Origin of the sequence: Labrenzia sp. THAF35 (assembly GCF_009363595.1) — a bacterium.
GTDB classification, from domain to species: Bacteria; Pseudomonadota; Alphaproteobacteria; order Rhizobiales; family Stappiaceae; genus Roseibium; species Roseibium algicola.
In genome coordinates, this window is record NZ_CP045380.1 from 3,189,079 (window position 1) to 3,417,412 (window position 228,334).

Consider the following 228,334-nt stretch of genomic DNA (forward strand, 5'->3'; position numbering starts at 1 on the left):
AAAAAGGATCGGCTGCACGCTTATGGAATAGAGATAGGCCAAAAGCGGTGGCCCAACGGTGTAGGCAAAGCAAACGAGGATTGCGTCCGCACTTTGCGGTTTGCCGAAGTACCTGCCTGGCATGTGAACGACGGTCAGGAGACTGGCGATAGCCAAACCTGCCAGTACCCAGAACAATGGCAGCGACCCGGCTATGCTGAAAGCGATGTTGATGAGAAACGTCGGATCAGGATAAGCAATCCAGAAGCCTTCTTCGGCCACCGACCTTGCTCGCATCGCCAGGATGATCAACCAAGGTAAAAAGGCAAGCCCGCTCGCTGCCATTGCAAGGCAGACAAGAACCGCATTGGTGAGACTGATGCGGCCGGATTTCAAAATGCCGGTCAATGCCAGGATGCCGCAGACCACACCAACGGATGCGAAGCCCAGAAGGGCGTAGATGTGACTGTAGAGGAACAGGGCTCCAGCCACTCCAAGCGCCACCAGCCGCCAGGCCGATGGCCTTTCAAGGTTTTTCAGAACCAGAAGCAGAAAGGCGAGCCCGCATGTTGCCAGCAGGGCATACATGCGGGCTTCTGTCGAATACCAGATGTGGAACGGTGAGACGGTCAGGAGAGCGGCAGCAAGCAGGCCAGTGGTGTTTCCGGCCAGCGTCTTGCCAGTCAGAAAGATTAGCCAGACGGCAAGAACGCCCAACAGCACGGATGGCAAGCGCAATGCTGTTTCACTGTCACCTGCCAAGGGCATCGTCAGCCAGAGCAAAATATTATGCAGTGGCGGATAATTGTCAGCTGCAACGGCGGTCAACAGCTCCGCGATGGTTCCCTTGGACTGGCTCCAGCTGACGGCTTCATCGTACCAAAGGCTCGTCCTGTCCAGGTTCTGAAAGCGTAGCAAGGCCGCCACTGCCAAAATGAGTGCCAAAATCAGGCGGTTGGCGCTGTTGCCATTTAAGAAGGGTTGGTTGGTGTTTGGCACGAATTCAGGTTTCCAGGTTGTCTGGCCGGAACGCTAGCCAATCCTTTTCGCGGAGGGAAGGACGGTTTGGTTTTGAAGATGACAATCACAATTTATCGATAAATTGTTGATGTTGGTGGTTTTTGAGTCTAGTGTTTGTGAAGATGTGCTCCACAAGGTGTTCGAAGAATGCACCTCGAGCAGCATCCCGACGGGTAATCCCCGCTTCCTAGAGGAGAAAATCATGCTGCAATCTCGTTCCCTGACACGTGCCGGAATCCATCTGGCTGCTGCCGCCGCATTTGGCCTTGCGGGTTTCACCGCTGCTTCCGCTGAAACCAAGTGGGACATGCCGACACCTTATGGTGACAGCAACTTTCACACACAGAACATTGCTGCCTTCGCTGAAGAAGTGAAGGAAAAGACTGACGGCTCGCTGGTCATTCAGATCCACTCTGCGGGATCGCTGTTCAAGCATCCGGAAATCAAGAACTCGGTCCGCAAGGGGCTTGCCCCGATCGGCGAAATTCTGGTGTCCCGCCTTTCCAACGAAGATGCGGTCTTCGGGGTGGATTCCGTTCCTTTCCTGGCTCCGTCCTATGATCAGGCTTGGAAGCTTTACCAGGCGTCGAAGCCTGCACTGGAAGAAAAGCTCGGCGAGCAGGGACTGCAGCTGCTGTATGCCGTGCCGTGGCCGCCCCAGGGTATCTACGCCAAGAAGGAAATCGCCAAGGGTGATGATCTCAAGGGTTTGAAATTCCGTGCCTACAACACAGCGACTGAACGCCTGGCCCAGCTGGCTGGCGCCGTGCCGACGCAGGTTGAAGTGCCGGATATTCCGACCGCCTTTTCCACCGGTCGTGTCGAAGCCATGATCACGTCACCGTCCACCGGTGCGAATTCCAAGGCATGGGACTTCCTGAGCCACTATCATGACACCCAGGCCTGGCTGCCGAAAAACATGGTGTTCGTCAACAAGGGTGCTTTCGACGCCCTGAGCGACGACGAAAAGGCAGCTGTCCTTGAAGCCGCCGATGTTGCTGAGAAGCGCGGCTGGGAAGCTTCCAAGGTAGAAACCAAGACGCAGACCCAGGTTCTGGTCGACAACGGCATCACTGTCGTTCAGCCGAGCAGCGAGCTTATCCAGGATCTCGCAGCAATCGGCGAGACGATGGCTGCCGAATGGCAAGAGGAAGCCGGTGAAACCGGCCAAGCCGTTCTCGAAGCCTATAAAAACTAAACAGCTAAAGAAGCGCCGGACCTAACAAGTCCGGCGTTTTTTTAATATCAGCTGCACATCCGGTAGGGGAAGCCGATGCGAAAGGCTTTGAATACGCTTTATAAAGCGTCAACGGCTATGGCTGCGTGTTGTCTCGTTGTCATTGCCAGTCTCGTTGTTCTTCAGGTGTTTGGACGCATATTCGACTGGTCTCGAACGGTTTTTGGTCTTGAGCCACTCGGGCTGCAGGTTCCTTCACTTGCTGAAATTGCAGGTTTTCTGCTGGTAGGGGCATCCTTTCTTGCCCTATCCGGGACGCTGCGCAACGGTGATCACATCAGGGTCGCGATCCTGCTGCAGTCCGTGCCCAAAGCTGGGGCGCGTATCCTGAATGTCTGGGCGGTTGCGGTCGCTCTTGCGCTGGCGGCATTCTTTACATGGAACGCCGGACAGCTTGCGCTCGACAGCTTCAAATTCAACGAAACCTCCTACGGCGTCATTCCGATCCCGCTCGTCTTTCCACAGTCGGTGATGACTTTCGGGCTGCTGGTGTTCTCAATCGCTTTGCTGGACGACCTGATCATGGCGCTCACTGGCAAGGAGCCGAGTTTTGAATCGGTCGTGAAGGCCGATCCGATAGAGGGGAAAGAATAATGGATCTCTCCCTTGTCGCCCTCCTGCTCGGCATTGGAATGCTGGCCGCGCTTGCAACCGGTATCTGGGTAGCCGTTGCGCTGTTTGCCGTCGCGCTTGCCGCAATGATGGTTCTTGTGTCCGCGCCTGCCGGACCCGTTCTGGCAACGACGGTTTGGGGGGCATCGAACTCCTGGGATCTGACGGCGCTGCCCATGTTCATCTGGATGGGTGAAATCCTGTTCCGATCTCGTCTGTCGGAGGACATGTTCGCCGGTCTTTCTCCCTGGATGCGCAATCTGCCGGGCCGGCTGCTGCATGTGAACATTCTCGGGTGCGGTATCTTTGCCGCCGTGTCGGGTTCTTCAGCCGCTACCACCGCCACCATCGGTCGTATGTCTCTGCCCGAACTGAAGCAGCGCGGGTATGACGAACGCATGGCGATCGGCACACTGGCAGGGTCGGGTACACTGGGCCTGCTCATTCCGCCATCGATCATCCTGATTGTTTATGGCGCTGCGACCGAGCAGTCGATTGCCCGGTTGTTCATGGCAGGCGTTCTGCCAGGGGCAATGCTTTGCCTCCTGTTCATGGGCTATGTCGCGATCTGGGCACTGCTGAACAAGGAGAAGATGCCTGCGAAGGAGGAAGTCATTCCCTTCATCGAGCGACTTCTTGCAACGCGCAGGCTGTTTCCGGTGATCGGTCTGATCGTGGGTGTGATCGGCTCGATCTATGCGGGTCTTGCTTCGCCCACAGAGGCGGCGGCCATCGGCGTCATGCTGGCCTTGCTTCTGTCCTGGGTAAGCGGAACGTTGAACCGCAAGAGCTTCGCTGAAGCGTTGATGGGCGCAACGCGGACATCCTGCATGATCGCGTTCATTCTGGCCGGCGCAGCATTCCTGACCGTTGCCATGGGGTACACCGGCATCCCGCGTGAGTTGGCTGCATGGATCGGCTCGCTGAACCTGTCACCCTATGCGCTCCTGATTGCCCTGACGCTGTTCTTCGTGGTGCTCGGGTGTTTTCTGGATGGCATTTCGGTGGTGGTTCTGACGACCTCCGTGATCCTTCCTATGGTGGAGCAGGCTGGCCTCGATCTCATCTGGTTCGGTATTTACCTGGTGCTGGTTGTCGAAATGAGCCAGATCACGCCACCTGTCGGGTTCAATCTGTTCGTGCTGCAAGGCATGACCGGGTACAACATCTTCAAGGTTGCCCGCATGGCCTTGCCGTTCTTCCTGTTGATGATCCTGGCAATCGTCTTGATTGTGGCCTTTCCGGGCTTGGCTCTTTGGTTGCCGCAGACGATGTTGAGCAACTAGTGCATTTCTTCCCGTGAACGAACAGGGGCGGATGTACGCACACCTTTGATACGATCAGAAAAGGGCCTTCGACCGGTTTCGGTTGGAGGCCTGCTGAAAAACCAAAATGTGCCGGAGATCAGATGTGACGGATAATCCCGACTCCAGAAGCGATGCCCCCATCGGGCCTGTTGTCTCTGCAGCGCATCTTGCCTCCGGTGCAATGCCTGCGCTTTCGGAGATCGAATTCGCGGTGACCATGATGGTCAATGCCTATCACCGATGGATGGTACGCTGTATGGCGGCCAGCGGGTCGCAGGGACTTGGACCTCTGGATGTGCTTGTGCTTCATTCGGTCAATCACCGTGGCCGAGCCAAGACACTGTCAGACATCTGTCTTGTGCTGAACATCGAAGACACTCACACGGTTACCTATGCGCTGAAGAAGCTTGAAAAGGCTGGCCTCATTTCATCTGGCCGTCGGGGCAAGGAAAAGACCGCCGAAATCACGAAATCAGGCGAAACTGCCTGCCTTGAGTACCGGCGTCTGCGCGAGGCTCTCCTGGTCAAGCCAATGAAAGCGCTGGGCCTCGACGAAAACGAACTCTCCAAACTTGCCGCTACATTGCGACTGGTGTCCGGCAACTACGATCAGGCCGCTCGCGCCGCTGCAGCCATGTGATATCGCACACAGGGGAATGTTCGTGTTCATTTGTTGAATATTCCAAAATTTCTTGTAGTGTCGAATTATGAAAGATCAGGAAGCAGTCTCTGCGTTGGGCGCCTTGGCACAGGAAGATCGGCTGGCGGCGTTTCGGTTGCTGATGACGGTCGGGCCAGATGGCTTGCCGTCCGGCTCGGTTGCCGAGCGACTGGACATACAGCCAACCAGGATGTCGTTTCATCTGACCACGTTGGAACGGGCCGGGCTGCTGACGACCCGCCGGGAGGGCAGGCATATTCTTTATGCTGTCGACTATGACCGCATGCGGAACCTTCTGGGTTTTCTGATGGAAGACTGCTGCGGCAACGATCCCGCTGTCTGCTGTTTTCCGGCAGCAGATTTTAAGAAACCTTCGGGACTTTGACAGGACGATACCTCACATGAGCATGACGATTTATCACAACCCGAAATGCGGCACGTCCCGCAACACGCTGGAAATGATCCGTAAATCCGGCGTTGAGCCGCAGGTTATCGAATATCTGAAAACGCCGCCGAGCCGCGAAGAACTCGTTGACCTGATCAAGCGCACCGGTCTTCCGGTGCGGGACATCCTTCGCCAGAAGGGAACGCCCTATGATGAATTGGGTCTTGGTGAGGACAGGTGGACGGACGACCAACTGATCGATTTCATGATGGAACATCCGATCCTGATCAACAGGCCGATCGTGGTGTCGGAAAAAGGCGTCCGCCTGTGCCGTCCGTCCGAGAAGGTGCTGGACCTGTTGCCAAAGGATATCGGGTCTTTCACCAAGGAAGACGGCGAAGTGGTTTCGTCCGGAGCGCCAGATGCCTGAGCCGAAAAGTTCGCATGCAGACTTGAAGAACGTGACGGCGGCAGACTTTCAGGAAATCGACCGGGAAAAGTTGCAGGTTCCAACGGGGCCGTCGCATCCACCGCGGATATTGCTGCTCTACGGTTCCCTGCGCGAGCGGTCCTACAGCCGCTTCCTCGTGCACGAAGCACAAAGACTGCTGCAGGCTTATGGTGCGGAGACCCGGATCTACGATCCATCAGGTCTGCCGCTTCCCGATGACAGCGGTGCCGATCATCCCAAAGTCACCGAACTGAGAAATCTATGTGCCTGGTCCGAAGGACAGGTCTGGTGCTCTCCCGAACGCCATGGCGCAATGACCGGTGTACTCAAGTCGCAGATTGACTGGATCCCGCTGAGTTTTGGCGCAATCCGGCCGACACAGGGCAAGACACTGGCCTTGATGCAGGTTTCGGGAGGTTCGCAGTCTTTCAATGCGGTCAACCAGATGCGTGTCCTCGGCCGCTGGATGCGGATGGTTACCATCCCCAATCAGTCGTCGGTGCCCAAGGCCTACCAGGAATTTGACGACGATGGCCGGATGAAACCATCGGCCCTTTACGACCGGGTGGTCGATGTCATGGAAGAACTCGTCAAGTTCACGCTGCTGGTTCGTGGCCGATCGGACTATCTCGTCGATCGTTACTCCGAACGCAAGGCAGACCGCGAACGGCAGTCGGCCGCTCAGGATGCCGCGGCCGGGGTCAACCTCTGAAAACCTGCAATCGCGGTTTTCAGCCTGCAGTCTGCAAGGGGACCTGTTCAATCTGCGGCGTCGGGTCTTTGCTGTTCCCACCAGTTGCCGGTGGCGGGGCAGCGGGCCTCACGCTCTTGGCAAGTTTGGGGGCAAGGCGAATGCGCGGCGGCACCTGGGCCGACGTCGTTTGTTGCTGCATTCGGGGGAACCAGCGTCTACCGGCTGGGCTGAGTGGAAACACCGGATACGCGGCCTCGTGTTTTGCAACCGTATCAGGCTTGCCGAACAGGAAACCCTGGACGAGATCGCATCCGGCCGCGCTCAGCAGAATGGCCTGTTCCTCGGTTTCGACACCTTCCGCGGTAATCGTAACATCCAGCGAGCGGCCGAGGCCCACGATCGACGTCACGATGGCGTCGGTACTGACATCCTTGCCGAGGTTCTGGATGAAGGCCTTGTCGATCTTGATCTTGTCGAAGGGAAACAGGCTCAGGTAGCTCAGCGATGAGTAGCCGGTTCCGAAATCGTCCATGGCGATAGAAACACCCATGTCGCGGATCTGCTGAAGTGTCTCGATGACGGCGTCCGTGTTCGAAATCAGCAGGCTCTCGGTGATTTCAATTTCAAGCCGCTTGGGGTCTAGACGGGAATTCTGAAGCGCCTGGGCAACGCGTTTCTGGGTTTCGCCGGCAATGAACTGAGCGGGAGAAACATTGACTGCGACCTTGCGCGAGCGGTCCTGCCATAACGCTGCTTCGCGGCAGGCGTGGTTGAGGACCCATGTTCCGATTTCCTCGATAAGGCCCGTGTCTTCTGCAATCGGGATGAAATCGTCCGGCCGGATGATACCCTTGGTGGGATGGTCCCAGCGGATCAGCGCCTCATAGCCTTTCAGTGTTCCGTCTTTCAGCGCATATTGCGGCTGATAGAGCAACTTGAACTGGTTGAACTTGAGCGCTTTGGCGAGTCCTTCTTCCACTTCCTTGCGTTTCTGCGCCTCTGCATCAAGGCTTTGTGTGTACCACGAGAAGGTGGATCGCCCGCTGTGTTTGGCCCGATATAGAGCAAGATCCGCGCAATGAAGCAAACGAGAGGCGCGCCAGGAGCCGTCGGTTGCCCTTGCAAGACCAATGGACAGCGAAATCCTGATGTCCTTGCCGTCGATCGTGCAGGGAGCTTCAGTGGCGGCAATCATGTCCGTTGCAAGTCGGGTCATGCGGGCGGGGTCGGACAAGGATGTCAGCATGACAGCAAATTCATCGCCTGAAAGGCGTGCGACCAGGTGGTTTCCGAAAACCGCCTTCAGGCGTTCCCCCACGATCTGAAGAAAAACGTCGCCGATGCCATGACCATAGGTGTCGTTGATTTCCTTGAACTTGTCGACATCGATCAGCATGACGCCGATATTGGAAGCCTTGGCCTGTGCAAGGCGCAGCGCTTCGGTCAGGCGCGCGTTGAAGACGGCGCGGTTCGGCAAACCGGTCAGCGTGTCGTGATGCGCCAGATACTGAAGGTCTCTGCTGGTCTGGAGCTGGTCATAGAAGCGCAGCCAGAGGAGAATGCCAGCAAACATGAAAGAAGCCAGGCAAAGACCGCCAATCGCGGCACTGATCAACCAGATCAGCGGCGTGAGCCCGTTCAGGATCTCCGACTGGGTCACCAACAGCAAGAGCCCCGGAAAGTCCGGGGAGGCTCCTTCGGGACGGTAGGCAATCAGTGCATTCGCCCCAAACGATCCGTGCCACGACATGTCCGGAATGGCAACGAGCGGGCTGTTGCCGTTCAGAGCGGCCTTGGCCTGCGAGATCGTATTGCTGGTACGAAGCCGCCCTTCACTATGCCAGTGAATTTGCACCGGTGAGGGGCGCTGGAGGCTGGATCCGGTTGGCGCAGGGAAGATCGCGACCGCGTCCAGTACCCTGGATGTGTCCACAGCCTGGCCGGCATTGCGTTGCAATTCGCCAACCAGGTCGTTCGGCTTCCGGCTGTCGGCAGAAGCCTCTTCAGTCAGCCGCAATGCGGACATGTCGGCTGCCGGTTCGGTTTCGATCCGGCTCGCCAATGCCTGCAGGATCGAGTTGAAAGTCTTTTCCTGCGGCAGGAAAGCTTGCTCAAGACCCCGGACGACCAGCCAGTGCGTTAGAAGACGATTGCTCGCGTAGACACCCAGCGCCAGCGTCAGCACCAGCGACATGGAAATGAAAAAAATGACAATGTTGCTTCTTCCCAGGGGGACTGCCATCCGGCGAGGAACCATCTTGCGAACACGAGTCGCGAAAGGCTAAGCGTAATTCCTTTAACCATCATGAATCACAAAGTTGCTCAAACCCAAGGGAAACCCGCGGAAAATGGCGGGGTAGGCCAGGCTGTCCGCAAACTGCGGAGCTGTGTTGCAGTGGTCCATTCGAAGGTCCAAAACATCGGCGCGCGGGAACTCGGTTTTCGCTCGTCCAGGGGCGCGACCAGCTGAAGCACCAATGGGGACAGGCGAGCGTTGATCTGGTCAAATCCGGCCCATGCCGATAAGAGTCTGCAACGCATCGATTCATGCGGTTCACGGCAAGCTTTCCTGCCTGCCTTTTCCCACCGGCCCAGCGGGAGCTGAAGTGTGAGTGTCTGGAGTAGCCTCGGCGCTATTGTAAGTTCGATCGGAACAGGAGGGGCGCAGATCGTCGACCGTCTGGTCCAGCTCGTGCTTGCGCGGCCGGAGGGGACCAACAGTGTCGGCTTCACCGTTGCGATGATTGCGCTGTCGGCCAAGATGGCCAAGGCCGATGGTGTGGTGACCACCGATGAAATTATCGCTTTCCGCGAACTTTTCGATGTACCGCCCAACGAAGAACGCAATGTCGCCCGCCTGTTCAATCTGGCGCAGGAAGACATTGCCGGCTTCGAGGTCTATGCCAAGAAACTGGCGGATCTGTTCCCATACGACCGCAAGACGCTGCTCGACATTCTGGATGGGCTTTTTCACATTGCGAAAGCTGACGGCGTCGTCCACGAAAGCGAAATAGGCTACCTTTCCAGAGTGGCGGAGGTCTTCGGGATCGATGACCGGGAGTTTTCCAGGATACTCGCCAGACATGTGCGCAATGATGGCAACCCCTACGAGGTGCTGGGTTTGGGGCCGGAGGCAAGTGACGGGGAACTCAAGTCCCATTACCGCCGCGAGGTCCAGGAAACGCATCCCGACCGGCTGATCGCAAGAGGCGTTCCGGAGGAGTTCGTCAGGATTGCGAATGATCGTCTTGCGGCGCTGAACGAAGCCTGGGCGAAGATCTGCGCGGAAAGAGGCATATGAGCGTTGCGACTGATACCGGTGTGAAGGCCAGGGTCCATCCGTCTCCCAACCACGGACAGCGGGCGCAGGGAGCCCCTGTGGATATGGTCGTGCTCCATTATACCGGCATGCCGACCGGCGAAGAAGCCTTGCAGCGCCTGTGTGATCATCGTTCGGAAGTCTCCGCCCACTATGTCGTCAACGAGGATGGCAGCATCCTGCAATGCGTGCCGGAATCCCGCAGGGCCTGGCACGCGGGGCGCAGCTTCTGGAAAGGCGAGACCGATATCAATTCCCGATCGATCGGCGTCGAGATCGTCAATCCAGGGCATGAGCACGGCTATCAACCGTTTCCGGAGCCACAGATCGAAGCCGTTGTCGCGCTTGTTGGCGATATCTGTGCCCGTCACGGGATCCATCCGTGGATGGTCCTGGCGCATTCGGATATTGCTCCTGCCCGGAAGGAGGACCCGGGTGAACTGTTCCCATGGGATCGCCTGTCAGAAGCCGGCATCGGTTTATATGTAAAACCGTTTCCACTCGGGGCGGGTCTGCTGATGCAGGAGGGCGACAGCGGCCAGCCTGTTGAAGCGGTGCAGTCGATGCTCGCACTCTACGGCTACGAGCTGGACATCACCGGGGACTTCGACTTGAAGACACGCCAGGTGGTTGCCGCGTTTCAACGCCATTTCCGACCAGAGAAGGTGGACGGTGTCGTCGATCAATCGACCATCGAAACGTTGCATGCGCTGCTGCGCAAGCTGCCTTCCCTGTCGGCCTGATCGAACGGTCGGTATGGTTTTCTTGTGCGGTTGCGAGTTCGGACCAACGAAATAAACGCGCAGTCAACAAAATTAGTTCCCGCAACGCAGCATTTTTAGGCGGCTCTGCGCCACGAGTGGTCACAGAATTTCTTCTGATGGCCCATCCATTGCCGAATTGCTTGCTAATTTTGGCCACAAACTACAGAAAATGACTAAGAACAGCATTAAATTCCTGTAATTTTATGTAATAATTTGAAATAATTCGTGATGTATTAGCGCCCATTTTCGTCCAATAGCTCCGGCATTTCTCCCGCCTGATTTCAACGCAACGAAAACCAAAAGGGCTGGACTGAATGTTACGGTCATTCAAGACACTTACTGGGGCGCTGTGCCTTTTCGCCTATGCAACCACTCTTGCAGCACCGGCTGCAATGGCTAAAGGTACGGGTTCCGGGTCGGAGCCGATCCTCCATATCATCGACCCGGACAAGAAGAGCGAACCTGCCGAAGCCAAGCCGTCGGTCGGCTCTGGTTCCAAACCGATCCTGCACATCATTGAATCGAGCAAGCAGGAAACGCAGGAAAAACCTGCCAAGAAGACAAGAACTGCAAGCCTGACGCGCAAGGTGTCCCCGAAGCGGACGGCTGTTGTCAGCAACGACAAATACGCCAAGCTCATCCGTAAGGCCGCCGCCAAACATGGTGTGCCGGTCAAGATCGCCAAGGCAGTGGTCCAGGTGGAGAGCAACTTCAATCCGCGTGCACGCGGCAGCGCCGGTGAAGTCGGTCTGATGCAGATCAAGCCGGCAACCGCGCGTGGCATCGGCTACCGCGGGTCGACCAAGGCGCTCTATGACCCCGAAACCAATCTGGAATGGGGCATGAAATACCTTGCCGGCGCGCACAAGAAGGCGGGCGGCGACGTTTGTGGCACCATCTTGCGCTACAATGCCGGTCATTTCGCAAAACGGATGAACCCGGTCAGCAAGCGCTACTGTTCCAAGGTCAAGCAGATCCTGGCCTCCAGCTAAAAGCAGCAGGGCGGTCAGCCGTGGGCAAACTGAAAACCCCGTCGGGATTTCCGGCGGGGTTTTCTGTTTGTGTGCTGAAGGCTGTCAGCTTATGCGAACTTCCTACGGGCGGCTGGAACCGAGGCGGGAACCGGCGTTTCGGCAGGCACATCAGGTGCCGATAGAGGCTGGCCGAGTGCGGTCACCACAGGCACCACACCAGCCCATATATCGGTCCCGAGATCTTCCTTGTCGTCCACCGGTCCGCCTGTGCGGACCTTCGTGCTGACATGGTCGATATCCATGACAAGCACACCGGTTGCCTTGTGTTCCTTCGGCATCATTTCGCGGCATTCATCCCAGCGGCCAGGCAGAAGATGGTCGGTGATAGCGGCCAGGGCCTCGATCTGTTCCTGTTCGCTTTCGACAAGCCTCGCCGTGCCATGCACGATCGCGCAGCGATAGTTCATGGAATGATGGAAAGCGGAACGCGCGACCACCAGACCATCTACTAGTGTCACGGTAAGGCTCGCCGGTACGCCTTCCGCGTTTGACTTGATGATGCGGGTGGTGCTCGCTCCATGAATATAGATGCGGTCGTCGATCCGGGCATATGCCATCGGGATCACCATCGGTCGGTCTTCGTGAATGAAGCCGCAATGGGCGACAAGGCCCGCATCCAGGATGTCGTAGGCAACGGTCCTGTCGTATCCGCCGCGGTTCATCTGGCGGATCTTGGTATAACGGGGCAGATCCGCTGCCTGGCGTTTCTCCAGAGTGGCCATGGTCTCGTCTCCAATTGACTGTTTGTCTTGTGTTGTGCTGTTTGTCCGATAAATTGGCTCCAAAGAAGGTCCGGTTTTTGGAAAATGACAGAACCAGTTTTTCCTGAAGGCATCCTGTCTCTTGAGCGGTCGGCAGACGTGCCATTGGCGGAACAGATCTATCGCGGCTTTCGTGACGCCGTGCGCACAGGCTTGCTGCGGTCGGGAACAAAGTTGCCATCCACGCGGCGGTTGGCGGCGTCGCTCAACGTTGGACGCAACACCGTCAACACGGCTTATGACCTTCTGCAAGCCGAAGGTGTGATCACCGTGCGTACCGGCGCTGCTCCCCGCATTACCGAAGGGCTGGTGCTGGAAGGTGTGCAGGCGCAGCGCAAGGTGGAAGCATCCGGGCTGAAGCTGTCGCAACGAGGCAGGACATTGAGTGCCAACTTGCGCGGCGAGGGGTGGGCCTATCGCCAGGGAGGCTTGCAACCGGGTGCGCCGGCACTTGATCTGTTTCCCTACGAGGAATGGGCAAGATCACTGCGCAGGGCCGCCCGGCTCGAGCGCAGCGCGGATCTCCACTATCAGAATTTTGCCGGTCTTGAGGCGCTCAAGCGGCAGATCGCCCGGCACCTTGCGGCCGAACGCGGGGTTCGGGCTGACCCTCATCGGATTCTCGTCACCAGCTCAACACAGGCCAGTCTGACGATGCTCAGCCAGGTGCTCACTGATCCGGGCGACGACGTCTGGCTGGAAGAACCAGGCTACCTCGGCGCGCGGACGGCCTTTTCCGGGGCAGGTCTGACGATCCGGCCGCTGCCAACCGACGGCGAGGGCGCGGACGCGTCGAAGATGGCCCATCTGGATCAGCCGCCGAAGCTGATCTATGTCACACCGTCCCATCACTATCCCCTTGGAGCACGCATGCCCTTGGCGAGGCGTCTGATGCTTCTTGATGTTGCCCGTACCTGCGGCGCGGTGATCCTGGAAGACGACTATGACAGCGAGTTCCTGTTCGAGGGCAGGCCTGTGGCTGCGCTGCACGGACTGGCGGATGAGGGACAGGTTGTTTACATGGGCACGTTCGCGAAGAGCCTGCTCCCCGGGCTCCGGATTGCCTATTGCGTCGTGCCGGAGGTTCTTGTGGCCCCGCTCACCCAAACCATGCGCAATATCGGCTGTTCTGCCAATGTTCAGGCCCAGGCTGCACTCGCACACTTCATGGATTGCGGGGCCTATCAGAAGCACCTGAAACAGATCCGTCCGGTCTATCTGGAGCGAGGGACGATGCTCGCCGGCGCGTTACGGCAGAGGCTGGGCAATCGTGTGGAAGTTGCGCCTCTTACAGGCAATGTGCAGTTGACGGTCATGTTCCGGGAGCCCGTCAACGATATTGCCCTTGCAGTCGCCATGCAGGACCGCGGCTTTGCCGTTTCACCGCTCAGCAATTGTTATCTAGCCGAAGGAGGGCGGCCGGGGCTTATTGTCGGCTTTGCCGGTGCAAATGCACGGCAGATCGAGGAGGGCGTGGACGCCCTTGCCGGTTTGCTTGGTACTGGACACGCGCATTGACCAGTCTTCCTTCAAAGCCGCATGGTCGGGACGTCCCCATGTACGATCAGCGAGGCTTCTGTTGCGGAGATGACATCATCGACACTCAGGCCGGGGCCCGTTTCTCGCAGGACGAGGCCGTCGTCCGTCGGTTCGATCACGGCCATTTCCGTCACGATCAGGCTGACACGACGGCGAGCTGTCAGGGGAAGTGTGCATTCCTTCAGGATCTTGGGGTGGCCCTTGGCCGTGTGAACCATTGCGACGATCACCTGTTTGGCGCCGGCCACAAGATCCATTGCACCGCCCATGCCCGGAACCATCTTGCCCGGGATCATCCAGTTCGCGAGATAGCCACGTTCGTCCACCTGCAAGCCGCCGAGAACCGTCATGTCCAGATGGCCGCCGCGGATCAGGCCGAAGCTCATGGCGCTGTCGATGGAGGCAGCTCCCGGAACGGCGGTCACGAAACCGCCGCCGGCATCGGTGAGGTCGGGGTCTTCCATCCCTTCCGGCGGGCGGGCACCCAGGCCGATCACACCGTTTTCGGCCTGAAAGAAGACATGCACTTCCTTCGGCAGGTAGTTGGCCACCAGAGACGGCAGGCCGATGCCGAGATTGACCAGCGTACCGGCCTTGATTTCCTGTGCCACGCGCCGGGCGATGATTTCCTTGTCGTCCATCAGGCGGCCCTTTCCAGAAGATGATCGACGAGAATGCCGGGTGTTTTCACGCTATCTGGCGAAATCACACCCACGGGTACGATCGTGTGCGGTTCCGCGATAACGGTCTTGCCCGCCAGAGCCATGGTCGGGTTGAAATTGTGGGCGGTGAGGGAATACTCCAGATTGCCGACGTAGTCCGCCCGGTAGGCGGCCAAAAGGGCAAAATCGCCATGGATGGGAGTTTCCAGAAGATATTCCTTGCCGTCGACGGTGATCTTCTGCTTGCCTTCCTCGACGAGCGTGCCGATGCCGGTCGGGGTCAGGATGCCACCCAGACCGACGCCGGCCGCCCGGATGCGTTCGACCAAGGTTCCCTGCGGAACCAGTTCGACATCAATCTCGCCGGATATCATCTTCTGCTGGGTTTCCGGGTTGAGGCCGATGTGCGAAGCGATCACCCTTGAAACCGAACCTGCGCTGACGAGCTTGCCGATGCCGCGACCCGGCATGGCCGTGTCATTGGCCACAATCGTCAGGTTTCTGGTGCCTTTCGCCACGATGGCGTCAATCAACCGGTGGGGCGAACCCACCCCCATGAAACCTCCCACCAGCAGGGTGGCTCCGTCTGGAATGAGGTCCGCAGCTTCCTGCGTCTTGATCGCGTGTTTCACGAAAACGTCCCCCGGAATGAAATCCTAAGGGGACGTTAGCCGCTGGCGTCGCACAAGAGAAATGAAGTTTGTGCGACGCAGTATTTTTACCGAGACCGTGAAACCCATTACAGGGCTCGATCAAGGCTGGTTACGCTGCCCGCACCTTGCCCAGGAAGTCCTGCATGGCGTGGCGCAGTGTATTGGACTGTTCATGCAATTCGCCGACAGCCGCATTCATGTCCGAGCTCAGGTTTGCCGTTTCGCTGGCAGCGCCACTGACCTCGGAAATGGATCTCGAAACGCTTTCGGTACCCTGTGCGGCTTCGGAGACGCTGCTGGCGATTTCGGTCGTTGCCAGGTTCTGTTCTTCCGCTGCACCGGACATGGCGTGCGTGTTTTCCGAAATCTTCTGGACGAGACCGGCAACAGACTCGGTTGCTTCTGTCGAAGCATCCGCGGCCTGGCGCATTTCCGTGATCTGCCGGTCGATTTCCTCCGTCGCCTTGGATGTCTGTTCCGCGAGTGCCTTGACCTCGGATGCAACAACGGCAAAGCCCTTTCCGGCCTCGCCGGCACGGGCAGCTTCAATGGTCGCGTTGAGGGCGAGCAGGTTGGTCTGTTCGGCAATATCGGTGATCAGCTTCGTAACGTCGCCGATGCGCGAAACCACCTGCTGCACCGTTGCCACGGCTTCGTTGGATCGCCCGACTTCATGTTCCGCTTCCTGGGCGATTTCCGAGGATGATCGCACCTGTTCCGTGATTGCACGGATGGAAGCTGAAAGTTCCTCTGTCGCACTGGCAACGGTATTCACGTTGGTGGTTGCCTGTTCTGCTGCTGCCGAAACGGCCAGGGCCTGGTCCGTGGTGTTGTTGGCAATCGTTGACAGTGATCCGGCGGAACTGGTCAGCGCATCCAGTCGTGTAATCATCCCGTCGCAGATGTTGAGGACAGTTGCTTCGAAGTCGCTGGCAACCTTCTCCATTTCCTCGCGCTTGATGCGTTCGGCGTTGATGCGTTCCGCTTCAGCCTGTTGCTCAAGTTCGCGTGTGCGGATCAGGTTTTCGCGGAAGACGCCGAGCGCGCGGCCGAGAAGACCGATTTCGTCCTTACGGTCGCTGATATCAACCGTCTGAGACGTGTCTCCGGCCGACAGCTTGTCGGTTATGACGGACAGTCTCGATAGCGGCGCTGAAATCGCGATGTGATTGAGGAAGCCGAGGATCATCGCAAGCACGGTGAGGATCAGTGTGCTGGAGAGCGAGACGATCTGGACCGTGTTCAGTGACCTGTTCTGGGCAATAACCGATTTCTGCCGTTCCGCATCAACCGCGTCGGCAAGCTGTCGGCTTTGCTGCTGAACAGCTGTCAAGAGACCCGAGCTTTCCGGTGTCAGGTCAATCGCACGCGCCATGTCGACCGTCTCCGGTGTGCGCATCAGTTCGATCTGGCGTGCGGCAATCTGGCTGTACCAGGTTTCCCAACTTGATTTCAGTTCGGAGAGATGGCTTTGAAACTCAGGCAGGCTCGCGTCGACAAGTGAGCCGACTTCCGAAAACCCTGTCAGAATTTCATCGTTCAGATCCTGGGACCGGGTGAGAAGATCACGGTTGCCGGTGAGCAGAAAGGATTTCACCGACAAAGCCTGCGCTGCGATCTTTTCCGTGAGTTCAGCCGTTTCCACGTTGAGATCCGACAGGTTGTTTGCTGTCTTGACTTCATCCAGAGCCGAATTCGTCTGATAGGCACTCATGCCACCGGCCACTGCGCCGACCAATGCGAGCGTCAGGAACCCTGCGGCGATCTTTTTGCTGACGGATAGATTTTTGAACATGGTATTTCCCGCTTAGGATCCCGTACCCTGACGACGCATCAGTTCGGTCAGGTTGAATTCGACTGTTGCAGCCCCGATGGCTTTCTTGGTTTCGGGGTCAGTGATCGTCATGTTGAGCTGGGCACGCCAGATCTTGCTTCCGTCGTCCCATTCCGGTTCGTCGATGAAAACGGTTTCAGGGCCGTTCGGGAAGGTCTTTTGGAACTTGGCCTCGTCTCCCTGCCAGTAGTCGCTGGTAATCGCACTTTGCCCGACGTTCAGACCGTTCGCGTCCATGACGAAGATTTCTGGGTAGAGGCCGAGGGACCCTGCCTGAACGCGCAGGAGATAGATCGACAAGGGGGCGGACAGGGTTGCGGAAATCAGGGGCTTGTCCGCTGCCTCGCGTTCCTGTCGCCATTGGGTGTCCAGTGCGTCAATGTCTGCCTGTGAAAGTGACCCGCGCAAATTGTTTTGTGCGTTGATCGACAAGGCCACGATCGGGTTGGAAAGCCATTCGGCAACGGCTTCCACAATCTCAGGCTGGATCAACGCTTTCGCATCGGGCGGTGTTTCCGCAGCCTGGGCTGCAGTTGCCAGCATGATCGCAGGCAGGAAGACGCACAGTTGACGCATTTTTAGCTCCATGTTTGTTCCCATTACCTTCCGTCACATGGGTTTCTCATTGCTTAATATTTGGGCAATGACGGGAAAAAGTTTTTATCTTTCGAGGGGGTGGTAAAAATTTATATTGGTATTTTTTACAATAATTGGAAATGTTTTCCTCTTGTGTCGTTCCGGGGTGCCGCAGGCTTTTGGGTGCCTAGCCCGATGGCACCTTGACAGTTTTGCCAGCCTATAGCCCTGCAAGAGCTAGCTTGCGTGAGGATTGTGAAGCGTGCGAACGGGTGAGGCGGGGCGCGAAGTCGCAGCCGCCAGTAGACGGCAGGTTGGCGGAATGACACAGGACCGGGACGCTATCCCGGGAATTCGCGCAGCACGGCATCGACTGTCGCTTGACCTCGCCCGCAAAGCCTCCTAAGTCCCATGCGCCAGTCGGTCGGACAGCCGCTGCCGCAAGTGCCGAAAGGCCGCGGGGGAGGAAAGTCCGGGCTCCATGGAAACACGGTGCCGGGTAACGCCCGGCGAGGGCGACCTTAGGGAAAGTGCCACAGAAAGCAAACCGCCCCGGACAGATCGAGAGATTTTCCCGGGGTAAGGGTGAAAGGGTGGGGTAAGAGCCCACCGCGCAACTGGCAACAGCGGCGGCATGGTAAACCCCACCGGGAGCAAAACCGAATAGGGACAGCGCGAACCGGAGCGATCCGGTTCAGGCCGGTTTCCAGGCCAGTTGTCCGGGTTGGTTGCGATAGGCGTCTGGCAACAGACGTCACAGATGAATGGCTGTCACGTCCGCGTCAGGTCTCGTATCTGGCAGGGCCATACAGAACCCGGCTTACAGGCCGGCTGGCTCTTACCTTCCCTGTTCAGCCCGCTGCATATTGCGGCGTGCTGCCAAGAAATGTTCCGTAAGCTTCTGCGTTCGGGTAGGAGAACTGCTCCGCCAACGGGTTCGTGCGTTTTCGCTTGGCAGCCCCCATATCCGCCAGCAGTTCGTCGAAGTGCCGGAAGTGGAAGGGGGCAGAGCAAAGACCGCCATAGACCTGGGCAGCCGGCCGTTCCCGCCGCCGCCAGTGGAGCATCTGGTCGATGTTGCTGCGCATTTCCCTATCCGTCGGTTGATGGGTCAGTTGCCCGTCGGCATAGCGAACCAGCCAGTTGGCAATCATTTCCGCCGACAACACGGTGCAAAAACTGGAGTTGAAGCCGACAAAGCCCATGTCGGGCAGGTCCGGGTTCACCGACAAACGGTAGACCCTGTATTGCCCGTCGGGCTCTATCAGTTTGTCCCGGTATTCCTTCGCCAGATAGGGAATGCCGAGTTTCCAGCCCACGGCCAGCACAGCCAGATCACAGGGCAGTGCTTCTCCCGTGGACAGGATGACCTGGCCATTCTCATAGCGCGCGAAGGTTCCTCGAACCGGGCGGATGCTGCCCGCTTCAAAACCTTCGAAAAGCCCCGGTGTCACGATCGGCAACGAACAGGAGGCGTCCTTTTCGATCGGGATATCCGGAACCATGTCCCATTTCTTCAACTTGAGCTGAAACTTGAGCAGGGTTTCCAGCCCTCTGAAATTTGCCCAGATCAATGGCTTGAAGGCAGCAGAGACCGCTTTTGCAAGGCCGGTCCGGCCCCAGCCGTTGAACTGCTGTTCCTGGGCGCGCATGTAGAGCAGGCGTTTGAAATTGATGCCGCCGACAAAATAGGGCACGCGCCAGACCGGTTCCCGGTAGACCAGCGTGACCGATTTCGCACCGTTTCTGGCGGCGTTGACCACCAGGTCGGTCGCGGATTTGGAGCCGCCGAGGACGATCACATGTTTGCCCCGCGCCATGCTGCTGTCGGTATAGTCCGAGCTGTGCAGCACCTGGCCGCCGGCGGCCTCGAAGGCTTCTTGCCCAGGGTGGGAAATGACGTTCTTGTCCGAAAACTGGCCGGTGCAGATGGCGACGAAGTCGAAATCTTCGCACCAGGTTCTGCCGGCCGCCTCAAGTGTCAGCGTCCAGCCCGGATTGCCATCCTTGCGGCGATCCATGGACAGGACATTGGTGTTCAGCCGGAACAGGCGGCCGAGTTTGTGTTTTGTCGCATAGGCATGCAAATAGGCATGTACCTGAGGCCCTTTCGGCCATTCAGGATAGTCGTCCGGCATGGGCAGGTCGGTGAAGCGGTAAAGGTCCTTGGGCGACTGGGTCTGCACGTCCGGATAGGACCGCGACAGTTCCCAGACACCACCGAAATCGTGGCTTCGCTCGAAGCCCATCACCCGGTGCCCGCGTTCGTCAAAGGCTTTTGCAGCCGCAAGCCCGCTCACGCCGCCGCCGATTACGGCGACAGTCTTGCGTTTCGTCATTCTCGATGTCCTCTCGCCTCAGGGGGCGCCGGCAGTGTGGTATCTGCCGGCAATCCACCCCGTCACGTCAAAAGCTGGATCTGGCCGTGTTGGCTCAGGCCTGATCGGGAGGCGGCAGAAAGTCGACCTCATGCAAGGCGGAAAGCCGGACCAGTTCAGCCGGATCTGTCACGCCGTTGAGCGCGCCGAAGAGTTCGAAGAGTTTACGGGACGGCGCAACGCCGAAGACACAGGTGGCCGTCTTGCCGGACCTGTTGAAGATGCCGTGGGCTTCACCCATCGGCATGCGGATCGTGTCGCCCGCCTTTGCCTTGTGGGTCTGACCACCCATTTCGACTTCCAGCTCCCCATCCAGCATCACGATCCATTCGTCCTGGGTCGGATGTATGTGAGGTGGGACAAAGGTCTCCGCCGGAATGAGCGCATGCCAGATGAAGGCGTTGCCGCTCAGGAGTTTCGGCGTATAGGTGTGCCCGACCACATTCCAGCTGATATTGTCCAGTCCCGCGTTAGCTGCGGTAATGCCTGCGCCATCTTGCATGATTGTTCCCCTCATCGCTCATTTGGTGCGCTTTGGTCTTTCGACAGGAGAAAGGCTAAGCGCGGCTCGATGGATTTCTTTATCCAGAAAGCGAAATTACTTGGCTGGATGCAGTAAAATGACGCATGGCACACAAGGTGGCGCTTGAAAGGGCCTCGCAGCAGCGGCATGCTTCCACAATGTTGTCTCAGGCAGAAAGCAAAACGCCGCTCGATCGCTTCAAATGCTTCGAAACCACGGATGTGGACGAAGCCAGGGAAATCGTTGCCCGTCACTTCTGCAATCATCGCCTGGGGCGTTTTTCGGCATCCGACAGGTTTGATGCCTGCCAGAACCGGGTGCGTGGGCAGCATCTTTCCCTCAACTACCTGCGGTATGGCGCTGATGTGGCGATCGAGCCAGGAGAACTTGCCGAGTTCTACCTGATCCAGCTTCCAATTGCCGGCACGGCTGAGGTCCGCAATGGTTGTCGTTCCATGGTGTCCACGCCGAAGGTTGCCTCCATTCTCAATCCGGACCGGCACACAGCCATGCGCTGGCATGCCGGCTGCCAGCAGATCCTTCTTCAGATCGAGACCGGTTTCCTGCAGGAAGTTGCAAGCAGAATGGCCGGTGTGAGTGTTGGTCAGGTTCGCTTCGAACCCGAATTCAATCTTCTGTCTCGCGCGGGTGCTGCCTGGCGCCGTCGCTTGCGCGGTGTTCTGGGCGCAGTCGAGGAAGGGCGGGTTTTTCAGGGGGAAGGGAGCCCGGAACAACGCCATCTGGAAGAAGCCCTTGTCGGAGCGCTGCTGGAATTTCAGCCGAACACCGCGTCGCCGCTGCTGGAACGGCGGGAGACCGGCAGGTCACCGGCCATCCTGAAGCGTGCGGTCAGCCTGATCGGCGAGCGTTTTGCCGACGACATCAGTCTTCTGGATATCAGTACCCACGCAGGAACCTCACCCCGGAACCTTCAATTGCAGTTCCGGCAGGAATACGGCTGTACTCCGCTTCAGTACCTTCAGGGCGTCCGGTTGAGTTACGCACGGCACCTGTTGTTGTCGGAGGGGCACAGTCTGCCCGTGGCAGAGGTGGCCTACCGGTCCGGCCACCGGCACCTGGGCCGGTTCTCGGTTGCCTACCGGGAGCGGTTCGGCGAGACACCAGGGGCCACGGGGCGGGCGCTCAGGTTCGGTTGAGACACTCGCCACGAAGGCGGTTTTCTTTCTCCACAAGTCTTTCCAGATAGGCAGAAATTGCCGGTTTTCCGGGCTTCGATGCGGAAAACCTCCGTATTCCTGCGAATCCGATTCTCCAATTGTGTCAAGGCTTCATTAAGCATGTTTGCCTTAAGGTCTCTCGACGGGGTCGTGTGCGATCAAATCGAGCCGGAATCCATGAGATTCCATTGACCGCCCATGATTTCCCATGGTATCCCATAAATACCCAGAATGGGGAGCGCGGGCCCATCTCAGTAGGGTCATGGACATCGATTTAACGGTTCTGAAAGTGCCGTTTTTGCAAATTGCGTGTCCGGGCAAGTTGCCGGCCTTCCTCTCATTTGCGGGTGAACTTGGGATTTGAACGGGTGGGGACCCGTTTCGAGGGGATGAATGGCCGGCTTTGTTTCTCACTTTACCAACCGGCTGGATGCCAAGGGTCGCGTGTCGATCCCGGCGCCCTTCCGTACGGTATTGGCGAGAGATGGATTTGAAGGCCTTTATTGCATTGCTTCTTCACACTGCGCGGCTGTCGACGCGGGCGGAAACGATCTGCTTGCTGAAATCAACAAGCGCTCGGAAGCCTTTGCAAAGCTCTCTCCCGATCATGATGCACTGGCGATCGCCCTGTTCGGTGCCAGTGAAAACCCGAGGATCGATGGGGATGGCCGCATGACCATTTCCGACATGATCCGCGAACACACCGGAATTACCGACCAGGTCACCTTCGTCGGCATGAATTACAAGTTCCAGATCTGGGAACCTGAAAAGTTTCGCGAGTACCGCGCAGAGGCCCAACGGCGTGCGCTCGCGATGCTGTCGGGGCAAAGCTCCGCATCCTCTCAGGGAGAGCCGGTATGATGGCGCTCGGCGACAGAGACGTTGCTCCTGACGCTGGCGGACCCGAGCGCCATGTGCCGGTTCTCCTGAAAGAGGTTCTGGAGTGGCTTGCACCGCAGCCCGGCGAGGTGATTGTCGACGGTACTTTCGGTGCCGGAGGTTATTCCCGCGCAATTCTGGAGCGTGGTGCCCATGTGATCGGTATCGACCGGGATCCGGACGCGATTGCCGGCGGGCAGGAGCTTGTGAAGGCTTCCGAAGGCCGGCTGATGCTCGTGCCGGGTCAATTTGCGGGTCTTGAAACGCATGCCCGCGGTTGCGGTTTCGATGGTGTCGACGGTGTGGTTCTCGATCTCGGCGTTTCTTCCATGCAGCTTGATGAGGCTGATCGCGGCTTTTCATTCCTGCGCGATGGGCCGTTGGACATGCGTATGGAGCAGGCCGGGCCATCGGCTGCGGATGTCGTCAATGAGCTGCCAGTGAAGGATCTGATCCGCGTCATCGGTCTGTTGGGCGAGGAAAAGCGGGCGACGACAGTTGCGCACGCCATCGACAGGGCCCGCAAGGAAAAGCCGTTCACCCGAACCCTGGAGCTGGCGAACCTGATCGAAAAGGTGCTTGGCCGGTCGCCCAAGAAGGCACAGATCCATCCGGCAACGCGAACCTTCCAGGCGCTGCGGATCTATGTGAACGGCGAGTTGCATCAGGCGGCTGAAGCGCTGGGCGCGGCCGAGCGGATTCTGAAGCCGGGCGGACGCCTTGTGCTGGTGAGTTTCCATTCCCTCGAAGACCGTATCGTCAAGCGGTTCTTCCAGGATCGGACCCGGACCCGCGGTGGCGGATCACGACATATGCCGGAGGAAGACGTGCCTCCGGCGACATTCGAATTGTTGACGCGCAAGGCGGTGGAAGCTGCCGACGCTGAAACGGACATCAATCCGCGGGCAAGATCCGCGAAGCTTCGGGCCGGGCGGCGGACCGAAGCTGAGGCGCGAGAGCTGGACATCCATCAGGCGGGTGTCCCACGTCTCGCAGCCTTCCATGGGCTAGGGGGCTAATATGGTTCGAACGCTGAACATCGTGTTCATACTGGCGGTCGTGATCGGCGCGGCGACGGTCTATGACATGAAGCTCGCGGCGACGAAGTCTGCGGAGAAGGTTGCCGATCTGAAGCGGCAGATCGATGAGGAGCGCGACTCCATTCGTCATCTGAAGGCGGAGTGGAGCCTTCTCAACAAGCCGGACCGGCTGCAGTCCCTTGTCGAACGCTATAACGATTATCTTCTTCTTGAACCGCTTGATGTGAAGCAGATCGTGACAACGGAAGATCTCCCGGCGCGTCCTGTGATGCTGGAGCCAATCGGTGGCAGTCAGATGGGCGGCTATGCCGGCTCGTCTGCTGTGATCCAGTGAGGGCGCGGTCATGACGATGGTTAGTGAACCGGCCAGCTTCCTTCAGGTAAGACGGGCTCATCCGCGGGCGACAAGGGACTCCGTCTCCGCCAGCGCGGTCAAATCCCGTGTCTATGTGGCCATGCTTGCCTTTGCCTGCGTCTATGTTGCGATCGCGGGCCGGCTGGTCATGCTGGCGCAAATGGAAGAGGCGCCGTCCCATGCCTGGATTTCGGCGCAGGATTCCGTTGCCGCCTCCCGTCCGGACCTGATCGACAGGAACGGCGAGATCCTTGCTACCGACATCAAGACGGCTTCGCTTTACGCTGAACCGCGCCGCATCATGGATGTGGACGAGGCGGTCGAGGGGTTGATCCGTATCGTGCCGGATCTGAACGAGGGTCTCGTGCGTCGCCGTCTGGAAAGTGGCGCCGGCTTCGTCTGGCTGAAACGTGAAATGACCCCGCAGCAGGCAGAAAGAGTTCACAATCTCGGCCTGCCGGGTATCGGCTTCCTTTCGGAAAACCAGCGTTTCTATCCGGGTGGGCCGACCGCGGGCCATATCGTTGGTTCCGTCAACGTCGACAATCAGGGCCTCGCCGGGATCGAAAAATACATCGATGACTCCTGGTTGAGGGACCTTCAATCGCTTGGCTTTACGTCGGACCGTACGATGGAGCCGGTGAAGCTGTCCGTCGACCTGCGCGTCCAGCATGTCGTGCGCGATGAGCTCGTGAAGGCGATGGAACGCTACAAGGCGATCGCCGCGGCCGGTATCGTTCTGGATGTGAAGACCGGCGAAGTGGTCGCCATGTCCTCTCTGCCGGACTATGACCCGAACGACCGGGCCCAGGCCCTGGAAAAGGACCGCCTGAACCGGGCAACCGGTGGTGTCTTTGAAATGGGATCGGTCTTCAAGACCTTCACCACCGCGATGGCGCTGGATTCGGGGGCTGTTTCGATCAATGACAGCTTCGATGCGACCCGTCCGATCAGGGCAGGCGGCCGCACGATTTCGGATTTCCACGGGAAACACCGCATCCTGTCGGTGCCTGAAATCTTCATCTATTCATCCAACATCGGCACCGCAAAAATGATGCTGGCGACCGGTATTGCGCGCCAGCAGGACTTCCTGAAGCGCCTGCACCTGACTGATCGTCTGCAGACCGAGTTGCCGGAAAATGCAGCGCCGCTGCTGCCGCCGAAATGGAACGAACTAGCGGCGATGACCATCTCGTTCGGGCACGGTATCTCGGTAACGCCGATGCAGACCGCCGTTGCCGCCGCGGCGCTGGTGAATGGTGGTGTCCTGCTTCCGCCAACCTTCCTGCCGAGAAGCCCCGAAGACGTGCAAAAGCTTGGCAAACAAGTCGTTTCTCCGGAAACGAGCCGCATGATGCGTTATCTCTTCAGGCTGAACGTGCTCTCCGGTTCGGGCCGCCGGGCCGATGTCCCGGGCTACACGGTCGGTGGCAAGACGGGCACTGCGGAGAAGATCGAGAACGGTCGATATGTCAACAACAAGCGCCGCAACTCGTTCCTGTCGGCCTTCCCGATGGACGACCCGCGCTACGTGGTTCTGGTCGTTATCGACGAGCCGAAACCGGAACGCGACGGTATTGGTGCGACGGCTGGTCTGAACGCTGCGCCGATGGTTGGCGCAATCGTTCGCCGCTCGGCTCCCATGCTTGGTGTGATGCCGCGGTTCAGCAAAGGGGATGAACCAATCGAGATTTCCTATTAAGGAGACGAGTTGAGCTTTGAAAACCGGCGGGGTCGCAGCCGAAATCCGGTTTTCCGAAAAAGCTCATTAATGACGACGCACAAACCGGATGATCGGGTGAGATGGATCTTGAGTATTTAGCTGCCGGGCTGACCTTGCCCGAAGCGGCAGAGGCCCGGAAAATTACGGGGCTGACGGCTGATAGCCGCAAAGTTCAGCCGGGCTTCTTGTTTGCCGCCTTCAAGGGGGCTTCCGTCGACGGGACAAAATTCGCCCCGGACGCAGCAGCGGCCGGGGCAATTGCCATTCTGTGTGCTGAAGAGGCCGCAGATGCAGTGCGTGCACAGGTGCCGAACACGGTTGCCGTTGTCAGTGCCGCAGAGCCTCGTCAGGTTTTTGCAAGAATGGCGGCCCGTTTCTACGGAGCTCAACCTGACACTATCGTTGCCGTCACCGGAACTGCGGGCAAGACATCCGTTGCTCATTTCGCCCGCCAGATTTTCCAGGCCGCCGGTCACCCAGCGGCAAGTCTTGGTACACTGGGTGTTATCAAGCCGGATGGAGAAAGCTACGGCGGCCTGACAACGCCGGACCCGGTTGCCTTGCACAAGCAGTTGGCAGAGCTGGAAGAAGAAGGTGTTAATCACGCGGCGCTTGAAGCTTCGTCGCACGGTCTCGATCAGTACCGGCTGGACGGTGTTCGGCTGACGGCAGCCGCTTTCACCAATCTTGGCCGCGATCACATGGACTATCATCCGACGATCGAGCATTACCTGAATGCAAAACTTCGCCTGTTCAAAGAGTTGCTTCCGTCAGGCGGCACAGTGGTCTGCGATCCGGGTGAGAAATATGCTGACAAGGTCATGGCGGTCGCGCAGGAGCGAGGATTGCCGCTCTTCACGGTCGGAGAAACTGGCCGGAACCTCACCCTGACCGGCCTGAAGCCGATGGGGGCAGGGCAGGAACTGACGATCCAGAGTGCGCGCGGCGAATACAAGGTGACGCTGCCCCTGATCGGTCGCTTCCAGGTTTCCAACGCACTGATTGCTGCCGGTCTCGCGATTGCCGCTGGCATCGACACGGGAACTGCCTTGCGGGCCCTTGAAAACCTGAAGGGGGCTCCGGGCCGTCTTGAACTTGCCGGCAAGACGCCAGCAGGCGGGCTGGTTTTTGTCGATTACGCCCACAAGCCGGACGCGCTTGATAACGCCCTTGCGGCTTTGAAGCCGTTTGCCCGTGGCAAGCTGTCCGTGATCATCGGCGCCGGTGGCGACAGGGACCCCGGAAAACGCGAGCTGATGGGGGAAGTCGCGGCTCGCAGGGCCGATCTGGTTATCGTCACGGACGACAACCCGCGCTCGGAAGACCCGGCGACCATTCGCAAGGCGGTGTTGGGTGGCGCTCCCGATGCAATGGAGATTGGCGACCGGTATGAAGCGATCGCAGAGGGAGTTCGCCGCCTAAAGGATGGCGATATCCTGTGTGTGGCCGGAAAAGGTCACGAAACGGGCCAGATTGTTGGCGACACAGTGATTCCCTTTTCCGATCACGAAGCCGTAAAGCGCGCCATCAGTCTTGAAGGAAACACATGAGCGACCCGCTTTGGACCCTTGATGCCTTTGTTGAAGCTGCCGGTGGCCGCCTTCAGGGTGATGCTGGCGCTGAAATTACCGGTATATCCATAGACAGCCGGACGCTGGAGCCGGGTGATGCATTCGTCGCGATCACCGGCGACCGTCTGGACGGGCACGATTATGTTGCTGCCGCACTAGAAGCCGGCGCATCGGTGGCGCTGGTTGGCGAGGATCGCTTGTCCGATCTGCCCGAAGATGGCCGCTACGTGGTTGTGGATGATCCGCTTGAAGCCATGCGCAAGCTCGGTGTCGCAGCGCGGTCCCGCAGTAATGCCCGGATTGTCGCGGTTACCGGTTCTGTCGGCAAGACCGGCACGAAGGAAGCGCTACGCCTGACACTGACAGAATCCGGCAAGGTTCATGCCTCGGTTGCCTCCTTCAACAATCATTGGGGCGTACCGCTGACATTGGCACGCATGCCCGCCGACACGGATTTCGGTGTCTTCGAGATCGGCATGAACCATGCGGGCGAAATCTCGCCACTGGTAAAGATGGTGCGCCCGCACGTGGTGATCATCACCACCGTTCAGCCGGTACACCTGGAATTCTTCGACAGCGTCGAGCAGATAGCCAAGGCAAAGGCCGAAATTTTCGACGGACTGGAGCCTGGTGGGATTGCGATCCTGAACAAGGACAATCTGCAATTTGACCTGCTGAAGTTTCTGGCAGCTGCTGCCGGTGTTTCAAAAATCCAAACATTTGGCGAAGACCCCTCGGCAGACAGCCATCTCCAGAAGGCCGTTTCCTATCCGGCCGGATCGAGTGTCGACGCCAGCATTCTGGGCCAGGAAATCACGTACAAGATCGGGGCGTCGGGCAAACACCACGTCAAGAACAGCCTGGCGGTCTTGACCGCGGTCGTGGATCTGGGGGCGGATCTTGCAAAAGCAGGACTGGCACTCGATTCCATGCGCGCACCCAAGGGGCGCGGCGAGGTGACCCGTCTGCCCATGCAGAAGGGCGAGTTCAACCTTATCGACGAGAGCTACAACGCCAATCCCGCATCTATGAAGGCAGCACTTGCCGTGCTGGGTGAGGCGCCTGTCACAAGGCCGGGTCGCCGTATTGCCGTCATTGGAGACATGCGCGAACTGGGGACCGATGCCGACCGTTTGCATGCGGAGTTGCTCCAGCCGATTACCGACGCCGATATCGACGCGGTCTATTGCGCGGGCCCGCACATGCATGCGCTCTGGAAGCTGCTGCCGCATGACCTGCGCGGACACTACTGCGAAGAAGCAAAAGATCTGGAAGACGTGCTTTTGGGCGACGTCCGTTCCGGTGATGTTGTTATGATCAAGGGATCGCTCGGAACCCGGATGGGCCCGCTTGTCGAGGCCTTGAAAAAAGAATATCCGCCTGCGGACGACACCGCAGCGGCGTAAGGGGCATTGGATGTTTTATTTCTTGGGGCAATTCGCGGATCAGATTTCAGCGCTGAACGTGTTCCGTTACATCACTTTCCGAACCGGTGGCGCGATCATGACCGCGCTGTTTTTCGTTTTCCTGTTCGGACCGAAAATCATCGCCAGTCTTCGGATCCGGCAAGGGCATGGGCAGCCGATCCGCGCCGACGGACCTGAAAGCCATCTGCTGACCAAGAAAGGCACGCCCACCATGGGCGGGTTGATGATCCTGTCAGGGGCCCTGGTCGCGGCATTGCTTTGGTCGGATCTTTCCAACCCTTACGTCTGGGTGGTCATCGGCGTCACCCTCGGGTTCGGCGGCATCGGTTTTTATGATGACTACCTGAAGGTCACCAAGTCCTCGCACAAGGGATTTGGCGGCAAGGCCCGGTTGGGCCTGGAGTTCCTGATCGCGGGCGGCGCCGCCTTCGCGGTTACCCTTCTGGATGTGTCCGAATACTCGGAAGCGATCACCTTTCCCTTCATCAAGGATCTGACGCTCAATCTCGGTCTTTTCTTCATTCCCTTCGCGGCCTTCGTGATGGTTGGCGCGGGGAACGCGGTCAACCTGACCGACGGTCTCGATGGTCTGGCAATCGTACCGGTGATGATCGCCTGCGCTTCCTTCGGCCTGATTGCCTATCTTTCCGGTAATGCGGTTTTTGCCAGCTATCTCCAGATCCACCACGTTGCCGGCACAGGCGAACTTGCTGTCATCTGTGGTGCCGTGATTGGCGCGGGTCTCGGCTTCCTGTGGTTCAACGCCCCTCCGGCCGCCATCTTCATGGGTGACACCGGATCACTTGCTCTCGGCGGCATGATCGGCGCGATCGCGGTTGCCACCAAGCACGAGATTGTTCTGGCCATCATTGGAGGCCTCTTCGTGCTCGAAGCCGTGTCGGTCATCGTGCAGGTGTTCTCGTTCAAGCTGACCGGCAAGCGGGTCTTCCGCATGGCGCCGATCCACCATCATTTCGAGATCATGGGCTGGACCGAAAGCCAGGTGGTGATCCGCTTCTGGATCATTTCCGTCGTGCTTGCCCTGCTCGGCCTCGCAACCTTGAAGCTGAGGTAGGCGCATGATCCCGGTCACCACATTCGACGGCAGAAAGGTTGCCCTGTTCGGGCTCGGCGGGTCCGGGCTTGCAACGGCGCGCGCGCTGAAGGCGGGTGGTGCGGATGTGGTCTGTTTCGACGACAACGAAGCCCGGGTCGCACAAGCTGCCGGCGAGGGGCTTGCAACGCAAAACCTTCGGGACCTTGACTGGTCGGACGTTGCCGCACTGGTTCTTGCTCCCGGTGTGCCGCTGACCCATCCGGTGCCGCATTGGTCGGTGGAGCTGGCGCGTGATGCGGGCGTCGAGATTGTCGGCGATGTCGAGCTTTTCTGCCGTGAGCGACGCAAACAATGCCCGTCCGCGCCGCTGATTGCGATTACCGGTACCAATGGCAAGTCGACAACCACCGCCCTGATCGCGCATCTCCTGAAGGCCCTGGGCCGGGACGTGCAACTCGGCGGTAACATCGGGACGCCGGTTCTGGAGCTCGATCCTCCGCAACCCGGTCGGCACTATGTGGTGGAGTGCTCTTCCTACCAGATCGATCTGGCGCCGACCCTGGATGCAACGGTCGGCATTCACATGAACCTGTCGCCGGATCATCTCGATCGTCACGGGTCCATGGAAAACTACGCCGCTATCAAGGAGCGACTTGTCGCCGGTGCCAAGGTCGCGGTTGTGGGAGTTGACGACCGGTTGTCCTCAGCAATTGCCGACAGGCTTGAACTTGCACGCAAGCCCGTGTGCCGGATCGCTGGTGAGAAGGAACTCACCAACGGTATCTACGCTCGCCACGGGCGACTGATCGAGGCGCATGACGGTAGCCAGATCGAAGTGGCGCTGCTTGGCGGGATCGACAGCCTCCGCGGTGACCACAACGGCCAGAATGCGGCGGCAGCCTTCGCGGCTCTGCGTGCGCTGGAAATTCCGGCAGCGCAGATCGCAGAAGTCCTCAAGACCTTCCCGGGACTTCATCACCGCATGGAAGTGGTGGAGAAGAAGGGCCGGGTTCTCTATATCAACGATTCCAAGGCTACCAACGCTGACGCTGCAGCCAGAGCATTGGCAAGTTTCGACCGGATCTACTGGATCGCGGGCGGCCGGGCCAAGGCGGGCGGTATCTCCTCGCTGGACGAATATTTCCCGAAGATCGCCAAGACCTTCCTGATCGGAGAGGCGGCTCAGGATTTCGCCAAGACGCTGGATGGCCGCGTGCCCTTCAAGATCAGCGGAACGCTGACCCAGGCGGTGCAGGACGCCGCTGCCGAGGCGGCAGAGGACGGTGCGGCGGAAATCGCCATACTTTTGTCGCCCGCCTGTGCGAGCTTCGACCAATTCCCGAATTTTGAACTGCGGGGCGCTGCTTTTGTAGATGCGGTGCGTGCCTTGCCCAATTCCGGCAATACCCAGGAGGTCGCCTGATATGGTTTCGCGCGCCGATCGCAGCCGCTTTGCGGAATGGCTCTGGACAGTGGACCACTATCTGCTTGCCGCCTTCAGCCTGCTGATGGTTGGCGGTGTGGTGCTTTCGTTTGCAGCCAGTCCACCGGTTGCTGAACGCATCGGCGTTGAAACCTTCTATTTCGTCAAGCGACAGGCCATGTTCCTGATCCCGGCCCTGACGATCATGCTTGCCGGCTCGCTTATGACGCCGCGCATGGTCCGGCGAGCGGCACTCATCCTGTTCATCGTGTCACTGCTGATGATGGTTGCCACCCTGTTCCTGGGGTTTGAGGCCAAGGGTGCGAGGCGCTGGATCTATATCGCCGGGCTGTCGATACAGCCGTCCGAATTCCTGAAGCCTGCCTTCGTGATCCTGATCGCCTTCCTTCTGTCGGAAAGCGGCCGCCGGCGCGAGGTGCCTGGAGTGCTCTTCGCCTTCGTGCTCTTTGCGGTTTGCGCGGCTCTCCTGATCGCCCAGCCGGACTTCGGTCAGACCATGCTGCTCGGCCTGGTCTGGGCAGGGCTGTTCTTTCTGAACGGGATTTCCTGGCTCATCATCATGGCGCTTGGCGTCATCGGGATCGTCGGTCTGTTTGCCGCGTATGCCTTCCTGCCGCACGTGACCAACCGCGTGGACCGGTTCCTCGACCCGAGCTCCGGTGACACTTTCCAGATCGATACGGCCAAGGATTCCTTTCTTGCAGGTGGGTGGCTGGGCCGTGGTCCGGGGGAGGGCACCGTCAAGCGGATCCTGCCTGACAGCCACACAGACTTCATCTTCGCCGTTGTCGGCGAGGAGTTCGGCGTAATCGCCTGTCTGCTGCTTGTCTCCGTCTTTGCATTCATCGTCTTGAGAGGCCTGCGTCACGCCAGCCGTGATCAGGATGCTTTCAGTCGTCTTGCCACAGCAGGACTGACCGTGCTGTTCGGCCTGCAGGCGACCATCAATCTCGCGGTGAACCTTCACCTCATTCCGTCCAAGGGCATGACCCTGCCTTTCGTTTCCTACGGCGGGTCGTCGCTCTTGTCGTCCGCCATGACCGCTGGTGCCATTCTGGCGCTCACGCGCAGGCGGCCGCAGCCGTCGCGCGGTGATGTCGTCACGGTGAGCCGGCTTTCACCCTCTTCCCTGATGTAAGGCCCCAAGCCGCACTCATGAGCAAAACTGTTTTACTGACGGCCGGCGGAACGGGCGGCCACCTCTTCCCCGCACAGGCGCTGGCCAGCGAGTTGAACCGGCGCGGCTGGATCGTGGAACTTGCAACCGACGAACGGGCCGACAAATACGGCAGCGCTTTTCCCGCTCGCAAGGTTCACATCATCGCCTCGGAGACCATCCGGGGGCGCAATCCTTTCCTGCTGGCGAAGACTGCAGTGAAACTGTTTCTTGGAACGCTGCAGGCACGCAAGGTGATCAAGGCCTTGAAGCCGGATGTCGTGGCCGGGTTTGGTGGTTATCCGACATTTCCGCCGATGTATGCTGCCCGGCTCACGGGCACGCCCTCCATTCTGCACGAAGCAAACGGCGTCATGGGGCGAGCCAACCGCCTGTTGGCGAAGGGCGTGACCGCCATTGCCACAAGCGTGCCGATCGAAGATCTACCGACGGATTTCAAGGCCAAGCTGACTGAAACGGGCAACCCTGTTCGGGACGCCGTCCTCGCGGCTGCGGAGTTGCCCTACTCGGCACCGCTCACTGGGGGAACGTTCAACCTGCTGGTCTTCGGCGGATCCCAGGGCGCGCGCTTCTTTTCCGACCTTTTGCCGCCGGCGCTTGAAAAACTGCCTGCCGACATCCGCGCCCGTTTGCGGATCGTGCAGCAGTGCCGTCCGGAGGACATGGAGCGGGTACAGGCAGTTTACGACAGTCTGGGCGTTCAGGCCGAATGCGCGCCGTTCTTCCAGGACATGCCACAGCGGATTGCCCAGGCGCATCTGGTGATCTGCCGGTCCGGTGCGTCGTCGGTCAGCGAGCTCAGTGTTCTTGGTCGTCCCTCCATCCTGGTACCGTTGCCCGGAGCCATTGATCAGGACCAGGCAGCCAATGCCAAGGTGCTTGAAAAAGCAGGTGGTGCCTGGCCGATCCGTCAGGTCGACCTTTATCCGGAGCGGTTGGCCCAGGAAATCACCCGATTCATGAATGCACCCGAAATGCTGGGCGAAGCAGCGCAAAAGGCGCGCAGCGTCGCCAGGCCTGACGCGGTGAAAAGACTTGCCGACCTTGTCGAGAAGGTCGCAGCAAAACAAGGAGAACGGCCATGAAGATGCCGCAGGATATCGGACCGGTTCATTTTGTCGGCATCGGCGGTATCGGCATGAGCGGGATTGCCGAAGTGCTGAAGACCCTCGGCTACACGGTGCAAGGCTCGGACATGGCGGAAAACGCCAATGTTCAGCGCCTGCGTGACAACGGCATCAAGGTTTCCATTGGCCATGCCGCAGAAAACCTCGGCGATGCCGAGGTGCTGGTCGTGTCTTCCGCCATCAAGAAGGACAACCCTGAACTGGTCGCGGCCCGTGAAAAGCTGATCCCTGTGGTGCGGCGGGCGGAAATGCTGGCCGAGCTGATGCGCTTCAAGCAGGCGATCGCCGTTGGCGGCACACATGGCAAGACCACGACCACATCGATGGTGGCCGCTCTTCTCGATGCCGGCGGTCTGGATCCGACGGTGATCAACGGCGGTATCATCAATGCCTATGGCACCAATGCCCGCATGGGCGAGGGTGACTGGATGGTTGTCGAGGCAGACGAGAGCGACGGCACCTTCGTCAAGTTGCCGGCTGATGTCGCCATCGTCACAAACATCGATCCGGAGCATCTGGATCACTACGGCGATTTCGCTGGCGTACGCGCTGCCTTCCGGCAGTTCGTTGAAAATGTACCCTTCTACGGCTTTGCCGTCATGTGTCTCGACCATCCCGAAGTCCAGACGATGATCGGGACCATCGAAGACCGGCGTGTCGTCACCTATGGCGCCAATCCGCAGGCCGACGTTCGCTACACCGATGTGTCGATGGATGGTGGCAAGTCGATCTTCTCCGTGACCCTTCGTGACCGCCGCAGCGGGCAGGTGATCGAACTGAATGACCTGACGCTGCCGATGCCGGGCCTTCACAACGTTTCGAATGCCACCGCGGCTATCGCGGTTGCCTCGCAGCTGGGTGTCGAGGCGGACGATCTCAGAAAAGGCATTGCGGCCTTCGGCGGCGTCAAGCGGCGCTTCACGCACACCGGTACGGTGGGCGGCGTTCAGATATTCGACGATTACGGCCACCACCCTGTTGAAATCAAGGCCGTGCTCCATGCGGCGCGCGAGTCGACCAAAGGCAAGGTAATCGCGGTGATGCAGCCGCATCGTTATTCGCGCCTGCACAGCCTGTTCGATGATTTCTCGAACTGCTTCAACGATGCGGACGCGGTGATTATCGCTCCTGTCTACGCCGCGGGGGAGCAGCCGATCGAGGGAGCGGCACATACCGATCTCGTCTCGGGCATGAAGACCCGCGGTCACAGGAACGTTCGGTCGATCGAGGGCCCGGAAGAGCTGCCGGCGCTTGTCAAGGAACTGGCCGAGCCGGGCGACTTCGTGGTTTGCCTCGGGGCCGGCAACATTACCCAGTGGGCATACGCGCTGCCGAAACAACTGGAAGAGCTTTAAGGAGGACGTCACATGGCGTTTCCCGATCTGCTGGAGCAGTATCCGGAGCTTGCCGAAGGTATCGGCGGCAAGCTGACGGCCAACCAGCCACTGTCTGCGGTCACGTGGTTCCGCACTGGTGGTCCCGCGCAGTTGATGTTCCAGCCGGCGGATGAAGACGACCTTGCTGCCTTCCTGAAAAAGCTGCCGAAAGATGTTCCGGTGCTGCCGGTAGGGCTGGGTTCCAACCTGCTGATCCGTGACGGCGGCCTGAAGGGCGTTGTCATTCGCCTGAGTGCAAAGGGCTTCGGTTCCATCGAGGAAGTCGGCGGTAACAGGTTGAGGGCAGGGGCGGCCGTGCCGGACAAGCGTCTGGCGGAAGCTGCGGCCAAGGCCGGTCTCGGCGGTTTTGCGTTTTACACAGGTATTCCTGGCGGTCTGGGCGGTGCGCTGCGCATGAATGCGGGCGCTCACGGCACGGAAACCCGCGAGCGCATGGTGGAGCTGACCGCGGTCGACCGGGACGGTAACCGCCATGTTCTGACGAATGAGGACATGGGCTATGCCTATCGCCACTCGGAGGCTTCGAAAGACCTGATCTTTACCTCCGCCGTCTTTGAAGGCGTGCCGCAGGACGAAGCCTCGATCCGGCAGGAAATGGCCGACGTTGTCGCCCACCGTGAACGGGCGCAGCCGATCCGTGAAAAGACCGGCGGATCCACCTTCAAGAACCCGCCCGGTACGTCGGCATGGAAAGAGGTCGACGCGGCAGGCTGCCGTGGCCTGACCGTCGGTGGAGCGCAAATGTCCGAAATGCATTGCAACTTCATGATCAATACCGGAACGGCCACCGGACATGATCTCGAACTGCTTGGGGAAACCGTGCGCGCGCGCGTGCTGGCGCACAGCGGCATCCGCCTGGAGTGGGAGATCAAGCGCCTGGGTGAATTTGGTGCACAGGGGGCTATCGAGCCATTTCTGGGCAAGGAAGGGGAGGCTGCCTGATGGCAAGCAAACATGTCGCTGTTCTGATGGGGGGCTGGGTTAACGAGCGTCCTGTAAGCCTCGCCAGCGGCAAGGGCTGCGCCGATGCGCTGGAAGAAGCCGGCTACCGGGTCACCAGGGTCGACGTTGACCGCAATATTTCCGCTGTTCTCAAAGATTTGAAGCCCGATGTGGTCTTTAACGCTCTTCACGGTCCCTTCGGCGAGGATGGCTGCGTTCAGGGAATATTAGAAGTTCTTAACATCCCGTACACACATTCTGGTGTGCTCGCCTCGAGCCTTGCAATGAACAAGGTGAAGGCAAAAGCGGTGATGAATGCAGCCGGAATTCCGGTCACGGAACACCTTGTTGTCAACCGCCGGGAGATCACCCGCGAGCATCCGATGAAGCCGCCATATGTGCTGAAACCCATCAACGAGGGATCGAGCTTCGGGGTGCTGATTGTCAAGGAAGATCAAGAGTTTCCGCCACAGGAACTGGGTCGGGAGGACTGGCCTTACCCTGACGTTCTGATGTGCGAAAAGTTCATCAGCGGGCGGGAGCTGACCTGTGCCGTCATGGATGATACGGCCCTGGGCGTCATCGACATAGTGCCGTTAGGTCACGGCTTCTACGATTACGACGCAAAATATGCACAAGGCGGTTCAAAACACATTCTTCCTGCAAAAATTTCACCGATTGTTTACCAAACCATAGAGACACTAGCAGTTAAGGCGCATCAGGCTCTGGGTTGCCGCGGTGTTTCCCGCGCCGACTTCCGATTCGATGAAAAGGAAGACGGATCCGGAGAGCTGATTTGCCTAGAAGTGAACACGCAGCCAGGCATGACGCCGACTTCTCTTGTGCCCGAAATGGCGGCCCACAAGGGGATGAGTTTCAAGGACCTGGTCAGCTGGATGGTTGAGGACGCGAGTTGCTGTCGATAAGGCGCAAACATTACCGGGACGCGATGACCCCGCTGGAGGCTGAACTGGCTCCGCGCGGGCGCGGTGTGCCGCGTTTGCACCGCCAGCCGGTGTGGCGTTCGGCCGGGCGCCTGGCAGATCTGCCACGCTGGTCCGGATCTGCTGCTGCGCTGACTTTCTTAACCTTAACAATTGGTTATGGAATAGTCATAGGGGGGCACGGCCGGCTTGTTGCCGACAGTCTCCTGTCCGCTGCTGGTTTCGGCATCGAGGCCGTCAAGCTGTCCGGCCAGCGTGAAATCAACGAGTTCCAGATCCTGGAAGCGCTGGAAATTCACGAAGGTTCCTCGCTCGCCCTGTTCGACGCAAATAGCGCTCGCGAGCGTCTTAACGAGATGGCCTGGGTGAAGAGCGCTTCGGTGATGAAGCTCTATCCGAGCACGCTGCAGATCAACATCGAGGAACGCGTGCCCTATGCGCTGTGGCAGCGCGGCGACATGGTCTCGATCGTAAACGAATCAGGTGACGTGATCACCGACGAGGTGGATGGGCGTTATGCCAATCTGCTGCTTGTCGTGAACCACGGTGCTCAGCGCCGGGCATCCGAGATCAACACCGCGCTGGAGAAGGTTCCGGGCCTGCGTCCGCGCGTGCGCGCGGCGTTCCTGATCAGCGATCGCCGCTGGGACCTGCAGCTTGAGAACGGGATTTCGATCCGCTTGCCCCAAGACAACATCGACGCCGCCTTGGCAGATCTGGTGAAAATGGATGAAGAAAGCGGGCTTCTGTCCCGGGATATCGTTGCCATCGACATGCGTCTGGCAGACCGCGTGACCGTGCGCCTCTCCGACGAGGCTGCCGAACAGCGCAAGGTCATGACGGGCGGCAAGGGCCGCTCAGGCAAAAAGGAGCGTGACACATGAGCCGCTCCGACAACAACCTCTACCTGCCGAAGATGCGGCCGCTGCCGAGCCGTCGTGCCGTCATCATGTCGGTTCTGGACGTGGGCTCCACGAAGGTCTGCTGCCTGATCGCCAAACTGGTGCCGCAGGAAGAAAAGGCAATTCTTTCCAGCCGCTCCCACAAGGTGGAAGTGCTGGGGTACGGTTACCAGCGCTCGCGCGGGATCAAGTCCGGCGTCGTTGTCGACATGGATGCTGCCGAACAGGCCATCCGTCTGGCAGTCGACAGTGCCGAGCGCATGGCCGGCGTGACGGTCGAGTCGCTGATCGCAAACATCAGCTGCGGACGCCTGCAGAGCGAGATCTACAGCGCCAATGTTCCGCTGGCAGGCGACAGCGTGTCTGAAGCCGATATCCAGCGGGTGCTTTCCGCCGGTTCCAGCCACTCGGTGACCGATGGCCGGGCCGTCACACACGCCTTGCCGATCTCCTATTCGCTGGACGGCAGCCGCGGCATCCGCGATCCGCGTGGCATGATGGGCCACAAGCTGGGCGTCGACATGCAGGTCGTGACGGCGGAAGTTCCGCCTGTGCGCAATCTGGAACTGTGCATCAACCGCGGTCACCTTCATGTGGAAACCATGGTGGCGACGCCGTTTGCCAGTGGCCTGTCCACCATCGTGGATGACGAAGCCGAGCTTGGCGTCGCCTGCATCGACATGGGCGGCGGCACGACGACACTGTCGGTCTTCGTCGATGGCCACATGGTGCACCTGGATGCGATTGCCGTTGGCGGCAATCACGTCACCACCGATATCGCCCGCGCTTTCGCAACCCGTCTGCAGGATGCGGAGCGCCTGAAAACCCTTTACGGCTCGCCGCTGGCGTCCAGCTCGGACGATCGTGACATGCTCACGGTGCCGCCGCTGGAAAGCGACAGCGACCTGCCGAACCAGATCCCACGCTCGGCGTTGACCCGGGTTATCCGGCCGCGCGTGGAAGAAATCCTTGAACTCGTGAGGGATCGGCTTACGGCGTCCGGCTTTGCCGGGCGTGTCGGTAAGCAGATCGTTCTGACCGGGGGCGCAAGTCAGCTCACGGGTCTTGGAGAAGTTGCGCGTCACATCCTGGGGCGCAACGTCCGTCTTGGCCGGCCTCTAGGCGTCGCCGGTCTTCCCGAGGCTGCCAAAGGTCCGGCTTTTGCCGCCGCTGTCGGTCTCTTGATTTATCCGCAGGTCGCTCAGATCGAACAGTTCGAACACAAGAACCGGAGATCAGGGTGGGGCGGGCAATCTGGTTACCTGGCCCGCGTGGGCCAATGGATCAGGGAAAGCTTCTGACGACATGAGCCAAGAAGACGACATCCAGGAAGTTGAGCTGCCAGAAATGGCAGAGGAGATTAGGGAAGAAGAGGCTACTCCCGTACCGGGGGCGCCAGTGGGTCGCGAGGATAATATGACCATCAACCTGAAGATGCCCGACATTCAGGAGCTGAAGCCACGCATTACGGTCTTCGGCGTCGGCGGCGCGGGCGGAAACGCCGTCAATAACATGATCACTGCAGGTCTCCAGGGCTGCGACTTCGTCGTTGCCAACACGGATGCCCAGGCACTGGCCATGAACCATTCAGACAGGCTCGTCCAGATGGGCGTGGCCGTGACTGAAGGTCTTGGCGCAGGCTCCCAGCCGGAAGTCGGCTGCGCGGCTGCCGAGGAAGTGATCGACGAAATCAACGATCACCTGTCCGGATCGCACATGGTGTTCATCACCGCCGGCATGGGCGGTGGAACCGGCACCGGTGCCGCACCCGTTATCGCACGGGCGGCACGCGAGCAGGGTATACTGACGGTAGGTGTGGTGACCAAACCGTTCCAGTTCGAAGGCGCTCGCCGTATGCGGATCGCCGATTCCGGTATCGAGGAACTGCAGCGGAGTGTCGACACACTGATCGTCATTCCGAACCAGAACCTGTTCCGGATTGCCAATGCCCAGACCACTTTCGCCGACGCATTCGCGATGGCCGACCAGGTGCTCTACTCGGGTGTTGCCTGCATCACTGACCTGATGGTGAAGGAAGGTCTCATCAACCTCGACTTCGCCGACGTTCGCTCCGTGATGCGCGGCATGGGCAAGGCCATGATGGGCACCGGCGAAGCCAGCGGCGAAAAGCGTGCACAGCAGGCGGCGGAAGCTGCCATTGCCAACCCGCTGCTCGACGAATCCTCGATGAAGGGCGCAAGAGGCCTGCTCATCTCCATTACCGGCGGCAACGACCTGACGCTGTTTGAAGTGGATGAAGCGGCTACCCGCATCCGCGAGGAAGTTGACGCCGACGCCAACATCATTCTGGGCGCGACCTTCGACGAGACGCTGGATGGTCTCATCCGCGTGTCCGTCGTTGCAACCGGCATTGACAGGGAGGAAGGCCTTGCGGCCAACACGTTTCCCGGAACAGCATCTCAGCCTGTAAAGGCGGAAGCTCCGGTCGCAAGCCGGACGCCGGAAATCAACACTCAGCGCCCGGCCGCTCTGGCTGAAAAGGCACATGCCGAAAATGCCGCTGCCAAGGCCGTTGCCAATCTGGAACGGGAACTTGCCATTCCGGATCCGCAGCCGGTCGCCGTTGCAAGCGATCCGGCTGTCGAGATCAAGAAGGTGCAGCCGGCAGCAGGTTCGCTTGCAGCCAAGCCGCAGATGCTCGACATCGAAGACGAAGCCCGGGCACCTGTTGCAGAAGACATGCCGGTCAGCCAGCCTTACATTCCGCCGGTTGCCGCCGAGCATAACCCTGCACCGCGCATGCCGCGGGTGGAGGATTTCCCGCCGATCGCTCAACGTGAAATCCAGGCAAAGCAGCAGACTGCAAATGTAGCCCAGCCTCAGCAGGCCGTTGCCCAGCAGCGTCCTCAGCAGCCTGCTCCGGCACCGAGCTATGAAGAGCACGCTGAAGACGACCGCCGCCCGATGGGGCTGCTGCGTCGCCTTGCAAGCGGCCTTGGCCGCCATCACGAAGAAGATCAGGAACATGACATGGCTGCCGCACCGGTTGCCCGTCCTGCTCCGCAGATGCAGCCGGCCCAGCAGGCCGCCCCGCGTGCGCCCCAGCAACGTCCCGCAACCCATGGCGCTGCAGGCCAGCTGGACAACACCGGGCGGGCAACGCCGAAGCCGGTAACTGCAACAGAAGACGAACAGTTGGAAATTCCGGCGTTTCTTCGCCGTCAGGCCAACTGATTCGAGACCCGATCATCTTCCCTGATCGTTACAGCCCGGAGTTCACGCTCCGGGCTGTTTCCGTAACGGAACAAATTCCCGTTTTAATTCAGTGATTTGAAAGCCTGTGAATCGTTACAAATCGTAATAAAGCTTTATTTCGCCCAATTGGGGTTCGGGACTATGTTCCCAGCCAACGCGGGATCGTTAAAAGTCCGTAACCCTTTAAGGGCAAATAGAGGGCTTGTTTCCGCCGCAAACCGGAAGGGCAGGGTTTTATGACCGCATATGTTGACCGACAGACGACGCTAGCCGATCAGGTGACCCTGAACGGGATTGGCGTTCATTCGGGCAAACCCGCGTCGATCACTCTCGTACCGGCCGAAGCTGGTGTGGGGATTGTGTTCACCCGCACCGACCAGGAAAACTCCACCGAAGTTCCGGCCCTCTGGAACAAGGTATCCGCAACAGCACTTTGCACCGTTCTCGGCGATCCTTCCAGTGAAGGCGTCGCGACCGTTGAACATCTCATGGCAGCTCTTTTCGGCATGGGTGTCGACAACCTGGTCGTGGAAATCGACGGTCCGGAAATGCCGGTCATGGACGGCAGCAGCGTTGCGTTTGTCGAAGCAATCGAGCAAATCGGCCTGAAACGCCTGGACCGGGGACGCCGGTACCTGAAGGTGAAGAAGACCGTTCGTGTCGACAACGGCACGGCATGGTGCGAACTGCACCCCTACAACGGCACCAAGTTCGATATCACCATCGACTTCGACACGCCGCTGATCGGTCGCCAGCAGTTCTCTTCCGACATCACGCCGGACGTGTTCCGTGACGAGCTTTCCCGTGCGCGCACCTTCGGCTACGTGAAGGATGTCGAGCAGCTTTGGAAAATGGGCTTTGCCCTGGGATCGTCGCTGGAAAATTCCGTGGCGATTGCCGAGGACAAGGTTCTCAATCCGGAAGGCACCCGCTGGCCGGACGAGTTTGCACGTCACAAGGCGCTGGACGCGGTTGGCGACCTGGCTCTTGCCGGTCTGCCGATCCTGGGTCTTTACCGCTCCTACAAGGGCGGGCACAAGATGAACCATGCGATCCTGGTCAAGCTGTTTGAAGATCCGAGCGCGTTCGAAATCGTCGAGTCGCCCGCATTCCGCAAGGTCGGCCAGGTCGACAAGGGCGGTATCGCAGCCGCTGCTGCTTTCGGGCCTGACGTCTCCTGATATAATTTTGATCGGCCGCTTTGATGAAGCGGCCGTTTTCTTTTCGGCGGAATTCGGAACCTATTTGGACCGGTTGCCATAAAATTGCTCAAAAAAACCGTCAGATGGCCGATGAGGACGTGACGGGGACCGGTGATTTCCGCTAAACACTCCTGTCGATAAATTTGCAAGGCCGCATGACATGGGCCTTAGGGGCCGGAAAGGTCCGGGAGTATAGGCGTGAACGGAATGGATACTGGTTCTGAAGTGAACAGAGCCAAACACATGAAAACCTTCCTGAGATTGGCCGTTCTGGCTGTACCGCTTGCGCTTGCCGCATGCGGCGGCAAGGACGATCTGGATGAGCTGGCACTCAACGATACGCCGCCGGAAGTTCTGTTCAACGAAGGCCTGTCCCTGCGCGCGCAAGGCAAACTGCGCGATTCGACCCAGAAATTCGAAGAGCTCGACAAGCTCTATCCCTATTCTGAATACTCCAAGAAGTCGCTGGTGAACCTGGCGTTCCTGAACTACTCGCGCGGCAAGTACACGGAAACCGTAACTGCGGCGAAGCGGTTCGTGACGCTCTATCCGGGGGACGAGGATTCAGCCTACATGCTGTATCTCGCCGGTCAGGCCTATTTCCGCCAGATGCCGGACATTACCCGCGACCAGGCCGTGACCCGGAAGGCAGCCGGTGCGTTCAACGAGCTGATCCAGCGCTTCCCGGAATCGGAATATGTGCCGGATGCCGAAAGCAAGCTGCGCATCGTGCATGACCAGCTTGGCGGCAAGGAAATGCAGGTCGGTCGCTTCTACCTGAAAAAGCGCAACTACATCGCGGGGATCAACCGCTTCAAGACGGTTGTCGTCGATTACCAGACCACGCGGCATGTGGAAGAAGCTCTGTTCCGCCTGACCGAAGCCTACTACGCGCTCGGTGTCGTCAACGAAGCGCAGACGGCCGCAGCCGTGCTCGGGCACAACTACCCGGACAGCCAGTGGTACAAGGATGCCTATTCGCTGCTCAACAAGGGTGGGTACGAGCCTTCCGAAGACAGCGGCAGCTGGATCAGCCGCGCCTTCAAGAGCATCTGACGCCTGGTTTAATCCCGAAATGGCTTCAGCCTCGCAAATGAGGTTGAAAAGGCCCAAACAGGCTCTTTCAAGACGCTTCGGTCCTCCTATATGGTGGGCCGAACTTTAAGGAGCATCCCTTCATGCTGGTCGCGCTGTCTATCCGTGACATCGTTCTGATCGACCGTCTTGACCTCGAATTTGCCGCCGGCATGTCGGTTCTCACCGGCGAAACCGGTGCGGGCAAATCCATCCTTCTCGACTCCCTGTCGCTGGCACTCGGCGCGCGTGGTGATGCCGATCTCGTGCGTCATGGCGAGGCGCAAGGGCAGGTGACGGCTGTCTTTGATGTGGCGGCGGATCATCCCGTTCGCATGTTCCTGCGCGAGAACGATGTCGACGATGATGGCGACATCATCCTGCGCCGTATCCAGACCTCCGATGGCCGCACCCGGGCCTTCGTCAACGATCAACCCGTCAGTGCAGGACTGCTGCGCCAGGCGGGCGCGCTGCTGGTGGAAATCCACGGACAGCACGATGACCGCGCCCTGGTTGACCCGGAAAGCCACCGGGCTCTTATTGATGTTTTCGGAGGGCTGACGGCCGAAGCCGAGGCCGTAGCACAGGCCTTTGCCACCTATCGCGCTGCCGACAAGGCGGTGACAGATCACGAGAAACGTATAGAAGCCGCGCGCAACGAAGCTGATTTCCTGCGTGCTGCCGTCGATGAACTGTCGGCCCTCAAGCCGGAAACCGGCGAAGAGGAGCAACTGGCTACCCGGCGAACGGACATGATGGCGGTCGAAAAGATTGCCGGTGATCTGAACGAAGCCTTTGAAACCTTGAACGGCACTGCGTCGCCAATCCCGGAACTGGCCAGCTTGCTGCGACGTCTGGAACGCAAGGCCGACCAGGTGCCCAATCTGCTTGGTCAGCCTGTCCGCACGCTTGCAGAGGCGATGGATCTTCTAGAAGAAACCCGCGGCGGACTGGAAAGCGCATTGCGTGAGACCGAATATGATCCACGCGAACTGGAAGCTGTCGAAGAGCGGTTGTTTGCGCTTCGTGCTGCCTCCCGCAAGTTCTCGGTGCCGGTTGACGAGCTGTCCGCCCTGTGTTCCCGTATGAGCGGCGATCTGGCCGATCTCGATGCCGGTGAAGACAAGTTGGCGGCGCTGGTGAGTGCTGCTGGAAAGGCCCGCGCCGAATACGACAAGAAGGCAGCCAGCCTCTCGGACAAGCGGCGAAAGACAGCCAAGGCACTGGAAAAGGCTGTTGAAATGGAGCTGCCCGACCTAAAGCTGGAGCGGGCAAAATTCATCGTCGAAGTGGAAAGCAATCCGGAAAGCCGCAGCCGTTCGGGCATCGATCAGTTGGAGTTCCATGTCCAGACGAACCCAGGCACGAAGCCGGGGCCGATGATGAAGGTTGCGTCCGGTGGCGAGCTTTCCCGTTTCCTCTTGGCACTGAAGGTGTCTCTCGCCGACAAGGGCTCTGCCCCGACGCTGGTTTTTGACGAGATCGACACAGGTGTGGGCGGTGCAGTGGCCGAGGCCATCGGCCTGCGTCTGGCACGACTTGCCGGCAGCGTTCAGGTTTTGACGGTTACCCATGCCCCGCAGGTGGCAGCTCGCGCTGCAGGGCATTTCCTGATCGCCAAGGAAGCGACCAAGAAGGACCGGGTGGCAACACGCGTTCAGCGTATTGATGAAGACCACCGCAGCGAGGAAATCGCCCGGATGCTTGCCGGCAGTGTTATCACGGAAGAAGCCCGCGCCGCGGCGCGCCGGCTGCTGACGGCTGCGGAATAGGAAATAGGATCCGGCGCGGTGGACAAAAAAAGGGCGGGTTAGCCGAAGCTCCCGCCCTGTGGTGCAGTTTTCAAATGAGAAATGGTCTTACGGCTCCTTGACGAGCGGTGCTTCCTTCATGTCAGGCAGCTTCAGTTCACCTTCGCCCAGATTGGGCACATTCAGCTCGATGCTCAGCTCTTCGTCGTTCGTGAAAAAGCCATTGGCATAGAGCAGGCCGCCTGCGATCAGCGCGACGACAAGCGCTCCGGCCATGAACCAGCCAGCGCTGTTGCCGTTCGTCTTCTCGACATAATGCGTTTCACGGTCCTGATAAGCCATTCGTGTCTCCTCATTCCAACATTGACCAGCATCGAGTTTTGCCGGTTCGATGTGCTATCAACGCTTGAGCCCGCCATTCGGTTCCGGTATCCGATTTAATCCGGTCATCAACCCGGTCTCTCCCGCTGACACATTTCGTGAAGACATCATGACTGACACTTCCTTCGCCCATACCGACATCGACGCCCTGACGCAGGAAGAAGCACAGGTCGAGCTGAAACGGCTGGCGGCGGAAATCGCCGAGCATGACCGCCGCTATCACCAGGAAGATGCCCCGGTGATCTCGGATGCGGACTATGACGCCCTGCGCCGGCGGAACGCGTCCATCGAGGCCCGGTTTCCCAATCTCATTCTTGAAGACGGTCCCTCTGCGCAGGTGGGGGCGGCCCCAGCGTCCGGTTTCGGCAAGATTACTCACCGGGTGCCGATGCTGTCGCTGGACAATGCGTTCAACGATGACGACGTCCGGGACTTCGTCGGCCGCGTGCGCCGGTTTCTGAAGTTCGATCCGCTGATGGGGGCTCTGGCGGTTACCGCGGAGCCGAAGATCGACGGTCTGTCGCTGTCTCTTCGGTATGAAAACGGCACTCTGGTTTACGCCGCAACGCGAGGTGACGGCACCACAGGTGAAAACGTCACCGAGAACGCGAAGACGATCAAGGATATTCCGGAGAATTTGTCCGGCACGGTGCCGGGTGTCGTTGAAGTGCGCGGCGAAGTCTATATGGCGCACAAGGATTTTCAGGCGCTGAACGAGCGTATGGCAGCCAATGGCGGAAAGGTTTTTGCCAACCCGCGCAACGCTGCGGCGGGCTCTCTGCGCCAGCTGAAGTCCGAAATCACGGCCTCCCGCCCGCTGCGGTTCTTCGCTTATGCCTGGGGCGAGATGAGCGAGCTGCCGGAAGACACCCAGTTCGGCATGGTCAAGCAGCTGGAAGGCTGGGGCTTCCAGGTCAACCCGCTGATGAAACGCTGCGAAACCGTGGAAGAGCTTCTCGGGGTCTATCACGGCATCGAGGAAAGCCGTGCCCAGCTCGATTATGATATCGATGGGGTGGTCTACAAGGTCGACCGGCTGGACCTGCAGGAACGCCTCGGCTTTGTCTCGCGGTCACCCCGGTGGGCGATCGCTCACAAGTTCCCGGCCGAACAGGCTTACACCATTCTCAACGACATCGAGATCCAGGTTGGCCGAACAGGTGCCCTGACGCCGGTTGCCAAGCTGGAGCCGATCACGGTGGGCGGTGTCGTCGTTTCAAACGCGACCCTCCACAACGAAGACTATATCAAGGGCATTGGCCAGGACGGAGAGTCGATCCGCGGCGGCAAGGATCTTCGTATCGGTGACACGGTGAAGATCCAGCGTGCCGGCGACGTCATTCCGCAGATTGTCGACATCGATCTGGACAAACGCCCCGATGGGGCGGAAGCCTTCGAGTTTCCGACTGTCTGCCCCGCCTGCGGCAGCCACGCGGTGCGCGAGGAAAAGGAAAAAACCGGGCGCCGCGATGCGGTGCGCCGCTGCACCGGCGGTCTGATTTGCCCGGCCCAGGCAACGGAAAAGCTCAAGCATTTCGTCTCGCGCAATGCCTTCGACATCGAAGGCTTCGGCGACAAGCAGGTCGACGCCTTCTACAAGGAAGGCCTTGTGATGGCGCCGGCGGACATCTTCACGCTGGAGGAGCGGGACAAACGCTCTCTCACCAAGTTGCGCAACCGGGAAGGTTGGGGGGCCGTTTCGGCGAAGAACCTTTTCGAGGCAATCAACGCGCGGCGAGAGATTGACCTTCATCGTTTCATCTTCGCCCTGGGCATCCGTCACGTGGGCGAGGGCAACGCCAAGCTTCTGGCACGTGCCTATGGCTCCTGGGCGGTGTTCTATGCAGCCATGAAGGCGGCGCATGACACGGCGGGCGAAGCCTGGACAGAGCTCAATGACATCGACGGCATCGGCCATATCGTTGCCGAGGCGCTGGCGGAGTTCTTTGCCGAGCAACACAATCTCAACCAGCTCGACGCGCTTCTGGTCGAGGTGTCACCCAAGGACGCTGAAAAGATCAACGCCTCCGGCTCACCGGTCGCAGGCAAGACAGTGGTTTTCACCGGCTCGCTGGAGCGCATGACCCGCGACGAAGCCAAGGCCATGGCCGAACGCTTTGGTGCCAAGACGGCAGGCTCCGTGTCGAAAAAGACCGATCTCGTGGTGGCCGGTCCCGGTGCTGGTTCAAAGCTGAAAAAGGCGCAGGAGCTGGAGATCGAGGTTATTTCCGAGGGTGATTGGTTCGATCTGGTGGGGGCCTGAGCGGGTATTCCCTTCGTGTTTTGTCATCCGGGTTAGAGCCGGGACAGAGGCATTTTGCTCCACCGGTGCCTGCGTCTACTGGATCCCCGCCTGCGCGGGGATGACAAGAGAGGCTTCAAGACATGCCTTTGCCCGTTGTCATCCCGGTTTGACGCGTAGCGGCAAGACCGGGATCCAGTACCTCCTGTGCTCGCTGGAACCGCAAACCTCTGGGGTTCCTGAAATCTGTCGCGGCTTTGTCAAAGGAGGCGGCCTCACGCAGTTGCCGGTTCAAATAAGAAAAGCCCGCTTCTTGTCCCCACCAAATCGGTCATTCCTGCCTCGCCAGCGCCGGTATGTTGCTATATTGTTCTCAAAACAAGCGCTTGAAACCGGACCAGTAAACCATGACCGACCCGGACGGGTACGACGATTCCTTTGACGATCCATTCCAGCCTATCGGCACGCGGGCGGAGTCCGCGCCTGCTCCCGCGCGGCCGCAAGGTGGGATCGCGGCCAGGGCGATGGCGGCACGGCGGGCACCGGACTATCTGACGGGGCTGAACCCGGAGCAGCGGCTGGCGGTGGAAACGACCGAAGGGCCGGTTCTGGTGCTGGCTGGTGCCGGTACGGGCAAGACTCGCGTGCTGACAACACGCATTGCCCATATCCTGGCAACCGGCTTGGCGCGGCCGTCCGAAATTCTGGCTGTCACGTTCACCAACAAGGCTTCGCGCGAGATGAAGGAACGCATTGCCGGTTTTGTCGGCGGCAATGTGGAAGGCATGGCGTGGCTCGGCACGTTCCACTCCATCTGTGTAAAGATCCTGCGCAAGCATGCCGAACTTGTCGGCTTGAAATCGTCCTTCTCGATCCTCGACACCGATGATCAGATCCGCCTTATCAAGCAGATCATCCAGGCCGAAGGGCTGGACGACAAGCGCTGGACGGCCAAGGCCTTTGCCGGGATGCTGGATGGTTGGAAAAACCGGGCTCTTGGGCCAAAGGATATCCCGGAAGGCGAGGCGCGGGCGTTTGCCAACGGCAAGGGCCGAAAGCTCTACGAGGAATATCAGGAGCGCCTGTCGATCCTGAACGCGGCCGATTTCGGTGACCTGCTTTTGCATGTCATCACGCTGTTCAAGACCCAGCCGGATGTCCTCAAGGAATATCAGCGCCGCTTCCGCTACATGCTGGTGGACGAATATCAGGACACCAACATCGCGCAGTACCTGTGGCTGCGGCTGCTGGCCCAGGGCAACCCGAATGTCTGCTGTGTCGGTGATGATGACCAGTCGATCTACGGCTGGCGCGGCGCGGAAGTCGATAACATCCTGCGCTTCGAACATGACTTCAAGGGCGCTGTCGTCATTCGCCTGGAGCGCAATTACCGCTCGACCAGCCATATCCTGGCTGCCGCATCCCATCTGATTGCCTTTAACGAAGGCCGTCTCGGCAAGACGCTGTTCACAGATTTCGAGGAACCCGACCACGACCTGGTGTCGGTGGCCTCCGTCTGGGACAGCGAAGAAGAAGCGCGCACCATCGGCGACGAGATCGAGACCCTTCAGTCGCGAGGTCATTCGCTCAATGAAATGGCGGTTCTGGTGCGGGCATCCTTCCAGATGCGCGAGTTCGAAGACCGGTTTGTCACGCTGGGGCTTAATTACAGGGTCATCGGCGGTCCGCGCTTTTATGAGCGCATGGAAATCCGCGATGCCATGGCCTATTTCCGCTGTGTCGCGCAGCCCGCGGACGATCTGGCGTTTGAGCGCATTGTCAACACGCCGAAGCGCGGTCTTGGCGATGCGACGCTGAAACTGGTCCATGGCGTTGCCCGGGCAGAGCGTATTCCACTGATGCAGGCGGCAAGCCAGCTTATCGATACCGAAGAACTGAAGCCAAAGCCACGCAACGCGCTGAAGTCCGTGCTCGACAACTTCGAGCGCTGGCGGCGTCAGCTCGACCAGATGAAACACACCGAACTGGCGGAAATCATCCTCGACGAGAGCGGCTACACCGAGATGTGGCGCCAGGACCGGTCGGCGGAAGCACCCGGACGGCTCGACAACCTGAAGGAACTGATCCGGTCGATGGACGAATTTGAATCCATGGCCGGTTTCCTGGAGCATATTTCCCTCGTCATGGACCGGGACAGCGCGGATGCGACCGACGCCGTATCCATCATGACGCTGCACTCGGCCAAGGGGCTGGAATTCGACACGGTTTTCCTGCCCGGCTGGGAAGAGGGGCTGTTTCCCCACCAGCGCGCGCTGGATGAATCCGGTCGCGCCGGTCTGGAGGAAGAGCGTCGGCTGGCGTATGTCGGCATCACCCGGGCGAAGAAACGCGCAAAGCTCTATTTCGCGTCCAACCGGCGTATTCACGGCCTCTGGCAGTCCACCGTTCCCTCACGGTTTCTGGACGAGCTGCCGCCGGACCATGTCGAGATTGCCGAAGCTTCGTCCAGCTATGGCGGCTATGGTGGTGGCGGTTACGGACCGTCCCGGTTCGACAGTCATGATCCCTTCGACAAGGGCAGCTACTCCACGCCGGGCTGGCAACGTGCGCAGCGTGCCAAGCAGTCCTCCAGCGGATTTTCCGATGGCGGCGGCCGTGGGTATCAGTCCGCGCGGCAAAAGCGTCAGGGGCCGTTGACCATCGAAGGAGAGCTGGTGGCGAAATCCGTCAGTGACACGCCATCGCAATTCTCTCTGGGCGAGCGCGTGTTCCACATCAAGTTCGGCTATGGCGCCATCAAGTCGATCGAGGGAAACAAGCTGACCATCGACTTTGAAAAGGCAGGGGTGAAGAAAGTCATCGACAGTTTCGTCGAACGTCACTGACCGGCTGGTTGCAAGAACTTGTCCGGTGCACTGCTTCTGACGTCTACGCTCCGATAGAACCGGGAATTTGGTCTCGCACCTGATGTATTCTTGGGTTGGCCCCAAAGCCTGAGACACTTTGCGCCTGGGGCCGTTCTAGAGATCGACACCTTGCGGTTTGATCAGCATGTCGCGTTCCTTCAGGTAAGGATGTATACTGACGGCCTCACGCAGCACTTCCTGGCCCAATTGCACCCTGCCGAGCGTCATGAAGATGATTGCCTTGCCGGACAAGGCGCCAAAGTGCCGTGGTTCCAGGGCAAGGGCGCGTTCGATATCTTCGAGGCTGGCTTCGTAATTACCCTGCAGGAAGAGGATGAAGGCACGCTGGTTCCAGCCTTCCGAGTAATCCGGTGCTTCTTCCACGACCGTGTCGAGCAGATCCTTCGCACCCTGAAAGTCATAGGATCCTCGTTTACGCATGGCTTCGTCCACTTTCTGCCGGATCTCCGGCGTGGGGGCGGCATCCAGCCAGGTGTGCCAGATACTATCCTCGATCTTGCTGGCCGCCTCTTCATTCGGAGCGTTCTTCAAGGCTTCAAACAGTTGATCCTGCTCGGACGTTGCCCAGGCGGGGAGGATGAGAAGCTGGAGGCAAAGAAGGGCAGCAACCAGACATCCGGTCACTTGCAGCCAGTTTAGGTGCGAACGGGGGCAAGTCATGGGTGTTTCCTCGCATTTCCCAATGAAATGGGGCACAGACCCGGTTTGCCCAGTCCCGGGGCCGTTTCAAGCTGGCATCGCTGGCCGCTTCCCGCTATACCGCACGCCTTGACCCCAATAACCACAGGCGCGAGCGGCGATGAAAACCATCCGGGTGCGGATCACGGCTGAAGAACTGGAAGCCAAGCGGATCTCCGAGATCCTTGAACGGGCGTTTGAGGACGACGGCAATCCGGTGACCATCTATGAAGCAACGCCGGACGGACGCCTGTGGGCGGCTGAAATTCTTCTGTTCGACATGGAGCCGGAAGAGGCGGCTGCGACGGTGCGCGACCGTGTCGGCGCCGATGCATTTGCCGCGCCGCTGGAAGCAGAAGAACTGCCGGATATCAATTGGGTCGAGAAGAGCCTGGAAGGGCTGAAGCCGGTAAAGGCCGGTCGTTTCGTTGTTCACGGCAGCCACGATAGGGACAAGGTTCCAGGTGGGGCCATCGGCATCGAGATCGAAGCCGCGCTTGCCTTCGGAACCGGTCACCATGGCACGACCGCGGGTTGCCTGGAGGAAATCGACAGGCTTTTGTCCATGCGCGCGTATGACAGCATTCTCGATCTTGGAACGGGAACAGGCGTGCTGGCAATCGCCGCTGCGCTTCAATCCCGCCAGTTGGTTCTTGCAACCGATATCGACCCTGTTGCGACGAAAACAGCGCTGGAAAACGCCCGGCTCAACGGTGCGGGGCATCTTGTTCGTGGCTTTACCGCCAACGGAATTGAAGACCGCCGCTTCCGTCTCTTTGGTCCGTTCGATCTGGTGATCGCCAACATCCTGGCGCGGCCGCTGATGAAGATGGCGAAGTCCATCGGTGAACGCATGACGCCGACCGCAACCCTTGTGCTGTCCGGCCTCAGGGTGGAAGACGGTCCCCGGATCCTGTTCGCCTACGGTTGTCAGGGGTTCATTCTGGACAGGCGCGGCGAAAAGGACGGCTGGTTGACGCTTACACTTGTGCGGGGACGTAAACAGGCCTGACCGCGTCCGCCATCTGCCAGGAAACAGCGATGATCATGTTCTCGCCTGCAAGGCGCTTGTCGTCGCCAGGCTCCGCAGGATGAGGGAAGGGGAGAGCCGTTTCTTACATTCTGGTGCCCGGAAATCTTGACTGCAGATACAAAAAGACCCGCCGAAATTTTCGGCGGGTCTTTTCTTGTGCACAGTGGTTTTTACTTAAACCGTCCTGAGCCCCTTAGAACGCGCTGGTAGAGGTGCCTTCGCGCTCGAGCTGGGCGCGGTCGTAGCCGTGGGAGGCCAGGGTCGCGTCGTCCAGTGACAGCAGGTAGCCGTTGACATAGCGGCGTGCCTGGATGGAGCGGGCTTCAATCATGCGGTCGAAAGCGCGGCGCATGAAGCTGCCGCCGGCGCGGGTCGAGGTGGTTGTTTTCATGGTCATCGTGGTCATTCCCATTTGAAGTTTAAGAGCTTCCCTAGGGAGAAACGTCTTTTTTCTTGTCTGAACCCTATATGCGCTTTTGCCGGGACCTCAGGTAGGCCTCGAAACGCATGCCAGCCTTGCGCTCTTCGCATATGCGAAAGATTTTGCTGCAATGCAAAATATGAGGAAGATAATGCTGCTGAACCAATTCATGCGGAATAATTATCCAGCTTGATCGGATGGGGCCGCGAAATTATCTTGCGGCCATGTTCCAGACCTTTGACGATCTCAGTGATCCTTCCTGTGGTGCGCCGCATGCGGCGCTTCTCAGAGCCGAACTCTCCCGCCGCGGTCTCGACGGCTTTCTCGTGCCGCGCGCCGATGCGCATCAGGGCGAATATGTGCCGCCGCATGATTGCCGCCTCCAGTGGCTGACAGGCTTTACGGGATCTGCCGGCATGGCGGGGGTTCTGGGGGAAGAAGCCGCGATTTTCGTTGACGGCCGATACACCATTCAGGTGCGTGACCAGGTCGACATGGCGGTCTTTCCGGCGCGCCATCTTGTCAATGAGCCCGTGACTGACTGGCTGGCCGAACGACTGCAGCCGGGGCAGAAGCTGGGCATCGATGCCATGCTGCACACGGTGCGAGAAGTTCGCCGTCTCGAGGAGATTTGTGAGTCGGCCGGCGCCACTTTGGTCAAGCTGAACGACAACCCGGTTGACAGTGTCTGGAAGGACCGTCCGGCGCCGCCGCTTGGTCAGGTTTTTCTCTATCCGGTTGAGCTTGCCGGACGCGGTGCGAAGGACAAGATTGCCGAAATCCAGTCGGCCCTCGCAGACAAGAAGGTGGATGCCTGCGTGCTGACGCAGCCCGACTCGATTGCCTGGCTGTTCAACATCCGTGGGTCTGACGTCACCCATACGCCGTTGCCGCTCTCCTTTGCCACGGTTCCGGCAGAAGGCAAGCCGTCCCTGTTCATTGATGGCCGCAAGTTGTCCAATTCCGTTCGTGATGCACTCGCCGATCTGACGGACCTCAGTGAACCGGCTGATTTCAAGCCGGGGCTGGAGGGTCTCGGCAAGGCTGGTGCCAGAGTGATGATTGATCCGGGCCTGGCGGGGATCGGCATCGCCGACGCCATCACCAAGGCAGGTGGAACCTTGCTGGAAGCGCAAGACCCGATCCTGCTGCCGAAGGCGATCAAGAACGAGACGGAACTGAAAGGCGCGCGCACCGCACATGTCCGCGATGCAGCTGCTTTCGTCAATTTTCTGTGCTGGTTTGACGAAGTTGCCCCCAAGGGCGATCTCGATGAGATCACCGCTGCGGAAAAGCTTGAGGAGTTCCGCCGGGAAACCGGTGTTCTGAAGGATATTTCCTTCGACACGATTTCCGGTGCGGGCCCGAACGGGGCGATTTGCCATTACAGGGTCAGCCGGTCCAGCAATCTCAAGATCCCGGTCGGCAAACCGTTCCTGATTGATTCGGGGGCCCAGTACGAAGACGGTACCACCGACATCACCCGCACACTTGCGGTCGGGGAAGTCGGCACGGAGATGAAAAAGCACTACACGCTGGTGCTGAAGGGACATATTGCGATCTCGACGGCAAAGTTCCCGGAAGGCACCACGGGTGCGCAGCTCGATACGCTTGCCCGGATCGATCTGTGGAAGGCCGGTCTTGATTTCGACCATGGCACCGGTCACGGCGTCGGTGCCTACCTCAGCGTTCACGAAGGACCACAGCGCATTGCCAAAACCGGCACGGTGCCGCTGAAACCGGGCATGATCCTGTCGAATGAGCCGGGTTACTATCCGGCGGGCGAATACGGCATCCGGATCGAAAACCTGGAAGTCGTCACGCCTGCGTGTGATTTGCCGGGTGGGGAACGCCCGATGCTCGGCTTCGAAACGATTACGCTTGTGCCCATGGATCTTCGGTTGATTGAGCCTGCTCTGTTGACGGTGGCCGAGCGCGACTGGTTGAACCGGTATCATGAGAGGGTCCGGGCCGAGATCGGCCCAGTTGTGGGCGCGAAAGAGCGGATCTGGCTGGAACAGGCGACAAAAGCGATCTAAAAGATCCTGAAGGCCGGTTTCGACCGGCCTTCCTATTTTGAATTCTTGTTTATCGAGCTGAGGTTTTTCAATGCGCGCCGCGGATGTTCTCAAGATGCCGCTCTACGCTGCCGAGCTGGCAACCGGAGCCAAGTCGTTTCGGGACAACCCGCTGATTGGCAGCCGCCGGCTGAACGAGGCCGGGTTGCACGCCAAGCGCATCAAGCTGGCGGAATCCATGGCGGATTCGCGCCGCCGCAGGTTGGAGCACCTGCTGCCGGAAGCTGATCGCGCTGCTTATGCAAGAGACGGATTTATCGCCACCCGCAATCTTCTGCCGGAAGATGAACTGGCGGCGCTGCGCAAGGAAGTCGAAACAACGCGCTTCGATGCCTGGGACATGCGCCAGGGCAATGCCGTCACGCGGTTCGTTCCCCTGCCGCCCAGTGTGCTTGCAGATTTGCCGCATCTGAAGGCCTTCGTCTGGAGCAAGCCGTTCCAGAACGGTCTGCGTTATGTCGGTTCGACCAATGGTGATCCACTGGTCTACCTGCATATCGTCATGACCAATCCGGACACCAAGCGGAAGGCCGACCCGCAAACGGCGTTCCATTCCGACACTTTCCATCAGACCGCGAAATCGTGGTTCTTCCTTTATGATATCGATGATGCCGAGGGACCGTTCACGTATATTCCCGGATCGCACCGGCTGACGCCGGAACGGCTGGAATGGGAACGTGAACAGAGCCTGTCGGCCTGTGGCGACAAGAACACGCTGCATGCTCGCGGTTCCTTCCGCCTTGCTCCGGAAGAACTGGGTCGGCTGAAATATCCCGAGCCGGTGAGGTTCGCGGTTCCCGGCAACACGCTGGTCGTTGCCGATACCCACGGCTTTCATGCCCGTGCCGCCAGCAAGCGGCCGTCGGTTCGCGTGGGCATCTATGGCTCGCTGCGTCGAAATCCATTCCTGCCGTGGGCGGGGCTTGACCCGTTCGATCTGCCAGGCCTCAGGGGGCGCCAGGCCCGGTTCTACATGGCCCAGAAGGATCTGCAATTCCGCCTGAAAGGCAAGGCATCGCATCGCTATGCGGGCAAGATCCTGGTAACGGAACCTTCGAAATTCTGACCTTGCGGACAATCCTGCAGGCGGAATTCCTGCTGGTGTCCGTTAGTGGTGCTCTTCCTCGTTGGCCTTGATCAGCTCCGAGTTGAAGTGATTGAGCGCCTTTACGTGGCGCGCCTGTCCGACGATCCTGGTTGCATCTTTTGTGCTGACGACGGGAAGCGAGGCTTCTCCGCAGGAATCGAAGCTTTTCAGTGCGCTTTCAAGCGAGTCGGTATCATGAAGGTAGCTGCCGTCCTGACCGGGCCGGAAAATGCAATCCTCCTCATTGGCCGGGGGAGGGTCCATGAAATCCTTCACCTTGACCGTTTCTCCCAGAAAGCGGTGGATGCCGTCATTCACGAAATAGCCGCGCAAGCCAAGCAGCCAGTGGAAATAGGATTTGCCATGAACGGCCTGTGTCAGGCCCGTTGCAATCGACACGGTCAGCAGCAGGGCGATCGAGAGCGTGTAGCCGCCGGTCAATTCGAAAACGATCATGGTTGTTGAAAAGGGCGCGCCGAGAACCGCTGCTGCAACGGCCCCCATTCCCAGGATCGCGTAAAGCCCCTCGCTTGAAGCCAGTTCGGGAAAGACGGAGGCGGCAATCAGCCCGAAGGCGCCTCCGGTCATTGCCCCCAGATAGAGCGATGGCGAGAAGATGCCGCCGCCAAAACGGGACGCCAGCGTGATCGCGGTCGCGGCCGTTTTCGCAAACAGCAGAGCGAACAGCATCGCCAGGGGCAACTGGTCCTTGAGGGCGGCGTCCGTGGTCTCGTAGCCGACGCCAAGCACGTCGGGAAAGACCAGAGCAATGAGCCCGACCGCGAAACCGCCGATAACAGGTCGCAGCCAGACCGGCATCGAAATGTTGCGGGCAACCCAATCCGTTCCGATCAATGCAAACTGGAACAGGATTGCAACGAGGGCGGAAACCAGGCCCAGAAGCGCAAAGGCCGGAAATTCCCAATAGGAGGTAATCTGGTGTCCCGGGATCACGAAGGCGGCAACGTCGCCGAACCAGAGCCGGGAGAATACGGTTCCCGTAACGGCGGCAATCGCGATGGGCGAAATGGCCGACATCGCATAGTGCCCGAGAATGACCTCGTGTGCGAACAGAACGCCTGCGATAGGCGCGTTGAAAGAGGCGGATACCGCACTGGCAACGCCGCAGGCCAGCAGAATGCGATGCGCGGAATCCGGCAGCTGAAACAGGCGCCCGACGGATGCACCGATGGTTGCTCCCAGGTGCACGACGGGGCCTTCACGCCCGGCACTGGCACCGGAGCCGAGCGATAACGCCGTGATAAGGGCTGATGATATGCCCGGCCAGAACGGCAGCCCGCGTCCGCCTTTGACACGAGCCTCGATCACGTCCGCCACGCTGAACGTTCTCTGCATCGGTTGCATGTACTGAAGCAGCAGGCCAACCAGCAATCCGCCAATGGTGGGCCCGGCAACGATCATGTACCACGGCAGTGTCGCGGCGGCGCTGACGACACGTTCCGTCGCCGTGCCAAGCCAGGGCAGCTGCACCAGGCTGATGATCTCACGGAAAATGATGGCCGCCCAGGAGACGAAAGAGCCGATCAGAAGGGCCAGCAGCCAGACGATATGGCTTTTCTGACGCAGAAATTCCCTGAAGTTGAACCCGATGCCAGCGAGAAGCCCGGCGATGCCGGAACGAATGGAAGGGGCGAGCCTGTAAAGAAAGTTCAATCGGTCTGGCATTTGGTCGGCGTGACTCAACTGAGATTAAAAGCCAATCTGAATTACGGCCCCATTTTACGGAGGAACCGCGTCACTTCACCGTCAAAATTGAAAAAATCCGGCTTGTCCCTTGATTTTCATGTGTTCAGGTTTAAGGAGAGGGGGTCGAAGCCTTAAGGCCATGTCGCCATCCCGGTCGCCTAGACCGGCTGTTTTGGGCTCCGGCAAATCGCCAGAAGTAGCCCTCTCAGCCAAGAAGTGTTGGCCTGCCATGTCCGTTGTTGAACCGTCCGATACACCGTCACTGTCCGGTGACGGCCCCCCAGACGCGCGCGAAGAACGCGTATTTTCTGTGCCCATGTTGTGTCTTGTGGCTTTCTTTATCGGGATCGTCGCAGCCATTGGCGCGGTTTTCTTCCGATATCTGATCTCGGTCGTTCACAATCTTTTCTACTACGGAAAATTTTCGACCGTTTACGACGCCAACCAGTTTGCCGATGCCAGTCCTCTTGGCGCTCTGGTCATTCTTGTACCCGTCGTCGGTGGTTTGATCGTGGTGTTTCTGGTGAAGACCTTCGCTCCGGAGGCCAAGGGGCACGGCGTGCCGGAGGTGATGTTCGCGGTCTACCACAAGAAGGGCGACGTTCGCGGCGTGGTGGCGCTGGTGAAATCCTTTGCCTCGGCGATCTCCATTGGAACCGGTGCATCCGTCGGCCGTGAGGGGCCGATCATCCAGATCGGCGCCTCCTTCGGTTCAACGATCGCCCGGGCGCTGCATCTGCCGCGCTGGCAAAAGATCACGCTGCTTTCTGCAGGGGCAGGGGCGGGGATTGCCGCCACCTTCAATACGCCGCTTGGCGGGGTGCTCTTTGCTGTCGAGATGCTGTTGCCCGAGGTCAGCAACCGGACATTCCTGCCCGTGGTCGTTGCCACGGCGACAGCCACATACGTTGGCCGGATTGCCTTTGGTCTCGACCCGGCCTTTATCGTGCCGATCTCCGCGGAAGAGGCTATCGAAGCCATCGCGCCGATCCAGCTGGGCGCCTATGCACTGCTCGGCGTCCTGGCCGGCATTGCCTCCTGGGCTTTCATTCGCACGCTCGCCTGGTGCGAGGACCTGTTCCCCAAGCTCCCGGGCAATGATTACACCCAGAACATCATCGGCATGCTGATCATCGGCACGCTCAGCTATGTCCTGATGCTCACCACGGGGCATTACCACACCGCAGGCGTCGGCTATGCCACGATCCAGGATATCCTGAATTCGACCCCTTACACATTCATACTGCTGGCCGTTCTCTTCATTGCGAAAATCATCGCGACATCGATCAGCCTTGGTGCGGGGGCATCCGGCGGTGTCTTCTCGCCGTCGCTGTTTATCGGTGCGACGCTTGGCGGAATGGTCGGTGTTCTGTGTTCCTATCTATTCCCGGACAGCGGATTTACGGCGGTGGAATTCGCCCTTGTTGGCATGGGAGCGCTCGTGGGCGGTGCAACCGGCGCATCGATGACTGCCATCGTGATGATCTTCGAGATGACCCGGGACTATAACGTCATCGTGCCGCTGGTTCTGGCGGTCGCGATTGCGGTCGGTGTCCGGCGCTGGCTGATCAAGGACAACATCTACACGGTCAAGCTGCGCCATCGCGGCAAACCGATCCCGCTCAACCGGCACACCAACATGTATCTGGTGCAGCCGATCAAGGAAGTGATGGCAAAGAACTTCGTGATCCTGCCGCTTGATACACCTGTCCAGGAAGCGATTTCCGCCGTGAGTGCCGATGGCGGATCCCACATCATCGCGTCCGACGGGCCCCGGATTGCCGGCTTTGTGCGCCTCGGCACCATTCCTTACCAGGCCGACCGCTTTGCCGGGCAAACGCTGCGCGCGATCCTCTCAAGCGATTTCGTGATTGCACCGGCAACCAACATCATGAATTCGGTGATCACCCGCATGAACAACCGCAACCGCAGTTGCGCGATCATCGTGTCGGGCGACGGCCGTATTCCGCGTCCGGATGATGTGGTCGGGGTGGTCGATTCCAAGGAAATCGCCGGCGTCGTCGTCTCCAACCACTACGGCTGAGGCCATCGGTTCGGATGTCAGCCCGTGGAGTGGTTTGCCGCTCCACGGGCTTTTGTTTTCGCGTCGATCAGTTGCTCAGGGCTTCTTGCGGATCTCGATATGGCGTCCAGCCCGTTCCGGGCGCGGCAGACTGGCATGAGCTTGCGACAGGGCCGTCAGGTTGGCCGCAATGTCCTCCGGCCAGGGAGCGACCTTGCGGGCGTTCATGTCGACATGAAGGCTGAGTTGTTCTGATGTCGCCGACAGCCAGCCTTCCTCGGCGTGGCGCAGCTCCTGATAAAAATGCGCGCGCTTGGCGTCGAAATCGACAAGCTGAAGCGTTGCGATCACCTTCATGCCGGCGCTGAGTTCGCGCAGGTAGCACACATGCACCTCTGCGGTGAAGAACGAGCCACCACGGGTCTTCACATAGTCGGGACCCATGCCGAGACGGTGAAAGACCTCATCGACAGCCGTATCGAACAGGACGTTGTAATAGGCCATGTTCAGATGGCCGTTGTAATCGATCCAGTCGTCCTTGACCGTCATGATTTCGCTTTCCACCGGCTTTGCGTCCCAAGTCACCTTCACAATCCTCCTTGCGCCATTGTGTCCAACCTTGCGGGAAATGCCCATTAGGCTTTGACCTTTCGGGCCGGGACTAACATATTCGGTTTTTTACCGCGCAGACAAAGTCGCGGCCCCAGGAGGAAAGAGAATGCCGGAATTGGCAACCGCGTCCGACGGAGCGCAAGTCCTTGAAAAGAATGGCGCGATCGGCGCTGCCATCGAAAAACTGACGGGCCTGTTCAAGGACCGTTGCTCCACGTCCATGGCTCTGCGGGAACAGCATGGCCACACCACCACCTGGTTGAAGAATCAGCCGCCCGATGCCGTTGTCTTTGCGGAGACGACCGAGGAAGTTGCCGAAGCCGTCAAGATTTGCGCGGCTCACAAGGTTCCCGTGATCGCGTTCGGCACGGGGTCCTCGCTTGAAGGGCATGTGAATGCACCGTTCGGCGGCGTTTCCATAGACCTGTCCCGCATGAACAACATTCTGGAGGTCAATGCGCAGGATCTGGATTGCCGGGTCGAGGCGGGGGTAACGCGCAAGCAGCTCAACAGCTTTATTCGCGACACCGGCCTGTTCTTTCCGATCGACCCGGGGGCGGATGCCAGCATCGGCGGCATGGCGGCGACCCGTGCATCGGGCACCAACGCTGTTCGATACGGCACGATGAAAGACGCAGTCCTCGGCCTCACCGTAGTGACCGCGGATGGACGGATCATCAAGACGGGTGGCCGGGCGAAGAAGTCCTCGGCGGGTTATGATCTGACCCGGCTTTTTGTCGGCTCGGAAGGCACGCTCGGCATCATCACCGAGTTGACCTTGCGCCTGAACGGTCAGCCGGAAGCGATTTCCGGTGGCGTCTGCCCGTTCCCGGATGTTGCGTCCGCCTGTAACGCTGTGATCACCACCATCCAGATGGGTCTGCCTGTCGCGCGTATCGAGCTTCTGGATGAAGTTCAGGTGCGCGGCTGCAACATCTATTCCAAGCTGGATCTGCCTGAAACTCCGACGCTTTTCCTTGAGTTCCACGGATCTGAAGCCGGGGTGCAAGAGCAGTCGGAAACTTTTTCGGCGATTGCCGAGGAGTTTGGCGGCGGGCCGTTCAAATGGGCGACGGCGGCCGAGGATCGGACGAAACTTTGGGCAGCCCGGCATGACGCCTATTGGGCTGGCAAGTCGCTGAAGCCTGAAGCCAGCATCATGGTGACGGACGTGTGCGTGCCGATCTCGCGGCTTGCGGACTGCGTTGCCGCCACGGCAGAGGATATCCGCAACGAAGGTTTCCTGGCGCCGATCGTCGGGCACGTGGGTGACGGTAATTTCCACGTTCAGATCCTGGTCAACCTGGACGATCCGGAAGAAAAGCAGCGGACGGAAGACTTTGTCGGACGGCTTGCGCTCAGGGCGATCGCCATGGGGGGCACCTGCACCGGCGAACATGGCGTCGGCCAGGGCAAGCAGAAATACATGGCCAAGGAACATGGCGAGGCGCTTGATGTGATGCGCGCTGTCAAACAGGCGCTCGATCCTCACAATTTGATGAATCCCGGCAAGATCCTGCCGCAGTCATGATATTGTATCGAATCAGTTCAATAAGCTCGTTTTGCTCCGCCGGACGCCGCAGGGCGGCGATCCGGCCGGCGCCGGAAATCCTGTGTTTGCACTGCAGCAGGGATCGGCTACATCTATCCGGTACGATATCCGGTGACTTTGGAGAACAAGGAGACAAGGCCTGAACTCCGTCTACATCACGTTGGGTGTAACAGTCATTCTGGTGCTGGTGGCAGCGCTGGTCGGGCCGTTCTTTATCGACTGGACCGTCTATCGGTCGACTTTCGAAAGCTATGCGGAGCGCGCGCTCGGGCACAGAGTGACTGTGCTGGGGGAGGCGGACCTGCGGCTTCTGCCTGCGCCCTCCATCAGTTTTTCCGACGTGCGTGTCGGTGGTGCCGAAGATCCACTGCTGGTGGTCTCGCGCTTCGACATGCGCATCGAGCTTCCGTCGCTGCTGAAGGGCGAGATTCGGGTTCTCGACATGGAACTCGACCGTCCGCACCTGTCACTTTCACTTGATGAGGCTGGTCGACTGGACTGGCTGACGGCCATGACGTCGAGCGGCGCCATAGCCAAACTGGCACCGGATGACCTGTCCTTCGAAAAGGTGACGATCCGTGACGGCGCATTGACGATCGTTGACGCGCGGTCTGGCGAAATCAACCGGATCGATGACGGAAATCTGGTCGTGTCCGCCCGCTCGCTGGAAGGCCCGTTCCGGGGCGCCGGCAGTCTCACGCTGAATGGTGCGCCCTATACGGTCAGTCTTGCAACCGGCCGCGCACAGGAAAACGCCGGACTGCGTGTCAAAGGCGAAGTCACGCCCACCAACAGGCCGGTGAACTTTGCTTTCGACGGTCAGCTTCAGGTGGCCGACGCCGCGCCCGAATTCGACGGCCGCTTCACCATCGCCTCTGTTGCGCTGGAAGAAAACGATCCGAACATCTGGCAGGCGGAAGGGCAGTTCACTGCCGATATCGCCGAGGTGGCGGTTCCTGAATTCGAGTTCCGCTATGGTCCCGAAGACCGGCGCCTCAGCATGACCGGCAATGCGGATCTGATCTATGCCGGCGAAAAGCGTTTTGAAATCCGTGCGAAGTCGAAGCAGGTCGATCTGGACAGGTTGCTGGGCGGCGGACCGCAATCACCTGTCGACATCAACGAGGCGGCGACACGGCTGATTGCTGCCCTGCGTGTCGTGCCGCTGCCGTCCATCGACGGTGCCGTATCCATGGATGTTCCGGCGCTGGTGGCCGGTGGCGGCATCATCCAGAATGTTCGCCTGGATCTTGAAACCATGCTGGGTGGCTGGCGCGTCGCGCGCCTTGCCGGACGCCTGCCGGGCCGCACGACGGTTGCCACCCAGGGCGACCTCGGCCTGGAGCCGTCTTTGACCTATCGCGGTGCGGTGTCTATCAGTTCAGACCAGCCGGGGTCGCTTCTCAGCTGGTGGCGGCAGAAGGAAGCCGGCGTCGGTACTATCGAACCAGTTTCCTTGGAAGGACGCTTGAACCTCGTGCCCGAAGGAGCGGCGCTGGACAATTTGCGTCTGACCATTGCCGGTTCCGAAGCCCGCGGCGGCCTGGCTTACCGCATTCCACGCAGCGGCAATTCGGAATTCTCGCTCTCTCTGGAAGCAGACCGGCTCGATCTGGACCAGATCGAAAACCTGGCTGCCCTGCTTCACCCTCAGGCTGTCGAAGCGGGAGAACCGGCAGATCCCAAAGGGCTCGATGTGTCCTTGCGCCTTCGTGCCAAACAGGTGGTGGCGCGCGGTGTCGAGGGCGAAGGTCTGGCGCTGGAGGCAGAGTATTCGGACGGAGGTGTCAGGATCGACAGGCTGTTTGCAAATGACCTTGCAGGCGCTCGGCTCGATGTCTCCGGCGATATCCGCAATCTCTTTTCAGCACCTGAGGGAGCTGTGTCCGGAACGCTCGACGCCCGGGACCTGTCCGGTCTTGTTGCGCTGGCAGGCGGGTTGTTTCCCGAAACCGTCTTTGTTGAACGGCTGGAGCGCGCAGCCGCAAGTCTGGTGCCTGCCAAGTTCGATGCCGAGTTGAAGGCGGCTGCGGTTGGCGAAGCAACGGATATGACACTGCGCCTGGATGGGAGCGCGGGCGGCGCCGACGCTGCGATCAATGCCGAGCTCAAGGGCCGCGTCGACCAGTGGCACGATGCCGAAGTTGCTGTCGGTGTGGAACTGAAGGGCCCGGATGGTGGCCGGCTTCTGCAGCAGCTCGGGTTTGATGTCATTCCTTTGGAAGCTGCCGGAACAGGCCATCTGGCGCTGAATGTTTCCGGCATTCCGGCAAAAGGGCTGGCCACCGACCTTTCCACGGAGATCGGCGGATCCAGCGTTGAAGCCAACGGAACCTTGACCCTGAAAAAGGATGAGGCGCCGGAATACCTTGTTTCGGTGACCGCAGAGACAGCGGACCTTGGCCCGGTGGCGTTGATGGCCGGCCGGGTCCTGCCGGTCATGAGCGGCACGATCCCTGCAGCGCTTTCGCTCGATGTCGAAGGGATTGGCAGCTCGATGGCTGTCAGCAGGGCTGAAGGCTCGCTCGGAACGACGACGTTCGAAGGTCGGCTGGAAGGTGACCTTGAACCGGCGCCGGGCGAACGTAACAGACGTTTTTCCGGTGAGATAACGGTCTCCGAGGCCGATCTGCGCACAATGACGGAACTGGTCCTTGGTCCCGATCAGTGGTTCTCGGCGGGGGACGGTTCAAGCATCTGGCCGACAACCCCGTTCGGATCGCCGCTTCTGGACGGCCTCGACCTGACCATGCAGTTCAAGGCAGACAGAATGCTGCTGGACGAGGGCACCGCCATTACCGGTCCGAGTGCCGAAATTCGTCTGTCTCCCAGCCTGTTCCGCCTCGACGGTCTGCAGGGGGCCTTTGCCGGTGGTCAACTTGACGGCAGCCTCTCGATTCGCCGGACCGAGGCGGAGGCCGCGGCTTCCGGACGGGTGAAACTGGACAATGCCGATCTGAGGCAGGTGTCCTGGCGGCCGGACAACAGGGCGGTCGCTTCCGGCACGCTCGACCTTTATCTGGAATTCGAAGGGGCGGGTCGCTCGATCTCGGCAATCGTGTCAGGCCTCAACGGCGGCGGCACGTTCTCGATGGAAAACGGCGACTTCCGCGGTCTCAATCCGCAGGCCTTCCCGCTGGTGACACGCGCGGTGGATGCGGGACTGGACCTTCAGGAGAACAAGATCCGTGACGTTTTCGTCAGCCACATGGCGGCGGGAAGTCTTCCGTTCAAGCGCGTTGACGGCACGTTGACAATGGTGGGTGGACGACTGAGCGCTCGTAACGTTGTTGTCGATGCCGAAAAGGCGGAGATCTTCGGCAGTGCCGAAGTCAATCTCGCCAGTTACGATCTCGATGCGGATTTCTCGTTGAAAGTTGATCCGGGCGAGGACGCGGTCACCGGTGCTGAACCGCAGGTCGGACTGTTGTTCGAAGGGGCGGTCGAGGCTCCGGAACGCCGCGTCGACATCGCGCCGTTTACCGCCTATCTCACCCTGCGTGCCTTTGAGCGGGAGGTTGAACGCGTTGAGAAGCTTCAGGCGGAAATTCTGGAACGTGACCGGCTTGTGCGGGAACTGAAAAACCAGCGGGAAGGCGAAGCCCGCCGGGAACGTCAGGCAGCCCGGGCGGCCGAAGAGGAGCAGCTTCGTCTTGAGCAAGAGCAGTCCGGCGAAGACATTCAGCCTCAGCCTGATCCGGACAAGCAGGAAAATTCAGCCCTTCCGCAAAAGACCAACGATGCGCCGCGCAGGGAAACCCGCGCCGCGCCGCCGCCAGTGCCTGCGCCAGCCCCGGCACCGGCCCCGGCTGTTGCCGCGGCTCCCTTTGCCGAGCGTATTCGGGCCGTGTTGGAGACGCCGGACCTGGAAGACCTGACCGCAGCGCCAGATACTGCCCCGGTCACCAATCCTTCGAACAGCCTGCCCCCCCTGGACCCGCCGGTTTCCATTGAAGACCTTCTGACACGCGACGTCGGCTCGCCGCTGGTTCTGCCCGGCGCGCAGTGACAGGCTGGTACGACGGGCCTTCGCTCGTCGATATTGGGCAGGTGTTGCCTGAAGCCCATTGAACGGCGATCGGAAAAGAAGCCGCCAGTCCTTTTCACTCAAAGTTTCAGCAATATCTCCTCATCCTGAGGAAGCGCGCAGCGCTGTCTCGAAGGATGGGCGGCACACTCTTGAGCAAGTGGCCTATCCTTCGAGACGCGCGCAAGCGCGCTCTTCAGGATGAGGGAGATGTATGTTGCAGAGGCGGCAAGAGGGCTGAAGCTCAGAGGCAGTCCGGGCACTTCTAGCTGCGCTGTGGGCAGGCGAAAAGCAGGGGACCGGAAATCAGATTGTCAGCCGTTCATCCCTCCGAAATCAGACCAGCTTCCATTTGGACCCGTTTCAAGGCCCAGATTCTGACAGCGGAAGAGAGCGGATCATCGGGGTCGCGGTTGTCGTCGATTTCGGCAATCAGTCCGGCGAGGGACTTGTTCGCGGCGTCGGCGTAGGCGTCGACGACGTCCCAGAATTCCGGTTCCAGCGCCAGGCTGGTGCGGTGGCCGTGAAGGGAGAGAGAGCGCTTTAACAGAGCCATTGGCGGTCAGCCGCGATCGCCGGAAGAGCCCGGGTCAGAAGGTTCGGCTTCGGTTTTGTTCGCGTCTGTTGTTGCTTTGTCGGATTGTTCGGCATCCGGGCCGTCAGGCTTTTCCAGAAGATGCCCGTCGACATGGGCATCCAGCGTTTCCCGGCGTTGGCGGGCCGCCTCACGTTCGGCTTTGGACCGGCCATACTTGCGCCGGTTGTCCTCGGCCGTCTTTTCCTTGTCCTGACGGTTCTTCTGTTTGCGCACCATGCGCAGATTGATGATCTCCGCGCTCATGGGAAAGGCTCCCGATCTCAGGTCTTCTTGCGGAATGCATCCAGGGAAACGACTTCGCCGCCACCGTCACTGCTTTCGGCAGCTTGCACGGCAGGTTTCGCCTTGGTGTCTGCAGTTGCAGCTTCCTTGTCGCCCGCGCCGTCGTCCTGTCTGGCTTCGTTGTCGGCATGTTCCTGCTCGGCCCTGGCAAGTTCTTCCACGGCTTCCAGCAGCTCTTCCGGCAGTTCTTCCGCCGTCTTGCCGGGATCGAACTCCAGCGCAAACTGTACGGACGGATCGAAGAAACCCTTGATGGCAGAAAAAGGCACCAGCAGCTTTTCCGGCACGCCGCCAAAGGACAGGCCAACCTCGAACGCATGTTCGCCGATGGCAAGATCCCAGAACTGGTGCTGCAGCACGATGGTCATTTCCTGCGGATAGCGCTCCTTGAGCCGCTGGGAAATGCGCACGCCAGGGGCATTGGTGTCGAACGCGATGTAGAAGTGATGGTCTCCGGGCAGCCCGGTACGACCGACTTCGGCAAGTATTTTCTTCACCGCTCCACGCAGCGCGTCCTGGATCAGAATATCGTATCGCAGAAGGTCTTCAGACATCGGTTTTCGTCGAATCTCGCTGGAAAAGTCCACTATCAGGAGCACATTGACGGGCCGAGATCAAAAAGAAAAGGCTCTTTTCCAAGTGAACCCAGATTAATGTGTGCAACCCGGCAATCATCGCTCATTGGTCATGCAACCTATGTAGGACGCTGCAAATACATGGGAAGATCAAGTGGAGGCTTCTGTTGCCAGGTGCCTCCGAACCCCGCCCGTGAGTGCTACCTCAAAGGACTTAGTGGACTACCGGCGCAGCGTTACGCTGCGACAGCGTTGTCCATAGCATAGTTGTCATTTGCAACTATTAAGAAAGCCCGATAACGGTGGTACAATGCCGAGCAAAAGCACAGTCTTTACGCCCTCGTCGATCCTATTTCGCCCCCGCCGAAACCCATGGAGTTTCCGTAGCTTAGCCCCATGGGCTTGGGTGGAGGCGCCGGGTACCGCCCCCGGGTCCGATAGGTTTATTGCACTGACCATTTATTGCCATAGCTGGCGAACCAGCAGCCCTGATATAAGGTCTTCGGCCCTGAAATGAAAGAGGCTTCTGGCAAAGCATGTTGTTTGCCGGCTTGGCTCATGGCCATTCTTCCACAGCACGTGCCAAGTTGGGGAAAGTGCGGGGGAGGGGCTGTCTTTTCGGAAAAATCTGCCAAGTTAACCACAAACTCCAGATCTCCTGAACGCGAAGGCTTCCGCCGTGCAGCAATATCTCGATCTCTTGTCGAAAATCCTGGACGAAGGCGTTGATCGGGGCGACAGGACCGGAACGGGCACGCGCTCGATCTTCGGCCACCAGATGCGCTTCGATCTCTCGCAAGGCTTTCCCTGTGTCACGACAAAGAAGCTGCACCTGAAGTCGATCATTCACGAGCTGCTGTGGTTCCTCGCAGGCGATACCAACATTCGGTATCTGAAAGAAAACGGGGTGAAGATCTGGGACGACTGGGCGGACGAGAACGGCAATCTCGGGCCGGTCTATGGCTACCAGTGGCGGTCATGGCCTGCGCCGGACGGCAGGTCCATCGACCAGATCGCCAATCTGCTGAAGATGATCCGGATGAACCCGGAAAGCCGGCGGCTGATCGTCTCGGCGTGGAACCCGGCTCTGGTCGACGAGATGGCGCTGCCGCCGTGCCATTCGCTGTTCCAGTTCTACGTGGCTGACGGCAAGCTTTCCTGCCAGCTTTACCAGCGGTCGGCGGATGTCTTCCTGGGCGTGCCCTTCAACATCGCCTCCTATGCGCTGCTGACCATGATGGTGGCCCAGGTAACCGGCCTGAAGCCCGGCGACTTTGTGCACACGTTCGGTGATGCGCATCTTTATGCCAACCACTTCGACCAGGCCCGTGAGCAGCTCACACGTTCACCGCGGTCCTTGCCGGAAATGAAGATCAATCCGGATGTCACGGATCTCTTTGCGTTCAAGTTCGAAGACTTCGAACTGACCGGTTACGATCCGCTCCCGCACATTGCCGCACCGATCGCGGTCTAGCCACCGGCTGATTCAGCTCACTTCGAACCAGGTCATCATGCCCGATGCCGCATGACCGAGCATGTGGCAGTGGATCAGCCATTTCCCGGGATTGTCCGCTACAAAGGCGATCTTGACAGTCTCTCGCGGCTGGCTTGTGAAGGTGTCGCGCCAGTCGGGGTTCTCCAGTTTCGTGCCATCGCGCTCGATGACGCGGAAATGATGGCCATGCAGGTGGATCGCATGCGGGAAAGCCGTGTCGTTCCGGCTTTCCAGAAGGATCGTGTCGCCGCGCGTGGCGGAAAACATCGGATCATCTTCCATACCGGCAACACCGTTGAAAGCCCAGAAGAGTCCCTCGGACATCATCTGGCGCATGTCCATCTCGACGCCGTGTCTCATCATCGACTGCATGCCGCCCATGGCTCCACCCGCCATCACTAATGGCAGTTCCCAGGGAGAGCTCAGATCGGGTTCAGGCAACCGGTTCGGCGGTGGCAGCACGAGTGGCAAGTCTTCGCTTTCGGTTTCCGAGACGACGAAGTTGGCGAAGGTGAACGGCTTGCCGGTCATCATCTCGAATGGCAGCTTGCCGGTTTCCTGAGGTCGCAGCACCAGATCCATGCGCTGTGCCGGCGCCAGTTGCACAGTGCCCTCGACCTCCCGCGCGGTGTCAAAGGCCTGCCCATCAAGCCCGACTATTTTCGCACCAAACCGCGCCGGAGCCAGATCAAGGATACGCGCCGTGGAGGCGTTGATCAGGCGCAGCCGGTGCCAGCGGTCCTTCTTCAACGCAATGTCCGGCATCGAAGCACCGTTGATGGTGAGCCAGTTGCCCAGACGTCCGGCATGGGCAAAGTCGTGCATGGCGCCGAAGCTTGCGGTTTCCAGGATACCGTTTTCGTCCAGACGCCAATCGTTGAGGATCAGCGTGATGTCGCAATCCGGGTCGAAGGACTGCTCGTCGTCCTCGACTATCAGTGCGCCCGCGAGGCCGCGCGGCACCTGGTTCCAGCTCATGTTGTGGGCGTGGTACCAGAAGGTGCCTGCGTCCGGCACGACAAAGTCGTAGTCGAAGCTTTCACCGGGGGCGACGGGGGGCTGAGTGAGGCCGGCAACACCATCCATGGCATTGTCGATGCGGATGCCGTGCCAATGGACCGAGGTGGGTTCGTCGAGGTTGTTGGTGAAGCGCACTCTGACGCGTTCGCCGCGCTTGACCCGTATCTGCGGACCGGGCAGCCGGTCGTTGTAGAGCCAGAGATCCGAGAGGCCGCCGTCCTTGCCATAAAGTCGGGCCTGTCCCTTGACCGCCGCAAGGTCGAAGAAACCTTCTTCCGTTTTTGCCAGAGCAAAGGCTGGTGACAAGGCGGCAAGACCTCCTGCCACCGATGCTTTCAAGAACGAACGCCGATCCACTCTCCCACCTTCCTGACGCAAGTTGCTTCTCCCTCTCACTATGGTGGTTCCAGTTGGTGGAAGGTCAAGCTCCTCTCACGGCAATAAACCTTTCAAATAACGCTCGCATTTGGCGATGAAACTGCCGACACTTCCTTCAGGTTTCACGCAAGGGAGCTCTCCATGAAGTTAACCGACGGTCTTTCGCTCTCACCCCACGCGGCAGCTGCTGAGCGTCGCGGGTTCGATACGTCCCTTGGCCGCAAGCTCTGCGCCGGTGTCGAGGCAGGCCTGTTGCCGCATCTTCATGTCGTGATTGCAGAACGCGGCGGTGAGACGGTTCTGGAAAGTTATGGCAAGGGAGAGGACGAAAACTGGGGCCGTCCGATCGGTGAGGTAACCTTCGGCCCCGAGACCCTTCACGACCTGCGTTCTATCACCAAATCCATCGTCAGCTTGCTCTATGGCATTGCGCTGGAGCGGGGCGAGGTGCCGACGCTCGATACGCCGGTCCTGGAGCTTTTTCCCGAATATGCCGACCTTGCCGCGGATCCGAAACGCATGGAGCGGACCGTGGAGCACGCCTTGACCATGTCGCTCGGCATGGAGTGGGACGAGACCCGCCCCTATACCGATCCGGAAAACAGCGAAATCGCCATGGAAATGGCCCCGGACAGGTACCGTTACATTCTGGAGCGGCCGCTGGTGGGAGACCCCGGCACCCGATGGATCTACAGCGGCGGAGCCACCGCGCTGGTGGGCGAAATCCTGCAACGGGGAACGGGGCAGAAGCTGGCCGATTATGCAAGGGAACGCCTGTTTTCGCCACTTGGCATAAATCAGTTCGATTGGTCTATCGGCCGGGACGGGGCCTATTCGCCGGCATCCGGGCTGAGGTTGGCTGCGCCGGATCTGCTCAAGATCGGACGTCTCGTTCTTGACAACGGTATCTGGCAGAGCCGGGAGATCGTTCCCGAAGCCTGGATCCGGGCTTCACTGCAGCCAATCATTGAAACCAGCGAAGGACCGGGATACGGCTATTTCTGGTTTTGCGGCCAGGTTCCTGTTCCGGCTCTTGGCGGCCCGACACGCTGGTTTGCCGGCTTCGGTAATGGTGGCCAGCGGCTCTGGCTGTGCCCCAAGGCCGATGTTGCGGCCGTCATCTATTCCGGCAATTACAACGACTGGTCGGCCTGGATCCCGCCGACCCGGGTCTGGAGCGAGATCATTCTGGCGAATTTACGGGAAGCGTAGCCTCGCCTTTGAACGCCTGATCCTGACACCAATACATCCTCAGGATGAGGGGAGAAGAGGCTAGGTTAAGTTAAGCGTGCGTGCTGGTTCCACTGATCCGCAACGAAGGGTGAAAGCTCGAAGCGTTTTCACCCCTGCCGATGCGCTTCCAAGAAAGCCCGGTACCACAGGGCACTGTTCTTCAGCGTACGGACCTGGGTGCCATAATCCACGTGAACAATGCCGAAGCGCATTCGGTAGCCCTCGGCCCACTCGAAATTGTCCATCAGGCTCCAGAGGAAATAGCCCTTCACCGGAACGCCTGCCTCGCGTGCATCGGCAATGGCACCGAAATGTTTTTCCAGATAGTCGATCCGGCGTTGGTCGTTGACCACACCGTCCTGCGGCTCGTCATTGTAACAGGCACCGTTTTCAGTGATGTAGCAGTCCGGAAGCGGGTAACGGGTGTCGAGATCCTTCAGGAGATCCGACAGGCCCTTTTCATAGACTTCCCAGCCGATATCGGTCAGCTCCGGCCCTGGAGTTGGGGGAACCGTCTCGGCCATCGGATAGACCGCGCTGGCATTGGTGTCTGCTTTCACGCGTAGCGGCGTGTAGTAGTTCAACCCCCACCAGTCGAGAGGCTGGTGAATGGTTTCAAGGTCACCGTCGCGAATGTCCATGTGGTCGCCGAAGGCGCTGAGCACATCCACCGGATAGCTCCCCTCGAACATCGGTTCGAAGAAAATACCGTTGTTGAACTGGAAGGCGCGCTCTGCCGCTTGCCTGTCCTGCGGCGCGTCGCTGACCGGATAGACGGAATGCGCGTTGATGACGATGCCCATCGGAAGGTCCGGCTTTACGGCCCGGGCAGCCTGAACGCCAAGGCCATGTGCCAGGTTCAGCGTGTGCACACTGGCTGCGAAGGCCTCGATGCTTTTTTCTCCGGGAGCATGGATGCCGTAGAGATGGCTGAGATGACAGATGCACCAGGGCTCGTTGATGGTCGCCAGTGCGTCCATCCGGTCGCCGAGCCGTTTGACGACAATCTCTGCATAGTCCGCAAACGCTTCCGCCGTGCTGCGGGCGGTCCAGCCGCCGTCGCCCGCCAGGGTCAACGGCAGATCCCAGTGGTACAGCGTCGGATAGACCTTCAGACCACGGGCAACCATGCCATCGATCAGCCGGTCGTAGAAGTCGAGACCCTTCTCGTTCACCGGTCCTCGGCCATCGGGAAGAATGCGCGGCCAGGCGATAGAAAATCGGTAGGCGTCGACGCCGAGTGACTTGATCAGATCCAGATCGCTTTCCCAAAGATGATAGTGGTCGCAGGCCATGTCTCCAGAATGCCTCTGGTAAACGCGGCCGGGCATCTTCGAAAAGGCATCCCAGATGCTGGGTTTGCGGCCATCTTCGCTGGTTGCGCCCTCGATCTGATAGGCAGCGGTTGCAACGCCGAACAGAAAATCGCCGGGAAAACGGAGCGCAAGGTCTTTGGGAAGTGCCATGGGAACTCATCTGGAGTGGGAACGCGAATGCGATGGTCATAGTTTTCAAAGCGCTTTGGATCAAGTGATTTCGTCTTGCGTTCCGGGTATTCCCCGCCATCAATGTGTCAGGTCCGGTGCGCGTGAAGTGTCATCAGCCAGCGCCAGAAGGGGAGTGCAGGTTCAAGAACCCTTGCAATCGCTTCGTGGTTGTTTACCCCCTGAAGCGATCCGATATCGCTGACGTCTCGCCAAACGGCGAGGCCCTTGTGCCGGGCGAGACCACTGCGGGGGTGGTCCGCGGGAAAGCCACGAGGAACCTTGGCAAGATCTGGGGCGGACATTTCAAACCCGGCAGCCGTCATATGGGCGATCAGGTCTCCGATGTCCTCGCCGTTGTCCGTCTCGAGTGTCTGGAGAAACGATCCGAGCACCGGTTTTGAAAACCGCATGCACCCCGCGCCGGTGCGCACATGATCGGCTTCCACGGACAGGAAGAAGCTGGGCGGTTGCGCGTCCTTGCCCTGGAAGGTGGTGTCCTGCGGCCAGAAGGCCATGCGGACATGGGTGTTGTAGGGTGTCTTGTCCCTGGAAAAGCGCAGGTCCCTGTTGATGCGAAACTGCTTTGAGGGGAGGTGATGGCCGCAAAGCCCCGAGAGCGTTTCGGCAAGCCTGCCGCGAACCGCGTCGGCCGGATCCTTGACGAAGCGCTGGTAGTCGGCCGTGTGCGCTTCAAACCAGTCCCTGGTGTTGTTGGCGGCAAGGTCTTCCAGAAAGCGGAAGGTTTCTGGCTGAAAACCGACACCTGTCATTTTGCCGTCTTTCCGGTTTTCGGCTTTTTGGCCTTGGTAGCCTTGGGCGGGAGTGCGCTGACATAGGTTCTGGCCATCTCGATCCAGCTCTTCAGGTCTTCGTCGCTTTCGATCCCGTCCGGCTCGACCCGGATAAAGCCGGGCATGGGCCGGCCACCCATCTTGCAGACCGAGGCGAAGGGCCTTGCCACCGCCTGTTCCTGCTGCTCGGTTCCCACACGCGCCATCAGCCCGCGCTTGGAGGCGCAGACCAGCATGTTGCCGTCGACCATGAAGCAGGTGGAGCCGAACATGCGCTTTTGCTCGACATTATCATCCGGGATCAACGCGCGGGTGCGTTCGATCAAGACGGTTTCCATCAGGTCGGACATTCCGAAAGTCTCCTGGTCGTGGCGGTCCAGTTTCAAGGACGTGCCAAGGGGCGCTTATCCGACAGCCTGGCAAGAAAAATGTCTGCGATTTTTCCTGGCTCGCGTTTCCATGCTAGGAGGCGTTTGAGGAATTGAAAACCGGATTCGGAGATGGCTTTGCCGGAACTTGTCTTGATTGCCGCGGTGGCACGAAACGGGATTATCGGGTCCGATAACGACATGCCCTGGCGGTTGCCGTCGGACCTGAAGTATTTCAAGCGGCTGACGCTTGGAAAGCCGGTGATCATGGGACGCAAGACGTTTCTGTCGTTCGGCGGCAAGCCCTTGCCGGGACGTCCGCATGTGATTGTTTCCAGGGATCCGGAATATGCGCCGGAAGGTGCGGAAGCTGCGACGTCCCTTGAAGAGGCGCTGCGGCGGGGTGTGGAACTGGCCGCGGATCTTGGCGTCGACCAGGTGATGTGCATTGGCGGGGGGCAGCTTTACGCCCAGGCGATCGGCAAAGCCGACCGTCTCGAGATCACCGAAGTGGACGCGCAGCCGTCGGGAGACACCCGCTTTCCGGATATCGATCCGGAGGTGTGGCAGGAAGTCGGTCGGGAGCCGGGCCAGCGCACCGAGCGCGACAGCGCAGATTTCACCTTCGTCACCTACCGCCGCAAGGCTTGAATACCTATCGGATCCGTTTTCATGAGTTTACCTGCCAATCTGACGGCCAGATGGGCCACTTTCGATGAGCTAAGCCTCAACGACCTCTATGAAGTGCTCAAACTGCGCCAGGATATATTCATTCTTGAGCAGGCGTCTTTTTACGCCGACATCGACGGCAAGGACCAGACGGCGCTGCATTACCTCATCAGAGACGAGGAGGCAGGAGTGCTTCTGGGCGCAATCCGCCTGTTCACAGAACCGCAGCATGGCCGCGCCCGCATTGGCAGGGTGGTCATTGCCAAGGCAGGCAGGGGGAGCGGGCTCGGGCGTCTCATGATGCAGGCCGGCATCGACAAGGCGGAGGCTCTGGTTCCAGGGTGTGAGATCCACGTTTCCGCACAGGCTTACCTGGAGGCTTTCTACGGCTCCCTGGGCTTTGCGACGGTGTCTGAAGAATATATCGAGGATGGTATTCTGCACGTCGACATGATCCGTTCCGCCAACGTGAACTGAGCCCGTCTTGTCGGGCCAAATACCGGCAGGGTGCGGCCAAATGTTCCGTCGGTCTTGACAGTCTCCCCGTTTACCACCACCTGCGGCACGGGAACGCACGGGTTTTGGGAGGTTTTTACGTGGGGCTTTCCGTTGAAAGCATACGGTAACCTCCCTATAACCAACGGTGAGTCAGAACGGGTGAAAATCCCTGTCCGGCATAACGTGCCGGACGTCAAAGAAGGAAGTTTTGATGCCTTGGAGCAATCAGTCAGGTGGCGGTGGCCCCTGGAAAGGTGGCGGAAACAACGGCGGCCCTTGGGGCAGCGGCGGTGGCGGCGGCGGTAATGGCAACGGCCCGTGGGGTGGTGGCTCCAACCGTGGAGGCGGAAACCCACCCGATCTTGAAGAGCTCCTGAAACGTACCCAAGACCGCATGCGCAACGTCCTTCCGGGCGGCGGCGGCGGCGGCCTGGGTTTCATCGGCGGCGGGATCGTGGTCGGCGTGGCGCTTATCGTCTGGCTGGCCTTCGGCTTCTATGTTGTCGATGAAGGCGAGGTCGGTGTCGAATTGGTACTCGGCAAGGTCGAGGATCAGACCCCTCCTGGCCTGAACTACAACTGGCCTTATCCGATCGGTGAAGTTTACACCCCGAAAGTCGAACTGCAGCGCGAAACCACTGTTGGCACCGAAGAAAACGTCAGCAGCTCCGGCGTCGTGCGCGCACGCGATGTTCAGGAAGAAAGCCTGATGCTGACCGGTGACGAAAACATCGTCGACGTCGGTTTCAAGGTGCTGTGGCGTATCCGGAATACCAACCAGGGTATTGCCGACTTCCTGTTCAATATCCAGGATCCGGAAGCGACCGTGAAAGCCGTGGCTGAAAGCGCGATGCGTGAGGTTGTCGGCGGATCGAAGATCGACTCCATCCTGACGGAAAACCGTGTTTCCATCCAGAACGACGTTGCCAGCCTGATGCAGAAGACACTCGACAGCTATCAGTCGGGTATCGAGATCGGCGAAGTCCAGATGCAGCGCGTTGACCCGCCTGCTCAGGTTATCGACGCCTTCCGCGACGTGCAGGCCGCACGAGCCGACGAAGAGCGCATCAGCAACGAAGCCAAGGCCTACGCCAACCGGGTGGTCCCGGAAGCGCGCGGTGAAGCAGCACGCGTTCTGGAAGCGGCAAACGCCTACAAGGACCAGACCATTGCCGAGGCAACCGGTCAGTCCCAGCGTTTCACCAAGATCTACGAAGAATACAGGAAAGCACCGGACGTGACCCGCGAGCGTCTGTATCTCGAAACCCTGGAAAAAGTTTTGGGCTCGAACAACAAGATCATCATCGACAGCGACTCGACAGGCTCCGGCGTGTTGCCGTACCTGCCGCTGAATGACCTGAACGGGCGTCAGACCGCCCCTGCACAGCGCGCGGGAGGCAACTGATCATGCGTAGTGGTATTCTTGCAATCGTCCTGCTGATCGCAGCGGTCGTCGCCTACCTTTCGGTCTTCATCGTCAATCCGACCCAGCAGGCACTTGTCCTGCAGTTCGGTAAGATCGTCGAACAGCCGAAGAAGGAGCCGGGTCTCTACTTCAAGATCCCGTTCGTTCAGAACGTCGTCTACTTCGACAAGCGCATCCTGAACCTGAACATGCCGCCGCTTGAGCCGATCACCTCGGACAAGAAGCGTCTGATCGTGGATGCCTTCGCGCGGTACCAGATCTCCAATCCGGTGCTGTTCTATCAGCGTGTCCAGAACATCCAGACCGCCAACCGGCGCCTGTCGACGTTCCTGCAGTCTTCGCTTCGTTCCGAAGTCGGCCGCACCAGCTTCGTGGCACTTGTTCGCGACGACCGTACCGGCGTGATGGAAAACATTCGCCGCGATATCGATGCCAATGCCGAACAGCTCGGCATCGAGGTGATCGACGTGAAGATCCGCCGTGCGGACCTGCCGGACGCCAACTCGCAGGCAATTTACGCCCGTATGCAGACCGAGCGTCAGCAGGAAGCCACGGAAATCCGTGCACAGGGTGAAGAAGCTGCCCGCAGGATCCGGTCCCGTGCGGATCGCGACGCGACCGTTCTTGTTGCTGAAGCACGCCGTGACTCGGAAATCATGCGTGGTACCGGTGACGCTGAAAGAAACAGGATCTTTGCCGAGGCATTCGGTGCCGATCCGGAATTCTTCGCCTTCTACCGGTCCATGCAGGCCTATGAGGCAGGATTGCGGTCCGGTGATACCAGCCTGGTACTGTCGCCTGACTCAAGCTTCTTCCGCTTCTTCAAGGACCCGACCGGTATCTTGCCGGCTCCGGGTACTGATGGAAACGGAAGCCAGGGCGTATCCGACCGGAATCCGTCGCTCGCTGCACAATGAGCGAACTGGTAACGGCGCTCGGCCTGGTCCTGGTGCTTGAAGGTGTTCACTATGCGCTTGTGCCCGGTGGCATGAAGTCCATCATGCGCAGCGCGCTGGAGACACCGGACCAGACCTTGCGGGCAACTGGCCTGATCGTGGCGGTTATCGGCGTATTTCTTGTGTGGATCATTCGCGGATAACGAAAAGTTTTCGGGCGGGAGGCGCAAAATCTTCCCGCCCGTTCTATATTCTGAACCAAGGACCGGAACAAACCCATCGACTGGCAGCATTCTGACTGCAGTCCAACCGGCTGGGATGAGGAGAAAGCCCTATGGCTCCACTAAGTATTCGCCGTCGGATGACCAGGATCGCCGCAGTCGCGGCGGGCATCGTAATCGGTGGAATGGCAGCTTTTCAGCCTATCCAGGCAGCATACGCACAAGGACCTGTGTCCGTCGCGGATCTGGCGGAAGGTCTCGCGGATGCAGTGGTGAATATTTCCACCGCTCAAACCGTGCAGGGCCGCCGTTCGGTGCCGATGCCGCAGGTTCCGGAAGGTTCGCCCTTCCAGGAGTTTTTTGAAGAATTCTTCAACCGGCAGAACCGGGACGACGACCAGCCGCGGCGGGTTCAATCGCTGGGTTCGGGCTTCGTCATAGACGGGGAAGCCGGCATCATTATCACCAACAATCACGTTATCGAAGGGGCGGACGAAATCACCGCCAACTTCAACGACGGAACCAAGCTGAAGGCGACGCTCCTCGGCACCGACGAGAAAACCGATCTCGCAGTGCTGCAGGTGGAGCCGACCACGCCTCTGAAGGCCGTCAGTTTCGGCGATAGCGACGCCATTCGCGTCGGCGACTGGGTGATGGCGATCGGTAACCCGTTTGGTCTGGGCGGCACGGTGACCGTCGGTATCGTGTCGGCACGAAACCGCGACATCAACTCCGGTCCCTACGACAACTTCATCCAGACGGATGCCTCCATCAACCGGGGTAACTCGGGTGGACCGCTGTTTGACATGGAAGGCAATGTGATCGGCATCAACACGGCCATCATCTCGCCGTCCGGCGGCTCCATCGGTATCGGCTTTGCGATCCCGGCCAACACCGCCATGAACGTGATCGATCAGCTGCGCAAGTTCGGCGAAACCCGCCGCGGCTGGCTGGGTGTTCGCATTCAGGAAGTCACGGACGAGATTGCCGACAGCCTGGCAATGGACAAGGCCATGGGCGCGCTGGTTGCCGGTGTGACCGACGATGGTCCGGCGGCCAAGGCGAAAATCGAACCGGGTGACGTGATCATCAAGTTCGACGGCAAGGATGTCGACACGATGCGCGAACTTCCGCGCATGGTGGCGGAAACCGAAATCGGCAAGGAAGTCGAAGTCACGGTTCTGCGCAAGGGCGAGGAAGTCGCCATCAGTGTGATCCTCGAGCAGCTTGTTGAAACCGAGGTGACCGAAGCCAGCGCAACCGAGGAAGAAGAGCCTGCGGAAAAGCCGGTCGAAAAGAGCGAAGTGCTCGGCATGTCGCTTGCCGTTCTGGACGACGCCTTGCGCAAGCAGTTTTCCATCGATGAAGACGTCAGCGGTGTTGTGGTCACGGAAGTGAAGCCTGGCACCTCTGCCGAGGAAAAGCGCGTCATGGCTGGCGATGTCATCAAGGAAGTCGCTCAGGAAACGGTCGAGACGCCGGAAGACGTCATGGCCGAGGTCGACAAGCTGAAAAAGGACAACCGCCGCTCGGCCCTGCTTCTGCTGGCCAACCCGACGGGTGATGTCCGCTTCGTTCCGGTGCGGATCGAAGACGAGTAATCCTTCCGGACTTCGGAAGCTGAATGCAGAAGGGCGCCGTGAGGCGCCCTTTTTTCTGCTTCCAATCTCCTGCACGCTCTTCCTAAAGACGGCTGAAGGTCTGTACGGAACGGGAAGGGGGACACTATGGAGCAAGGGGCCCATCCTTCGAGACAGTGCTCCGCGCTGCCTCAGGATGAGGCTGATGGGGGGGCGGATTGGGGGGCTTGGAGGATGTTGATGGATTTGGCGAGTTGGATGTGCCGTAGGGCGAGTTGACGGTTTGTAGCCTAACCACTTCACAGGGTTTTGTGTTCGGTATACCCACACACTCTCCCTCATCCTGAGGAAGGCCGGAGGCCTGTCTCGAAGGATGGGCTGCATACTCCGTCGAAAGGGTCATTCCTTGAAAGACAAGAAGGACCGCCCGCGCGAGGCGAGGACTCGAAACCGCTCAAATCAGGATTGCCGCAGGCCCGCGCCTTAACTCAGAACGAAATCGCTTTCCGCGTAGCCTTGCAGGTAGAGCAGGGCTGTGAGGTCGCCGTGGTCGATGCGGAAGTCGGCGGCGGCGGCGACAGCCGGTTTGGCCCTGTAAGCGACACCGGCTCCAGCGCGCTCGATCATGGCGAGGTCGTTTGCGCCATCTCCGACCGCAAGCGTATCTGCGAAATCAAGGCCGCGCTCCGCGACGAGATATTCCAGGCGGGTGCGCTTGGCTTCGCGTCCGAGAATCGGTTCTCCGACCTTGCCTGACAGTTTTCCGTCCACTTCCAGCAGCGTGTTGGCCTGGTTCTCGTCAAAACCGATCAGCGTCGCGACAGCAGATGTGAAATGGGTGAAGCCACCGGAAACAAGGGCGCAGTAGGCGCCGTTCGCCTTCATCGTCTGGACCAGCGTGCGGCCGCCCGGCATCAGCTGGATTCGCTTGCTGAGCACCGTTTCGATGGCCGACACCGGCAATCCGGCGAGAAGGCCAACACGTTCGCGCAGGGCTGGTTCAAAATCGATCTCGCCGCGCATCGCCCGCTCGGTAATTTCCGATATGCGATCCTTGAGGCCAAGTTCAGCTGCCAGTTCGTCGATGCATTCCTGGCGGATCATGGTGGAATCCATGTCCGCGATCAGCAGGTGCTTGCGGCGGCCGGCTTCCTTCTGCACAAAGACGTCGACGGGGGCACGGCCAATCACTTCGCGCAAGATACCGTCCGCGGCACTTGCATCCAGACCCTCAAAGCGGATATCCGCTGCGACACCTGCAGAAAGACGTGTCGAGGTTCCGGTAACGCCGAGTGCGTCGGATGCCAGCCGAACCAGATCCTCGTCGACTGCAGGCGCAGCAGGAGTGGACACCAAAGTGGCAACAAAAGACATGGACGGTTCCCTGGACGACGATGACGGCACGCCCGCGACTGCCAGGCGCGCCATTCTGATAGCCGGGCCGACAGCCAGCGGCAAGTCCGCTTTGGCGTTGACGCTGGCCAAAAGGCTGAATGGCGTCATCGTGAATGCAGATTCCATGCAGCTTTACGAAGACTTGCGATTGGTGAGCGCACGCCCCAGCGTCGCGGAGGAGGCTGAAGCGCCTCACAGGCTATACGGCGTGTTGCCTGCATCGACGGCCTTTTCGACCGGCGACTGGCTGCGTCTGGCGGAACGGGAACTGCAAGATGCCTGGGGAAACGGCCAGATACCTATCCTCGTCGGTGGCGCCGGCCTCTACTTCAAGGGGGTGACGGAAGGCTTTGCGGAAATGCCCGGCATTCCGGAAGAGATCCGCGCCAGGGCGAGATCCATTGCCGACACGCAGGGTGTCGAAGGCTTGAGGCAGCAGCTGATTGCCGAGGGGGATCCTGAGTCTGCCGAGGCGCTGGTTGATCCGCAACGTCTTGCCCGTGCACTGGAGGTTCTGCTGGCAACCGGTCGCCCTCTGAAGGCGTGGCAACAGCACGCCCAGTCATCGCCTCTTCTCAAACCGCAGGCGTGTCACCGGATCGTTCTGGCACCGCCGCGGCCCTGGCTGCATGAACGTATCGAGCAACGGGCAAGGTTGATGGTATGCGAGGAAGGCTTCAATGAAGTGCGGGCCCTGCTTGATCAAGGCCTATCGGATAAGTTGCCAGCGATGAGGGCGATCGGCGTGCCGGAACTTGGCGCCTATCTTGCCGGAAAAGCCGATTATGCAGAAACCATCCACAGGCTGACTGTTGCAACGCGTCAATATGCAAAGCGTCAGGAAACCTGGTTTCGCAACCAGATGTCGGATTGGCAACGGGTTGATCCTTCAAACCTAATTGAGATGGAGGCTTTTCTTCGAACGGTTTGACGGCTCAGCGTCAACTTCTGATGTGTGCGGTGCAGCAGTGGTGTGAGCGTAACTCTTTGGTATTGCGAATATATTTTTGTCAAAATTGATCTTATACTTTTGTCTGCCATGGCAATGGCACAATTCAGGGTTACATGGCTAGCATGCGTTCGGTGGCGGGATTCGCCGCCGCGTGTACGGCCTGAAGAAATCCTAGACTGGGAGGTCACGGTGCAGACGATCATACTCGAATGCGGTTCAGTGCGGCTCGTCCCTTTCACGCCAACCGATATTCATCTCGTCAAAGATCTTCACTCCGACCCTTACGGCAACCGATGTACAGAATATTCCACCAATTGCACCGTCGTTGATGCGGAAGAACTGGTGCGGTCTGCTCAGCAGAACCAGGACGACCTCGGGTTTGCCAAGTGGAAGGCGGTGTCTTCCGATGGGGTATTTCTCGGCTGGGCCGGGTTTACGCCTGTCAGCGAAACTTCCGAGATCAGTCTGAACTATTGCCTGCGTCTCGACGTGCTGGATCAGGACCCGGATCTGCCCAAGCGCCTTTGTGCCGCCTTGTCAGACTGGTTCTTCGAAAACACCTATTTTTCCCATCTGGTCGCTGTCGTGCGCACCGACAACCGGAACATGCGGGAAGTGGTCAAGGGCAACGGTTTCTATCACCGCGAAAGCAAAGTGATCGAAGGCATGCAGGCGGATGTGTTTCAGCTCCTGAGCCCGTCCATGCAATCCTATCTCATGAGTGCTTAGGCATTTTCGGGGCTTACGGGACCTCGGGAAATGCGTCGGGACCGTGTCTGCCACGGTCCCTTTTTTTGAGAGTAACCCATTTGAACACGCCCATTCTGACAACAGGCAGGCTACGCCTGTTGCCTTTTTCCGAAGATGACTTCCCATTGTTGCAGGACCTTCATTCAGATCCGGAGGTCAATCGCTATCTGTCTCCGGGACCGGCGATCATGGATCCGGAGGAAGTGCGCCGGCGACTGGCGAATTACGTCGGCGATCACCGGGGCACCGGGATGTCCAAATGGAAACTGGAGACGGTTGAGGGAGCCTTTATCGGCCGGGCGGGATTCTCCTTCGAAAGGAACCCGGAAGGCTATGAACTCGGCTACAGCCTGAAACGGTCAGCCTGGGGGCAGGGCTATGCGAGTGAGATCGCGCGGGCTCTTGTCGGCTGGTTCTTCGACACGACACAGAACGATCACATGCTTGCTTATGCAGTTGCGGAACATAAGGCTTCGCAGCGGGTGATGCAGAAGGCAGGACTGCGTTTCTGGCGAGAAATACGAAAGCACGGTTTGCATTGCCGGTTCTACCGGATCACGCGCCGGCAATATCTTCAGTCACTGGAGCCTGGCACGGGCGGTTAATCGCTTGAGTGATTGGTCGCCATCAAACTCCTGCTGCCTGCAGGGCGGCGGGCAGGGCGGCCGCTGTCACGGTTTCGGCAAGGGCTTCATCCGACATGGCCCGTGCCGTGGTCAGTCCTCCGATCAGTAGACTGAGAAAAACCCAGGCGCGGTTCCGACGTTCAGAAAGATTGCCTTCCTTCAGCCCTTCGGCAACCAGTGCCGCTATCTCCTGCATCTTGTCATCATATAGTTTGCGGGTCTCAGGCTTGGCCCGTGCGACATCGGGCGATAGCGCGGTCATCGCACAGCCGCAGGCGCGGTCCTGTCGATGCGCCGTGCCGAGATAATACCGTGCAAATGCCTCGACCCACTTGTCGCCGAAACGTTCCCGGTAGTCGGGAATGGTGGTGATTACTTCGTCCAGTCCCTGTTCCAGCGCGGCGTGAAAGGCCCCGTCCTTTGATCCCAGGTGCGCGTAGAATGCACCCGAGGTAGCACCCGCCGCCTTTGCGATCGCGTCGACACCAACCCCGGAATATCCTTCGCTTCGGAAGGCCCTGCTTGATGCGCTGAGCAATGCCTTTTGGGTTTCTGCCTTGCGAAGCTGTTGTTTTGCCATGCGGTTCTCTCAATTAAATAACGATCGTTATATATTCTGTTGACTTCATAACGATCGTTACATAAATAGAGTGCGTCAGAAAATATAACGAACGTTATATTTAATCGAGAGGAACGGAAATGCCACTTGCACTCAATTACACCCAGGGCGTGATGAGCGAAGATGCCGGTTTGAAAGCAGGCAGGAAAATCACCGAAGCCTTCCTGAAATGGCACGGGCTTGGCGGCAACAAGGTCATGACCCCGAACGTGACCATGCAGATACAGGCACTGCCGAAGAACGGGGCGCTGTCCGGCGGTGAGCCGGTGGAAGGGGCCTGGCTGGAATGCAAGACGCCAAGTTTTGCCCTGGCCGCGCGGGACGTTCAGGTCGGGTTCTTCAAGGAAGCAACAGACATCATTGCCGCGGCGGCGGAAGGCCGTTTGTTACGGGACCGCATCTATTCAAACGTGGTGCACACTGTGGACGGAACCTGGAATCTGGACGGCGAAGCCATGACCAACAGCCAGCTTTCCGAACGGATTTCGCAGGGTTGACGTCACAACACGAACTGAACAGGGGCCGCTTCTGCGGCCTCTTTTGAGGGATCAAGTGGCACTTTACCGGCAAGCCACGGGAGAATTCAGGAAACCGGTCCGCTCTTTAGTGAGACGAGAAAACGCTTCAGCTGTCTGGGACGGATGAAGACATGGCTCACCCCGGAGAACGCCCTGATGCTTTCCAGATCACGTTCCCGCCGCGTCCGCCTGTAGTTCAGAACGAACTTGAAAAACGGCCAGTCGAAGCGCTCCAGGCAGCCAGCCGGCAATTCGCCACTGCGGGTGCCGCCGCGGCCGAGAACGGAGCGCTTCAGCACTCTTGTCGCACAGAGAAACGTCTTAAAATCGAGATAGATGAGCGTATCGGCTGCTTTCAGGCGAAGGTCCAGGGTGCTGCCGTAGTTGCCGTCCATGATCCAGCGCGGGCGAGCGATCAGTTCTTTCATGGTGGCGCGCCAGGCTTCGGGGGAAGGGCGCTGCCAACCCGGTTGCCAGTAATGACTGTCCAGATGAATGACGGGCAGGCCGGTCAGGTCGCTCAAGGTACGGGCCGCACGGGACTTGCCGGCCCCCGGGCATCCGGCAATCACCACGCGCTTCATCTCTCCGTCTGTGCCAAGGCTTTCCACCCCGTTTGTCCTCCCCGACAAAACAAAGCCTCCTGAACCTTACCGGAAAATCGGTGGCTCAGGAGGCTTTTCGTGTCAGGTCCGAAATCGGGCGACAATACAGTCACCTTGATCCGGAGCTTTGGTGGTTCCGGCGTTAGACGGCAGCAAGCGCGCCCGGGTTGCCGGTCTGCTGGCGCAGGGCCAGCTTGTTCATGGCCGAAACATAGGCACGGGCGGAAGCGACCAGCGTGTCGGTGTCCGCTCCCTTGCCCGTGGCAATGCGGCCGCCGGCCTCCAGGCGCACGGACACTTCGGCCTGTGCGTCGGTGCCCTCGGTCACCGCATGCACCTGGTACAGCGACAGCTTGGCTTCATGCGGCACGATTGCCTTGATGGCGTTGAACGTGGCGTCGACAGGACCGTCGCCCGTAGCTTCCTTGGTAACGTGCTGGCCGTTGACGTCCATGGTCAGGATCGCCTTCTGCGGGCCACCCGTACCGGCAATTACCGTCAGCGCAATCACCTTGGTGCTTTCGCCCAGGATGCTGATTTCGTCCTCGACCAGGGCTTCGATGTCCTCGTCGTAAACGTGTTTCTTGCGGTCGGCGAGGTCCTTGAAACGGCGGAAGGCATCCTGCAGGGCATTGTCGCCCAGTTCGAAGCCCAGCTCTTTCAGCTTGTCGCGGAAGGCATGGCGGCCGGAATGCTTGCCCATGACCAGCGAGGTGGCTTTCACACCAACATCTTCCGGGCGCATGATTTCGTAGGTTTCGGCGTTTTTCAGCATGCCGTCCTGGTGGATGCCGCTCTCGTGGGCAAAGGCGTTCTTGCCGACGATGGCCTTGTTGTACTGAACCGCGAACCCGGAGGCGCCCGCCACCATCTTGGAAGCCCGAACCATGAATTTCGGGTCGATCTGGGTCATGTAGGGCAGAACGTCGCTGCGGGTGCGGATCGCCATGACGATCTCTTCCAGTGCAGCATTGCCGGCGCGTTCGCCCAGGCCGTTGATGGTGCATTCGATCTGGCGGGCACCGCCAGCGACACCGGCCAGCGAGTTGGCAACGGCCAGGCCCAGGTCGTTGTGGCAGTGGACCGAGAAGATCGCCTGGTCGGCATTCGGCACGCGCTCACGGATCTGCTCGAACATGGACTTGTATTCGTCCGGGGTGGCGTAGCCGACGGTATCCGGCAGGTTGATGGTGGTGGCACCGCACTTGATGGCGGCTTCCACGCAGCGGCACAGATATTCGATCGGCGTGCGCGTTGCATCCATTGCGGACCATTCGACATCGTCGATCAGGTTGCGCGACCGTGTCACCGTGTCGGTGATGATTTCCAGCACCTGTTCTTCGGTCTTGTTCATCTGGAACTTCAGATGGATCGGCGAAGTGGAGACGAAGGTGTGGATGCGGCCCTTGCCGGCGTGTTTCACGGCTTCGCCGCAGCGGTCGATATCAGCGTGGATGGCGCGGGCCAGACCGGCAATGACGGAGTTTTTCGAGCGCTTGGCAATTTCGCTGACGGCTTCAAAGTCGCCGTTCGAGGCAATCGGGAAACCGGCTTCGATGATGTCGACACCCATGTCGTCGAGAATTTCCGCGATCTGCAGCTTTTCTTCCAACGTCATGGAGGCGCCGGGCGACTGTTCGCCGTCGCGCAATGTGGTGTCGAAGATCCGGACCTGGTCCTTCTCGGAAGTGGCAGTCATGTCGTTTCGTCCCTGGCTTGGATCGGGCCTTAGGTCGCTCGGGTAAGGAAAGGCGTGGCGCGATCCGATGGTCGTGATGCGGTTTTTTGAAAACTCTCCCCTAAGTGCCCGTTCCGCCTAAAGACAAGCGAAGCAGCCGACGCTCAGGGGCATCTAAGAAGGAGGAGATCGCCAAGTAGAATGAGGCCGCCGCGCTGAGCCAGCGCGTTGCGAGAAGATCCAGAAATGTCGCGAACCGCGATCATGGGTCTGTCTTGGCCTTTGGTCGTCTTTTCAACTGGTCCGCCAAGCGTGGCGCAAAAGCGTGACCTGACGGTTAATGGGGACTGTTCATAAGTCAGGATGAACCATGATGCAACCAGCTTTTCCGAAGCTTGCACATTTGGAAACCCCTTGGCCCGGAGTTTCAAGCAATAGCGATAGCTTGCGCAGACGAGATCTGAGCCGCTGCAAAGGCAGGAGACAGAGGCATTGTGCCCAAAGCCGGTCCTCTCCCGCCGCGTTCATCACAACGAAGCCAGGGCGATTGCCGGCGTCTCTGGTGGACGTCTTGCGGTCTGACCGCCTCAGCCGTTTTTGGCCAGGGGAATGGGCTCGTCGGCAAACCTTGCCTGGATCTCCTCCACTTCCTTCTTCTTGCTCAGGAAGGCGGCAATGCACTCCGGGTCGAAGTCGCTGCCAGATTTTTCTTCCAGAAAGCTGAAGGCCCGTTCGTTGGTCCACGCGGACTTGTAGGGGCGCTCCGTCGTCAGCGCGTCGAAGACGTCGGCAACGGCCGCTATCCGGCCGACAAGTGGAATTTCTTCTCCACGCAGGCCATTGGGGTAACCGCTGCCGTCCCAGCGTTCGTGGTGTGTCGCGGCAATCTGGGTCGCGACCTGCAGCAGCCGGCAGCTGGAGCCCTTGAGGATGCCGGCGCCGATTTCGGTGTGCCGGTTGATTTCCTCGCGTTCTTCCGGTGTGAGGGGGCCGCGTTTCAGCATGATCCTGTCCGGAATGCCAACCTTGCCGATGTCGTGCATCGGTGCGGCCATCTTGAGGTCTCGCCGGAACTCCATGCTCATGCCGAGTTCTTCGGCAATCAACTCGCAGAAGTTCGCCATGCGAAGGGTGTGCATGGCCGTGTCGAGGTCCTTGTATTCGGAAGCAAGGATCAGCCGGTGAACGATTTCCTCGCCCCGTTTCCTCAGTTCGGTCGTTGCCCTGTCGACTTCCTCTTTCAGCCATTCCGCCCGCATCGACAGCTTGCGCTGCGCCTCGGCCAGTTTGGTGAGGTTCCGGACGCGGGCCTTGAACTCCACGATCTCCAGCGGCTTGTTCAGAAAATCGACGGCACCGGACGTCAGGGCCTCGATGCGCGTGTCCCGGTCCTTGTCTGCCGTCACGATCACCATCGGCTTGTCGGTGTGCGCGGGGTGCTGATGAATTTCCTTGATGAGCTCGATACCGTTGAGGCCCGGCAATTGATAGTCGACGATCGCCACATCGAATTCGACCGTGTCGAGCGCCGCGATCAGGTCGATGGGATGGGAAAAGCTGACTGCATGGCATCCGGGGATGCGCTCCACAAGCCGTTCCATGATCATGCGGTTGGTGGGATCGTCTTCGACCAGAAGGATGCGGAATTCGGTGTCGGCAAGCGGTGTGTCGGTCATATCGCAATCTTCCGGTATCTGTTTTTTGCTTTTTCCAGCTCCACCGTCAGGAGTGTCACCTGGTTGGAGGTTTCGATGCTGGTGCGAAGTGCGTCCGCAGTTTTTGAGAGGGTCGTAAATCCGAGATTGTCCGCCGCACCTTTCAGTGTGTGCAGCAGCCGGTCGTAGCTTTCCCCATCACCCGAGCTTGCTGCCTCGGTGACTTGCACAACGAGAGTGTCGGCATTTTCAAAGAAGGCATTCACCAGAGAATGGAAGACCTCCTCGCCAAGTTCCTCCCGCAGTTCAGCTCGTCTGGCATCCCCTTTCTCTTCTCCGGCAAGGCGAACCACGTTGGCGTTTGGTGTCGCTGCGTCGGATTGAGCCGCATGCTTCTGTTCCGTCGGTTCCGGAGAACCTGGGGATGTCGGCAGGTCGGTGATGCCTTCTGCTGAAGTGTCCGAAGGACCATATTCACGCAGGATGGTCGCAAGCCTCTGGAAGGTGACGGGCTTGGACTCGAAGGCATTCATGCCCGCGTCCAGGCAGTCCTGGCGGTGCCGGTCGGAAGCATTTGCCGTCATTGCAACGATGGGCAGCTTGTCGAATGGAGCGCCGATGTTCCGTATCAGCCGTGTTGCCGCGATCCCGTCGAGATCAGGCATCTGCACGTCCATCAGTACGAGATCGAAAGTGGCGTCCTGCACATGTTTGATCGCCTCTCTGCCGTCGCTGGCAACGATAACTTCCTGACCCAGTCTCTCCAGCAACTTCGTTGCGACACGCTGGTTTATGACGTTGTCTTCCACGAGCAGGATACGCAGACGGGGGATCAATGCAGTTGGGGTCGAACCGCTATCCAAACCGGTGAGATTCGCAGCAGGGGCATGTGCCAGTTGAACCGGCAAGGTGAAGCTGAAGGTCGCGCCTTCGCCAGGAATACTGAACACACCTATCGATCCACCCATCGCCTCGACGATCTGTTTGCAGATGGCAAGGCCGAGGCCCGTGCCGCCAAAGCGCCGGCTGATCGAGGAATCGACCTGGTGGAATGCGGTAAAGAGCTGCTTTTGTGCCTCTTCGGCAATGCCGATACCGGAATCCTTGACGCTGATCTTCAGTTCCAGGGTCTCGGCGACAACTTTTCCGGCAACCACGTCGACGTGGATTGAACCGTTTTCGGTGAATTTCACGGCATTGGACAGCAGGTTGAGCAGGACGCGCTTCAGCCGGGTGGGGTCGCTCTTGATGAAAGCTTTTTCAAGTGTCGGGTCGATATTTAGCTTGAGTTCGTCATTCTGCTCGAGCGCCTTGCCTTCCACGACAGCTGCCGCCTCTTGCACCAGTTCGTCGAGCCGGAAGACAATCTGTTCGGTCTCAAGGGATCCGTATTCGATCTTCGCAAAATCGAGGATCTCGTTGATCATCTCCAGCAGTGTATTGCCGGAACTTGTGATGGTGCGGACGTAGCCGGTTTCTTCTTCCGGAAGCTGCTTTTGTGCCAGAAGTTCGGCCATGCCGAGAATGCCATTCAGCGGGGTGCGGATTTCATGTCCGATCGTGGCCAGAAACTCCGACTTGGCCTTGTTGCCGGCTTCTGCTGCTTCATATGCTTTCTCGAATTCCGCTGCCGCCTTGTTCATGCCTTCTCGCGTCTGTTTCACGATGCGGACCTGCAGAAGCATATGCAGGGCGAGAAAGAGTGCGGCGACGACAATCGCGAACATGAAGAGGAAGGCCAGCATCTGTACATGGAAGACGTCGTTGCGGGCTTCGGCGCGTGCTTCTGAAATTGTCGCGTTCGTGCGGACAAGAAATTCGTTCGTGGCGCTACGAATTTTTTCGAGCGTTTCTTCGACAGGCGCAAAGTCGATGTCGGTGTAATTCTTTTTCGCTGCGATTTCGTTGAAGACAGGTTCGATGGCCAGGATCTTGGTCTGAATGGTCGTGATCCTGGATCTGAAGTTCGGACTTTGCTCGAAGAAGACGTTGTATTTGGAGTTGGCGAGGACCGAGAGACGCGAATAGAGGATGTCATAACGCGTTACGAGCTCTCGCGGTGCTACGGCTTCCTGCGCCGCTTCGACACCTGCCTCGCCGATACGATATTTGACGTGTTGCACCAGCTCGTAGACGGCACGTGTTTCGCGGTCGAGCTGATAGACAGCCCAGATTGCGTCTTCACGGATTGCGTCATGCAACTGGCCTTCGCGTTTGACCAGCATTGAAAAGATGGCAAGGACCGTACAGACAAGAAAGATCTGGACGACGAGAACGGATTTCGTCGCCCTTGCAGCCTGTTCAACGGCCTTACCGCCTATTTCGAGCTGATTTTTCACTCGACTACTTCAACTTCGCGGATTTGCCAGACCGAACGGGAAAAGTATTTCTCGTTGAAGAGTTCCGGGTTCGTGTCGAAAGGGTAGATCAGGAACAGGGGGCCCTTGTCGCGAACGGACATGTAGTCACCGTTCATTTTAGTCGCCAGCATGGTGTCGAAGTTCTCGGCATCTTCTACCGGCACTTCTGCACTGTAGTCGTTGAGAGCCTTGACGATCAGTTTGGAACCGCGTGCGCCAACTTCCTCCAGCACTGCGCGCAGCTGAGGGCCGGAAAAGGCGGTGGTGCCTTCAGTCCAGGGAGTCTCGAGCGTCTTGGAGATTTCTGTAAGGCCTTCCAGCATCTTCATGTCAAATTCGGCGCTGTCACCTTTGTTGGTGTTCTTGATGTTTCCGGTCACAACGAGGACGACATCACCTGTTGGTGCCGGAAGGTTGGCAGCCTGAACGGCAGAGCTGATCATCAGCGCCCCAGCCAGGAGGCTCAGTAAGGTTTTCATGGCGTTTCCCTGTTTACTTGTGCGTTACTGTAATTTTTGACAGTAAACTTGTTTTCATTAGTTCCTCTGCGGAACTTGGATACGCCAAGAGCCTTTAATCAAATGCAAATTAAATGGGCAAACATCTGGTTAACTTCATCAAATAAAGTAAATATTTTTGTCATTTATGTGTTTTAAATCAATATTTTAAAAGGTTGCGATGTGATGAATTTATTTAATTCGAGCACGAGTAAATGACACAGTGATGGCTCGCTGCAAGCAGGTAGAGTATTGTGATTTATTACTATTCAATGGCAATGCGCGTTTAAGCGTTTGATCCTCATTCGGAAGCGAGGAAATGGCGCCCCAGAAGCGACGATCCGGGCGGCGCTTCAGCAGGATTGCGCCGAAACGCTGCCGTTGGCCAAACAGCAGTCCATGTGCTTCGGAGAAGCAGGCAGCCGGCAGCCGGCAACGGCCGGCGCTGGCGTTGGTGTCCTGCCTCTTATCCGTTCCTGGGGGCGACGAGATCAGCCAGCCGGCCGAAGCAGCCGTTCCAGCCGCCGCCGACACCGCGGCGTGCATCTTCGGTCTTGATGGCCTCGTGACGTAACTTGACCTCCGTCGCCTTGCCGACTTCGGTAAAGGTGACGGATACCCTTGAAGTGTCTGTCGCTTCCCGTGTGCCGTCGGCATATTCCTGAACATGGCGCCAGGAAAACTCAAGACGGTTCGGCGCTTCGATGGCCAGATATTCGCCTTCAAAGTGGATCTGCTTTTCTGCGGTTTTCTCGATGACGAAACACCAGCGCCCACCAACCTGAAGATCGATCTCCGCCGAAACCAGCGCACCGGACTTGGGTACGAACCAGCATCGAACCTCATCGGGTTCGGTAAAGGCGCGGAAGACCCGCCCCGGGTCGGCCCGGAACAGGCCTTCCACGAGCACCGGCTCCTGGCCGGGATTGGATTTCAGGAACGCTTGGGGTTGCTGTTGTACGGTCATTTTTCGCTATCCTTGGCGAGGTGACGGGCAAGAGCATCGAAACGGTCGATCCAGAACGCTTCATATTTGCTCAGCCAGTCCACGGCTTCCTTGATTGGTGCACCGCGCAGCCGGCAATGGCGGGTACGTCCGCGTTTTTCGATATCCACCAGTCCGGCATCCGAGAGCACCCGCAGGTGTTTGGAAACCGCTGTCAACGACATGTCGAACGGTTCGGCGAGGTCCGAAAGCGATGTCTCGCCGTCGGCAAGCCTGGCTACGATTGCACGGCGCGTGCCGTCGCTGAGGGCGGCGAAGGTGGCATCGAGTTGAGGCATTTCAGCTGCATTCATAAAGTGAACCTTTTGGTTGACTATCATCTGAGTTCATTATAGTCAACTAAATGGTTGAGTAAATGGGTGGCGCGCGACACCGGCTCAATTTTCCCATGGTCGTGCAGCACAGGTTTCCGGCCGAACCTGGAGCTGATGACCGGACTTAAGAAAGTGGAGAGACGGACATGAAACTGTTCACAGCAGATATTTCGCCCAACTGCCGCCGTGTCGAGGCGGTGCTGCATCATCTTGGACTGTTCGATGAAGTCGAGGTTCACAGGTTGAACATGATGGCGGGTGAGCATCACCGGGACGACCTGAAGGCCGCCAATCCCAACTTGAAGGTTCCGACGCTCGTGGTGGGTGACATGAACCTGTGGGAAGCCAACCCGACCATGATCTACCTGAGTGACCGGGCAGGAGCCGAAGCGTTTTGCCCGACGGACGCCAAATCCCGTTTTGAGATCCTGCGCTGGATGTCCTGGGAGGTGCAGCATTACAACCAGGCCGCAAGGGACATTGCCTGGGAAACGATGGTCAAGCCGCTTTTCGGTCTGGGGGAACCGGACGAAGCCAGGATTGAAGCGGCAAGCGAGAACTTCCATCGCTTCGCTGCAGTTCTCGACGCCCACCTGGAAGGGCGGGCCTACATGCTTGGGGACAGGGTGACCGTAACCGATTTTGCGGTCGGTGCCTTGTCGGCGTTGGCGTTGAACCCGCAGTCGCGTATGCCGCTGGAAGGCCATGCCAACATCATTGCCTGGTATCAGCGGCTGGAAGCAGTGCCAAGCTGGGCCATGACGGCACCTGCACGCCTGATGGAAGCTGCCGAATAGGCCAATGCAAGCGGCGGCCGGGACCCGGCCGCCGCGGCACACTGCTGACTTGGGGTGTCAGAGGTTCTGACCGCCCGAGACTTCAATGCGCTGGCCGGTCATCCAGCCGGTATTGCCGCTCAAAAGCGCGGTGATGGCTCCGCCGATGTCATCCGGAAGGCCGGCACGCCCCATGGCTGTCATGGAGGCGACCACCTTGTTGATTTCCGGATTGTCACGCACGGCACCGCCACCGAAATCCGTTTCGATGGCGCCAGGCGCCAGCGTGTTGACGGCGATGTGACGAGATCCCAGTTCCTTGGCCAGATAGCGGGTCAGAACTTCAATCGCGCCTTTCATGGTCGCGTATGCCGCGTAGCCGGGCAGGGAGAACCGGGCAAGGCCGGACGATACGTTCAGAATGCGTCCGCCATCCGCGATCAGCGGCAGCAACTGCTGCGTCAGGAAAAAGACTCCCTTCACGTGAACATTCATCAACTGGTCGAAATCGGTCTCAGTCGTCTCGGCGAAGGGCTTGTGAATGCCCGTGCCGGCGTTGTTGACCAGGAAATCGAAACTGTCACGCTGCCAGGTCTGCTGTAGCGCGGTTTTCAATGCGTCCGTGAATGCGGGGAAGCCGGACGTGTCGGCAGTATCTAGCTGCAAGGCAACAGCCCTGGCACCCAGCGCTTCCACTTCGGCAACGACCTGTGCGGCCTCTTCCTTGCTGGTCCTGTATGTGAGGACCGTGTCGATACCGTTCTTGGCAAGATGAAGAACAGTGTTGCGGCCAAGGCCGCGGCTGCCGCCGGTGATGAGGGCGATCTTGGGGGAGGTGGTCATGTTATTGGCTCCAGTGTTGTGGGGCGTGATGTCGATGACCATGAGATAGTCCGTAGCGAGACGTGTTGTGTGCCGGTTTCTCCAGAAGACTTGCCTGATCCTACAAATCAGGCAACCTGCATGCTTGCCATCACCAACCGGCGGGCGTATCGCTGGGTTCTTGACGGAGGGAACCATGCAGGCAGACGAGCTTATCCGGAAAGTTGTTGCATTTGCTGATGATCATGGCGCAGGTGGCGATCCTTTTCCTGTTGGTGCTGGTGGCATGACGCTGGTGCGTCAGCGCCGGCCAACCCTCATCTATCCGATCGTCTACCAACCGATTTTCTGCCTGGTTCTCCAAGGGGAGAAGCAGACATATCTCGGATCGAACACCGTCCGGTTCGGTGCCATGCAGTCACTGATTGTCGGGCTGGATCTGCCCGCGCAGGCACGGGTCGTGCGTGCGAGCCAGGCCGAGCCCTATGTTGCGCTCGCCATTCCACTGGATATGGCTCTGATCCGCGAACTAGCTCCGGAGCTGGATCGGCCGGGTAAAACATCTATGGCTACGCGCGCCGTTGCAAGCGGCAGGGCAGATGCTGCAATCGTCGATGCGATGCGGCGCCTGTTCGAGCTTGCGGAGATGCCGGAGGCCGGCAAGGTGTTGCTGCCGTTGATCCAGCGAGAGATCCATTACTGGCTGCTGACGGCAGAACATGGTGCGATCCTGCGTCAGATTTCAGAGCAGGACAGTCACGCGGCCCGCATCGCCAAGGTCATTGCCGGCATACGCCGGGACATTGCGGCGTCCTTGCGGGTGGACGATCTTGCCGGCGAGGCAGGCATGAGCGTGTCTGCCTTCCATGCGCACTTCAAGGATATTACCGGCACCAGTCCGCTGCAGTTTCAAAAGCAGTTGCGGCTGATGGAGGCGCGCCGGCTGCTGCAGGCGGAAAAACTGTCCGTCTCGCGCGCGGCGTTCCAGGTGGGTTACGAAAGCGCGACCCAGTTCAGCCGAGAGTACGCCCGGCATTTCGGTCTGCCGCCACGCGCCGACAAGGCGAACGAACCTGCCCAGGCGGCCTTCTGACCGTCCGGGCAGCGTCTGATTTGACTAGAGGAACAGTTCGCCCCGAGCGACAAGCGTCGCCTGACCGCCGATCCTGACCGCATGCATCTTGCCGCCCTCGATGTCGATTTCCAGGTCGATCAGGGACGGCCGTCCCATCTCGAAACCCTGTTCGATGCGGATATGGTGCGTGCCGTTGGGAAGGTCGTCGTAATAGTCGACCACACCTGCGAAAGCCGCCGCGGCAGAACCTGTCGCGGGATCTTCTGGAATACCCATGTCGGGCGCAAACAGGCGGGCGTGGAAAGCGCTGTCGTGGGAGCGGGTTTCGCGGCAATAGACATAAGCGTCCGTATTGCCGTTCTTGCCGAAGCCCGCGTTCCACATGGCCGGCACCGGTTTGGCGCGCGCCAAGGCATCCAGATCGCGCACCGGCACGAAGGTGAAGGGAGGGCCTACGCGGAAGCGGGAGGGGCCGTGGTTCTCGAACCCGATGTCACTCGGCTCCAGGTTGAGCGCGGCTGCGATCAGTTCGACGTTGTGGGTCGGTCCGGCGGGCTCCGGCAGGCTGGGAACGTCGAACTCGGCAAAGGCGGCTGCGTGCTCGCGCAGGATAACCGCGCAGCGCACGGTGCCGATCTGCTGCTTCAGAACAACAACGGCATCCTGCTCGCCCGAAATATCGCCGAAGCGTTCCGTTGCCAGAAGGATGGCCGTACCGACGGTCGGGTGCCCGGCGAACGGCAATTCCATCTTGGGTGTGAAGATCCGCATGGTTGCAGAATGCCCGGGCTTTTCCGGCGGGAAGACGAAGACCGTTTCGGAAAGATTGAACTCACCGGCGATCTTCTGCATCTGCTCGTCGCTCAGCCCCTCGGAGTCCAGAACCACCGCCAGGGGGTTCCCGGCAAGGCTCGTGTTCGTGAAGACATCCAGGATCGCGTAGCGGCGGCTCATACTTCTCTTCTCCCTGTCGCCGCCTGCCGGCCTTCAAACGAAGTCAGGCGAGGGGCTCAAACGTTGTAAAACAACCAACCTGTCCGCATCGGACGGCCCGTGCAAACCACGGTGCCGGCTTCAAAGGTGAGCGGACTTTTGCATTTTCAGGCAAGTCCTGCCAGTGCTTAGTGCGCATTCTTGGTGAACAAAATATTGTCGTTCCCGGCCGTCTTGCAGAGTGCTCTTCATGGCAGCAGATATTTGCCGAGCGAACGGGCGTAAGGCACGATGGCGCTGTCCTCAAGGTCCGCGCGCGTGCGAATTATGCGCATATCGGCAAGCTCCTGTTCTTCCGACGCCTCTGAAAAACGCAGGATCTCCGTGCGCAACTCTTCCGCGGGGCGGGGGACATCCATCACCTGGCCGATGGAAATTCGCCAGCCGTCGAATGTCACCAGCAGCTCGGCAGGCATGACGTCGTCTCGTTTGAGACCTGTTTCCTCTTCAAGTTCCCGGTAGATCGCCCCGACAACGTCAACCTTGCCATCTTCGGTCAGGTCGGTCGGGTCGAGATTGCCACCGGGAGGGTAGATCATGCCCGCTGTGGCAGTCTTTCGGGACATGACACCATAGAGCAATGCGCCCTCGGCGGACCTCAGGATGGCGGAGCCGAAGAGATTGAACGAGCTTGCATCGGGCGCACCCCAGTCGCGCCACGCCAGGAAAGCGGCAAAAGAACATTCCGCGCAGGTGCCGTTAAAGGTGCCATCCTTGAACTCGAACCCGGTCAACTTCATGGTTCGGCCATTCCAAAGCATGGGAATGCGCTTCCTGGCTTCCTCGAAATACGCATCGATGGCGTCTGCATGCTTCGTTTCAAAAGCCCAGGGTTCGTCCGAAACCTCGATGTTCAGCGCTTCCACCCGATAGACCGCAGGTGCCAGCGGTTTTTCCATCAGGGGGATTTCCTTTCCGGGCGACATCTCGCTTGGTCGAGTCGCCATCGTCCGAAACCCGCGTTTTTCGTAAAAGGGGCCCGCGTTGGCGTCGCTTTCCAGATAAAGCCGGCTCAATCCCTGTCGGTGGGCATGATCCTCCGCGCGCTTCAGCAGAAGGTCGCCAATGCCCTGACGCTGGGCTTCAGGGGCAACAAACAGAAAATCGACAAGCAGGGTATCTTCGCTTTGGGGAGAGAGCCCGGAAAAGGCTATGGGCTGACCGTCCCGCTCTGCAACGGTGAGCGTCAGGGACTGGATGGTTGCCTCCGATATTCGCCAGTAGTCGCGAAACTCTGCCATTTTTTCTTCCGGATAGCCCCAGGAGGCCTTGGCGCGATGGAGGATATCGGTGAGGGCAGGGGCGTCGGCCTCTGTGGCCGGGCGGAGTTTCAATGGCATGGGCTGTCCAGATCGATTGTATCCCGGACAGCCCTAGCCAGACTTTGTGAAAGTTACAAGGCAGCAGGTTCTTTTCAGCCCTACCGGATAAATGTGCCGTTCTGCAGTTCGGTTACCGCCTGGATCAGCTCCTGACGGGTGTTCATCACGATGGGGCCGTGCCAGGCCACGGGTTCCTTGATCGGTGCACCGGAGACCAGAAGGAAACGGATGCCTTCCTCGCCTGCGTGAACGACGATCTCGTCGCCGGAGCCGAAGATCACCAGAGATCGGTTGCCGGTCTCGTCACGGATCTTCAGTTCCTCGCCGCCGAATTCCTTTTCCGTCAGAACCCCGAACGGGTCGGATGCTCCTTCGAACGTGCCGGAGCCTTCGAAAATGTAGGCAAAGGTCTGCTTGTAGGTGTCGACCTTGAAGCGTTTCTTGTGACCTGCCGGCACATGGATGTCGAGATACTGCGGATCGGCGGCGATGCCGTCGACCGGGCCGCGCTTGCCCCAGAACTCGCCACAGATGACCCGTGCGGAAGTGCCGTCGTCATCGGTCACAACCGGGATCTCTTTCGAGGCGACATCCTGGTAGCGCGGAGCGGTCATCTTCAGCGAGGACGGCAGGTTCGCCCAGAGCTGGAAACCGTGCATGCGGCCATTGGCGTCGCCCTTTGGCATCTCCTGATGCATGATCCCGCGCCCGGCTGTCATCCACTGGACGTCGCCCGCACCCAGGTTGCCGCTGTTGCCCAGGCTGTCGCCGTGTTCAACGGTGCCGGCCAGCACGTAGGTAATGGTTTCGATGCCGCGATGGGGATGCCAGGGAAAGCCCTTCAGATAGTCCTCGGGTCGCTCGTTGCGGAAATCGTCCAGCAGCAGGAACGGATCCAGCATTTCCGGGTCCTGAAATCCGAAAGCTCGCTCCAGCCGGACGCCGGCGCCTTCCATGGTTGATTGTGTGCTGCCGATGTGGGTTACGGGGCGGATGGACATGACTTGGTTCCTGATGCGGATTGACTTTGAGGGAAAGATAGCGGCTCGCAGGGCAAAACCTAGTCTTGGCTCTGCAGACGCAGTGTTTCGAAAGACGAAACAGTGATCCCGTCATCCGGATAGGCTCCGACCGGACGGTGGTTTACGGCCAAAGGGTTGCATCTTGCGGACGGTCCGCCCACATGCAAGTGTGCACGCCAGTTTGGCCGTCTGGTCAAATCCCCAATTCCGAACCGGTTGAAACGATGGCCCCGATACTTTCCGTACGCGACCTGGAAAAAACCTATGACGGTGGCTTCCAGGCTCTCAAATCCGTGTCTCTGGATATCCAGCAAGGAGAGGTGTTTGCGTTGCTCGGGCCGAATGGCGCCGGCAAGACGACATTGATCAGCACGATTTGCGGCCTGGTGCGGCCGACCTCCGGCAGTATTCACGTGTGCGGCCATGACGCCTTGAGCGAGTACCGCGCTGCCCGGCAGATGATCGGTCTGGTGCCTCAGGAGATGCCCACGGCTCCCTTCGAAATGGTCGGTGATACGGTCGCCTTCAGCCGCGGCCTGTTCGGCATGAAACCCGATCCGGCACGGATCGAGAGCATCCTCAAGGACCTGACGCTCTGGGAAAAGCGCAACAACCCCATCATGGCTTTGTCCGGGGGCATGAAGCGCCGCCTGCTGGTCGCCAAGGCGCTGGCGCATGAGCCGAAGATCCTGTTCCTGGACGAGCCGACAGCCGGCGTGGACGTGGAACTCAGGCACGACATGTGGCGCATCGTTGGGGAGCTGAAGCAGAAGGGCGTCACCATCATCCTGACCACCCACTATATCGAGGAGGCCGAGGAAATGGCCGATCGTGTCGGGGTGATCAACAAGGGTGAGATCATCCTCGTGGAAGAGAAGGCAGAGCTCATGCGCAAGCTCGGGCGCAAGTTGCTGTCGCTCAGCTTGACGGAGCCGCTCGTCGAGATCCCGGGCAGTCTTGCCCGCTACGATCTGAAGCTCGAGGATGACGGCCGCAGCCTGGTCTATACCTACGATACCCAGGCTGACCGGACTGGCATCACGTCGCTTCTGACCGATCTCTCCCAGGCCGGCGTGCGTTTTCACGATCTGCAGACGGATCAGTCGTCGCTCGAGGACATCTTCGTCGGTCTGGTCAGTCAGGGATGAGGCGGCGATGGACACCGGTTTCACCATTCGCAAGGCGACACTGGACGACTGCACGGCACTGACGGACCTGTGCATGCGCTCCAAGCAGTCGAACGGCTATGACGATGCTTTCATGGCCATGTGCGCCGAAGAACTCAAGGTCCGCGACAGCTGGATCGAGGAGCACGATTTCTGGCTGGCGCAGGACGCAGGCGGTGAGCCGGTCGGCTGTATCCGGCTGTCCATGGAAGACGACGGTGAGACAGGGGAACTGGAGACCTGTTTTGTCGACCCCGCCTGGCAGGGACGCCGCGTTGGCCGGGCGCTGTTCGATGCGCTTTATGAAAGAGCGCGGAGCCTTGGTCTGGTGAGGATCGGTCTCGATGCGGATCCTTTTGCAGAACCTTTCTATGCCCGCATGGGCTTCAAGACCATTGGCCGGTCTCCATCCGGCTCGATCCCGGGGCGCACGTTGCCCCGAATGGAACTCATTCTGATTTCGGGGCAGCAGGGCACATGAATTTCGAAGCGATCAAAGTCATCTACCTGGCCGAAATGGCCCGCACCCGCCGCACGATCATGCAGAGCATCATCTCGCCGGTGATCTCCACGGTGCTCTATTTCGTTGTCTTCGGGGCGGCCATCGGCTCTCGGATCTCCGAGGTTGACGGTGTCAGCTACGGCGCCTTCATCGTGCCCGGGCTGATCATGCTGTCCCTGATGACACAGAGCCTCTCCAACGCCTCTTTCGGCATCTATTTCCCGCGGTTTACGGGCACGATCTTCGAGGTGCTGTCGGCGCCCGTGTCGTTCCTGGAAATCACCGTTGCCTATGTCGGGGCGGCGGCTACGAAGTCGATCCTGGTCGGGTTGATCATCCTGATCACGGCGAGTTTCTTCGTTCCGCTGGAAATCCAGCACCCGGTCTGGATGGCCGCGTTCTTCCTCTTGACGGCTGTTACATTCGCCCTGCTCGGCTTCATCATCGGCATCTGGGCCGACAATTTCGAAAAACTGCAGTTTGTACCGCTGTTGATTGTCACGCCTCTGGCTTTTCTGGGCGGCAGCTTCTATTCCATCAACATGTTGCCGGATATCTGGCAGAAGATCACGCTGATCAACCCGGTGGTCTACCTGATTTCCGGGTTCCGCTGGAGCTTCTATGGTCAGGCGGACGTCAGCCTTTGGCTGTCGCTGCTGGCAACGATGATCTTCCTCGGCGGTTCACTGGCCGTCATACATTGGATTTTCAAGACCGGATACCGCCTGAAAGCTTGAGGTATCCGGCCGAAACGCGAGTTTAAGAGAGCGGGAATGCGTGCGTCTGTCCTTTTGAAGAAGGCTTCGATCTTCGTTCTGGCCGGGTTTCTGGTTGCCTGTCAGACGGGGCAGGGGCCAGCCCCGGCGCCCGTTACAAGTGCAGCGCCTGCCGTTCAGACGGCACCTCTTCCTGCGGTTGCCTATGCGCCGGAAACGGCGGTCGAGCGCGGGTTCTCCGCGCTGGTGCTGAATGCGTCGACCGGCGAAGAGCTTTATGCGGTCGATGCGGATGCAGCGCGGTATCCCGCTTCGCTGAGCAAGATGATGACGCTCTACCTGCTCTTTGATGCGGTTTCGCAAGGGCGTTACACGCTTTCCACCCCCTTGAGTGTTTCGGCCAAGGCAGCATCGCAGCCGCCGGCAAAGATCGGCATCAAGGCAGGGTCGACCATCACGGTCGAGCAGGCGGCAAGGGCGCTTGCGGTCAAGTCGGCCAATGACGTCGCCATCGCCGTTGCCGAAAATCTGGCCGGAAGCGAAGCGGCCTTCGCCCGGCAGATGACGTCCCAGGCGCGGGCTCTTGGCCTGTCGCGTACCCGTTTCGTCAATGCCACGGGCCTGCCCGATCCCGCGCAGGTTTCGTCGGCGCGTGACATGGCAGTGCTTGGTCTCGCCCTGAAGCGGCGGTTCCCGCAATACGGCAGCTATTACCGGGCCAAGTCGTTCGACTACAACGGCCGCACCTTCCGGGCCACCAACAACCTGGTCGGCAAGGTTGCCGGTGTGGATGGCCTGAAGACGGGCTATATCCGCATGTCCGGCTACAATCTGGTCGCGACCGCCAACCGGGGCGGCAAGCGACTGATCGTTGTCGTCATGGGTGGGGCGAGCGAGGCGGCGCGGGACAAGGAAGTGACGCGGCTGATCGAAGCCTATTCCTGAGCGGCCCGCAAAGGTTCGGCTGGTATTGCACCGGAAACCTTCTCGACAACTGACACCCGATTGCGTCCGGTCCGTTTGGACAGGTAGAGGCTCTCATCGACTGTCTTGAGCAATTCGGCTGACGGCAGTTGGCTGCCGTCGCCGTGATAGACACCTGCCGACGCCGTCAGGTTGAAGTCCTGCGGTGCGAATTCGAACCGCAGGTCGGAAATGCGCTCGCGCAGGCGATCGGCAACCCGGAAGGCGTCCTCGCGCGAGATGGACGGCAGAAGCACCGCGAATTCCTCGCCGCCGAGGCGGGCAAAGCAGTCGTTCTGGCGCAGATGCGCCTTAACTTCCGAACAGACCTTCACAAGCGCTTCGTCGCCTGCAACGTGTCCGAACCTGTCGTTCACCTGCTTGAAGTGATCGAGGTCGAAGTGGACCAGGCCGAAGTCGTCCTTCTGCGTTTCCTGCAGGAGGCTCTCCAGACGTGTCTGAAACTCCCTGCGGTTGAAGGCGCCGGTCAGGGGGTCGCGTCGTGCCGCTTCCCGGTTCCGGTTCGCCACGAGCTCGAACGACAGCGCAAGGGAGAAAGCGCCGGTCAAACTGACGAAGACGAGTGCGCACATCAGGTGAATGTCGACAATCAGGTCGTCGATCATGCCTGGCCCTTGCGGGCCGCCGGAAACAAGTCCGTGCACTGTGCGCAGCACACCTTCGGCAGCCAGAAAGAAGAACGCCAGGATGAGGCCGATATTGGAAATCAGGCCCCTGAAGGGTCTTGAGGCGTAGGCAGTAATGGTTGCGACGGACAGCAGCGTGAACACCACGTTGGAGGCCATGTACGCAAGGGCGTAGTTGGAAAGCAGATACGCGCAGCCTGCAACGATGCCGTAGGCAAAGGCGGGCGCGACAACATTGCTGAGCTTGCTCGGCATATCCGCCAGAAGGCGTGCCGCGTGCCAGTGACAGCCAAAACCGAGCAGCAACAGGGTGTTGGGGAGCAGATAGGCGACCAGGGGCGGCAGCATGCTGCTGAGCGCAAAGCAGACCAGAGACGACGCCAACAGGGCATTCGCAGCGGCCCAGCTCAACCAGTGAGCACGCGGACTGGTCTGCAGGGAAATGGCCAGGAAGCAGATGGCAAAAATCGACAGCAGAAGCACATTTGCCGAAAAGAGTGTCGATAGATCCATCAAGGCAGTCTCCGGAACCGGTCCCTCAATCTCACAAAGGATAGTGATTACGTTACGGGATAGGGTCTTGCAATCCGGTTAGCCGCGATAAAAAAACTTTTATCAAATAGGGAATTCAACGCTTTGGTCCCGTTTACGATACCTGTGAAATTTGCGGAGGCAATACGGCATCTTTGGGGCGGCAGGGCGGGTGTGGTCGAGGGCCGCTTATTTATAACGCCCGAACCCGGATATCTATTTGACGACCAGCAGGAACCGGCAAAAAGAAACCCCGCTGTTGCCAGCGGGGTCTCGTTTCGGGTCGATGGGGCGAACCTTGTTAGTTCTTGGTCTTGTCGACGAGCGCGTTGGACTTGATCCACGGCATCATGCCGCGGAGTTTTTCGCCAACTTCCTCGATCTGGTGTGCGTCGTTCAGGCGGCGGGTTGCCTTGAACTTGGCAGCGCCTGCACGGTATTCCTGCATCCAATCGGACGTGAACTTGCCGGTCTGGATGTCTGTCAGGACGCGCTTCATTTCCGCCTTGGTTTCCGGCGTCACGATGCGCGGACCAGTCACGTACTCACCCCACTCTGCAGTGTTGGAGATGGAGTAGTTCATGTTGGCGATGCCGCCTTCGTAGATCAGGTCGACGATCAGCTTCACTTCGTGCAGGCACTCGAAGTAGGCCATTTCCGGAGCGTAACCGGCTTCAACCAGGGTTTCGAAACCGGCGCGGATCAGTTCGACGAGACCGCCGCACAGAACAGCCTGTTCGCCGAAGAGGTCGGTTTCGCACTCTTCCTTGAAGGTGGTTTCGATGATGCCCGAACGGCCGCCGCCAACGCCGCAGGCGTAGGACAGGCCGAGGTCATGGGCATTGCCGGAAGCGTCCTGGTGAACAGCGATCAGGCACGGCACGCCGCCACCCTTCATGTATTCGCCGCGCACGGTGTGGCCCGGGCCCTTCGGTGCAACCATCAGAACATCAACGGTCGACTTTGCTTCGATCAGGCCGAAGTGAACGTTGAGGCCATGTGCGAAGGCGATTGCAGCGCCGTCACGGATGTTGGCTGCGATGTGGTCCTTGTAGATGTCTGCCTGCAGTTCGTCCGGGGTTGCCATCATCATCAGGTCGGCCCAGGCAGCAGCGTCTGCCACGTTCATGACCTTGAAGCCGTCAGCTTCTGCCTTCAGAGCGGTCGTGGAGCCCTCGCGCAGGGCAACGGCGATCTCCGTGCAGCCGCTGTCCTTGAGGTTCATGGCATGGGCGCGGCCCTGCGAGCCGTAGCCGATGATGGCGACTTTTTTGGACTTGATCAGGTTAAGATCAGCATCACGATCGTAATAAACGCGCATGGGTTCCTTTCTCCCGTCTGCATTCTGTCGTTTGAAGGCCGGTTTTCCGGTCTTGATTGGTTCTGGTGTTTCCCAGTGGTTCCGAAGGTTCGCGGCGATCAGGCCCCGAACAGACGGTAAAAGCGATCGACGGCCACTTCGGCCTGCGATTTCAGATCCTTCTCGGCAGGACCGGCGGTCTCACCCAGAAGGAGGCGGATATGGACGTCCCGAATGGCCAGGCCGTAAAGCACCTGGTAGGCGTCTTCGGATTCGTCGAATTTCAGAAGGCCGTGGCGGCGGCCGCTGTCCAGCATGGCGCGCGCGCGGGCGGAAATCATGTGTTTGCCGCGCACCAGCAGAAGCTGGCCGAGGCGGTTCGAATTGGTGTTGGACTGGCCGATCGACAGCCGGTTCAACGCCAGCGAGGTTTCTGAAAACAGGACACCCAGCAGGGCTTCGACAAAGGCGGTCACATGTGCCCGGAACGTCGCCGCATCGGCAGTGGCACCAGCCTCGGAAGGAAACTGAACCTGGCTGGCCTGGAAGGCGACAACCGCAGCCAGCAGGCCGTCACGGTCGCCGAACCACTTGTAGAGACTTTCCTTCGAACAGCTTGCCGTGCGGGCTAAGCCTGCCGTCGTCAGCGCCTTCTCTCCACCTTCGACCAGCAGCGTCAGCGCATGTTGCAACACCACCTGCTGGCGCGGCGAAAATTCGGGCGCTGCATCCGGGCGGGAGGTGGCAATATCGTAAGCGGTCGCTGTCATGTCTCAGGTCGGATCGTTGATTGTCAGTAGGGAACCGTACGGTACGGTTCGGGTGAGGTTATGGCACCGGCGGCTGGGCAGGTCAAGGGTAATTTTGCACCTGTTTGGCGAACGTGCGCATCTGGGCAAGCACTCTGGAACGTGCGCTTGAAAGCGTGATCGGAGTAGACGTTTACGCTTACTTCAAGTTTGGCTTGCCTCTCGAAGAAAGTGCGGATTAGATTTTCGTATTCAATTTTGTTGTCTTGCTTTTTCTTGGGTGTCTTTGAGATGTTGACCATCAAAAAACTCATTGCCGGGCCGTTGTTGCTGGCCTTTCTTGTCTTGGCTGCCACCAGCGCAAACGCTGCACCTCGGGTAACCGCAAAGATCGATCTTTCCGAACAGCGGCTTTATTTGTACGTCGACGGGCGTTTGCGAAACAAATGGCCGGTTTCGACGGCACGCAAGGGATATCGCACACCAACGGGAAGCTGGCGCCCGACCCGGCTGGAACGCGACTGGCACTCGCGCAAGTACAACTGGGCACCCATGCCCTATTCGGTCTTCTTTCTCGGCGGATACGCCATACACGGCACCAACGATCTCAAGCGGCTGGGCCGTCCTGCCTCGCACGGATGCATCCGGCTCCATCCCAATAATGCCGCTCAGCTTTTCAATCTTGTGCGAAAGGTTGGCCGTGCCGACACGAGGATCGTGATCACGCGGTGAGTTGAGGGGGCAATTCATCCGTTGCTAACACCGGCCGTATTGATGAGCAGCCTGTGTGGGCACAGGTTGCATGGTTTTGGCGTGGCGGCTTACCCTTCAGGACCCTTCTGGGTGATTCCCCTTCTGCCAAGCGGAGGCCATCGTGACCGCCTGCTCGAATTTCTGCCGATGCCTGTCAGCTGCCCTTGTGCTCTGCCTGTCGATTTTTCTCGCTCTGCCGGCATTGGGGCAGACGGTGGAGGGGGACGACAATCCACCGCTGCCGGGCTCGCCGGTCAGCGTCGGCCTCTACATCAGCCCTCCTTTTGTCATGGAGGAAGAGCCGGGTGTCTATTCCGGCATGGCGGTGGACCTTTGGGAAGCACTGGCGCAGAAAAACGGAATTCTCTACGAATATCGGCTCTTCCCGACCATCCGGGAGCTGGTGGATGCAGCGGCGGACAAATCCATCGGTATTGCCGTCACCAACCTGACGATCACCCGCAAGCGCGCCGACAGGATCGACTTTACCCAGCCCTGGTTCGATGCGGGCCTGCGCATTCTCGTGCCTGACAGTCAGGGAGCGAGTTTCAGCGAGGTGATAACGGGCCTGCAGGAATCCGGTTATCTGAGAGCCTATGGCTGGTTGGCGCTTGTGATCGTGTTTGCCACGGCGCTGATGACGGTGTTCGACCGGCGTTTCGACAAGAACTTTCCCCGGGGCTGGCCGGAAGGTGTGTCGGAGAGCTTCTATGCGGTCATGTCCGTGGTGACATCCGGCAAGGCACCTTCGCGCAAGAACCTGTTTGGTTGGCCAGGCCGCATCTGGCAGGCGCTCTGGCTGGTCTGCGGCATTGCGGTGATGGCCTATGTGACCTCGTCGGTGACCAGCGTCATGACAACCCTTTCACTCACCAACCAGATCAACAGTGTTGCCGATCTGCCGGGCAAGAGTATCGGCGTCTTTGCCGGCAGCGTGGCCGAGGAGTTTGCAGAAGCATCCGGTTGGTCGCACCGGTCATTTGACGACATCGAAGGAGCTGTCGCTGCTCTGCGCAGTGATGAGATTGATGCCGTTGTGGGCGATGCGCCTGTCCTTGAGTATTACGCTCACAGTCACCCGCGGGCGAATGTCGAGGTGATCGGCCCGATCTTCGAACCGGACAAATACGGCTTTGCCCTTGCGCACGGCAGTCCGTGGACACGGCCGTTGACGCTTGAATTGCTGACGGCGCATGAGACGGACATGATCGAGCAACTGCGCGTGCGCTACTTCGGGGACGAGCGCTAGGAGCCATTCCCTAGAGCTGTGGCTGCGCGGCAGCCCTCAACCAGTCAACGACAATGGCGGCCGTTTCCCGGTTCCGACTGCGGTGCGACAGCACGGCATGATAGGCGTTGTTTGGCTGCAGCGGCGGCAGGCCGGCAGGGACCAGCAGGCCGTTTTGTACGTGGTCACCGGTGATCGAGCGCCAGCCGAGCATGACCCCGTGACCCGACAAGGCCGCCTGGGTGGCCTGGACATAGTTGGAAAACCGGAGGCCTTTGGCCGAACCGGCAGCCTTCTGCCCCGTGCGGGCAAGATACTCCTGCCAGGAAACCCAGCGGCGATCGCTGGTGTCCACATGGATCAGAAAGGCTGATCCCAGGCTGCCGCCATCGGCGCGGATACGCTCGGCAAGGGAAGGGGCGCACACGGGCTCAACCCGCTCGCGGAACATTTGTTCGACCGTGCCGTCGTCCCAGCGGCCGTCCCCATAGCGCATGGCGATATCGGCCCCCTGGCCAAGCCGGGGGACCTCCTGCTGCGTGGTGTGAACGTTCACCGGGATTTCCGGGTGGTCCAGATAAAACGCCTCAAGCCGGGGCATGAGCCAGTAGGTGGCGAAGCCGACGGTGCAGGCAACAGTGACAGAGGCGCTGGCGGGATCGGCAAGAGCCTGAATGTCGTTCAGGGCTTCGCTCAGCCGTTCGCGGTTTTCGATCACCGCTTTCAGCAGGATCTCGCCAGCGGCAGTGAGGCCAGCCGGCCTTGTGCTGCGATCGATCAGGGCGGTGCCGACGTGTTCTTCCAACTGTCGCAAGGACTGGCTGATCGCCGACATGGATACATTCAATTCGCCCGCCGCCGCCTTGGTGCCTCCCGCGCGTTGAACCGTCTCGAAGACGGTGAGCAGCCTGAGTGGGGGGAAGCGGAGCATTTGTCTGTCCAAGTTAAGTGAATGCTTAAGTTAAGTTTCGATTTTATCGCCTTTCCAAATCGCCAGTGCAAGAGCAACTTCACAGAAAGTAACTGGAACGCAGAGCTTTGCAGTGACTTGTGCGAAGTGTCTGCAAGGCTGATGAGCTAAACTTAAGGACGGATCTGATGCTTGGAACTGGTGATGCAGGTGTGTTGCTGCAGGAAAATGGCCTCGATGTGCCGCTGAGCAACGGGCAAACCGCCTATTTCAATTACTACTGGCTGCGCGACAATTGCCCGAGTTCCTTCGACCCGGAAACCCGCGAACGCGTCAACGACATCTTTGCCCTGGACGAAGCGCCAAAAGCAGCCTCCGCCGCCATCGTGGGAGGCGATCTGGAAATCGCCTGGGCCGGCACAAACGACGTCTCCCGACTGCCGCTGTCCCTGCTCAATGCCTATTCCAATGGCGAAAAGCGCCCCGATATCGCCAACCTTCAAAGAGTGCCCTGGTACGCTGACCACTATCCGAAGATGGCCCGTTTTTCCTATGACGAGGTTACCAACGACACCGCGCGTCGGCGCGACTGGGCCAAGGCGATGCTGACGGATGGTGTCGCGCTTTTGACCGGCTTGCCGGATACGGATGAAGCGCTAACCGACACGGCCGGCCTGATCGGCTATGTGCGTCCGAGCTACTTCGGCCTGACGTTTGAAGTAAAAACCCACATCAAGCCGACCAACCTTGCCTTCACTGCCAAGGCCCTGCCGCTTCACACGGATTTGCCGGACGAAGATCTTGCACCGGGCGTGCAGTTCCTGCATTGCCGGGCCAATTCGGTCGAGGGCGGCAACAGCATCTTTGTGGACGGACTGGCAGTCGCCGAAGACTTCCGCAAGGCCTATCCGGAAGACTTCGAACTTCTGATCACCGTGGATGTGCCTTATTTCTGCGAGCATGACACGTTCGACATGCGGTCCCGCCAGCGGGTAATCGAGCTGGATGAGCACGGCAATATTTCGGGTGTCACGATCAGCCAGCACCATGCCGATATCTTCGATATGCCGCAACATGAACTCGACCGTTACTACCCGGCCTTCTGCCGCTTCGGACGGATGATGCGGGACGACAAGTACCTGATGCGGTTCCGTCTGAATGCGGGCGAATGTATTGTCTTCGATAATCACCGCATCGTGCACGGTCGGGCTGCCTATTCGGCAACCAGCGGCAATCGGCACCTGCGTGGCTGCTATACCGACAGGGGCGAGCTGCGCTCCACTTACCGGATCCTGTCCGGGGAAGGACGTTTCAAATGAGTGTCGTTACGGATGTACGCTTCGGGGCTGACCCGGACCGGCAAAGCGAACAGGCCCTGCGGGAAGACCTCGCAGCTGCCTTTCGTCTGGCGGTTAAATTCGGCTGGAGCGAATCCGTCGGCAATCATTTCAGCGCCGCGGTTTCCGAAGATGGTTCGAAATTCCTGATGAACCCCAAATGGCGACATTTCGGGGAAATCAGGGCCAGCGACCTGTTGTTGCTCGATGCCAATGATGACACCGTGATGGCGGGCGAAAATGCCCCGGACCCATCCGCCTGGTGCATCCACGGCACGGTTCACCGGGAAAATCCCAAGGCGCGGGTGCTGTTCCACTGTCACCCGCCCAATGCGACCGCGCTGGCGACGCTGCAGGATCCGTCGATGAAACCGATCGACCTGAACACCGCGCGTTTCTTCGGCAAGGTTGCGATTGATCTCGGCTTCGGCGGCATGGCTGACGAGGCGGAGGAGGGCAGGCGGATTGCCGAAACACTCGGCGACAAACCGGTTCTTGTAATGGGCAATCACGGGGTGTCGATTTCCGCCGTCACTGTCGCTGAAGCCTTCGAGCATCTCTATTTCTTCGAACGGGCTGCTGAAACGCTATTGAAAGCCTATGGGACAGGTCAGCCGCTGGCCATCATGTCGGACAACCTGGCCGCCAAGACGGCTGCCGAATGGGAGCCCTATGTCGGCATGGGCTATGCCCATTTCGACTATTGGAAGCGTGATCTTGACCGGAGCGAGCCGGATTACCGCGACTGAGATCCATCGATGCCGACTTGCTTTCGCCTCTCCAATGCGGGGAGGCGAAATGCATTTGGGCAAAGCATGGCAATCCTTCTTGGTGTCGCCCCGGACAAGCGCAGCGCAGATCCGGGGCCTTTTCGCAAGGCACATAGCGGCATCGCGTGAGCTGGAAATCAGATGTCAGCGCGAGCTTCAGCGAGCTTCTGATCATTGATCATCATTCAATCTTGAGCAGTAGCGGCGTTGTCACAAAATAGGTCAGGGTTCGGATCAGCGTTCGGCTTCCGCCTCACTTGTCTTGAATGACAGGCGGGCAAATTTTCCTGCAATAAACCGCCAAAACTGCAGAAATCTCACCTGTAGTAGCGACCTAATACCCGTTCAAACCCGCGGACTGCTAGCCTTTCTCCATCGCAATTTGCCAAGCTGGAGGACAGAGCATGAGCGCGAAGAAGATCCTGATGATCACGGGTGATTTCACCGAAGATTATGAGACCATGGTGCCGTTTCAGACGTTGCTTGCCATGGGTTACACGGTCGATGCGGTATGCCCCGGCAAGAAGGCCGGCGAGACGGTCGCCACCTGTATCCACGATTTCGAAGGTGACCAGACCTATTCGGAAAAGCGCGGCCATAATTTTACGCTGAACGCGACCTTCGCCGATGTCGACGTTGCCGGTTACGATGCCCTGGTAATCCCGGGTGGACGGGCTCCGGAATATCTGCGTCTTGATGCGGCTGTCATCGATGCCGTGAAGCATTTCATGGACGCGGCCAAGCCCGTTGCCGCAATCTGTCACGGCGCGCAGATCCTGACAGCTGCCAAGGTGATCGAGGGCCGCACCGTTTCGGCTTATCCGGCCTGCCGTCCGGAAGTGGAGCTTGCAGGCGCCACTTATGCCGAGATCGCAATCGACGGCGCCGTGACCGACGGCAACCTTGTTACCGCCCCTGCATGGCCGGCGCATCCGGCATGGCTGTCGCAGTTCCATGCGGTTCTGAGCGGTGCGGCCGAGGGTTCCCTGGCTGCCTGAGGCAAACGGTGCGGGCCAACAAATTGCCCGCACCATCAGCTCCGTTTGCCTGGTCCGAGAAAACGCAAGAGTGGTGCCCCGAAGGGGGCGCGACAAGTCCCGGGCCCGCCACTTACACGCTACCTGACCTCTTTCCCGCACGCGGGAAGCGGACTAGGCTGAGTTCAAATAACGGGCGTTGATATACCAAGACAGCTCCGCGATTTCAGCTCGCCAGTCCGTCACGAAGGAAACATCATGTGCAAGCTCTTCATCGAGGCAGATTCCACGCTTTGGGAAAGCACGACAAAGTCGCTACGCATTGACGGCATGGTGACATCGGTGCGGCTGGAAACCTTCTTCTGGAAGGTTCTGGACGAGATCGCCGGACGGGACGGCATGAATGTGGTGCAACTGATTACCAAGCTTCACCACGAGAGCATCGACGCGGGGCATGATCTCGGAAATTTCACAAGCTTCCTGCGCGTTTGCTGCGGCCGGTACCTGGCCTTGCAGCTGTCTGGCGATGTGCCGACCGACAAGCGCCTGCCGATCGCGGGCCTGGATGCGGACGGCATTCTGGAAGCCGAAACCGGCCGTATTCATTGAGACGTGCGCTGGAATGAGTTCAGGAGCTTTCCCTGGTCATCCCGGCCGAGCACCACTCTGCCGGGATGACTGATCCTGTGCTGGTGACACAGCACCTTGTCAGGCAGCCGCTTCTTGCGAAAGCGCTAGACGCATGTCTTCGGCGACCGCGACCGGGCCTGCCTCGGTCGGGACCTGGAAGAGCCCCAGTTTCTTCGTGACCTTGCCCAGCAGCACAGATGCCGTCATCCAGACCAGGAGCGGAGCGACAACCAGTGGCAGGGCAACAGGCAGCAGCCAGTAGAACATCTCCGGCGCATAGGTGTGCGAGAAGGCGATTGCACCGGCGCCTGCAATGCTCATCCACCAGGTGGCGGAAAACGCTGCGGTAATCGGCAGCGAACCGTCGTCCCGATCGGCTGTCGGCCAGCCGCTGTCGGCGCCCGTCAGCACCTGAAACACCGAGCGGCAGTGGAACATCATGTGGATCGGCGCAAGGATCGAGGTCAGCAGGATTTCAAGGAGAAAGCTGATCAGAAGCCGCACCGGACCGCCGAAGTCCGCCGAGTTGCCGCCAAAGAGCGCCCGGGCAACAAGCAGCAGCTTGGGCAGGATCAACAAAGCCACCAGACCGAACAGCAGGGCGAGCGCCGTGGTCGTTTCCGGATGCGGAAAGACCGGGAATGGCGAATGACCGTCGAAGTAGACCGGGGGCGGAGCGACCAGCGGAGCCGCAAGGCTTGCCAGCAGGAAGATGCACCAGATCGGCGAGGCCAGGTAGGCAAAGACACCTTGCAGGATCGAAATCCGGCTCCAGAAGCGGAAGCGTGGGGCCGCCAGAATGCGGCTGTGCTGCAGGTTGCCCTGACACCAGCGCCGGTCACGCTTGGCGTAGTCCACCATGTTGGCGGGGGCTTCCTCGTAGGAGCCCGTCAGGTCCGGGTCGAGACGGACCTTCCAGCCGTCGCGCGCCAGGAGCGCAGCTTCAACGGTGTCATGGCTGAGGATGTGACCACCAAAGGGCGGTTTGCCGGTAAGCGGAGCCATGCCGCAGGCAGCTGCAAATGCGCGGGTGCGGATCAGCGCATTGTGTCCCCAGAAGGTGCCTTCCTCGCCCTGAACGGCGGCAAGGCCGCGCGCGAAGTAAGGCCCGTAGAGACCGGTCGCGAACTGCAAGAGGCGTCCGAACAGGGTGGAAAGTCCGATGATCTGCGGCAGCGACTGCAGCAGCCCCAGGCGCGGATCGGCTTCCATGCGCCGGACCATTTCCAGGATGGTCTTGCCATCCATCAGGCTGTCGGCATCAAGCACCAGCATGTAGTCGTAGGCACCGCCTGATGTGGTCAGGAAGTCGGCAATGTTGCCTGCCTTGCGGCCAATGTTCTGTTCGCGCCGCCGATAGAACAGGCGGCCACCGGCGTTCTGGCGAACAAGCAGTCGCTCATAGGCACGCTGTTCTTCCTCGCCGACATCCGCCTTGGTGGTGTCGGACAGGACGAAGAAATCGAAGCGGTCCGCCGCGGGCAGGGCGGCAACCGATTTCATGATGGCCTCCAGCCGGGCGAACACCGGACCGGTTGCTTCGTTGTAGATCGGCAGAAGAACGGCGGTGCGACCTTCGGGCAGAGCTTCTGCGGTTGGCCTTTCCTCAGGCGGAAACAGGATGCCGAAGAGAGCGATACATCCGCCCCAGGCCAGCCAGAAACTTGCTACCGCCATCAGCGCGATGCGGACGATGTCCAGCCAGTCGAAACCGTCCGACTGGACAACAATGGCAAACATGTACGAAGCGCCCGTGGTCAGGCACAGGGCGATCACTGCCATGGCCAGCCGCCGGAAGGCCGTCGACCAGGCTTCGGAGCTGGCCTTCTTCATGTCAGCGGTCCTTGGCTGGAACCGGAACGCGCTTCAACTGCGGAGCAAGCGGCTGCACAGCCCGTTGCCACAGGGCGACAAGCGGGGCAAAGCGCACGGCCAGTGGCGGGTTGAGGTCGTGATGGGGCATTTCCAGCCCGTGACGGGGTGCAGGCACCGGCAATGTCCTGATGAAGGCTGCCCGGTCTCGCGGCGTGCCGGCAAAATGGTCGATACCACGGCGGGTGGCGGCAGAACCGGACAGAACGGACAACAGGACGTCGTCGCCAAGGTCGGGCCGCTTCAGGACAGTCCTGATTTCTTCAAGCAGCTTACTGTCGGCAAAAAGGGTCGGACTGGTCGTCTGATCGATACTCACATGCGATGTCATCTGTTCCCACTCCACTGATACATCCAGGTTTCCGTTACATCGGTCCCGTCGAGTTGCAGGGCGAGAATGAACTCGACCGGTATTTCCTCGTCGTCCCGTGCGATATCGAGCACGGCACGCCAGCTGCCGCTTTCCAGCCGCTGGACGAACTGATGCTCCACCTTGCCGTTCTGCAGGGTCAGTCTCGGTGTCAGAGGAGCTTCCGCACCCATGTCACCCAGATTTCCGCCGGCAAATTCCACGACGAACTTGCGCAGTTTCGGGTCCGGATCTGAGGCAGCCGCGCCACCATGCCCTGTGCTGGTCGCGATTACCTGTGCCAGCTCGGTTCCCGGTTCCGGTTCCCGGCCCCAGATCATCCGATAGGCAAAGCGATGTTCGGAGCCTGCCTTGGCGCCGTTTTCCGGCACCCAGCAAGCAACGAGGTTGTCGTAGATCTCTTTTTCGGCCGGGATTTCCGCCAGCATGACCTGGCCGTTGCCCCAGTCGTTGATCGGCTCGATCCACAGCGACGGGCGGCGCTGATACTTGGCTTCCGTGTCCTGGTAATGATCGAAATTCCGGTCCCGCTGCAACAGGCCAAAGCCTGCCGGGTTCTCCTCGTTGAAGAAGGACAGGGCAAGCTTTTCCGGATTGCGGGCCGGCCGCCACAGACGCTGGCCATTCTGGCGCAGGATCAGGATACCGTCATTGTCATGAACTTCCGGGCGATAGTCGTCGAAGTTGGTGCGGTCGTTCTCGCCGAACAGATACATCGAAGTCAGTGGCGCAATTCCGAGGCGCTCGACATCGTCGCGCAGGAAAATGTGCGCATCCACTTCCACAACCGTGTTGATGCCCGGCTTGATCGTGAACTGGTAGGCTCCGGCAACGCGCTCGCTCTCCAGTTCGGCATAGACCCGCATTTCGGCAGCGCCGTCCGTCGGCCGCTCCAGATAGAATTTCGTGAATCGTGGAAACTCTTCCGGTCCGGCGATGGCCGTATCGATCGCAAGTCCGCGTGCGGACAGGCCATAGACGTTGCCCTTGCCGAGCGCACGGAAATAGCTTGCCCCCAGGAACACCACCAACTCGTCGAAATACTCCGGAGTGTTCAGCGGATGGTGCAGGCGGAAGCCGGCGATGCCCGGCAGATCCACATCCTTGAATTTTTCCGGATCCAGCGGCTCGCGATATTCAAAGTCCGCGCCGGTGAAGTGCAGTTCGCTGATATTGCCGTCGACGATCTCATAAAGTTCCACCGGCTCCTTGTAGAGCCAGCCCGGGTGGAACGCCTGCAGTTGATAGTTGCTGCCGGTGTTCTTCCAGACGGACTTTTCGGGATTGAACCGGATTGCACGATGCTGGTCATAATCGAGATTGGCGAGGATTTCGGGAAGAGCCGGTACATCGGGCGCAAATGCGTTCCCGGCCTTTTCTTTCATGCGCTCGACGAGCGCGGAAAAGTTAAACTCTTCGCCTGCCGCAAAGGCTCCGCCTGTTTGTGCAGGTGCGGTATTCTCTGCTGCGAGTGCAGTGCGGATGTCCGCGCCTGCCAGAGCACCGGCCGCCAGGGCCGTTGCCGATAAAAACGTGCGCCGATTGATCACGACGATTGGCCACCTTGTTGAAATTAAAGTGTTCTTTTTGGTTCACTTTTGAATGAGCACGCGCACTGCAGCAATTTTATGGAGAAAACCGGTCCAAAAAATGGCATTCCTGTGCAATGCAACATCGTACGCTTGTTCGTTCGACTTTCAAACGTCCAAACAGCCGGTTGGTTTCATATTTTTTTGAAATAAATTCCGCTCAGATGCCGATTGTAACCAGCTGAGCAACGTAACTTCCGATTGCCATGGCCGATGTGAGGCCGGGGGATTCGATTCCGTAGAGCGTGACCAGACCCGCAAGGCCATGATCTGACGGCCCGTCAATTCGGAAATCGGCCGCGGGTTCACCCGGACCGACGATCTTGGGCCGGATGCCGGAGTAGTCGGGCAGGAGTGCATCGTCCGGCAGGCCGGGCCAGTAGCTGCGGATGGCGGCATAGAACCTGTCGCCCCGGGCGGGATCCACCCTGTAGTCGGCAACCTCCACCCATTCGACATCCGGACCGAAGCGTGCCTGGTGCTGCAGGTCGAGTGTCAGGTGAACACCGAGCCCGCCGGGTTCCGGCACGGGGTAGATGAGCTTGGAAAAAGGGGCCTTGCCCTGAAGCTTGAAATAACTGCCTTTTGCGAGGTAGGCGGCCGGTGGATTGGCACCCTCAAGCCCGGCAGCCAGGGCAGGTGCGCCGTGGCCTGCGGACAGGATCAACTCCTTGCAGGTGAGGGCATAGGTTTCCGCTCCCTCCGTTTCCGCATGCACCCGGTAACCGCCATCAGCCAGGCGCTCGAGGCGCGCAACTCTCGTGTTCAGCACAACCTGACCGCCGTTAGCATCGAGCTCTCCCTGTAGAGCCAGCATGAAACCGTGACTGTCGACGATGCCTGTGGAGGGGGAATGCAGTGCGCCGGTGCAGGCAAGCTCCGGTTCGGCTTCGTTCAGGCTGTCCTGGTCCAGGAATACGAGATCTGTAACGCCGTTTTCCGCCGCTTTGCGACGGATTGACTGCAGTTGCTCCAACTGATCGTTATTGGACGCAACGATCAGTTTTCCAATCTGCTCGAAACCGACGCCATTCTCGGCACAAAACCGGTAAAGCCGTTCTTTGCCCTCCACACAAAACCGAGCCTTCAGGCTGCCCGTGGGATAGTAGATGCCCGCGTGGATGACTTCCGAATTGCGGGCGCTGGTTTCCGATCCGATCAGGCCATGCTGTTCCAGCACCATGACCTCGCGACCGGTCAGCGCCAGTTCACGCGCAATCGCAAGTCCAACGGCACCGGCACCGATAACGAGGGTTTCAATGTCATGCATGGTGTTGCCGGCAATCCTGGTCGCGCGTTCTTTTCCTTGTCAGCCCGTCATGCCACGGCTTGCTCCAGACGTCGATGCTGGAACTGCGGATGGAAACACAGGCCTGGGAGTCAAATCAACGAACTTCGCTCTGCCTTGGATTGAAACCCATAATCCACACTCCGTTGTTGCCGGGCTCGACCCGGCAATCCGTCCGGTTCGTATGAGGAGCCGCAAGCATCAGCGAATAACGATGAAAGGGCGCGGCTTCAATACCACGTTTGAGCCATGGCATGACGGTGGAGGGGATGTTTGCTCCAACCCAGTTCACGCCAGGAAAATGCTCTTAAGGAGACTGCCGGCACAAAGCGGCGGCAATGTTATGGTCAGGCTGTGACGGACCGGAGAAAATCAGGTGTGCAGCCCCGGGCCGATGAAAGGTCCGGGGCGCATATCAACAAACGGGATCAGCTCCACCAGGCTTCCGGTGAGAACGAGCCGGCGGCATCTTCGATGACCTGACCGACCTGGAACAGGGTGCTTTCCTCAAAGGGTTTGCCGATCAGCTGAAGACCGAGCGGCAGGCCATTGTTGTCGAGGCCGGCCGGAACGGAAATGCCCGGAAGACCGGCCATGTTGACGGTCACGGTGAAGATGTCGTTGAGGTACATTTTCACCGGGTCGGAATGAAGGTCCTGGTCGGCAACACCGAAGGCTGCCGAAGGGGTTGCCGGGGTCAGGATTGCGTCGACGCCGTTTTCCCAGGCGAGGTCGAAGTCGCGCTTGATGAGGGTGCGAACCTTCTGGGCCTTCAGGTAGTAGGCATCGTAGTAACCGGCGGACAGCACATAGGTGCCGATCAGGATACGGCGCTTGACCTCTTCCCCGAAGCCCGCTGCACGGGTGTTCTCGTACATCTCGACGATGTCCTTGCCCGGAACGCGAAGGCCGTAGCGCACACCGTCGTAACGGGCGAGGTTCGAGGAAGCTTCCGCCGGTGCCACGATGTAGTAGGCCGGCAGGGCGTATTTGGTGTGCGGCATCGCAATGTCGACGATTTCCGCACCGGCATCCTTCAGCCAGTCGATACCCTTCTGCCAGAGCGCTTCGATGTCGGCAGGCATGCCGTCCAGACGATACTCCGCCGGAATGCCGATCTTGAGGCCCTTCACGGATTTGCCGATGGCCGCTTCATAGTCCGGCACAGGCAGATCGACCGAGGTGGTGTCCTTGGCGTCGACGGAGGCCATGGACTTCAGCATGATCGCGCTGTCCCGAACGGTGTGAGCAATCGGGCCGGCCTGGTCGAGCGAGGAAGCAAAGGCAACAACGCCCCAGCGGGAACAACGGCCATAGGTCGGCTTGATGCCGACAGTGCCGGTGAACGCGGCCGGCTGACGGATGGAGCCGCCAGTGTCGGTTGCGGTGGCACCCATGCACATGCGGGCGGCAACGGCGGCGGCAGAACCACCGGAAGACCCGCCTGGGACGAGATCCTGGTTCGAGTTCTTCTTCCGCCACGGGTTGATCACCGGGCCGTAATAAGAGGTCTCGTTGGAGGAGCCCATGGCGAACTCGTCCATGTTCAGCTTGCCGAGCATGACCGCGCCGTCGGCCCACAGGTTGGACGTAACGGTGGATTCATAAGCGGGTTTGAAGCCGTCCAGAATGTGGCTGCAGGCCTGGGTGTGTACGCCCTGGGTGGCGAAAAGGTCCTTGATGCCAAGCGGGATGCCTTCCAGCGCACCGCCTTCGCCCTTGGCAAGCTTGGCGTCGGATGCCTTTGCCATGTCGCGCGCCTTGTCGGTGGTCACGGTGACATAGGCATTCAGCTTTTCATTGGCGGCTTCGATGTTCTTGATGAAGGCATCGGTCAGTTCCAGGGACGTGTAGTCCTTGTTTTTGAGGCCTTCGCGGGCCTCGGCAATGGTCAGTTTGGTCAGATCGGTCATGGATTTGAACTCTCAGGCGGCCACAAGCGGCCGGGAATAGAAGATGGAATAGGGACTGTCGGGATAATCGAGCACCGGTCCGCAGCGGCTGAAGCCGGCTCGTTCATAGATGCGCCAGGCTGCCGGGTGTTTGTCGCCGGTTTCCAGAACGAGCATGGAAATGCCCTCCCGGGTTGCCAGCTCAATGATCCGGTCCAGAATGCGGCTTCCCAGGCCGAGGCCCTGATAGGCCGGTCTGGTGTACATGCGCTTGACCTCGGCAATGCCGTCAGCGTGCCGGTGCAGGGCACCGCAGGCAGCTGCCTTGCCGTCAATCCGTGCAACGAAGACAGTCGTTGCCTCACCGGACATCTCTTCAGCCGTCATGTGGTAGCAGGCCTCGGGCGGGCTAAGTGTCAGCAGCAGGTCGTTCAGCTCGGCAATCATCTCACCCATGTCGGCAGACAAGGACGTTTCGACGGCAATAGCTGGAACGGGTGCGATCATCCGGGTTGGTCCGCTTATTCGACGACTTTCGGCACCATGAAGAAATTATCTTCGGAGGCCGGTGCGTTCAGGGTGATGTCGGCAGCCTTGTTGCCGTCGGTCACGCCGTCAGCGCGCTTTTTCATGGTCTGTTCAACCACGGACGTCAGCGGTTCGACTCCGGAAATATCGACTTCGTCCAGTTGCTCGACAAAGCCGAGAATGGCGTTCAGTTCGCCAGTCATGCGGGTCGCGTCTTCTTCGCTCACCTTGATGCGCGCCAGCCGGGCAACGCGTTTCACCGTATCGGTATCAACAGACATGTGTTCCTCGTCGTTACTGGTGCCTGAAGCGGAAATCCGCTCATGGCTTGCGCTCTTCTTGCGGCGGCCGCGCGGGGAAGGCAAGAGCGCAGGCTTGCCTCGCGGGAGAAATCGGAATAAATCGGTACCACTGGGAACCGAAATAAGGATTTGCACGTGATCCAGTCTTGCGAAACGATTCGGCCATTGCCGATGGCGGCCATCGTCTATCTGGCTTTCGAACCAGCCTGGCTGGCGCTCAGCCGCCAGGAAAGAGGCGAGATTGCCGGCCAGATCGGCACAATCCTGGCGCGTCATCCAGAGGTTGCTTTCGAGTGGTTCGACGCCGATGCCCTGGCAGGCGGGTATTCGGATTTTGCGATCTGCCGGTTTTCCGACATGCGCGCCTATCATCACTTGTGGGAGGAACTGCGCGACACGGTGATCTTCTCAAAACCCTATGCGCGGATCGTCAACGTGACGACCGGCATCGAGAATGGCTTTCAGGACTACGAGGCAAATCTTCAAAGTGCTGCGGTTGCGGAGGCTGGAGATGCCTGAGGAAGGCGCTGCCGGCCGGCCGCGGGAGGGCCGGGTCAGCAAGGCGCTTCTGGAGGCTACGCTGTTTGAGCTTGCCGAAAACGGCTATGAAAAGACGACGATTGCTGCCATTGCGGCGCGAGCGCGCACCAGCAAGCAGGCGGTCTACCGGCGCTATGCGGACAAGGGCGCGCTGATTGCGGCGTCTGTCGAAGCAGCTCTTGCCAGCGTGAACCCGGCACCGCCTCAGCGGGGCAGTGTTGCGGAGGATCTGCGGCAATGTCTGTCGAACACCGTTGCGGCCTTGCAGGATACCGCGTTGGGCGCGGCGGTTCGGGCACTGGTTCCCTATCGAAGCAGACCGGACCTTGCCGGCGTCCTCGATGAGGCGGAGGCTGCCAGACGTCTGGTCCTGCGGCAGATCTTCATCGCGACCCCGTTCGAAGCTGACATGGAAGCGCGGATCGATCTGCTTCTCGGCCTCATCTATTTCCGCCTGCTAATCCGCAATATCAGGATCGAGACGAGGGACATAGAAACGGCCATCTATCTGGTGCTGGGGCTGGTGGCACCGCGCCAACCCGTACCACGCCCGGATCTGCCGGGCCTCCCCGGATTGTGAAGCCAGCCGCCATCACGATTTTCTCGCTCGCCGTTAGCGGCTCTGTGATCAAGGGTGATTGGCCAAATTCTGCGGCAGAAGACATGTTTTTTTCCGCGTGGAGCGTTAGGCTTCACCTGAACACGCCATTCACACCCCAATGGAGACGCACATGCCGCTCTATACGTCCAAATCCGTTCTGCTGGGACTGACCGCGCTCTTCTCCGCTGCTGCCTTTACCGCTTCCGCTGATGAGATCACCACTTTCACCAAAGGCGGGGCTGCAATCGGCGGCACCGATCCGGTTGCCTATTTCACGGACGGCAAGCCTGTTGCCGGCTCCGATGAATTTACCGCAGAATATGACGATGTGACCTGGAAGTTCTCGTCCGCGGAAAACCGTGACAAGTTCGTTGCCGACCCGGCGAAATATGCCCCTCAATACGGCGGCTTTTGTGCCTTCGGTGCCGCCATGGGTTTCAAGGTTCCGGTGGTGCCGGAAGCCTGGTCGATCGTCGACGGCAAGCTTTACCTGAACAACTCCCTGAAGGTGCAGGAGCGGTTCGAGGAAGATGTGCCGGGATATATCCGCAAGGCGACCCTCAATTGGGACATCATCAAGGAGAAGAACCCGGGCGATCTGAAAGAGCCGATCATCCGCGACTGATCTGCCGAGTGTTTTCATGGCCTGGGCCCGTCAATCGGCGGGCTCAGGCTTTTTTCCGGAATAACATGAACCGCGCACGCGCCATCCAGGCTAGGCGTTGCGCGAACCTGGCTCGGAACCGCGCAGGTCCCTTCTGCAAGGCGCCGTTACACTTTTCCGAAAGGCAGATCTTTAAATCGGCTATCGTCGATGTTAAATCTTGAGATTATAACTCAAGATTTATGAGGTCCTCCTTGGCCACTCCTGCGAAACGCCAGCCCAGATTTCTAACCGTCAAGTCGACGCACTACCTCAGTCCAAATCTTATCCGTGTCACCTTTGCCGGCCCGGAGTTGCAGGGTTTTCCCGAAGGGCACGAGGGCGCGAACTGCAAGTTGTTGTTGCCGCGCGACGGCGAAAGCCGCGAGGCCTTTGAAGCGCATTATGCGCCGGACGGGCCTTCCGAACGCGTCCATCCGGTTCGCACCTATACTGTCCGTTCTTTCCGCCGGGATACGCTGGAACTCGATATCGACTTTGTCGCTCACGGCGACGAAGGGCCTGCAACGCGCTGGGCACAGCGGGCGGCAGAGGGGGATTTCCTGGGCTTTCTCGGCCCGAGCCAGCCGAAAATCACCGAGTTTCATGCCGACTGGTATTTGCTTGCGGCAGACCTTTCGGCAATGCCGGTGGTCGAAGCGACGCTGGAGGCTATGCCGCGCGAGGCAAGGGGTCTCGTGTTGTTCGAAGTTCCGTCAGAAGACGACAAGCGCGAGATTGCAGCACCAGAAGGCGTGGAAATCAGATGGCTGGTCCAGGATAACCCGCATCTGCCTTCAACCGCGCAGGTTGACCTCGTGAAATCTCTGGAATGGCCTGCGGGAACGATCCAGACCTGCATTGCAGGTGAAAGCTCCGTCATTCGGGCCCTTCGGGATCATCTTCACAACGAGCGGAAAGTGCCGAAGGCGGACACCTACATTTCCGGCTACTGGAAAATCGGACTTGTCGAGGACGAGCATCAGCAGCTCAAACGGGCGGAAGCCGCCTGAGGTCTCTTGCTGGAACATCGCACTTCTCGCCGGTTGGGCTCGCTCCAACCGGGTGGATGCAGAACGCCGGTCTGACCGTGTGGTCGAATATCTTCCGGCGACCCAAATCTTGCCATCAACCTGAGATCCGTTAGATCTGTTGTTCCAGGTCTTTCGGGAGGCATTCTCATGCGTGGTTTTGCAGTTGGTCTTGGGCTCGTTGTTGCCGGGTTCGCCTTTGTGCCGGCGGCTTGGGCAGCCGGCCCGGCCTTCGATTGTGCGAAGGCGGAAAGTTCGGCCGAAAAGCTGGTCTGTTCGAATGATGATCTTGGAACACTGGACCAGAAACTGGCTGATATCTATGAAGGCGCGGTTGGCGTCGTGAAGTCGCTTGATGCGGGCGCCGAAGAGGAACTCAACACGCTGAAGGCCTATCAGCGCGGCTGGGTGAAAGGGCGCGACGAATGCTGGAAGAGCGACGACGAACTCTCCTGCGTCCGCTCGGCCTATGAACGCCGGATCGCGGAACTGACAGCGCGCTATCAACTGATCAAGGGACAGGCCCCGGTCTCTTACACCTGCAACGAAAACCCGGCAGATGAGATCGTGGCGACCTTCTTCGATACCGAGCCACCGTCTGCACGGTTGGAGCGCGGTGACACGACCGAGATCGTGGTTCAGGGGCCGAGCGGATCCGGCGCGCGCTACGAAGGCGATTTCGGCATTCTTTTCTGGATCAAGGGAGACGAGGCCATGGTGGACTGGCCTCAGGGCACGTCTTTCGATTGCAAGGTGCGAAGCTGACAGGCCTTTGACCGCCTGTCAGACCGCAGAAAAAAGTCGGCCGGTGCGATAAGGCAGCGGCCGCCTGCTCATAATCAGCCGTCCTTGTAATAGTAGCTATAGCCATTGAGGGCGGGGGCGCCGCCGAGGTGCGCATAGAGCACCTTCGATCCGGCGGGAATCTTGCCAAGCTTGACCAGGTCGATCATGCCTTGCATGGATTTGCCTTCATAGACCGGGTCGGTGATCATTGCCTCGGTCTTGGCGGCAAGCCGGATGGCGTCGTTTGTCTCTTCAGAGGGAACACCATACGCGGGGTAGGCGTAATCGGGATTGATCACGATCTCGTCGTCCCGGACCGCGCGGCCAAGTTCCACAAGGGAGGCCGTGTTGTCGACGATCTGGCGAACCTGCGCACGGGTCTGGTCAAGGGTGCCGGAGGCGTCGATGCCGATTACGCGGTCCGCCCGGTTCTGGTCGGCGAAGCCCACGATCATTCCGGCCTGGGTGGAGCCGGTAACCACGCAGACGATGATGTAGTCGAACGTGAAACCAAGCTCTTCTTCCTGCTGCTTCACTTCCTCGGCAAAGCGCACGTAACCAAGACCACCGTATTTGTGGACGGAGGCCCCGGCAGGAATGCCGTATGGCGTGCCACCCGCATCGCGGACGGACTGCATTGCGTCTTCCCAGCTCTGGCGGATGCCGATGTCGAAGCCGTCATCGACCAGGCGGGAATCCGCCCCCATCAGACGCGTCAGCAGAATGTTGCCGACCCGGTCGTAGACCGCATCGTAGTGCGGTACCCATTTTTCCTGCACCACGACGCATTTCATGCCGATCTTTGCGGCGGTGGCTGCAACCATGCGGGTGTGGTTGGACTGGACACCGCCGATGGAAACCAGCGTGTCTGCGCCGGAAGCGATCGCGTCGGGTACGATATATTCCAGTTTCCGCAGCTTGTTGCCGCCAAAGGCAAGGCCGGAGTTGCAGTCGTCCCGCTTTGCATAAATGTCCACCTTGCCGCCAAGCGCTTCGGAAAGCCGGGGTAGAGGTTCGATGGGCGTTGGGCCGAAGGTGAGGGGATAGCGTTCAAACTTGCTGAGGTTCATGGAGCACACCGGATTGATTGTTGACCCTTTGAGCCTTGCAGAAATTTTCAGAAAGGTGCTTTCAAAGTTTGATGTATTTTTTCTGTTATTGAGAAGTTGAAGCGTATATTGATTCATCAATCATCGAACTAAGGTCAAAAAACTGAAAGATTCTTCCATGGCTGGTGAGCTCGACCGGATTGACCGCAAAATTCTCAAGCTGCTGCAGGAAGATGGCCGTCTCAGCAACGCCGAACTTGCCGGTCTGGTAAATGTCAGCCCGGCCACCTGTCACAGGCGGACGCAGCGGCTGTTCGACGAGGGCTTCATTCAGGGCGTGCGCGCGCACATCGATCCGCAAAAGGTCGACAGATCTGCCCTTGTGATCGTGGGTGTGGTGCTGGACCGGTCGACGCCACAAAGTTTTGCGGAGTTTGAAGAGGTGGTTCGCAAGGCGGACTTTGTTCTCGACTGCCACCTGGTGGCGGGCGACTTCGATTATTTCCTGAAGATCCGCACACGGGACATGGCGGACTTCAACAAACTGCACGGCGAAAAGCTGATTGCGTTGCCGGGTGTGCGGCAGACCCGAACGTTTTTTGTCATGAAGGAAGTGACGGACAACGCGCCGCTGCCTTTCTGAAACAGTTCGTCTTCCCTGGCTTCCTGGTCGCCGGCCTCGCAGACCGGACGACTGATGAGCGCCCCGGATCTGCTGCCTGAAATTCCCTTCCATTGTTCTGCCGTCAGCGAGCCTCGATCGCCCTGGCTTAAAAAACGGTTGCCTTGGTCACCGGCAATAAAGTACAGATTTGATATGTAATAACATAACATGACAAACTTGCTGGAGGCCATATGTCCGATCGACGCCTGCCTGTAACCGTTCTGTCCGGGTTCCTTGGAGCGGGAAAAACCACCTTGCTCAATCGTATCCTCAACAACCGTTCCGGGTTGAAGGTGGCTGTAATCGTCAACGACATGTCGGAGGTGAATATCGACGCAGACTTGGTGCGGGCAGGCGGCGCGGAGCTGAGCAAGACCGAGGAAACCCTTGTCGAGATGTCCAATGGCTGCATCTGCTGCACCTTGCGCGACGATCTGCTGAACGAGGTTCGCCGCCTGGCTGGCGAAGGGCGGTTCGACTACCTGCTTATTGAATCAACGGGGATATCCGAACCGTTGCCGGTGGCAGCGACTTTCGAATTCCGAGACGAAGCCGGCGACAGCCTTGCCGATGTGGCAAGGCTCGACACGATGGTGACGGTGGTCGATGCGGTCAATCTGCTGAAGGATTACTCCAGCCATGATTTCCTGAGCGATCGGGGAGAGACGCTAGGCGAGGAGGACGAACGCACGCTGGTGCATCTCCTGACGGACCAGATAGAGTTTGCCGATGTGGTGGTTCTCAACAAGGTGGGTGCCGCGTCGGCCGGACAGGTGGATGCTGCCCGCAAGATCATCCGCAGTCTCAACGCGGATGCGAAGATTATCGAGACCGACTACTCGGAAGTCTCGCCTTCCGACATCCTGAACACGGGGCTCTTCAATTTTGAAAAGGCTCATGAACACCCGATGTGGGCCAAGGAGCTTTACGGCTTTGCCGACCATATTCCCGAAACCGAGGAATATGGTGTTGCCTCCTATGTCTACCGGGCACGGCGGCCGTTCGATCCGGAAAAGATCCATGAGCTGCTCAACGGGCAGTTGCCGGGCGTGATCCGCGCCAAGGGCCATTTCTGGGTCGGCAGCCGGCCGCAGTGGGTGATCGAGTTCTCGTTGGCCGGGGCGCTCTCCAGCATCAGTCCGCTTGGCACCTGGTGGGCGTCGGTGCCGCAGGAGCGTTGGCCGGATGACGACCGCGCCCGGGCCTATGCGAAGTCGCTCTGGGTCGAACCGTTTGGCGACCGGCGGCAGGAAATTGTCTTCATCGGTGCGGGCATCGACTGGCCACTTCTGAAAAGCCGGCTCGATGCGTGCCTGATCGGCGAAAGCGCGGGGAACGAACTTTCGGCCTTTGCGCAACTGCCGGATCCCTTTCCAGCCTTCCGCCATGCGGACCGCGCAGCATGACAGCGCTGGAACCGAAAGTGGACGCCTTTTCGAACGGGCCTGCCGCACGGGATGTGATTATCGGCCGGGATCCGAACATTCTCGCCGACATTCGCGATCCGGGCATCGCCGCCGCTATCTGGCGGCGAACGCCGGATCCCGAATTTCAGAGGTGGGTGAATGCCTTGCCGAAAGACAACCTGCCGGACCTGCGCACGGTGGTGCCTGTGCATCTGGCAGAGGCGGCTGTCCGGGCGGCTTGCGAGAGTCATGGACTTCCTGCGTGTCGGGAGAGGGACATGCTGGCAAGTGATGTCGGGGCACTTGCCCTGATACTGGCAAAGACGCTGACAGTGCGTCTGCTGCGATTGCGGCTGGATGTTTCGGAAGACGTCATGTGTCCGAAGTTCCACCTGGACAATGTTCGCGCCCGGTTGTTGTGCACGTATCGCGGGGCGGGAACGGAATATGTGCCGGAAAATGTGGCCGAGGAGCCTGGTCGCATCCGTCAGGTGCCGCCTGGGGGCGTTGCCGTTTTTCGCGGCCGGCAATGGTCCTGCGACGAAAGAACCGCTCTCTTGCACCGGTCTCCGGCCGCAACTCCGGCAGGTGGCCCGCGGCTTCTTCTGGTAATCGATCCGGCAGACTAGGCGGGCTGGATTTCCGAAGGGGGTTCAGCCACGCTCTCGGCTTAGCCAGGTTTGATATCGGTCGAGGTGTCGCGTGACGATCGCGGCAAGGGAGGCATCCGTACAGATCATCTCAGGGGTGATGGCATTGCTGGTGAGGCCAAGCGAAAATCCGGCTTCGCTGACGATTTCGGCGGACATGGTCCGGAGGATCTCTTCCAGCTGAACCGGGGCAAAGGCGTGGCGGGAGGTGACGTGGGCAAGCGCGACCGGCTTGCCCGGAAACTTCTGACAACCAACCATCCAGTCGAGAGTGTTTTTGAAACTGCCGGGCAGTGCATGCATGTATTCCGGCACGGCGAACAGCAGCCCGTCGGCGCGCGCAACCTGTTCACGCAGGTCGATGACGATCTCCGGCAGGTGGTCGGTAATATCCAGATCCGGCACGAAATGCGGCAGATCGCCGATGCGGTCATAGCGGTTGAGAACGAGCCCGTCGGGCGCCAGTCGTTCTGCTGCGCTCAGCAGGGCCAGATTGGACGATGCAGCACGAAGACTGCCGCAAAATGTAAGGATCCTGAAGGGCAAGAGACTGGTCCGGTTGAAGGAGGCTAGGGGCGAGCCTATCGGATTCGCCCCGTATCGTGATCCCCCAACGACCGACCAGTTTGCGCCTTTTACCGGCTGGCAGCGGCCAGTGCTGCACCAAAGCCGACAAAGAGCGTGCCTGTGATCCGGCGTACCCACAGCATGCGCTTTGCAGACGTCAGGAAGCGGCGCATGTGACCGCCTGCGTAGGCAATTGCGGCATGGTTGGCGAAACACAATGCGGCGTAGGTGAAGGACAGCACCGAGATCTCCGTGAGATCGATGCCGTCGGCGCGCATGAATTGCGGGAACAGCGCGGTGATGACCAGAATGGCCTTTGGATTGGTGACGGAAACGAGCAGCGCCTCCAGAAACAGCTTTCTGGGGCTTTTGCGGGCAATCAGGACACCATCTTCCACGTGAAAGGCAGACTTGTCGCGCCAGATCTTGAGGCCGATGAATATGAGATAGGCGGCACCAATGACCTTCAGCACCGTGAAGGCCACGGCGGAGGCTGCCATCAGTGCGCCGAAGCCGAGGGCGACCGCGTATCCCAGGATTACCAGTCCCGTGGCATTGCCTGCCGCGGAAGCGAAGGTCGCGTTACGGCCGAACCGGAGCGTGTTGGAAATGGCCAGCATGACTGCCGGGCCGGGACTGACGGCAGGCAGGAGCGAGACGGCAATAAAGACGAGCCAAAGATCTATCGGCATTTCGGTTCTCGAGAAAAGGCTGCGGGGTGCAGCCGGAAGGATGTTTCAGGGCAGCAGCCGGCCGTCGCGTACGGCCTTGTTCAGCAGGTCCTGGGCAAAATCCCAAAGACCCGGGAAGGGAGACAGGCGGGATTCCTTCGTCAGCTTCAACGCTTCGGCGGAAATGGGTTCATGGGTCGGATCGTCCAGGCCGGATGCAAAGACCAGCACCATCGGATGTAGCGCGTCCATCGCGTTGGCGAATTTGGCTTCCGGTGTTTCGTTGGCTTCGAACTCCAGCCAAAGAGCCTTGAAATCCAGGCCTTGCGATGAGGGAAGCAGGGCGAACAGTCGGCTTGCGGCTGCCTGTTCAAGATCCTTGATGCCGGCCCGGTTGTCGTCTGTGACCCAGTGGTCGCCTGCGTCGATCTCGACCAGGTCGTGAACGGCGAGCAGTTTGACGACGTGGTTGATGTCGGTGCCGGCAGGGGCGTGCTCGGCAAGCGTCAGCGTCTGCAGGATCACGTGCCAGCAGTGCTCGGCCGTGGTCTCGCGCCGGGCGCCGCCCGTGAGCTGGTTCAGCCGGACGACTTCCTTCAGCTTGTCGGTTTCCAGAAGAAACGCGACCTGCTTTTCCAAAGTGTCGTTCATCAGATCTCGCCCATTGCCCGGCGGAAGCGGGCAACGCTTTCGGCAAAGCCATGGATCAGCGCATCGGCGGTAAAGCCGTGGCCGATCGACATTTCCCGAATGAAGGGCGCGCGCGCCATCAGGGCAGGAATGTTTTCGACGGTCAGATCATGCCCGGCATTGACGCCGAGCCCGCAGGCCTGGGCGGCTTCCGCCGTGGCGACAATCATGTCGAGTTCCTTTTCGGCGCGTGCCGGGTCGTCGTAGCAGGCACCATAGGGGCCGGTGTAGATCTCGATACGTTCCGCCCCGAGCCTGGCAGCGTGTTCGGGAGCCGCCGGGTCCGGATCGCAGAAGAGCGAGACCGTGACCGCCCACTCCTTGGCGGCGGCAATCGCCGTTTCCAGCGCGCCGGTGTCTTTCGAAAAGTCCCAGCCATGGTCCGAGGTGGACTGCTGCGGGTCGTCCGGCACGAACAGGACCTGTTCGGGGCGGGCTTCCTCCACCAGCTTCATGAAATCGGGGGCCGGATAGCCCTCCAGGCACAGTTCCTTGTTCGGGAACCGGTCCTCGATCAGCTCGGACAGCTCGAACACGTCCGTCTTGCGGATATGGCGTTCGTCCGGACGAGGATGCACGGTGATGCCCTTGGCGCCGGCTTCCATCGCGATGGCCGCAAGGCCAGTCACGCTCGGCCAGGGCAGATCCCGGCGATTTCGCAACATGGCGATGGCGTTGACATTGACGGAAAGGCGCGAAACGGCAGGCATGATTGATAGTCCGGTGAAAACGGTTCTGATCTGGCTTTAAGAGACTGGGTCAGGTTCGCAAGATTGTGTCAAAAGCTGTTGAAGTCAAACGAGGAATTGTCACTAGAGACAATGTTTTTCAGTGTTGGTGGGGCTTCAGCCACCCTTGATATCGCACGAGCCGCCCGAGACCGGGCAGGGAGATCTCGACGTCAAAGCGGAAGATGCCATCCGGTGCCGTCTCGGCTGTTTCGCTGATCGGCAACAACCAGCGCGGCAAGGGAATCCCAAAAAGTTTGCCACTGCGAACGGGATAGGCGAGTGCATGGCCTTTCAGATTCAGGTGAATCTTGAACGTTGTTGGTCCGAAGCGCTCCTGAACGACGCCGGAGCCCGGTGCACCTGACAGGCTGAGCACGGACCGGAAAGTCTTGCCGCCGAAATTGCGCTGCCAGATTTCCTTGTCGCCCTGCCGCTTGTTGGTCACTTTCACCGGAGTTGCATCTGCTTCGGGCGGAAAGCCGACGATACGGCACAGCAACTGGCCGAGCCGCGAGGTGCCGCGCGTGACCTTTGCCTCACCGATCCATTGCCGGCGGTCAAATACTGTGTGAAGGGAGCGGATCCTTTCCGGCAAAGCTTTGAAGGTGCTGCTGCCGAGTGCCTGCTGGAACAAGACCGGTGCAGCCTGCTTTGCAGCGAAGGTGCGGACGTTCAGATGAGCGGTGGCCTCCTCGACGTCTGCCAGCTTGAATTCACCAAGGCTTGGCCGCGCTCCGGCTGGAACAACACCTTCGACGAGGTGCTTGCACAAGATAGCGCCCGGGACTGCCGGGATATGCGGCCCGTCGCCGGCTTCCGCAATCAGAGACCAGCTGGCGGCCAAGGGCTGGCCGTCCTTGCCAAGCCCAGCAAGCCGGACTTCCATGCCGCCGCGGTCGGACCCGAACCGTTCGAACCAGCCCGCGACAGTACGAAGGAGTGGAGCGGCAGCTTGCAGTGACCTGACAAGGCGAAGACGCACCAGCCAGGAGAGAGCCCAGAGGCCCAGATGAAGGAGGGAGAGTTCAAGTCCCGCCCGGAACAGCACCGTTCGGGCGTTGTAGACCTTGGGAAAGAGTGTCAGATCCGGCGCGCCGATGAAACTCGACCAGCGCTTTGAAAGGCCGCTGCTGCCTTCCGGGCCGATCCGGCGCCGGGAGAGACCAGACCAGCCGATGACCTTTGTCCATCCGCCATCGCGGTAGACGGAAACGGGCTTGCCGGACTGGGCCAGGATCGCTTCGATGACGGAGAGGCCACGAGGTGCACGATTGCCAGGCAGGATGGTGCTTTCGATCAGGTCGACCTGTGAGAACTCATGCCGAAGAGCTTCGACCGCAACCGAAGAGAGAGCCGGTACGCTGGAAACGCCTGACAGCACGGTCAGTCCGCTCAAGCGTGCCTGCTCATCGAGCACAGGAATACCGCTGGTGAACCCGGCATCGTCGGAAAGATCCAGATAATGGCTCCCGGCGGCAAGCGCGGCTTCCGCAACAGCGTAGGGGGATTGCCTGTAGGCCTGAAACGGTCCGGCGGCGTCGACGGTGACGAAAGGGCGAAGGGCGAGAAGGGCAGCAGCGAAATCAGGTGCCGTCCGATCCAGAACGGCGGCAGTGCCACCATGCCGGCGACAGAAGTCTTCAGCCTTTTGCTGGCTGCGGCCTGCAACGATGACATCCAGATGCTCGTGCCTCAGCAGCGCCTCCGCCAGCTTTCCGCCGAAAACGCCGTAGCCACCGAGTACGACGATGCGTTTCCTTCGGGAAAGTTCAGTCAAGGAGCCGTTCCTTCAGGGCCGCCGACGGCAGGGGACAGGTTCGTCTGCCGAGCCGATAGCGGTTTTGGGCAATCCTGTCATAAGTCCAGTCCGCGAGCCTGCGCGGCAGAAGATCCAGCACCGTGAGCGCCTTCCAGGGCCAGCCGAGACTTTTCATGGCTGCGGTGAAGGACGCCATTTTGGTGTAGGCCCGGCCGCGGCAGATAACGATGTTGGTTTCCATCTTCTGCGGGTCGAGCCCGTGGTGCCGGTAGAGTGCCTGACCGATGTCCGAGTGGGCGTCGACAAAGCGAAAGCCTGCTGTCCGGTCGTGCCTGGCGACGAACCGGGCAAAGCCGGAGCACAGAACGCAAATGCCATCAAAGACGATCAGGTTGTCGGGAAGATGTGCAAGGGCAGGCGGGGCCGGTTTGACGTTGCGTCTGGTTTCCATCGTCTTGGGGCTTTCGCGGGCAATGACAGGTTTCCGCCTCTCATGTAGGGTTGCAACGCAGGGTTCGGCGAGCCCGCACAAGGTCGCAGTACAGTATTACGACTAGGTTTTCAGGTTCCGCCGTTTCCTCTAAGACTGGCCGCAAGGGGCCCGATTCTTAAGCTTGTTCCGGACTGAAACCGATTTCGGTGTCGATCCGAACGAGAATCAATGCATACATCGAGGTCTCGGATCGAGAAAACTACCAGGTAATCCATGGCCATCTCCAACGCGCTCCTCCTCTTGGCCCAGGCAGCCGTTTATTTCATCGTCATGATGAGCCTTCTGCGGGCTCGTCAGGTGATCGGTATCGGCGTCTTCATGTGCGCGCTTGGTGTGATGCATTTCCTGGAAACATATCTCGCCAGCGTCTTTTACATCGAGTTGCCGTTCGGCATTGTCTCCCCCGGTTCGACAGTGCTTTTTTCCGGCAAGCTTCTGATGATCCTGCTGCTCTACATCCGCGAGGATGCGCTGATCGTCCGCCAGCCGATCTACGGCCTGTTGACCGGCAACTTCCTGATCGTCGCACTGGTGATGATCCTGCGGAACCACGATACCATCTCGGTCACGGACGGCCGCAATCCGGATTTCGCCTTTATCGATGAAATGGGACTGCTGATGGTCTGGGGCACCATCTTGCTGTTTGTCGACGCGATCGCGATCATCGTGCTTTATGAGCGGATCGGCAATTGGGTCGGGCGGCACCTGGGCCTGCGTTTCCTAATCTGCGGCGCGGCAGTGCTGACTTTCGACCAGGCCGGGTTCTTCCTGGCGCTGCATTATGTTTCCGGTGCACCCTGGCACGTGTTTGTCGGCGGCTGGGCAGCCAAGATGGTGGCTACGCTGGTCTATACGGCGCTGTTCATCCTCTACCTGAAGTATTTCGACAACGAGAGCAGCTGGCTCACCAACAGGTCCTTCAAGGACGTGTTTCAGGTGCTGACCTACCGGGAGCGCTATCACAAGCTTCTGGAAGCTTCCATTCGCGATCACCTGACCGGCACGCTTCACCGCAGCCAGTACGACCAGAATGCGCCCAAGATCCTGGCCAAGAACCTGCAGGAAAACCGACCCCTGTCCCTGCTCGTGATCGACATCGATCACTTCAAGCAGGTGAACGACCGGCACGGCCATCAGGCCGGTGACGAGATCCTGAAGATGGTTGCCCGGCTTCTGGCCGACAACCTGCGTTCCGACGATCACCTCTACAGGGTGGGCGGCGAAGAGTTCGTGCTTCTGTGCGAGAAACTGTCGGTGGAAGGCGCGACCTCCATGGCCGAGCGGCTGCGCAAGGCGATCGAGCGGTTCAGCAAGATCTATCTTCCGGAAAAGGTAACGGTCAGCATCGGTCTGGCCAGTGCGCCGCAGGACGGCGACACAATGGAGGCCCTGTTCCGGCAGGCGGACCTTCGGCTTTATGAAGCCAAGAAACAGGGGCGCAATCGGGTCTTCAGCCCGGTCACGGTGGATTAGACCAATCTGGTAAGCCAAAGCGTTTGAAAAAGAAAAAGCCCTGGAAATGCTCCAGGGCTTTTGTCGTTTCTGAAGGCCGGGACGATCAGACCCGGTTAAGCAGCCTTGCCCGGATGGTGTTGGGCAGGGTGCGGATCTCTTCCAGAATGCTGACCGGATCTTCCACTGGGCTGTCGACATCCAGAACGACGTAGCCGATGTCCAGATGGGACTGCATGTACTGGGCACAGATGTTGAGGTTGTGCCGGGTGAAGAGGTCGTTCAGCGTGCGCATGGCACCGGGCGCATTGTGGTGCACCTGGATGAAACGCGTGGCCGACGTGCCCTTGGGCAGTTGAACCTGCGGGAACGAGACGGCGCCGATGGTGGACCCGACATCGGAGTATTCCACCAGTCGCTTGGAGACTTCCTCACCGATCCGGTCCTGGGCCTCTTCCGTCGAACCACCCACGTGCGGGGTCAGGATGACGTTGTCGAGGCCGCGCAGAGGCGACAGGAATTCGTCCTTGTTGGACTTCGGCTCGACCGGGAAGACGTCGATGGCAGCGCCTGCCAGGTGGCCGGACTTCAGCGCGGCAGCCAGAGCGTCGATATCGACAACCTTGCCGCGGGCGTTGTTGATCAGGAACGCGCCCTTCTTCATCTTCGAAATCTGGTCAGCACCGAACATGTCGCGCGTTTCCGGCGTATCGGGAACATGCAGGGACACGACATCGGATTCAGCCAGCAGGCCATCGAGGCTTTCGGACGGCATCACGTTGCCGTGCTGCAGCTTGTCGACGAGATCGAAGTAGATCACCCGCAAGCCCATGGCCTCGGCCAGGTTCGACAACTGCGTGCCGATATTGCCGTAGCCGACGATACCAAGTGTCTTGCCGCGAACTTCGTGGGAACCGGCAGCGCTTTTCATCCAGCGGCCTTCGTGGGCAGCGGTGGATTTCGGGAAGACGCCGCGCATCAGCATGACGATTTCGGCAACGGTCAGTTCGGCCACGGATCTCGTGTTGGAGAAGGGGGCATTGAACACCGGGATGCCGCGCGTAAGCGCGCCCTTGAGGTCGACCTGGTTGGTGCCGACGGAGAAGCAGCCGACAGCAACCAGGCTCTTGGCCGCTTCCAGAACCTCTTCGGTCACCTGGGTACGGGAGCGGATGCCGAGCATCTGGACGCCCTGCAGCTTGTCGATCAACGCGTCCTTTTCCAGGGCTCCGGACAGGACTTCAACGTTTGTATAACCGTGTTTTTCAAGAACCGCGCGCGCGGTCGGCGAAATGCCTTCCAGCAGCAGCCAGCGGATCTGGTTTTTCGGCCGGGAGAGACCGTGAATCATGGCGAAATGCCTTTTGGTCTGATTGGTTTGAATCGCGCCGGATCGGCGCTAACAGCGCGCGTGTCGTATACGCGCTCGTTCACGTCGCGTCTAGGGCGCCATTTTGATGGAACGCAAGCCGACACCGCGCGTTTTGTCACCCCGGTGTTTGTGAAAGCGGTTGCTGACGGACGACAGCCTGTGCCAATAAGCGGCGGGGGCGCGTTACGGCCGGATCTCCAACCGGCTGCTTGAATAAAATCCGACACCAAGCGAGAGCAGGGACCCCGATCCATGTTGAATTTGAGCGGGCCTCAATTCGATTACGAGCCATATCCCGTTTGCTATGTAACAGATGTATTGCCACTGGAAATGTACCGGTCACTCGTCGAGAGCTATCCTGACAAGGATCTGTTCAAATACATGCCAAACCTCGGACACAAATATTCTCTGTCCGACATCAATAATCCGGATAACTACTACAAGTTCCTGTCAGATACACCTGATTGGAAAACGTTTTACGATCATGTGAAATCCGAGAACTTCATAAGCAACGTGCTGGATATGTTGGTCGCCAACAATATCGACCTGGGCCTGCGCAGGCTCAAGGTGATTGCGAAGGACGGGCAGCGGAAGGCCAGCCTGCTGAGTCGCCTCCGTCGCCAGACCGAGATCAGTGCCCGGTTCGAGTTCTCGATGATGCCGGCAAACGGCGGTCAGATCCTGCCGCACACCGACGCTCCGCATAAATTGATCACGCTGGTTCTGTCCATGATGGAGCCGGGAGCCTGGGATCACGCATGGGGTGGCGGCACGGCGGTGTGCCTTCCCAAGGACCGGACGAAGGTCTTCAACCACATCAACAAGGCGATGCCCCTCGAGGATGTTGAAACGCTGAAGACATTCCCGTTTGAGGAAAACCAGTGTGTCCTGTTCGTGAAGACCTACAATTCCTGGCATCACGTCGCGCCGATGAGCGGACCGGACGACGCCCCCTTGCGCAAGACGTTGACGATCAATATCGAGAGCAAGCTTTAGGGAAGGCGAGGCCTGTGGGGATGCCACAGGCCTCTCGGTATTGCGGTGCTGTTGCACCCAATTCAGTCGAGACGGCGCAGATCCCTCAATCGCAGGGCAATGGCGTGAACCGTGTCGTCGTCATATCCGAGGCCAAGGTCGTTGCGCATGAAGCGGCCAAGGTCTTCCGCTTCCTCGATCAGCCACTCCCGCTTGTTGCCACCGCCGACAAACCGAGCCCGGCCGTCCAGAAAGCTGATGAAACCCCGATCCGTGAGCCGGTAGAATTTCATGCTGCCCGCAAAGGACTGTCTGGGCGAGGCGGCGCACAGGAAATTGGCGGCTTCAATGTCGACAGGGCGGACGTCTACCCGGTCAAATCCGTAGAGCGCGAACCAACCCTCCTCAGTCTGTCGTTCCAGTACGTGCTCTCCTGACGCAGCTTCAAGGCGTATCCTGTAGACCTGGTCGCGGACCTGCTGGCGTTCTTCTGAAATGCGCACAGGCTCGGCTGGAGCCTGGCCGCCGAACCCGGCATCGACCAGCCATTCGGTTCCATCACATGTCACGACATGGGCAAGGTGTGAGCGTGCTCCGCCCTCCGCCGCCCCCATACGCACCCGGGCAAGCACCTGCCGGGAGGAAAAGCCGATGGCTGCCAGTGCGTCACCCAGCAGAGAGTTCAGCTCGAAACAGTAACCGCCGCAACGGTGTTGAACGAGCTTTTGCCAGAGGCTGTCCCGGCCAAGCTCCGGAACCTTGCCAAGAAAAGGCAGAACGTTTTCGAACGGGATGGCGCTGATCTGGGCGGCCTGCAGGGCCCTCAAGCCGTCCAGGGTGGCCGGGCACGTCTCCAGGCCAATCCGCTCAAGATAAATATTAAGATCGAAGGGCATGGGCAGGTTCTGTCCGGTTTCGAGGTGTCCGATGCATGTAGGCAAGTCTTCGGCTGTTGCCAAGGAACACGACGGCGGGAGTTCGCCCGATCTGCTGTGTGCCGTGCCTCAACATGCTCAGGAAAACAAAAAAGGCCCGCCGCACCGGGTGCGACGGGCCTTGAGATCAGAAAGCGACCCCTTAAAGGCCTTCTGGTCCACGCTGAACGGCAGCGACGCCGGTGCGGGAGACTTCGACCAGACCGAGCGGTTTCATGATGGAGATGAACTGCTCGATCTTGGAGGTCCGGCCGGTGATCTCGAAGACGAAATGTTCCGTCGTCGCGTCGATCACGGTGGTGCGAAAGGCATCCGCAAGGCGCAGGGCCTCCAGGCGCTTTTCACCGGTGCCTGCCACCTTCACCAGGGCAAGCTCACGTTCCAGCGGCTTGTCCTGGTTGGTGCGTTTGGCGCGAACGGTCAGGTCGGTCACCCGGTGCACCGGCACCAGCCGATCGAGCTGGTGGCGGATCTGCTCGATGATCATCGGCGTACCGGTGGTCACGATGGTGATGCGGGACAGGTGTTTCTCGTGTTCGGTTTCCGACACGGTCAGGCTGTCGATGTTGTAACCACGGCCGGAGAACAGGCCGATCACGCGGGCGAGGACACCCGGCTCGTTGTCCACGAGCAGCGATAGGGTGTGGGTTTCGATTTCGTTGCTGACTTCTGCCAGGAAATAGGCGGAAGGCGCATCAACATTCTGTGCGTTCATTTTCTTAAAGTCCTTTTGCCTATTTCACCTTAAACGAGCGACTTGCCTTCGGCGCTGATGGCGTTGGCAACCGCTTCGTCGTTGGCTTCGTCCGGCAGCAGCATTTCGTTGTGAGCCTTGCCCGAGGGGATCATCGGGAAACAGTTGGTCAGATTGGCAACGCGGCAGTCGAACAGGACAGGCTTGTCGACGGCAATCATTTCCTCGATTGCCCCGTCCAGATCACCCGGCTTTTCGACCCGGAACCCAACCCCGCCGTAGGCCTCGGCCAGCTTGACGAAGTCCGGCAGGCTGTCGGTGTAGGAATGGGACAGACGGTTGCCGTGCAGCAGCTGCTGCCACTGGCGCACCATGCCCATGTACTGGTTGTTGAGGATAAACACCTTGACCGGCAGGCCGAACTGAACGGCAGTCGACATTTCCTGGATGTTCATCAGGATCGATGCATCGCCGGCAATGTCCACGCACAGCGCGTCGCGGTGGGCCACCTGCGCACCGATGGCAGCCGGCAGGCCGTAGCCCATGGTGCCGAGGCCGCCGGAGGTGAGCCAGTGGTTCGGCTCCTCGAAGCCGTAGAACTGGGCCGCCCACATCTGGTGCTGGCCGACTTCGGTGGAAATGAAGGTCTTGCGGTGCTTGGTCAGTTCATAGAGCCGCTGGATCGCATATTGCGGCATGATGACGTCGCTGTTCGGCTTGTAAGCCAGCGAGTTGCGTGCCCGCCACTGATCGATCTGCGTCCACCAGTCCTTCATGGCCTTGGCGTCGGATTTCAGCGAAGAGGACCGCCAGATCCGCACAAGGTCTTCCAGCACGTGGGCGACATCGCCGATGATCGGCAGGTCGACATTGATCGTCTTGTTGATGGAGGACGGATCGATGTCGATATGAATCTTCTTCGAGTTCGGCGAGAAGGCATCGGTCCGGCCGGTGATGCGGTCGTCGAAGCGGGCCCCGATGCAGATCATCACATCGCAGTCGTGCATGGTCATGTTGGCTTCGTAGGTGCCATGCATGCCCAGCATGCCGAGCCAGTTGTCGCCGGACGCCGGATAGGCGCCGAGGCCCATCAGGGTGGAGGTGATCGGGAAGCCGGTCAGCGATACCAGTTCGCGCAGCAACTGGCAGGCCTGCGGGCCGGAGTTGATCACACCGCCGCCGGTATAAAGCACCGGCTTCTTGGCGTTGGCCATCAATTCGGCGGCCATGCGGATGCTGGAGGCATCGCCCTTCAGCTGCGGACGGTAGCTCTTGTGCGCGGCAGCCGGGTTCGGCGTCGGGCCCTGGTAAGTGCCGGTCGCGAACTGAACGTCCTTCGGAATGTCGACGACAACCGGGCCCGGACGGCCGGAAGTGGCGACATAGAAGGCTTCATGCAGAATGCGCGGCAGGTCGTCGACATCGCGAACCAGCCAGTTGTGCTTTGTGCAGGGGCGGGTGATGCCGACCGTGTCGCACTCCTGGAAGGCATCGTTGCCGATCAGATGGGTCGGTACCTGGCCGGAAATGCAGACAAGCGGAATGGAATCCAGCATGGCGTCGGTCAGGGCAGTCACCATGTTGGTGGCGCCTGGACCGGAGGTGACCAGGGCAACACCCGGTTTGCCGGTGGAGCGGGCATAGCCTTCGGCGGCATGGCCTGCGCCCTGTTCGTGCCGTACGAGAATATGCTCCAGACCTTCCTGCTGAATGATCTCGTCGTAAATGGGAAGCACAGCACCGCCCGGGTAGCCGAAGATCGTGTCAACTCCCTGGTCTTTCAGCGCCTGGATGACCATTTCGGCGCCGGTCATTTCCCGTGTCATTCGTTTCGTCCTTGCATTCTCGCCTGTGGATCAGGCTTTGGCTCACATAACTGTTTGTTTTTCTGTCAATCCTGCCCGATCGGGCGCGGACTGATAAAACACTGTCTGTCTGGCCTGACGCATGCGGCGTCAAAGATCCGGGCAGTGGTGGAAAATGCGTGGTCAGGAGGCGGGTACAAAAAAAGGCCCCTTTGGGAGCCTTGGTCGCGCGCCATCCTGTCCGTACGGGGTTATCCCGCCGCGGAGGCGCGCTTTCCTACTACTACTAGAATGAGCGACATTGCCATGTCGTCCCGGTCCTTTGATGCTGCAGGCCGTCTGGCCCGGTTCGACGTCGTTGTGGAACTCCCGAAACCGGGTTTGTCCCGCCAACCTGAGGCAAGCCGATATGACAGCGACTTCAACAAGCTGGCCCAAGCCCGTCACGTCTGCCCCGGTCTTGATGCGCCGCACCCTAGTCAGGCGGATAAAACCGGTCAAGCCTTAATTTCGAAAATTGCGCAAAAGATCGAAGATGTTTCTGAAAGTTGCCTTTCGGGCGGCGTTAACGAGCTTTCCTTCCGGCGGCTGCGGATTTTCTCCGGGTTGCGTTTCCCGCAGACCGGCCATGATAAAAAATTGTCATAAAAACCGTTGCGCCAAATCGGATCGCACTATATACACCCGCCATCCGACGTGCCGCGCGGTTCTCGCGGCCCTGTCGCTTTGGGTGTGTAGCTCAGTTGGTAGAGCAGCTGACTCTTAATCAGCGGGTCTGGGGTTCGAGCCCCCACTCACCCACCATTTTCTTCTCCTGGAAATTATGCAAATGCCAAGGCGCCGCGAGTTCGCGCCGTGCTTCTTATTGTGCATTTTGTCGAGATCCGTGGCCGCCGGTCGACGGCCACGAGATTCAGTGCGTGGTTGCTGCGATCAGCAGGGGAACTCGTTCGTGATGAATTTCGAATCCTTCAAGGTGGTGAAACAGGTGCTGCCGTCCTTGAAGTAGGTGTTCTCGTGGCCGCAGACCATTGTCTCGTCCCGGAAGCCCTGTTCACAAAACTGGCCGTCCTTCACTTCCCATTTCAGTGTTTTCTTCGCGGGCTTTTTACCCGTCACGGTCACCACGGCGATCTTGTTGCCGTTGTCGTTCCATTCGACAATCCAGTCACCGGCTTTCTTGCCGTTTTTTCCGTAGAAAATTCCTTCGATCTTGTTGCCGGACAAGATCTCGATCCGTTCGGCTTCTGTCATCGGCTTGGCTGATGCCGGAAGATCCTTGGCGATTGAGCCAGTTGAAATTGCACACATTGCAGCAAGCAAGAAAAGTTGCTTCATCATCGTGTTCTCCAATCAAGTTCAATATCAATCAACAAGTCCTTGCACAGTAACGTCTGAACTGTAGTTGTGCCCGGTGACGGTGACAACTTGATCAAAGGATGTGTTTGGCGGTGCGAATCCAAGGGGGACGATGGCCCCTTCGTGAAGGGGAAATCCGACCGCGTGGAGTTTCATTCGCACAGCGGTGGATAACCGGCTTGCCTTGTGGGCGGTGAATCTCCGGTTGAAAACTCCCGTTCTTTCAAACCGGTACCCGCAAGTTTTAACCTTGATATTTTTTCTTGTTTGACCGCCTTGGCAGACAACTTAACGTGCTGCCAAGCAGGGAAAATCGGTGCCTATTTAATCTATTGGCAAACAAGGCGATCGCCGCGTTTGACGCGGCCGCTCTTTGCAGGATGCGGATGAAGGGCAACATCAAACGGGACATCCATGCATAAACTGGATTTCGAGTTGGACAAGGCACAGCTGAAACGTGCCTGGGGCGTTATAGACAGGGAGTTTCAACGCCTGGGGCTGATGCTGCGCCGCGGGTCGGATTTCGATGTTGTCGAGGCCATGGCGGCGGCCAGCGGCCTGAAGCGACTGGAGGGGCATTTCACCCCCAGTCTCAACACCTATACGCCTTCACAGGCGTTCTGGCTGGCGCTGGTGGATGAGGAAGACCGGATGGTCGGGCGGGTGTGCGCCCGTTTCGACAGAATGGCCTATCCGATGACGCTGACCGATTTCTGGCGCAAGTATTTTCACCGCTGCTACCCGGATGCGGAGGGCGGCAAGGTTGTGCTGAGTGACAAGCAGCCGCGCGTTGGCCGGCGCATTACCGGCGACGTTGTTTATCTGGGCGGAACGGAAGTTGCCAAGGAGTGGCGCGGTTCGAAGCTCGGCGGCCTGCTCAACCAGATGGCCCAGATCGAGGCATTGGATGAGTGGGGCGCCGGCTTCTATTACGGCTGGGTGCAGGGTTTCAACTTCATGGACGGCTTCTGGCGCGACTGCGGCTTTACCCGTGCACACTTTCATGCACTGAACTGGGTTGAGCCGCTGCCTGGTACGCTGGATGCCAATCTGATTTTTGTTGCGAACACAGCTGACGATGTGTGCGATCTGATTGATAGGATCGCGAATGGACTTCAAGCAAAGTCATGAGGCAGAAAATCCGCGTGAACCCGGCACTGGTGCGGAATTTCACGAGGAGACGCTGCAGCGTCATGTCCGGCACACCTTCGCCCAGCTTGTTGCCTGTGCGCTGGATGTCGAACCAGGGCTCGCCTTCCATGGCGATCTGGTAGGCATCAGCAACGCCCTGGCGGTAGACTGAGGGCAGGAAGCTGGTCGGCGGACGTGGTGTTTCCGGGTCAAGAGCCTGTGGAAAGAACCGGCGGAAGGTGCTGTGCTTGCCCACAAAGGTCAGCGGCGGCACGTCGCCCGGCTCGGCGGTCGGCAAGGTCATCAGCAGATACGGGCTCAGCTGCGTCATGCGGCTGTCCTGCACGATGATGCCTTCGTTTTCGCGCCAGGTCTTGAACAGAAACTGCGTCTTCTCTCCCGCCAATCCGTTTTCGATCAGCGAGAAGGGTAGCGGCTCAACAAAAGTGTTGATGCTCATGGACGCCTCCAAAGGGACTGGATTTCGGAAGAAACCCCTTCTGCATGGCTTCGGCATAGATGTCATATCTTGCCGCTGCCGCCAACTGGGCACGTTCGCCGTCGCTCAGCAGGCTGGTCTGGTCGTGGTCGAACAGATCGAAGCAATGGAAATCGAGCAGGAACAGACAGTCATATCTTGCTGCAATTTCAAATATTTCCAGGAATTCGAGCTGCTCTTTGGTGTATTGATCTTCGCTCATCCCTGCCGCCTTGTCTTTACATGTCATTTTTTGTTTTGCCTTTCAGACAATTTCCGGCGTCGAGAAACCCATTGAACGGTCTGCTCGCCTGGAAAGCGGCCGGCTTTTCGCGCCGGTACGTCTTCCAGGCGTCCCCTGATGTGCAGAGGCCGCTTCAATCCGAGATTGGTATGGATCCCGTTTCGCCAATCGCAGATTAGCAAAGAATTTTGCTGCACGCGAGATTTCTTCTTCAACTTTCCTTAGGTGTTACCCAAGAAGCGAAGAAGTAGTCGCCCGGGCACTGTGACGTCACCTGCAAGTTGACGGTTTTGAAGCCGAAGACAAGGCCAAGACAGCCGGAATCCGTCTTTCCGGCAGCGTCAGGATAACGCCGGGACCGATAGCTATCGGTTGGGGAGGGGCGGCGGGAATCGCGTTGACCCGTGATGCGCCGAGCCTGGTTTCAGAGACCGTTCTGAACAGGACAGTTAGCGCGCCAGGGTGGACGAATGGCGCCGGCTCGGCGGGCAGGGCACCGGCAGCATGAGCTGCGATTGGCTCCCGACCCGTGCGCCATCAAGCCTGTTGTGTAGCTTCCGCTTCGCGCAAATTCAGTTTCTTTGCGGCCGCGTCCAGAGACCTGATGTCCGAAGAGGCGGCGATTTCCCCTGCCGCCGCATAGCGGTCGTGGTTTTGGGCCACCTTGCCGAGATCGTAGAGGTAATTCACCATCACGCCGGCAGATTGGGCACGGCCCTTTGCGGAAGTGTCGGCTTCTGCATGGACGGCATGCACCAATGCGCCGTTGCCCAGATGGAAGCGCGCCACCGGGTCAACCGGTTGTCCGTCCTCGCGGCGGGCTGACAGAAGATAATGCGCGGCGAGGGTGCGTAGCAGCTTCGGGTCCGCGTCCTGGAAAGCAATGCTTTCCGCCGACAGCCATTTCGTCAGGCCAGGGATCGGCGACAGGGTAACGAAGGTTTTCAGTCCCGGCAATTCTGCCGAAAGATCGGCCGCCACCTGCTTGATCAGGGAGTTGCCGAAGGAAATGCGGGCCAGGCCTTCCTGACAATTGGAAATCGAATAAAACACGGCGGTACGGGCCGTGGCCGCTGTGATGGGTTCCCTGTCACCTGCCAGAAGGTCCTGGATGGAACCGGGGATGTCTGCGGTGAGCGCGACTTCCACGAAGATCAGCGGTTCGTCGGGCATGGACGGGTGGAAAAAGGCGAAGCACCTGCGGTCGCCAGGGGCCAGGCGGCTGCGCAGGTCTTCCCAGCTGGTGATTTCGTGCACGGCCTCATAGGCGATGATCTTTTCAAGGATATGCGCCGGACTTTCCCAGCTGATCGGCCGCAGCACCAGAAAGCCCCGGTTAAACCAGGAAATGAACAGGTGTCGGAAATCCTGGTCGAGCGCCTGCAATTCCGGATCGGCGCCACCGAGACGCAGGAGGTCGGCGCGCATGCGCACCAGTTGCTCGGTGGCACCGGGAATCTGGTTCAGCCGCCGTATCAATTCCTGGCGCTTGGGCTCCACAGCCGCCATGAAGGCCGTGTATGTCTTCCGGTTCGGGCTCGCCTCATAGGCATCAAGGGCAGTGCGCACGCCGGCCGGATCGATGTTCATGTCGTGGGCAAGGTGGCGGAAGAACTGCAGCTTGTCGCTGTCCTCCATTTCCTGAAACCGTTGCAGGAGCGTGCTGGCCGCGGCAAGGCCCGTCACGTCGCCAGCTGTGCCGACAAGTGCGCTGACCAGATCCTCCATCGGCCGATTGTCGCGCCGGTCCGGCGCCGCTGTGCGATAGCGGCGCTCGAAGATGGTCGACAGCAGGTCGCCGAGAATGGTCATGTGGGCCTCCAGAACGTCCAGTGAGGGGTGGGCTCTGTCCTGAAGATAAGAGGTGTGAGGCTTTGACCCAATTCCCCAAAAGAGGCAATCCGGGCACGAACGCCCGGGTTGGATTGCCTAACAGCCAGTGTGCCTAGGCGGCTTCGCTGTTCTGCTGCTCGAGCGGGCCTTTCTTCAGCGATTTGAAGAAGGCCGCCACTGCTTCGGTGAGCTGCCCGGCGTTGGAGGACATGTTTTCCGCGGAGCTCAGCACGGTCTTGGAGGCCGCGTGAGTGGTTGCCGCATTCTGGGCGACACCGTCCACAATTCCGGTCACCTTGTTGGTGCAGGCCACGGTGTTGGTCACGTTCTCCTGTATGGCCTGTGTCGCTTCCGCCTGCTTGACCGAGGCGTTGGAAATCATCGTGGTAATGGATTCGATTTCCGTAATGGTTTTGGAAATCGTGTCGAAGGACTGAGCCGTATCGCGGCTGGCCGCGTCGACTTCCTCCAAAGACTGGGTGATCTCCTGTGTCGCCTTGGCTGTCTGCGTTGCCAGTTCCTTCACCTCGGCTGCAACCACCGCAAAACCCTTGCCCATTTCACCGGCGCGGGCCGCCTCGATGGTGGCATTGAGTGCCAGCAGGTTTGTCTGGTCGGCAATGGAGGAAATCAGGTCGATGATCTCGCCGATAGCTTCGGCGGAAGTCCGAAGGCTGTTTGCCTTGTCCTGGCCTTGCGTGACCTGGGTAACGGCAGCACGGGCGATTTCGATGGAGCGTTCGATCTGGCCGCTGATTTCGCTGGCCGTCGAGGACAGGTGATCGGCGGCGGATGCCGCCGCATTCACATTTTCGGCTGTCAGGTCGGCCGCGTCGGCAATGGCGGTCACGACTTCCGAATTGGAAACGGCAGAGGTTTCCATTTCCTCGGCCGTCCCGGTCATCTGCTCGGCGGAAGCCATCAGGCTCTGGGCAATCTGGCTGATCTGGCTTTCAAAGGAATCCGTCGACTGGCGGAAAGCGCCGACGCGGCCCTTGATGGTCTCGATGGCCATGTTCATGATTTCCGCATTCTGCAGATAGCTGCCATTGAGGCCACCAGGCTGGATGCGGCGGTAGTAGCGGTTGTTCTCGATTGCCGTCATCGAAGCGGCGGCCTCACGCAGGAAGGCGTCCGTCCGGTCGATCATGTGGTTCATGGAGGTCATCAGCTCACGGACTTCACCGGCTTCGGTGTAATCCTTGGCTCTCACCTCGAAGTTGCCCCAGCCGATTTGGCTGCAGACTTCCGTCGCAGCCACAAGTCCCCGCCGGGTCCGATGCACCGCGGTCAGCGCGAAAAGCATGGCCAGCATGACGATGGCGCCACAGAGGACCATTGCCATGGTCAGGCCCAGCAAGGCACAGACCACCGTCGCCGCGCCGCCCACCAGCGCGACACCCGACGCGATCGTGGCGTTAAAGAGTGTGAATGAGCTCGTCATAGCTCACGCCTTTCGATTGAAGGATCGATACCAGCTGATCGTGACCGGCCTGCATGCCGGTCTTGCGGTTGTCCGCCTGCTGTTCTGTCTGTCGCAGCTGGGCGTAAAGCGGGGTGATGATGTCGTCGACAATCCGGCGGTTGGGCACTCGGCGATTGGAATGATAGCCGATGATCTTGCCGCTCTCGCCATAGGACGGCGTGACATGGGCCAACACCCAGTAGTGGTCGCCGTTCGCGGACATGTTGACCACATAGGCGAAGATCTCTCCGCCGGCCTCTATCGTGTCCCACAGCAGCTTGAAGACACAGCGCGGCATGTCCGGGTGGCGGATGAGGCTGTGCGGCGCATTCTCCAGAGCCTTGCCATCAAAACCCGCGATATCCCGAAAGATGTTGTTGGCGTAGGTGATGCGCCCGCGCGTGTCTGTTTTCGAGACGATCAGGTCCCGTTCGGAAAAGAACCGTTCCACCCCCGTCGGGGTGACCTTGTACTGGGTCATCCTTGGTGCGCCCGCTAATGTTGGCAATTCAGGGTTAGGGTACGGTTGCGTGCTTAATGATCCTTAAATGAAAGCGGATGAGGTTTGATTTTTAACTATATGAATTAATTCGTATTTCTAACGATGTCATCTTTCTCCGTAGAGAGTTTTCTTGAGGCAAATTGTTACCGATCTTTTTGTTGCTCTGACGCTATTCTTCGATTCTTCCGAAGGGTTTGGGCGATGTTCCTTTCGAGGAACTTCAATCGGCAAGTTCCGCGTTGCATGGCCCCTGGCGCATGTTCGGTTGTGCTCAAGCAAAACCTGCAGGGCGGCCTCGCCTGCAGAGAACCGGGTCCGAGAAACTGCGGACTTTTCAGAAGGGGGGCTTAGGCTGTATAGAGGGCGCCAATAGCCGGGTGGTGCTTTTGCCCCTTGGGCCCGGCGTCTTTCAAGAAACAGAACAAGCCCCATGAACGAATTTCTCGTTGCCGCCCTTTATATGTTTACGCCGCTCGACGACTTCGAGGCCATGCGCAGTCCGCTCAAGGTCTATTGCGAGGAACGGGATGTGCGCGGGAGCCTGCTGCTTGCAGGAGAGGGTATCAACGGCACGATTTGCGGTCCGGAAGCCGGTGTGCGAGAGGTCCTTGCGCATCTGCGGTCGGACCCGCGGCTTGCCGGGCTGAACCACAAGGAAGCCTGGACCCACCGACATGTCTTCAAGCGCATGAAGGTGAGGCTGAAGCAGGAGATCGTGCGGCTTGCGGTTGACGGGATTGATCCGAACGAGATTGTCGGCGAATACGTCAAGCCGGAAGACTGGAATGCCCTGATCTCCGATCCGGATGTCGTCGTCATCGACACGCGCAACGACTACGAATTCGCCTTCGGCACGTTCGAGCGGGCGCTCAATCCGAAAACCCAGTCGTTCCGGGAATTCCCGGCCTGGGTGGACGGCGAAGACGAGCTTCAGAAAAAGCCGAAGGTCGCCATGTTCTGCACCGGTGGCATCCGCTGTGAAAAGGCGACGGCCTGGATGCTGAAAAACGGCTTCGAAGAAGTCTATCACCTGGAAGGCGGCATCCTGAACTATCTGGAGAAGGTGCCGGAAGCCGACAGCCTCTGGAAGGGCGAATGTTTCGTCTTCGACGACCGGGTGTCCGTCGACCATCAGCTGCAGCCACGCTGGGGAGAATGGATCCCCGAAGAGGCCCGTCACATCATCAACGAGGACACCGACTACGAGAAGAGTGCCCGCGCTGAAGCTGATGACGAAGAGGGCGAACAGCAGATCGTCAGGGCTGTTTCTTAACGGATATTAACTTTTTCGCTTTAATGCCTTGTGGAACTTCCCTAAAGTCAGGGTTGCGGGAGATTTCCTGCGCCAGACTGGGGGAAAGTACATGCGTCACAGCTTCTGGAGCGCGCTTGCCGCGCTGATCGTAAGTCCGTTGGTCAGCACGTCCGTGCTGGCCGGGGGCAAGGCACTGTCCTGCTATGAACAGGCCACCGTGCCGGCCGTCTACAAAACCGTGAACGAGCGCGTGCTCGTCCAGCCGGCATCCAGCTACGTGGTGCAGAAGCCGGCCGTCTACAGTTATCAGGCCCGGCGTGTTCTGGTGCAGCCGGAGCGGGTCAGCTATCGCACATCGCCTGCCGTCTACCAGACACGGCAGAGCCGGGTTCTGGTTCAACCCGCCAGCGTCGGCTGGGAATACCGGGTCATCAACGGTCGCAACATCCTGTGCAAGGTGCAGAACCCCGCCGTCTATCGAACCGTCAGCCAGAAGGTTCTCGTGCAGTCGGCGTCCCGTGTCGCAGTGCGCCAGCCTGCCATTTACAGCTCCGTGAAGGAAAAGGTGCTGGTTCAGCCTGCCACGAGCTACCGGGTGCAAAAGCCCGCGGTTTACCAGACGGTCAGCCGCCAGGTGCTGGTTCAACCCGCCCAGACAGTCTGGAAGCCCGTAAAGGTGCGGGGTTGCCGCTATTAGGTGACTGGGTCAAGATCGGTTCTCTGTCCGTTTTCCGGAGCAGGCTGAAAGCCGGTTACCTGACCAGTTGTGGGGCTGAAACATGATTTGCACATTGATTGCGTCTTCCATCCTGCTCAGCATGGAGGACGGCTCCATGGCCGTGCTCATTCCCGAAAACCAGTCGGTCCGCATTTTCAACGAGCAATCGGTGAAGGGGGAAGGGGCCGTCGTTCACCTTTACGGGGAAACGAAAATCCAGGTGCCGGGTGTGAAAGCGGAGCAGATCATTGAAGCTCTCAGGGACTGCCAGCCTCCGCAGGATGCTGAATAACCGGCCCAAAACAACTGCCATCGACAGACAGTCGTCAGGCGGGGTGCTCAAAAATTCGTTCCGGCATGGCCTCCGAGCCAAAGGCTCTCCCTCATCCTGAGGAGGAGGGATGTTTATCTTCACCCTGATGTTGTGCCCGGGTCGGCGGAACGGATGACAGGCCAAATGTGCGGCAGAAGCCGGTTACAGCAGAAACCGACTTGCCCAAGGCGTTGCTTTTGATCAGCTTTTTGCTGTCCTGAACCGGTAGGTCTTCAAGCCGGTCTTGCCGTGACCTTCCACCAGGAACAGGCCGCCTGACAATGTGTCGGGTTCGACCGCGGTCGGGTCGGCGGGCTGCTTGATGCTGGTGACGATCAAATGGTCCAGATCCGGGCCGCAGAAGCAGGGCATGGTGGGCTTGTCGACCGGAAGCTTGATGGCGGCAAGCAGGTTGCCGTCCGGGGCAAAGCAGTTGAGAACGCCTGCGGATACCCCTGCGCTCCAATAGTTGCCTTCGGTGTCGACCGCTGCGCCATCCGGCCGTCCGGTGTCGTTGGTCTGCTGGGCGTACAGCATCTTGGAGCCAAGTGCACCGGTCTCCGGGTCGAAGCCGTAATATTCGATCCAGCCGGGGGAGGTGTCGGAGTGGTACATGTAGGTGCCGTCCGGCGTCCACGCGAGCCCGTTGGAGCATTGCAGTTCGTCACGGATCTCGGCAACGTCGCCGCTGCCGTCGACCCGGTAAAGACCGGCAATCGGTTCACGCGGTGAGCTGGTGTCCATGGTGCCGACCCAGAAGGCCCCATCCGGACCGACCTTGCCGTCGTTCAGCCGTGTGCGCGGCTCATCCGCCTGAACTTCCGCCAGAACCTCGCTCGCACCGCTTTCGGGATCGAACAGAACGATCTTGTCCCACACGCTGACAATCAGGCGATCGTCATCCGTCAGGCCAAAGGAGCCGACCTCATTGTCGAATTGCCATGTGGTGATCTCGCGGCTGGCCCAATCCATGGACTGGATGGAGCGGCCCTGGATGTCGGCCCAGAGCAAGCGGTTCAATCTGTCGTCCCAGGTCGGGCATTCTGCAAGCTGGTAAGTCGTATCGATGAAACGGGTGATCGTATGGGTCACCGGAGCGGGTTCCTTGAAAAGCCGGGCAGTTGAATGGATGCGGACTATACCTGCCAGTGCTGGCTGCGTCGAGACGCTGGATTTAGTGGCGGAATTGCAGGCGGTTTGGTTGTGGACCGGTCCTGAAAGGAACTCATGTTTCGCCGTTCAGGGGAATCGCCGTGCGTCTGACGATCGGCCGGATGGCGAAGGACGATTTCATTCTGAGAACGCCTGGGAGCTGGGCAAGGTGGTCGCGGTGGATGCGTTCGAAGTCGATCGGGTCCCGGGCCGAGAGGCGCAGGATGTAATCGGCATCACCTGCCATCAGGAAACACTCCATGATTTCGCCGGACCGGGCCACGGCGCGTTCGAAATTCTCAAGCGTTTCCTTGGACTGGCCGGTCAGCGAGATTTCCACGAAAACGTCCATGTGCCGGCCGAGTTTCTTCTGGTCCAGAAGCGCGACGTATTTTTCGATGATGCCGGCTTCCTCCAGCGCGCGCATGCGCCGCAAACAAGCGGAAGGGGAAAGCCCCACCTTTTCCGCCAGGTCCGCGTTGGCGATGCGGCCGTCGCTTTGCAGAACGTTCAGGATCTTCTGGTCGAGGCGATCGAGTTTCATTTTTGCTGCACCGCACATAATGCCGAGTTCAAGATAATACATAGCAGATAATTTGAAGAAATATCAATTCGACACAATAAAATTGCGCGTATTTGAATGGAGGCCCCCGGGAACGCAAGCACATTCGACGAAAACAGGCGTAAAATAATCGGCAATCAATAATGCTTCCAGAGGAGTCGAGTTATGCGCATTGGTGTGCCGAAAGAAATCAAAAACCACGAGTATCGGGTTGGTCTGACCCCGAACAGTGTTCTTGAAATGGTGGCTCATGGCCACGAAGTTGTCGTTGAAACCAATGCCGGTGTCGGCATCGGCGCCAGCGATGCCGACTACGAAGCAGCAGGCGCGAAGATCCTGGCAACAGCCAAGGAAGTCTTCGATGCCGCGAACATGATCGTGAAGGTCAAGGAACCGCAGGCCGTCGAACGCGCCATGCTGCGCCCCGACCACATTCTCTTCACCTATCTGCATCTGGCGCCAGACGCGGAGCAGACCGCGGACCTGGTAAAGTCCGGTGCGACCTGCATTGCCTATGAAACCGTTGTCGATGCCCGCGGCGGTCTGCCGCTTCTGGTGCCGATGTCCCAGGTTGCCGGCCGCCTGTCGGTGATTGCCGGTGCCAAGGCGCTGGAAAAGGCCCAGGGTGGCTCCGGCACGCTCGTGGGCGGTGTTCCCGGCGTCGAACCGGCCAAGGTCGTTGTCATCGGCGGCGGTGTGGTCGGCTCGCATGCCATTACCATGGCGCTTGGCCTTGGAGCCGATGTCACCGTTCTCGACCGGTCTACCGCCGTTCTGGGCAATCTCTCACAGACGTTCGGTCCGGCACTGAAAACCGTCTATTCGACCAAGGCTGCCCTAGAGAAACATGTGCTGGAAGCCGACATGGTCGTCGGTGCGGTGCTGGTTGCCGGTGCGGCGGCACCAAAGCTGGTTTCGCGCGAGCTGGTCAGCCGCATGAAGCCGGGCTCGGTTCTCGTTGATGTCGCCATCGACCAGGGCGGCTGCTTCGAAACCTCCAAGGCAACGACGCATTCCGAGCCGACCTACATCATCGATGAAGTCGTTCACTACTGCGTCGCCAACATGCCGGGCGCCGTGCCGAAGACGTCCACCTACGCGCTGAACAACGCCACCCTGCCGTTCGCTCTCGCACTGGCAGACAAGGGGGCCAAGAAGGCGCTGCTCGATGATCCGCACTTCCTTCCGGGCCTCAACGTGATCGGCGGTCAGGTGACCTGTGAGGCGGTCGCAACCGCTCTCGGCTATGCCTACGTCGATCCGAAGGTTGCTCTTGAGCAGGCCAAGGAAAGCGCTGCTGCCTGATAAGGGGACTTCGCTTCAAAGATGAGAAAAGCCGGTCCGTTGGGCCGGCTTTTTGCTTTCTCAACGGGATTTTGGACTGACGTGACAGCGGTGAGCCCGTGACCTGCTGTTCGGCGCTACTCGCGTTGAAAATGTCGGGCTGTTTCGCAGGTTGTTGCACTTCTGATTTCGCAGGGGGCAAACAAACCTTATTGTCGTGCGAAAGGGGTTACGGGCAGCGGACCTTGTAAGGTGTGCCCTGTTCATCCGTGGCAATGCAGTTGCGCGGGGTGGTGACGACACCGATCAGGCCGCCACCGACGGCGCCGAGAGCGGCGCCTGCAAGGGTCGCGTTCACCGTGGAACCGGCAACTGCGCCGATCGTGGCACCGGTTGCCGCACCGAGACCTGCCCCGATCAGCATCCTGTCCCGTTGACTTTCGGTGTTGGCGCAACCTGTCAGCACAATGGCGAGACTTGCGGCTGCAAGGACGGATCTCATCCAGAACCCCTTGGCGAAAAACATGTATGATCCAAGGGTGGAGATCTATGGTTAACAGTTTCTTACCAAGGCGGATTTATCCAAGGCAGATCCTGAAAGCAAAACGGGCATGCCCATGAATCCATGGGCATGCCCGGTATTGTCGCTAAATTCGTCCGCTCTGACGATGGTCAGGACGACAGAGAACCTGGCCTTACGGGCAGGCGACTCGGTAGGGGTTGCCATACCGGTCATGCGCCACGCAGTTTTTCGGTGTGGTCGCAGCGCCGATGACAGCGCCACCCGCAGCACCGATAGCGGCACCGGCGAGAACCGGAGCTGCACCGGCACCGGCAGCGGCACCGACAATGGCGCCGGTCGCGGCACCAAGGCCACCGCCGACAAGCGCGCGGTCTCTCTGGCTGCTTGACTGACAGCCGGCGAGGGCAGTGGCCGCAAGGGCCACCAGCAGGATCTTTTTCATTTCGTAAACCTGTGAAGACCCGATTGACTCAGGTCAGTTGAGATCAGGGGCAGGCGACGCGGTACGGGTTGCCATACCGGTCGTAGGCGACACAGTTCTTGGGTGTCGTTGCGGAGCCGATGATGGCACCGCCTGCAGCACCAATTGCCGCACCGGCGAGTGCCGGGCCGACGCCGTTACCGGCGGCGGCACCGATCACGGCACCGGTTGCCGCACCAAGACCGCCGCCAACAAGCGCGCGGTCTCTTTGACTGTCAGACTGGCAGCCTGCCAGAAATGCGGCCGAAGCGGCAATCAGAAGGAGTTTCTTCATAGTTTTCTTCCCAACGGTCTATTACCGAAACGAAAAAGGATCGCTCCCGATTACGGGCAAGCGACCCGGTAAGGATTGCCGTAGCGGTCGTAGGCGACGCAGTTCTTCGGAGTCGTTGCGCTGCCGACAATTGCACCACCGGCCGCACCGATTGCACCACCAACCAGGGCGCCGCCGACATCGCCGGTTGCCGCAGCACCGATTGCTGCACCGGTTGCCGCGCCAAGACCACCGCCTACGAGGGCGCGGTCGCGTGAGCTATCGGATTGGCAGCCCGCCAGGGCAAGGCCTACTGCTGCGAGCAGAACTAGTTTTTTCATGAAATCAGTCTCCCTGTCGGACCGCAACCTCGGCGGGTCGAATGTATAAAATCATTCCAAGCCTAAGCTGCTTTGCACGTTGGGGCAATCTCTGTTTGCCGCAGCCGGCCCGTGTTCATCGTGAATACCAATAAGAGTTCTTCAACGATGTGAACCAGATAGGGCCGGTTGGGCAAAATTATGACGAGATCGCCTCACGTATTAACGCGTAAACAAAGGTGTGGTTCCCGCGTCAACTTTTCAGGGCGGCAAGCAAGCCTTTGGTCGAGGCGTCCTTGGAATCTGCGGAGACTTCGCCCTTGACCATAGGCAGCAGGGCAGTGGCCAGTTCCTTGCCCAGTTCCACGCCCCACTGGTCGAAGGAGTTGATTCCCCAGATCACGCCTTCAACGAAAACCCGGTGCTCGTAAAGGGCGATCAGGCGGCCGAGTGCGAAAGGTGTCAGCTGGTCATAGACAAGGGTCATGGAGGGCCTGTCACCCGGGAACACCTTGTGGGGTGCCAGACGATCGACTTCGTCTGCAGCCATTCCGGAAGCGCTGAGGAGTGCCTTTGCCTCGTCAAGCGTCCGGCCGAGCATCAGGGCTTCGGACTGGGCCAGGCAGTTCGCGACCAGAAGGTCGTGATGATGTTTCAGGTCTTCTTCATGGCCGTTGGCGGCAATCAGGAATTCACACGGGATGACAGTCGTGCCCTGGTGCAGGAGCTGATAGAACGCGTGCTGACCATTCGTGCCTGGTTCGCCCCAGACCAGTGGACCGGTTTCCTCGGTCACGGGACTGCCGTCCAGCTTCACGCGCTTGCCATTTGATTCCATGTCGAGCTGCTGCAGGTACGCGGGCAGGCGAGACAGGCGCTGGTCGTAGGGCAGGACGGCGCGGGCGGAAAGGCCAAGCGCGTCCCGGTTCCAGACGCCGATCAACGCCATAAGAACCGGCAGGTTTTTTTCAAGCGGTGCTTCAGCGAAATGGGTGTCCATCGCATGGGCGCCGGACAGAAAGTCACTGAAGGCGTCCGGTCCGATGGCGATCATGAGGGGCAGGCCGATGGCCGACCAGACGGAATACCGGCCGCCGACCCAGTCCCAGAAACCGAAGACGCGGCTTTCGTCGATGCCGAAGGCGGCTACCTTGTCGAGGGCGGTGGAAACGGCTGCGAAGTGGTCGCCGACAGCCTCTTCGCCAAGAGTGCCGGCAATCCATTTGCGCGCGGTCTGCGCGTTGGTCATGGTCTCGATGGTGGTGAAGGTTTTCGAGGCGACGATGATCAGCGTCGTGGCCGGGTCGAGTTTTTCCAGCGTATCGGCAATATGAGCGCCATCCACGTTCGAGACATAGTGCAGCTCCGGACCATCATGATAGGGACTGAGCGCGATTGTCGTCATGACCGGCCCAAGGTCCGAGCCGCCGATGCCGATGTTGACCACGTCGGTAAAGGCGTCGCCGGTGGAGGAGGTCAGATCGCCGGAGCGGACCGCTTCGGCAAAATCTGCCATCGCGTCCAGAACCGCACGTACATCGGGCATCACATCGGCACCGTCGACCAGAACCGGCTGGTCCGACTGGTTGCGAAGCGCCGTGTGCAGGACGGCGCGCTTTTCGGTGCCGTTGATCTTCTCGCCGGCAAACATGGCCGCACGTTTGCCTTCCACATCCGCAGCACGGGCAAGGTCGAGCAGCAGGTTGAACGCCTTGTCGTCGATCCGGGACTTGGAATAATCGAGCAACAGGTCGTCTGTCCTGGCGGAGAATGTGTCGAACCGGTCGGGGGCGGCGGCAAACAGTTGCCGCAGGGAGGTGCCCTTCAATTGTTCCGCCTGCCGGTTGAGAGCCTCAAATGCTGCTTCTAGCGCCATGAACAATCCTCTTAAATCGATTTAACAGCTTGTTTTCGCGCCGACGCGCGCGGGGCATCCATTAGCATACCCGCCCGGCGAGGGGGAGAGGAAATTCAAGGAGAATGCCGCCGGAAACAGGCAGGTGGTTTCCGGCGGCTGAAGGCCGATCAGTTGGAAATAGGGGCCAGCAATTCAGGGGCTGTCACAAGTTGGCGAATGCCGTGGGAATGATCTTCCTTGAAGACGTTGCCTTTTTCCGCCCAGGCGTTGAGCGAGTTTATGTCCAGCTTGGCGCATTGCGGATGCACGCTCCAGGTCACCTGAAGCGGGGAGCAAGTCGACTGGGTGAAACTGGGCCCTGTTGTCGACCCGATGAAGGTGACCGGTGTGCCCGTGCCTTCCGGCAATGACTTGGCCTGATGCAGGCCATTCACGATGTTGCCGTCATAATCGAAGTCGAGGAAGCTCAGTGCCTCGGGATCATTCACGACAAGGAAGACCTGGGCCTCGACACGAAGTTGCGGATTGGCGCAGGCATCGCTCAGGCAAGAACCAAGTCCTTCACCAGGGGTGATGTTGCAGGATGTATGCACCCAGTGGACTTCGATCGTGTCGCCGGGCTTGACGCCATGGAAAGCTGACCCTGCGGGTTCTGCCAATTCAGCCTCGGTCAGGTCGGCGGTCTCGTTGCACTTGTAACCGCCATGATCGCCATCGCCGGCAAAAACGGTGAAGCCAGGCCCCTTGTGTTCCGCGTTGGTGTGCGTGTGGATGTTGCACAGGTTCAGCTTGTCGGCGGACGGCGCTATCGAGACAGAGGAGGTGTTCAGCCCCGCAGTCTGTGAGATATCGCGTGGAGTTTGTGGGCCGAAACCCTGACAGAGCTCTTCCGCCTGAGCCTGGGAGAGAAAACCGAGGCCTGCGAGGGCCGCAAATGTAAGTCCGATGTATTTCGCCATGGGAATCTCCTGCAGATGTGGTTGAGGCAGGCTGTTGGGCGCATTTCAAGAAAAAGCAGCCGAAGTGGCGTGGATGATTTGAAAGCGCTTTCGACAGGAACGCCAATTGCAAAAATTGCTCAGGGTAAATGACCGGTCAGGGGAAAAAGCCCCGAAGTTGGCGGAAAACAACGATAAATTGAATTGTCAGACTGTATTTTAAGTGAAATGAAAGTTTGCTCAAGGTAAACTAAATCTATGAATTCCGAAAACAAATCACACGGTCTGACCCATCTGCTCGATCAACCTGATGCCGAGGAAGAAGTCCTCGTGGTTGATTTCGACAATCTCTCGGTCATCAACGCGGTTGCATCCAACGTCAGCGAGTGGGGCTTCCGGTTGACCTCTCCGGATATCGGCGAGCTTTACAAGAACATCGGGGTTCGGCCCAAGGATGCTAGCAAACTGGTGAAGGCCCACGTCACTTCCGTGAAGGGCAATGATGCTGCTGTGGTCTTCGCCAAGAGCGAGAAATCCGTTTCGGACAAGCGCCGCGAGAAACGGAACAACGTCAGCATTCCGGTAAAGATCGCGGACTTGGACGGAATTACGGAAATCAGTGGCACGATCGTTGATGCCGGCAAGAACGGTTGCCGCATAACTGCCAAAGGTCTGACAGCGCTTCCAGAGGAAGTTCTGCTGACGATGAAAAAATTCGAAAGGCCGGTCGTCGCCGAATTCGCCTGGCGCAATGACACCTCCGCCGGCATGCGTCTCTTGTGGGATCGGACGCTTGAGCAGGACGACGATCACGGAGACGACGACGAGACCGACGTCACCTCAGAAACGGATACCGAAGAATCCCAGAGCGTCTGACATGGCCCGCTTATGCTGCGGTCGGCGTGTGTCCCAATCAACTTCCCACAATTGACTGAACTTCCCGCGAGGACGTGAAAGAAACGCGGCGAGCGGTGGTTTCGCGCGTCCATCCGTACCTTGGGTGCTGGGCGAGTTTTCCGCCTGTCTTCGAAAAGGCAATTGTCACTTTTTTCAAAAATTTAGTTTTTAAGCCGGAACTTCTTTCTCTCTCGGTTGTTCTCACAGTAACCGCCTCATCAATAGCAATACTGATGTTGCTGGCTTGGGAAATCACTGTGAGAGGATGTAATATTATGAAACGGATTATCACCGCTACCGCGATGTCCTTGATGCTGACAACATCACTTTACGCGGCAAACGAAGTAAAACCGCTCCAGACTTATGAATTCAATGAGTCTGCAAACATGAGTGATGTTCTTGCATCTGATCTGATTGGCATGCGGATCTACTCGGTCGAAGAAAACTATGACCGGTTCAACGAAGACTATCAGGCTCAGGCTGACGAAGAAAAAGACTGGGACGACATCGGTGAAGTCAACGATGTGATCCTTGGCTTCGACGGCTCGGTAAAGGCCGTTATCCTGGGTGTTGGTGGCTTCCTTGGTATTGGCGAGAAAGACATCGCCCTTCCGATGGAGCAGCTGAAGGTTGTCCGCGAGCAGGATGACGCCGATAGCTACTTCCTGGTGGTCAACGCCAACAAGGACGTGCTGACCAATGCTGCGGCGTATGAGAACCCGTATGCTGACGAAGCGGAAACGGCTGCCACACAGACTTCCGAAGGTATGGAGAAGCCTGCTGATACGGCAATGACGACGGAAACCGACACGTCGACCGAAACCGCGATGAGCCAGGATAGCGACGCCGGCGTGACGGCTGCTCCGGAAACTGCAATGGCGCCCCAGACCGATGCTGATGGTCGTGCGCTTCTGCCGCGTGCCGAAGTCGAGCGTGAAGGCTACACCGAAGCGGTTGTTGCCGAACTTACGGCCGACGATCTTGAAGGTGCCACCATCTACGACGCTAACGATGAAGACATCGGTGAAATCGATTCACTCATCGTGAGCCAGGACGGTACCATCGAAAAGGTCATCCTTGATGTTGGCGGCTTCCTGGGTATCGGCGAGCGTGAAGTTGCCGTCACCTTTGACGAGCTGCAGATCATTCGCAACGAAGACGGTTCCGACCTGCGCGTCTATGTAGGCGCCACCAAGGAAGAACTGGAAGCTCAGCCGGACTACGTCGCTGAGTAAGAGTAGTGGACTGCTCCGGGTGTCATCACCCGGGGCAGCCTGACACAGCGTCCGGTTCTATCGAGATCCTTCCCGATATCCGGACGCCTATCCCGAGACAGATGGCTTCAACAGGCGTCTGTCACTTTCTCAAACCTCAACACATGCAGCAGTTGGCCGGAAGCCTCCGGTCGAGAAGCTGACTGCACCCTGACTGGAGTGATGAAAATGAACTGGGACATTATCGAAGGCAATTGGAAACAGGTTAAAGGCAAGGCCCAGGAACAGTGGGGCAAGCTGACCAACGACGATCTGGACCGGATCGAAGGCAATCGCGACCAGCTTGCCGGCAAGATCCAGGAGCTCTACGGCAAGTCGCGCGACGAAGCAGAGCGCGAAGTCGATGAGTGGGCAAGTCGCCACTGATCGTCGAACAGATGAAAAAGAGCCGGGCGATCCGTCGCCCGGCTCTTTTCGTTCGAAATTGCTGATCTGCTGGTTGCTGATCAGATTTTGAGGGCGGCAGCCGCCTTTGCGCGGGTTTCAATGCCGGACCAGTCGTCTTCCGCAATCGCCTTTGCGTCCGCAATCCAGGAACCGCCAACGCACAGGACGTTCGGCAGTTTCAGATAGTCCGGAGCCTTGTCGAGACTGACGCCGCCGGTGGGGCAGAATTTGGCCGCCGCTAGCGGGGAGGAGAGAGACTTGAGGTAGGACGCACCACCTGCCTGTTCGGCGGGGAAGAACTTCAGCCGCTCATAGCCGCGTTCCAGCAGGAACATGACTTCCGATGCAGTGGCTGCACCGGGAAGCAGCGGCACGCTGTGCTGGTCGGCTGCGTCCAGCAGGTTGGCGGTTGCGCCAGGGGAGACGATGAAACGGGCACCTGCAGAAACGGCGGCATCATATTGCTTGCCGTCCAGCACCGTGCCGGCACCCACAATCGCGCCTTCCACGTGCTCGTTGACCGCGTTGATCGCTTCCAAGGCATGGGCCGTGCGCAAGGTGATCTCGATGGCGGGCAGGCCGCCGCGCACAAGCGCTTCGGCCATGGGGACGGCCTTCCTGGGATCTTCCACGATCAGCACCGGGATCACCGGTGCCGCGCACATTACCTTCTCGATCTTTTCAATGTCCTGGGCCATATCGCCTCCAAAATCTCTTTCTTGTCGTCCCTGCACCGACCGCAGCCGGAGCAGATCGCAGACACTATCGTGCCGAATTCACCTGGCCGTTCGGGACCTGATCCTTACTCACCAAACACATGCGCGCCAGTGTCGGCCGAGCCAACCGCACCGCGGAAGGCGGCGAAAAGATCCCGGCCGGTGCCGAACTGGCTCTGGCTCAGGTCAGCTTCCGCCAGCGGGCGGGCGTTGAATTCGGCTTCGTCGACCAGTACTTCCAGTTTACCCGTCACCGCATCGACGCGGATCATGTCACCGTCACGGATTTTGGCGATCGGGCCGCCGGCAGCAGCTTCCGGGGTTACATGGATTGCCGCCGGGACCTTGCCGGAAGCACCAGACATGCGGCCGTCGGTAATCAGGGCGACCTTGTGGCCGCGGTCCTGAAGGATGCCGAGGCAGGGCGTCAGCTTGTGCAGTTCGGGCATGCCGATTGCCTTCGGGCCCTGGAATCGGACCACGGCGGCAACGTCGCCGGTCAGTTCCTTGTTGTTGAAGGCGGTCAGGAAATCGTTCTGGTCGTGGAAGACGCGGGCAGGTGCCTCGATGATGTGGCGTTCCTTGGCAACAGCCGAGATCTTGATGACGGCCTTGCCCACGTTGCCGGTGAGCATCTTCAGGCCGCCCGTCGGCTGGAAGGCCTTGGCAACGGGAGCCAGCACCGTTTCGTCGCCGGAGGTCTCAGGAACTTCTTCGCGTTGCACGTTGCCGTCTGCGTCGAGTTTCGCTTCCACAGTGTAACCGGAGAGGTCTGTGCCGTAGACGGTCTTCACGTCCTGGTGCAGGTAACCGTCACCCAGCAGTTCGCGGATCAGGAAGGCAAGGCCACCGGCGGCCTGGAAGTGGTTCACGTCGGCCTTGCCGTTCGGATAGACGCGGGCCAGAAGCGGCACGACATCGGAGAGATCGGAGATGTCGTCCCAGGTCAGCCTGATGCCTGCAGCAGCGGCAATTGCCACCAGATGCATGGTGTGGTTGGTCGACCCACCCGTGGCGTGCAGGCCGACAACGCCGTTGACGATCGCCTTTTCGCTGATGACTTCACCGGCGGGGGTGAACTCGTTGCCGAGAGCGGAAATCGCGATGGCGCGCTTGGCCGCTTCCCTGGTCAGGGCGTCGCGCAGGGGCGTGCCCGGATTGACGAAGGAGGCACCCGGCATATGCAGGCCCATGATCTCCATCAGCATCTGGTTGGAGTTGGCCGTGCCGTAGAATGTGCAAGTGCCTGGCGAATGATAGGCGCGGGACTCGCTTTCCAGCAGGGCGTCACGACCGACTTTGCCTTCGGCATAGAGCTGGCGGATCTTGGCCTTCTCGTCGTTGGAAATGCCTGTCGGCATCGGACCAGCGGGAACGAACACGGCCGGCAGATGGCCGAAGGAGAGGGCCGCGATGGCAAGACCGGGCACGATCTTGTCGCATATGCCGAGAAAGACCGCTGCATCGAACATCTGATGCGACAGGCCGACGGCAGCAGCCATGGCGATCACATCGCGGGAAAACAGCGACAGTTCCATGCCGTCCTGCCCCTGGGTGACACCGTCGCACATGGCCGGAACGCCACCGGCAACCTGGGCAACCGCGCCGATTTCGTGTGCGGCCTCGCGGATCAGGGCCGGATAGGTCTCATAGGGCTGGTGGGCCGACAACATGTCGTTATAGGAGGTGATGATGCCGAGGTTCGGTACCACGTCGCCGGAAAGGGCCTGCTTGTCGGAGAGGCCGCAGGCGGCGAACCCATGGGCGAGGTTGCCACAGGACAGGCGCGAACGCTGTGGGCCCTTGTCCGCGGCCTTGCCGATGCGGTCCAGATATCTTGAGCGGCTGTCGTGACTGCGTTTGACGATCCGTTCGGTGACGTCGCCAATGCGATCCTGGATGGTCATTGCTTCAAATCCTTTGCTAGCCGCGCCGCGGCCTGGCTGGTCCTATGTCCGGCACATAGGGCGTTGCGGCGAGCTTGCCGCTCTCTAATCGATTTAAGAGGCCGGAAACGCGCAAGGCCGGGCCTTGCGCGAGTGATATCAGTTGCTGTCGTCTTCGGCCCAGGTGCGGCCGTCACGCTCGACCAGAGCGATGGAGGCGGACGGACCCCAGGTGCCGGCGGTGTAGCCTTTCGGCGTTTCCTTGGAGGCTGCCCATGCAGCCTGGATCGGGTCGATCCACGCCCAGGCGGCGTCAACTTCGTCACGGCGCATGAACAGGGTCTGGTTGCCGCGGATCACGTCCATGATCAGGCGTTCGTAGGCATCCGGGTTACGCACCTTGAAGGCTTCGGCAAAACTCATGTCGAGCGGAACCTGACGCAGGCGCATGCCGCCGGGGCCGGGGTCCTTGATCATGATCTGCATCTGGACGCCTTCATCCGGCTGCAGACGGATGATGAGGCGGTTGGCGGTGATCGCCCCGGCTTCCGCGTCGAAGATCGAATGCGGGATCGGGCGGAACTGGACGACGATTTCCGATACACGCTGCGCCAGACGCTTGCCGGTGCGCAGGTAGAAGGGCACGCCGGCCCAACGCCAGTTGGCGATTTCCGCCTTCAGGGCGACGAAGGTTTCCGTCCGGCTTTCGTTGTTGCCGAGCTCTTCCAGGTAACCGGGAACCGCACCTCCGGCCGAAGCTCCTGCGCGGTACTGGCCGCGCACGGTCAGCTTGTCGATGCTCTGCTCGTCGATCGGGGCAAGAGCTTTCAGAACCTTCAGCTTCTCGTCGCGCACGCTGTCGGCGTTCATGCTTTCCGGCGGCTCCATCGCAACAAGGCAGAGCAGCTGCAGGATGTGGTTCTGCACCATGTCGCGCAGGGCACCTGCGGTATCGTAGTAGCCCGCACGGCCACCGGTGCCGAGCGACTCGGCTACGGTGATCTGGACGTGGTCGATATGGGCCGCGTTCCACAGCGGCTCGAACAGGGCATTGGCAAAGCGCAGGGCCATCAGGTTCTGCACCGTTTCCTTGCCGAGATAGTGGTCGATACGGAAGATCTGGTGTTCGTTGAACACAGCGCCGACCGTGTCGTTGAGCGCCCTGGCGGACTTGCCGTCCTTGCCGATGGGCTTTTCCATGACGACGCGGGAATGGTCGTTGACGACGCCGATCCGGCCGAGGTTCTCGCAGATCGTGCCGAAGAGATCCGGGCCGACTGCAAGATAGAAGGCACGGATGACTTCAGGGCGTTCGTCCAGGATGGTTCTCAGATCTTCAAAGCCGTCGCCTGTGGCGATGTCGATCTTGACGTAGCGCAGGCGCTTCAGGAACTGCTGAAGATGCTCGTCGTCCAGATCCTTGACGTGTTCTTCAAGCGCGGCCTTGGCATAATCGCGATAGTCGTCGTCGGAATAGTCCCGGCGGGCACTGCAGATGATGCGGGCGTTTTCCGGCATCTGGCCGTCCGCGTCGCGGTGGTAAAGGGCAGGCAGAAGCTTGCGGTGGGCGAGGTCTCCGGAGGCTCCGAAAACGACGAGGTCGAATTCTTCAACTTCAATGACGCGTACCGCCATAAAACATCCCTTCTCACAGCTGCCAGTCCGATGGGCCGCTCCGGCCTGGACCGTTTTCGACTGCCTTTTAAATCGATTTAATTCTCTTGTCAGCCCCTCATTTCAGGGTCGACCACTCTTTTTCCAATTCGCTCCTGCGCGGCAGATCCGCTCCCCTCCGGGAGCAAGTGATGGCAGCTGCCCCGACAGCGAAGTCAAGAAGACGATTTAGCTGGCCGGCGTCAAGGGCTGCAAGCGCATCACGGTTGGTTGCACCTAGATGTTTCAGCCCTGCAAGCAGGGCTGCCTGGAAGGTGTCGCCCGCGCCAACGGTGTCTTCAACGGTTACCTTGATGCCCGGACGGCTGACTTCGATGCCTTCGGCAAATGCGGTTGCACCGTCGCCGCCCCGTGTGACGATGACCAGCGAAGCCCCCATGCCGAGCCAGGCGCGGGCAATGGTTTCGACGGGTTCACCGGGAGCGATCAGGGCAAGGTCTTCGTCCGACACCTTGACGACATCCGTCAACGGAACAAGGCTTTCCGTGTTGCGGCGCCAGAGCGCCATGTCCGGTACCACGGTCGGGCGTATGTTCGGGTCGAAGGAGACCAGCGTATGGTCTCGCTCGCGTTCGATCAGAGCCCTGAAGGCGGCCGAAACCGGCTCGACCAGTGCCGTGTAGGACCCGATGTGCAGAAACAATGGCGGTTCGTCGAACTGCGGCAGGTCATCGACGGTCACCATACGGTCAGCCGCGTTCTCGCCGTAGAACGTATAGGCAGGAGAGCCGTGCTCATCCTTCTGGACGAGGCTGAGCGTCGTCAGGTAGTCAGTCCTCAGGATATAGCGTTCCGAAACGCCTTCACTGCGGAACTTCTGGACCAGACGTTCGCCAAGGGCATCGCGTGAAATGCCGCCGAAAAACCCGGCGTCCTCTTCAAGGCGCGCCAGCCCCATGGCCACGTTGAAGGGGGATCCGCCGATACGGGCGTCGAAAGAAACACTGTCGCCGGAACCGGCTTCTCCAAAGAGATCGAACAGTGCTTCGCCGCAAATCAAAAACATATACGTTCTGGTCTTTCGTCGTTTGTCAGGAACCGCATCGCCGGCGGATTCATGGCTTTGTGTCATTTCGCGGCAGCAGCCTTTCAGACCACCGCCTCACCCGAAGGAGGCCCGCAAGGTGCCGAACTCGCCGCCCATCCTTCGAGACGAACCTTTCGGTTCTCTTCGGGACGAGGGTTCGGGTGGGAGGCGCCGGATGAAAGGCACCTCCCGTTTGTCTTCCCTGGCCTAGGCCGCCATGCTGTCCGGCGGATCCATGGCTCCGGTCATGATCGCCACCGCATCGGACATGGAAAAGTCCGACGGTTTGATGACACAAGCCCGACTGCCTAGCCGATGAATGTGGATACGGTCGGCAACCTCGAAGACATGGGGCATGTTGTGACTGATCAGCACGATGGGCAAGCCCCTGGCCCTGACATCCTTGATCAGCTCCAGCACGCGCCGGCTTTCCTTGACGCCGAGAGCGGCGGTCGGCTCGTCCATGATCACGACCTTGGAGCCGAAAGCTGCCGCCCGTGCCACCGCCACCCCCTGGCGCTGGCCGCCTGAGAGCGTTTCAACGGCCTGGTTGATGTTCTGAATGGTGAGCAGCCCAAGTTCGTTCAGCTTTTCGCGGGCGATCTCTTCCATCTTCTTTCGGTCCAGCTGGCGCAGCCAGGTGCCGCGGAAGCCGGGTTTCTTCAACTCACGGCCCATGAACATGTTGTCGGTGATCGACAGGGCAGGGGACATGGCCAGGGTCTGGTACACCGTCTCGATCCCGGCTTCGCGGGCATCGATGGGCGAGGTGAAGTGGACGGGCTTGCCATCGAGCAGGATCTCTCCGCCATCAGGCTGCACGGCTCCGCTGAGAGCCTTGATCAAGGTGGATTTGCCGGCCCCATTGTCGCCGATCACGGCGAGGATCTCGCCGGGATAGAGTTCGAAATCGGCTCGGTCCATGGCCACGACACGGCCGTAGCGCTTGACCAGTTTACGCGCTTGCAGGACAGGTTCCATCACACAGATACCTTTCTGATCCATTGGTCGATCGCGACCGCGCCGATGATGAGGATGCCGATCAGCAGGTAGGTCCACTGCGCATCGGCGCCGAGCAGGCGCAGGCTGAGCGTGAACACACCGACGATGAGTGCGCCGAACAGGGTGCCGAGCACGGATCCACGTCCGCCGAAGAGCGAGATGCCGCCGATCACCACGGCCGTGATGGATTCGATGTTGGCAAGCTGACCCGTGGTCGGGGAGACCGAACCGATGCGGCCGATCATCGCCCAGCCGGCGAAGGCGCAGATAAGCCCGGACAGCATGTAGACCGATATCAGAACCTTTTTCACCTGCACGCCCGAAAGCTGCGCGGCCTCCGGATCGTCGCCAACGGCGTAGACATGCCTGCCCCAGGCTGTCTGACGCAGGGCGTAGGCCAGCACCAGCACCAGAAGCACCATGAAGATGACGCCGTAGGTGAAGACTGCGCCGCCGACATTGACCTTGTTGCCGAAGAACTGAAGCAGCGGTGCTACTTCGGCGATTTCCTGCGACCGGATGGTCTCATTGGCCGAATAAAGGAAGTTGGTGGCAAGCACGATCTGCCACATGCCGAGCGTCACGATGAAGGGAGGCAGCTTGACGATGGCGACAAGGAAGCCGTTGAGATACCCGCAAAAGGTACCGCAAATAAGGCCGCAGACGATGGAGACCTCCACCGGCAAACCATAGCGGAAGGTGAACTGCCCCATGACGACGGAGGACAGCACCATGATCGCGCCGACCGACAGATCGATGCCGGCGGTCAGGATGACGATGCTCTGTGCTGCCGCCACGATGCCGATGATCTGGACCTGCTGCAGGATCAGCGTCAGTGCGAAGGGGGAGAACAGTTTCGATCCGAGCAGCAGCCCGAAAACGACAAGGGAGAGTACCAGGACGATCAGCGGAACCAGTGATGGGGTCTGGTGCAGCGTGTGCTGGATTTTATGCCCGATCCCATGACGTTCGTCATCGAATGAGGCGACAGCTTGCGGTCCGGAGGTGGCAGCGGATTCGTAGTCCGCCGGCCCCTTGGCCGTTTTGCTTTCTAAGGTCATGCCCGTTTAACCTTCTTTGCGCCGGTTTTGAAAAAAGGGGCAAGGTCGCCCATGCCCCTTTTGCTCTCGTCCAGGGGTGTCTTAGCCCCAGCAGAGATCCGTTCCCTTGGCGGTGTCGATGGATTCGACGCCTTCAACCGGCTTGTCGGTCACAAGGGCAACACCTGTGTCGAAGAAGTCCTTGCCTTCGGTCGGCTCCGGCTTGGTGCCATTGTCGGCCCAGGCCTTGATGGCCTCGATGCCGAGCGATGCCATCAGCAGCGGATACTGCTGCGAGGTGGCGCCGATAACACCGTCCTTGACGTTTTGAACACCCGGGCAGCCGCCGTCGACAGAAACGATCAGCACGTCGTTTTCGCGGCCGATGGCCTTCAGTGCTTCATAGGCGCCGGCAGCAGCGGGTTCGTTGATCGTGTAGACCACGTTGACCATCGGATCCTTGGCGAGCAGGTTTTCCATGGCCTTGCGACCGCCTTCCTCGTTGCCTGCGGTCACGTCGTTGCCGACGATGCGCGGATCGGTTTCGTCACCCCACTTGTTCGGGTCGCCAAGCTCGATGCCGAAGCCCTGCAGGAAGCCCTGGTCACGCAGCACGCCGACGGTTGGCTGGCTGATGCCGAGATCAAGCATGGCGATCTTGGCATTGGCTGCCTCGTCGCCCAGGCTGGCCGCGGCCCACTGGCCGATCAGCTCACCTGCCTTGAAGTTGTCGGTGGCGAAGGTTGCGTCGGCTGCGTCGATGGGATCGAGCGGCGTGTCGAGTGCAATCACCAGAAGGCCGGCGTCGCGCGCCTGCTGGACAGCCGGCACGATGGACGACGTGTCGGATGCGGTCAGCAGAATGCCCTTGGCACCGTCAGCAATGCAGGTTTCGATCGCTGCCACCTGGGTTTCATGGTCGCCGTCGATCTTGCCTGCGAAGGACTTCAGTTCGATGCCGAGTTCTTCAGCCTTTGCGGTAGCGCCTTCCTTCATTTTCACGAAGAACGGGTTGGTGTCCGTCTTGGTGATTAGGCAGGCGGAGATGTCTGCTGCGACTGCCGGAGTGGCAGCCATGGCGGCGAGAACGGAACCGGTCGCGAGTAGTTTGCGGATCATTTGCGTTTTTCCTCCCTGGCCAATTCAGGTTGAACGGTTGGGTGTGGCCAGATGTGACCCCAACCGTGCTGCCCGTGCCGGAAAGCTGGCTCTATCCTCCGAGCTGCCAGCCCCGGCGGGTCCGGTGTCTTTCCCGCCCGTCAGGATTGCTGCCCTGGGCGAGAAATTGAAGAATTGCGGCAGGCTGGCTGCGCCGATGGCGCCTGCGTCGTGGCCAAAGCTGCCGATTTCGATGTCGGGTGAATGGCGTTTCTCAGGCGCGGCCTTTTCCACGGCCTTCTTCAAGGCGGCCCGGAACGTTTCCGGGAACGGGCCACCAAGGTCGCCGTCGAGGACGACCAGCGGAACATCCAGAAGCGCATAGGCCGAGCGCAGGGCAAGTGCGAGCGCTTCGGCGCAGTCTTCCAGCCACTCGGTGTATTTCGGATCTCCGGTTTCAACCGCGTGCTGCAAATCGGAACGGTTGAGCTTTGGAAAATCTTCCGGCGACATGTGCCGGGCGAGTGCCACCAGCGATGCGCGGGTCAGCAGCAGGTCCCAGGAATTGCGGGCCTTTGGTGCGGTGGTCAACGTGCTTGGCGGGACGGGGATCATGGCGACGTCGCCTGCGTTGCCGGATACACCGCGCACGACATCGCCCTTCAGGATCAGGCCGCCACCGATCGCAGGTCCAAGGAAAAGATAGACGAAATTGTCGTTTTGCCGGCCCAGACCGTAGAAGAGTTCGGCCACCGCGGCTGCCGTGCCGTCGTTCTCGCTGAACACCGGCAGGCCGGTTGCCTTTTCAAGGGCGTCGGTCAGGTCGAAGTCTTCCCACTTCATGAAATCGGCCTGGGGCAGGCCCAGTTCATGCAGCCAGGCACCGAGGTTGAACGGTTGCGCCAAGCCAATGCCGGTGATGCGGGACTGGTCTTCCTTGCTCAGATGCTGGCGCAGGAATTCCAGATCGTCCTTGAGGATTTCCATGGCCTCTTCGGGCGCAGGCAGGATCATGTCATGAAGCCGGCGGGCAATCAGCTGGCCGGAAAAATCCATCAACACGGTTTCCATGTTGGTCCGGTCCAGCCGCACCCCGAAGGAATAGGCGCCGCGCGGGGCAAGCCGGAGAATGGTTGCCGGTTGCCCGCGGCTGCCGTCGTGGCGCTTGCCGGCTTCCACGATCAACCCTTCCTCGATGAGGTTCTGGATGATGGCGCCGATGGCCGCGTTGGTCAGTTGGACCGCCCGGGCAAGTTCCGCCTTGGAGGCCTCACCGGCACGCCGAAGGATCTGAAGTACGATGCGTTCGTTGTACCGACGCAATTGCGCGGAATTCGAACCACGGCCGCTTTTTGGCGTGTCCTCCACCGGTCTTGCTCCTCCCCAGGAACTGCCTGCTCTCGTCGGCGGCATCAGAATAAATAAGTTTGATAAAATTATTCGCCCAAGTGGCCCGGCTGTCAATCGCAATCTGTTTTGCAACGCACGTTTTCGATATTGTGGCGCGGTAAGTCTCTGCGCAACAACACGAAAAATTCTCGCCTGCCTCGGTAACATTTTTCCGGCACGGGCCGGTCTGGCACATCCGCGCAGCCTGGGTGCGCACGGGATTGACGGGCGATCCGTATTTCAGCTCTTTCGTGCAGGATATCCTAACACACCTTCGCGAAATCGTTGCCGGAGCTTTCAACATCCGTATTGTCGGGGAGGGACGAGAATCGGAGACAAAAAATGCCGGCCACACATGACGAAGCGTTTCTTGAACGGGCGATTGCCGCTGGAGCAGGGGAACGCCCTGCCGATCTGGTGATAAAGAATGTCAGCCTGTTCAGCGTTGTCGATGGATCCACTGTCGAAACGGATATTGCGATCGTCGGTGACAGGATCGTCGGCACACACGGGCAGTATGAAGCGGCCGAAACGATCGACGGTTCGGGACTGACAGCCGTACCCGGCTTCATCGACACGCATCTTCATGTGGAATCGTCTCTGGTCACGCCGTTCGAATTTGACCGCTGCGTGCTGCCGCACGGAGTGACCACAGCCATTTGCGATCCGCATGAGATTGCCAACGTTCTGGGTGCCGAAGGGATCCGTTATTTCCTCGACAGTTCTCTGGAAACGGTGATGGACCTCAAGGTCAATCTCTCGTCCTGCGTTCCCGCAACGGCTTTTGAGACAGCCGGCGCCTGCCTGGAGATCGAGGACCTGCTGCCGTTCCGCGATCATCCAAGTGTGATCGGCCTTGCGGAATTTATGAATTTTCCAGGTGTGCTTGCGCGCGATCCCAAGGTGCTGGCGAAGCTTGCCGCCTTTCAGGACGGTCATATCGACGGCCATGCGCCTCTGCTTCAGGGTATCGGCCTCAACGGTTATCTGGCCGCAGGCATCCGCACCGACCACGAGGCAACCTCCGCCGAGGAGGCGCTGGAAAAGCTCGCCAAAGGCATGACGATCCTGATGCGGGAAGGCTCCGTTTCCAAGGACCTGGAAGCGCTGGCTCCGATCCTGACACCGGATGTTTCGGCTTTCGTCGCGCTGTGCACGGACGACCGCAATCCGCTCGATATTGCCGAGGAAGGCCACCTCGACAGCATGATCCGCCGCCTGATCGCCAAGGGTATCCGTCCGCTGGACGCCTATCGGGCCGCAAGCTGGTCGGCGGCCAATGCCTTCGGCCTGAAAGACAGGGGCGTGATTGCACCGGGCAAGCGCGCAGACATTGCGCTGTTGAGCGACTTTGCCGATTGCCGTGTGGCGCAAGTGATCTGCGGCGGTGTTCTGGCGACGGACGAAGCATTTGCAAATAGAACCATCGTCCCGCCGGTTGGCCTCGACAGCGTGCATGTCGGCCAGGTCACCGCGTCAAAGTTCGATATACCGGCGCGCAACAGCGAGGCCGACGTTATCGGTGTGGTGCCGGGCAGGATCATCACCGAACACCTGAAGCGCACCTTGCCGGTGACCGGCGGCAAGACGCTGGCCGATCTTGATCAGGATGTGCTGAAGGTCGCCGTCGTGGAGCGGCACAAGGGCACTGGCAACATCGGCCTCGGTTTCGTCAATGGTTTCGGCATGAAACAGGGCGCAATTGCTTCGTCCGTCGGCCATGACAGCCACAACATCTGCGTGGTTGGCGCGGATGAGGAAGCCATGGCCCACGCGGTCAACCGGGTGATCGCCATGAAGGGCGGATTTGCCGTTGCCGACAAGGATGGTGTGAAAGCCGAACTTGCCCTGCCGCTGGCGGGACTGATGAGCCTGGAGCCGTTCGAAACGGTGAAGGAGGAACTGGAGCATCTGCGCGCCGCCGCCAAGGATCTCGGCTGTACGCTGGCCGAACCGTTTCTGCAGGTCGCCTTCCTGCCTTTGCCGGTCATTCCGCATCTGAAGATCACCGATTTCGGCGTCTTCGATGTCAACAAGTTCGAACTGGTGGATCAGGGTAGTTGATGCTTGCGCTCAGTACTGGCGCAAACGTGCACGAAAACGTGCCCATTTCCGCGCGGATCGCAACGCCAGAAACAGGAGGACAGCTCCGGCAACAAGGGACCAGAACAGGATCTGGCTGTCGAGAGAAAACCTGTCCAAACTGCGGGTGGGATAGGCAATCTTCGGATTGAGTGGCAAATAAGTGACGTTCAGAGCGCCGTCTGTCTCTCGGATGATCTCCCCAGGCTTTATCCTGAAATCCAGAGTTTGGGCCGGTGCGTTCGTTGGGTTGATTTCAACGACGATCCTTTCGTCGTGCCAGCTTTTGAAGTTCTTGAAAGTGTTCCGGTAATTGGAACGATAATGCGCCCAAGCCTTGTCCCCGTCGGGCGTGTCGTTGATAATGACCAGAACCTTGCCGGGGGTGGTTTCGCCAAATCCTTTCAGAAGCCAGTACTTCAAACCGCTGTCGTGGTGGAAATAAATTGAGATCGCGACAGCGCTAGCTACAAAAAACAGGATGGCCAGGTGAAGCGCGTGGCTGTCTTCTGCCGCTTCTTTCGGGTTATACAAAGGCAACACCTTTCATTCGAGTATTGCACCAAGATATGCACCTAAAAGTAGCAGTGACGCAATTCCTCAAGACAAAAATCTATGGGTCTGGTTCGCTCCAGCGTTCGGAATGCGCGCGACACCTTCCTGCCTTTGCCGGGCATTTCGCATCTGAAGATCACCGAATTCGGTTTCTTCGATGTCAACAAGCTCGAACTGGTGGATCAGGGGAGCTGAAACAGGTCTTTCGATGATCCTCACTCTTGCCGTTTCCGGATACCGCTCGCTACGCGACATCGTCTTGCCGCTCGACCGCATCACCCTGGTGACGGGTGCGAACGGCAGCGGCAAATCGAGCCTTTACCGGTCGATCCGTTTGCTGGCCGAAGTCTCGCAGGGCCAGGCGATAGCCTCGCTGGCTGCGGAAGGTGGCCTCAATTCAACGCTCTGGGCGGGGCCTGAAGCTTTTTCCAGGGCGATGAAACAGGGCGACGTGCCGGTTCAGGGAACCGTGCGCAAGGGCGTGGTCAGTCTGAAGCTCGGCTTTGCCGATGAGGATTATGGCTATGCGATAGATCTCGGTCTGCCGGCGGACGCCGGGCGGTCGCTGTTTTCCATGGATCCGGAAATCAAGGCCGAGGCCCTTTGGGCCGGCGAAGCCTTGTCCCGCTCGAACGAGATCGCGGCCAGAAACGGCCCGACGGTTCGGGTTCTCAACAGCCAGGGGCAGCGCATACCGGTTTTCCAGAACCTTGCCCGATTCGACAGCATGATGACCCATGCCGCCGATCCGAAAGACGGTCTGGAACTTCTGGTCATGCGTGAGCGCATGCGCGCCTGGCGCTTTTATGATCACCTGCGCACCGACAGGGACGCTCCCGCGCGGTTTCCCAAGATAGGAACACGGACACCTGTGCTGAGCGGGGATGGCGGGGATCTGGCAGCCGCTCTTCAGACCATCCTGGAAATTGGTGACGAGCGGGCCCTGGAAGAGGCTGTCGATGATGCGTTCCCCGGAGCATCCGTGAGGATTTCGGTCAATGACGGCTATTTTGAACTGCTGATGCAGCAGAAGGGGCTGCTGCGCGAGCTACGGGCCAGTGAATTGTCTGACGGAACGCTCCGGTATCTCCTGTTGACGGCGGCGCTTTTATCACCGCGCCCGGCACCTCTGGTGGTGCTGAACGAGCCCGAGACAAGCCTCCACCCGGCATTGCTGGAGCCTCTCGCCCGGCTGATTGCACGGGCCGCGGAAAAGACGCAGGTGATCGTCGTTTCCCATGCGGAAGAACTGGTGTCCGTGCTGTCGTCGGAAAGAGGCTGCATGCGCTACGATCTGCGCAAGGAACTTGGCGAGACGGTTGTGGATAGCGCTGACACACCTCGCTGGAATTGGCCAAAGAGATAAACCGCCTGTTTTGCGGAGTTGTCTATAAGTTTTTGATTTGACGTCTCTATTGCCAACCGGCTCAGCTGGCTTATCTTAAGCGGATGGTTCTTCACGCGCAAAAAAACGACCAGGTGTCGTTACGTCGCGAGTTGACGTGAACGGAAGGTTGCGTCATGTCAGAAGAGACCCAAAGAGGTGACGCCCCATTGGTGGCCGGGCCCTTGAGGAGGACCATTTCGCGGTACGGATTTTGTCCGGATCACGAAATTTCAGGATAAAGGCCCGTCCGCGCAGTGAAGCGATAAAACGCGTTGGAGAACGTAATGACGACTGCGGAGGAGTGGAACGCGGCGTTCAAGCCCCGTCCAGTACACGAGTATCTCGAGACGACCGTTGCCCAATACGGGACCCGTCCTGCCTGTGATTTCATGGGCAAGGTGTGGACTTATGCCGAGTTCGGCGCGCTGGTCGACAGGACGGCAGCCGGACTGCAGGCGATGGGCGTCGGCCCGGGTGTTCACGTCGGCCTGTGCCTGCCAAACACACCTTTCTACACGATCTTCTATTTCGCGGTTCTGAAGATCGGCGCCACGGTCGCCAACTTCAATCCGCTCTACGTCGAGCGCGAACTGTCGTTCCAGGCGCGAGATGCCGATGTGCGCATCATGGTGACCATGGATCTGAAGGTGATCTACGACAAGGTCGAGGAGGTTCGCAGGGAACGGGCGCTCGACAAGATCATCGTCTGCCCGATGGCCTGGTGCCTGCCGACGATCAAGAAGGTGCTGTTCAGTCTGTTCAAGCGAAAGGAACTGGCGGACATTCCCCGTGATGACGCCCACATTCGTTTCGAAGACCTGCAGACGAGGGGAGACAAACCCAAGCCGGTCGCAATCGATCCGGCAAACGATATTGCGGTACTGCAGTATACCGGGGGTACCACCGGCGTTCCCAAGGGCGCGATGCTGACGCACAGAAACCTGTCGGCCAATATCGAGCAGATGCGCTGCGTCTTCGAAAAGGCGCGGCCGGGCGAAGAAAAGATGCTGTGCGTTCTGCCGTTCTTCCACGTCTTCGCAATGACGGTGGGGCAGAACCTGTCAATCATTCTGGGCGCTGAAATGGTGCTGCAGCCGCGCTTTGAGCTGAAGTCACTGCTCGAAGCGGTCAAGCGCAAGAAAGTGACCCTCTTTCCGGGCGTACCGACGATCTACACGGCCATCAACAACTCGCCCATGACGGCGAATTACGATCTGACCAGCATCAGGATCTGCTTGTCGGGCGGCGCGCCTTTGCCGGTGGAGGTCAAGGAAAGCTTTGAAAAGATCACGGGCAGCATTCTGGTGGAAGGGTACGGCCTCACCGAAACGTCGCCAGTTGCCGCGGTCAACCCGCTGGACGACAGTCGCCGGGCGGGGTCCATCGGAAGGCTGGTGCCGGGGACCAGTGCCCGCTTCGTGAGCATCGAGGACCGCGAAACCGTGGTTCCGGCAGGCGAGAAGGGCGAGTTGCTGCTGCATGGGCCCCAGGTGATGAAGGGCTACTGGAAGCGCGAGGACGCGACCGCCGAGACCATCACACAAGACGGCTATCTGCATACGGGTGATGTCGGTTATCAGGATGATGGCGGCTTTATCTATCTGGTCGACAGGATCAAGGACCTGATCCTGTGCTCTGGATACAACGTCTATCCGCGTGTCATCGAGGAAGCGATCTACCAGCACGAGGCCGTGGACGAGACCATCGTCATTGCCGTGCCGGATGCCTATCGCGGCCAGAGCCCGAAGGCCTTCATCAAGTTGAAGGAAGGCCATTCGCTCACCGCCGATGACATGAAGGCCTTCCTGAAGGACCATTTGTCGACGATCGAACTGCCAAGAGACTATGAGTTCCGTGACGAGTTGCCGAAAACCATGGTCGGCAAATTGTCGAAGAAGGAACTGGTCGAGGAAGAATCCCAGAAGCGGGCAGCGGCGGAAGCCCGGAGCGCCTGAGCGCTCCGTTCCTGAAAACACTGGGAGCGCTCTCAATCGAGCGCTTCCGTGCAATGCTTTCTGTCTAAACCGGCACAATTTTCATGTCACGCAGAGCGGGTTTCCACCTGACAAGCAATCACACTGCTGTCGCATATACCCGTTGCAACGAAGCGGCGTGATTGCCTCACAGTGTCTTCAAATAGTCCTGAAATTCCTTGCCCGGCTCCTTCGGAAACCGTGTGTCGGTGATCGCAAATGATGTGATGCGATCGAGCCGGAAATTCCGGAAGCCGTTCCGTACTTCGCACCACGCAGTCAGCACCCAGACACTTTCGAAGGCAGTCAGTCCCAGCGGGCGGGTGAGGCGTTCACTGACGCGGTCTTGCAGGTCGCTGTAGCCGAGTTGCACCTTGCGCCGTTTGCGGATGGCATCGCGCAGCGGGGACAGGGCGTCATGTCCTTGTGCCGAGGAGGCCTTGCCGACCGCGAGCAACGGACGGTTCAGCGAGCGTTCGCCTTCGGAAAGAACAGCTCCAAGCTTGCCGAGCACCCGCTCGGCCGTTTCGCGCATGGTTTTGTCGCCACGTGCCTTGACCATGCGAATGCCGAGCAGGATGACATCGAGCTCGTCCGGATCGAACTGCATTGGCGGCAGAAAATAGCCGCGTTCAAGAACGTAGCCGACACCGCCTTCACCGCGAATGGGCGCGCCCATCGCCTTAAGCGTGGCCATGTCCCGATAAATGGTGCGTTCCGTCACGCCCAGCAGCTCCGCAAGCATGGCGGCCGGAACGGCGTTTCTGCGGCTGCGCAGGGTATCCAGGATGGAAAACAGCCTGATGGTTCGCATGGGTGTCGGTCTCCAGCCGGTTTCTGCAAGGAATTTGCTGCCGCCCTCTTTTGCACGATCATAGCGCATCCCCCTGACAGAAACTGTCTCTGACGCCTTCTATAGAGCTGGCAGCAGAAACACGGAAGGACATCTCATGCTGCGAAAAGAACTGGGACCGATGAAAGTGATGGGGTTTGCTCGCTACGAGGCGAAAGCAGGCGTAGGTGCGCCGGAACTGATAGCGGCCGCCCGCCTGTGGCAGAAGGAATTCCTGAGCAACCAGCCGGGCATCGCCTTTCACTGCTTCTTAGGCAATGCAACAGGCGGTTATGCCGATGCAATTCTGGCAAGGGACGAGGCCAGTTTCGCAGCCATGTCCGAGGCGCATATGCAGGCAGCAAGCTCAAGGGCATTCATGGAACTGCTGGAGCCCGGCAGCATTCGCCTGTGTCTCAACCGTCTGATGAAAGACCTCGAAGCGGTGCCGGACGGATTTTCCGCCATCGAATTCGGTACGTTTCGTCCTAGGGACGACGGCAGCTTTTCAGAAGAGGCGCTGATGGCTGCGTCCGGACGGATCGAGAGGGAGTATCTTGCCCCCTTGCCGGAAACCAGGGCGCATCTGATGGCGCGGGCAGGGGAGGATACCTATTCGGAGATCTGCTTTGTGGAAACGGAAGGTGCTGCCAGGGAGATCTGCGGAGGCTATGTGTCGAACGCGGCCTGTGCGCCGCTATTGAACCTGTTTGATCCCGCCAGCGTCGATCTGGATTTCTGGCACGTGCTTGCCTGAGCCGGCAGGCGATATTATCTCCTGAACCGGCAGGCGACCTTATTGCCTAACGCTCTAGCTATTGTACCCGCGTCCGTCCGAGGCCCTGGCCAGTTTCTGGCCGCGTTTGGCCTCGCGGCGGACCGTGTAGATCGACGCGGCGATGATGACGGCAGCGCCCACCAGTGTTTCCACGCGCGGCCACTGGTGGAACACCAGCGCACCGAAAACGGTGGCATAGAGCAGCCTGGTGTAGTCCAGCGAGGCAATTGCGGTGGCTTCGCCGGCGCGGAATGCCTGGATATTCGCCATCTGGGCCGCCCAGGACACGATGCCGATCCCAAGAAGAATTCCCCATTGTGCCAGGGTCGGGGTCTGCCAGGTCAGGATGGCGGGGATGATCATGATCAGACCGACGCCGAAAGCCTGGTAGGTCAGGATGGTGACCGGGGGATCGGTGCGCGTCAGCAGGCGGACGACAATCATCACCAGGCCGGCACAGGCCGCCCCGGCGATGGCGAGCAGCGCAAAGGGATCGATCAGCCCGTCGCCTTGCGGGCGGAGCATCAGAACAACCCCCAGAAAGCCGACGATGGTGGCACCCCAGCGGTGCACACCGACTGTTTCTCCCAGCAACCAGATGGCGAAGATCGTGAGGAAGAACGTCTTGGAGAAGCTGATTGCCGTGGCATCGGCCAACGGCAGTTCGATGACGGCCGTGAAGCCGCAGAGCATGGCGGTCGCAGCAACCACGATACGGGTCAGCTGAAGTCCGGGACGTTTTGTTGCCAGGGAGGTCGGCAATCCGCTGAGGATCTTCGGGGCAACGATGGCAAGCATGATGCCCTGGCGGATCACCAGGATCTGGAAGACCGTCAGGTCCTTGCCGAGCAGCTTGATCAGGGTGACCATGATCGAGAACAGAAAGGCGGCCAGAAGGATCCAGAGCGCGCCGATGGTGTTCGACGGCAGGTTCTCCGTCAGGCTGGTCACCTTGCGCCGAAGACGGTTGCCGGTTGCCTCGGAAGGCTCCGGCTGTTGGGTGGGCATGTCCATCGTGAATCCTTGCCGGAGGGTATGCGGATGCGGCGGCGCATTGGAGCCGGAGCACAGGCAAGACTCGGATAAGGCTGTTTGTTGCAGTTGAAACAAGCTTAGCGCTTTTCGCCGAGAAGGAAAGAGGGCGGCTGTTTGCCATCGCCAGCAGATGCAATTTAAACTGCGCCGAACGGGGAGGACATCCATGGAAAAAATCCAGACGCAGGGCGTGCATCACATCACTCTTGTCGGGGCCGACAGGCAGACTTCCATCGATTTCTGGGAAGGGCTGCTGGGAATGCCTTTCGTGTTCGAGCAGCCCAATCTGGACAATGAAAACCAGAGCCATCTGTATTTCGATCCGGGCGATGGCCGTCTCATCACGATCTTCACCAACGAAGACCGCAAACCGGACCCGGAGCCGGCTCCCCAGACAATCGGCTGCGTTCACCACCTGGCACTTGCCGTATCGCAGGCAACCTTTCGGCAGATTGCCGAGCGGCTTGATGCACGCGGCATATCGCACAGCGGTCCGAAGGATCGCGGCTTCATGGATTCCATCTATTTCCGTGACCCGCTCGGGCTGCTGATCGAACTGGCCAGCTATCGCTTCGTGCCACCGGAAGGCGTGGCCATGGGCGAGGTCATGCTGGAAGCACACAAGATCCGGGTGGCGCGGGGTGACTACAACATTCAGGAAGTCCATCTTGCCGATGCCATCGAGCAGTTGACGCGCGAAACGAGACGCAGCCTGTCTGACGACCGGCGCCCGAAGAACCCGTACAAGCGGTAGGGCGTCATCCGGGTGGTGCACCTGCCAGACGTTCTTTGCACCCGCTCGCAAATTCGCTTGCGCGCCGATGTGAATCATGATGATGAGCTGCGTCCGAAATCTTGTTTTCAGACCGGACCGCAACCTCAGTTGCGCTCTCCGGCGGGCCATGCAATGCTCGGTTAACAAGGTCGTTTGGGAAAGGCCCCAGCAAGGGGGCTCCAGGGTTTTTTTGAATGACAATGGCTAAGAAGGGGCGTCCCTTGGCCGCTGCCGATATCATCGGCTGGCGTGAAATCGTGAGCCTTCCCGAACTGGGCGTTTTCGATATGCGTGCCAAGATCGACACTGGCGCACGCACCTCGGCGCTCCATGCCGAAGAACAGGAAGTGTTCGAACGCGACGGCCGGACCTGGGTACGTTTCCGGGTGCCTGCCTCGCGTCATCACAGCGATTTCCGGGCGGAGGTTCCGGTTCTGGACGAGCGCAACATCAAGAACACCAGCGGTGTTCCCGAACGGCGCATTGTCATCCGGACGTTACTTCATCTTGGAAAACATCACTGGCATGTGGATGTGTCGCTGGCGGACAGGTCGAACATGGGGTTCGACATGATCCTCGGCCGGACGGCGATCAGGCGGCACAACGTGCTGGTGCATGCAGGCCGGTCTTTCCTGGCGGGAAAGCCCGCGCTGGCAACAAAACACTAGGGTGTGGACCCATAAATGAAGATGAAATGGTTTGAGGTGGATTGGTCTTCCTCAAGGCGCGGAAGCGCAGGAAATGTGGCCCATTTTCAAGCTTTCGCAACGCTGAGGAGGACCAATCCGGTCAAATCCGAAGGACATGAAAATGGCTTCACCGCGCGTCGTCAGCGTGCTTGACCGGGCAGAAAGCCCGCTCCGCGCACACTTCCTAACGCGATTTTGCCATTTTTCATGCCATTTCGTCTTCATTTATGGGTCCACACCCTAAGCTGCGCGTTTAAGCGGCAGGAAACAATCACTGAAAATTCGGTGTCGCAACACCGGTCGGAACGAGGCTGAGACCGAGGGACTTGAACCAATGAAAATTGCTATGATGGCACGGAATCCCGAGCTCTATTCGCACAAGCGCCTGAAGGACGCTGCCGAGGAGCGCGGTCACGAACTGGAAATCATCAACACCCTGCGCTGCTACATGAACATCGCCTCGCGGCGGCCGGAAATCTATTACAACGGCAGCAAGCTGACCGGCTTCGACGCCGTGATTCCGAGGATCGGCGCATCGGTCACTTTTTACGGTCTGGCCGTGTTGCGTCAGTTCGAGATGATGGGCGTCTATCCGCTGAACGAATCCGTTGCCATCGGACGGTCGCGCGACAAGCTTCGCTCGATGCAGCTGCTTGCCCGCGACGGGATCGGCCTGCCGGTTACGACCTTCGCCCACGATCCGAAGATGACCGAGGAAGTGCTGGCGACCGCTGGCGGTGCCCCGGTGGTGATCAAGCTGCTGGAAGGCACGCAGGGCATCGGTGTGGTTCTTGCCGATACAGAGCGGTCTGCCAAGTCGGTGATCGAGGCGTTTCGCGGTGCCAACGTGAACATCCTGGTGCAGGAATTCATCAAGGAAGCCGGCGGCACCGACATCCGTGCGCTGGTGGTTGGCGGCAAGGTGATTGCGGCCATGAAGCGGACGGGTGCGGAGGGCGAATTCCGTTCCAACCTGCACCGCGGCGGCAGTGCGGCCGCCATCAAGATTTCTCCCGAGGAACGTTCGACCGCCATTCGCGCGGCAAAGACCATGGGGCTGAACGTCTGCGGTGTCGATATGCTGCGGTCCAACCATGGCCCGGTGGTGATGGAGGTCAACTCCTCGCCCGGGCTGGAGGGCGTTGAAAAGGCAACGGGTATTGATGTTGCCGGCAAGATCATCGACTTTATTGCCAAGAATGCCCAGGTTGGCAAAACCAAGACCAAGGGACGCGGTTGACCACAAAAGTGAAAGCCTTCGAGATCGGCGACCACAAGATCGCACCGGGAACCCGGCGTACGATCGATCTGCCGGTCAGCGTGCTGTCGGACCACACGCCGGTGACGATGTCCGTGCATGTCCTGCATGGAAGCAAACCCGGGCCGGTCATGTTCGTCAGTGCGGCCGTGCATGGTGACGAGGTCATCGGTGTGGAGATCGCACGCCGTGTCCTGAAAGCGCCACAGCTCGAAATCCAGGAACTGGACAAGCTGAAGGGTACGCTGATGGTCATCCCGATCGTCAACGCGTTCGGTTTTCTGAACCATTCGCGCTATCTGCCCGACCGACGTGACCTGAACCGCTCGTTCCCCGGTAGCCTGCGCGGCTCGCTGGCCGGGCGGCTGGCGCATCTTTTCATGAGCGAGATCGTCAACCGGTCCGATTATGGCATCGACCTGCATTCGGCGGCCATTCACCGGACCAACCTGCCGCAGATCCGCGTTTCGCCTTCACGGGCAGACACGCTGTCGCTCGCGAAAGCTTTCGGTGCTCCGGTCATCCTGACTTCCAAGGTGCGTGATGGGTCTTTGCGACAGGCCGCACAGCTGAAGGGAACCGACGTTCTGGTGTTCGAGGCGGGCGAAGGCCTGCGGTTTGACGAAATGGCGATCAGGGCCGGCGTTTCCGGCGTCTTGCGCGTGATGCGCTCCTTGAAGATGTTGGGCGCCAAGGGCATCACGCGGCCAAAGGCCCGCTCGATCCTCAGCAAGACGAGCTACTGGGTCCGTTCGCCGGCCGGTGGATTGTTGCGGCCGTTCAAATCGGTCGGCGATGTTGTCGAACCCGGTATGCTGCTTGGCATCACCTCTGATCCGTTCGGCGAGAAGGAACGGAACGTGCTGGCCGAACTGGGCGGGCTCATTGTGGGCAGAACCAACCTTCCGGTGGTCAACGAAGGGGACGGGCTGTTTCATATCGCCGAGTTCAACGAACGATACGACGCTGAAACGACCCTCGACAGCCTGGCTTCCCAGCTTGAGGCCGATCCGCTGTTCGACGAAGACGAAATCATCTAGAGGCGGCTTGGTTTCAGCGTTTCTCCGCGTGTACAGCAGCTCACCCACCTATCGCATGCTCCTGAGGAGGGGCTGGCTCGTGTTGATGGATGGGCCACCGGCACCGAATGAGCAAGCCGTCTCAGCCCCCACAGCTTGCCCGGAAAAACAATTGTGCGAAGCAGAATTGTCCAAACCTCTGGCCACGTCGGCTTTCGGGCACTATGTTGAACAAAACCGGCGCTCCCGGCGCGTGGATATTTCCCAAGGGAAAGTCTTCCCAAAAAAAGCAGGTCCAGATTCATGAACCAGATGGTCACTCCGAAGTTCGGTGTTGGCGCCCCATTGCGCCGCAAGGAAGATGAGCCGCTCATAACGGGCAAGGGCATCTATACGGGCGATTACATGCCGGAAGGCTGCCTGCACGGGGTCGTCGTTCGGTCCGCCATGGCACATGCGAGCATCAGCCTTGGAAATGTAGACGAGATCCGTGAGATGGACGGTGTCCGGCTGGTGCTCAGCGGAGCCGAGCTGGAAGGCCGGACGATGCCTTGCCGGGCGCGTCCGAAGCAGATCGACGGCTCCAATTTCGCAGCGCCCGATCAGCCTGTCCTGTGCTCCGACGAAGTACGCTATGTGGGCGATGCGATTGCCTTCATCGTCGCGGACGATGTCAACGCAGCCCGGAATGCCGCCGAGATGCTGGAAATCGACTACGACCCGCTGGACGTTGTCGTCGGGATCGAGCAGGCCCTTGCACCGGACGCCGTGAAGGTCTGGCCGGAGTTCGGCACCAACGTTGCCTTCACATACGGTCAGGGTGATCAGTCCAAGACCGACGCTGCCTTCGAAAAGGCTGACAAGGTCGTTTCCATCGACGTCGTCAACAACCGGATCGTCGCCAACTACATGGAACTGCGTGGCTGCGTTGCCGAATTCGACGCTGCGAGTGATCGGTTCAAGCTGACGGTCGGCACCCAGGGCGGTCACGGACTGCGTGACATCATCTGCAGCATTCTGGATCTGGAAGCTGACAAACTGCAGGTGATCACGCCGGAAGTCGGTGGTGGCTTCGGTACCAAGATGTTCTGCTACCGCGAATACCCGCTGAGCATGGTCGCGGCTCGCGAACTTGGACGGCCAGTGCGCTGGACGGGTGAGCGCATGGACCACTTCGTGACGGATGCACATGGCCGGGACAACGTCACCCACGCGGAACTGGCGCTGGACGTCGATTGCCGGATCCTGGGGCTCAAGGTGCACGTCAAGGCTGCCATGGGTGCCTATCTGCACCAGTTCGGCCCGTTCATTCCCTTCGTCGGCACATCGATGACCTCCGGTCTCTACGACATTCCGGCCGTCTTTGCGAAGGTCGAGGGCGTCTACATGCACACGGTGCCGACGGATGCCTTCCGCGGCGCGGGCCGTCCGGAAGCTGCCTATCTGATCGAGCGCCTGATCGAGAAGGCGGGAGAGGAAACCGGTGTCGGATCGGTAGAGATCCGCAGGCGCAATTTCATCAAGCCGGAGCAACTGCCTTACACGACCCAGACCGGGCGAATGTACGACACCGGCGATTTTTCCGGCCATCTGCAAAAGGCGCTGGAAGTTGCCGACTGGGACGGCTTCAAGGCCCGGCAGGACGACAGTGCGAAGCACGGCAAGTACCGCGGCATCGGCATCTGTTCCTATATCGAGGCCTGTGCCTTCCCTGGCAGCGAGGAAGCCACCCTTGAGCTCAACGACAAGGGTACGTTGACGTTGCTGATCGGTACGCAGACCAACGGCCAGGGCCATGCGACGGCCTACAGCCAGGTCATCGCGGAACAGTTCGGCATCTCCATCGAGGACATCGACGTTATCCAGGGCGACACCGACCGGGTGCGCAAGGGGGGCGGCACGGGTGGGTCGCGCTCCATCCCCATCGGCCTGCCGTCTGTCCGCGATGCTGGCATTGCGCTGGTCAAGAAGGTGAAGGAACTTGCCGCTGATCGGCTTGAGGCCGGGATCGAGGATCTTGAACTCGACGGTGGCATGGTTCGTGTGGTCGGAACCGACCAGCAGGTGACACTAGCCGAGATTGCGGCAGGCGCCGGGGAAACTCTGACCGCCCGCGAAGAGGTCAATCAGACCGAGGCGACCTATCCGAACGGCACCCATGTGTGCGAGGTGGAAATCGATCCGGATACCGGTGACGTTGCCATCGTCAACTACGTGATCGTCGATGATTTCGGTGTCACGGTGAACCCGCTTCTTCTGGCAGGTCAGGTGCATGGCGGTGCGGCCTCCGCACTCAGCCAGGCTCTGTGCGAACAGACGATCTACGACGAAGACGGCCAGCTTCTGACGGCTTCGCTGCTCGACTACCGCATGATCCGTGCAGCAGACCTGCCGGACATTCACTTCGAGACCCGCAACGTTCCTTCGACCACCAATGCCATGGGCATCAAGGGCGCGGGTGAAGCGGGAACCATCGGCGGCTGTGCATCGGTCATGAATGCGGTGCAGAAGGCGCTGAAGGACGGGGCAGGGGTCAGCGAGCTGATCGACATGCCGGCGACCCCGCTTCGCGTGTGGGAAGCCATCCAGGCAGCAAAATAACGGAAACTGAAAAAGGCGCCCTTTCGAGGCGCCTTTTATCTTTCAGGCAGCAAGTTGACACCGGTAAAGCCCGGTTCTCAAGATTGTGTCTGTGGTTTCTTTTAAATAAACGTATGAATTATCCGGTTCTTGCCGCAATCTTGCGGTTCATCGGTGCGTGGCGCGAATCCTTCCGCTTCAAGAAATAGGATCCTCCCGTTGTTTCAGTCCTTCTTTCCCAAGCCCAAACTTTTCTTCCTGTCTGCCTTCCTCTGGTCACTCGCCGCAATCCTTGCCTGGTACGGGTTTGCTGAAGGACTGACAGAAACACTGGGCTTCGGCACGCCGCCACAGGGTGAGCAACCACCCATCGGGCTGCCCTATTTCGTCACACCTGATTTTCTTTGGTTCTATATCTATTACGGCATCTGCACGCTGCTCTTCGGCGGTTTCTGGTGGATGTTCTCTCGCGACCACCGCTGGCAGATCTGGTCGATCTGGGGCTCGTCCCTGATCATTTTCATGACCTACTACAGCGTTCAGGTGTCAGTCGCGATCAACAACTGGCGCAGACCGTTCTTCGATACGCTGCAAAACGCGCTCAATGGAGAGGAAAGCGGTGTCACCGCAGCAGACTTCTACAACCTGATGCTGATCTTCGCGCAGATTACATCGGTCTGGGTCATTCTCTATATCTTCACGCGCTTCTTCGTCAGCCACTACGTCTTCCGCTGGCGCACGGCGATGAACGACTACTACGTCGAAAAGTGGTCGAATGTGCGCCACATCGAAGGTGCCTCGCAGCGTATTCAGGAAGACACGATGCGCTTTGCTTCCATCATGGAAGGGCTTGGCGTTGCATTCATCGACTCGATCATGACACTGATTGCCTTCTTGCCGGTGCTGTTTGCGCTTTCAAGTCATGTCTCGTCCCTGCCGATCGTAGGCGAAATTCCGGCGCCATTGTTCACCGCGGCAATCATCTGGTCGCTGTTTGGGACGGTTTTGCTCGGCCTTGTCGGAATCAAGCTGCCCGGACTGGAGTTCCACAACCAGCGCGTTGAGGCAGCCTACCGTAAGGAACTTGTGTACGGGGAAGATCATGAAGATCGCGCCAATCCGGCGACCTTGCGCGAGCTGTTCGGTTTTGTCCGTCAAAACTATTTCCGGCTCTACTTCCACTATCTCTATTTTAACCTGGCCCGCGGCATTTACCTTCAGTCGGACAACATCTTCTCCTATTTCATCCTCATTCCGACGATTGTGGTGGGCAAGATCACCTTTGGTATCGTGCAGCAAATCCTGACGGCCTTCAGCCAGGTGTCCTCGTCCTTCCAGTTCCTGGTGAATTCCTGGACGACGATCATCGAGCTCCTGTCCATCTACAAACGTCTGAAAGGCTTTGAGGTCTCCATTGCCGAGCGGGAGCTCGCGGTTGCCGGCGGCACCACTCCTGAACCGGGGGCGCAAGCTTAAGGTCAGGTCTGCGCAAGACGTTCAAGCCAGTTTTCTGTCCCGGCGGTTCCGCGGTCCGACGCACCGCCCGTGGCTTCATGAAGAGCGCCGGGCCTGGAAGTTGTCATGGCGTTCTTGAGCCAGAAGTCCCGTTTCTCCGGACCTCCGGCGCCCACCGGGATGACCCGGCAGGCACCTCTTATCGGAATATCGCTGAAAGTAGCCTCCACCATGGTGTTCTTCGTCATGGCAACGGCCCTCAAGATCGCCGCCGAGACGGTGCCGATCGGTGAGCTTGTGTTCGCACGGAATTTCTTCGGGCTGTTTCCGGTGCTGATCATGGTGGCGATGCGCCGGGAGTTGGGGCTCGCCTTTCGAACGGCCAACCCGCTGGGACATCTTACCCGGGCGTCCGTCGGCCTGACGGCGATGGTTTGCGGCTTCACCGCGTTGTCTCTGCTGCCCTTGCCGGATGCGACGGCGATCGGCTTTGCATCGCCGCTCTTCGTGGTGGTGCTGGCGTTTCTGCTCCTTGGCGAAAAGGTGCGGGTCTATCGCTGGAGCGCAGTAGGTGTCGGCTTTGTCGGCATTCTGGTTGTGCTGTCACCGCATCTGGGTGACGCGGAGTTGGACAGCAACTCGATGATCGGGGCCTTGATCGGCCTGACAGGAGCCGGCTTTGCCGCGCTCGCCATGATCACCGTGCGCAAGTTGTGCGAGACGGAGCGCACGTCCACGATCGTTACCTGGTTTGCGGGCATGTCGTCCGTATTGTCGCTGCTCACGCTGCCGTTGGGCTTTTTGCTGCCGGGTCAGGCCTGGATCATTCCGGACCTGCCCACGGCAGGTCTGCTTCTGCTGATCGGCCTTGCAGGCGGTGTCGGCCAGATCCTGCTGACGCAGAGCTACCGGTTCGCGGATGCCTCCACCATTGCCCCGTTCGACTATGTCAACATGCTGTGGGCGATCATTGTCGGTTGGGTAGTGTTCAGCGAAACGCCTTTGCCTGCAGTGGTGCTGGGGGCGCTGATCGTGATTGCCGCCGGTATTTTCGTCATCTACCGCGAGCACAAGCTCGGGCTGGACCGGACAAAGGCACGCCGGGCGTCATCGCCCTCGCGTTCGTAGGGGGAGAGACAAGAGGGCAGGTCCCGCTGTCTTCCCCGTCATTCCGGACAAGCACAGCAATGCTGTGCACCGATCCGGAATCCAGACTTATTTCGCGCCTTAGGCGCGGCATTAAACAAAGAGAGAAGAGTTCGCTTTGCTCACGCTGATGCGCTGGATCCCGGATCGGCACGCAGCTTTACTGCGCTTGTCCGGAATGACGGCGAATGCGGGTGGTTTCCGAAATCGGCCTTACTGCGACTTGTATTCGAACCGCTCAACAGCGCTCTTGGTGCCGTCCTTGAAGATCAGCTGCACGCTGATCGACTGGGCCGACCCCAGGGGCAGCTCCAGATAGGGCTTGTCCTTCAGAACGACATTCTGGTTGTCCGGGTCACAGGCTTCCAGTTGCCATTCCTGCTCAATCGGGTCGTCGTTCAATCCGTAGAAGACATAGTCGATGCCGCACTTCCAGGATTCCAGGTGGGTGAAATAGATCAGCTCCTGGCCCTGCCAGTCGCGGAATGACACCCAGTTGGCTTTGGTAAGGTCCAGGATCTGCTTGATCTGCTCCGGCGGCATGCCTTGCGCGGACGCGGTCGAGCCGATCGGAGCAAGAGCGAGGGGCAGGCAAAGGGCGGCGATTTTAATGAGTTTCATGGAAAATTTCCGGGTCTGAGTTCAGAAGGCCTTGAAGGTAATGATGGTTTTGGTGTCCTGAATGCCGTCGATCGGGTGGACCTTCTCGTTCACGAAGTGGCCAATGTCCGAGCCGTCGTCGACATAGAATTTCACCAGAAGATCGTAGTCGCCGGAGGTGGAGTAGACTTCGGACGCAATTTCCGCATCGGCGATCGCATTGGCGACCTGGTAGGTCTTGCCCAACTGGCATTTGATCATCACGAAAAACGGTACCATGGGGCGCTCCGGGCAGTTGGTGTTTGAAGGGGGTGAACGTGTCACCTGAACCATCAGCCGGGCTGTTCGGTCAGCCAAACATGCCGGGCAACAGATTCACGAAAGCAGACTAGGACATCGCCTATCTCCTCCCGCCAGTCAATTGCCGAGTAGCCGCTCTGCACAAGGCGGGTCTTGCAATCGCACGGCCGGCTTGTTAGCAGTGCAATCATCTCATGGGGGTGCCCGGCCATCCTGGACCGGGCTGAGAGGCGGCCTGCCAACTCCTTGAACCTGATCCGGCTGATACCGGCGGAGGGATTTGAGATCATGATGCACACACCACTCCCTTCAACACGTCTTTTCCGGAATACCGGCAACGGGCTTTCTGTCGCAGGAGAGCCGTCATGAGCCTTTCCGTCGCTGCTTCCACACAGGCCCTGAGCGCCGAACAGGTCTTCACCCTTCTGGAAAGGGTGCGGCAGAAAACGCCGCGCGTTCACGCCATCACAAACGCGGTCGCCCAGAGTTTCACCGCCAATGTGCTGCTTGCGCTCGGTGCCGTTCCTTCCATGACCATCGCGCGGGAGGAAGTTGCCGCCTTTGCCGGCGGGGCTGATGCGCTGCTGGTGAACCTCGGCACCCTCGACGAGGAACGCCGTGCGGCCATTCCGCTGGCGATCGAAGCTGCCAGGACTGCCGGACGTCCGGTTTGTGTCGATCCGGTTTTCGTCAACCGGTCTCCCGTGCGCTGCGCCTATGCACGCGAATTGCTGGGCCTGAAGCCGGATCTGGTGCGGCTCAATCCGGAAGAACTCAACGCTCTCTTGCCGGAGCGGGCGGATGCTGATGCATTGATCGAGGCCGGAACGGTTTTTGCGGTTACCGGCCCAGAAGACAGGGTCGAGAGCCGCGGCGAGGATTTCCTGCTGCGCGACGGCGATCCACTGATGTCACGCGTGACGGCCACCGGCTGTGCCGGCGGTGCGGTTCTGGCGGCGTTCCTGAGTATCGAAAAGGACAGGGCGCTTGCAGCTGCTTGCGGACTGTCCGTCTTCAACATTGCCGGCGAAATCGCTGCCGGCCGGTCAGGCGGGCCAGGCAGTCTGGTGCCGGAGTTGCTCGACGCACTCTATTGCCTGACTGACCGCGACATTGAAGCCCGTCTCAAGACCGGCTGACGCAGGCTTTTCGGCATCTACTCCCAGGAGGTTCCCATGACCGCAATTGCGGTAACCATTGCAGGATCGGATTCCGGCGGCGGAGCCGGCATTCAGGCTGATCTCAAGACCTTTTCCGCAAACGGCGTCTTTGGTGCCAGTGTTATTGCAGCCCTGACGGCGCAGAACACGCTCGGCGTCAGCGCCATCCATGATGTGCCGCCGGAGTTCGTGCGGGCCCAGATGACAGCCGTCTTCTCGGACCTTGCCGTCAAGGCGACAAAGATCGGCATGCTGTCGCGTGTCGATACGATCGAGGTGGTAGCTGAGGGGCTTCGGGCACATGAGACAGGCCCGGTTGTGCTCGACCCGGTGATGGTGGCTGCCTCCGGTGACCCGTTGCTTGCCGACAGTGCGGTCGACACGCTGATTGCCTTGCTGCTGCCGCTGGCCGATATTGTTACCCCGAACCTGCATGAAGCTGCCCGCATGTTGCAGGGCGATGTTGCCGCTGACGAAACGCAAATGCAGGCGCAGGCAGAACGTCTGCTCGGTCTTGGAGCCAACGCGGTTCTGCTCAAGGGCGGGCACGGGTCTGGCGCGAATAGCGCCGATCTGCTTCTGGATCGCAACGGCAATGCGGTCTGGCTCAGGTCAGAGCGGATCAAGACCGACAACACGCATGGCACCGGTTGCACCCTGTCATCCGCGATTGCCTCAGGTCTCGCCAAGGGGCAGGACATGGAAGCGGCCGTCAGGTCCGCCAAGTCCTATATTCAGGCTGCCATCGCCGCTGCCGACACGCTTCACATTGGCAGTGGTCACGGGCCAGTCCATCATTTCCACGCGTTCTGGAGCAAGTGAGATGACCGATCAGCCAAAAACCGAAACCGGACGGATCAGCCGTCGCGGACTTCTGGGGGCTTCCGCCGCCGCCGGTGCAAGCGCATTGGCCGCCCCGGCGGTGGCGCAGGAGCAGGCGACGCTGGAATGGAAGATGGTCACATCCTGGCCAAAGAACCTGCCGGGGCCCGGGGTCACGGCGCAGCGCATTGCCGACAGGATCGAGCTGATGTCCGGTGGTCGCCTGCGCGTTCGGCTTTATGCTGCAGGGGAACTGGTGCCGGCTCTGGGCGTGTTCGAGGCGGTCTCGGCGGGGACGGCGCAGATGGCGCACACGGCCTCGTTTTTCTGGCAGGGCAAGATCCCTGCTTCTGTCTATTTCACGGCGATCCCTTTTGGTTTGCTGCCGCATGAGCATATCACCTGGATTGAGCAGGGGGGCGGCCAGTCGCTCTGGGACGAGCTTTATGCCCCGTTCGGACTAAGGCCCGTTATGGCCGGCAACACCGGCGTTCAGATGGGGGGCTGGTTCAAGCGCGAAATCAACACTCTTGACGATCTCAAGGGGCTGAAGATCCGCATGCCGGGCCTTGGCGGCGAAGTGATGCACCGGCTTGGGGCGACGCCTGTCAGCCTGCCGCCTGCAGAGTTGTTCCAGGCGTTGGACAGCGGCGTGCTGGACGCCACCGAATTCCTGGGTCCCTGGTCGGACAGGGCAATGGGGTTCCAGAAGGCGGCAAAGTCCTACTACACGCCGGGGTTCCATGAACCCAACGGCACCGGTGAAGCGCTTTTCAACAAGGTGGCGCTGGAAGGCCTGCCGGAAGACCTTGGCGCCATTGTTCTGGAGGCCTGCAAGGCAGAAAACGGCCGCTCGCTAGCAGAAAGCGATTGGGAGAATGCAGGCGCACTGAAGCTTCTGCAGGAAGAGGACGGCGTTACCGTCCGTCCTTATCCGGACGACGTTCTGGATGCTTTGCGGGAGACTTCGGCAGTCGTGCTGTCCGAGTTCGCGAGCAAGGATGCGCTTAGCCAGAGGATCTACGACAGTCATATGGCTGCGCGGGCGCGCCTTGCCCCCTGGAGTGACGTTGCCATGCGCCGCTTCCTCGAAGCTCGCGACAGCTAGGCTTGCCGCTTGAGGCTGTAAGCAACGAATGGAGTGCGGTCCTGGACCGTCTCTTTCTGCGAGCCGGTGCAACCCACCGGTTCGCAGCTTGCAACCTGCCTTGCCGGAAGAGCGGTAATTGACCGGGCGGTAGGGCGTCGCCTGCTGACAAACATCCTGACAAAAATTCAATTTCGAATGGAAAGGCTACCGTGCAGTGGTGTGCCGACACGGTTTCCGTTAGGAAAGGTGATTGGCGTTTTTACCAAGGAATATCAAGGGACTTGTCCTACAAAAGATCCACATTCCGTCACGAAACCTGTGGCAAAGCCGCAACGATTCACTGTTAAATTACGTTATCGGAAACTGACATTTCGAGTGCCTGTTTTTTAGGCAAATGTCTGAAAGTGTGTCGGTGTGATGACGAACAGACTCTGAACCTGTCGTTTTTGAAGTGTTTTGAATGTCTACGCAGCAATACCTACCAGAAAAGCCGCGCATTTCGCATTGCAGCATGAAAAAACGACCGCATAACTGACGTAAATATTCAGTTGAAACGGACGGCATTCTCCTAAAACCCTGTCTCAGGTTGTCATCAAGCATCCGGTGGCTAGGGGATGGGAGGAAACTCAATGCCGTGGGTAAACAAGAAATCAGTTCTACTTGCTTCTACAGCTGTAGCTCTATCAATGGTTGCAAGTTCTGCGTTCGCAGGTGGTTTCGCACTTAGAGAGCAGAGTGCCTATTATCAAGGAATGTCTTTCGCGGGGAACGGAACGACGGGTGAGTCCATCTCCTCGATGTTCTGGAACCCGGCAACGCTGATTGGTGCGGGCAAAGGGCTTACGATTGAATCGCACAGTTCTTTCATCATGCCTGAGTCCGATATCGACGGAACCTTTACGCCCGGAGCACTGACAACCGTCAATGGTGCGACCAGCAGCACAGCGGGCAGCGGCGACATTGCATCGGATGCCTGGGTACCGTCCACCTACACAGCTTACCGCTTCAATGATCAAGTGGTGTTCGGCCTTGCCGTCAATGCGCCGTTCGGGCTTAGCACCAAACCGGAGCAGAACTGGGCAGGCCAGTATTATTCCCGGTCATCCGAAGTGTTCTCGGTCAACGTTAATCCGGCCATCGCCTATCAGATCAACGACATGTTCGCTGTCGGTGTCGGGGTCCAGGCGCAGTATCTGCAAGTCCGGCTGAAATCGGCCTATCCGTTCTCTACCTCTGCGGCGACGACCGAGTTCAAGGGGGAAGGCTACGGCATTGGCGTCACCGCGGGCCTGACTGTGCGGCCTTGGGAGGGGACCGAGATCGGTCTTGGCTACCGGTCCGCGGTCGCCAACAATCTCGACGGGTCCTACAGCAACCCGGGCGGGCGCTTTTTTGCCGGCATGACCCCGGTTTCCTTCGCGGGCAATCGTGCAGGCATCGAGGCGACAGTCGTCACGCCGGAAACCGTTACTCTGTCGGCAAGTCACCGCATCAACGATACCTTCAAGATCGCCGGTACGGTTGAATGGACCAACTGGTCCCGCCTGAAGACAGTGCATCCGAGCAGTGATGGCGGCACGGCAACCACCAATCCGACCGGTTTGCCAAACCTGGAATTCAACTACGACGACGGTTGGTTCTTCTCGGTGGGTGGCGAGTACAACTGGAACCAGCAGGTTACCCTGCGTGCAGGTGTCGGCTACGAGCTTTCGCCGATCGATGAGGCCATTCGTTCCACGCGTTTGCCGGACAACGATCGTCTGTGGTTGTCGGCCGGTATGACATGGTCTCCGTCGGACAATCTCGCTTTCGACATCGGCTACTCACACCTGATACCAGCCGACACCAAGATCGATATCTCGGGTAACCACCAGGACTACAATTCCAATATCGGTACATACACAGGCAAGGTCGACAGCCAGGTGAACATCATCTCGGCCGCGCTCAGATACACCTACTGAGCGGAAACCCGCTGATAAAAACAAACAAGGCCGGAGCATATGCTCCGGCCTTTCTTCATGACTTTGGACGCTTAGAACGCCGCCGGATAGAGCCCGCCATCCATCAGGATGTTCTGGCCGGTGATGTAACCGGCGTGGCGGGAGCACAGGAAAGCGCAGGTCTGGCCGAACTCCTCGGCTGAACCGAAACGTCTTGCCGGGATTTCCGCTGCCTGTGCCGCCCGGACATCCTCGATGCTTTTGCCTGACTGCTGCGCGGCGCGCTCGAAGCCGCCTTTCAGACGATCGGTGTCCATCTTGCCGGGCAGCAAGTTGTTGACCGTCACCCCGTGGGGGGCAAGCTGGCGGCAGACGCCGGCCAGGAATGCCGTGAGCCCCGCGCGAGCACCGCTGGACAGGTCGAGACCTTCGATAGGCATCTTTACCGAAAGCGAAGTGATGTTGACGATGCGGCCGAAACCGCGCTCCTTCATGCCGGGAACAACCGCCTGGATCAGCTCGATGGGGGTGACGAAATTCTGCACCACACCTTCCATCAGCGCCGCACGGTCCAGCTCGGAATAGTCGCGCCGGGGCGGGCCACCATTGTTGTTGACCAGAATGTCCGGATCCGGGCAGGCCGCCAGAAGCGCTTCTTGTCCCTCCCGTGTGGAAACATCCGCTGCGATGGCGGCAACGCTCACGCCGAAGCGGTTCTGCAGCAGGGTGCGGGTTTCTTCCAGAACCGTTTCGTTACGTCCGTTCAGGACGATGTCGCAGCCTGCTTCCGCCAGTGCTTCGGCGCAGCCCTTGCCGAGGCCGCGGCTTGACGCACAGATGATTGCCTTTTTGCCCTTGAGGCCGAGGTCCATGAACGTTCTCCTTGATGCAGGTTGGACATGCTTTGTGGCTGGCAAAACCCGATGCTGTCAAATGCCGTCAGGGACATATGGAGCCGGTCAGCATCCGGCAAGATGTTCGTGAAGCAACGGAATGAAGTGAAGGAGGCCAATACCCGATCCGTGCCGGTGTTAATCATTAAGCTGGAAAACAAACAGCCCCGGGGAAGTCACGCCGTTTGTCATAATAGTGATACTTGAATCGCGTCTATAGCGCTCCAAAGGGAATTTGGAGAAGTGCTATGTCTACCGCTGAGGCATCGCGGCATTACCGGGCCTTGTTTATTTCCGACGTCCATCTTGGCACGCGCGGTTGTCAGGCGGAGATGCTGCTGGACTTTCTGAAGGACAATGAAGCCGAGACCATCTACCTGGTCGGCGATATTGCCGATGGCTGGCGTCTGCGGCGGTCCTGGTACTGGCCACAGCTTCACAACGACGTGGTGCAGAAGATCCTGCGCAAGGGGCGCAAGGGAGCCCGGGTCATCTATATTCCGGGAAATCACGACGAGTTTCTGCGCAGCTTCCTCGGTACGCATTTCGGCGGCGTTGAAGTGACCGACAGCATCATTCACGAAGCTGCCAACGGCAAACGCTACCTGGTCATTCATGGTGACCAGTTCGACGTGGTGATCCGCCATGCCAAGTGGCTGGCCTTCTTTGGCGACAAGGCCTATGTGACCGCGCTCGGCGTCAACACCTGGCTCAATGTGGTCCGCCGCCGTCTCGGCCTGACCTACTGGTCATTGTCCGCCTGGGCCAAGTTGAAGGTCAAGAACGCGGTCAGCTTTATCGGACGTTTCGAAGAAGCCCTGTCCGACGAGGCGCGCCGGCAGGGCGTCGATGGCGTCATTTGTGGTCATATTCACCACGCCGCGGACCGTGATATGAACGGCATTCACTACATCAACACGGGTGACTGGGTGGAAAGCTGCACTGCGGTTGCCGAGCACCACGATGGAACATTTGAGGTGATCCGATGGGTGGACCGTACCCAGGAGGAGGCCGTGCCGGCGAAAGCCAAGGAAGCACCGGTCGCCGCATGAGTTCCATTCTGATTGTGACGGATGCCTGGCATCCCCAGATAAACGGTGTGGTTCGCTCGCTGGAGCGCACAGCCGAAGAACTCGAGAAGATCGGTGTGCGGGTGGAATTCCTGACCCCTCAGGAATTCACGACGCTGCCGTGTCCGACCTATCCGGAAATTCGCCTGTCGTTGACCCATCGCGGCATTGTGCGTCGGAAGATCGAGGATTACGGCTGCGAGCATCTGCACATTGCAACGGAAGGCCCGCTCGGGCTTCTGGCGGCAAGCGTCGCCAAGAAGGCTGGGCGTCCGTTCACCACGAGTTACCACACCCGGTTTCCAGAATATGTTTCAGCCCGGCTGCCGGTTCCGCTGACTTGGTCCTACAGCTGGCTGCGCCGGTTTCACAATTCCGGCTGCGGCTGCATGGTCGCAACACGGTCGCTGGAGCAGGATCTGCGTGACCGTGGTTTTACCAATCTGATGCGCTGGTCGCGCGGTGTGGATGAGCAGCAGTTCAAGCCTTACGAGGGTTCCGTTCTGCCAGCTGACCTGCCGCGCCCGGTGTTCATGTATGTCGGCCGGGTCGCAATCGAAAAGAACATCAAGGCGTTTCTGGATCTCGACCTGCCGGGATCGAAAGTGGTGGTCGGTGGTGGCCCGCAGCTCGACAGTCTGCGCCGGGAGTACCCGGGGGTGCATTTTACCGGTTCCAAGGTGGGCGAGGATCTCGCAAGGCATTATTCCGACGCGGATGTCTTCGTGTTTCCCTCACTCACCGACACCTTCGGCAACGTTATGCTTGAGGCCCTGGCCTGCGGCGTGCCGGTTGCCGCTTTCCCGGTAATGGGCCCGCTCGACGTCATCAGCGATACGGGGGCGGGTGTCTTGTCGGAAGATCTGCGCGAAGCGGCGGAAGCCGCGCTGGATATCCCACGCGAACATTGCCGCACGATTGCCATGAACTACACCTGGGCGGCCAGCGCACGTCAGTTCCTGGACAATTGCATTGAAGCCCAGGACATACACAACGCCCGTTCGACGCATGGAAAAGCTGCCGAATAAGGCGGCTGCCCTGATGTGCGATGACGTCGCGCAGTGCGGCAAACGAAATTGACACCAAGACAAGTTCCCGCTGGAACTGCCCGCTTTCCTGTGAAAACACTTGCATCGAGACCCGGCCCTGAAAGGGGCCTAGGCATTGCCTTGTACGCTTCTGCGGCAGGCCTCCGAGCAGTTGTTTGACGTTTAGAGCGAGTTCCGATGACGAATATGCAATCGCTGCCTGTGTCTGAAGCAGGTTCGAAGTTGGCTGATAAAACCGTTTCCATAGAGGATGTTGAAGCCGCAGCGGAGAGGATCCGAAGCGAGGCGCTGGTGACACCGCTCCTGAGGCATCCGTTGCTGGATGAGGTAACCGGGGCAACCGTCGTCGTGAAACCGGAAAACCTGCAACGTAGCGGCTCGTTCAAGTTTCGCGGTGCCTTCAACCGCCTCAGCCTCATCCCGCCGGCGGACCGACCCAGAGGCGTTGTGGCCTGTTCGTCCGGAAACCACGCGCAGGGCGTTGCTGCAAGCGCGCAGCTGCTCGGCATGCCCGCAACCATCGTCATGCCGTCCGACGCTCCAAGGATCAAGCTGGAGCGCACACGCGGCTACGGGGCGACCGTCATCACTTACGATCGTGAGACCGAAGACCGTGACGCGATTGCAGAAGACCTGTGTTCCAAGTCAGGAGCGACGTTTGTCCACCCCTACAACGATGTCGGTGTTATCGCAGGGCAGGGTACAGTCGGACTGGAGATGGCAGCCCAGGCAGCTGCGCTGGGCCTGCATCTGGACGATGTGCTCGCCTGCACCGGCGGTGGCGGATTGTCCAGCGGCATTGCCCTGGCGCTGGAAGCCAAGTCGCCCGGTACGGTCTTCCATACTGCTGAACCGGAGCTGTTCGACGACTACAAGCGCTCGCTTGACGCCGGTGAGCGGCTCTCCAATGCCGTAAAGACCGGCTCTGTCTGCGATGCGCTCCTGTCTGATTCGCCGGGTGATATCGGCTTTTCAATTCTAAGCCGCGTAGCGGGCGAAGGCGTGACTGTCACGGATGAGGAGGCTCTGGCTGCCGTCGCCTTTGCGTTCACCGAACTGAAGCTCGTCGTTGAGCCCGGCGGAGCAGTTGCACTTGCAGCACTGTTGGCCGGAAAGCTGCCTTTCAAGGGCAAGACCGTCGGTATCGTTTTGACGGGCGGAAACATCGATCCACAAATGCTAAAGACTGCGCTTTCCCGTTAACGCGCCTTTAGGGGGCTACCCGCTAGAGCGGTTCCACAAGCATGACTTGCCGAAGTCGGGTGGAGGAGACCGGACCAGGCAGTCCTGTTTGCCTTTTCGTCGGGACGGCGCGAACAGGACTGCTGAAAATTGAATTCCAGCGTGGATTGCCAGGCAACGGCGCCGCGTCTTCTCCTTTCATCACCTGAACATTGCCAGCGTACCGATGCATCGAGCATGGCGCGGAACGCCTTTTTGTGCCTTTCAACAGCCCACTTGGGTTCGCGAGGGAACAGGTGACACGTGCTTTATTGAATCAGGATCTCCTGCCTCTTCACTGTGAGGCTCGGAGATCCGGCAACTGAAGAGCGATCAGCTCACGGGCCCGTCAAACCGGACCTCCATCGGCTGATCCAAGAGGCATTCATGCAGACAAACACCTTGAAAGATCGGCTGAAGTTTTTCCGTTTCACGGACGAGGATCGGGCTGTGGCCCAGTCCATGTGGCCGGCAATCAAGGAAGCCTTGCCGAGCGTTCTGGACGGGTTCTACGCACACGTTAAAACCGTGCCGCATCTGGCGGCACTGGTCGGCAACCAGCAGTCGCGCCTGGTGAAGGCACAGATGAGCCACTGGGAAGGGCTCTTTGCAACGGGCCCGGATGAAGCCTACCACGAGCGCGCTGTGCAGATCGGCCTCACACATGTGCGGATCGGCCTCGATCCCAGCTGGTACATCGGTGGCTATTCCTTCGCCCTCACGCAACTGACGGAGACGGTCCTGAAGAAGCGCTTCATGTCGACGGGCAAGCGCATTCGGGCCATGCAGGTGATGACGAAGCTGGTCATGCTGGACATGGATGTCGCGATCTCCACCTATCACGAGAAAATGGTGGCAGACGCTGTCGGACGCGAGACCGAACTGAAGGCCGCCATCCAGGAATTCCAGGGCGTTCTGGGCGGTACGGTCGGCACGCTTGGCGCGGCATCCGAACAACTTGAAGTGTCTTCGGGCAGTCTGCGCCGCGAGACGGGCTCCATCGGAGAGCGGATGGTCAAGATGGACAATACGTCTGCCGAAACCGCAAGCGGTGTCCAGTCAAGCGCGACGGCAACGGAGGAAATGTCCGCTTCCATCACCGAGATCGGTCGCCAGGCAGGCCAGTCCCGCGAGATGGCGTTGAAGGCCGTGGAAGGTGCACGCAGCACAAACGCTTCCGTGACGAAACTTGCCGGCTTCGCGGATCAGGTCGGATCGGTGATCGGGCTGATCTCTGAAATTGCCGAACAAACCAACCTGCTGGCACTGAACGCCACCATCGAAGCGGCGCGTGCCGGGGAAATGGGCCGCGGGTTTGCGGTTGTCGCCGCCGAAGTGAAGGAACTCGCCAGCCAGACGACCAAGGCGACGGAAGAAATCACCGAACAGGTCGCCAGCATTCAGCAGGCGACCAGACAGTCTGTGCAGGATATCGAAGGCATCACCTCGATAATCGGTGCCCTGTCCGAAATCGCGACCGGCATTGCCTCCGCGGTGGAGCAACAGGCGTCGGCAACGGCAGAAATCTCGGCCAACGTCCAGATCGCTGCACAGGGCACCCAAGCCTTTACCGACGAGATTACCGCTGTGCGCGGGTCGGTCGAAAATGTCGAGGGGGCTGTCGGCACCATTCAGGACATGTCGACGGCGCTGAAAGACCAGGCCGGCCAGCTTGGCCAGCAGGCGGAACAGTTCTTCGCCAAGATTAATTTCGGCCGCTGACCACCAACTGGCACATGTGCCAGCCGACCGCCACCTTGCTGTCCCGGCCTTGCGCCGGGACCTCGGAGGCAAAGGGTCTTCCGCTCGCGCGCCCCGGCTCTGCGAACCCGGAAATCCGTAGCGTTCCATCTGCAAGAGTCGATAGGAGAGGCAACAAAAAAAGGCGCCGCAACGGGCGCCTTTTTCGAAAATCCTGCCGGATGCAGACTTAGTTGAAGAGTGCCTGGCGCTCGGCTTCGGACAGCTGCTTCAGCGGATCTTCGCCATCTTCTTCACTGACTTCCTCGGTCAGCTCCCATTCGGCGTCGGCCTCGGCTTCGTCTGCCGCTTCATGAGTGCCACCACCCACTTCGCTGTCGAACAGGCGTTCGATGGCAGCTTCATCCAGAGTGGCGTCCGGGTCGGCACCGGCGAATTCGTCGTCTTCTTCCTCGTCGTCGGCAGCAGGAGCGGAGGCGAACATGTCGTCGATAGCGGCTGCGTCCATCGGCTCGTCACCGCCGGCCATGATGGCATCGACGTCGGCTTCGCTTGCCATGATGGCATCAACATCAGCTTCGCTGGCATGCTTCGGAGCTTCTGCCGGGGCTGCTTCTGCGCCGGTTTCCTTTAGTGCGGCGTCAAACACGTCGTCGCTGACGGACATCAGCTCATCGACGTTGTTCTGGGAAACGCCGCCCGCAAGCTGCGGGCCGTTCAGGAGATGTGCATCCGGACGAGTGTCGACCGGGCCAGCCGTTGCTTCGGCTTCCAGCTCCTGGATGCCCCAGATGTTGATCATCAGGTTGATGCGGCTTTCAAGATAGCGCAGTACCTGAACAACCTTGTTGGTCCGCTGGCCGGTCAGATCCTGGAAGGAACAGGCCATGAAGATTTCGGTCGCCTTGGCATCGATGTCGTCGCACACGGCATCGTCCGCACCATTCTCGCGCAGGACCCAGGCCTTCTCCTGAATCTGCTCTGCAGCTTCCAGAATGGATTGGGTCGCGCCTTCGGTCTGGGTGACGATGGCATCGAGTTCGTGAGAGGCGTCGACAAAGCGGTTGCTTTCCTCGCCTTCCGCCTTGATGTTGGCAATCTCGGCCTTGGTACGCTCGATAGCCTCGTGCATGTCGGCAATGTCGAGACGGATCTTGTCGAGATCCGGCACCTTGCGCTGCCGGGTCATCATTTTCTCTAGCCGGCCAATCGCGGTCAGGATTTCGGTGGTTTCCGGGGTCTTGTTGCGATTGAGAAACTCTTTCAGAAACCTGCGCCCGCGATCGGACTCCATCAGGGTCTGTTCGAGAGTCTGGTATTCGGCTTCGCCGATCAGCTCCGGCTGTTCCTGTGCTGCTTCCGCTTTCATGTGGACGCGAATCTCAACTTGCCTAAGGGTCGTTTATTGCCGTAACACGGACAACTTCGCCCCCAAGGTAAGGCGGAAAACGTTAACATCCTTTTAGGGCGCTACTTCGCCCGGTATCCCATGTCGCTCGACCGTTCCAGTATCAGCAGCCGTGTCTCGGCCCTGTTCGCCAGCCATTTCTTCGGCGTTGGCCTGTTTCTGCCGTTTATTCCGGTCGTGCTCGGGTTTCGCGGGCTGACAGCGGCTGAAATCGGATTTGTTCTGGGGATAGGCACGATTGCCCGGATCGCGGCAAGTCCGCTTCTGTCGAATCTCTCCGACCGCACCGGCCAGCGCCGTCTGTCGATCCTGATCTATTCGCTGGCGGCTGCGACCTTCATCGGGCTTTATTTCCTGCCCCTGGGGCTTGTGTTCCTGTCCATCGCCGTGATCGGCTACATGGTCATGAATGCGCCGGTGGTGCCGCTCAGCGATGCCTATGCGCTGGATGTCCAGCGCAATACGGGAGCGGATTACGCCCGCATGCGGCTATGGGGCTCAGCCGGTTTCGTGGTTGCCAGCATCTTCGGAGGTTCGCTGGCTGCGGAAGGTACGTCCTGGCTCATCGTGGTTGCCGTCGGCCTTGCGTCCCTGGCAACGGGTGCTGTTGCCATGTCGCTTCCCCGGCAAAAACGTGGTGAAACGCCTTCCGAAGCGGCTGACGGGACTTCGGACAACCACAAGGACACGCCGTTCAAAAGCGTCTGGTTCTGGCCGTTGTTGATGGTGCTGGGATTGTACCAGGCGAGCCATTCAGCCTTTTACGGCTTCGGGACGCTCTACTGGCAGGCGATGGATGTGCCTGACTTTGCGATCGGTCTCTTGTGGGCGACGGGTGTTGCGGCTGAAATCGCCCTGTTCACGGTTGCCGGAAAACTGGCACAACGGTTTGATCCGCCGATCTTTCTGCTGGCCGCCGGGGTAGCGGCAACCTTGCGTTGGCTGCTGTTCCCCTTCGCCGACACGCTCCCCGCCATGGCTGCCTTGCAGACTTTGCACGGCCTTTCTTTCGGCGCGGCCCATCTGGGGGCCGTCGCGATCCTTGCACGAGTCGTGCCGAGCCGTTGGGCGGGAACGGGGCAGGGTCTGCTTGCGACTTCCGTAGGCATCCAGATGGCGATCGGCCTCAGCATTTCCGGCGCCATTTACGAGATCAATCCGGACTGGCCCTTTTTCGTGATGTCCGTGGTTGCGGCAATCGGCACGCTGTTGACACTGGCGATGACGCCAATGCTGCGAAATCGCATGGCGGCGGAGTGAGGTTGGGGAATGTCCGTATTCTCCCGCTGAAGAGGGATTTCAGCGCCTTCGATAGTCCAGATATGCATACCCACAAAAAACGCCGGCCCAATGACAAGGAACCGGCGCTTTTCTGTTCTCCGAGGTCGAAGCGCTTACCCCCACAACTCCGGCTGAGGCGGATAGAGCGTGCTGCCTTCGAATTTCAGTCCCGGTGAGCGGTCTTCGGCCAGGAGCAGAGGTCCGTCGAGGTCGACAAAATCCGCCTTCTGGGCGATCAGGACCGCAGGCGCCATAGCGAGAGACGTGCCGAGCATGCATCCGACCATGACCTTGAGATCCTGGGCGCGCGCTTCATCGCAGAGCTTCAGCGCAGCCGTCAGACCACCTGCCTTGTCGAGCTTGATGTTGACCGCGTCATATTTTGCGCGCAGCCCATCGATGCTCTTGCCTGGATGAAGGCTTTCGTCCGCGCAGATCACCACACGCCGCTCGAGCCCAGCCAACAAGCCGTCGTTCTTTGACGGCAACGGTTGTTCGATCAGGGCAACGCCCGCAGCTTCGCAGGCGGCCATGTTGATCTCAAAGCAGCTTTCGTCCCAGGCTTCGTTGGCATCGACGATCAGGGTGCTTTCAGGCGCAGCAAGGCGTACGGCGGCAATCCGTTCGTCATCACCGGGCCCGGCAAGCTTGATCTTCAATAGCGGGCGGTGAGCTGCAGCGCGGGTCTTTTCAGCCATCTTTTCCGGCGTGTCGACGCTGATGGTGAAGGCTGTCGTGACCGGCTTCAGCGGACCGACACCGGCAATGTCCGTTGCCGGTGTTCCGGATCGTTTTGCTTCCAGGTCCCAAAGTGCGCAGTCGACGGCATTGCGGGCTGCTCCGGCGGGCATCGCCTCCAGAAGCTGTTCCCGGCTGAGGCCGTTTTTCAAAAGGGGCGCGATTTCCTCGATCTGCGTCTGAACGGTTTCGAGCGATTCGCCATAACGCGGATAGGGCACACTTTCGCCATGGCCGGTTGCCTTGCCGTCACTCAGGGTGACGACCACGACCTGGGCATGGGTTCGGGTCTCGCGGGAGATCCTGAAACCTCCCGCGATTTCGAAGCGTTGCGCTTCGATGCTGACCTCAAGGCTCATGGCGCACCGAATTCCGCCGAGACCTTGTCAACGATGGCTTCCATGCCGTAGCGGACCGGATCGGTTGCCGGCAGGCCGTGCTTTTCGCCGACCTTTGCCAGGTAAGCGAGGGCCTCATCGTCATCGAGTGCGGTGGTGTTCACCGCAATACCCACGCAGCGGATGTCCGGATTGGTGAGTTTGCCGCAGGCAATGGTCATGTCGATGACCTGCTGGATCGTCGGAAGTGCCGCCTCGACGCCGCGCATCTTCGTGCGTGTCGGTTCATGGCAGACGATGAAACCGTCCGGTTGGGAGCCATGCAGCAGACCAAGGGTGACGCCGGCGAAGGACGGATGGAACAGGGAGCCCTGGCCTTCGATGATCTGCCAGTTATCGGGATCGGTCTCCGGAGAGATCCACTCGGCAGCTCCGGAAATGAAGTCGGCAATTACCGCGTCGAGTGCGACACCGCGGCCGGAAATGAACACGCCGGTCTGGCCGGTGGCGCAGAAGGTGCTGGAATAGCCCCGGTCGTTCATTGCCTTGTCCATGGCAAGGGCGGTGTATTTCTTGCCCACGGAACAATCGGTACCCACGGCCAGGATTCGTTTGCCGGCGCGTTTGGTGCCCTTGCCGGTGGCAAAAGCCATGCTGCTGTGGCGCACGTCATGGAGCTGGCGACCGTTCCGTTCTGCGGCTTCCTTGATTGCCGGCACGCTGGCAAGGCGCACATGGAGGCCGGAAGCGACGTCCATGCCGGCATCGAGTGCTTCGACGACAGATTCGACCCAGTGCTCCGGCAGGCGACCACCGGCATTCACAGCTCCGATGATGAACGTCTTGGCGCCAGCTTCCGCCCCCTCTGCAATCGACATGTCGGCAAGGCCTGTGTCGGCGGCGCATCCGGGCATGCGGACCTGGCCCAGGCACCAGTCCTTGCGCCAATCGACGATGCCGATCGCGGTCTTGGCGGCGAGGGCATCGGGAACATCACCGAGAAACAACAGGTAAGGACGTGCAATTTCCATGGATTAAGCTTTCAAGTGGCTGCTGGAGGGTTTACCAACTTCATGGTGAATGACGGTTGGTATTGAACTTCTCCATCAGGTATACGAGGGATGGTGAACCAGCGGCAAGAGGGCAGCCAGCCGGAATGGCATTCTTGGAAAAAAACATCGCACCGGAGATGGTTCTGGAAGCAGACGGGCCGGATCATCAATACCTTGCCCTTTCCGGCGACTGGACTGTCAGCACCATCGCCGACGCAGAAAAAGAGCTGAACAGCCTCACGATCGACAAAAAAAGCCTGACCTGCATCGATGTGTCCCAGATCGAGCATCTGGATACGAGCGGCGCCTGGCTGATCCACCGCACGCGCGGCCGACTGGAATTCGAGGGACGCAAGGTTGGCCTGACCGGTGTCTCTCCCGTCCGCCAGACCCTGTTCGAGGAAATCGAGAGCCACCATCCTCCGAGATACAAGCCTGACAGGAACGGATTTTCCATTGCCGGCTTCCTGGAAGCCACGGGCCGCCAGATGGTGGACGTCTATCACGACGCCCTGGCGATGCTGCATATTCTCGGCTCGCTCGGCCTGGTTCTGTCGACAGTTCTGCTGCAGCCCAAACGCCTGCGCAGCATATCGATCGCGGTTCAGTTCGACCGGAGCTGCATTGGAGCCGTGCCGATCGTCGCGCTGATGAGTTTTCTCATCGGTGCCATCATCTCGCAGCAGGGCGGCTTCTACCTCAGGCAATTCGGTGCCGACATCTTCGTGGTCGACCTTGCGGGCATCCTGGTCCTCAGGGAAATCGGCGTGATCCTGACCGCCATCATGGTGGCAGGGCGCTCGGGATCCGCCTTCACGGCGGAACTTGGGGCGATGCGGATGCAGGAGGAAGTCGACGCACTGCATGTCATCGGCCTCAGTGTGACTGAAGTCCTTGTTTTGCCTAGGATTCTGGCGCTAATGATTGCGCTGCCGATCCTGACGTTCATTTCGGATCTCGCGGCGCTGCTGGGGTCCGGCATCGTGACATGGGCCTATCTGGATATACCACCGGCCGCCTTCTTGACCCAGTTGCAGGCGGCAATCACGATCAATACGCTGGTCGTGGGTCTGGTGAAGGCGCCTTTCATGGCACTGATCGTCGGCCTGATCGCCTGTGTGGAAGGGCTGAAAGTCGAAGGCTCTTCCGAATCTCTTGGCCGTCACACCACCATGTCGGTGGTGAAAGCGATTTTTCTAGTCATCGTGGTGGATGGTTTCTTCGCCATATTCTTTGCCGCGATTGGAGTTTGACCGACCGATGACGCCAAGCCAAAGCGTGACGCCTGCAAAAGAGACCGCCGCGACGGGCGAGAAGTCGGACAATGTCCTGTCCGTGCGCGACATCACCGTTGGATTCGGTTCCAAGATCATTCTGCAGGATCTCGACCTGGATGTGCGCCGGGGCGAAGTGCTTGGTTTCGTCGGTGGATCGGGAACCGGCAAGTCCGTGCTTATGCGCACCATCCTGGGCCTGACACCCAAGCGAACCGGGCAGATTTCGGTTTTCGGACACGACCTGTCGACCGCGAGCCCGAAGGAACGCACCGCAATCGAACGCCGCTGGGGGGTGCTTTTTCAGCAGGGCGCGCTGTTTTCCTCGCTTTCGGTCAAGCAGAACATTCAGGTGCCGATGCGGGAGCACCTGAAACTTTCACCGCAATTGATGGACGAACTGGCGACCTTGAAACTGGAACTGGTCGGGCTGCCGCAAGATGCCGCCGACAAGCTGCCGTCGGAACTTTCAGGGGGAATGATCAAAAGGGCCAGCCTGGCTCGCGCCCTTGCACTCGACCCGGATTTGGTGTTTCTGGACGAACCGACGTCCGGACTCGATCCGATCGGGGCGGCGGCCTTTGATTCGCTTATTGCAAATCTCAGTTCGACCCTCGGACTGACCGTTTATATGGTCACCCATGATCTTGATAGTTTGCATTCTATCTGTGATCGGATTGCTGTTCTTGGGAAAAAGCGGGTTCTGGCCATCGGCACGATGGACGATATGATGAAAAATGATGATCCCTGGATTAAATCTTACTTCAGGGGTGAACGGGCCCTGCGCCGAGTATAGGTTGGACTGAATGGAAACCCGCGCGAACTATATTCTGATCGGCGCCTTCATGGTCGCAATCCTGATCGGTGCGTTCGGCTTTGTGTATTGGCTCGCCGTCACCGCGGAATCCAGGCAGAACGTTGAACTGAAAATCGTCTATCCGGGCCCAGTGACGGGGCTTCCGGTCGGGGGGCAGGTGCTTTTCAACGGCATCAAGGTCGGCGATGTGAAATCGCTGGACTTTGCACCGGGGGATCCGACCAAGGTTGTGGCCACCGTTGGCATCAAGCCCTCGACGCCCTTGCGCGAAGATACCAAGGCAACGCTGAATTTTACCGGCCTGACAGGCGTCGCCTATGTCGACCTCAGTGGCGGATCATCTGAATCGCCGCTTCTGCTGAGCATGGCCGACGACCAGGACGAAGACAAAGTTCCGGTCATCTACGCCGAACGGTCCTTCTTCGATGACATCGTGGATGGTGCCCGCGATGTTCTCAAGCGTGCGGATTCGACCATGAAGACAGTCGATGACCTGCTGAAGGACAACGGCCCCGCAATCACCGAGATCGTCAACAACGCCGAGACCTTTTCCGCCGCGCTGGCCGCCAATTCCGATGGCGTGAAGGATTTCATGGCCAGCATCGGCAAGGCTTCCGATGCGTTTTCCAGCCTGTCCGGCCGGCTTGAGACGCTGGTGCAGGAAGGTGAACGCCTGCTGGCTGCCGTGCCTTCCGACAAGGTAACTGCCATTGTCGATGACCTTTCCAAGTTTTCCGCAAGTCTCGGCAAGGCCAGCAGCGACATCGATCTCCTGATGGCTGATGCCCAGAGCGCGGCCAAGGAACTGCAGACCTTCACGGTGAACCTGAATGAAGGGCTGGATCGCGTTCACAAGATTGTTGGCGCGGTTGATCCTGAAGATGTGCAGAAGGTGGTGCAAGGGGCCGCAGCCCTTGGCGAGGTGCTGCAGAAGCGCACCGGGGACATCGACAAGCTGATCAGTTCCACCAGCGAAACCATGCAGAACGTCAATGCAGTGGTGGAAAACATCCGGAACCAGGAAGGCGCGATCAAGGATATCGTGCAAGGCGGGCGTGATGTCGTGGTCAAGGTGGATGCCATCATGACGCGCGGCGTGGAAATTGCCGCTGCCATTGATCCGCTGAAGGTCGAGGAAGTGGTTGCCAATGTCAGCACCTTCACCGACAGCCTCAATGCATCGCTGGGTAAGGTCGACGAGCTTGTGGCGAGTGTCGATCCGGAGAAGGTCAGCAAGGCCGTCGACAATGTTTCCAGTATCATCGACAACTTCAACAATCAGCAGACGCAGATCAACGAGATCATCGCTTCCACCAAGTCCACCGTTCAGAACTTCGAGGCGGTTTCAGCGACGGTTCGTGGCCAAGATGACCGGATCGCGGCGCTGATAACGGATGTTCAGGCGGCGGCCGAACGTTTTGCGACGACGCTTCAGACCGCGAATGACCTGATGAAGGCCGTGGATCCGGAAAAGGTTGCGAATATCGTCGGTTCCGTCGAAACGGCGACAGCAGGTCTTGCAAATCCGGAAGACGGCATTCCGGCCATCCTGGAAAGTGCCCGCAAGGCTGCGGACAACGTTCAGCAGATGACGGACGATCTTTCGAAGCGGACACCTGACGTCGATCAGATCATCACCGATGCCAAGCAGATGACAGCGACGCTGAATTCCACCTCGGTGCGTGTCGAAAGCCTGGTCGAGAAGGTTTCCACCATGGTGGACGGCGATGGTGAAGGCTTGATCAAGGAAGCGACGTTGGCCGCGCAGGCAATCCGCAAGGTTGCGGTTGCGTTTGAAAGCCGGGCAGATTCGATTGCCGGCGGGCTTTCCAAGTTTGCGACCCAGGGCTCTGCGGATTTCGCTGCGGCGCTGGCGCAGGTTAACCGGACACTGATCTCGATCCAGCGGGCGGCGGAAAGCTTTGAACGCAGTCCGAACCGGGTGATCTTCGGCGGTGAAGATGTGCCGACATATTCCGGCGGGCGGCGCCGGTGAGACTGAATGTGCAGAGGCAGGGGCGTATGACGAAGGCAACCACTGACATGACCCGCCGGGGCGTCTTGACCGCTCTCGGGCTCGGCGTGCTTGTGTCCGGATGCGCCAGTTCCGCGCCGTCGGCCTACTACAGCATCGGTGCGGCCGACGTCGGTGGCCTTCAGGGCCGGTCCAGCCGCGTTCAGGTTCTCGTTTCCGCACCCCGGGCGCTGAAAGCACTCGACACCAGTTACATCGCGGTTGTCGACAAGGGGCCGGTCTACAGCTACTTCCCGGATTCTGCCTGGGCCGACACGCTGCCCAACGTGGTGCAGCTGAAACTGGTCGAAACCCTGCAAAACACCAACCGCCTGCGCGGGGTTGGCCTGCCGGGCGACGGCCTGCTGATCGATTATCAGCTCCAGACGGAAATACGTGCCTTCGAACTGCAGGTGGCGGGTGCCAATCGAGGTGTCGTCGAAATTTCGGCCCGCATCGTCAACGACCGCAACGGTCGCACAGTTGCCAACAAGGTCTTCCGGGCGGAAACGTCTTCCGGTAGCACGACCGTCGACAAGGCGGTCGAGGCCATGAACGCTTCAGCGGACCGGGTGTTTGCAGAAATGGCTGCCTGGACGCTGCAGAACGTCTGAGGCGGGTACCCTAAACAGCCGCAATTGGGAAACCTTATCCGCATGTTGCCTCCGGCTCTCATGCGGCGGAAAATGATCCTTGTTCTCCGGTGTGCGCTTGTCTGCTTGATGCAGTCTGAAATCCAGCGTCCTGAAAAAATAATCGTTGCCGTCTTCCCTATCTGGGGGCAGTGAACAAGGCGGCTGCCTGCTAGTCAGGTGGCCAATGTTCAACGTGAGACGAGACATGACGAGAGTTGCGGGTGATCTCTGGTGCAAGGCTGGTGCCGTGCTTTTCATTATTCTGCTGGGGGCGTTTTCCATGCCCTTTGCAAATGCAGCCGACTTCAGGCTGCGGCCGGATCTCGAGCCGCACCTGAGAAGCCTCAAGCTTATCTATCCCCCTGAAGGACCGCACAGCGTTCTGGCACAGCTTCCGAACTTGGAAGACGGGGAGGTTGGGCAGATCGATCAGTTTGCGCTTTATCCTGCGGAACCGGAAATGGCAACGCATGTGATCGAGCTTTCAGGCCCGATCGTAAAGGGCGATGCCGGCAAGTTGTCTGCCTTTCTGGACAGCATAAGTGGCCCGTCGATACGCTACCTCGTTTTCAACAGTCCTGGTGGCGATTTCCTCGAAGGGTTCAAGATCGCTGACAGCATCCGGTACAATCTTGAAAGTCAGGATCCGGACATTGGTGGCGTCTTCGTGCTGAAGAATACCAGCTGTGTGTCTGCCTGTGCTCTGGCATTCTCCCTGTCCGTGGACATGGTGCACCCTTTTGCCAGCGATGCCCGCTACGTTGAAAAAGGTGCGGAGCTTGGCTTTCACATGGCATATCTGGCCGGAAATCAGGGCGCACAGGTCGAGCGTATCGACAAGATCCTGGCCTTTGGCTACCAGGTGACCGAACAATACAGCAAGCTGATTGGCTTCAACATCAATCCGCCTGAGCTGATGATGGAAGCCCTGAAGCATTCGACGGCAGACAGCTTCTTCTATCTGCGCGGCGGAATTAACACCTGGAACCTCGGCTTTTCTCCCGTTTCCAACGAAGCTGAAGCAAACCTTGTCCATGTGGGAGATGGTGTCGAATACGATGCCAACGAAATCTGCAACACCGTCAACGTGGCAGGGCGATCCTTCAAGGCCTACTACGAGGTCGCCGACCTGTTTCAGTTCATGAACTCGGAGTTCTCGCTTTCGGACTTGAAAGCTTTGAAAGGCAGAACGGCAACCCTCTATACCGATACGTTTTCCTGCCAGCTGTCGATGACGCCAGAAGGGGCTCTATCCGTTGCACTCTGGCGCGGCAAACCTCTTTGTCTGCAACAGGGCCCCGGAAACGAGGAGGTCAACGGTGGCTTGCAGGGCTGGTGTGCTTCCAGGAAAGTCTTTTCAGCCCCTGTAACGCTGGGACTGATGGGGAACGTCCTTGGGTGCTCGGACAACAGGCTTGTTTCCAAAAACAGCTGGGCTGGCGAAAACGGTGGCCCGTCCGGCCGGGTGAAAAGCAATGTGAATTTCCGCTCCAGCCCTGATGTGGGGGGGCAGGTACTGGGTATGTTGCCTGCCGGCGCCACGCTCTCCTTGACCGGTTGCATGATCCGCGGAGACAAGGTCGGCATCTGGTACCAGGGACAGTTCGAAGGGCAGACAGGTTGGGTCAGCGCCCGATACATATCGCCGAACCTTTACTACGAAGCCGGTCAGTTTCTGCCGATTACGCGCCGGGTGAAGCCATCCTGGGAGGGGTTCTCGGAACAATAGACGGTTCAGGTCGTTGCACTTGCCTTGCCGTATCTGACGGGCGGGCAGCCAACGTGCCGGGTAAAGGCTGTGCTGAAGGCGCTGGTGGAGCCATAGCCGGTCCGGCTGGAAATCTCGCCGATGCTGTGGAGACCTGAGCGCAGCATGTGCTTGGCTAGCGTCATGCGCCAGTTGAGCAGGTAACTCATTGGCGGCAGGCCGACAATGCGGTTGAAACGGGTAAAGAACGCGGAGCGGGAGAGGCCAGCCTCGCCGGCCAGCGCCCGGATCGACCAGGCCTGTTGCGGCGCGCCGTGCATGGCACGCAGGGCAGGGGCCACCCGAGCATCCGCAAGGCCGCTGAGAAGCCCGGTAGAAGCGGTGGATTGGACGCTTGAACGGAAAGCCTCGATCAGGAGGACCTGCAGAAGGTTTTCCAGCACCACATCCCTTGCAGGGCGATCGGCCCGTGCCTCGTCGCGTACCAGGGCTGCCAGCGACGCCAGACGATCTTCGCCGCGCACAACCACCATCTCCGGCAGAAGAGAGACCAGCAGCTCGGCATCCGGACTGCCGAAGCTGCAATGGCCAACCAGCTGCTGAACCTGGGGCGGGGTTTCACGCGGGTCCAGCATGCCGACGCGCACAACACCATCTTCCCCGTAAACAGGCTGGCTGAAATAGCCTGGAGGTGGTGGAGGATCGAGACTGGTGACAGTCAGTCCGCCAACAGCGGGCAGCAGCGCAAAATCACCCGCTGACAATATCACCGGTGCTCTTCCGTCCACTTCCAGGTTGAGCCGCCCCATCAGCACCAGGCAATAGAACGCTTCGTTGACATCGTCCCGTCGCACCCGGAAGGGGCCGGAGGCTTCCCCGATTTTCGAGAAGGGGGCTCTGGGCCGCAGAAGTGTGATCACTTCGGACAGGGGATCTGCCATTTCGGACTTTCGATAAAAAGAATGAGACTTGTCATGATAGAAAGTTTTGTCCGTCGTGTCGATATGGGGAGCATCCAACAACAGGAGACTTTGTCATGAAGACCATCATGATTACTGGATGTTCCTCCGGCTTCGGGCTGGAAACGGCGCGGCATTTTCTGAACGAGGGCTGGCGGGTGGTTGCGACCATGCGCAAACCCGACGCCACCTTGCTGCCGGCCTCCGAAAATTTGCGCATACTGCCGCTGGACGTGACAGATCACACCAGCATTGCCGAGGCCGTGGCTGCCGCCGGTCCGATTGACGTGCTGGTCAACAATGCTGGTGTTGGCTGGTTGTCGCCCTTCGAGGCAACGTCGGAAGACGTGGTGCGCAGGATATTCGACACCAACACCTTCGGGACTTTCGAGATGATCCGCGCGGTGCTGCCGCAGATGCGGGAGAAGGGCGAGGGCGTTATCGTCAACGTGTCGTCCAGTGTCACGCTGAAGTCCTTGCCGCTTCTGCCGGTCTATACCGCCAGCAAGGCGGCCGTGAATGCCTATACCGATTGCCTGGCTCTGGAGCTTGCGCCGCTTGGCATCCGCGTCCAGCTGGTTTTGCCGGGCCGCGCACCTTCGACCAGCTTTGGCACGAATGCACGAGCGTTGATGGCAGATGCATTGGAAGCACCTGTGGCCTACAAGCCCTTTGTCGACGAAGTGATGGGAGCCTTCATGGCAGATGCCGACAAGGAACCGACCCGGTCGGAGGATGTGGTCAAAGCCATCTGGCAGGCGGTAACCGATCCGTCATGTCCCGCCCACCTTCCTGCCGGCAGCGACGCAGAGGCGCTGGCGGCCTGATGAATGGTATGCCGGGCGGTGTGGCCACCGTCCGGCAATTCTTTGGAGTTCGGTTTTCCTAGCCATGCACCGGCCGGTAAAGCCTCAGATGAGCGCCAGTGACAGCAGCGGAACAGCAATCAACAGCGCCAGTCGCAGGATATCGGCCAGCCAGAACGGCAGGATGCCGGCAAACATCGTCCTCAACGGCACGTCTGTCAGCACAGAGCGAAGCACGAAGACGTTGAGGCCGATCGGCGGCGAGATCAGGCTGATTTCGGTGACTACCACCACGATGATGCCGAACCAGATCAGCACCATTTCCGGATCTGCCAGCAAACCGCCGCCGAAATCGAGCGAGCTGACCAGTGGGAAGAAGACCGGGACCGTCAGCAGGATCATCGACAGGCTTTCCAGCACTGCCCCCAGCACCACGTAGATCAGTACCAGAACCAGAATGACGACATAGGCGTTGACGTCGAGCGACTGAACGAAGGTCAACAATGCGTCAGGCACACCGGCATAGCTGATGAAGTTGGAAAAGACTTCCGCGCCGATGATGATCGCGAAGATCATCGCCGTGGTACGCGCACAGTTGAGCGCGGCGGTGTAGAGCTTTTCAAACGTCAGACCACCGGACACGAGCGCGATTACGAAGGCGGCGGCAGCACCGATGCCGGCTGCTTCTGTCGGCGTGAAGAAGCCGCCGTAGATGCCGATCATGATCACGGCAAATAGTCCGACAACTGCCAGGACACCCCAGACGTCACGCTTTTCGAGCTTCATGTCTTCGGACGCGGTTGGCGCAAACTCGGGTTTCAGCAGAACCGTGACGTAAATGGCGCCGAGATAGAACAATACGCCCAGCAGGCCTGGGATGATGCCGGCAATGAACAACTTGCCGATGTCGGCCTCGGTCAGCAGGCCGTAGATGATCAGGATGACAGAAGGCGGGATCAGGATGCCAAGCGTGCCACCGGCAGCGATGGAGCCGGTTGCCAGACTGTCGGCATAGCCTGCCTTGCGCATGGAAGGCATGGCCACCTTGGACATTGTGGCGGCCGTTGCCAGAGACGAGCCGCAAACTGCCGAAAAGCCGCCACAGGCGACAATGGCCGCCATGGCAAGGCCACCACGCATGCGGTGAAGCATGTGGTGAGCGGTCGAGAACAGGGACTGGCTGACACCGGAAATGGTCAGGAGGTTGCCCATCAGAATGAACAACGGGATCACCGAAAGGGTGAACGAAAGGCCGGTTTCGAAGGCCGCATTTCCGAGCAGGTTCAGCGCGGCATTCCAGTTGCGCAGGGCCGCGAACCCGGCAGTGCCGACGATGATCATTGCAATTGCAATGGGCACGCGCAGAAGCACGAGCGCGAAGAGCGCAACGAAACCGATCAGAGCTTCAAGCATATTCAATACTCACTGGTATCAAGCTTTTTCGCGGAACCGCCTGGCCGCGAAGACTATGGCGGCGACGGCGGAGAGCGCGAAGGAGGCAGCTCCCAGCCAACCGATCAGCGAAAGCGGGATCTGAAGGGAATCCGTCACCTGTCCGCGACGGTCCATCTTTTCGGCATGCTCGAACAGCTTGAACGCGATCAGGGCCAGGACACCGACCGTGCAAACAGCGGCAACCAAGGTGCCGAGCCGTTTGATAAGGGCGCTCTTGAGCCCGTCGAGCAGCTCCACCTCGATATGTTCGCCGGCAGCGGTCGTCAGTGGCAGGGCCAGGAAGATCAGCGTGGCCAGCAGCTGCTCCGTCAGCTCATAGGCACCGTTCACGGGGCTGTTGAAGGCATAGCGTGCGACGACGTCGACACAGGTTAGCCCGATCAGGGCGGCCAGCACACATAAACAGGCCAGCCCGAGCAGGAAACCGGCCCCTCGCCGGATCGTATCGATCCGGCGAGGGGCCTGGCCGTTGGATTCGGCAGACATGCTTAGTGCTTGATGCCGGTCTTGTCGCGGAACTCGGCCAGAGCGGCGGTGCCGTCAAAGCCGGTTTCGGCAACGGCAGCGGCCCAGGTAGCTTCATGCTTGGCTGCAAGTTCCTTGACCGCCTCCAGAACCGGGGCCGGTGCGTCGTAGATCTCAATGTCCTTGTCGGCAATGTAGGAAGCCGCACGGGCATCCGCGCCATCCCAGACGCCGCCGGCCATTTCGGCAAGGGCTTCACCGGAAATCTTGTCGATGGCCGCCTGGTCTTCTTCCGACAGGCCGTCCCAGACATCTTCATTCATGACCATGAACCAGGAGGTGTTGTAGAAGCCGCCCGGCAGGCTCATGGAGTATTTGGTGTAGTCGGTCAGATTGAAGGCCTGCAACGCTTCCATGGGGAAGGTGACACCATCGATGACACCGCGGGACAGCTTCTCGTAGACTTCGCCCGGGCCCATGAACTGGGTGATGATGTCAAGTTCCTGAGACAGGTCCGCAACATAACCGCCCGGAGTGCGGATCTTCAGACCGGCAAAATCTTCAGGTTTTTCGATCTTGCGCTGGTTGTTGTGGAACATGCCGGGGCCGTGAACCCAAAGGCCGAGCAGCTTGGTGCCCTTGTGTTCGCCTTGCGCGTCGAGGGTACCGCCATAGACGTCCCAATAGGCCTTGGAGCCTTCTGTTGCGGTGTTTGCGATGAAGGAGAACTGGCCAATGCGCGAACGCAGGAAACGGTCGTCGCGCGTGAAGGAGTGCAGGCCGTAGGTGATGTCGACGATGCCTTCGGCGGCAAGGTCGAAATGCTCGGGCGGCGAGCCGACCGGCTTGGGCAGAATGCGCACGGTTACGCGGCCATCGGTAGCCTTGGCAACTTCTGCTGCCCAGGGCTCCATCACGTCGGTAACGAGCGGGTGTTTCGGCGGCAGCCAGGACGACAGAACCAGTTCGTCGGCGGATGCGCTGGCGATGAAACCGGTCAATGCGGACGCTGCCACACCTGCGAGAATGGAAAGACACTTCAACTGTTTCACGATTTTCTCCTCCCCTTCATTTCATGAAGGCCGTTCTTGCCGGTATGATCCCGGACTTGAAACGTGATGCCAAACATAGTTACATATGCAACAAAATAGTTACACATGAAACCAAGTCAATCGTAAAATCGTGCAGACGACCTAACCAATACTGTTGAGCGCCGATGACCAAGCTGACCAATCCGGAGACCGAGACCCAAGAAGCCATTGGGATTGCGAGTGAAACGCCGGAGACGCGATTGCCCGACTTCGAGCTGGAAACTTTTTTTCCCTACCGGGTGCGTGTCTTTTATTCCGACGTCACACGGGCTCTTTCAGCGGTTTACCAGCGCGATTACGGCATGATGCCTGCCGAATGGCGCACCATGGCCATTCTCGGCTCGGCCTCTGGCGGACTGCAGGCAAGCGAGATCGTTGCCCGCTCCAGCATGGACAAGGTCGTCGTGAGCCGCGCCGTGAAACGTATGGAGGAGCGTGGCTTTCTGACCCGCGAAAGCAACGAGGCCGACGGCCGCAGTTTTCTTTTGCAGCTTTCAGAGGATGGACGCGCGGCTTTCGAGGATCTTGCTCCCAAGCTGAAAGCCGTCGAACAGAAAATGCTCAGCGGCCTCTCACCTGCGGAAATCGAGGGGTTTCTCGCGGTTACCCGGCGGATCCGGGAAAACCTCTCGGACGAGCTGGACGGGGTGAGCGATTGAGAGGCGGTGGTCATTCGACTTCCCGCGGCCGGGCGATGCCCTAAGACGGCATTGCGTGCCGGATCTTGCGTCCGACTTGAAAGAGGCATCGCCTCATCCAACTCTCATACGCTCTGCAAACGAGTAGGCCCCGGGTCTCGCGCTGCTCGCCCGGGGTGACACCGGGGTTTGGGTGCCATTAAATCATGCCACTCGGGATTGGACTTCTCGATTAGTTGAACTTTCCAGGATCTGCGCCATTTCTTGAGGCGTTTCTCCATGGCGATGGCTTCGCTCACATCGTCGAACGTTTCTGCAAATACCAAATTGCCGATGCCGTGCTTGCGGGTGAAATCGCCGCCTGACCCACCGCGATGCTCCTCAACGCGCCGGGCAAGATCGTTTGTCACCCCGATGTAGAGCGTGCCGTTCATCCGGCTTGCCAGGTGTAAACGTAATAGGTCAAGCTTCACCTCTGAAGTGAATTGCATTTGACGGTACAACCGTTTTGCATCTTCAAGTCAAGCGGCGTCGGTCGCTTTGCGTCCCTGGATCAATCCAGGCAGGGCGTCACCCCGGGCGAACGAAGTGAGACCCGGGGCCTACTCGTTTGCAGAGCGTTGGTGGGTCGGTGCGGGCGTTACTTTGGAATGCCCGCAGTCCCATCCAAGCGGAAATGCGGGTGTCCCCCGACGCTCTGCTTCGCTTGGGAGGATTTTGATACCGTTTTGAGCTCATGCAGGTAATTGGCCTTGAACGGGTTGCTTGCGTACAGCGATGAAGTCGGCGGCCGTTTTTTGCCCCTGCAAACAAAAAAGGCGGCCAGTGGCCGCCTTTTTCGTGTCTGACTGTCCGTCTCTTAGTCGAGCCGGCCGCTGGCGTGGGCCAGCATGGTGTAGACCTTGCCGGTGTCCGACGTCAGGTACGTCTGGCCGAGCATGTTGTCGCGGTCGTTGCGCGATACCTGGGCCAGGAGCTGCTCGAAGTCTGCCACATACCGTTCGACGGCAGTGCGGAACTCCGGATCGCGAGAGTACTTCTGACGGATTTCGTCGAAGGTCTGCTGACCCTGCAGCGTGTAGAGGCGGCGGGTGAACACGTGGCGTTCGCCATTGCGGTAGCGGTTCCACAGATCGACGAAGGTTTCGTGATCGATGGCGCGGGCAATGTCGACCGACAGCGAGTTGAGGCTTTCAACCGTGTGCAGCGGCGTGCGGCTCATGTCCGTGTCCGAACCGGCATCGTCGTCGCGCGATGCGCGGCGCAGCAGGTCGGCGACCCAACCCTTGCCACCGGAACTGCTGGTTTCGGCAGGGGCCGGCTGCTGCCGGCGAGTGGTGACCGGTGCCGGACGCGGTTCGCTCGCCGGGGCGCTCTGCTGACGGGCAGGGGCTGCCGGAGCATAGTTCACCGGAGCCTGCTGCTGCGGGGCAGGAGCAGGAGCGGCGCTTGCCACTGCTGCCTGAGCCTGCGGCCGGGAGATGTCGAGCGCGTTGGACTGCTTGGCGACAATCTCGGAGAGTTCCGTCAGAGCGCGGATCTGCTCGTTGACCACCTTGCGCAGCGCTGCGGAAGATTCTTCCGCTTCTTCCGGCAGGTTCAGGACACCCTGTTTCAGTTCGCTGCGGGTTGCTTCCAGCTCGCGGTGAACGTCGCGGGCAACATCGCGCATCCGGGCGGCCGCATCGTTGAAGCGATCGGACGCTTCGGTAACGGTGCGGGTCATCTCGGCGATGATGTCGTCCTGTGCGGAGCGGATAGCTTCGCGGGCCTTCTGTCCTTCCATGCCTGCCGTGAGGCGCATGGATTCGAACTGCTCGGACACTTGCTTGGACGCTGCTTCAGCCGCCGCGGACAGCATGTTGGCTGCATCGCGTGCCTTGTCGTCTGCCGTTTCCAGCGTTTCCGACAGGGTCTTGGTGAAGGAGCGCATGAGCGTGTCGACGGCTTCGGTCTTCGCCAGAAGCGTGTCCGCAACGTCCTCGATTGCGGTCCGGCGCTCGGAGACACGGCTCTCGACGGAGCGGTTGGTGTCTTCCAGGTGACGGGCTGCCTTGGTCAGTTCCTCCGACTGGTCGCCGAAGCGGCCGGTGAGGTTCTTGATGTCCGCCAGCGTGGTGTCCGTCACATCGCGCAGGTTTGCAACCTGTTCGGTGATGAGGGCCGTGGTGGAGTTGGTTTCCGAAACCGCCCGGTCGACGGCAGAGCGGAACTCGCCGGCGCGGCGGGCCAAGTTGCCTTCAACCTCGTTGAGGTTCTCGCCCGCAGTCGCGACGATGCCCTGCAGGTTGCTGTTGGACGTCTCGATCTTGTTGAGGATCTCGGTAACGTCCGCTTCCAGCCGACGCTTGGTGTCGGTGAGCAGGGTGGTTGCCTGTTCGCTGCGTTCGTTGATGCTGGCGACGATACGGTCGCCGGCTTCCACCAGCGAGCGGGTCGCGTCGAGGCCGGTATGAGCGAATGTGTCGGTGACATCGCGGCCCTTGACCGTGATGGCTTCCAGGATTGCCGTGTGGACCTCGGACAGGCGTCCGGTAAGGTCGTTGGCACGCAGTTCGATGGCGCTGATGAGTTCGTTGCCGTCGGTGCCGACGATCTTCGCCAGCTCGCCGGAACGGGCGCCGAAGGCTTCGTTGAGCGCCGTTGCCTTGTCGAGCAGTTCGTTGGCGACCTCGTTGCCGCGGCCGACCAGAAGATCTGCTGCTTCAGTAACGGCGCTGTTGACGCGGGCACGAACCATACCGGCTTCGCTCGACATCTGGCCGCGGATTTCCTCCAGCGTTTTCGCCAGTGTCATGCGGGCCTGCTCGCTTTCGGCGGACAGGTTGCCGGAGATTTCGGCAATCAGGCCGGACAGTTCGTTGCGGACCTTGTCGCTTTCGCCGGTCAGAGACCCGGAGAACTCGGCCAGGGTGCCAGCGTAGAGTGTACGGGCCTTTTCGCTTTCGGCGGCCATTGCACGGGCGGCATCGCCAACCGCGCTGAGCACCAGCTCGCGGATCTTGCCGCTTTCACCGGACATTGCGCCGGTAGCCTGGCTCATTGCAGAGGTAACCGCATCGGCTGCCTTCTGGCTTTCGCCAACCAGGACGCTGCGAGCTTCGCCGACGGAGCCCAGGACGATCTGGCGCATGCGATCGCCTTCACCGGAGAGCTTCTCCGTCGCCTGGCTGAGAGCACTGTCGACGATTTCGACCGTACGATTGCGTTCGTCGGAGAGGGTCTGGACAGCGGCGGTGACCGCTTCCTGAACCACATCACGCAGACGCGTGCTTTCGGTGGAGAGCGTTGCTCCGGCTTCGGAGATAACGGCCGTGAGAATGTCACGGGCACGCTCGCTCTCGCCGGTGAGGGTGCCGGAAATGCTTTCCAGACGCTCGTTCAGCAGCGTTTCCAGCTGGGTGGCGCGGCTGTCGAGGGTTTCGGCAACCTCGAACACCTTGGCGCCCAGGGAGACGTTGATCTCGGCGATCCGCTCGGACAGGGATTCCGTCAGCTGCTCGCTCTGCTTGCCCAGCACGCTGCCGGCTTCCGCCAGACGGTTGTCGAGGGCAGAGGTCATTTCGTCCTGACCGTCGACAAAGGCCTTGGCGATTTCCTTTGTGCGGGAAATCAGGGTTTCGGAGATCTGACGGGCACGTGCATCGAGGGTCTCGTCGATCCGGTCGGTCCCGCTGGTCATGGAGGCGGAGATCAGCTCGGCCTTGTCAGCCATTGCAGACGTTGCTGTATCAACGCGCTGCGACAGGGACTGGCCGATTTCCTCGGCGCGTTCCGCAAGGGTATTGCCGGCCGCTTCGATGCGCTGACCAAGCTGCAGCGTGATGGCGTCGGAACGGTCCGCAAGTACATCGGTGATGTTGCGGGTCTTTTCCTCCAGCGCATCGCTGATGCCGGTGGTGCGATTCTCGATGGCATCGGACAGGATCTGCGTACGGGCTTCCAGGGTTGCCTCGAAGGCCGCGGTCCGCTGATCGAGCGTCAGGTCCAGGGTGTTGATGTGACTGCCGAGAGAGGAGTCCATCGTGGAGATCCGCTCGCTGAGCGAGCTGTCCATCGACGAGAGGCGATGCTCAAGCGAATTGTCCAGCGTGCTGATGCGATCGGTGAGGGTGGCGTCCATCAGGGCGTAGCGCTGTTCCAGCGAAGCGTCCATGGTGCCGATCCGCTCGCCAAGGCCCGCATCCATGGTGGTGAAGCGGTGCTCCAGAGAGCTGTCCATGGTGGCGATACGGTCGGTCAAGGTCGTGTCGATGGCGGTGTAACGCTGTTCGAGGGTCGCATCCATGGTGGCGATACGATCGGTCAGGGTCGTGTCGATGGCGGTGTAACGCTGCTCGAGGGTCGCATCCATGGCCGCGATACGGTCGGTCAGGGTTGCATCGATTGCCGAATAGCGCTGGTCGAGCGATGCATCCATTGTCGCGATGCGATCGCCCAGAGAGGCGTCCATGGAGTCGATACGGGTGGCGAACGTCGTGTCCAGCGTGGACAGGCGTGAATCCAGCGCTTCGGACAACAGCAGGGTCTTGGTGTCGAAAGCGTCGATCAGCTGGCCGCCGCGATCGGTGACGATGGTTTCCAGCTCGGTGAGGCGGCTCGACAGGCCGTCCTGCAGCGCCTGGCCACGTACTTCCAGAGTTTCGGCGATCTTGCCGCTGATCTGGTTGATGTCGCCGGCTACACGGTCGCCGCGGCTGCCGATGAGTTCGGCAAGCTGGGTTCCGGTTTCCGCCAGTTTCTGGGTAAGTGCACCGGTCTGGTCGCCGAGGCTCGCGGAGAATTCGCCGGAGACGCTTTCCAGGGTCTCCCGGAAGCCAATGGTCTGCTGTTCCAGGATGGTGGCCATCTCGTTGCTGCGGGCAGCCAGACGTTCGTCCAGTTCGCTGCCGTTGATGGAGATGGCGGTGTAGATACGCTCGGAGATGTTGTCGAGTTTCTCGGCCAGCTCACCACCGCGAACGGAGATGGTCTGGGTGAGGGACCCTGCGGTTTCGTCGAGCTTGGAGGCGATTTCACCACCGCGCAGCGACAGATCGACCACGATGCTCTCGCCGGTGCCACGCAGGATTTCCGCAACTTCCGTAGACCGGCTGGACAGGGTCTCGACGATTTCCGCACCCCGGATTGAGATGGTGTCGGTAACTGCCTGGCCTTTTTCGGAAATGCTCTCGACCACACGGTTGCCGGTTTCGGCAAGGGACTCGTCCAGTGTGGTGACGCGGTTGTCGACGGTTGCCACCAGTTCCTCGGTGCGCGAGGTGATGGTGTCGATGAGACGGCCGGAGGTGAGCGACAGGTTGGCGTTGATTTCCTCGCCGCGCGCCGTGATCACTTCGCCAACGTTGTTGCCGGTCGTTTCCAGGGTGAGCCGGAACTCGTCCGCCTTTTCGCTCAAGGTGTTGATCACCGAGTTGCTGGAGGTTGCCAGGGTCTCGTTGATCGTCGTGCTGCGAGCGGACAGGGTTTCCACGAAGGTGTTCGCGGTGTCCGCGAAGCGTTCGTTGACCTCGTTGCCACGTGCCGTGAGCGTTTCCCACATGGTGGAACCGGTTTCCGCCAGGCTGTCGACCAGGTCGTTGCCGGTAGACGAGAGGCGGGCGACATAGTCTTCCGCGCGGACCGTGAGGCTGTCGACCAGTTCATTGCCGGAGGCGTTCAGCGTTGCACCGAGAGACTCGATGCGGCTGTCGACGGTGGATGTGAGTTCTTCAACACGGCTGTTGACCGCATCGATCATGCGCTGGGTTGCATGGTCCACGGTGCTGCCGAGTTCACCGGAGGTGCTGGAGAGCTGTGAGGCGAAGCTCTCATGGGCACCGGCGATGGTTTCGCGCACGCGCTCGGCGTTCATGACGATGGACTCGCGCTGGCTGATCAGTTCGTCGATCAGGGCGCGGATCTTCAGTTCGTTGTCGTTATAGGAGCGTTCCAGCGAAGACACTTCATTATGGACAAGGACTTCCAGCTCGCTGGCGCGCGCGATCGCGCGTTCGATGCCGTCGCCCATGGCGGCGACTTCGCGGCGGATAGCCTGGCCAACGCTGAGGATGCTTTCTTTGGCCATGTCTTCCGGCTCGGCAAGACGCAGGGCCACTTCGGTCATGCCACGGGCGACAATGCGCATTTCCTGCGCGCGCCAGATCATCATGGCCATGACGAAGAAGAAGATGATCGGAACGACGATGCCGACGACGGCCAGGATCATTTCAGGAGAGCTGAGCAGCGTCTGGGGATCGGTCAGCGATCCGACCTTGTCGGGGAACGCTGTCATGAAGAGGCTGCTGCCAAGCGCGGCCCAAAGGGCGCTGAGGGCGAGGGCGCCCCAGAACGGCGCTGAAGACGGACGGCGCTGCAAGGAGTAGATCAGGTTGCCGATGTTCCGGCGATCGTCGTTGGCTGCCGGCGGGCGTCCGCCGCGGCCACGGCGTCTTGACTGACGCTGCTCTTCGCGCTGGGACTGGCCTCGCGTTTCCCCCTGGGACCGGCGTGCCGGTTCCGCCTGGGCAGGGCTAGCCTCTGCCGCGGAGGTTGTTTCTGTGGTATCCGGGCCGCCGAAATCAAGTTTCAGGGCTTCTTCAACTGCTGAGAGAGCCGCTTCTGCCGGATCTTTCGCCTTTGTCGGATTTGCCATTTAGGGTCGCCTCACATCCGTACTCATTACACACCGGTAATCGTGCAGAGCCGCTGGCGCAGCTCCTTACAGTTATCTACCGGATGCGTCCTCGTTGCGAGCGTTGCCCAGCTGTGGCAACGCCGCAAAACCTGTTCGTGCGAGAGGGCCGCCGCTGACCGACCGTGAACTTTCCGTTCGACGGTACACTCCCCACCTTGCCGCATCAGTAACTGTAATGGCACAATCTCTCCTAACGAACAAGAAACGGCAATAGCGTGAGTCACTTAGGGGGCGGATTGGATGCCGGATTCAAAGCAGGTTGACGCATCGGCAGATGCTGAAAATACGGTTCTGGAAGTTACTCTCAAAGCGGGAAAGTTGACGGCTGCGCAAAAGCGGTGGTTGCAAAAAGGGCTCGGGCAGGCGGGGGGCAAGCTGCCTCTGTTCGATGACAACGGCCGGGAAATTCCGGCGCGCACAATCCGCGCCTGTATCGATGCAGGTTGGGCAGAGCCTTGGTTTTCCAACCCAATCAAGCCCGACTGGCTGGTCTGCAAGCTCACGCCCGCCGCCATCGAAGCACTTTCTGCAAGTCAAAAAGTCAAAAAAAGTTAACGGCGAATCAGATCATTAAAATTTTAGCGATTCAGGAAATCGGCGGAAACGCAAGGACTTTTTTAATCCTGTTTCGTAACCTGCGTTAAAACGCATTAACCATGAAATCAATTTTTTGGGGACATGGGCCGAAAGGGACGGTTTGAGCAACCGGTTTAACCGGGTGTTTGGGCTTGGGGCGCATTGTTGTGGCGCTACAGCTTGCGGCGGGGTGCCGTCAGGCAGGTATCGAGTAATGTGGAGCACCCTTATGGCCCCTTCTTCCATGGCCCGCGTCGCCGGACGCGCCGGTCCGGAGGCACCGATCGATCTGGTGCAACTGGCAACCAATACGCTGGGTAACCGGGATCTAGAAGTGCAGGTCCTGCATCTGTTCAAGTCACAGTCCATCTCGACGCTTGAGCGGTTGAAACAGGAAACCGACAATTCCGTTCGCCTCGACCTCGTGCATACCCTGAAAGGATCCGCCCGGGCCATCGGCGCGGAGCGGGTCGCGATCGTTTGCGAAAATCTGGAAGGCAAGATGCGCTCGAGCACCGATACGGCCACAGAAGGCCTGATTGCGGCGGTCGATGAGGCGAACCGATACATCCGGGACCTTCTGGAAGGTTAAAGGACAGACCCCGGCCAGAACGGGAGAGGCAGATTGCCGCGTGGAAATGGCACGGTCCTTGACCTTTTGCCGTAAATCTTTATGTCGTGCTTCGAAGACCCGCAAATTCAGGCTTGGACGCGACATATGCCGAAAATCACATTTGTAACCGCCGATGGAACCCGGACCGACGTTGACGCCGCTGAAGGCTCTACGGTGATGGAAAACGCCATCAAGAACATGGTCCAGGGTATCGAAGCGGAATGCGGCGGTGCTTGCGCCTGCGCTACCTGCCACGTTTACGTAGATGATGCCTGGAGCGGCAAGACCGGATCTCCGGAGCCGATGGAAGAGGACATGCTCGACTTTGCCTACGACGTGAAGCCGACCTCGCGCCTGTCCTGCCAGATCAAGGTGACGTCCGATCTCGACGGCCTTGTGGTGCATGTGCCTGAGCGGCAGGCCTGATCAGGTCAGTTCAGACAAGATTTCAAACAAAACGCCCGCCGGATCACTCCGGCGGGCGTTTTGGTTTGTCCAGGTACAGAGTTTACTCTGCAGGTTGGGCAGAAGGCTTGCGGTACCAGAAGTCGACTTCGTGGCCTTCTTCCGGATTGCTCGGGATCAGGGTTGCCAGCACAAGGCTGACCAGGGCCATGGCAGCGCCAGCCAGGAAGACCGCAGCCGGGGACACCAGCCAGATGAAGCCGAATACCACCGGAATGAACACCGCAGCGATGTGGTTGATCGTGAAGGCGACGCCGGCGGTGGGGGCGATGTCGGCAGGGTCGGCGATCTTCTGGAAGTAGGTCTTGATGGCGATGGCGATCGCGAAGAAAGCGTGATCGATCACATAAAGGCTGGCCGCCAGTGTTGCGTTGGTGACGAAGGCATAGCAGATGAACACCAGGACCAGGCCGACATACTCCAGAACCAGCGCCTTGCGCTCACCGAAGCGAACAATCAGTTTTCCGATCTTGGGTGCCAGCACCATGTTGAAGGCGCCGTTCAGGAGGAATAGGCCCGCAACTTCGTGAACGTCATAGCCGAAGCGTTCGACCATCAGGAAGCCGGCGAATACCGTGAAGATCTGCCGCCGCGCACCAGCCATGAAGGTGAGGGCATAATAGAGCCAGTAGCGTTTTCTCAGGATCAGCTTCTTGTGCTGCGGCACGCCTTCACGGAAATGCGGATAGGCGAAGATCAGGAAAACAAGAACGACCAGCGTCAGACCACCGGCAATGGCGAAAACCACCGTGAAGGACAGTTCGAACATCTTCCACGCCAGGAAGATGACACCATAGGCGATCAACTGGGCGAAGGCGCCAACGGCCAGGATCTTGCCCATGCTTGCAGCGGCCGTTGCCTTGGGCAGCCATTGCAGCGACAGCGACTGCGCCATCGTCTCGTAGTAATGGAAGCCGATCGACATGATCAGCGTCGTTACATAAAAGCCGATCGCGGTCGGAAAATAGCCCGTGACGGCAACGCCGACGCCCAGGAGCAGCAGCGACACATAGGCGAGCGTCTGCTCGCGCATCATCAACAAGAGATAGACCGCTAGGAAGCTCAGGAAGCCCGGGATTTCCCGGATCGATTGCTGAATGCCGATCTCCCGGCCGGTGAAATCCAGCTCCTGGACGGCGAAGTTGTTCATCAGGTTCCACCAGGCAGCAAAGGAGAGCTGCATGGCACCTGCCATGATCATCAGGAGAACCACAGGAGACCGCCAGCCGGTCGCCTCGTTCGGGTGCGCATTCTGGGTGAAGTAAGACATTGTGTGGCCGTGGAAAAAGAAAACGTTCGGCAGTGTTGCGAGCCGTTTCTAACGCCAATTGTGGTTTGCGTGTTAGCGCTGTTTTGTCATGAGATGTTTCCGACACGCCAAATTCTGGCTGGTGCAGCGCTAGGCATCCGGCAAAAACGCGAAATGATCCTTGTCGATCATGGCTTGGCGCAGGGAAAGCCTTTCACCTTTCCGGCAGGACCTGGGCATAGTTGCCGCGATTATGTTGCGTTGCCGAGTCCTCCGGTGCTATTGGCCCTCTGTGCAATATCGGGGTGAAGGTATACGATCCGGCGCATGAGCATTCATCCCGAACTTGCCGAGTTTCCGAAAGAGGCTGTCGCCGCGCCGATTATCGGATACGCGCGGACCCAGTTGCAGGGCCGGAACAATGGCTGGCATTCGCATGATGCAGCGCAGCTCTTCCATGTGATCAGGGGATCGATTGCCATCGACACGGAGATGGGCACCTATTTCGTGCCACCCGAGCGGGCCGTGTGGTTGCCGCCCAGGGTCAGCCACCAGACCCGGTATCTGACGGACACGGAGCTGCGTTACATCTATGTCCAGTATGATTACACGAGGGATCTGCCGCAAACACCGCAGGTGATGCAGGTGACGACCCTGCTCAGGGCACTCATTCTCGAGTTCATGTCCTATCCGCGCTCCGAGACGGACAAGGGGCCGGCGGCACGGATCGCCGCGGTAATCCTGGATCAGTTGAAGATGCTGCCGGTTGCCCCCCTGCAGCTACCGATGCCGCAGGATGCCCGGCTGCGCGACCTGTGCGAAGGCGTCGTCCGATGCCCGGCACATATTCCCTCGCTCAGCGAGGCCGCGGACCGGTGTGCGACTTCCGTGCGTTCTTTCGAACGGCGCATAAAAGCGGAGACGGGGCTCAGCTACCGTACCTGGTGCCGCCAGGTGAAACTGTTCCGGGCTCTGGAGTTGCTGGCGTCCGGGCGAAGCGTTTCCGACGTCTCCCACAAGCTCGGTTACGAGGGGCCGAGTGCCTTCGTCTCGACCTTCAAGAAGGCCTTCGGCGTGACACCCGGCCGATACTTTGACGGTGTCGAAGCCGATTGATCCTTGTCATGGCGGTGCATGTTTTCCGGGCGCACAAAAAGTCGACCTGATTTTTTGGGGAGACAAGACATGTTCAAGAAAATCCTCGTTCCCGTTGACCCGGCCGAAAGCGGCTTTGCCACGGAGGCGCTTGCCAAAGCCTCGCAGTTTGCCCGCGACTATGGCTCCAAGATCCACCTGATGGCGGTTTGCCCGGAAGTTCAAAGCTTCGTGGCGAGTCAGCTTCCCGAAGGCTGGCAAAAGCGGGAATTCGAGGAAACCGCGAAAATCCTCGACAAGATCGCATCTGATCTGGACGTTCCTGAAGGCACTGTCGATGTGACCGTGCGTATGGGGTCGGTGTATCATGAAGTGATCGAGGAAGCCGAAAAGGCGAATTGTGACCTGGTGCTGATGACGTCGCACAAGCCGGGCCTGTCGACCTACTTCATCGGCTCGAATGCCGCCCACATTGTCCGCCATGCACCGTGCTCGGTCATGGTGCTGCGCAGCTAGAGCGACAAGCAGCGATCTGGCCGTTCGATGCTGCCGGGCCTTGAAAGGTCGATCGGCTGGTGAACCTCAGCCGTCAGCCATTGCGCGTCAGCAACATGGCGACGGCTGCATAGCGGAAGGGGTAGAGGCTGGTGTCTGCCTTCAGGCGGTCTTCGGCCCTTGCAAAGATTCGGTTGATCAGATCCTTCCGTGATGGGCTTTCAGGCAGGGCTGCGCGCAACACCGCTTCGGTGAAGGCGCGGAAGAAATTGACATAGTCGCGGGCATAGCGGTCAAGATCGCCGTCCTGCTTGAAGCGGTCGACGAACGGGACCGCAATTTCGTACTCCATTGACCGGTCGAGTGAATAAAGTCCGGCAGCTCCATACGTATCGTTGGTGACCGGGTCTGCAAGTTCTTGCAGGTCTCGCATGTACACCGGCTGGTAATGCCGGTCGTAGACGTCCCTGCTGATGTCTCCGGCCTCGACGAAGTCCAGAACCGCGTCGTTCAGAAGATCATAAAGGCCATCACAGGTTCGAGCCAGGCCCTTGGAGCCAAACACCTGAACCAGCAGCTTGCCACCTGGAACCAGTTCCCTTGCGCGGACGGTGAGGAAACGGGCGATATCGTTCTTCGCCTGTTCGGCAAAGGCATGCCGGTCTTCTTCGGAAACATAACCATTTGCCCGTGCCACACTTGGGCCGTTGGGCAGGATATAGCCAGGCAACCTGTCGACGGGGCGGCAGGAGAGAAAGCCGATGGCGTTGAAGGTGGTGGCAAGGTGCAAGCTCTGCAGCGGGCAGAGCTGATCGTACATCGAGCCACCGATCGCGGCCGAGTAAACCCTCTCAGACCCGAAGACCGAGCCGCCATCCGGTCTGAGGCTGCGGAAAAGTTCAGAAAAGTCGTTTGTGGGAAGGTCTGAATGGATGGTCTGGATCGGCCGTTCGGTGCGTGCAAGCAATGCCGGGAGAGCGTGTTTCATGACGGCAACAGAATTGCGGCCTTCCGAGCAGCCGTAGTCGGCAATGCCGACCGGACCGCTACCCTCAATCGGCAGGCTCGCAATCGCCTCTTCAAGCAGTGGCAATATCTTTTCGATGGCAGACCATTGGGCAGCCGAGTTGGCGTTGTAAAATCCCCCGCCGGACATGCCGGTGGTGGTTGCGTGGGAAACAGGTTGCGCGAAAGGGTGAACGGGTTTTGGGGGCGGTTCCATGTGTTCCCTTTCTGCGCCTTTTGTGCGGAAAATCTACCTGGCCAATTCCTTCATGGCGTCCGTCAGACCTTCGACGGTCATGGGAAACATGCGGCCTTCCATGAGTTCGTTCAACATCTGGATGGAATGCGTGTAGTGCCAGTGTTCCTGCCGAACCGGGTTCAGCCAGACCGCGCTCTTGTAAAGCCCGGTGATCCGCTGCATCCAGTCGGCTCCGGCTTCCTCGTTCCAGTGCTCTACCGAGCCACCGGGGTAGGCAATCTCGTAGGGGCTCATGGACGCATCGCCGACAAAGATGATCTTGTAGTCGGCAGGGTACTTGTGCAGCACGTCCATCGTCGGCATGCGCTCTGTGTGGCGGCGGCGGTTTTCCTTCCAGACATACTCGTAAAGGCAGTTGTGGAAGTAGAAGTGTTCCATCACCTTGAATTCGGAACGTGCGGCTGAAAACAGCTCCTCACAGACCCGGATATGATCGTCCATCGACCCGCCGATATCGAAAAACAACAACACCTTGACCGCGTTGTGGCGTTCCGGCCGCATCTTGATGTCCAGAAGGCCCTTGTGGGCTGTTGCGCGGATGGTGTCGTCCAGGTCCAGTTCTTCAGCAGCGCCCGTTCGTGCGAAGTTGCGCAGTCGCTTCAGGGCGACCTGGATATTGCGGGTGCCTAGCAACTGGGTGTCGTCGAGATCCTTGAATTCGCGCTTGTCCCAGACCTTCACCGCACGACGGTGCCGGCTTTCGTGCTGGCCGATGCGCACACCTTCCGGATTGTAGCCATAGGCACCGAACGGCGACGTGCCGGCTGTGCCGATCCATTTGTTGCCGCCCTGGTGGCGCTTTTGCTGCTCCTTGAGGCGTTCGCGCAGGGTTTCCATCAGCTTTTCAAAGCCGCCGAGTGCTTCGATCTGGGCCTTTTCCTCTTCACTGAGATGCTTTTCCGCCAGGCGGCGCAGCCATTCCTCCGGTATTTCGGTGGTGGCAACCTCGCTCATGAGGTCGAGCCCCTTGAAGACGTGGCCGAAGACGCGGTCGAACTTGTCCAGGTTGCTCTCGTCCTTCACCAGCGTGAGCCGGGCGAGATAGTAGAAATCCTCGACGCTCTTTTCCGCCAGATCCTTATCCAACGCTTCCATCAGCGTCAGATATTCGCGGAGCGAGACCGGGATGCCGGCCGATTTCAGTTCGGTGAAGAAGGTAATGAACATGTGCGAAAGGTAAGTTCCCGGCAGTTGCCTGTCGAGGGGTCAAAAAGGACGCTTCGACAGGAGTTTGCGAAGCAGCTTGCCACTTTTACGAAAGGGCGCCGTCATCTTCCAGGAAGACGAGGCGAGGATTGCGTCGTAACGGCGTTTCTGCAGGTCGAGTTCGGCCTGCAATTCTCGGATCTTCCCCTGCTGGGCGGAAACCGTTTGCGTCTGCCGGGCCGCGTTGTCCGCATGCTGCCGGCTTTCGGACCTGAGGTGGCTGATCAGCATTTCATTGCAGCTGGTCTGGAAATCCTGCCTTTCCGCCGGATCGGCAAACCTTTGCATCAGCGCCATCATTTCACCCTGCCTCTCGGCAAGCGACATGTCCTGACGGTGCACGGCGGAAGGCTTGATGCATTGAACCGTGGGCCGTGTTGCAAAGGTGAAGTCCGGGCGTGCCAGGAACTTCCGCCACATGAAGAGATCGGTCCAGAAGTCAGGTGGTGCCGGGCTCCAGCCAACATCCAGAGACCGATAGGCCTCAAGGGAATAGCCAACCGTCGACGGGCCGAAGAAGTTCCAACGCGTCTCAAGCATCTTGCGGCGCGTGTCCGCGTCCGACAGATCTCCGATATGAACCTTGAACGTCCCGTCAGGCAGAATTTCAGCCTGAAGCAGATTACCGAAGTCGCAGGTTTGCAGCAGGCGGCTCAGTTCCGACAAATGTTCGGGAAACCAGATGTCGTCATCGCCGATCTGGGCAACAAATTTGCCGTTTGCCTGCGTGAGAGCCGTGTCCCGATGAGCTTCGCCGTGCCGTTCTCCCTTCGGGAAGGAAAAAACACGGATCCTCTCGTCACGCCCTGCCAGCTTCTCCGCTTCCTGCACGGTTTCTTGGGGGGCGCCGTCACATACGATGAACAGTTCGAAATCTTGCAGGGACTGGCCCAGAACACTCTCGACGGCGAATGGCAGAAGCGCGGGAGGTCTGTTGACCGGCAGCAGGACGGTGAAGCGCGGATGGGTCACGGCAATCCTGCGAGC

At 59.5% G+C, this 228,334-nt stretch carries 213 protein-coding genes, 1 tRNA gene, 2 other RNA genes and 1 riboswitch (2 of these 217 running past the window's edge); of the genes, 119 read left to right on the top strand and 97 right to left on the bottom strand.

From position 1 onward, the window contains the following. A protein-coding gene (locus FIU93_RS14530; protein ID WP_152505989.1) for a glycosyltransferase family 39 protein crosses the window boundary here: on the bottom strand, positions 1–978 show its 5' portion. It extends 474 nt beyond the left edge of the window; only the first 978 of its 1,452 coding nucleotides appear in the window; the start codon lies at positions 976–978; its stop codon lies off the left edge, out of view. A gap of 223 nt (positions 979–1,201) precedes the next feature. On the opposite strand from FIU93_RS14530, the gene FIU93_RS14535 reads away from it, so the two are divergent. From FIU93_RS14535 to arsH, 7 genes are all read left to right on the top strand, one after another. After that, on the top strand, positions 1,202–2,197 hold the full coding sequence (locus tag FIU93_RS14535) for a TRAP transporter substrate-binding protein (protein WP_173017333.1): 996 nt from the start codon (positions 1,202–1,204) through the stop codon (positions 2,195–2,197). A 117-nt stretch (positions 2,198–2,314) separates the two neighbouring features. Then, a complete protein-coding gene (locus tag FIU93_RS14540; protein ID WP_286202359.1) occupies positions 2,315–2,830 on the top strand; it encodes a TRAP transporter small permease in 516 nt (171 codons plus the stop codon). After that, entirely contained in the window at positions 2,830–4,134 is a 1,305-nt protein-coding gene (locus tag FIU93_RS14545; protein WP_152505992.1) for a TRAP transporter large permease subunit, read from the top strand. Before FIU93_RS14540 ends, FIU93_RS14545 begins: the two co-directional genes overlap by 1 nt. 106 nt (positions 4,135–4,240) lie before the next feature. Further along, positions 4,241–4,795 carry a winged helix DNA-binding protein gene (locus FIU93_RS14550; RefSeq protein ID WP_152505993.1) on the top strand — a complete coding sequence of 185 codons (555 nt, stop codon included), beginning with the start codon at positions 4,241–4,243 and terminating at the stop codon, positions 4,793–4,795. Positions 4,796–4,862: 67 nt separating this feature from the next. Then, positions 4,863–5,201, top strand: a complete 339-nt coding sequence (locus tag FIU93_RS14555) for a metalloregulator ArsR/SmtB family transcription factor (RefSeq protein ID WP_152505994.1) — start codon at positions 4,863–4,865, stop codon at positions 5,199–5,201. A 16-nt stretch (positions 5,202–5,217) separates the two neighbouring features. Beyond that, positions 5,218–5,631, top strand: coding sequence for an arsenate reductase (glutaredoxin) (arsC, locus tag FIU93_RS14560; RefSeq protein ID WP_055655490.1), 414 nt, complete (start codon positions 5,218–5,220; stop codon positions 5,629–5,631). Then, entirely contained in the window at positions 5,624–6,364 is a 741-nt protein-coding gene (gene arsH, locus FIU93_RS14565; RefSeq protein ID WP_173017334.1) for an arsenical resistance protein ArsH, read from the top strand. Before arsC ends, arsH begins: the two co-directional genes overlap by 8 nt. 19 nt (positions 6,365–6,383) lie before the next feature. Here the strand turns inward: arsH and FIU93_RS14570 are convergent, their stop codons facing one another. After that, positions 6,384–8,588 (bottom strand): bifunctional diguanylate cyclase/phosphodiesterase, encoded by a 2,205-nt coding sequence (locus FIU93_RS14570; protein WP_209010129.1) that lies wholly within the window; start codon positions 8,586–8,588, stop codon positions 6,384–6,386. Positions 8,589–8,954: 366 nt separating this feature from the next. On the opposite strand from FIU93_RS14570, the gene FIU93_RS14575 reads away from it, so the two are divergent. The 3 genes from FIU93_RS14575 (at position 8,955) to FIU93_RS14585 (ending at position 11,421) form a co-directional block, all read left to right on the top strand. Beyond that, entirely contained in the window at positions 8,955–9,647 is a 693-nt protein-coding gene (locus FIU93_RS14575; RefSeq protein WP_023000471.1) for a DnaJ family molecular chaperone, read from the top strand. Continuing rightward, the gene (locus tag FIU93_RS14580) at positions 9,644–10,408 is read left to right on the top strand and encodes an N-acetylmuramoyl-L-alanine amidase (RefSeq protein ID WP_152505995.1); all 765 of its coding nucleotides are present in this window, start codon (positions 9,644–9,646) and stop codon (positions 10,406–10,408) included. Before FIU93_RS14575 ends, FIU93_RS14580 begins: the two co-directional genes overlap by 4 nt. Before the next feature lie 413 nt (positions 10,409–10,821). Then, entirely contained in the window at positions 10,822–11,421 is a 600-nt protein-coding gene (locus FIU93_RS14585; RefSeq protein ID WP_023000473.1) for a lytic transglycosylase domain-containing protein, read from the top strand. Positions 11,422–11,510: 89 nt separating this feature from the next. Here FIU93_RS14585 and FIU93_RS14590 read toward each other — a convergent pair whose 3' ends face one another. After that, positions 11,511–12,185: a pyridoxamine 5'-phosphate oxidase family protein gene (locus FIU93_RS14590; RefSeq protein WP_152505996.1), complete on the bottom strand. Its 675-nt coding sequence runs from the start codon at positions 12,183–12,185 to the stop codon at positions 11,511–11,513. An 84-nt stretch (positions 12,186–12,269) separates the two neighbouring features. Here FIU93_RS14590 and FIU93_RS14595 point away from each other — a divergent pair, with 84 nt between their 5' ends. Continuing rightward, positions 12,270–13,742 carry a PLP-dependent aminotransferase family protein gene (locus FIU93_RS14595; protein WP_152505997.1) on the top strand — a complete coding sequence of 491 codons (1,473 nt, stop codon included), beginning with the start codon at positions 12,270–12,272 and terminating at the stop codon, positions 13,740–13,742. A gap of 11 nt (positions 13,743–13,753) precedes the next feature. Here FIU93_RS14595 and FIU93_RS14600 read toward each other — a convergent pair whose 3' ends face one another. The 4 genes from FIU93_RS14600 to FIU93_RS14615 form a co-directional block, all read right to left on the bottom strand. After that, the gene (locus FIU93_RS14600) at positions 13,754–14,404 is read right to left on the bottom strand and encodes a 3-oxoacid CoA-transferase subunit B (protein ID WP_023000476.1); all 651 of its coding nucleotides are present in this window, start codon (positions 14,402–14,404) and stop codon (positions 13,754–13,756) included. Then, entirely contained in the window at positions 14,404–15,057 is a 654-nt protein-coding gene (locus FIU93_RS14605; RefSeq protein WP_077292340.1) for a 3-oxoacid CoA-transferase subunit A, read from the bottom strand. The genes FIU93_RS14600 and FIU93_RS14605 overlap by 1 nt, the downstream gene beginning before the upstream one ends. Positions 15,058–15,187: 130 nt before the next feature. Continuing rightward, positions 15,188–16,873: a methyl-accepting chemotaxis protein gene (locus FIU93_RS14610; RefSeq protein WP_152505998.1), complete on the bottom strand. Its 1,686-nt coding sequence runs from the start codon at positions 16,871–16,873 to the stop codon at positions 15,188–15,190. A 12-nt stretch (positions 16,874–16,885) separates the two neighbouring features. Further along, positions 16,886–17,488, bottom strand: a complete 603-nt coding sequence (locus tag FIU93_RS14615) for a hypothetical protein (protein WP_208993488.1) — start codon at positions 17,486–17,488, stop codon at positions 16,886–16,888. Positions 17,489–17,904: 416 nt separating this feature from the next. Between FIU93_RS14615 and rnpB the strand changes: the two genes are divergently transcribed. Next, positions 17,905–18,327, top strand: an RNA gene (rnpB, locus tag FIU93_RS14620) — RNase P RNA component class A. Positions 18,328–18,339: 12 nt separating this feature from the next. On the opposite strand, the gene FIU93_RS14625 is transcribed toward rnpB, so the two are convergent. Both FIU93_RS14625 and FIU93_RS14630 read right to left on the bottom strand, forming a co-directional pair. Beyond that, on the bottom strand, positions 18,340–19,827 hold the full coding sequence (locus FIU93_RS14625) for an NAD(P)/FAD-dependent oxidoreductase (protein WP_152505999.1): 1,488 nt from the start codon (positions 19,825–19,827) through the stop codon (positions 18,340–18,342). Positions 19,828–19,921: 94 nt separating this feature from the next. After that, positions 19,922–20,368: a cupin domain-containing protein gene (locus FIU93_RS14630; RefSeq protein ID WP_152506000.1), complete on the bottom strand. Its 447-nt coding sequence runs from the start codon at positions 20,366–20,368 to the stop codon at positions 19,922–19,924. Between the two features lie 125 nt (positions 20,369–20,493). Here FIU93_RS14630 and FIU93_RS14635 point away from each other — a divergent pair, with 125 nt between their 5' ends. The 20 genes from FIU93_RS14635 (at position 20,494) to recN (ending at position 44,816) form a co-directional block, all read left to right on the top strand. Further along, positions 20,494–21,546 (top strand): AraC family transcriptional regulator, encoded by a 1,053-nt coding sequence (locus FIU93_RS14635; RefSeq protein ID WP_209010130.1) that lies wholly within the window; start codon positions 20,494–20,496, stop codon positions 21,544–21,546. 414 nt (positions 21,547–21,960) lie between these two features. Continuing rightward, positions 21,961–22,428, top strand: coding sequence for a cell division protein MraZ (locus tag FIU93_RS14640; RefSeq protein ID WP_023000484.1), 468 nt, complete (start codon positions 21,961–21,963; stop codon positions 22,426–22,428). Then, positions 22,425–23,465, top strand: a complete 1,041-nt coding sequence (gene rsmH, locus FIU93_RS14645) for a 16S rRNA (cytosine(1402)-N(4))-methyltransferase RsmH (RefSeq protein ID WP_023000485.1) — start codon at positions 22,425–22,427, stop codon at positions 23,463–23,465. Before FIU93_RS14640 ends, rsmH begins: the two co-directional genes overlap by 4 nt. Before the next feature lies 1 nt (position 23,466). Then, positions 23,467–23,820, top strand: coding sequence for a hypothetical protein (locus tag FIU93_RS14650; RefSeq protein WP_023000486.1), 354 nt, complete (start codon positions 23,467–23,469; stop codon positions 23,818–23,820). A 10-nt stretch (positions 23,821–23,830) separates the two neighbouring features. Further along, positions 23,831–25,543: a penicillin-binding protein 2 gene (locus tag FIU93_RS14655; protein WP_023014553.1), complete on the top strand. Its 1,713-nt coding sequence runs from the start codon at positions 23,831–23,833 to the stop codon at positions 25,541–25,543. Positions 25,544–25,644: 101 nt separating this feature from the next. Next, positions 25,645–27,114 (top strand): UDP-N-acetylmuramoyl-L-alanyl-D-glutamate--2,6-diaminopimelate ligase, encoded by a 1,470-nt coding sequence (locus FIU93_RS14660; protein WP_152506001.1) that lies wholly within the window; start codon positions 25,645–25,647, stop codon positions 27,112–27,114. Continuing rightward, positions 27,111–28,541: a UDP-N-acetylmuramoylalanyl-D-glutamyl-2,6-diaminopimelate--D-alanyl-D-alanine ligase gene (locus tag FIU93_RS14665; RefSeq protein ID WP_152506002.1), complete on the top strand. Its 1,431-nt coding sequence runs from the start codon at positions 27,111–27,113 to the stop codon at positions 28,539–28,541. The genes FIU93_RS14660 and FIU93_RS14665 overlap by 4 nt, the downstream gene beginning before the upstream one ends. Positions 28,542–28,551: 10 nt before the next feature. Further along, on the top strand, positions 28,552–29,637 hold the full coding sequence (gene mraY, locus FIU93_RS14670) for a phospho-N-acetylmuramoyl-pentapeptide-transferase (RefSeq protein WP_023000490.1): 1,086 nt from the start codon (positions 28,552–28,554) through the stop codon (positions 29,635–29,637). Positions 29,638–29,641: 4 nt separating this feature from the next. Continuing rightward, a complete protein-coding gene (gene murD, locus FIU93_RS14675) occupies positions 29,642–31,042 on the top strand; it encodes a UDP-N-acetylmuramoyl-L-alanine--D-glutamate ligase (protein WP_152506003.1) in 1,401 nt (466 codons plus the stop codon). 1 nt (position 31,043) lies between these two features. Continuing rightward, on the top strand, positions 31,044–32,201 hold the full coding sequence (gene ftsW / locus FIU93_RS14680; RefSeq protein WP_023000492.1) for a putative lipid II flippase FtsW: 1,158 nt from the start codon (positions 31,044–31,046) through the stop codon (positions 32,199–32,201). A gap of 17 nt (positions 32,202–32,218) precedes the next feature. Continuing rightward, positions 32,219–33,325, top strand: a complete 1,107-nt coding sequence (gene murG / locus FIU93_RS14685; RefSeq protein ID WP_152506004.1) for an undecaprenyldiphospho-muramoylpentapeptide beta-N-acetylglucosaminyltransferase — start codon at positions 32,219–32,221, stop codon at positions 33,323–33,325. Beyond that, entirely contained in the window at positions 33,322–34,722 is a 1,401-nt protein-coding gene (gene murC, locus FIU93_RS14690; protein WP_152506005.1) for a UDP-N-acetylmuramate--L-alanine ligase, read from the top strand. The genes murG and murC overlap by 4 nt, the downstream gene beginning before the upstream one ends. A 12-nt stretch (positions 34,723–34,734) precedes the next feature. Next, complete coding sequence (gene murB, locus FIU93_RS14695; RefSeq protein ID WP_152506006.1) at positions 34,735–35,706, top strand: UDP-N-acetylmuramate dehydrogenase; 972 nt, start codon at positions 34,735–34,737, stop codon at positions 35,704–35,706. After that, entirely contained in the window at positions 35,706–36,632 is a 927-nt protein-coding gene (locus FIU93_RS14700; protein WP_023000496.1) for a D-alanine--D-alanine ligase, read from the top strand. Before murB ends, FIU93_RS14700 begins: the two co-directional genes overlap by 1 nt. Continuing rightward, positions 36,620–37,534, top strand: a complete 915-nt coding sequence (locus FIU93_RS14705) for a cell division protein FtsQ/DivIB (RefSeq protein ID WP_031269118.1) — start codon at positions 36,620–36,622, stop codon at positions 37,532–37,534. The genes FIU93_RS14700 and FIU93_RS14705 overlap by 13 nt, the downstream gene beginning before the upstream one ends. After that, positions 37,531–38,853, top strand: coding sequence for a cell division protein FtsA (gene ftsA / locus FIU93_RS14710; protein WP_023000498.1), 1,323 nt, complete (start codon positions 37,531–37,533; stop codon positions 38,851–38,853). Before FIU93_RS14705 ends, ftsA begins: the two co-directional genes overlap by 4 nt. 115 nt (positions 38,854–38,968) lie before the next feature. Continuing rightward, positions 38,969–40,747, top strand: coding sequence for a cell division protein FtsZ (gene ftsZ, locus FIU93_RS14715; protein WP_152507599.1), 1,779 nt, complete (start codon positions 38,969–38,971; stop codon positions 40,745–40,747). A 257-nt stretch (positions 40,748–41,004) separates the two neighbouring features. Further along, positions 41,005–41,949, top strand: a complete 945-nt coding sequence (gene lpxC / locus FIU93_RS14720) for a UDP-3-O-acyl-N-acetylglucosamine deacetylase (RefSeq protein ID WP_152506007.1) — start codon at positions 41,005–41,007, stop codon at positions 41,947–41,949. 228 nt (positions 41,950–42,177) lie between these two features. Further along, the gene (locus tag FIU93_RS14725; RefSeq protein ID WP_051990129.1) at positions 42,178–43,026 is read left to right on the top strand and encodes an outer membrane protein assembly factor BamD; all 849 of its coding nucleotides are present in this window, start codon (positions 42,178–42,180) and stop codon (positions 43,024–43,026) included. Between the two features lie 122 nt (positions 43,027–43,148). Beyond that, a complete protein-coding gene (gene recN / locus FIU93_RS14730) occupies positions 43,149–44,816 on the top strand; it encodes a DNA repair protein RecN (protein WP_152506008.1) in 1,668 nt (555 codons plus the stop codon). 87 nt (positions 44,817–44,903) lie between these two features. Here the strand turns inward: recN and FIU93_RS14735 are convergent, their stop codons facing one another. Further along, the gene (locus FIU93_RS14735; RefSeq protein WP_023000503.1) at positions 44,904–45,137 is read right to left on the bottom strand and encodes a hypothetical protein; all 234 of its coding nucleotides are present in this window, start codon (positions 45,135–45,137) and stop codon (positions 44,904–44,906) included. 148 nt (positions 45,138–45,285) lie between these two features. Between FIU93_RS14735 and ligA the strand changes: the two genes are divergently transcribed. After that, positions 45,286–47,439: an NAD-dependent DNA ligase LigA gene (ligA, locus tag FIU93_RS14740; RefSeq protein ID WP_152506009.1), complete on the top strand. Its 2,154-nt coding sequence runs from the start codon at positions 45,286–45,288 to the stop codon at positions 47,437–47,439. Between the two features lie 386 nt (positions 47,440–47,825). Then, positions 47,826–50,264, top strand: coding sequence for a UvrD-helicase domain-containing protein (locus FIU93_RS14745; RefSeq protein ID WP_152506010.1), 2,439 nt, complete (start codon positions 47,826–47,828; stop codon positions 50,262–50,264). A gap of 135 nt (positions 50,265–50,399) precedes the next feature. On the opposite strand, the gene FIU93_RS14750 is transcribed toward FIU93_RS14745, so the two are convergent. Next, positions 50,400–50,966, bottom strand: coding sequence for a tetratricopeptide repeat protein (locus FIU93_RS14750; RefSeq protein ID WP_152506011.1), 567 nt, complete (start codon positions 50,964–50,966; stop codon positions 50,400–50,402). Positions 50,967–51,105: 139 nt separating this feature from the next. Between FIU93_RS14750 and FIU93_RS14755 the strand changes: the two genes are divergently transcribed. Next, complete coding sequence (locus FIU93_RS14755; RefSeq protein ID WP_023000508.1) at positions 51,106–51,996, top strand: 50S ribosomal protein L11 methyltransferase; 891 nt, start codon at positions 51,106–51,108, stop codon at positions 51,994–51,996. A gap of 214 nt (positions 51,997–52,210) precedes the next feature. Here the strand turns inward: FIU93_RS14755 and FIU93_RS14760 are convergent, their stop codons facing one another. Beyond that, positions 52,211–52,429 carry a hypothetical protein gene (locus tag FIU93_RS14760; protein WP_077292356.1) on the bottom strand — a complete coding sequence of 73 codons (219 nt, stop codon included), beginning with the start codon at positions 52,427–52,429 and terminating at the stop codon, positions 52,211–52,213. Positions 52,430–52,662: 233 nt separating this feature from the next. On the opposite strand from FIU93_RS14760, the gene FIU93_RS14765 reads away from it, so the two are divergent. Next, the gene (locus FIU93_RS14765) at positions 52,663–54,477 is read left to right on the top strand and encodes an aminopeptidase P family protein (RefSeq protein WP_152506012.1); all 1,815 of its coding nucleotides are present in this window, start codon (positions 52,663–52,665) and stop codon (positions 54,475–54,477) included. 70 nt (positions 54,478–54,547) lie between these two features. Beyond that, a complete protein-coding gene (locus tag FIU93_RS14770) occupies positions 54,548–55,582 on the top strand; it encodes a phytanoyl-CoA dioxygenase family protein (protein WP_055655452.1) in 1,035 nt (344 codons plus the stop codon). A 42-nt stretch (positions 55,583–55,624) separates the two neighbouring features. Here the strand turns inward: FIU93_RS14770 and FIU93_RS14775 are convergent, their stop codons facing one another. Further along, a complete protein-coding gene (locus FIU93_RS14775; RefSeq protein ID WP_209009668.1) occupies positions 55,625–57,289 on the bottom strand; it encodes a chloride channel protein in 1,665 nt (554 codons plus the stop codon). A gap of 250 nt (positions 57,290–57,539) precedes the next feature. On the opposite strand from FIU93_RS14775, the gene FIU93_RS14780 reads away from it, so the two are divergent. Next, the gene (locus FIU93_RS14780) at positions 57,540–59,354 is read left to right on the top strand and encodes a chloride channel protein (RefSeq protein WP_023014552.1); all 1,815 of its coding nucleotides are present in this window, start codon (positions 57,540–57,542) and stop codon (positions 59,352–59,354) included. A 75-nt stretch (positions 59,355–59,429) separates the two neighbouring features. Here the strand turns inward: FIU93_RS14780 and FIU93_RS14785 are convergent, their stop codons facing one another. After that, positions 59,430–59,882 (bottom strand): thioesterase family protein, encoded by a 453-nt coding sequence (locus FIU93_RS14785; RefSeq protein ID WP_139314309.1) that lies wholly within the window; start codon positions 59,880–59,882, stop codon positions 59,430–59,432. Positions 59,883–60,051: 169 nt separating this feature from the next. Here FIU93_RS14785 and FIU93_RS14790 point away from each other — a divergent pair, with 169 nt between their 5' ends. Further along, entirely contained in the window at positions 60,052–61,476 is a 1,425-nt protein-coding gene (locus tag FIU93_RS14790; protein WP_152506013.1) for an FAD-linked oxidase C-terminal domain-containing protein, read from the top strand. A 181-nt stretch (positions 61,477–61,657) separates the two neighbouring features. Continuing rightward, positions 61,658–65,506, top strand: a complete 3,849-nt coding sequence (locus FIU93_RS14795) for an AsmA-like C-terminal region-containing protein (RefSeq protein ID WP_152506014.1) — start codon at positions 61,658–61,660, stop codon at positions 65,504–65,506. A 340-nt stretch (positions 65,507–65,846) separates the two neighbouring features. Here the strand turns inward: FIU93_RS14795 and FIU93_RS14800 are convergent, their stop codons facing one another. The 4 genes from FIU93_RS14800 to ssrA form a co-directional block, all read right to left on the bottom strand. Then, entirely contained in the window at positions 65,847–66,080 is a 234-nt protein-coding gene (locus FIU93_RS14800; RefSeq protein ID WP_152506015.1) for a ribbon-helix-helix domain-containing protein, read from the bottom strand. Between the two features lie 6 nt (positions 66,081–66,086). After that, positions 66,087–66,365, bottom strand: coding sequence for a DUF4169 family protein (locus FIU93_RS14805; protein ID WP_152506016.1), 279 nt, complete (start codon positions 66,363–66,365; stop codon positions 66,087–66,089). 17 nt (positions 66,366–66,382) lie between these two features. After that, positions 66,383–66,958 carry an SspB family protein gene (locus tag FIU93_RS14810; protein ID WP_023000519.1) on the bottom strand — a complete coding sequence of 192 codons (576 nt, stop codon included), beginning with the start codon at positions 66,956–66,958 and terminating at the stop codon, positions 66,383–66,385. A 174-nt stretch (positions 66,959–67,132) separates the two neighbouring features. Beyond that, positions 67,133–67,502: a transfer-messenger RNA gene (gene ssrA, locus FIU93_RS14815) on the bottom strand. A 156-nt stretch (positions 67,503–67,658) separates the two neighbouring features. Here ssrA and FIU93_RS14820 point away from each other — a divergent pair. Then, on the top strand, positions 67,659–68,453 hold the full coding sequence (locus FIU93_RS14820) for a thymidylate synthase (RefSeq protein WP_152506017.1): 795 nt from the start codon (positions 67,659–67,661) through the stop codon (positions 68,451–68,453). Between the two features lie 12 nt (positions 68,454–68,465). Here FIU93_RS14820 and FIU93_RS14825 read toward each other — a convergent pair whose 3' ends face one another. Beyond that, positions 68,466–69,851 (bottom strand): multicopper oxidase family protein, encoded by a 1,386-nt coding sequence (locus tag FIU93_RS14825; RefSeq protein ID WP_209010131.1) that lies wholly within the window; start codon positions 69,849–69,851, stop codon positions 68,466–68,468. 162 nt (positions 69,852–70,013) lie between these two features. Between FIU93_RS14825 and FIU93_RS14830 the strand changes: the two genes are divergently transcribed. After that, positions 70,014–71,084 (top strand): serine hydrolase, encoded by a 1,071-nt coding sequence (locus FIU93_RS14830; RefSeq protein WP_152506019.1) that lies wholly within the window; start codon positions 70,014–70,016, stop codon positions 71,082–71,084. A 128-nt stretch (positions 71,085–71,212) separates the two neighbouring features. On the opposite strand, the gene FIU93_RS14835 is transcribed toward FIU93_RS14830, so the two are convergent. The 3 genes from FIU93_RS14835 to FIU93_RS14845 all read right to left on the bottom strand — a co-directional run bounded on the left by FIU93_RS14835 (position 71,213) and on the right by FIU93_RS14845 (position 73,733). Further along, entirely contained in the window at positions 71,213–72,571 is a 1,359-nt protein-coding gene (locus tag FIU93_RS14835) for a GH1 family beta-glucosidase (protein ID WP_152506020.1), read from the bottom strand. 107 nt (positions 72,572–72,678) lie between these two features. Beyond that, the gene (locus FIU93_RS14840) at positions 72,679–73,362 is read right to left on the bottom strand and encodes a DUF2461 domain-containing protein (RefSeq protein WP_152506021.1); all 684 of its coding nucleotides are present in this window, start codon (positions 73,360–73,362) and stop codon (positions 72,679–72,681) included. After that, a complete protein-coding gene (locus FIU93_RS14845) occupies positions 73,359–73,733 on the bottom strand; it encodes a TfoX/Sxy family protein (protein WP_152506022.1) in 375 nt (124 codons plus the stop codon). The genes FIU93_RS14840 and FIU93_RS14845 overlap by 4 nt, the downstream gene beginning before the upstream one ends. Positions 73,734–73,883: 150 nt before the next feature. Between FIU93_RS14845 and FIU93_RS14850 the strand changes: the two genes are divergently transcribed. The 6 genes from FIU93_RS14850 to FIU93_RS14875 all read left to right on the top strand — a co-directional run bounded on the left by FIU93_RS14850 (position 73,884) and on the right by FIU93_RS14875 (position 79,062). Next, complete coding sequence (locus tag FIU93_RS14850) at positions 73,884–74,402, top strand: dihydrofolate reductase (protein WP_152506023.1); 519 nt, start codon at positions 73,884–73,886, stop codon at positions 74,400–74,402. Between the two features lie 21 nt (positions 74,403–74,423). Next, entirely contained in the window at positions 74,424–74,897 is a 474-nt protein-coding gene (locus FIU93_RS14855) for a GNAT family N-acetyltransferase (RefSeq protein WP_152506024.1), read from the top strand. 232 nt (positions 74,898–75,129) lie between these two features. Then, positions 75,130–76,323: an FtsH protease activity modulator HflK gene (gene hflK, locus FIU93_RS14860; protein ID WP_152506025.1), complete on the top strand. Its 1,194-nt coding sequence runs from the start codon at positions 75,130–75,132 to the stop codon at positions 76,321–76,323. Between the two features lie 2 nt (positions 76,324–76,325). Next, the gene (locus FIU93_RS14865) at positions 76,326–77,261 is read left to right on the top strand and encodes a protease modulator HflC (protein ID WP_062488168.1); all 936 of its coding nucleotides are present in this window, start codon (positions 76,326–76,328) and stop codon (positions 77,259–77,261) included. After that, positions 77,258–77,443: a DUF2065 domain-containing protein gene (locus FIU93_RS14870; protein ID WP_152506026.1), complete on the top strand. Its 186-nt coding sequence runs from the start codon at positions 77,258–77,260 to the stop codon at positions 77,441–77,443. The genes FIU93_RS14865 and FIU93_RS14870 overlap by 4 nt, the downstream gene beginning before the upstream one ends. A gap of 131 nt (positions 77,444–77,574) precedes the next feature. Further along, the gene (locus tag FIU93_RS14875; protein WP_152506027.1) at positions 77,575–79,062 is read left to right on the top strand and encodes a DegQ family serine endoprotease; all 1,488 of its coding nucleotides are present in this window, start codon (positions 77,575–77,577) and stop codon (positions 79,060–79,062) included. Between the two features lie 462 nt (positions 79,063–79,524). Here FIU93_RS14875 and serB read toward each other — a convergent pair whose 3' ends face one another. After that, positions 79,525–80,415, bottom strand: coding sequence for a phosphoserine phosphatase SerB (gene serB / locus FIU93_RS14880; protein ID WP_152506028.1), 891 nt, complete (start codon positions 80,413–80,415; stop codon positions 79,525–79,527). Between serB and miaA the strand changes: the two genes are divergently transcribed. From miaA to FIU93_RS14895, 3 genes are all read left to right on the top strand, one after another. Next, positions 80,414–81,367 (top strand): tRNA (adenosine(37)-N6)-dimethylallyltransferase MiaA, encoded by a 954-nt coding sequence (gene miaA, locus FIU93_RS14885; protein ID WP_152507601.1) that lies wholly within the window; start codon positions 80,414–80,416, stop codon positions 81,365–81,367. The genes serB and miaA overlap by 2 nt on opposite strands. A gap of 210 nt (positions 81,368–81,577) precedes the next feature. Next, entirely contained in the window at positions 81,578–82,117 is a 540-nt protein-coding gene (locus FIU93_RS14890) for a GNAT family N-acetyltransferase (protein ID WP_209009669.1), read from the top strand. Between the two features lie 80 nt (positions 82,118–82,197). Further along, complete coding sequence (locus tag FIU93_RS14895; protein ID WP_023000535.1) at positions 82,198–82,743, top strand: GNAT family N-acetyltransferase; 546 nt, start codon at positions 82,198–82,200, stop codon at positions 82,741–82,743. 22 nt (positions 82,744–82,765) lie between these two features. Here FIU93_RS14895 and FIU93_RS14900 read toward each other — a convergent pair whose 3' ends face one another. Continuing rightward, positions 82,766–83,344 (bottom strand): TetR/AcrR family transcriptional regulator, encoded by a 579-nt coding sequence (locus tag FIU93_RS14900; RefSeq protein ID WP_152506031.1) that lies wholly within the window; start codon positions 83,342–83,344, stop codon positions 82,766–82,768. Between the two features lie 119 nt (positions 83,345–83,463). Between FIU93_RS14900 and FIU93_RS14905 the strand changes: the two genes are divergently transcribed. Further along, positions 83,464–83,880 (top strand): 4-oxalocrotonate tautomerase, encoded by a 417-nt coding sequence (locus FIU93_RS14905; RefSeq protein ID WP_152506032.1) that lies wholly within the window; start codon positions 83,464–83,466, stop codon positions 83,878–83,880. An 86-nt stretch (positions 83,881–83,966) separates the two neighbouring features. On the opposite strand, the gene FIU93_RS14910 is transcribed toward FIU93_RS14905, so the two are convergent. From FIU93_RS14910 to FIU93_RS14940, 7 genes are all read right to left on the bottom strand, one after another. Further along, on the bottom strand, positions 83,967–84,512 hold the full coding sequence (locus tag FIU93_RS14910; protein ID WP_209010132.1) for an adenylate kinase: 546 nt from the start codon (positions 84,510–84,512) through the stop codon (positions 83,967–83,969). Positions 84,513–84,648: 136 nt separating this feature from the next. Then, complete coding sequence (locus FIU93_RS14915) at positions 84,649–86,205, bottom strand: 2-isopropylmalate synthase (RefSeq protein ID WP_023000539.1); 1,557 nt, start codon at positions 86,203–86,205, stop codon at positions 84,649–84,651. Between the two features lie 566 nt (positions 86,206–86,771). Next, positions 86,772–87,860: an HD domain-containing phosphohydrolase gene (locus tag FIU93_RS14920; protein ID WP_152506033.1), complete on the bottom strand. Its 1,089-nt coding sequence runs from the start codon at positions 87,858–87,860 to the stop codon at positions 86,772–86,774. Beyond that, positions 87,857–90,178, bottom strand: coding sequence for an ATP-binding protein (locus tag FIU93_RS14925; RefSeq protein WP_152506034.1), 2,322 nt, complete (start codon positions 90,176–90,178; stop codon positions 87,857–87,859). Before FIU93_RS14925 ends, FIU93_RS14920 begins: the two co-directional genes overlap by 4 nt. Further along, positions 90,175–90,678, bottom strand: coding sequence for a molybdopterin-dependent oxidoreductase (locus tag FIU93_RS14930; RefSeq protein WP_152506035.1), 504 nt, complete (start codon positions 90,676–90,678; stop codon positions 90,175–90,177). Before FIU93_RS14930 ends, FIU93_RS14925 begins: the two co-directional genes overlap by 4 nt. A 484-nt stretch (positions 90,679–91,162) precedes the next feature. Beyond that, entirely contained in the window at positions 91,163–91,663 is a 501-nt protein-coding gene (locus FIU93_RS14935) for an SRPBCC domain-containing protein (protein WP_152506036.1), read from the bottom strand. Then, complete coding sequence (locus FIU93_RS14940; RefSeq protein ID WP_023000544.1) at positions 91,660–91,995, bottom strand: metalloregulator ArsR/SmtB family transcription factor; 336 nt, start codon at positions 91,993–91,995, stop codon at positions 91,660–91,662. The genes FIU93_RS14935 and FIU93_RS14940 overlap by 4 nt, the downstream gene beginning before the upstream one ends. A 167-nt stretch (positions 91,996–92,162) precedes the next feature. On the opposite strand from FIU93_RS14940, the gene FIU93_RS14945 reads away from it, so the two are divergent. Next, positions 92,163–92,813: a glutathione S-transferase family protein gene (locus FIU93_RS14945; protein ID WP_152506037.1), complete on the top strand. Its 651-nt coding sequence runs from the start codon at positions 92,163–92,165 to the stop codon at positions 92,811–92,813. Positions 92,814–92,870: 57 nt separating this feature from the next. Here FIU93_RS14945 and FIU93_RS14950 read toward each other — a convergent pair whose 3' ends face one another. Further along, on the bottom strand, positions 92,871–93,635 hold the full coding sequence (locus FIU93_RS14950) for an SDR family oxidoreductase (RefSeq protein WP_152506038.1): 765 nt from the start codon (positions 93,633–93,635) through the stop codon (positions 92,871–92,873). A 175-nt stretch (positions 93,636–93,810) separates the two neighbouring features. On the opposite strand from FIU93_RS14950, the gene FIU93_RS14955 reads away from it, so the two are divergent. Next, a complete protein-coding gene (locus FIU93_RS14955) occupies positions 93,811–94,707 on the top strand; it encodes an AraC family transcriptional regulator (RefSeq protein WP_152506039.1) in 897 nt (298 codons plus the stop codon). 24 nt (positions 94,708–94,731) lie between these two features. Here FIU93_RS14955 and FIU93_RS14960 read toward each other — a convergent pair whose 3' ends face one another. The 3 genes from FIU93_RS14960 to FIU93_RS14970 all read right to left on the bottom strand — a co-directional run bounded on the left by FIU93_RS14960 (position 94,732) and on the right by FIU93_RS14970 (position 98,005). Beyond that, on the bottom strand, positions 94,732–95,643 hold the full coding sequence (locus FIU93_RS14960) for a PhzF family phenazine biosynthesis protein (protein WP_023000548.1): 912 nt from the start codon (positions 95,641–95,643) through the stop codon (positions 94,732–94,734). A gap of 227 nt (positions 95,644–95,870) precedes the next feature. Further along, positions 95,871–97,022, bottom strand: coding sequence for a GNAT family N-acetyltransferase (locus tag FIU93_RS14965; RefSeq protein WP_152506040.1), 1,152 nt, complete (start codon positions 97,020–97,022; stop codon positions 95,871–95,873). A gap of 80 nt (positions 97,023–97,102) precedes the next feature. Next, entirely contained in the window at positions 97,103–98,005 is a 903-nt protein-coding gene (locus FIU93_RS14970) for a pirin family protein (protein ID WP_152506041.1), read from the bottom strand. A gap of 245 nt (positions 98,006–98,250) precedes the next feature. On the opposite strand from FIU93_RS14970, the gene FIU93_RS14975 reads away from it, so the two are divergent. The 4 genes from FIU93_RS14975 to FIU93_RS14990 are packed head-to-tail and all read left to right on the top strand — an operon-like array spanning position 98,251 to position 101,355. After that, positions 98,251–99,174, top strand: coding sequence for an ABC transporter ATP-binding protein (locus tag FIU93_RS14975; RefSeq protein WP_023000551.1), 924 nt, complete (start codon positions 98,251–98,253; stop codon positions 99,172–99,174). A gap of 7 nt (positions 99,175–99,181) precedes the next feature. Further along, positions 99,182–99,673 carry a GNAT family N-acetyltransferase gene (locus FIU93_RS14980; protein ID WP_023000552.1) on the top strand — a complete coding sequence of 164 codons (492 nt, stop codon included), beginning with the start codon at positions 99,182–99,184 and terminating at the stop codon, positions 99,671–99,673. After that, the gene (locus FIU93_RS14985) at positions 99,670–100,431 is read left to right on the top strand and encodes an ABC transporter permease (protein WP_023000553.1); all 762 of its coding nucleotides are present in this window, start codon (positions 99,670–99,672) and stop codon (positions 100,429–100,431) included. Before FIU93_RS14980 ends, FIU93_RS14985 begins: the two co-directional genes overlap by 4 nt. Before the next feature lie 36 nt (positions 100,432–100,467). After that, on the top strand, positions 100,468–101,355 hold the full coding sequence (locus FIU93_RS14990) for a D-alanyl-D-alanine carboxypeptidase family protein (protein WP_152506042.1): 888 nt from the start codon (positions 100,468–100,470) through the stop codon (positions 101,353–101,355). Here FIU93_RS14990 and FIU93_RS14995 read toward each other — a convergent pair. From FIU93_RS14995 to FIU93_RS15005, 3 genes are all read right to left on the bottom strand, one after another. Further along, the gene (locus FIU93_RS14995; protein WP_152506043.1) at positions 101,346–102,533 is read right to left on the bottom strand and encodes a GGDEF domain-containing protein; all 1,188 of its coding nucleotides are present in this window, start codon (positions 102,531–102,533) and stop codon (positions 101,346–101,348) included. The two genes, FIU93_RS14990 and FIU93_RS14995, sit on opposite strands and share 10 nt — an antisense overlap. Positions 102,534–102,852: 319 nt before the next feature. Next, positions 102,853–103,872, bottom strand: coding sequence for a ketol-acid reductoisomerase (gene ilvC, locus FIU93_RS15000; RefSeq protein WP_006935853.1), 1,020 nt, complete (start codon positions 103,870–103,872; stop codon positions 102,853–102,855). A 98-nt stretch (positions 103,873–103,970) separates the two neighbouring features. Beyond that, on the bottom strand, positions 103,971–104,621 hold the full coding sequence (locus FIU93_RS15005; protein ID WP_055655398.1) for a TetR/AcrR family transcriptional regulator: 651 nt from the start codon (positions 104,619–104,621) through the stop codon (positions 103,971–103,973). Between the two features lie 270 nt (positions 104,622–104,891). Between FIU93_RS15005 and FIU93_RS15010 the strand changes: the two genes are divergently transcribed. Further along, complete coding sequence (locus FIU93_RS15010; protein ID WP_152506044.1) at positions 104,892–105,332, top strand: L,D-transpeptidase; 441 nt, start codon at positions 104,892–104,894, stop codon at positions 105,330–105,332. 142 nt (positions 105,333–105,474) lie between these two features. Beyond that, complete coding sequence (locus tag FIU93_RS15015; RefSeq protein ID WP_209010133.1) at positions 105,475–106,602, top strand: transporter substrate-binding domain-containing protein; 1,128 nt, start codon at positions 105,475–105,477, stop codon at positions 106,600–106,602. Positions 106,603–106,612: 10 nt separating this feature from the next. Here the strand turns inward: FIU93_RS15015 and FIU93_RS15020 are convergent, their stop codons facing one another. After that, positions 106,613–107,512, bottom strand: a complete 900-nt coding sequence (locus tag FIU93_RS15020) for a LysR substrate-binding domain-containing protein (protein WP_152506045.1) — start codon at positions 107,510–107,512, stop codon at positions 106,613–106,615. 167 nt (positions 107,513–107,679) lie between these two features. Between FIU93_RS15020 and FIU93_RS15025 the strand changes: the two genes are divergently transcribed. From FIU93_RS15025 to FIU93_RS15040, 4 genes are all read left to right on the top strand, one after another. Next, positions 107,680–108,810 (top strand): TauD/TfdA family dioxygenase, encoded by a 1,131-nt coding sequence (locus tag FIU93_RS15025; RefSeq protein ID WP_152506046.1) that lies wholly within the window; start codon positions 107,680–107,682, stop codon positions 108,808–108,810. Further along, positions 108,807–109,577 carry a class II aldolase/adducin family protein gene (locus FIU93_RS15030; RefSeq protein WP_152506047.1) on the top strand — a complete coding sequence of 257 codons (771 nt, stop codon included), beginning with the start codon at positions 108,807–108,809 and terminating at the stop codon, positions 109,575–109,577. Before FIU93_RS15025 ends, FIU93_RS15030 begins: the two co-directional genes overlap by 4 nt. A 425-nt stretch (positions 109,578–110,002) precedes the next feature. Next, positions 110,003–110,596, top strand: coding sequence for a DJ-1/PfpI family protein (locus FIU93_RS15035; protein WP_023000562.1), 594 nt, complete (start codon positions 110,003–110,005; stop codon positions 110,594–110,596). 237 nt (positions 110,597–110,833) lie between these two features. After that, positions 110,834–111,184: a ribbon-helix-helix domain-containing protein gene (locus FIU93_RS15040; protein ID WP_023000563.1), complete on the top strand. Its 351-nt coding sequence runs from the start codon at positions 110,834–110,836 to the stop codon at positions 111,182–111,184. 99 nt (positions 111,185–111,283) lie between these two features. On the opposite strand, the gene mdoH is transcribed toward FIU93_RS15040, so the two are convergent. The 7 genes from mdoH to gatC all read right to left on the bottom strand — a co-directional run bounded on the left by mdoH (position 111,284) and on the right by gatC (position 119,025). Then, positions 111,284–113,038, bottom strand: coding sequence for a glucans biosynthesis glucosyltransferase MdoH (mdoH, locus tag FIU93_RS15045; RefSeq protein WP_152506048.1), 1,755 nt, complete (start codon positions 113,036–113,038; stop codon positions 111,284–111,286). 1 nt (position 113,039) lies between these two features. Then, entirely contained in the window at positions 113,040–113,408 is a 369-nt protein-coding gene (locus tag FIU93_RS15050) for a hypothetical protein (protein WP_152506049.1), read from the bottom strand. Beyond that, positions 113,405–114,997 (bottom strand): glucan biosynthesis protein, encoded by a 1,593-nt coding sequence (locus tag FIU93_RS15055; RefSeq protein ID WP_286202360.1) that lies wholly within the window; start codon positions 114,995–114,997, stop codon positions 113,405–113,407. The genes FIU93_RS15050 and FIU93_RS15055 overlap by 4 nt, the downstream gene beginning before the upstream one ends. Before the next feature lie 199 nt (positions 114,998–115,196). Next, entirely contained in the window at positions 115,197–116,306 is a 1,110-nt protein-coding gene (locus FIU93_RS15060) for an NAD(P)/FAD-dependent oxidoreductase (RefSeq protein ID WP_152506050.1), read from the bottom strand. Between the two features lie 446 nt (positions 116,307–116,752). Beyond that, on the bottom strand, positions 116,753–118,237 hold the full coding sequence (gatA, locus tag FIU93_RS15065) for an Asp-tRNA(Asn)/Glu-tRNA(Gln) amidotransferase subunit GatA (RefSeq protein ID WP_023000568.1): 1,485 nt from the start codon (positions 118,235–118,237) through the stop codon (positions 116,753–116,755). A 12-nt stretch (positions 118,238–118,249) separates the two neighbouring features. Then, a complete protein-coding gene (locus FIU93_RS15070) occupies positions 118,250–118,723 on the bottom strand; it encodes a GNAT family N-acetyltransferase (protein ID WP_152506051.1) in 474 nt (157 codons plus the stop codon). A gap of 14 nt (positions 118,724–118,737) precedes the next feature. Further along, a complete protein-coding gene (gene gatC / locus FIU93_RS15075; protein WP_152506052.1) occupies positions 118,738–119,025 on the bottom strand; it encodes an Asp-tRNA(Asn)/Glu-tRNA(Gln) amidotransferase subunit GatC in 288 nt (95 codons plus the stop codon). Between the two features lie 156 nt (positions 119,026–119,181). Here gatC and FIU93_RS15080 point away from each other — a divergent pair, with 156 nt between their 5' ends. The 5 genes from FIU93_RS15080 to FIU93_RS15100 all read left to right on the top strand — a co-directional run bounded on the left by FIU93_RS15080 (position 119,182) and on the right by FIU93_RS15100 (position 122,626). Further along, positions 119,182–119,565: a darcynin family protein gene (locus tag FIU93_RS15080; RefSeq protein ID WP_152506053.1), complete on the top strand. Its 384-nt coding sequence runs from the start codon at positions 119,182–119,184 to the stop codon at positions 119,563–119,565. Then, positions 119,558–120,166 (top strand): TetR-like C-terminal domain-containing protein, encoded by a 609-nt coding sequence (locus tag FIU93_RS15085; RefSeq protein ID WP_173017335.1) that lies wholly within the window; start codon positions 119,558–119,560, stop codon positions 120,164–120,166. Before FIU93_RS15080 ends, FIU93_RS15085 begins: the two co-directional genes overlap by 8 nt. A 151-nt stretch (positions 120,167–120,317) precedes the next feature. Beyond that, the gene (locus FIU93_RS15090; RefSeq protein WP_031269160.1) at positions 120,318–120,812 is read left to right on the top strand and encodes a YHS domain-containing (seleno)protein; all 495 of its coding nucleotides are present in this window, start codon (positions 120,318–120,320) and stop codon (positions 120,810–120,812) included. Positions 120,813–121,045: 233 nt separating this feature from the next. After that, positions 121,046–121,843, top strand: a complete 798-nt coding sequence (locus tag FIU93_RS15095; RefSeq protein ID WP_173017336.1) for a siderophore-interacting protein — start codon at positions 121,046–121,048, stop codon at positions 121,841–121,843. Positions 121,844–122,011: 168 nt separating this feature from the next. After that, the gene (locus FIU93_RS15100; RefSeq protein ID WP_055655377.1) at positions 122,012–122,626 is read left to right on the top strand and encodes an MliC family protein; all 615 of its coding nucleotides are present in this window, start codon (positions 122,012–122,014) and stop codon (positions 122,624–122,626) included. Between the two features lie 74 nt (positions 122,627–122,700). Here FIU93_RS15100 and FIU93_RS15105 read toward each other — a convergent pair whose 3' ends face one another. Further along, positions 122,701–123,717, bottom strand: coding sequence for a 1-aminocyclopropane-1-carboxylate deaminase (locus FIU93_RS15105; protein WP_023000576.1), 1,017 nt, complete (start codon positions 123,715–123,717; stop codon positions 122,701–122,703). A 157-nt stretch (positions 123,718–123,874) separates the two neighbouring features. Between FIU93_RS15105 and FIU93_RS15110 the strand changes: the two genes are divergently transcribed. The 3 genes from FIU93_RS15110 to FIU93_RS15120 all read left to right on the top strand — a co-directional run bounded on the left by FIU93_RS15110 (position 123,875) and on the right by FIU93_RS15120 (position 126,395). Continuing rightward, positions 123,875–124,339: an Lrp/AsnC family transcriptional regulator gene (locus tag FIU93_RS15110; protein WP_075283526.1), complete on the top strand. Its 465-nt coding sequence runs from the start codon at positions 123,875–123,877 to the stop codon at positions 124,337–124,339. 212 nt (positions 124,340–124,551) lie between these two features. After that, positions 124,552–125,766, top strand: a complete 1,215-nt coding sequence (locus tag FIU93_RS15115) for a GTP-binding protein (RefSeq protein ID WP_152506056.1) — start codon at positions 124,552–124,554, stop codon at positions 125,764–125,766. Then, on the top strand, positions 125,763–126,395 hold the full coding sequence (locus FIU93_RS15120) for a DUF1826 domain-containing protein (protein ID WP_152506057.1): 633 nt from the start codon (positions 125,763–125,765) through the stop codon (positions 126,393–126,395). The genes FIU93_RS15115 and FIU93_RS15120 overlap by 4 nt, the downstream gene beginning before the upstream one ends. A gap of 24 nt (positions 126,396–126,419) precedes the next feature. Here FIU93_RS15120 and FIU93_RS15125 read toward each other — a convergent pair whose 3' ends face one another. From FIU93_RS15125 to FIU93_RS15150, 6 genes are all read right to left on the bottom strand, one after another. Beyond that, complete coding sequence (locus FIU93_RS15125) at positions 126,420–126,962, bottom strand: NADPH-dependent FMN reductase (RefSeq protein ID WP_173017337.1); 543 nt, start codon at positions 126,960–126,962, stop codon at positions 126,420–126,422. A gap of 89 nt (positions 126,963–127,051) precedes the next feature. Further along, entirely contained in the window at positions 127,052–127,675 is a 624-nt protein-coding gene (locus FIU93_RS15130; protein ID WP_152506059.1) for a LysE family translocator, read from the bottom strand. 45 nt (positions 127,676–127,720) lie between these two features. Beyond that, positions 127,721–128,305 (bottom strand): HD domain-containing protein, encoded by a 585-nt coding sequence (locus FIU93_RS15135; RefSeq protein ID WP_077292395.1) that lies wholly within the window; start codon positions 128,303–128,305, stop codon positions 127,721–127,723. Continuing rightward, positions 128,305–129,054, bottom strand: a complete 750-nt coding sequence (locus FIU93_RS15140) for a pyridoxine 5'-phosphate synthase (protein ID WP_062488201.1) — start codon at positions 129,052–129,054, stop codon at positions 128,305–128,307. The genes FIU93_RS15135 and FIU93_RS15140 overlap by 1 nt, the downstream gene beginning before the upstream one ends. 118 nt (positions 129,055–129,172) lie before the next feature. Continuing rightward, entirely contained in the window at positions 129,173–130,852 is a 1,680-nt protein-coding gene (locus FIU93_RS15145) for an SDR family oxidoreductase (RefSeq protein ID WP_152506060.1), read from the bottom strand. Further along, on the bottom strand, positions 130,845–131,285 hold the full coding sequence (locus FIU93_RS15150) for a DCC1-like thiol-disulfide oxidoreductase family protein (protein ID WP_152506061.1): 441 nt from the start codon (positions 131,283–131,285) through the stop codon (positions 130,845–130,847). The genes FIU93_RS15145 and FIU93_RS15150 overlap by 8 nt, the downstream gene beginning before the upstream one ends. Before the next feature lie 255 nt (positions 131,286–131,540). Here FIU93_RS15150 and FIU93_RS15155 point away from each other — a divergent pair, with 255 nt between their 5' ends. After that, positions 131,541–132,800: a GGDEF domain-containing protein gene (locus FIU93_RS15155; RefSeq protein ID WP_152506062.1), complete on the top strand. Its 1,260-nt coding sequence runs from the start codon at positions 131,541–131,543 to the stop codon at positions 132,798–132,800. Between the two features lie 85 nt (positions 132,801–132,885). Here FIU93_RS15155 and serA read toward each other — a convergent pair whose 3' ends face one another. Next, positions 132,886–134,130: a phosphoglycerate dehydrogenase gene (serA, locus tag FIU93_RS15160; RefSeq protein WP_023000587.1), complete on the bottom strand. Its 1,245-nt coding sequence runs from the start codon at positions 134,128–134,130 to the stop codon at positions 132,886–132,888. A gap of 273 nt (positions 134,131–134,403) precedes the next feature. Between serA and FIU93_RS15165 the strand changes: the two genes are divergently transcribed. After that, on the top strand, positions 134,404–135,147 hold the full coding sequence (locus FIU93_RS15165) for a hypothetical protein (RefSeq protein WP_152506063.1): 744 nt from the start codon (positions 134,404–134,406) through the stop codon (positions 135,145–135,147). A 62-nt stretch (positions 135,148–135,209) separates the two neighbouring features. On the opposite strand, the gene FIU93_RS15170 is transcribed toward FIU93_RS15165, so the two are convergent. From FIU93_RS15170 to FIU93_RS15180, 3 genes are all read right to left on the bottom strand, one after another. Continuing rightward, complete coding sequence (locus tag FIU93_RS15170) at positions 135,210–136,022, bottom strand: arylamine N-acetyltransferase (protein ID WP_152506064.1); 813 nt, start codon at positions 136,020–136,022, stop codon at positions 135,210–135,212. 181 nt (positions 136,023–136,203) lie between these two features. Continuing rightward, positions 136,204–136,776 carry an acetolactate synthase small subunit gene (gene ilvN / locus FIU93_RS15175; protein ID WP_023000590.1) on the bottom strand — a complete coding sequence of 191 codons (573 nt, stop codon included), beginning with the start codon at positions 136,774–136,776 and terminating at the stop codon, positions 136,204–136,206. Positions 136,777–136,805: 29 nt separating this feature from the next. After that, positions 136,806–138,581, bottom strand: a complete 1,776-nt coding sequence (locus tag FIU93_RS15180; RefSeq protein WP_055655364.1) for an acetolactate synthase 3 large subunit — start codon at positions 138,579–138,581, stop codon at positions 136,806–136,808. A 270-nt stretch (positions 138,582–138,851) separates the two neighbouring features. Between FIU93_RS15180 and FIU93_RS15185 the strand changes: the two genes are divergently transcribed. Together FIU93_RS15185 and FIU93_RS15190 are read left to right on the top strand one after the other, a co-directional pair. Then, positions 138,852–139,208, top strand: coding sequence for a hypothetical protein (locus tag FIU93_RS15185; protein WP_152506065.1), 357 nt, complete (start codon positions 138,852–138,854; stop codon positions 139,206–139,208). A gap of 80 nt (positions 139,209–139,288) precedes the next feature. Next, positions 139,289–139,364: transfer RNA gene (locus FIU93_RS15190), tRNA-Lys, on the top strand. Positions 139,365–139,493: 129 nt separating this feature from the next. Here FIU93_RS15190 and FIU93_RS15195 read toward each other — a convergent pair. After that, positions 139,494–139,901 carry a hypothetical protein gene (locus FIU93_RS15195; RefSeq protein ID WP_075284435.1) on the bottom strand — a complete coding sequence of 136 codons (408 nt, stop codon included), beginning with the start codon at positions 139,899–139,901 and terminating at the stop codon, positions 139,494–139,496. A gap of 432 nt (positions 139,902–140,333) precedes the next feature. On the opposite strand from FIU93_RS15195, the gene FIU93_RS15200 reads away from it, so the two are divergent. The 3 genes from FIU93_RS15200 (at position 140,334) to FIU93_RS15210 (ending at position 141,826) form a co-directional block, all read left to right on the top strand. Next, positions 140,334–141,050, top strand: a complete 717-nt coding sequence (locus tag FIU93_RS15200) for a hypothetical protein (RefSeq protein WP_023000594.1) — start codon at positions 140,334–140,336, stop codon at positions 141,048–141,050. Continuing rightward, positions 141,028–141,222 carry a hypothetical protein gene (locus tag FIU93_RS15205; protein WP_152506066.1) on the top strand — a complete coding sequence of 65 codons (195 nt, stop codon included), beginning with the start codon at positions 141,028–141,030 and terminating at the stop codon, positions 141,220–141,222. The genes FIU93_RS15200 and FIU93_RS15205 overlap by 23 nt, the downstream gene beginning before the upstream one ends. 76 nt (positions 141,223–141,298) lie before the next feature. Then, complete coding sequence (locus FIU93_RS15210) at positions 141,299–141,826, top strand: hypothetical protein (protein WP_152506067.1); 528 nt, start codon at positions 141,299–141,301, stop codon at positions 141,824–141,826. Between the two features lie 483 nt (positions 141,827–142,309). Here the strand turns inward: FIU93_RS15210 and FIU93_RS15215 are convergent, their stop codons facing one another. From FIU93_RS15215 to FIU93_RS15225, 3 genes are all read right to left on the bottom strand, one after another. After that, positions 142,310–143,584 (bottom strand): malonyl-CoA decarboxylase, encoded by a 1,275-nt coding sequence (locus tag FIU93_RS15215; RefSeq protein WP_152506068.1) that lies wholly within the window; start codon positions 143,582–143,584, stop codon positions 142,310–142,312. Positions 143,585–143,717: 133 nt separating this feature from the next. Beyond that, positions 143,718–145,049 carry a methyl-accepting chemotaxis protein gene (locus FIU93_RS15220; protein WP_209010134.1) on the bottom strand — a complete coding sequence of 444 codons (1,332 nt, stop codon included), beginning with the start codon at positions 145,047–145,049 and terminating at the stop codon, positions 143,718–143,720. Beyond that, positions 145,024–145,551 (bottom strand): PAS domain-containing protein, encoded by a 528-nt coding sequence (locus tag FIU93_RS15225; protein WP_023000600.1) that lies wholly within the window; start codon positions 145,549–145,551, stop codon positions 145,024–145,026. Before FIU93_RS15225 ends, FIU93_RS15220 begins: the two co-directional genes overlap by 26 nt. A gap of 451 nt (positions 145,552–146,002) precedes the next feature. Here FIU93_RS15225 and FIU93_RS15230 point away from each other — a divergent pair, with 451 nt between their 5' ends. The 3 genes from FIU93_RS15230 to FIU93_RS15240 all read left to right on the top strand — a co-directional run bounded on the left by FIU93_RS15230 (position 146,003) and on the right by FIU93_RS15240 (position 147,837). Next, on the top strand, positions 146,003–146,845 hold the full coding sequence (locus FIU93_RS15230) for a rhodanese-related sulfurtransferase (RefSeq protein WP_152506069.1): 843 nt from the start codon (positions 146,003–146,005) through the stop codon (positions 146,843–146,845). Between the two features lie 91 nt (positions 146,846–146,936). After that, positions 146,937–147,524: a hypothetical protein gene (locus tag FIU93_RS15235; protein ID WP_023000602.1), complete on the top strand. Its 588-nt coding sequence runs from the start codon at positions 146,937–146,939 to the stop codon at positions 147,522–147,524. An 82-nt stretch (positions 147,525–147,606) separates the two neighbouring features. Continuing rightward, on the top strand, positions 147,607–147,837 hold the full coding sequence (locus FIU93_RS15240; RefSeq protein ID WP_152506070.1) for a hypothetical protein: 231 nt from the start codon (positions 147,607–147,609) through the stop codon (positions 147,835–147,837). A gap of 222 nt (positions 147,838–148,059) precedes the next feature. Here FIU93_RS15240 and FIU93_RS15245 read toward each other — a convergent pair whose 3' ends face one another. Next, positions 148,060–148,950, bottom strand: coding sequence for an SMP-30/gluconolactonase/LRE family protein (locus FIU93_RS15245; protein ID WP_075284431.1), 891 nt, complete (start codon positions 148,948–148,950; stop codon positions 148,060–148,062). A gap of 133 nt (positions 148,951–149,083) precedes the next feature. Further along, positions 149,084–149,554: an Lrp/AsnC family transcriptional regulator gene (locus tag FIU93_RS15250; protein ID WP_023000605.1), complete on the bottom strand. Its 471-nt coding sequence runs from the start codon at positions 149,552–149,554 to the stop codon at positions 149,084–149,086. 183 nt (positions 149,555–149,737) lie between these two features. Between FIU93_RS15250 and ald the strand changes: the two genes are divergently transcribed. Next, positions 149,738–150,877, top strand: coding sequence for an alanine dehydrogenase (gene ald, locus FIU93_RS15255; protein ID WP_023000606.1), 1,140 nt, complete (start codon positions 149,738–149,740; stop codon positions 150,875–150,877). A 208-nt stretch (positions 150,878–151,085) separates the two neighbouring features. On the opposite strand, the gene FIU93_RS15260 is transcribed toward ald, so the two are convergent. From FIU93_RS15260 to FIU93_RS15285, 6 genes are all read right to left on the bottom strand, one after another. Continuing rightward, positions 151,086–151,382: a hypothetical protein gene (locus tag FIU93_RS15260; protein ID WP_023000607.1), complete on the bottom strand. Its 297-nt coding sequence runs from the start codon at positions 151,380–151,382 to the stop codon at positions 151,086–151,088. A 169-nt stretch (positions 151,383–151,551) separates the two neighbouring features. Further along, entirely contained in the window at positions 151,552–151,821 is a 270-nt protein-coding gene (locus tag FIU93_RS15265) for a lipoprotein (RefSeq protein WP_055655350.1), read from the bottom strand. A gap of 43 nt (positions 151,822–151,864) precedes the next feature. After that, complete coding sequence (locus tag FIU93_RS15270; RefSeq protein ID WP_023000609.1) at positions 151,865–152,134, bottom strand: glycine zipper domain-containing protein; 270 nt, start codon at positions 152,132–152,134, stop codon at positions 151,865–151,867. Positions 152,135–152,184: 50 nt separating this feature from the next. Beyond that, positions 152,185–152,454 carry a glycine zipper domain-containing protein gene (locus tag FIU93_RS15275; RefSeq protein WP_055655348.1) on the bottom strand — a complete coding sequence of 90 codons (270 nt, stop codon included), beginning with the start codon at positions 152,452–152,454 and terminating at the stop codon, positions 152,185–152,187. A 232-nt stretch (positions 152,455–152,686) separates the two neighbouring features. Beyond that, complete coding sequence (gene pgi, locus FIU93_RS15280; RefSeq protein ID WP_075284427.1) at positions 152,687–154,309, bottom strand: glucose-6-phosphate isomerase; 1,623 nt, start codon at positions 154,307–154,309, stop codon at positions 152,687–152,689. A 149-nt stretch (positions 154,310–154,458) separates the two neighbouring features. After that, a complete protein-coding gene (locus FIU93_RS15285) occupies positions 154,459–155,250 on the bottom strand; it encodes a delta-class carbonic anhydrase (protein WP_152506071.1) in 792 nt (263 codons plus the stop codon). 237 nt (positions 155,251–155,487) lie between these two features. On the opposite strand from FIU93_RS15285, the gene FIU93_RS15290 reads away from it, so the two are divergent. From FIU93_RS15290 to FIU93_RS15300, 3 genes are all read left to right on the top strand, one after another. Beyond that, positions 155,488–156,105: a PilZ domain-containing protein gene (locus tag FIU93_RS15290; protein WP_062488220.1), complete on the top strand. Its 618-nt coding sequence runs from the start codon at positions 155,488–155,490 to the stop codon at positions 156,103–156,105. Between the two features lie 407 nt (positions 156,106–156,512). Next, the gene (locus tag FIU93_RS15295; protein WP_228872305.1) at positions 156,513–157,361 is read left to right on the top strand and encodes a PRC-barrel domain-containing protein; all 849 of its coding nucleotides are present in this window, start codon (positions 156,513–156,515) and stop codon (positions 157,359–157,361) included. 207 nt (positions 157,362–157,568) lie between these two features. Beyond that, on the top strand, positions 157,569–157,766 hold the full coding sequence (locus FIU93_RS15300; protein ID WP_031269168.1) for a CsbD family protein: 198 nt from the start codon (positions 157,569–157,571) through the stop codon (positions 157,764–157,766). An 80-nt stretch (positions 157,767–157,846) separates the two neighbouring features. Here the strand turns inward: FIU93_RS15300 and eda are convergent, their stop codons facing one another. From eda to FIU93_RS15340, 8 genes are all read right to left on the bottom strand, one after another. Then, positions 157,847–158,485: a bifunctional 4-hydroxy-2-oxoglutarate aldolase/2-dehydro-3-deoxy-phosphogluconate aldolase gene (gene eda, locus FIU93_RS15305; protein WP_023000616.1), complete on the bottom strand. Its 639-nt coding sequence runs from the start codon at positions 158,483–158,485 to the stop codon at positions 157,847–157,849. Positions 158,486–158,589: 104 nt separating this feature from the next. Then, positions 158,590–160,410, bottom strand: coding sequence for a phosphogluconate dehydratase (gene edd / locus FIU93_RS15310; protein ID WP_152506072.1), 1,821 nt, complete (start codon positions 160,408–160,410; stop codon positions 158,590–158,592). Positions 160,411–160,548: 138 nt separating this feature from the next. Further along, positions 160,549–162,024 carry a glucose-6-phosphate dehydrogenase gene (gene zwf, locus FIU93_RS15315; RefSeq protein ID WP_055655338.1) on the bottom strand — a complete coding sequence of 492 codons (1,476 nt, stop codon included), beginning with the start codon at positions 162,022–162,024 and terminating at the stop codon, positions 160,549–160,551. Between the two features lie 97 nt (positions 162,025–162,121). Then, complete coding sequence (locus FIU93_RS15320) at positions 162,122–163,069, bottom strand: carbohydrate kinase (RefSeq protein WP_152506073.1); 948 nt, start codon at positions 163,067–163,069, stop codon at positions 162,122–162,124. Between the two features lie 228 nt (positions 163,070–163,297). Beyond that, entirely contained in the window at positions 163,298–164,095 is a 798-nt protein-coding gene (locus FIU93_RS15325; RefSeq protein ID WP_208984213.1) for an ATP-binding cassette domain-containing protein, read from the bottom strand. Further along, positions 164,071–165,153: an ABC transporter permease gene (locus FIU93_RS15330; protein WP_152506074.1), complete on the bottom strand. Its 1,083-nt coding sequence runs from the start codon at positions 165,151–165,153 to the stop codon at positions 164,071–164,073. The genes FIU93_RS15325 and FIU93_RS15330 overlap by 25 nt, the downstream gene beginning before the upstream one ends. A gap of 81 nt (positions 165,154–165,234) precedes the next feature. Then, on the bottom strand, positions 165,235–166,251 hold the full coding sequence (locus FIU93_RS15335; protein WP_023000622.1) for a sugar ABC transporter substrate-binding protein: 1,017 nt from the start codon (positions 166,249–166,251) through the stop codon (positions 165,235–165,237). Positions 166,252–166,275: 24 nt separating this feature from the next. Continuing rightward, positions 166,276–167,598, bottom strand: a complete 1,323-nt coding sequence (locus FIU93_RS15340) for an ROK family transcriptional regulator (protein WP_201030462.1) — start codon at positions 167,596–167,598, stop codon at positions 166,276–166,278. Between the two features lie 363 nt (positions 167,599–167,961). Between FIU93_RS15340 and ade the strand changes: the two genes are divergently transcribed. Then, the gene (ade, locus tag FIU93_RS15345; protein ID WP_152506075.1) at positions 167,962–169,683 is read left to right on the top strand and encodes an adenine deaminase; all 1,722 of its coding nucleotides are present in this window, start codon (positions 167,962–167,964) and stop codon (positions 169,681–169,683) included. Positions 169,684–169,692: 9 nt separating this feature from the next. Here the strand turns inward: ade and FIU93_RS15350 are convergent, their stop codons facing one another. Next, complete coding sequence (locus tag FIU93_RS15350) at positions 169,693–170,235, bottom strand: hypothetical protein (RefSeq protein ID WP_023000625.1); 543 nt, start codon at positions 170,233–170,235, stop codon at positions 169,693–169,695. A gap of 81 nt (positions 170,236–170,316) precedes the next feature. Between FIU93_RS15350 and FIU93_RS31705 the strand changes: the two genes are divergently transcribed. The 3 genes from FIU93_RS31705 to FIU93_RS15360 all read left to right on the top strand — a co-directional run bounded on the left by FIU93_RS31705 (position 170,317) and on the right by FIU93_RS15360 (position 173,598). Then, complete coding sequence (locus FIU93_RS31705) at positions 170,317–170,451, top strand: hypothetical protein (RefSeq protein WP_023000626.1); 135 nt, start codon at positions 170,317–170,319, stop codon at positions 170,449–170,451. Between the two features lie 13 nt (positions 170,452–170,464). Continuing rightward, positions 170,465–171,622, top strand: a complete 1,158-nt coding sequence (locus tag FIU93_RS15355; protein WP_152506076.1) for an AAA family ATPase — start codon at positions 170,465–170,467, stop codon at positions 171,620–171,622. A gap of 305 nt (positions 171,623–171,927) precedes the next feature. Further along, positions 171,928–173,598: a long-chain fatty acid--CoA ligase gene (locus FIU93_RS15360; RefSeq protein ID WP_173017338.1), complete on the top strand. Its 1,671-nt coding sequence runs from the start codon at positions 171,928–171,930 to the stop codon at positions 173,596–173,598. A gap of 166 nt (positions 173,599–173,764) precedes the next feature. On the opposite strand, the gene FIU93_RS15365 is transcribed toward FIU93_RS15360, so the two are convergent. Beyond that, positions 173,765–174,430, bottom strand: a complete 666-nt coding sequence (locus FIU93_RS15365) for a YafY family protein (RefSeq protein ID WP_152506078.1) — start codon at positions 174,428–174,430, stop codon at positions 173,765–173,767. A gap of 136 nt (positions 174,431–174,566) precedes the next feature. Between FIU93_RS15365 and FIU93_RS15370 the strand changes: the two genes are divergently transcribed. After that, positions 174,567–175,205 (top strand): hypothetical protein, encoded by a 639-nt coding sequence (locus FIU93_RS15370; protein ID WP_286202197.1) that lies wholly within the window; start codon positions 174,567–174,569, stop codon positions 175,203–175,205. 54 nt (positions 175,206–175,259) lie between these two features. On the opposite strand, the gene FIU93_RS15375 is transcribed toward FIU93_RS15370, so the two are convergent. Next, the gene (locus tag FIU93_RS15375) at positions 175,260–176,234 is read right to left on the bottom strand and encodes a DMT family transporter (RefSeq protein WP_208993892.1); all 975 of its coding nucleotides are present in this window, start codon (positions 176,232–176,234) and stop codon (positions 175,260–175,262) included. Positions 176,235–176,427: 193 nt separating this feature from the next. Here FIU93_RS15375 and FIU93_RS15380 point away from each other — a divergent pair, with 193 nt between their 5' ends. The 7 genes from FIU93_RS15380 (at position 176,428) to FIU93_RS15410 (ending at position 185,165) form a co-directional block, all read left to right on the top strand. Next, entirely contained in the window at positions 176,428–177,015 is a 588-nt protein-coding gene (locus tag FIU93_RS15380) for a VOC family protein (RefSeq protein ID WP_152506079.1), read from the top strand. A 215-nt stretch (positions 177,016–177,230) separates the two neighbouring features. After that, on the top strand, positions 177,231–177,704 hold the full coding sequence (locus FIU93_RS15385) for a RimK/LysX family protein (protein ID WP_208984212.1): 474 nt from the start codon (positions 177,231–177,233) through the stop codon (positions 177,702–177,704). 355 nt (positions 177,705–178,059) lie between these two features. Then, a complete protein-coding gene (gene rimK, locus FIU93_RS15390; RefSeq protein WP_006932769.1) occupies positions 178,060–178,965 on the top strand; it encodes a 30S ribosomal protein S6--L-glutamate ligase in 906 nt (301 codons plus the stop codon). Continuing rightward, positions 178,962–180,023 (top strand): succinylglutamate desuccinylase/aspartoacylase family protein, encoded by a 1,062-nt coding sequence (locus FIU93_RS15395; protein ID WP_023000635.1) that lies wholly within the window; start codon positions 178,962–178,964, stop codon positions 180,021–180,023. Before rimK ends, FIU93_RS15395 begins: the two co-directional genes overlap by 4 nt. A 282-nt stretch (positions 180,024–180,305) precedes the next feature. Then, positions 180,306–182,603 (top strand): xanthine dehydrogenase family protein molybdopterin-binding subunit, encoded by a 2,298-nt coding sequence (locus tag FIU93_RS15400; RefSeq protein WP_152506080.1) that lies wholly within the window; start codon positions 180,306–180,308, stop codon positions 182,601–182,603. 198 nt (positions 182,604–182,801) lie between these two features. Continuing rightward, positions 182,802–184,058, top strand: coding sequence for a peptide antibiotic transporter SbmA (gene sbmA, locus FIU93_RS15405; protein WP_023000637.1), 1,257 nt, complete (start codon positions 182,802–182,804; stop codon positions 184,056–184,058). A gap of 105 nt (positions 184,059–184,163) precedes the next feature. Next, a complete protein-coding gene (locus tag FIU93_RS15410; protein ID WP_051990128.1) occupies positions 184,164–185,165 on the top strand; it encodes a DMT family transporter in 1,002 nt (333 codons plus the stop codon). Between the two features lie 231 nt (positions 185,166–185,396). Here FIU93_RS15410 and FIU93_RS15415 read toward each other — a convergent pair whose 3' ends face one another. After that, positions 185,397–185,804, bottom strand: a complete 408-nt coding sequence (locus tag FIU93_RS15415; RefSeq protein ID WP_023000640.1) for a hypothetical protein — start codon at positions 185,802–185,804, stop codon at positions 185,397–185,399. A gap of 21 nt (positions 185,805–185,825) precedes the next feature. Next, on the bottom strand, positions 185,826–186,062 hold the full coding sequence (locus FIU93_RS15420) for an Lrp/AsnC ligand binding domain-containing protein (RefSeq protein ID WP_023000641.1): 237 nt from the start codon (positions 186,060–186,062) through the stop codon (positions 185,826–185,828). 207 nt (positions 186,063–186,269) lie between these two features. Continuing rightward, positions 186,270–186,380, top strand: a riboswitch (TPP riboswitch). A 68-nt stretch (positions 186,381–186,448) separates the two neighbouring features. Between FIU93_RS15420 and FIU93_RS15425 the strand changes: the two genes are divergently transcribed. From FIU93_RS15425 to FIU93_RS15440, 4 genes are all read left to right on the top strand, one after another. Then, entirely contained in the window at positions 186,449–187,222 is a 774-nt protein-coding gene (locus FIU93_RS15425) for a hydroxyethylthiazole kinase (RefSeq protein WP_152506081.1), read from the top strand. A 36-nt stretch (positions 187,223–187,258) separates the two neighbouring features. Next, positions 187,259–188,065: a bifunctional hydroxymethylpyrimidine kinase/phosphomethylpyrimidine kinase gene (gene thiD / locus FIU93_RS15430; RefSeq protein ID WP_077292415.1), complete on the top strand. Its 807-nt coding sequence runs from the start codon at positions 187,259–187,261 to the stop codon at positions 188,063–188,065. A gap of 1 nt (position 188,066) precedes the next feature. After that, positions 188,067–189,173, top strand: a complete 1,107-nt coding sequence (locus tag FIU93_RS15435) for a TRAP transporter substrate-binding protein (RefSeq protein WP_152506082.1) — start codon at positions 188,067–188,069, stop codon at positions 189,171–189,173. A 668-nt stretch (positions 189,174–189,841) separates the two neighbouring features. Then, positions 189,842–191,116, top strand: coding sequence for an outer membrane protein transport protein (locus FIU93_RS15440; RefSeq protein WP_209010135.1), 1,275 nt, complete (start codon positions 189,842–189,844; stop codon positions 191,114–191,116). Positions 191,117–191,187: 71 nt separating this feature from the next. Here the strand turns inward: FIU93_RS15440 and FIU93_RS15445 are convergent, their stop codons facing one another. Further along, positions 191,188–191,967: an SDR family oxidoreductase gene (locus FIU93_RS15445; RefSeq protein WP_075284099.1), complete on the bottom strand. Its 780-nt coding sequence runs from the start codon at positions 191,965–191,967 to the stop codon at positions 191,188–191,190. Between the two features lie 269 nt (positions 191,968–192,236). Here FIU93_RS15445 and FIU93_RS15450 point away from each other — a divergent pair, with 269 nt between their 5' ends. The 4 genes from FIU93_RS15450 (at position 192,237) to FIU93_RS15465 (ending at position 197,050) form a co-directional block, all read left to right on the top strand. Next, complete coding sequence (locus FIU93_RS15450) at positions 192,237–193,040, top strand: UDP-2,3-diacylglucosamine diphosphatase (RefSeq protein WP_023000648.1); 804 nt, start codon at positions 192,237–192,239, stop codon at positions 193,038–193,040. Next, on the top strand, positions 193,037–194,086 hold the full coding sequence (locus FIU93_RS15455) for a glycosyltransferase family 1 protein (RefSeq protein WP_075284098.1): 1,050 nt from the start codon (positions 193,037–193,039) through the stop codon (positions 194,084–194,086). The genes FIU93_RS15450 and FIU93_RS15455 overlap by 4 nt, the downstream gene beginning before the upstream one ends. A gap of 198 nt (positions 194,087–194,284) precedes the next feature. Next, positions 194,285–195,310, top strand: a complete 1,026-nt coding sequence (locus tag FIU93_RS15460; protein WP_152506084.1) for a threonine/serine dehydratase — start codon at positions 194,285–194,287, stop codon at positions 195,308–195,310. A 405-nt stretch (positions 195,311–195,715) separates the two neighbouring features. Beyond that, complete coding sequence (locus FIU93_RS15465) at positions 195,716–197,050, top strand: globin-coupled sensor protein (RefSeq protein ID WP_168684430.1); 1,335 nt, start codon at positions 195,716–195,718, stop codon at positions 197,048–197,050. Positions 197,051–197,258: 208 nt separating this feature from the next. Here FIU93_RS15465 and FIU93_RS15470 read toward each other — a convergent pair whose 3' ends face one another. Continuing rightward, entirely contained in the window at positions 197,259–198,398 is a 1,140-nt protein-coding gene (locus FIU93_RS15470; protein ID WP_023000652.1) for a protein phosphatase CheZ, read from the bottom strand. A gap of 120 nt (positions 198,399–198,518) precedes the next feature. On the opposite strand from FIU93_RS15470, the gene FIU93_RS15475 reads away from it, so the two are divergent. Then, a complete protein-coding gene (locus FIU93_RS15475) occupies positions 198,519–199,697 on the top strand; it encodes an MFS transporter (RefSeq protein WP_152506085.1) in 1,179 nt (392 codons plus the stop codon). A 134-nt stretch (positions 199,698–199,831) separates the two neighbouring features. Here FIU93_RS15475 and dgcA read toward each other — a convergent pair whose 3' ends face one another. Next, positions 199,832–200,815 carry an N-acetyl-D-Glu racemase DgcA gene (gene dgcA / locus FIU93_RS15480; protein WP_055655302.1) on the bottom strand — a complete coding sequence of 328 codons (984 nt, stop codon included), beginning with the start codon at positions 200,813–200,815 and terminating at the stop codon, positions 199,832–199,834. After that, on the bottom strand, positions 200,812–201,825 hold the full coding sequence (gene dgcN / locus FIU93_RS15485; protein WP_062488239.1) for an N-acetyltransferase DgcN: 1,014 nt from the start codon (positions 201,823–201,825) through the stop codon (positions 200,812–200,814). The genes dgcA and dgcN overlap by 4 nt, the downstream gene beginning before the upstream one ends. A 125-nt stretch (positions 201,826–201,950) precedes the next feature. Between dgcN and FIU93_RS15490 the strand changes: the two genes are divergently transcribed. The 5 genes from FIU93_RS15490 to FIU93_RS15510 all read left to right on the top strand — a co-directional run bounded on the left by FIU93_RS15490 (position 201,951) and on the right by FIU93_RS15510 (position 208,315). Beyond that, complete coding sequence (locus tag FIU93_RS15490) at positions 201,951–203,099, top strand: ABC transporter permease (protein ID WP_023000656.1); 1,149 nt, start codon at positions 201,951–201,953, stop codon at positions 203,097–203,099. 7 nt (positions 203,100–203,106) lie between these two features. Beyond that, entirely contained in the window at positions 203,107–203,916 is an 810-nt protein-coding gene (locus FIU93_RS15495; RefSeq protein WP_023000657.1) for an ABC transporter ATP-binding protein, read from the top strand. A 10-nt stretch (positions 203,917–203,926) separates the two neighbouring features. Continuing rightward, entirely contained in the window at positions 203,927–205,933 is a 2,007-nt protein-coding gene (locus FIU93_RS15500; RefSeq protein ID WP_023000658.1) for an MlaD family protein, read from the top strand. Positions 205,934–205,959: 26 nt separating this feature from the next. After that, complete coding sequence (locus FIU93_RS15505) at positions 205,960–206,565, top strand: ABC-type transport auxiliary lipoprotein family protein (protein WP_023014540.1); 606 nt, start codon at positions 205,960–205,962, stop codon at positions 206,563–206,565. A 226-nt stretch (positions 206,566–206,791) separates the two neighbouring features. Next, positions 206,792–208,315 (top strand): SH3 domain-containing protein, encoded by a 1,524-nt coding sequence (locus FIU93_RS15510; protein WP_173017339.1) that lies wholly within the window; start codon positions 206,792–206,794, stop codon positions 208,313–208,315. Between the two features lie 5 nt (positions 208,316–208,320). Here the strand turns inward: FIU93_RS15510 and FIU93_RS15515 are convergent, their stop codons facing one another. Then, the gene (locus FIU93_RS15515) at positions 208,321–209,235 is read right to left on the bottom strand and encodes an AraC family transcriptional regulator (RefSeq protein ID WP_152506087.1); all 915 of its coding nucleotides are present in this window, start codon (positions 209,233–209,235) and stop codon (positions 208,321–208,323) included. A 95-nt stretch (positions 209,236–209,330) separates the two neighbouring features. Here FIU93_RS15515 and FIU93_RS15520 point away from each other — a divergent pair, with 95 nt between their 5' ends. Beyond that, positions 209,331–210,080, top strand: coding sequence for an SDR family oxidoreductase (locus tag FIU93_RS15520; protein WP_152506088.1), 750 nt, complete (start codon positions 209,331–209,333; stop codon positions 210,078–210,080). An 84-nt stretch (positions 210,081–210,164) separates the two neighbouring features. On the opposite strand, the gene FIU93_RS15525 is transcribed toward FIU93_RS15520, so the two are convergent. From FIU93_RS15525 to FIU93_RS15535, 3 genes are read right to left on the bottom strand one after another with little or no spacing between them, the layout of a single operon-like run. Next, complete coding sequence (locus FIU93_RS15525) at positions 210,165–211,472, bottom strand: TRAP transporter large permease (protein ID WP_152506089.1); 1,308 nt, start codon at positions 211,470–211,472, stop codon at positions 210,165–210,167. Between the two features lie 18 nt (positions 211,473–211,490). Continuing rightward, entirely contained in the window at positions 211,491–212,000 is a 510-nt protein-coding gene (locus FIU93_RS15530) for a TRAP transporter small permease (RefSeq protein ID WP_152506090.1), read from the bottom strand. A gap of 2 nt (positions 212,001–212,002) precedes the next feature. Continuing rightward, positions 212,003–213,031, bottom strand: a complete 1,029-nt coding sequence (locus FIU93_RS15535; protein WP_286202361.1) for a TRAP transporter substrate-binding protein — start codon at positions 213,029–213,031, stop codon at positions 212,003–212,005. A 164-nt stretch (positions 213,032–213,195) separates the two neighbouring features. Between FIU93_RS15535 and FIU93_RS15540 the strand changes: the two genes are divergently transcribed. Further along, positions 213,196–213,729, top strand: a complete 534-nt coding sequence (locus tag FIU93_RS15540) for a MarR family transcriptional regulator (RefSeq protein WP_152506092.1) — start codon at positions 213,196–213,198, stop codon at positions 213,727–213,729. 104 nt (positions 213,730–213,833) lie between these two features. On the opposite strand, the gene FIU93_RS15545 is transcribed toward FIU93_RS15540, so the two are convergent. Further along, a complete protein-coding gene (locus tag FIU93_RS15545; protein WP_152506093.1) occupies positions 213,834–214,142 on the bottom strand; it encodes a GIY-YIG nuclease family protein in 309 nt (102 codons plus the stop codon). Positions 214,143–214,567: 425 nt separating this feature from the next. Then, positions 214,568–220,342, bottom strand: a complete 5,775-nt coding sequence (locus FIU93_RS15550) for an antitoxin (protein ID WP_152506094.1) — start codon at positions 220,340–220,342, stop codon at positions 214,568–214,570. Between the two features lie 282 nt (positions 220,343–220,624). On the opposite strand from FIU93_RS15550, the gene FIU93_RS15555 reads away from it, so the two are divergent. The 3 genes from FIU93_RS15555 to FIU93_RS15565 all read left to right on the top strand — a co-directional run bounded on the left by FIU93_RS15555 (position 220,625) and on the right by FIU93_RS15565 (position 221,999). Then, entirely contained in the window at positions 220,625–220,939 is a 315-nt protein-coding gene (locus tag FIU93_RS15555) for a hypothetical protein (RefSeq protein WP_023000670.1), read from the top strand. Between the two features lie 250 nt (positions 220,940–221,189). Further along, positions 221,190–221,552 (top strand): Hpt domain-containing protein, encoded by a 363-nt coding sequence (locus FIU93_RS15560; RefSeq protein WP_208984210.1) that lies wholly within the window; start codon positions 221,190–221,192, stop codon positions 221,550–221,552. Between the two features lie 126 nt (positions 221,553–221,678). Continuing rightward, positions 221,679–221,999 carry a 2Fe-2S iron-sulfur cluster-binding protein gene (locus FIU93_RS15565; RefSeq protein WP_023000672.1) on the top strand — a complete coding sequence of 107 codons (321 nt, stop codon included), beginning with the start codon at positions 221,679–221,681 and terminating at the stop codon, positions 221,997–221,999. An 82-nt stretch (positions 222,000–222,081) separates the two neighbouring features. Here the strand turns inward: FIU93_RS15565 and FIU93_RS15570 are convergent, their stop codons facing one another. Further along, positions 222,082–223,308 carry an MFS transporter gene (locus FIU93_RS15570; protein ID WP_023000673.1) on the bottom strand — a complete coding sequence of 409 codons (1,227 nt, stop codon included), beginning with the start codon at positions 223,306–223,308 and terminating at the stop codon, positions 222,082–222,084. 306 nt (positions 223,309–223,614) lie between these two features. Between FIU93_RS15570 and FIU93_RS15575 the strand changes: the two genes are divergently transcribed. Both FIU93_RS15575 and FIU93_RS15580 read left to right on the top strand, forming a co-directional pair. After that, on the top strand, positions 223,615–224,403 hold the full coding sequence (locus FIU93_RS15575; RefSeq protein ID WP_023000674.1) for a helix-turn-helix transcriptional regulator: 789 nt from the start codon (positions 223,615–223,617) through the stop codon (positions 224,401–224,403). 69 nt (positions 224,404–224,472) lie between these two features. Beyond that, positions 224,473–224,898 (top strand): universal stress protein, encoded by a 426-nt coding sequence (locus FIU93_RS15580; RefSeq protein WP_023000675.1) that lies wholly within the window; start codon positions 224,473–224,475, stop codon positions 224,896–224,898. Between the two features lie 73 nt (positions 224,899–224,971). Here FIU93_RS15580 and FIU93_RS15585 read toward each other — a convergent pair whose 3' ends face one another. The 4 genes in view from FIU93_RS15585 to FIU93_RS15600 are tightly spaced (at most 39 nt apart) and all read right to left on the bottom strand, a layout consistent with a single transcriptional unit that may run on beyond the window. After that, on the bottom strand, positions 224,972–226,099 hold the full coding sequence (locus FIU93_RS15585) for a hypothetical protein (RefSeq protein WP_152506095.1): 1,128 nt from the start codon (positions 226,097–226,099) through the stop codon (positions 224,972–224,974). 33 nt (positions 226,100–226,132) lie between these two features. Then, positions 226,133–227,308, bottom strand: coding sequence for a VWA domain-containing protein (locus tag FIU93_RS15590; RefSeq protein WP_023000677.1), 1,176 nt, complete (start codon positions 227,306–227,308; stop codon positions 226,133–226,135). Between the two features lie 39 nt (positions 227,309–227,347). Further along, a complete protein-coding gene (locus tag FIU93_RS15595; protein WP_173017340.1) occupies positions 227,348–228,319 on the bottom strand; it encodes a glycosyltransferase family 2 protein in 972 nt (323 codons plus the stop codon). Then, a protein-coding gene (locus tag FIU93_RS15600) for a Gfo/Idh/MocA family oxidoreductase (protein WP_152506097.1) crosses the window boundary here: on the bottom strand, positions 228,316–228,334 show its final stretch. 887 nt of this gene lie beyond the right edge of the window; only the last 19 of its 906 coding nucleotides appear in the window; its start codon lies off the right edge, out of view — the gene reads right to left on this strand; its stop codon occupies positions 228,316–228,318. The genes FIU93_RS15595 and FIU93_RS15600 overlap by 4 nt, the downstream gene beginning before the upstream one ends.

Coding starts and splice junctions, on each gene's coding strand:
- eda (WP_023000616.1), bottom strand. CDS start 158,485: ATGGCCCAGGACATTGAAAAGATCGAGAAGGTAATGTGCGCGGCACCG.
- FIU93_RS15495 (WP_023000657.1), top strand. CDS start 203,107: ATGACGCCAAGCCAAAGCGTGACGCCTGCAAAAGAGACCGCCGCGACG.
- FIU93_RS15475 (WP_152506085.1), top strand. CDS start 198,519: ATGTCGCTCGACCGTTCCAGTATCAGCAGCCGTGTCTCGGCCCTGTTC.
- ade (WP_152506075.1), top strand. CDS start 167,962: ATGCCGGCCACACATGACGAAGCGTTTCTTGAACGGGCGATTGCCGCT.
- FIU93_RS15110 (WP_075283526.1), top strand. CDS start 123,875: ATGGCTGGTGAGCTCGACCGGATTGACCGCAAAATTCTCAAGCTGCTG.
- FIU93_RS15165 (WP_152506063.1), top strand. CDS start 134,404: ATGTTGAATTTGAGCGGGCCTCAATTCGATTACGAGCCATATCCCGTT.
- FIU93_RS15010 (WP_152506044.1), top strand. CDS start 104,892: ATGTTGACCATCAAAAAACTCATTGCCGGGCCGTTGTTGCTGGCCTTT.
- FIU93_RS15050 (WP_152506049.1), bottom strand. CDS start 113,408: ATGACATCGCATGTGAGTATCGATCAGACGACCAGTCCGACCCTTTTT.
- miaA (WP_152507601.1), top strand. CDS start 80,414: ATGGACGGTTCCCTGGACGACGATGACGGCACGCCCGCGACTGCCAGG.
- ilvC (WP_006935853.1), bottom strand. CDS start 103,872: ATGCGCGTTTATTACGATCGTGATGCTGATCTTAACCTGATCAAGTCC.
- FIU93_RS15450 (WP_023000648.1), top strand. CDS start 192,237: ATGTCTACCGCTGAGGCATCGCGGCATTACCGGGCCTTGTTTATTTCC.
- FIU93_RS14870 (WP_152506026.1), top strand. CDS start 77,258: ATGAGCGAACTGGTAACGGCGCTCGGCCTGGTCCTGGTGCTTGAAGGT.
- FIU93_RS14635 (WP_209010130.1), top strand. CDS start 20,494: ATGGCACACAAGGTGGCGCTTGAAAGGGCCTCGCAGCAGCGGCATGCT.
- FIU93_RS15335 (WP_023000622.1), bottom strand. CDS start 166,251: ATGATCCGCAAACTACTCGCGACCGGTTCCGTTCTCGCCGCCATGGCT.
- FIU93_RS14775 (WP_209009668.1), bottom strand. CDS start 57,289: ATGCCAGACCGATTGAACTTTCTTTACAGGCTCGCCCCTTCCATTCGT.
- FIU93_RS14665 (WP_152506002.1), top strand. CDS start 27,111: ATGAGCGACCCGCTTTGGACCCTTGATGCCTTTGTTGAAGCTGCCGGT.
- FIU93_RS14590 (WP_152505996.1), bottom strand. CDS start 12,185: ATGGCCACTCTGGAGAAACGCCAGGCAGCGGATCTGCCCCGTTATACC.
- FIU93_RS14535 (WP_173017333.1), top strand. CDS start 1,202: ATGCTGCAATCTCGTTCCCTGACACGTGCCGGAATCCATCTGGCTGCT.
- FIU93_RS14840 (WP_152506021.1), bottom strand. CDS start 73,362: ATGACAGGTGTCGGTTTTCAGCCAGAAACCTTCCGCTTTCTGGAAGAC.
- FIU93_RS15235 (WP_023000602.1), top strand. CDS start 146,937: ATGCGTCACAGCTTCTGGAGCGCGCTTGCCGCGCTGATCGTAAGTCCG.
- FIU93_RS14630 (WP_152506000.1), bottom strand. CDS start 20,368: ATGCAAGATGGCGCAGGCATTACCGCAGCTAACGCGGGACTGGACAAT.
- FIU93_RS14805 (WP_152506016.1), bottom strand. CDS start 66,365: ATGAGCGCGGAGATCATCAATCTGCGCATGGTGCGCAAACAGAAGAAC.
- FIU93_RS14745 (WP_152506010.1), top strand. CDS start 47,826: ATGACCGACCCGGACGGGTACGACGATTCCTTTGACGATCCATTCCAG.
- FIU93_RS14950 (WP_152506038.1), bottom strand. CDS start 93,635: ATGACCACCTCCCCCAAGATCGCCCTCATCACCGGCGGCAGCCGCGGC.
- FIU93_RS15490 (WP_023000656.1), top strand. CDS start 201,951: ATGGCATTCTTGGAAAAAAACATCGCACCGGAGATGGTTCTGGAAGCA.
- gatA (WP_023000568.1), bottom strand. CDS start 118,237: ATGACCGATCTGACCAAACTGACCATTGCCGAGGCCCGCGAAGGCCTC.
- FIU93_RS15525 (WP_152506089.1), bottom strand. CDS start 211,472: ATGCTTGAAGCTCTGATCGGTTTCGTTGCGCTCTTCGCGCTCGTGCTT.
- ftsW (WP_023000492.1), top strand. CDS start 31,044: ATGGTTTCGCGCGCCGATCGCAGCCGCTTTGCGGAATGGCTCTGGACA.
- FIU93_RS14755 (WP_023000508.1), top strand. CDS start 51,106: ATGAAAACCATCCGGGTGCGGATCACGGCTGAAGAACTGGAAGCCAAG.
- FIU93_RS14985 (WP_023000553.1), top strand. CDS start 99,670: ATGAATTTCGAAGCGATCAAAGTCATCTACCTGGCCGAAATGGCCCGC.
- FIU93_RS15285 (WP_152506071.1), bottom strand. CDS start 155,250: ATGGCGAAATACATCGGACTTACATTTGCGGCCCTCGCAGGCCTCGGT.
- FIU93_RS14655 (WP_023014553.1), top strand. CDS start 23,831: ATGACGATGGTTAGTGAACCGGCCAGCTTCCTTCAGGTAAGACGGGCT.
- FIU93_RS15035 (WP_023000562.1), top strand. CDS start 110,003: ATGAGCGCGAAGAAGATCCTGATGATCACGGGTGATTTCACCGAAGAT.
- serA (WP_023000587.1), bottom strand. CDS start 134,130: ATGATTCACGGTCTCTCCCGGCCGAAAAACCAGATCCGCTGGCTGCTG.
- murB (WP_152506006.1), top strand. CDS start 34,735: ATGGCGTTTCCCGATCTGCTGGAGCAGTATCCGGAGCTTGCCGAAGGT.
- FIU93_RS15410 (WP_051990128.1), top strand. CDS start 184,164: ATGGCGTTCTTGAGCCAGAAGTCCCGTTTCTCCGGACCTCCGGCGCCC.
- thiD (WP_077292415.1), top strand. CDS start 187,259: ATGACCGCAATTGCGGTAACCATTGCAGGATCGGATTCCGGCGGCGGA.
- FIU93_RS15240 (WP_152506070.1), top strand. CDS start 147,607: ATGATTTGCACATTGATTGCGTCTTCCATCCTGCTCAGCATGGAGGAC.
- FIU93_RS15030 (WP_152506047.1), top strand. CDS start 108,807: ATGAGTGTCGTTACGGATGTACGCTTCGGGGCTGACCCGGACCGGCAA.
- FIU93_RS14865 (WP_062488168.1), top strand. CDS start 76,326: ATGCGTAGTGGTATTCTTGCAATCGTCCTGCTGATCGCAGCGGTCGTC.
- mraY (WP_023000490.1), top strand. CDS start 28,552: ATGTTTTATTTCTTGGGGCAATTCGCGGATCAGATTTCAGCGCTGAAC.
- FIU93_RS15440 (WP_209010135.1), top strand. CDS start 189,842: ATGGTTGCAAGTTCTGCGTTCGCAGGTGGTTTCGCACTTAGAGAGCAG.
- FIU93_RS14785 (WP_139314309.1), bottom strand. CDS start 59,882: ATGACGGTCAAGGACGACTGGATCGATTACAACGGCCATCTGAACATG.
- FIU93_RS14610 (WP_152505998.1), bottom strand. CDS start 16,873: ATGTTCAAAAATCTATCCGTCAGCAAAAAGATCGCCGCAGGGTTCCTG.
- FIU93_RS15400 (WP_152506080.1), top strand. CDS start 180,306: ATGAACCAGATGGTCACTCCGAAGTTCGGTGTTGGCGCCCCATTGCGC.
- recN (WP_152506008.1), top strand. CDS start 43,149: ATGCTGGTCGCGCTGTCTATCCGTGACATCGTTCTGATCGACCGTCTT.
- FIU93_RS15435 (WP_152506082.1), top strand. CDS start 188,067: ATGACCGATCAGCCAAAAACCGAAACCGGACGGATCAGCCGTCGCGGA.
- murC (WP_152506005.1), top strand. CDS start 33,322: ATGAAGATGCCGCAGGATATCGGACCGGTTCATTTTGTCGGCATCGGC.
- FIU93_RS15330 (WP_152506074.1), bottom strand. CDS start 165,153: ATGACCTTAGAAAGCAAAACGGCCAAGGGGCCGGCGGACTACGAATCC.
- FIU93_RS14955 (WP_152506039.1), top strand. CDS start 93,811: ATGCAGGCAGACGAGCTTATCCGGAAAGTTGTTGCATTTGCTGATGAT.
- FIU93_RS15290 (WP_062488220.1), top strand. CDS start 155,488: ATGAATTCCGAAAACAAATCACACGGTCTGACCCATCTGCTCGATCAA.
- FIU93_RS15195 (WP_075284435.1), bottom strand. CDS start 139,901: ATGATGAAGCAACTTTTCTTGCTTGCTGCAATGTGTGCAATTTCAACT.
- FIU93_RS14960 (WP_023000548.1), bottom strand. CDS start 95,643: ATGAGCCGCCGCTACGCGATCCTGGATGTCTTCACGAACACGAGCCTT.
- FIU93_RS15090 (WP_031269160.1), top strand. CDS start 120,318: ATGCCGCTCTATACGTCCAAATCCGTTCTGCTGGGACTGACCGCGCTC.
- FIU93_RS15520 (WP_152506088.1), top strand. CDS start 209,331: ATGAAGACCATCATGATTACTGGATGTTCCTCCGGCTTCGGGCTGGAA.
- FIU93_RS15300 (WP_031269168.1), top strand. CDS start 157,569: ATGAACTGGGACATTATCGAAGGCAATTGGAAACAGGTTAAAGGCAAG.
- FIU93_RS15580 (WP_023000675.1), top strand. CDS start 224,473: ATGTTCAAGAAAATCCTCGTTCCCGTTGACCCGGCCGAAAGCGGCTTT.
- hflK (WP_152506025.1), top strand. CDS start 75,130: ATGCCTTGGAGCAATCAGTCAGGTGGCGGTGGCCCCTGGAAAGGTGGC.
- ftsZ (WP_152507599.1), top strand. CDS start 38,969: ATGACCATCAACCTGAAGATGCCCGACATTCAGGAGCTGAAGCCACGC.
- ftsA (WP_023000498.1), top strand. CDS start 37,531: ATGAGCCGCTCCGACAACAACCTCTACCTGCCGAAGATGCGGCCGCTG.
- FIU93_RS15085 (WP_173017335.1), top strand. CDS start 119,558: ATGCCTGAGGAAGGCGCTGCCGGCCGGCCGCGGGAGGGCCGGGTCAGC.
- FIU93_RS15570 (WP_023000673.1), bottom strand. CDS start 223,308: ATGTCTTACTTCACCCAGAATGCGCACCCGAACGAGGCGACCGGCTGG.
- FIU93_RS15505 (WP_023014540.1), top strand. CDS start 205,960: ATGACGAAGGCAACCACTGACATGACCCGCCGGGGCGTCTTGACCGCT.
- FIU93_RS15365 (WP_152506078.1), bottom strand. CDS start 174,430: ATGCGAACCATCAGGCTGTTTTCCATCCTGGATACCCTGCGCAGCCGC.
- ald (WP_023000606.1), top strand. CDS start 149,738: ATGCGCATTGGTGTGCCGAAAGAAATCAAAAACCACGAGTATCGGGTT.
- FIU93_RS14660 (WP_152506001.1), top strand. CDS start 25,645: ATGGATCTTGAGTATTTAGCTGCCGGGCTGACCTTGCCCGAAGCGGCA.
- FIU93_RS14845 (WP_152506022.1), bottom strand. CDS start 73,733: ATGTCCGACCTGATGGAAACCGTCTTGATCGAACGCACCCGCGCGTTG.
- FIU93_RS14835 (WP_152506020.1), bottom strand. CDS start 72,571: ATGGCACTTCCCAAAGACCTTGCGCTCCGTTTTCCCGGCGATTTTCTG.
- dgcA (WP_055655302.1), bottom strand. CDS start 200,815: ATGAGCCTTGAGGTCAGCATCGAAGCGCAACGCTTCGAAATCGCGGGA.
- murD (WP_152506003.1), top strand. CDS start 29,642: ATGATCCCGGTCACCACATTCGACGGCAGAAAGGTTGCCCTGTTCGGG.
- FIU93_RS15470 (WP_023000652.1), bottom strand. CDS start 198,398: ATGAAAGCGGAAGCAGCACAGGAACAGCCGGAGCTGATCGGCGAAGCC.
- FIU93_RS15355 (WP_152506076.1), top strand. CDS start 170,465: ATGATCCTCACTCTTGCCGTTTCCGGATACCGCTCGCTACGCGACATC.
- FIU93_RS15025 (WP_152506046.1), top strand. CDS start 107,680: ATGCTTGGAACTGGTGATGCAGGTGTGTTGCTGCAGGAAAATGGCCTC.
- FIU93_RS15455 (WP_075284098.1), top strand. CDS start 193,037: ATGAGTTCCATTCTGATTGTGACGGATGCCTGGCATCCCCAGATAAAC.
- FIU93_RS15020 (WP_152506045.1), bottom strand. CDS start 107,512: ATGCTCCGCTTCCCCCCACTCAGGCTGCTCACCGTCTTCGAGACGGTT.
- FIU93_RS15510 (WP_173017339.1), top strand. CDS start 206,792: ATGACGAGAGTTGCGGGTGATCTCTGGTGCAAGGCTGGTGCCGTGCTT.
- FIU93_RS15070 (WP_152506051.1), bottom strand. CDS start 118,723: ATGATCGCACCCGTTCCAGCTATTGCCGTCGAAACGTCCTTGTCTGCC.
- FIU93_RS14625 (WP_152505999.1), bottom strand. CDS start 19,827: ATGACGAAACGCAAGACTGTCGCCGTAATCGGCGGCGGCGTGAGCGGG.
- FIU93_RS15540 (WP_152506092.1), top strand. CDS start 213,196: ATGACCAAGCTGACCAATCCGGAGACCGAGACCCAAGAAGCCATTGGG.
- FIU93_RS14965 (WP_152506040.1), bottom strand. CDS start 97,022: ATGCCATTGAAACTCCGCCCGGCCACAGAGGCCGACGCCCCTGCCCTC.
- FIU93_RS15005 (WP_055655398.1), bottom strand. CDS start 104,621: ATGACAGCGACCGCTTACGATATTGCCACCTCCCGCCCGGATGCAGCG.
- FIU93_RS15385 (WP_208984212.1), top strand. CDS start 177,231: ATGACAATGGCTAAGAAGGGGCGTCCCTTGGCCGCTGCCGATATCATC.
- FIU93_RS14915 (WP_023000539.1), bottom strand. CDS start 86,205: ATGACTGCCACTTCCGAGAAGGACCAGGTCCGGATCTTCGACACCACA.
- FIU93_RS15040 (WP_023000563.1), top strand. CDS start 110,834: ATGTGCAAGCTCTTCATCGAGGCAGATTCCACGCTTTGGGAAAGCACG.
- FIU93_RS14540 (WP_286202359.1), top strand. CDS start 2,315: ATGGCTGCGTGTTGTCTCGTTGTCATTGCCAGTCTCGTTGTTCTTCAG.
- FIU93_RS14765 (WP_152506012.1), top strand. CDS start 52,663: ATGTTCCAGACCTTTGACGATCTCAGTGATCCTTCCTGTGGTGCGCCG.
- FIU93_RS15130 (WP_152506059.1), bottom strand. CDS start 127,675: ATGCCGATAGATCTTTGGCTCGTCTTTATTGCCGTCTCGCTCCTGCCT.
- FIU93_RS14970 (WP_152506041.1), bottom strand. CDS start 98,005: ATGTCCATCCGCCCCGTAACCCACATCGGCAGCACACAATCAACCATG.
- FIU93_RS14585 (WP_023000473.1), top strand. CDS start 10,822: ATGGCTAAAGGTACGGGTTCCGGGTCGGAGCCGATCCTCCATATCATC.
- dgcN (WP_062488239.1), bottom strand. CDS start 201,825: ATGGAAATTGCACGTCCTTACCTGTTGTTTCTCGGTGATGTTCCCGAT.
- rimK (WP_006932769.1), top strand. CDS start 178,060: ATGAAAATTGCTATGATGGCACGGAATCCCGAGCTCTATTCGCACAAG.
- zwf (WP_055655338.1), bottom strand. CDS start 162,024: ATGGCGGTACGCGTCATTGAAGTTGAAGAATTCGACCTCGTCGTTTTC.
- FIU93_RS14750 (WP_152506011.1), bottom strand. CDS start 50,966: ATGACTTGCCCCCGTTCGCACCTAAACTGGCTGCAAGTGACCGGATGT.
- FIU93_RS14995 (WP_152506043.1), bottom strand. CDS start 102,533: ATGGATCTATCGACACTCTTTTCGGCAAATGTGCTTCTGCTGTCGATT.
- FIU93_RS15555 (WP_023000670.1), top strand. CDS start 220,625: ATGCCGGATTCAAAGCAGGTTGACGCATCGGCAGATGCTGAAAATACG.
- FIU93_RS15225 (WP_023000600.1), bottom strand. CDS start 145,551: ATGACCCAGTACAAGGTCACCCCGACGGGGGTGGAACGGTTCTTTTCC.
- FIU93_RS15515 (WP_152506087.1), bottom strand. CDS start 209,235: ATGGCAGATCCCCTGTCCGAAGTGATCACACTTCTGCGGCCCAGAGCC.
- edd (WP_152506072.1), bottom strand. CDS start 160,410: ATGACCATCCAGGATCGCATTGGCGACGTCACCGAACGGATCGTCAAA.
- FIU93_RS15560 (WP_208984210.1), top strand. CDS start 221,190: ATGGCCCCTTCTTCCATGGCCCGCGTCGCCGGACGCGCCGGTCCGGAG.
- ilvN (WP_023000590.1), bottom strand. CDS start 136,776: ATGAACGCACAGAATGTTGATGCGCCTTCCGCCTATTTCCTGGCAGAA.
- FIU93_RS14790 (WP_152506013.1), top strand. CDS start 60,052: ATGCCGGAATTGGCAACCGCGTCCGACGGAGCGCAAGTCCTTGAAAAG.
- FIU93_RS15460 (WP_152506084.1), top strand. CDS start 194,285: ATGACGAATATGCAATCGCTGCCTGTGTCTGAAGCAGGTTCGAAGTTG.
- FIU93_RS14570 (WP_209010129.1), bottom strand. CDS start 8,588: ATGGCAGTCCCCCTGGGAAGAAGCAACATTGTCATTTTTTTCATTTCC.
- FIU93_RS14945 (WP_152506037.1), top strand. CDS start 92,163: ATGAAACTGTTCACAGCAGATATTTCGCCCAACTGCCGCCGTGTCGAG.
- FIU93_RS14595 (WP_152505997.1), top strand. CDS start 12,270: ATGACAGAACCAGTTTTTCCTGAAGGCATCCTGTCTCTTGAGCGGTCG.
- FIU93_RS15375 (WP_208993892.1), bottom strand. CDS start 176,234: ATGCCCACCCAACAGCCGGAGCCTTCCGAGGCAACCGGCAACCGTCTT.
- FIU93_RS14650 (WP_023000486.1), top strand. CDS start 23,467: ATGGTTCGAACGCTGAACATCGTGTTCATACTGGCGGTCGTGATCGGC.
- FIU93_RS14600 (WP_023000476.1), bottom strand. CDS start 14,404: ATGGACGACAAGGAAATCATCGCCCGGCGCGTGGCACAGGAAATCAAG.
- FIU93_RS15135 (WP_077292395.1), bottom strand. CDS start 128,305: ATGAACGACACTTTGGAAAAGCAGGTCGCGTTTCTTCTGGAAACCGAC.
- FIU93_RS15155 (WP_152506062.1), top strand. CDS start 131,541: ATGGCCATCTCCAACGCGCTCCTCCTCTTGGCCCAGGCAGCCGTTTAT.
- FIU93_RS15370 (WP_286202197.1), top strand. CDS start 174,567: ATGCTGCGAAAAGAACTGGGACCGATGAAAGTGATGGGGTTTGCTCGC.
- rsmH (WP_023000485.1), top strand. CDS start 22,425: ATGATGGCGCTCGGCGACAGAGACGTTGCTCCTGACGCTGGCGGACCC.
- FIU93_RS15215 (WP_152506068.1), bottom strand. CDS start 143,584: ATGACCATTCTCGGCGACCTGCTGTCGACCATCTTCGAGCGCCGCTAT.
- FIU93_RS15590 (WP_023000677.1), bottom strand. CDS start 227,308: ATGTTCATTACCTTCTTCACCGAACTGAAATCGGCCGGCATCCCGGTC.
- FIU93_RS15565 (WP_023000672.1), top strand. CDS start 221,679: ATGCCGAAAATCACATTTGTAACCGCCGATGGAACCCGGACCGACGTT.
- FIU93_RS15100 (WP_055655377.1), top strand. CDS start 122,012: ATGCGTGGTTTTGCAGTTGGTCTTGGGCTCGTTGTTGCCGGGTTCGCC.
- FIU93_RS14930 (WP_152506035.1), bottom strand. CDS start 90,678: ATGAAAACCTTACTGAGCCTCCTGGCTGGGGCGCTGATGATCAGCTCT.
- FIU93_RS15105 (WP_023000576.1), bottom strand. CDS start 123,717: ATGAACCTCAGCAAGTTTGAACGCTATCCCCTCACCTTCGGCCCAACG.
- ligA (WP_152506009.1), top strand. CDS start 45,286: ATGACTGACACTTCCTTCGCCCATACCGACATCGACGCCCTGACGCAG.
- FIU93_RS15465 (WP_168684430.1), top strand. CDS start 195,716: ATGCAGACAAACACCTTGAAAGATCGGCTGAAGTTTTTCCGTTTCACG.
- FIU93_RS15250 (WP_023000605.1), bottom strand. CDS start 149,554: ATGAAACTCGATCGCCTCGACCAGAAGATCCTGAACGTTCTGCAAAGC.
- pgi (WP_075284427.1), bottom strand. CDS start 154,309: ATGGCGCTAGAAGCAGCATTTGAGGCTCTCAACCGGCAGGCGGAACAA.
- FIU93_RS14855 (WP_152506024.1), top strand. CDS start 74,424: ATGAGTTTACCTGCCAATCTGACGGCCAGATGGGCCACTTTCGATGAG.
- FIU93_RS15230 (WP_152506069.1), top strand. CDS start 146,003: ATGAACGAATTTCTCGTTGCCGCCCTTTATATGTTTACGCCGCTCGAC.
- FIU93_RS14770 (WP_055655452.1), top strand. CDS start 54,548: ATGCGCGCCGCGGATGTTCTCAAGATGCCGCTCTACGCTGCCGAGCTG.
- FIU93_RS15530 (WP_152506090.1), bottom strand. CDS start 212,000: ATGTCTGCCGAATCCAACGGCCAGGCCCCTCGCCGGATCGATACGATC.
- gatC (WP_152506052.1), bottom strand. CDS start 119,025: ATGTCTGTTGATACCGATACGGTGAAACGCGTTGCCCGGCTGGCGCGC.
- FIU93_RS14780 (WP_023014552.1), top strand. CDS start 57,540: ATGTCCGTTGTTGAACCGTCCGATACACCGTCACTGTCCGGTGACGGC.
- FIU93_RS15325 (WP_208984213.1), bottom strand. CDS start 164,095: ATGGATCAGAAAGGTATCTGTGTGATGGAACCTGTCCTGCAAGCGCGT.
- FIU93_RS14990 (WP_152506042.1), top strand. CDS start 100,468: ATGCGTGCGTCTGTCCTTTTGAAGAAGGCTTCGATCTTCGTTCTGGCC.
- arsC (WP_055655490.1), top strand. CDS start 5,218: ATGAGCATGACGATTTATCACAACCCGAAATGCGGCACGTCCCGCAAC.
- FIU93_RS14615 (WP_208993488.1), bottom strand. CDS start 17,488: ATGCGTCAACTGTGCGTCTTCCTGCCTGCGATCATGCTGGCAACTGCA.
- FIU93_RS14700 (WP_023000496.1), top strand. CDS start 35,706: ATGGCAAGCAAACATGTCGCTGTTCTGATGGGGGGCTGGGTTAACGAG.
- FIU93_RS14850 (WP_152506023.1), top strand. CDS start 73,884: ATGGCTTTGCCGGAACTTGTCTTGATTGCCGCGGTGGCACGAAACGGG.
- FIU93_RS15545 (WP_152506093.1), bottom strand. CDS start 214,142: ATGAACGGCACGCTCTACATCGGGGTGACAAACGATCTTGCCCGGCGC.
- FIU93_RS15320 (WP_152506073.1), bottom strand. CDS start 163,069: ATGTTTTTGATTTGCGGCGAAGCACTGTTCGATCTCTTTGGAGAAGCC.
- FIU93_RS14735 (WP_023000503.1), bottom strand. CDS start 45,137: ATGGCTTATCAGGACCGTGAAACGCATTATGTCGAGAAGACGAACGGC.
- FIU93_RS14810 (WP_023000519.1), bottom strand. CDS start 66,958: ATGTCTGAAGACCTTCTGCGATACGATATTCTGATCCAGGACGCGCTG.
- FIU93_RS14640 (WP_023000484.1), top strand. CDS start 21,961: ATGGCCGGCTTTGTTTCTCACTTTACCAACCGGCTGGATGCCAAGGGT.
- FIU93_RS15575 (WP_023000674.1), top strand. CDS start 223,615: ATGAGCATTCATCCCGAACTTGCCGAGTTTCCGAAAGAGGCTGTCGCC.
- FIU93_RS15260 (WP_023000607.1), bottom strand. CDS start 151,382: ATGTTTTTCGCCAAGGGGTTCTGGATGAGATCCGTCCTTGCAGCCGCA.
- FIU93_RS15270 (WP_023000609.1), bottom strand. CDS start 152,134: ATGAAGAAACTCCTTCTGATTGCCGCTTCGGCCGCATTTCTGGCAGGC.
- FIU93_RS14875 (WP_152506027.1), top strand. CDS start 77,575: ATGGCTCCACTAAGTATTCGCCGTCGGATGACCAGGATCGCCGCAGTC.
- FIU93_RS15170 (WP_152506064.1), bottom strand. CDS start 136,022: ATGCCCTTCGATCTTAATATTTATCTTGAGCGGATTGGCCTGGAGACG.
- FIU93_RS14935 (WP_152506036.1), bottom strand. CDS start 91,663: ATGACCGTACAACAGCAACCCCAAGCGTTCCTGAAATCCAATCCCGGC.
- FIU93_RS15200 (WP_023000594.1), top strand. CDS start 140,334: ATGCATAAACTGGATTTCGAGTTGGACAAGGCACAGCTGAAACGTGCC.
- FIU93_RS15180 (WP_055655364.1), bottom strand. CDS start 138,581: ATGACACGGGAAATGACCGGCGCCGAAATGGTCATCCAGGCGCTGAAA.
- FIU93_RS14545 (WP_152505992.1), top strand. CDS start 2,830: ATGGATCTCTCCCTTGTCGCCCTCCTGCTCGGCATTGGAATGCTGGCC.
- FIU93_RS15275 (WP_055655348.1), bottom strand. CDS start 152,454: ATGAAAAAACTAGTTCTGCTCGCAGCAGTAGGCCTTGCCCTGGCGGGC.
- FIU93_RS14905 (WP_152506032.1), top strand. CDS start 83,464: ATGCCACTTGCACTCAATTACACCCAGGGCGTGATGAGCGAAGATGCC.
- FIU93_RS15120 (WP_152506057.1), top strand. CDS start 125,763: ATGACAGCGCTGGAACCGAAAGTGGACGCCTTTTCGAACGGGCCTGCC.
- FIU93_RS15420 (WP_023000641.1), bottom strand. CDS start 186,062: ATGGTACCGTTTTTCGTGATGATCAAATGCCAGTTGGGCAAGACCTAC.
- FIU93_RS14940 (WP_023000544.1), bottom strand. CDS start 91,995: ATGAATGCAGCTGAAATGCCTCAACTCGATGCCACCTTCGCCGCCCTC.
- FIU93_RS15585 (WP_152506095.1), bottom strand. CDS start 226,099: ATGGAACCGCCCCCAAAACCCGTTCACCCTTTCGCGCAACCTGTTTCC.
- FIU93_RS15295 (WP_228872305.1), top strand. CDS start 156,513: ATGAGTGATGTTCTTGCATCTGATCTGATTGGCATGCGGATCTACTCG.
- FIU93_RS15150 (WP_152506061.1), bottom strand. CDS start 131,285: ATGGAAACCAGACGCAACGTCAAACCGGCCCCGCCTGCCCTTGCACAT.
- FIU93_RS15205 (WP_152506066.1), top strand. CDS start 141,028: ATGGACTTCAAGCAAAGTCATGAGGCAGAAAATCCGCGTGAACCCGGC.
- FIU93_RS15140 (WP_062488201.1), bottom strand. CDS start 129,054: ATGCCTGCCGTTTCGCGCCTTTCCGTCAATGTCAACGCCATCGCCATG.
- FIU93_RS15060 (WP_152506050.1), bottom strand. CDS start 116,306: ATGCATGACATTGAAACCCTCGTTATCGGTGCCGGTGCCGTTGGACTT.
- FIU93_RS14980 (WP_023000552.1), top strand. CDS start 99,182: ATGGACACCGGTTTCACCATTCGCAAGGCGACACTGGACGACTGCACG.
- murG (WP_152506004.1), top strand. CDS start 32,219: ATGAGCAAAACTGTTTTACTGACGGCCGGCGGAACGGGCGGCCACCTC.
- FIU93_RS14830 (WP_152506019.1), top strand. CDS start 70,014: ATGAAGTTAACCGACGGTCTTTCGCTCTCACCCCACGCGGCAGCTGCT.
- FIU93_RS15425 (WP_152506081.1), top strand. CDS start 186,449: ATGAGCCTTTCCGTCGCTGCTTCCACACAGGCCCTGAGCGCCGAACAG.
- FIU93_RS15265 (WP_055655350.1), bottom strand. CDS start 151,821: ATGAAAAAGATCCTGCTGGTGGCCCTTGCGGCCACTGCCCTCGCCGGC.
- FIU93_RS15185 (WP_152506065.1), top strand. CDS start 138,852: ATGAGCGACATTGCCATGTCGTCCCGGTCCTTTGATGCTGCAGGCCGT.
- FIU93_RS14900 (WP_152506031.1), bottom strand. CDS start 83,344: ATGGCAAAACAACAGCTTCGCAAGGCAGAAACCCAAAAGGCATTGCTC.
- FIU93_RS15500 (WP_023000658.1), top strand. CDS start 203,927: ATGGAAACCCGCGCGAACTATATTCTGATCGGCGCCTTCATGGTCGCA.
- FIU93_RS14725 (WP_051990129.1), top strand. CDS start 42,178: ATGGATACTGGTTCTGAAGTGAACAGAGCCAAACACATGAAAACCTTC.
- FIU93_RS15415 (WP_023000640.1), bottom strand. CDS start 185,804: ATGAAACTCATTAAAATCGCCGCCCTTTGCCTGCCCCTCGCTCTTGCT.
- FIU93_RS31705 (WP_023000626.1), top strand. CDS start 170,317: ATGGGTCTGGTTCGCTCCAGCGTTCGGAATGCGCGCGACACCTTCCTG.
- arsH (WP_173017334.1), top strand. CDS start 5,624: ATGCCTGAGCCGAAAAGTTCGCATGCAGACTTGAAGAACGTGACGGCG.
- FIU93_RS14760 (WP_077292356.1), bottom strand. CDS start 52,429: ATGGGAATGACCACGATGACCATGAAAACAACCACCTCGACCCGCGCC.
- FIU93_RS15220 (WP_209010134.1), bottom strand. CDS start 145,049: ATGACGAGCTCATTCACACTCTTTAACGCCACGATCGCGTCGGGTGTC.
- FIU93_RS14975 (WP_023000551.1), top strand. CDS start 98,251: ATGGCCCCGATACTTTCCGTACGCGACCTGGAAAAAACCTATGACGGT.
- FIU93_RS15550 (WP_152506094.1), bottom strand. CDS start 220,342: ATGGCAAATCCGACAAAGGCGAAAGATCCGGCAGAAGCGGCTCTCTCA.
- FIU93_RS14555 (WP_152505994.1), top strand. CDS start 4,863: ATGAAAGATCAGGAAGCAGTCTCTGCGTTGGGCGCCTTGGCACAGGAA.
- FIU93_RS14800 (WP_152506015.1), bottom strand. CDS start 66,080: ATGGCTCTGTTAAAGCGCTCTCTCTCCCTTCACGGCCACCGCACCAGC.
- lpxC (WP_152506007.1), top strand. CDS start 41,005: ATGACCGCATATGTTGACCGACAGACGACGCTAGCCGATCAGGTGACC.
- FIU93_RS15115 (WP_152506056.1), top strand. CDS start 124,552: ATGTCCGATCGACGCCTGCCTGTAACCGTTCTGTCCGGGTTCCTTGGA.
- serB (WP_152506028.1), bottom strand. CDS start 80,415: ATGTCTTTTGTTGCCACTTTGGTGTCCACTCCTGCTGCGCCTGCAGTC.
- FIU93_RS15380 (WP_152506079.1), top strand. CDS start 176,428: ATGGAAAAAATCCAGACGCAGGGCGTGCATCACATCACTCTTGTCGGG.
- FIU93_RS15445 (WP_075284099.1), bottom strand. CDS start 191,967: ATGGACCTCGGCCTCAAGGGCAAAAAGGCAATCATCTGTGCGTCAAGC.
- FIU93_RS14550 (WP_152505993.1), top strand. CDS start 4,241: ATGTGCCGGAGATCAGATGTGACGGATAATCCCGACTCCAGAAGCGAT.
- mdoH (WP_152506048.1), bottom strand. CDS start 113,038: ATGAAGAAGGCCAGCTCCGAAGCCTGGTCGACGGCCTTCCGGCGGCTG.
- FIU93_RS14580 (WP_152505995.1), top strand. CDS start 9,644: ATGAGCGTTGCGACTGATACCGGTGTGAAGGCCAGGGTCCATCCGTCT.
- FIU93_RS15360 (WP_173017338.1), top strand. CDS start 171,928: ATGACGACTGCGGAGGAGTGGAACGCGGCGTTCAAGCCCCGTCCAGTA.
- FIU93_RS14920 (WP_152506033.1), bottom strand. CDS start 87,860: ATGACCGACACACCGCTTGCCGACACCGAATTCCGCATCCTTCTGGTC.